We start from the raw sequence: 230,686 nt of genomic DNA, 5'->3' as shown, positions 1-230,686 counted from the left end.
TGAGTAAAATAGGATGTATAGTACTTTGTTTTTTTACCACATTTACTTACGCACAAAAAGACAATGCAAAAGATGCCTTCCTTGAAAAATGGAATAATTCTAAAAACTATTTAATCGCTATTGCAGAGGCAATGCCAGAAGATAAATATACATACGCTCCTACAGAAAGAGAAATGAATTTTGGTGAGCAATTATTACATATGAGGGGTAATATGCTTTGGTTGGGCAATACTTATTTTTCTTCTAAAGGATTTGATAGAAAAACACTTTCTCAAAACATACCAGAAGGAAAACAAGCCATTATTAATGCATTAAAAAAGTCTTTTGATGAAGTATATGAGTTTGTTCAACAAACTCCAGAAGAAGAGTTAAAAGAAACGGTAAACTTTTTTGCAGGACCTAAATCTAAACTCCAAATTTTAAATCTTTTACAAGATCATCTTACACATCATAGAGGGCAAATAATAGTATATCTTAATTTAAATACAATTGTTCCTCCAGATTATAGCGGATGGTAGCAACTATCGAGACTTTGCAAATGCTTTATTAAGGTTTCTCAAAATGGTAGTTAAAAACTGTGAGATATCATAAGGTTTTAGAATGATGTCATTCATGCCTGAATTCATAATCGTAGCACGCATTTCATCCAGTTCTACAGCTGTAAGTGCTACGATAGGCACTTCAGTATTAAATTTTCTAATTTCTTTTGTTGCCTCTACACCATCTACTTTAGGCATGTGGATATCCATAAGAATGAGATCATAAGTATTTTCTTTTACTAGAGCAATTGCTTGTTCACCATCATCGGCAAGAGAACATTTAAATTGACGTTTTTCAAGAATCTTTTGAGTAATTTTTTGATTAATTCGATTATCATCTACTACTAAAATATGAACATTTTCAAACACATGAATAGCAGTTCCTTCATTTTCAAGGTTCTTTCTTGCTTCGCTCTCATCAGATATATTTGCTTCGAGATCAATAGTAAAAGTAAATATAGACCCTTTACCCATTTCACTTTTTAATATAACTTCACTTTCATATAAAGCCAATAGTTTTTTTACAATTGGTAACCCAAGTCCTGTACCTTGATAATTATAGTTTCGATTTTCTACTTGAGAGAACTCTTCAAAAATTGTTTTTTGTTTACTAACAGGAATCCCTATTCCATCATCTTTTATTGTAAACTGTGTTTTATATAATCCTGTTTTTGTTTTTTCTAAAAGATCAATAGATACCCAGATATTTCCATTTTCATTAAACTTTATAGCATTTCCTATTAAGTTCATCAGAATTTGAGAAAGTCTTACATAGTCTCCTATCTGTTTATCTGGAATGTTTTCATCTATATGTAAGTGTATTTTGTTGTTATTTTGTTCTAAACTAAACTCAAAAGAACGTGTAATGCTCTTTGCAAGACTAGATAGTCGGTAAGATGTCTTTTCTAGAGTAATACCATCGGCATCCATTTTATTTAAAAGAAGCACATCATTTATAAGCGCCATTAAATAATCTGCTGAAAATTTTAAAGATTTAAGATCTTCTTTGTTTTTTGAAGTTTCGTCTTCCAATAAAATAGAAGTAAGTCCAATAACCCCATAGAGTGGGGTGCGTAATTCATGACTTACAGTAGAAAAAAATTGTGTTTTGAGTTGTGATAATCGCTCTGCATTATCTTTTGCAACCATTAATTGATTGTTCTTCTCATGAAGGCGTTTAATGTATTTTTTTCGAGACTTAAAAGCAAAAAAGATAGCAATGAGTGCAATTAATAGAATAGTAGAAGCGATAATAAATATATTTCTAAGATCTCTAGATTTTTCAATAAGCTTATCGTTGATGATTTGCTCATTTCTAGCAGAAGCTATCGTTCGTTCATATTCCTTAATATTAAATCGAGTTTTTGCAGCTTGGACTTCCCTCAATTTATCTTGCTCATATTTTTTATCATCTAGTTCTTTTGCTTTTTTTAGTAACTGATATGCTTTTTCATAATTCCCTTGCATTTCAGAAAGTTCCCCATAGTATTTATAAAACTCTAAAGCGACAGAAGGATACTTTTCTGTTTTGAGAATTACTTCTACTTCTTTAAATACTTCTCCTGCTAAAGCATAATTACCCTTTTGGGTGTGATATCTTCCTAGTAAGGTTTTCGTTTCTGCAACCTCTACAGGGTATATTGTATCTTTTTGATAGAGTTTTTCTACTTGAAGTAAATAAGGAAGTGCTTCATTAGCTTTATTCTCGTCTAGATATGTCCAAGCTATATTAAGAAGAGGAGGGATATTTTCAAATTCATTGCCCTCAGTATTTAATTCAATACTTTTTTTATAATAATCGATTCCTTTCTGATAGTTCTTTTTTCCATCAGACTCTACATTTCCTAAACTTAAATAAGCCCATGAAAGCAATGAATCCTGCTTGGTTTCTTTTACAATTTTAAGAGCTTTTTCGTGATTTAATCTAGCCTGAATGGTATCCTTCATTTCGCTATTAATACTCCCCATGAGATCATAGCCCATAAAAACATAGTACGGATTTTGTTGTTTTTCACCCTCAGCTATAATTTGTGTAGCAATTTCAATAGCATTCTTGTATTCAAGATTATCTATGCTGTTATATACTAAAAAGCTTAAGCTGTATATACTGTCTTGAGAAATTTCAGATATTGATTTCTCTTGCGCAAATGTATGATTTGCGCATAAGCAAAAAAGGATGATATAGCATAGGTTACACTTCATCTACGGGGATTATGAGGCTAAACAAAATTACTCAAAAAAAGAATAACAAACTTTTTACAAAATCCATACCTTTATGTATGCACAAAATATATATAAAAAGCCCAATGGGAGATTTAGAAATTGAGGGCGATGATCAAGGGATTATGGCAATCACTTTTTTAGATAAAGAGGTGGCTCCATCTACAGTGATACCAGAGAGTTTGAAAGATGCTGTACAACAACTTGATGAATATTTTGCTAAAAAAAGAACTGTTTTTGACTTAAAACTGAATGCCCAAGGCACAGAATTTCAAACAAAAGTTTGGCGTACATTACAAACGATTCCCTTTGGAAAGACAGCGTCATATTTAGATATGGCAAAAACACTTGGAGACCCTAAAGTTATTCGTGCTGCTGCAAGTGCAAATGGTAAAAATCCTATTTCTATTGTCATTCCTTGTCATCGAGTTATTGGAAGTGATGGATCTCTTACAGGATACGCAGGGGGATTACATCGTAAAAAATGGCTACTAGAACACGAAAGTCCCGTAAAACAGGTTTCACTTTTTTAATAATACATCATTTTAAATGACATTTTAGTGTTATGAAGTTTATAAAGAAATTTTTAAAAGGATTCATTAGTATCATCCTTCTTTTAGTTGTGATTGCATATATAACAGATTATGAATACATCCTAAAAGGAGTACGAGTTGTATATATGACAGGGCATGTAACTGCTTATATAGATGATTATCCTCATTTTGAAAATGAAGAAATAATAAACAGCACTCCACAACCTTGGCCATTACACCAATCATATAATACTGTTAAAGCAACGACAGCACTACAAGAAACAAATAAAGAGCTAGGAACTATAGCATTTTTGATTATAAAAAATGATAGTATTTGGTATGAAGATTATAAAAATGATGAAGAAATAACATACGGGCCTACTTCAAAAACAAATTCTTTCTCTATGGCAAAAAGCATAACAAGTGCTTTATTAGGAAAAGCAATTGAAGACGGTTACATTAAAAGTTTGGATCAACCATTAGGAGACTTTTTTGAACAATACCGAGGAACTAAAACTACTGTTGGAGACCTGTCTTCTATGTCATCAGGACTAGATTGGGAAGAAAGCTATACAAGCCCTTTTAGTGTAACGGCAAGAGCTTATTATGATGATGATTTAGCAGAAACCATACTGAATCAAAAAGTAGTAGAAACACCAGGAGAGTCTTTCAAATACTTAAGTGGTAATACTCAGTTATTAGGGATGGTATTAGAGAAAGCAACAGGTAAAAAATTAGCCTCATATCTCTCGGAAAGTTTTTGGAAACCCTTAGGTATGGAACAATCAGCATTATGGCAAGTAGACGATACTGAAAACAGACTCGTAAAAACATACTGTTGTATAGCAAGTAATGCTAGAGATTTTGCAAAATTTGGAAAACTCTATAAGGATCATGGAAAGTGGAATGGAAAACAACTACTAGATTCCACCTTTGTTGCGAAGTCAACCCATCCTAGGTTTTCAAGAGATGATATGTATGGTTACGGGTTTTGGCTTAGTAATCACAAAAACAAACAAATATTTGTAATGCGAGGTATTTTGGGACAATATGTAATTACTATTCCAGAAGACAACCTTATTATTGTTAGGCTAGGCCATAAAAGAGGAAATTTTATGCCTAACGCCTCTTTTACAGAAGACTTCTTCATCTATATTGATGAAGCCTATGCGATGCTTGAAAACTCTTAAAAAGATGTTATTTAACGTAATCTTTAGATTCATAAGTTTAATACCTTATAGTTTTAAAGCACTAATTAACATCCACCATGAGAATAACTATATTTTATTTCGCAATATTTATTGCCAGTATTGTTTCTGCACAACAAACTCCAACGCTTAATTTAGATTTTGAACAAATCTCTGAAAATAAACCATCACAATGGAACAGTTTTGGAGGAGATGATTACAAAGTAAATATTGATTCTACGGTTGTAAAACAAGGTAACTATTCAGCCTCTATAGAAAGTATAAAAAAAGGAAAAGACTTTAGTGCTTGGGGATTTACGATTCCAGCAACTTTTGGAGGAAAAAAAATAAAGCTTACAGGGTATGTAAAGACAGAAAATGTATCTGATGGATATGGTGGTTTATGGATGCGTATTGATCCCCAAGTTGGTTTTGACAATATGAACAATAGAGGGATTAAAGGATCTACAGATTGGAAGAAATATGAAATAGAACTTGATTTAAAACCTAATGAAGCTACAAATATAGTAGTAGGAGGAATTCTTGTTGGAAAAGGAAAAATATGGATAGATGATTTGGAGGTAACCGTAGATGGCAAATCTCTTGATAAGGCACCTCCTAAAAAGCTATCTGGAGCTCAAAAAGACACTGCTTTTGATGAAGGGTCTCAGTTTTCTATATCCAAACCTACAACACAACAACTTAAAAATCTTACAGTATTAGGAAAGGTTTGGGGTTTTCTTAAGTACCATCACCCAGCAGTCGCTATAGGAGATATTAATTGGGACTATGAATTATTTAGGGTTATGGAAGATATCGCTTTCGCGAAAGCGGACTCAGAAAGAGACCAACGTATCCTCAAATGGATAGATAGTTATGGTACTATTCCTAAGTGTAAAAAATGTAAAGAAACAGATGATGAAGCGTATTTAAAGCCAGATAATGCATGGATGGCATCAAATGGTATTTCTGAAGCTTTACAAGAACGACTTCAATATATTTATATAAATAGATATCAAGGGAAACATTATTATATAGATAAAACGCCGCGTGTTGGTAATCCTGTATTTTCTAATGAGAATACATACGCATCTATGAAATATCCCGATACGGGTTTTCGATTATTATCACTTTATAGATATTGGAATATGATACATTATTATTTTCCTTATAAAGATGTGATGGATAAAGATTGGAATGCTGTTTTAGGAGAATATATTCCTCAATTTATAAACGCAAAAAATGAATTAGAGTATGAAATTGCTGCACTTCAACTTATAGGAGATATCAAAGATACGCATGCTAATTTATGGGGAGGAGATGATCAATGGGAAGCTACAAAAGGAAGTAAATTCCCTCCTGTACATATTCAATTTATAGAAAACAAATTAGTTGTTGTAGATTTTTATAATCCAGAAATGAAATCTTCTCTTGATTTAGAATTAGGGGATGCTATTATAGCAATAAAAGGAGTTCCTGCTTCAAAAATAATAGAAGAGAAAATTCCGTATTATCCTGCATCCAATCATGAGGCAAGAATGAGGGATATTTCATCAGAGATACTTAAGGGAGATGGAGAATCTCTTGATCTAACTGTTTTGAGAGATGGAAAAGAAATTAAAATAAAGATGCCATTGTACGAAAGGAAGGAATTGGATATTTACGGCTGGTATAGAGAGCCTGAAGATGGTGTAAAAAGCTATAAAATGCTCCCGGATAATATCGGGTATATTACATTAGCAAACATTACACGAGAAGATCCAAAATCTATCTCAAAAGAGTTTCTTAATTGTAAAGGAATCATCATTGATATTAGAAACTATCCTTCTGCATTTATGCCTTTTGCACTAGGTCAATTTATTGCTCCAAGAGGAACAGAGTTTGTGAAATTTACACGACCTAATCTTAAAAACCCAGGTGAGTTTGTTATGGGCTCCCCTTTAATGATAGGCGCAGGCAACATAGCAAAAGACAAATTCAAAGGGAAAGTAGTAGTTTTAGTAAATGAACTGAGTCAAAGTCAAGCAGAATATACAGCTATGGCATTTAGAGCAGCTCCTAATAGTACGATTATAGGTAGTACAACTGCTGGCGCAGATGGGAATGTGTCTAGTATTTTATTGCCTGGAGGTTTACGAACTATGATTTCTGGAATAGGTGTATTTTATCCAGATGGTTCTCCTACCCAACGGGTGGGTATCGTTCCAGATATTGAAGTAAAACCAACGATAAAAGGAATCAAAGAAGGAAGAGATGAACTCATAGAAAAAGCAATTGAGATCATAGGAAGCTAGTATATAAAAAACACTTTCTTACATTAGAGCTTTAAACAAAGCTATGATCTCAAAGTTAACATTAGAACACATCCTTTTTTTAGATATCGAAACAGTGCCACAAGCCAAGAGTTTTGACACGTTAGATGAGACTACTAAAACATTATATGCAGATAAAACAAAATACCTTCGTAAAGAAGAATATACCCCCGAAGAATACTATGAAAGAGCTGGTATCTGGGCAGAATTTGGAAAAATAGTATGTATATCTGTTGGTTATTTTAAAACAACAGGAGACAATAGATCATTTAGAACTACATCTTTTTATGGAGATGAACGAACACTTCTTATAGAGTTTAAAAATCTTTTAGAAACACATTTTAATAGATCACATCACATACTATGCGCTCATAACGGGAAGGAGTTTGATTTTCCATATATCGCAAGACGTATGATTATATTAGGTGTAGAGTTACCGTATAAGCTTAACCTATTTGGCAAAAAACCATGGGAAGTGCCACATTTAGACACATTAGATTTGTGGAAGTTTGGAGATTATAAACACTATACATCTCTCAAATTACTTACGCATATTTTAGGAATTCCTTCTCCAAAAGATGATATGGATGGAAGTGAGGTGCGAAGTGTATATTATGAGGAAGGTGATATAGATAGGATTCTTATTTATTGTGAAAAAGATACACTAGCAGTTGCTCAAATCTTACTTAGATTGCGCAATGAAAAATTGCTAGAACCGCATGAAGTGATCTCAGTATAAATATTTTAAAAGTATAGATAAAACAAAAACCCCAGTCAATGACTGGGGTTTTTTTCATAATTGAATGGTTAGTGTCAAAAAATACTTCTATTTTTTGATGAACCTTTTTATCATTTTGCTGCCTTCTACTTCTATTTCTAGAACATATATTCCAGCATCAAGTTTAGATACATCTACTGTTTCTGTAAATGCTCCCTTACGTACAACTTGCCCTAGCATATTGTATATCGTAAGGTTTTGTGCTTCAGCACCAATTACACTTACATTAAGTTCTCCTCTAGTTACCGGGTTAGGGAAGATAGAGAAATCAAATGCTGGGTTTTCAGATAATTCATTTCCAGCAGGAGTTGTTGGTCCAAAATTAGCAGAACTACTCACATTTACTAGATAATCTTCTACTTCTCCGAAGTTAAAGCTTTCACAAGAAGTTGGTGCTGCGTTGTACTTCATAGATACACGCATACGGGTAAGCCCTTGAGCTGCTCCAGACGGTACTGTAATGGTACCAGAGATAGAAGTTGCTTGAGTAGGTGATTGCGAGAATGCTGTTTCTCCTGCATCTGCAAAATCTCCATCTCTATTCCAATCTATAAATACGGCATATGCTTCATTATAAACAGTACCTGTCCACGTAGGAGTAATAGTAATAGACGCACTACCACTTAAGTCTGTAGATAAGTTTGTAAAGTCTTGATATCCTCCAGCACCTGCTCCAGATGAATTATCAATACTTCCTATCTGTACTCTAGAGATAAACTCTTCACTATTATTTTGTCCATTAGATGCACAATATCCAGATGGTGGGTTAGGATCATTTCCGTTACCAGCGACTACTCTTGTGTTGTCAATAGCGACATCAGATTGCCATGTACCCCCAGTGATACGGTTAAATCTTAATTGCACAGATCCTCCTAAGTAAGCAGCGAGATCAATAGTTACATTATTCCACTGGTTACCTTGGTTTCCTGTTTGATTCCAGATACTAGTCCAAGTAGCACCGTCATCCGTACTTGCTTCAAGGTCTACACGTCCTGCATCAGTAGATCCAAACATGTGGTAGTCAAATATGAAAGAAGCTTCAGTTTGTGCACTTAAGTCAAAACAAGGCGAGTTTAAGATAGCTCTTTTGTTCGGGAATCCAGTTCCGTTTCCAGATGCTTCTACATACATATAGAAAGATCCATCAGATCCTGAAGATGGTCCTGTATTGTTAGAAGGAGTTCCTCCAGAGTCACGTGTCCAGTTCAGGTCGTCTCCTCCTGCTTGAGTCCATAATCCTAAGTTAGCTTCAAAGCTTTCGCCGTAAGGCAATGTATCCACACCACCAGAACATCCGCCAGTTGGAGGAGGAGTTGTGCTAGTAGTTGCAGAAACGGTATTACTATTAGCCGATACATTTCCAGCAGCATCTTTAGCTCTTACAGAGAATTGGTAAGTTGTTCCTTCTGCAAGTCCAGTTACGTTCGCTGTTGTTCCTGTAACTTCTCCTAGATTAGAGCTTCCTTGGAATACATCATAAGCAGTTACCCCTACATTATCAGTAGACGCTGTCCATGATAGTGCTACCGAGCTAGTAGTTACTCCAGTTACAGCAAGATTTGTTGGCACTGTTGGCGCTTGTGTATCTCCTGCTTGTGCACCTTCAACACTGAATCCATCAATAGCGATATCTCCTTGCCAAGAAGCGGCACTTGTACCACGGAATCTTAGTTGTACAGTACCTGAGTAAGCAGCAAGGCTCACATTTTGATCAATCCAAGCAGCCCCTTGATCACCCGATTGCGACCATATTTCTGTCCAAGTTTGTGATCCATCTTCTCTTGCTTCTAGTCTTACGGTTCCTACAGCATTTCCTGTCATTTGATAACTGAAAGAAGCAGAAGGAGCGTTTACGCCTGTAAGGTTGAAACATGGAGAGTTAAGGATTGCCGTTTTATTAGGGAATCCAGCACCGTCACCCGATACTTCCATATAGATATAGAAAGTTCCTTCGTTAGCTGCAGAAGGTCCCGTACTGTTAGAAGGAGTTCCTCCAGAGTTTATAGTCCAATCTATATCATCACTTGTATCCTGAGACCAAGCACCTAATGTGTTTTCAAACCCTTCATTATATGGGAAACTAGAAACAGTAGAATTACAAGTTGCAGGTGGTGGTGGTCCAGCACATCCGCTTGTAAATGATATTACCTGATCAGTATTTGTGTTAGTTCCTCCATTTGAATTTTCAACAGCATCTACACCTACACCTCTTCTAGCAAAAGCATCCCATATTAAACAATTATACTGACCTCCATAAAGATCTTGATCTGCTTGAAGAATTCCATCACGTCCAGATACATATCCTGGATTATTAGCTGTGTTTTTAAGACCTTCAGTAACAAGTGCCATTGCAATATTATTACCTCCTGTTCCTGTATATTGATTTGCATCATATCCTTCAAGATCAATAAGATCCCAAGTCATATCCCATAAGATAGTAGCAAAACCATATCCTACACCATGTGGAACAGCAAGACCTCCTATATCTCCATAATCAGTACCATTTACTGCTAAATCTGTAGAATATCTTGTTGGACGAATTCCCGCTCCTGTAGTAGGTTGTCCTATGGCATAGGTTCCTACGCCTCTTGCTGTGTTTCTATCATCTCCAGGGCGAATTGTCATTACTAATCCAAACCAATCAGACCATCCTTCTCCCATTTGCTCAGAGCCTCCTAATGCATTTGTTCCAGGACCTCCTACAAGACGTGTAGAAATACCATGACCATACTCATGAGCAATAATCACATTATCTAAATCTCCATCTCTAGTTGGGTTTGTAAATAAGAACATTTGCATTCTAGGGTTCGATCCATCTGGCGGAGTCGCAAAGTTTGCATTGTTTGTTCCACTACCATCTTGAGCATCTGCATTTACAGAATCACTACCAGCTCCTCCGTTTCCATAATTGTTTTCTTGGAAATTTCCTGAAGCTTCATTAAAACCATATTGGTACCATACATCATGCATGATATTATTCCAATAGAATAAGTTTGTTGTTGCTGCTGGTAAGAAAGTAGATGGTGCATTATTAAGATTTAATGGGAAATCAAAATTAAGAGAGCTTCCTCCATTTGGTCTCGATCCTGTTCCATTATTTCCATTTGTATCATCTTGAGCTGTAACATTGTTACCTACAGTTGTTGTAAATTCTGCTCCTGCGCTTCCATTTGTATCATGCCATCCAAAAGGTGATGCTGTAGCATTTGCAGGATCTGAAACTAATACACGGTTTCCGTGATTAGGGCTTTCAATTCCTAATGGGTATACATTGTAAGTACCACCGCCAACTAAAGCAGCATCTACTGCAGTCATGCTATAAGCAACAGGTCCCATTTCTATGCTTTCTTCTGCAACAGTAGCATCGTGACCATGATTTGAATGATCTGGTGTTCCAAAACTACAAGAAATTACCCAGTCTTCAGTTCTTAAAATAGTTCCCGAAGTAGCATCCACATTTACACTCCACCAATGTTCCCCATCAAGTGGATAAATAGATACTTTCCATGTTAAATGTAAAGTGCTGTCTTGATATAAGTATACTTTTTCAACACTAATAGGTTCAATACTTATTCCCGAATTTTCGTATACAAATACATCTTTCGATTTTTGGGTTGAATTTAAATTTGAAGGTGTTGAAATTTGATGTGCATTAACAACAGACATAATCGCACTCTCTGGTGTTAATGAAGCTTGGGTAACACTCGCTTTTGCTCCTAAGTCACTAATAAATTGATTAATTTCCCAAGTTACTTCACCGTTTTTAACAGTTAACTTATAAGTACCATTTTGAATAGGTACTCCTTGAAACATCTGTTGCACATATACGTGTTGTATTTGTGGGTTTAAAGAAGGGACAATATCTGTAACTCTCCATTCAGATACATCCTGAGATGAAAACCCGGTTTCGGATTTTTCTGTGTGTTTTCCAAAATAATTCTGGACAATGCCATCCATATTTTGTGCAAACGCAGTTGATCCTAACAGAAAAGCTGTTAAGAAAAATGTGTACATTTTTTTCATAATCGTTATTAATTTGTTTGTTAATTAGGAACTTGTTTGTAAAAAACTCAAGATTTTTGATAAAAAACGCAATAATTTTGAAATAAATGAAATTTAATCGATGAAACGCACAGTTTTTTTTTAAGATTTCTTTAAGATTTAATTTTTTAGCAAAAACGTTAAACAAAAACCTACCAAATCGATAGACTTTACGTAAAATGGAATTATGAAATAAAAAACCCGATATCATATATTGATATCGGGTTTTGAATATTAACTTTTTGAATATTCAGATAGAATTATTTTTTAATAAATCGCTTCGTATGTGTTTCATTTTCTATAGCGACTTCTATAATATATAGACCAGATTTAAGTCTAGATACATCTAATGTGTTATTAAATGATCCAGAACTAACAATTTGCCCTAGCATATTATAAATAGTATAACGTTCCGCTTCAGCACCAGTTACCTGTACATTCAGTTGACCTCTAGTTACTGGATTAGGCGATACTGTAAAATCAAAAGAAGAAATTGTAGTACCGTCATTATCTAACGTATTAGGATCTGAAAAAGTAGTGTTAGCTGAATTAGTGCTCACATTTACTAGATAATCTTCTACTTCTCCGAAGTTAAAGCTTTCACAAGAAGTTGGTGCTGCGTTGTACTTCATAGATACACGCATACGGGTAAGTCCTTGAGCTGCTCCAGACGGCACTGTAATGGTACCAGAGATAGAAGTTGCTTGAGTAGGTGATTGCGAGAATGCTGTTTCTCCTGCATCTGCAAAATCTCCATCTCTATTCCAATCTATAAATACGGCATATGCTTCATTATAAACAGTACCTGTCCATGTAGGAGTAATAGTAATAGATGCACTACCACTTAAGTTTGTAGATAAGTTTGTAAAGTCTTGATATCCTCCAGCACCTGCTCCAGATGAATTATCAATACTTCCTATCTGTACTCTAGAAATATACTCATCATTTGTATTTTGTCCATTAGATGCACAATATCCAGATGGTGGGTTAGGATCATTTCCGTTACCAGCGACTACTCTTGTGTTGTCAATAGCGACATCAGATTGCCATGTACCCCCAGTGATACGGTTAAATCTTAATTGCACAGATCCTCCTAAGTAAGCAGCGAGATCAATAGTTACATTATTCCACTGGTTACCTTGGTTTCCTGTTTGATTCCAGATACTAGTCCAAGTAGCACCGTCATCCGTACTTGCTTCAAGGTCTACACGTCCTGCATCAGTAGATCCAAACATGTGGTAGTCAAATATGAAAGAAGCTTCAGTTTGTGCACTTAAGTCAAAACAAGGCGAGTTTAAGATAGCTCTTTTGTTCGGGAATCCAGTTCCGTTTCCAGATGCTTCTACATACATATAGAAAGATCCATCAGATCCTGAAGATGGTCCTGTATTGTTAGAAGGAGTTCCTCCAGAGTCACGTGTCCAGTTCAGGTCGTCTCCTCCTGCTTGAGTCCATAATCCTAAGTTAGCTTCAAAGCTTTCGCCGTAAGGCAATGTATCCACACCACCAGAACATCCGCCAGTTGGAGGAGGAGTTGTGCTAGTAGTTGCAGAAACGGTATTACTATTAGCCGATACATTTCCAGCAGCATCTTTAGCTCTTACAGAGAATTGGTAAGTTGTTCCTTCTGCAAGTCCAGTTACGTTCGCTGTTGTTCCTGTAACTTCTCCTAGATTAGAGCTTCCTTGGAATACATCATAAGCAGTTACCCCTACATTATCAGTAGACGCTGTCCATGATAGTGCTACCGAGCTAGTAGTTACTCCAGTTACAGCAAGATTTGTTGGCACTGTTGGCGCTTGTGTATCTCCTGCTTGTGCACCTTCAACACTGAATCCATCAATAGCGATATCTCCTTGCCAAGAAGCGGCACTTGTACCACGGAATCTTAGTTGTACAGTACCTGAGTAAGCAGCAAGGCTCACATTTTGATCAATCCAAGCAGCTCCTTGATCACCTGATTGCGACCATATTTCTGTCCAAGTTTGTGATCCATCTTCTCTTGCTTCTAGTCTTACAGTTCCTACAGCATTACCAGTCATTTGATAACTGAAAGATGCAGAAGGAGCGTTTACGCCTGTAAGGTTGAAACATGGAGAGTTAAGGATTGCCGTTTTATTAGGGAATCCAGCACCGTCACCCGATACTTCCATATAGATATAGAAAGTTCCTTCGTTAGCTGCAGAAGGTCCTGTACTATTAGAAGGAGTTCCTCCAGAGTTTATAGTCCAATCTATATCATCACTTGTATCCTGAGACCAAGCACCTAATGTGTTTTCAAACCCTTCATTATATGGGAAACTAGAAACAGTTGTACTACATGTAATAGGTGGAGGAGGTGTTGCTGTTCCATTTCCAGTTACAATTAAAGTAAAAGCTTGATTTCCTCCAGAAAGAGAGCCTTTATGTGTTACTGTAATAGTATATGTTCCTGTTGCATTATCTATATCTACACGCTCATAAGGATCTACAGTATTGTCACCTTTTCCATTTGTTGTAATTCCAGTAAGTCTCCAAGGTGTAGATGTAGTTCCGTTTTTAGTAACACGTATATCAAGGTCATTTACTAATCTAGAAGTTGAAGAATTAGTAGCTGTAGTTGCAGTTCCTGGAAGGTCTGTCCATGATATAGAAGCCAAAAGTGGTCCTCCATTAGCATCTACTTGTACTTGGTATGAACCTCCGTTTGCAAGAGATAATTCACTTACAATAGATGATGTTCCATTTCCAGAAATTGTTTCTGCTGCTTTTTTGGCATTTAATAATCCCCATCCGTAAACAGCATCTGGTCCATTTGGCCCTGCATCATCTGCAGTATGTAATGCTAATCCTTTAATTGTTGAAGCTCTAGCAAAGGAACCATTTACATTATTATAATGCTCTTGAAGTAATAATAAAGATCCTGCTACATTTGGAGAAGCCATTGATGTTCCTGTAATAGAATTGTAAGCAGTATCACTATTTTGATATGTTGAATAAACCCCCGTACCGTTTCCAGTAATATCAGGTTTAATTCTATAATCATCTGTAGGTCCTTCACTACTACTACTATTAATAGAAACACTTACTAAAGTACCATCTGCTGCAATATTTGCGTCTTGTGCATTTGCAACAACAAGATTGTTTTTTGAAGTAGAATGTCCTGTTAGTTTATCATAAGATGAGTTTCCATCTAAAGGAGCTCCATTATAGCCATTTTGATTTCCATCATTACCAGCGGCAACTACCATAAGATAGTTTGGTGCATTATACATTACTTCATCCCAATTACGAGACTCATCAATATAAGCTCCAAAATATTGATCAGGAACAAGATCACCTCTAAAGCCATAAGAATGGTTAGATATGAGCATTCCATTTGCTGCAGCAGTAGTAGCTTCTGCTATATCGTTATTCCACATATATCCATCTACTTTTGTATAAGGAGCCATTCCTTTAGCATCGGGTTGTACACCAGATGCCATAATAGTTCCAGATACGTGTGCAGCATGAAAGTTTAATTGTGTCCCTCCTTCAGAAGCAAGATCTCTAATTGTTAGGCGATTTGTTCCTCCAGGACCATCATATTCTTGATGCGTTACACGACCATGACCTCCATCCCAAACGTGGGCAGTCATATTTTGTCCCATTAGATTAAGCCCTAAAGACCCTCCTGTATTTAAATGATTAGTACGTGTAGATCTCGCAGCATCTACATTAAATGTACGGTAGTAAATAGGAGTACCATCTGGTAAAATGCGTTGCAATTCTGCAAATCCACCATCATCTAGAGTTATTTTTAGTGCCAATCCTCGTTGTGCAGCTTGTTGCTTTGCTAGCTGTTTTTGTTGTTGATTGATTTGGGAGAATTTTTGTTCTAATTGTACGAGTCTAGATTGATCGTAATCTTTTGTGATTTCTTGAATCTGAGCGGGAGTTTGTCCAAAGACATGCATGGATCCAAAAAGCACTGCTAAAAGGAAAAATCCTTTTAAGTACTGTTTTTTCATGATTTGTTTAATTTTGGTTAGTGTTTTTATGTTAATTCTTAAGAAAGAGTTAAACATTTTCGCAAAAAAAAGGAATTATTGACAACTGCTAAAATTTTTTCGATGAAATACACATATTTTTAGAAAAATCTTTAAAAAAAGAAAGAAATAAAATGGTTTCTTTAAAAGAATAGCAATAATTGTTTGTTTTTTTTGAGAAAAATGCGAAAATCAGTAGTAGGATTATGCATTTACGATAAACAAAAAACCCGATACAAATTGCATCGGGTTTTTTTACACTAGTTTAAAAAGTGTGTTCAAGTAGTATTACTTTTTAACAAATCGCTTGGTGTGCGCTTCACTACCTGTAGCAACTTCAATAATATACATCCCAGCTTTAAGTCCAGAAACATCTAATGTGTTATTAAATGATCCTGATTTTACAATTTGACCTAGCATATTATAGATTGTGTACTTCTCTACATCTGCTCCTACAACTTGAATAGAAAGTTGTCCTCTAGTTACTGGATTAGGGAATACAGTAAAGTCAAATGATTCTTCAATTGATATATTTTCTTCTGTTGTTGAAGAAGTCAAAATACTTTCTTCATTAGAATTTGTTACGTTCGTAGCACTTGAATCAAGAGAAATATTATCAATAGCGACATCAGATTGCCAAGTTCCTCCAGTGATACGATTAAATCTAAGTTGGATTCCTATACCTGCATATGAAGATAAATCTAGCGATACAGTATTCCATTGATTACCTTGATTTCCAGTTTGTGTCCATATAGCTGTCCAATTAGCACCATCATCATCACTAATTTCTAAGGCAATACTTCCTCCATTAGAAGATCCATACATATGATAATCAAAAGAGAAATTGATTACAGAAGATCCTGTTAAGTCAAGACACGGAGAGTTAATAATTGCTTGTTTATTTGGAAATCCAGTTCCGTTACCTGATGCTTCTACATACATATAGTAAGCACCTTCAGATGCGCTTGATGGACCTGTACTTCTTGAAGGTGTTCCATTTGCATCTCTAGTCCAATTAATATCATCATTGGTAGATTGCGTCCATAAACCAATACTTGTTTCAAATCCTTCAGAGTAAGGAATTGCTTCTCCTCCTACACATCCAGTAGGTATACCACCAGCTGTAGTTATAGTAAGTGTGTTACTTAATGTAGAAGCATTAGCTGCTGCATCTTTTGCACGAACTTGAAAATCATAAGTAGTGTCAAGAACAAGACCTTGTATTTGTGATGTTGTTCCAACAACAGTTGTAGAAATTAACCCATCTACATATACATCATATTCAGTTACACCAACGTTATCTGTAGAAGCATCCCAAGACAAATCAACTGTAGTCTCTGTTATATTTGATGCTATCAAATTAATAGGTGTAGAAGGTGCTACTGTATCTGCAAATGCTCCTTCAGCAATTCTTAGGTCATCTATAGCAATATCACCTTGCCAAGAGTTTCCTGACGTTCCATTAAATCTCAATGTAAGAGTACCTCCTGTATAAGCATCTAAGTTTACGATAGCATTTTGCCAGCTCGCTCCTTGATCTCCAGATTTAGACCATACTTCTGTCCATGAGATACCGCTATTAGTACTTGCTTCTAAACGAATAGTACCTACTGCATTTCCTGTCATTTGATATTGGAAAGTAGCATGTGCTTCTGTCATTCCCGTAAAATCAAAACAAGGAGAGTTTAAGTTAGCTACTTTTGCAGGATTGTTAGGATTTGAAGTCTCCATATATATATAATGAGACCCTTCTACAGCTCCCGAAGGTCCTGTACTATTAGAAGGAGTAGTTCCGCTATTTACTGTCCAGTTAAAATCATCATTAGTATCTTGAGACCACTGTCCAATAGTGTTATTAAAGCCTTGACTGTAAGGGAAAGCAGTTACTTCTGCTACACAGCTATTGTCTGGCTCTACTGGAGTATCTATTACTGTTATGATAAGGGAGTAATTTTGACTTCCAGAGAATAAACTTCCTTTATGAGTTACGGTAACTGTATATGTTCCATCTGCATCAGCAACATCTACACGTTCATATGGATCTACTACGTTATCTTGTTTTGCATTTGAGTCTACACCAGTTAATCTCCATGGCATGAATGTGTCTGCATCTTTAGTAATACGTAAGTCAAGGTCATTAATAAGTACTGGTGTAGGATCATTTGTTCCTGTTACTGGAGTTCCTGGAGCATCTGTCCAAGAAATAGATGCTTGTAAAATTTTACCCGCTGGTACAGTAACTTGTGTTTGGTATGATCCACCATCTGCTAATGTGCGTTCATCAATGGTAGTAGTTGTTCCATTGGCAGTAATTGTTTCTGCCATTCTTTTTGCATTTAATAATCCCCATCCGAAGATAGCGTCAGGACCAATTGCTCCGGCATCATCTGCTGTGTGTAAAGCAAGTCCTTTTAATGTAGCCGCTTTCGCGAAAGCGCCATTCACATCATTATAATGTTGTTGTATTAATAACAATGATCCCATTACATTTGGAGACGCCATAGACGTTCCTGTAATAGAATTATAAGCTGTATCACTGTTTTGGTATGTAGAATATACTTCTGTACCGTTACCAGCAATATCTGGTTTGATACGGAAATCATCAGTAGGACCTTCACTACTTCCGCTGTTTATATTTACATTTATTAGAGAGCCATCGGCTGCGATAGTAGCATCTTGAGCATTTGCTACGACAAGGTTGTTTTTTGTAATAGCTTTTCCAGTAAGTTTATCATAAGCAGCATTTCCTCCTAAAGGAGCACCGTTGTATGTGTTTATATTTCCTTCATTACCTGCAGCGGCAACCATAAGGTAAAAAGGTGCGTTATACATAATTTCATCCCAGCTCTGAGACTCACTAGAATAAGATCCAAACCATTGGTCTGGAATATTAGTTCCTAATAATCCATAAGAGTGATTAGAAATAAGCATTCCGTTGCTAGCAGCGGCAGTTGCTTCTGCTACATCATCATTCCAACGGTATCCGTTAATTTTTGCATGTGGAGCCATTCCTTGAGCTTCAGCTTGAACTCCAGAAGCCATAATAGTTCCTGTTACGTGCGCAGCATGAAAATTAAGTTGAATGCCTTCACTAGCTTCATCTTGAACTGTGTAGCGATTTGTGCCTCCTGCTCCGTCATACTCTTGGTGAGATGCTCTTGCATGACCACCATCCCATACATATGCTGTCATATTTTGACCCATTAAGTTTAAACCTAATGAACCTCCAGCATTAATGTGTGTTGTTCTAGTAGAAATTGCAGCATCTGCATTAAAAGTGCTATAGTAAATAGGGGTTCCGTCAGGAAGGATACGTTGTAGCTCAGCAATCCCTCCGTTATCTAATGTAATTTGTGTAGGGATTCCTTTTTGAGAAGCTTGTTGCTTTGCAAATTGGCGTTGTTGAGCGCTTACTTGTAGAAATTGTTGTTCTAGTTGAGCAAGACGTTCCTGATTGTTTTCTTTGGTGATTTGTGCGATTTGGTTTGGCGTTTGTGCATATACTTGTGTTGCGCATAATGCCAATCCTAAAGAGAGTCCTCTTAGGTAGTTTTTTTTCATGATTGTTGTTTATGGTTCGGGGTAAGTAACTACATTACAATGTTTTTACTACGGCGGCGAAAGTCAATCAAAAAATTAGAAAGAAAAAAATTTTTCGATGAAATGTGCAAAAAAATCTTTTACCCGTAAATAAGTGGAAAATTTCATCGATGAAAGACACAATTTTAACATTTGAAATTGCATGTTTTGATGAAAACCAACAACTTAAATTGAGGGATTCCCTCAATTTTAAGATATATACATATAAAAAGAAAGGCTGTAATAAGATATTACAGCCCTTCAACAAACCAAACCAATCAATTATGAACACTTTATATATTTAGTTTCTTGGACGTATTTCAACCGTTACTAAGTTGTAACCTCCTCGTCCATCTTCTACAGCTACCACTCCTGGGCCACTGTTATATACTCCTTTACCATATTGTACATCTTCAAGATTACTTACACGACGTATGGTTGTATTTGAATCTACTGCTCCAGTATTAGGACCTGCTTGGCGAGGTGCTTGATCTGCACCAAATCCTACAGCTTGATCTACTTCTGTTCCTGCATCATATAAGTACGATCTTGCAGAGGCTCCAAATCCTGAGTATGGAGTTTCTCCATCTTCTTCAAATAATGGGAATCCTACATTGTTATATGCAATAAACCAATCATTTGTATTTACTAGCATGGTTCCGTATCCAAATTTATAGGCTGCTCCTACAGGTACTGTTAATTCAAAAGTAAGGCTCTCACCTGGACGCACATTTGCATTTTCATTATTTGCAACTGCTGTTACACCTTCAAGTGTATTTAAATAAGCTACTGCTACAGTTCTATTACCATCTTCAGCGATTTCTTCTACACCACTATTTGGGTTTGCAGCACTCCCTTGAGAGAACCAAGGATCACTTTCTTGAGTAAATGCATATGCAACACCTCCTGAAAGTACACTGTATGTAGATGATAAACGAATAGGATCTCCGTTAGGTCCTTCTTCATGGAACCAGTTATTTAAAACCGCTGGCATTCCATCTTCAGCAATACCTTCAAGACCCACACCGCGATCTACTTCTCCTAATGTAAATAATGGATTAGCTAGGGCGTGTAATACAGTAATACCAGGTGTCACTACAAATCCATTTTGTGAGCTAGGTGCTTGATCTGGATCTGGAGTCATAATAGCAGTAATTGTAAATGTAAACGTACCAGCACTATTTGCTGTACCTGCTTCATAGCTAAGAACTGCTGTTAAATAGGTGTCACCGCGAAGACCTCCTCTATCTACAATACGTGTTGCAGGATTTGGATCTTCAGGACCTACATTTGCTCCAGCTGGAGGAAAAAATTCTGGAAGATTGTCTGCTTCTGTTCCTGCATCAAATAAGATAAGTTCACTTGCGATATCTCCCGTACGAGGAGCTCCGTTTTGCCATAAATCAATACCTGCAAAATCTTCGGGTGCTAAAAACCAATCATTACTATTACCCATCATTGTAACAGGTGTAAATTTTGTACCTGGTACTGCTTGGAAAGAAATTTGGTATTGATCTCCATTTTGAGTAAGTGGTCCAGTAGTAGGAGCATCACCATCTCTTAAACGCTCAGAGAAAGGAATCGCCTCAAAATAATTTGCAGCGTTAGTTACTGTAATGTCAAAGGTTACTAAGTTCGCCTCTTCTTGTTGTTCTTCTTGCTGTTCTTCTTGTTGCTCTTCAACGAATATATCGTTGTCATCAGACTCACATGCTGCGAGTATCGTTAATAAAGCAAATGCTGATAAAATTGTCTTTTTCATTTTTAAATTTTTTTGATATTGTTTTTTTCTTAATTCAGTTTTGTAAATCGAATTGTAAATGCGTTCGATTATTTTGACACTGCAATATTATGGCAACAAAAGGCTTGCTTCTAAAACAAACTAAATGAAGAGGAAAAAGCTTGTTTAAAGCGGAATGAGTAGAAAAACGAGAAAATAAATTAGGTTTAAAAAGGAAAAAAAAGCGCTAAAAATGAAATATGTTAATTATCTATGAGCTATAGTTTTTTCTTATGGCAATTATGTAGTTTAAAAAGTAATTCTTATGGTAAAAACTCTTTTTTTAAGGATTTTTGCATGAAAATTACGCTTTCGCGAAAGCGAACACAGAAATATTTGAGTTTTTATCTTAAAAGAGATGGGATATTTTTTAAAATAAAGAAAGTGCTACTGCTTTTATCGACAGAATACCATAAATTAATGTGTAATTTTGAAACATATGGATCAGGAAACGCTACTTTCTATTAGAAATCTTTCAATATCCTTTCCTCAAGGGAAAAAAATGGAAGAAATTATACATCAAATTTCTTTTCATCTTTATAAGAATGAAATTCTAGCTATTGTTGGAGAGTCTGGATCTGGAAAATCTATCACAACTCTTGCAACTTTAGGATTATTAGATAAGAAGGCAATTGTAAAAGGAGCGATCAATTTTAAAAATCAAGAATTACTTTCTTTCTCTGAATCGGAATATAGAAACATTCGTGGGCGTGTCATATCTATGATTTTTCAAGAGCCTATGAGTTCCTTAAATCCTTCTCTTACGTGCGGTTATCAAGTGGTGGAAATTTTAAAACAGCATACGTCTCTTTCTAATAAAGAAGCAAAGGAGAAGACACTATTACTTTTTGAAAAAGTAAAGCTGCCAGATCCTAAAGAATTATTTAATGCGTATCCGCATCAAATAAGTGGAGGTCAAAAGCAACGTGTTATGATTGCCATGGCTATTGCTTGCGATCCTGAAATCCTTATTGCTGATGAACCTACAACAGCACTGGATGTTACCGTTCAAAAAGAAATTATCCAACTTTTGAAAGATATTCAGAAAGAAACAGGGATGAGTATTATTTTTATTTCTCATGATTTATCATTGGTAAAAGAGATTGCAGATCGAGTACTTGTCATGTATAAAGGAGATATTGTAGAAGAAGCTCCAGCCGAAACACTTTTTAGATCTCCTCAAAATACCTATACTAAAGCATTACTAAACGCAAGACCCTCTCTTGAAAATAGACTCATTACATTACCAACTATTAAAGATTACCTATCTGATACATTACAAACAGAAATTGAAATTCCAGAAGAGCGTACACAGCGGTTAAAAGAGTTATATGACACATCACCTATTTTAGAAGTACATAATGTAGCGAAAACATATATTTCAAAAACAGGATTGTTTGGAAAGTCTAGAATTGTAAAAGCAGTAAATGATGTTTCTTTTTCTCTTTATGAGGGAGAAACGTTGGGACTTGTAGGAGAATCGGGTTGTGGGAAATCAACCTTAGGGAATGCTATTTTACAATTAGATAAAGCATCGGCAGGAAGTATATTATATAAAGGAGAAGACATTACACAACTTAAAGGAAAAGCATTAAGAGCATTACGAAAAGAAATACAGATTATATTTCAAGACCCATATGCTTCACTAAACCCTAGGCTTACTGTCGGGCAAGCTATTATTGAACCTATGGAGGTTCATACACTTTTTTCAAGCAAGGAAGCACGTAAAGAGAAAGCATTAGAGATCATGAAAAGGGTTGGCTTAGACAGTTCTCATTTTAATAGATATCCTCATGAGTTTAGTGGTGGTCAGCGACAACGTATAGGAATTGCACGTACTATTGCCGTACAGCCTAAATTAATTATATGTGATGAGTCTGTGAGTGCATTAGACATTTCTGTGCAAGCACAAGTATTAAACTTACTTAATGAACTTAAGCAAGATTTTAAGTTTACATATATATTTATATCACATGATTTAGCTGTGGTTAAATATATGGCAGATCAGCTTGTGGTAATGAATAAAGGGAAAATTGAGGAAATAGGTGAGGCAGATCATATTTATAGAAATCCTCAGAAAGCGTATACTAAAAACTTGATTGATGCAATACCTAAAGGTGCTTAAATCATAAATAGGAATACCTTTTTAGCAAGGTATAGGCAATTTACCATAAATGTAAAAGCTTCTTTAATACTATCGAAAATTGATTTGAAAGGTTGTAGGGCGTACTTTTTTTGCATGTTAGTCATTTAGGGATAAAACAAAATCCGCAGGGCTCCCCCTGCGGATTTCTAACAAATCATAACATTAAACACTCGTATGAGTTTTTAAAGCTATTTGGTTGAGATAAAGTCTAGTTGGTCATTAATCTGATTTTTCGTACACTTTATCGGTATCAATTATTGTATTTGGGGACTGCTAAAGTAGTATAATTTTTCACTTGTGCAAACTTTATTCTTAAATTTTTCGTTTGAATGTTAAAATTTTGTGTATTTCATCGATTTTATTGAGTTTTTAATCGTTGAAATGAGAAAAATAAAGAAAAATGCTTGTTGGAAGAAGTGTTTTTAGGAAACGAAATTATTTAAAAATCTGCTTAATTCTTCCTTTTTTGTTTTTTCCGTGTTTTCGTACATCACAAACATCTGCAACTTTGTAATATGATCTTCCGTAGTTGGAGCGATTATCTTCTTGAAGTCGTTTTGTAACTTGATTTGTCATTCTGATAACAAATTCTTCTTCTTTATTAGGAAAAGAAAGGTCACGACCTATGTGATCTAATTTTTTTCCTCTAGGAGAATGGTCTCTCTTTCGTTTGAGATAATCTTCTGTTTCATATAATTCATTATAACAATGTATAAGCTCATGCGCAAGCACTGCCATAGGAGAATTATATCCCTTGTTTTTTGTAAACCATTTTTTTCTGTGGTTCTTTCTAAATACCACTCCATGGGTGTCATAAAAACCTACAGTATTGTTTGAAGGGTTATAAAAGTTTCGGCCTTCAGAATAAACAATTTTAATATCGTTTTGAGTATCTGCAATGAGAACATCTATAATATCTACAGTTTCCAAAATACCATCATCCTCATAGGTAATTGTAAGCGCATTGGTTTTATGTAAATAATCTAGTGCTTTAAAGCAATTGCGTAAAAATCGATCAGGAACAGCAGTATAATCACGATCTTCATCATATATATATCGATGTGGGTGGTCTTGAAGGTCGTAAATAACCATATATTATATATTCATTTCTGGAACATTTTCAGGGATGGTTAATCTTCCTTCGGTAGCATTTTTTACATCTTCTATAGAAACGCCAGGTGCTCTTTCTAAAAGTAAAAAGCCATCTGGAGTTACTTCTAATACAGCTAGGTTTGTAACAATCTTTTTCACACAGCCTACTCCAGTAAGTGGCAAACTACAGTTACTTAATAATTTTGACTTACCTGCTTTATTTGTATGCATCATAGCAACGATAATATTTTCTGCGCTAGCAACAAGGTCCATAGCACCTCCCATTCCTTTTACCATTTTACCTGGTATTTTCCAGTTTGCTATGTCTCCATTATCGGCTACTTCCATAGCTCCTAGAATGGTAAGATCTACGTGTTGCCCACGAATCATTCCGAAGCTTGTAGCGCTATCAAAAAAACTTGCTCCTGGAAGTGTTGTGATGGTTTGTTTTCCAGCATTTATAATATCGGCATCTTCCTCACCTTCGTATGGAAAAGGTCCCATACCTAATACGCCATTTTCACTTTGAAATTCTACTTCTATATCATGACGCACATAATTTGCGACCAATGTTGGAATACCTATACCTAAGTTTACGTAATAGCCATCTTTTACTTCTTGAGCAATACGTTGCGCAATTTGATTTTTATCTAATGCCATATCTACAATGAGTTAATGGTGTAATCAATTTAATGTTTTTATTTTTTTTGTCTAACGGTTCGTTGTTCGATTCGTTTTTCATAGTGTTCTCCTTGAAAAATCCGTTGTACAAAAATGCCTGGAATATGTATTTGATTAGGATCTAGGGTTCCTGGAGGAACAAGCTCTTCTACTTCTGCCACAGTAATTTTGGCAGCGCCACACATATTTGGGTTAAAATTTCGAGCAGTTCCTTTAAAAATAAGATTTCCAGCGGTATCTCCTTTCCATGCTTTTACAAAGGCAAAATCTGCATCAAAGGCATATTCTAATACATGCATTTTTCCATTAAACTCGCGTGTTTCCTTTCCTTCGGCAACTTCAGTGCCATATCCTGCAGGGGTATAAAATGCTGGAAAACCACCTTGAGCAGCTCTACATCGCTCTGCAAGTGTTCCTTGGGGGATAAGCTCTACATCAAGTTCTCCACTAAGCATTTGTCTTTCAAACTCAGCATTTTCTCCCACATAAGAAGAAATCATTTTTTTGATTTGCCGTTTTTGAAGTAATAATCCGAGTCCAAAATCATCTACTCCAGCATTATTAGAGATACAGGTGAGTTCATTTATATTAAGACGCACGAGTTCTGCGATAGCATTTTCTGGAATACCACTTAATCCAAAACCTCCAAGCATCATTGTCATTCCGCTTTTTACTCCTTGTAAGGCATTTTGGACCCCGTCTACTTTCTTTGTGATCATTGTTCTTGTAATTTGAACTAAAAATACAAAAATTAGAGGGGAGTACGCTTTCGCGAAAGCATAAAAAAACCCTATCAAAAAAGATAGGGTTCTGTAGCTGTTTTATGATGAGAAGAATTAAAAATCTAATTCGTCATAATCATCATTATCTGTATTTTGTGATTTATATTTTTCGCAATCTACCTCGATAGAAATATCCTCAGGTTTTGTAAACTTACCATTAGAAATTTTAAGGTCTTTATTACTATATACATCTTTCATATAGAGTCCCCATATAGGTAATGCCATAGTAGCTCCTTGTCCATATCTTGTTGTTCTAAAGTGGGTAGCTCTATCATCACCTCCTACCCAGACACCAGTTACTAGGTTAGGAACAATCCCCATAAACCAACCATCACTTTGGTTTTGTGTGGTTCCTGTTTTTCCAGCAATTGGATTTGTAAAAGAATACGGATGTCCAGTGACTACATTTTTGTAGTCAGCTCGATTAGATTTTCCGGTACGTAATCTTCTACCTGATCCAGACTGGGTAACACCTTCCATCAATTTTAAGGTTACATAAGCTGCTTCTTCACTTATAACATCGTGTGTTTTTGGAACGTGTTGATATAAAATAGTTCCGTTTTTATCTTGAATAGTGCTTACAATTTGTGGTTCTATATATACGCCTTGATTTGCAAAAGCACTATAGGCAGAGACCATTTCATACAAACTTAAATCTGCTGTTCCTAAAGCGATAGATGGAACAGGAGGAATATTGCTTACATCTACGCCTAGTTTTTCGGCAAGGTCAATTACGGGTTGAGGTCCTACTTCATTCATTAATCTTGCAGAGATCGTATTTACAGATCCTGCAAGGGCGTCTTTCATGGTCATCATACCACCATATTTTCCATCAGAGTTTTTAGGACACCATTCTTTTGTATTTCCCATTTTCCCTTCAGCAATACAAAACAAGGTGTTTGGAAGCGTATCACATGGTGAAATATGTAGCTGATCTACAGCAGTTGCATATAAGAAAGGTTTAAATGTAGACCCTACTTGGCGTTTTCCTGTTTGTACATGGTCATATTGAAAATGTGACATATTAATACCTCCTACCCAAGCACGAACCTCTCCAGTTTGCGGCACCATAGACATCATACCTGTACGTAAGAATTTTTTATAATAACGTATAGAATCACGAGGTGTCATCACCGTATCTATATCTCCTTGCCAAGAGAAAATGGACATATCTGTTTTTATATCAAAAGATTTTCGAATGTCGCTTTCGCTCTTTCCTGCGGCCTTCATTTTACGCCAACGCTCAGAACTTTTTATAGCATTATTAAAAATGGTTTCTATTTCACTTTCTTCTATATCTCTAAAAGGAGCTATTTTGTTTTTTATATTTTGTTTGTCAAATTCAGCTTGCAATCTAGGCATGTGTTTTTTTACAGCTTCTTCTGCCATTTGTTGCATTCTAGAATCTATGGTTGTTGTGATCGTTAATCCATCTCTGTAAATATTATAGTATTCTAGATTTCCGTCATCATCTTCACCTTTTGGATTTTTCTTAATCCAATCTGCTAAGAATTTTTTAAGGTTTTCTCTAAAATACGTTGCCATTCCATCTCTATGACCTTCAGGTGTAAATCGAACCACCATGGGTAATGCTTGAAGAGAGTCTTTTTCGGCAGTAGTGAGAAAGCCATTTTTTTCCATTTGCTTGAATACCTGATTACGACGTCTCTTGGACTTTTCTCTAGATATTTTACGATGTGGATTGAACTGTCTAGGGTTTTTAAGCATGGCAACAAAAACAGCAGATTCTTCTATAGATAAATCACTTACATTTTTATTGAAGTAAATACGAGAAGCAGAGCTTATTCCAATAGCATTAAACAAGAATCCTTGCTTATTGAGATACATGGTAATAATCTCTTCCTTAGTGTATTGTCGCTCTAGACGTGTAGCAATGACATATTCTTTTACTTTTTGAATTAAACGCTCTGGGGTAGACCTAGGCGTATCTGAAAATAGTAATTTGGCTAATTGCTGTGTTACTGTACTTGCTCCACCTCTGCTTCCTAAAAAAGCAAAAGCCCTTGCTGTTCCTTTAAAATCGATTCCAGAATGATCAAAATAACGCTCATCTTCAGTAGCTACTAATGCATCTACAAGATGTTGCGGTAAATCTTCATACTTAATAGGTGTACGATTTTCATTGTAATATGTACCTAGTTGTTTTCCATCTACAGAGAGGATTTTGGTCGCTAGGTTGCTTTCTGGATTTTCTAATTCTTCAAAGGTGGGAAGTTTGCCAAATACATTCCAACTTGCTAGTAAAAATAGTAGCACGACAGCTAAAAGTCCTCCTGCAAATAATCCCCAAAACCATTTAATGAATTTTTTAAAATTGGGTTGAGTACTTGTAGCTTGCTTTTTTTTAATTTGCTTCTTTGCCATTGTTATTATTTTTGAGAGCGTTCTATACGCAATCCTACTTCTGTAATTCCTTCTAAACGTTCATCACCACTGATGCTTCCATTTTTACGTACTGCATGCTTTATGGAAAAGTTGTAGGTGCCGCTTTCGCGAAAGCGTACCCCTTCTTCATACCATAACTTATTTTCTTTTATGTCATTAAATCCAGTTCCTAACCATTTTCCTTCAGGTGTAGCCATGGCATACTCAAGGGTGTCTGTAAGCTGTTTACCATTTGGAAAATCCATTTTTGCGATAAGAAATATGTTACTGTATTTATAGGCATTTGTGTTACGTAATGTAATAAATACATTATGTGGTGTTATACTATCTACGTCAGAAATCTCAAATTGGATGGAATCATTTATATTCCAACCATTACTTACCGTTTCATAATTGTCATATACACGGTTAGGATCACAAGAGGTCATCATGACCACAAGCAGTAAAAGTATGGCTACTTTATGCATTGTTATTAGGCTTCTTTTTTGATCTATTACGTCTATTATTAGATCGTTTGGCGTTTGTGTTTTCTTTTTGAGCTGACTTTTTTGAATCCGCTTTATTTTGGTTGTTTTTTTGAGCGGTTTTCTTTTGATTTGTTTTATTGTTGGCGGTAGCTGTTGCGCGTTTTTTGTTTCGATTTCGGTTGTTTCGACGTTTGTTTGTTGTTTTTGGTTTATCAAATCGCGTAAGGCTATCTTGTCCTACAACGTTTCCAAAGTCAATTTTAGTGTCCAATACGAGTTCTGAAGAATATTCCTCAAGACTCGCAACAGGTTCTTTTGCTTTGTTTGATGCAATTATCTCATTAGCTTGAGCTGCAGTGAGTTTATGCCAGTTCATCCACTCTCCTTCGTAAGCATACCATAAATACCCTTGGAAAATATCTATTTTTTGGCATACAGCAGTTCCTTTTTCTGTATATAATTTGACCTCTGTTTTAGGAAATTCTTTTAAGGCATCCATATATGCGTCTAACTCATAGTTAAGACAACATTTAAGCTTCCCACATTGACCAGCAAGTTTTTGAGGATTAAGTGATAGTTGTTGGTATCTAGCAGCTCCAGTGGTAACCGATCTAAAATCTGTTAACCAAGTAGAGCAACATAACTCACGACCACAAGATCCAATTCCTCCTAATCTAGAGGCTTCTTGACGCAGTCCAATTTGTCGCATTTCAATACGAGTTCTAAACTCCTGTGCAAATTCTTTGATAAGTTGTCTAAAGTCTACACGATCTTCGGCGGTATAATAAAAAGTGGCTTTTGATCCATCTCCCTGAAACTCGATATCTGAAATTTTCATTTGTAATTCCAATCGGATAGCTATTTGACGAGCTTTTACCTTCATTGGTTCTTCTCGATCTCTAGCTTTTGTCCAGATATCAATATCCTTTTGAGTTGCTTTTCGATATACTTTTAAGGTATCTTCCGTGTCTTGCTTAACTTTTTTGCGTTTCATCTGCACACGAACAAGCTCTCCTGTAAGTGTAACCATTCCTATATCATGTCCTGATGCTGCTTGAGTAGCAACAATGTCTCCAATGCTTAACGTTAAGTTTTCAGTGTTTTTGTAATAGTTTTTACGTCCATTTTTAAAACGGACTTCTATATAATTAAATGCTTCTTGACCCTCTGGAATAGTCATGTTTGAAAGCCAATCAAAAACGGTAAGTTTATTACATCCATCTGTTCCACAAGTGCCATTATTTTTACAACCCTTTGGTTGCCCATCAGCCCCTGTTCCACAATTTCCACACGCCATATAGTATATATCTTAAGGCAAAACACTTAAAATCAATATATAATTAATATATTTATGTGTTTTACTCGTTATTATTAATAGATTTGATAATCAAGCTAAAGTTTAAAGATACCAATTTATTAAGGTATTCTATGAGCATTAGAAAAAGTTATCGAACAAATTTAAGACTTAAAGTTCACCTTATGAAACTAATTCTACGTGTATCCTTTTTATTGTGTATGTTTTTAGCGCTTAGTACAAGTGTTGCACAAACTATTGGAGGAGAAAGAGTTTTTAATCCTGATGGAGTTAATTGTGTTTCTTCCGAAGAATATGAAATATATCATAATGCTGTTGCTACAAATCAAGAATATCTATCTCGAGAAGGATTACGATTATATCAGAATAATGTAAGTCGTTCTGAACAACAAGTTTCTTTCATATGGCCTGTGAAACAAACAGATGGTTTTGAGTATAATAGTACATGGGCAATTTCTGTGTATTTTGATCATGATGATACTACGGGAGGATTAGAAGATTGGAATTGTGGCACTCGTACATATGATACATCTAGTGGATATGATCATCAAGGAGTAGATATTTTCTTATGGCCGTTTACTTGGAAACAAGTTGAAGAAGAACAAACGGAGATTATTGCAGCAGCTGCAGGTCAGATCATTTATAAAAACGATGGAAGCTTTGATAAAAATTGTACTGCTGGCGGAAATGGTCAACAATGGAATGCTGTTTTTGTAGAGCATTCTGATGGGAGTATTGCTTGGTACGGGCACATGAAAGCTGGGAGTCTTACTTCAAAAAGCGTAGGAGATACTGTGGCACAAGGGGAATATCTTGGGGTTGTTGCTAGTTCTGGAAACTCTACGGGTCCACATTTACATTTTGAAGTGTATGACGAAAATAATAACCTTATAGACCCTTATGCTGGTCCTTGTAATGATTTAAATGATACAAGCTGGTGGGTAGATCAAAAAGAATATCTTAACCCCGGAGTGAATGCAGCGCTTACCCATACTGATCTTCCTGATTTTGGAACGTGCCCTGAAATAGAAGAGACTTTTGAAAGTACTCAATTTGATCCAGGGGATACTATATGGTTTGCAGGATACTTTAAAGATCAAGTTACAGGAACATCGGCTCTTAATGAAATTTATGATCCTAGCGGCGATTTATTTTCAAGTTGGGACACCAATTTTAATGATGATTTTGTAGCATCTTGGTGGGCACAACAAAGAACAATTAGTGACGAAACAGGAGAGTGGACGTATGTTGTTACTTATAATGGAGAAAGCGACACTCACACCTTTAATGTGGGGCAACTTTCTTTAGAAGATCAAGTTTTTGATGAGGTAAGGCTATTTCCAAACCCAACTAGTGATGTAGTTACTATAGGTGCACCCGTTCCCTTTAAGCAAATCATAGTAAGAGATGCTGTAGGGAGAACAGTTCTTGAATATCGTGATTTAAATACGATTAGTTTAGAAATGGATTTCTCATATTTAAGAACAGGTATTTACTTTGTAACAGCAGAAGCACTAGATTCTGATGCACAAACATTACTAAGAGTTCTTAAAAAGTAATAGAAAAACTATACTTTATTTTGAAACTTGAGCTTTTCTGAACGCCCTTTTTTAAATATTTTATTGCTATTTCCTTTACCACTACGTAGTTTTTTCTGCTCTTCATATGGCAAATGTGTGATCTCAACACATTCTTGAGAGCAACAGTTTTCCATTTGTGCCGCACAGGACTCGCATTGTATAAATAAAAGATGACAAGCCTCGTTGGCACAGTTTACATGGGTATCACAAGGATTCCCGCATTGATGACAATTTGAGATAATATCTTCAGAGATACGTTCCCCTCTTCTGTGATCAAACACAAAATTTTTCCCTTTAAATTTATTTTCAAGGTTTTGCTGTTCAATTTGACGTGCATATTCTATAATACCACCTTCAAGTTGATATACATTTTTAAATCCTTTATGTTTAAAGTAAGCGCTCGCTTTTTCACATCGAATACCCCCTGTACAATACATCACAAGTTTTTTGTCTTCCTTATGATCTTTTAAATCATCTTCTATAATATCTAATGAGTCTCTAAAGGTATCTACATCTGGTGTTACAGCATTTTTAAAATGACCAATCTCACTTTCGTAATGATTACGCATATCTACCAAAACGGTATCTTGATCTTCGATAAGCGTATTAAAAGTCTTTGCATCTACATGAACTCCTTTATTTGTTACATCAAAGCTATCATCATTTAGACCATCTGCTACAATTTTATTACGAACCTTTACTTTGAGCTTTAAAAAGGATTTATTGTCTTGTTCTATAGCAATATTGAGGCGTACATTATATAAAAAATGAATACCGTCTAAAAATGATTTGAATGTGTTGAAATTTGTTGCAGGCACAGAAAGTTGAGCATTTATACCTTCTTTGGCTACATAAATACGACCTAAAACGTCCATTTCGTCCCAAGCGATAAATAAATGATTTCTAAAAAGTTCAGGATTACCGATGTGTGCATATTGATAAAAAGAGAGTGTGAAACGCTCGTCTCCAGCCTCGTCAATAAGAGCTGCTCTCTCTTTTGCACTTAATTTGTTGTACAGTTGCATGCTATACTTTTTTAAGTTTAAAAGAATTAATTTTTTGCAAAAATAGACAATTTAAAAAAATGGAAGAGTTCTTACCACAAAAAATGCCCGGAGGTCGATCCTGCGGGCATTTTTTTGAACGGCTAATTCATTTGTTAGACTTATTTCTTTGTGTTACAAGCACAGAAATAGGATCAAAACTAGCCGCCTTCCAACTTTCTGCAATACGTTAGCATCAAATAACGCCTTGCTTTAAGCTGGATTTTATTGTATTTAATTCGTTGTAAACTCATTTTTAATATTACTTCTCATGAAGTAGACTTTCAAAAAAGAAAAGGGTTGCGTATTTTTTTTGTTAAAAAATATTATGCTTTCGCGAAAGCGTACCTTGCCCCCTTCAAATAGAAACCCTACTTTTACTATCCAATTTTTAGAATTCAAAACAGAGAAGAAAATGAGTAGTGAAAAAGATGCAAAATTAAAAGCATTACAACTTACCCTAGACAAACTAGACAAAACATATGGTAAGGGAGCCGTAATGAAGATGGGAGATCAAGCTATTGTAGATGTAGAAGCTATTCCTACAGGGTCTTTAGGATTAGATGTTGCTTTAGGAGTAGGAGGATATCCTCGAGGACGTATTATTGAAATATATGGACCAGAATCTTCTGGAAAAACAACCTTGACACTACATGCTATAGCCGAAGCTCAAAAAGCAGGAGGAATTGCTGCTTTCATTGATGCAGAACATGCTTTTGATCGTTTTTATGCAGAAAAATTAAATGTAGATATAGAAAACCTCATCATATCACAACCAGATAATGGAGAGCAAGCATTAGAAATTACAGATAACCTGATACGCTCAGGAGCTATTGATATTATAGTTATTGATTCTGTTGCTGCTTTAACACCTAAAAGCGAGATAGAAGGAGAGATGGGTGATTCTAAAATGGGATTACATGCTCGATTAATGTCACAAGCTTTACGTAAGCTTACGGGATCCATTAGTAAAACCAACTGTACAGTTATATTTATTAATCAATTACGTGAAAAGATAGGGGTGATGTTCGGTAATCCAGAAACAACGACTGGAGGAAACGCATTAAAATTTTACGCCTCTGTACGTTTAGATATAAGAAGATCTACTCAAATTAAAGACAGCAACTCGAATGTTATAGGAAATAAAACCCGAGTAAAAGTTGTCAAAAATAAAGTAGCACCTCCATTTAGAATGGCTGAGTTTGATATTATGTATGGAGAAGGAGTCTCTAAAGTAGGTGAGATTATAGATATAGGTGTAAATTATGAAATAGTCAAGAAAAGCGGTTCTTGGTTCAGTTATCAAGACACTAAATTAGGTCAAGGTCGAGACGCAGTAAAGGCATTGCTGTTAGACAATCCTGATCTTATGGAAGAATTAGAAACTAAAATTCACGAAGCCATTAAAGTTTCAAACGAATAGATATATAAAAAAACCTCCTAAAGTTAGGAGGTTTTTTTATAAATAGACGCAACCTTTTACCCTATCTTGTATCTATAAGTATATAATGCCGCCATTGTATATGAAAAAAATAAGCATATTATCCATTATTTTTTTACTTCTTATAGGATGTAGTACAGATGATGCTCCTTTCTTCTTTTTTGAAGTGACACCCGTAAATGTCGTGAGTGATGTGCCAGATGTTTTTGTGGTAGGTCAAACCGATACTATACAAGTAACATATAGAAGACCTTCTACATGTCATGCATTTAATGGATTTGATATTACAAATGATGGAGATATAAGAGAGATTGCAGTAATTACCAAAGTAGTTGAGGGAAGAGCTACCTGTTCCGATTTAGAAAATGATTTAAGAACAGCTCCTCTGGTAATTACACCAGAAGCAGCAGGCCAATTAAATTTAAGTTTTTTTACAGGAAATAATGAAATAGGAGACCCTACATTTATAACATTTAATGTACCTATTGTAGAATAAATTAAGGAAACTAACCAATAAAGATATTTTGAGTTTAGAACGACTCATTGATAATTGTAAAAAGAAACATGCAAAAGCCCAAGAAGAGTTATACAAGCGTTATGCTAGTTCACTTTTTTCGGTTTGCTTGAAATATGCTTCTAGTTATGCAGATGCCGAAGACATACTGCAAGACACTTTTATCATCATTTTTGATAAGGTCTCTCAATATAAAAACCAAGGTTCTTTTGAGGGTTGGTTAAAAAGAATAGCTATCAATACAGCACTTCAGCGATATCGAAAAGCAGGAGTACTTAATTTGATAAATGAAGAAAATATAAGTGAAGTCGATGTAGAGGTAGAAGAAGAAAGTGTGCCTCTAGATTATTTACTTAGAATTATCCAAGAATTACCCGATAGATACAGAATGGTGTTTAACCTATATGTATTAGATGGGTATTCTCATAAAGAGATTTCTGATTTATTAGAAATTTCAGAGGGCACATCTAAATCTAATTTAGCGCGTGCTCGCAAAATATTAAAGAATAAAATTGAGGTTAGTCAAGACTATACCTTAAGTCAATCTCAAAACCAATGAAAGAGAAAAAGAATATAGATAGGCTTTTTCAGGAGAAATTTAAAAATTTTGAAGCACATCCTAGTGATCAGGTGTGGAAAAATATTGTCAATGCAAAGCAGAAGAAAAAAGATCGCAAGATTGTCCCTATATGGTGGCGACTAGCGGGTGTAGCTGCAATAGCTTTATTGCTTTTTACTGCGGGTATTGCAATATGGAATAATGCTTCAGATGTCAATGATACAACTCCAGAACTTGTTCAGTCAGATCAAAACAAAAACAATTCAACAACTACAGACACTAAGTCTAATAATGCTGTAGAACCTATTCAATCCAAACAAACAGAATCAGGAATTGCTGTTGAAAATGCAAATTCTAATGAATTGTCTTCTGAAGATGAACCACAAAAAAGAGAAAAAAACGCTCTTTTTGGAGTTAGTGACACTCAAGGAGCGATAGCTAATCAAGAAAGCCCCACTGCGCGTCAGCAGATAGAAAATAAAGAAAAGTCAAATCAAACGTATAGTGATGCGACTACTATTATAGATACAGAACAGTCTACAACCACTGGTGTAGCTACAACTGAAGAAAAACAAAATAATAATACTCCACAAAAAAGATCTGATCTGATTAATCCTAATATTACGATAGATAACACTATAGATGATACTGCTGTCGCTGTTACAGAAGAAACAACAGATACATCTCAGAATCAAGATGCAGAAGAAAATCTAGAAGAAGAAAATAAAAAATCTCTTGTTGATGAAGCTGCACGTATAGCGGAAGCTAATGCAGAAGAAGAAGATATACAAGAAAAAGAAGCCATTGCACGCAGATGGGATGTGGGGGCTGTAGCAGCTCCTGTTTATTATGGTGATTTTGGGGGTTCAGGAATTGATCCTCAGTTTAAAGATAATAACAAAACAAGTGATTTAAATTTGAGTTATGGTGTACAAGTAAGTTATGCAGTTACTCCAAAATTTAAAGTACGTACAGGAGTTAGTAATGTTGATCTTAATTATAATACACAAGATATTTCATTTACACCTAGTAATAGTGCTCAAACATTGAGAGGTGTTGATTTTTCTCAAAATGCTAGTTTTTTAGAAATAACAGATAGGGTAAACCCATCAACTACACTTGCAAGCCCTTCTGAAGATGGATTCGGGCAAGGAGGAAATACTGTTTCTAATGGAGAGATTCAACAAAATGTAGGTTATATAGAAATTCCTTTAGAGGCTATTTATGTGCTTTCAGATAAGCGATTAGGAGTTGAACTTATAGGAGGTCTGAGTACTTTGGTATTGAATAATAATGAGGTCTTTTTAGAATCAAATGGTTTACGTACAAGTTTAGGGACTTCAAACGCTCTTAATGATGTAAGTTTTACTACAAATTTAGGATTAGGTCTTAATTATAAAGTAACAGAAAAAGTAAAAATAAATATAGAACCGTCACTTAAATATCAGCTTAATGCTTACAACAATAATGTAGGTGAATTTAAGCCATATTATGTGGGGTTATACACAGGAGTGAATTATCGCTTTTAAAAAAGAATACTTGCCGTTAGGTTAGTTTTTTAGTTGGTTAGGTTAGTTGTTGCAAAATCTTGCAATAATTACAAGAAGGCGTCGCTGGTTACGACGCCTTTTCTTTTTAATATATTAAGGTTTTTGATCTTCTAATAATGCATCCAATATAACGGTGCGTGTTTGCTCTCTCAGTTCTTTTTTAGAATCTTGAGACATTCCTTTTGTAGGAATAAAAGAAAAAACTTTTGCCCTCATTTTTCCAGGGCCTCCTTCATAAAATTGGTAAGGAAATAATCTTTTATTGTCATAAAATACCATCGGAACGATAGCTATTTGATGATCTATAGCAAGTCTGAAAGCCCCATCTTTAAAACTATCTAAAACAATAGACGTATCATTAGGAACTCCTCCTTCAGGAAAAATACAAATACTCAATCCTTGTTGAAGTCTTTTTTGAGCTTGATCAAATACCGCTTTACGACTTCTCGCATTACCACGATCTACTAGAATGCAAGTACGTTTGTAAAAGAATCCAAATAATGGAATTTTTGCAAGTTCAGCTTTTCCTACAAAAACAAAAGGGTTTTTAGAGAGATGAAGCATCAGCATAATATCTAGCATAGAAGCATGATTAGAGACAAGCATATAACTCTCTCCCTTTGTCAAGCTTTGCTCCCTAATAACACTAGGATAAAAGCCCATTCCAAGCATAATGCCTCTTGCCCATATTTGAGCCAATCTAAAAAATAAAGGATACCAAGACTCCTTTAAGATACTTATGATAAGTATCGGAAATAATATGAGTATAATAATAAGCATAAGAAGATAAAACCATATCCTCCATAATGCCATCCCAATTTTTCTAAAAAAATTCATTGCCTCAAAAATAGGCAAAAGGTAGTAGCCTATGCCTAGAAAAAAGTAACTTTGCTGTAAAAACTAGGCATAATCTTACAGAATGTGTCTAGATCAAATAATAATTATATAATGTGACACCTACTTTTGTAGGTTATTAGTATGGCAAGAATTTTAACAGGTGTACAAAGCACAGGAACGCCTCACTTAGGCAACTTATTAGGAGCAATCATTCCAGCAATTCAAATGGCAAATGCACCCGGCAATGAATCTTTTCTTTTTATTGCAGATATGCATTCGCTTACTCAAATTAAAGATGGGGATATTTTAAGACAGAACACTTATAGTACTGCAGCTACTTGGTTAGCTTTTGGACTAGATATAGAAAAGACAGTATTTTATAGACAAAGTGATATTCCTCAAGTAACAGAACTTTCTTGGTATTTAAGTTGCTTTTTTCCATATCAAAGACTAACACTTGCGCATAGTTTTAAAGACAAAGCAGATCGCTTGGAAGATGTAAACTCTGGACTATTTACATATCCTATGTTAATGGCAGCAGATATTCTTTTATATGATGCAGAGATTGTTCCTGTAGGGAAAGATCAAGCGCAACATTTAGAAATGACGCGAGATGTAGCAAATCGTTTTCATGCCACTACAGGGAAGGAAATATTTGTTATGCCAGAGGTAAAGCATAATGAAGATACCATGTATGTTCCTGGAACAGATGGAGGCAAAATGAGTAAATCTAAAGGCAATATTATTGATATTTTTCAGCCAGATAAGAAATTACGCAAGCAAATCATGGGCATCCAAACGGATAGTACACCCTTAGAAGAGCCTAAAAATCCTGACACGTGTAATCTATTTGCATTGTATAAACTTATTGCCTCTCCAGAGCAGATTACTGAGATGCGTGCAAATTATGAAGGTGGTAATTATGGATATGGTCATGCAAAACAAGCTTTTTTCGAACTCATTATTGATAGGTACGCAACACAACGAGAGCGTTATAATCACTATATGGCAAATTTAAATGAGATAGACAAGGCGCTTGCTATTGGAGCAGAAAAAGCAAGAATAGTTGCAAATGATGTCTTGTCTAGAGTACGAAAAGTGGTAGGATATTAATTAAATAGTAGAACAGAAATTAAAAGAAAGTATATAACCTCATAGTTAAAAATAATTTTATCATATGGACTTTTTGAGTTTTTTGAGTGGAAGCGGTTTATTCCTAATACTGGCACTCGTATTAATTATCGTATTTTTATACAATAAAATTAAGAATAGAAAGCGTTAATAGTACGCTTTCGCGAAAGCATATAATGGCAAATATTCGCATTACAAAACAATTTACATTTGAAACGGGTCACGCACTTTATGGGTATGACGGAAAATGTAAAAATGTACACGGTCATAGTTATAAATTAAGTGTCACTGTAATAGGATCTCCTATCTCTGATTCAAATCATGTAAAATATGGGATGGTTATTGATTTTGGAGACCTCAAAAAGATAGTAAATAAAGAAATTGTAGATGTGTTTGATCATGCTACTGTTTTTAATAAGAATACACCTCATGTTGAACTTGCCAAAGAGCTTTCAGATAGAGGACATAATGTATTGCTTGTAGATTATCAACCTACTAGTGAAATGATGGTCATTGATTTTGCTCAAAAAATTCAACCCTTACTTCCAGATCATATTAAACTCCACTCACTACGACTTCAAGAGACTCGTTCTAGTTATGCAGAGTGGTTTGCAAGCGATAATTAGCCTATGAATATTCCAGCAGGAAAGAAAGTTTATTTTTCTAGTGATAATCACTTAGGAGCTCCTACACATAATGAGAGTAGACCTAGAGAAAAAAAGTTTTTGCGTTGGCTAGATGAGATTCGACCAGATGCACATGCTATTTTCTTATTAGGAGATCTTTTTGACTTTTGGTTTGAATACAGAACGGTAGTTCCAAAAGGGTTTGTCAGGACATTAGGCAAACTTGCCGAGTTTAGAGATAGTGGAATAGAAATTTATTTTTTTGTTGGAAACCATGATTTATGGATGAATGGTTATTTTGAAGACGAGCTAGGTATTCCGGTATATCATGACCCTAAGGTTTTCACCATGAATGACAAAAAGTTTTTTTTAGGACATGGTGATGGATTAGGACCAGGAGATAAAGGATATAAACGCATGAAAAAAGTCTTTAGAGGTCGTTTTTTTCAGTGGATATTTAGATGGGGACATCCAGATATTGGGATGCGTATCGCACAATACTTTTCAGTAAAAAATAAGTTAATCTCTGGAAATGACGATCATATCTTTTTAGGAGAAGAAAATGAATGGCTAGCAGCATATGCAAAGCGTAAGCTTGAGACCGAACATTACGACTACTTTGTTTTTGGACATCGTCACTTACCTATGGAAATTAAAGTAGGAGAACAATCTACTTATTTTAATATAGGAGATTGGATTGATCATTATACCTATGGTGTTTTTGATGGAACATCGTTTTTAATTAAGAAATTTGAGCCTACTCAAGACTAAGGTGTATATTTATAGAAATTAAGAGTTATGCGATACATTCTTACAATATTATCTTTTGTTTTATTTTTCACGGCTTGTAAACCTTATCAGTCAACTACTATGAGACCAGAACAAATAACGTATGATAGTTTTAGAGCACAGCAAAAATCGTATACTTCAAGAGATGGTGTTATAAAATATATAGACAAAGGTGAAGGTCCTGTTATTGTCTTATTACATGGAGTTCCAACGTCAGGATGGTTATATCGTAAAATGATAGATCCATTAGTAGATAGTGGCTATCGTGTGATTGCGCCAGATATGCTAGGCTTTGGAAATAGTGATTCTCCAGAAGGCTATGAGATTTATTCTGAAGAGATGCATGCACAACGATTATTAGAATTATTAGACCATCTTCATATAGATTCTTGGACACACGTAATGCATGATGCTGGAGGTTTGTGGACTTGGGAACTTTTAGAACAAGCTTCGGATAAAGTAAATCATTTAGTTATTTTAAATACCATTATTTATGAAGAAGGGTTTGACCCTCCTATACGTTTTGAACCAGGATTTATGGCACGCGTGGCTATGTGGGGTTATCGTAATGGTATTACAACAAATATGATGTTGAAGGGTCTTTTTAAAGAAGGACTCACAGAAAACAACTTAAATAAAACAGACATAGAAGGGTATAAACGACCACTTAAAGAAGGGAAAACTCGAGCTATGTATTACTTTTTTACACAAACTTGTAATGAACTTCCAGAGTATCAGCCTATGATTCAAAAAATGGATACGCCTACTACAATTATTTGGGGAAAGAATGACACATTCTTAAAACTTGAACCACAGCAAGTAGCTATTCAGAAGGATTTAGGAATAAACGATGAAGATGTACATATTCTAGAGGCAAAGCATTTTATTCAAGAAGAGAAGCCACAGGAAATTGTACAGATGATTTTAGCATTTATTAAGTAATCTCTTCTCTATTTATTCAGAAAGTCTTTGAAGCTTTGCATGGTGAAGACCTTCCATATAGCAGTTAAGGCCGCAATTACTTTTAATACTGTAGAAAATGTAATGAGTTCATTCCCATAAGGCCAATGCATAACTTTTAATAGTGCCCCTACAGTCATCACAATATATGCGATCAAGAATAATGCGAGTATATGTTTTACTTTCATAGTTATTTAATGTCTTTTATTCGTAATTGTAAACTTACTTCACCATTCCATGTATTTTCATCTAGTACATAAGCTGCACTAAATGGTTTTTTATTACTAATGAGATCATATGCATTTCCTAGTCCAAAACCAATGCCTCCTATGCGTGGCCCTGTATTATTTTGGGTAACCGTTACTTTAAGATGTGATTCGTCTGCGCCTACTTTTTTTCCATATCCTGTATCTACAAGATTTTCTGTCATAAAGGTAGGTTTCATATTACCAGGTCCAAAGGGAGCAAATTGTTTTAAAATACGATAAAACTTTGGTGTAATATCAGTAAGATTAATTTTGGCATCTATGGTGATTTCTGGAATCAATAATCGTTCTTCACATGATGCTTTTACTACCTCTTCAAAGCGTTGTTTAAATGCTTCGTAATTTTCTTCTTTTAAGGTCAGTCCTGCGGCATATTTATGACCTCCAAATTGCTCTATAAACTCTTCACACTGATGCAATGCATTATAGACATCAAATCCTTTTACAGATCTAGCAGAGGCGGCAAGATTTTCACCACTTTTTGTAAAAACTAATGTAGGACGATAATAGGTTTCAGTAAGTCTAGAGGCAACAATACCTATCACACCTTTGTGCCAATCTTCTTGATACACAACGGTTGTTTTTCTCTCTGTTTCGTTGTTTTTTTGAATTTGAACTAGTGCCTCTTCTGTAATTGCTTTATCTGCCTCTTTACGGTCTGAATTGTATTGTTCTATTTCGACAGCATAATTCTGTGCGGTATGATCGTCTTCTTCTATGAGTAGTGCTACTGCATGATTTCCATGTTTCATACGTCCAGCAGCATTGATACGTGGTGCGATGATAAAAACAACATCTGTAATGGTAAGGGTATCTTTTTTGAGTTGATGTATGATCGCTTTAAAGCCTGCCCGAGGAGCTGTATTGATTACTTCAAGACCATAATACGCAAGGATTCTATTTTCACCCGTAATAGGAACAATATCTGCACCTATTGCGGTGGCAACAAGATCTAGGTATGGATGAAGCTCTGAAAATGGCTGATTACGCTTTCGCGAAAGCGCACTTATTAATTTAAATCCTACTCCACAACCACACAACTCATCATATGGATACTCGCAATCCTCACGTTTAGGATCTAAAACAGCAATAGCATCTGGTAATTGCGGTCCAGGGCGGTGATGATCACAGATAATAAAATCAATCCCTTTTTCTTTTGCATAGGCTACTTTATCTATTGCTTTTACACCACAATCTAATGCAATGATAAGAGTAATATCATTATCTGATGCATAATCAATACCCATATAGGAAACTCCATACCCTTCTGCGTATCGATCTGGAATATAAGTTGCAATAGCGGGGTGAATTGTTTTTAAATAGGAAGACATTAATGCGACACTTGTGGTGCCATCTACATCATAATCTCCATAAACGAGTATGTTTTCTTCTTGTGCGATAGCTTGTTCAATACGTGTAACGGCTTTCTCCATATCTTTCATAAGAAATGGATCATGGAGTTCGTCTAATGAAGGTCTAAAAAATTGTTTTGCTTTATCAAAACTATCAATATTTCTTTCTATTAAAAGTTGTGCGATAATAGGATCAACGTGTAAGGCTTGAGAAAGAGTTTGTACGTTTTCAGAATTTTGTACAGGTTTTAAGTTCCATCGCATAGATTACTGGATATTTATTTTGAGTATCCAAGTATCTTTTAAGTCTTGATCTTTTCTCATTTTCTTTAAAACTTCATATAGTAGTACTGGATCTTCACTATTTCCTATAGAAACATAGTAGAAGTTGTTTTCTGGACGTTGAAAGATAGTAGATTGTATGTTTTTGTTTTTTAGTTTTTCGGCCCAATTTTCGGCATTTGTTTTTGAAGAAAAAACATTAGAGATCATGTAATAACCCCTTAAAACATTGGGGACATTCGTTGGTTTTTTGTCAATAATTTCTACTAATGCATCATCAATAGGAGTGACTGTTTCTTTAGGAAGTTCTTGAGATTCTTTTGGTTGTTCTTGGGCAATAGATACTTCCTCTTTTTCTTCGGCTATTTCTATGATAGGTTCTTCTGCTTCAGGTGTAGATACTTCAACGATGGGCTCTTCTTCTGTAAGCACGGGTGTCGTTTCTACTTCAGATTTATTAAGAGTGGTTTGAAAAGCGGCAAAATAGATATAATACCTATCTGAACGTGTTTTGAATTGTAATTTAAAACCAGAAGTGCTCGTTGCGATACTGGTATTTACTTCATTAGGAATGGCAATTCTAGCAATATCAAAACCTAGGGTGTTTTTGCTATTTGGGTTGCGATCTGTATAATAGGTGTTGTCTATTGTAATGCTACTATTAAAAAAATTGTCAGAAGCTCTCACACCGTTATCCAAGGTTACAAATTTTTGTTCTTCGGGATAGTAGATGGCCATTTGGTCTTTTTTAAGAGTACTATCACCTTCAAGAGCACTTACTGTGACAACAGTTTTTGTTTCTGTTTTTTCAGGAGCTTTAAAGTTTCCAAAATTAATTTCTACACCTTTTTTACTAATGTGATTAAAGCCATTATAAGTAGTGATATACTGTAACGGATCTTGTTCATTTTCATAAACAACATATAACATCCATCCCGCCGAACTTCCTCCGGAAATATATCCTTGTGTAGCTGCGATATTAGCAACACTGTAGGTGCCATTAACAGTTTGATTGCTTTTTATAAGATCCGTAATATCTTTATAGCAAGTATAAGGTCTACTAGAAGTAACACCTCTTACAGAACCTTGTTTTCCATCATAAATTAAGTTACCTCTTATTGGAGTGTAAGCTGCACCAGGAATTTTTAATTGTATTTCCTGAATATCACTAGTAGGCTCTCCATTTGCTTTATAGACATAACGATTTCCTTTTACAGCCTTCGTTCCTTTTTCTGTAGGATAAGTAGCTGCCCAGTAGAGTGCAGCATATTTTATAGAAGCACTATTAGGAATAACAAGATTAGCACTACTAGAGTTATATGTAGATACGTCATTGTCTATATCTACATATTTCATCTTCGTTTCATCATTAAACTCATCGGTAGCATCTATAGCTTTACTTTTATGCTTACTTAAATTATTATTACCTATAACTTGGGTATTTCCATGAATATAAAATTCATTAATTCTCGTAAACGCTTTACTATTTTGTGCGGTTAATGAAGTGACAAAAAGTAAAGACGATAAAGCAAAAAAAAGACGCATAAATATTAGGGGCTATAGTTAGTTGAGCGGTGCTTTATGGAAATGCACGCCAACCTCTAAGGTAGCAAATCTTCTAAACATTTCCATAACACCACAATATGTGCTCTCAGAAAGGTCTACAGCTTTTTGAATTTTTGCTTCATCAAGATCATCTCCATAAAAGTGATAATCTAACCAAACTTTATGATAATATTTTGGGTGTTCTTCGGTGAGTTCTCCTTTTACTTCCATTTTAAATTCAGGAACCGCAACACGCATTTTATTTAAGACAAAAACAATATCAAGACCTGTGCATCCAGCTAATGAAGACAGCATAAGAGCTTTAGGCCCCATCCCGTCATTGTTACCTCCATTTTCTGGAGAGGTGTCTATGAGTGTTTTGTAACCAGTAGGGCTATCGGTTTCAAATTGCATTTCTTTTTTATAGATGGTAGTTACTGTGTGTGATGCCATTATTTTTTTGATTTTTTTTAAAGAATTGAAGGTACAAAAATGATAGGGAAATGCCTATCTTGCTTTCGCGAAAAAAAATAGATATGTATTATAAATACTGTGTAAAAATACTGCTTTTATGATATATAAAAAGTCTTAAAAACGAGCTATATTTAGCTATACGCTTTCGCGAAAGCAAAAAAATAAAAAAATAACACTTGTGAGGTAGAATTCATTTTTACGACCACAACAAATAAAAAAACTATGCCATTAGTAACACCATTGAATGCAGCACATGATGAAACAACCAGAGAACTTGCTGAATTCTTTAATGAGACGTTAGGGTTTTGTCCTAATTCTGTACTTACGATGCAACGTCGTCCAGATATTTCTCGTGCATTTATAAACCTTAATAAAGCTGTAATGGCTAATCATGGTAATGTTACCTCTGCCTTAAAGCGTATGATTGCTTGGGTTTCTAGTAATGCAACAGGATGTCGTTACTGTCAAGCTCATGCTATACGAGCAGCAGAGCGTTATGGAGCAGAACAAGAGCAACTAGATAATATATGGGAGTATAGAACACACGCTGCCTTTTCTGATGCAGAAAGAGCAGCTCTAGATTTCTCATTAGCTGCGAGTCAAGTACCTAATGCGGTAGATGATAAGATTAAAGAAGAGTTATATAAATATTGGGATGAGGGTGAAATTGTAGAAATGCTAGGCGTTATCTCTTTATTTGGATATTTAAATCGCTGGAATGACTCTATGGGAACAACATTAGAAGGAGATGCTATTGAAAGCGGAAATCAATATCTAGGAAAACACGGCTTTGAAGTAGGAAAACACGTTTAAGTAAAACGCAATAGATACTTAAAAAGTAATACTTATTTTATGCAAGGAAGATGAGCTTTGACAGTTCATCTTCTTTGCATTTTTAATTTATAGATGTGATTAAAAACGGAGTGTTATTTGTAGCTAATTGTTCGTTTATAGAAGTTTATGACTTTAATAAATAGTAAAAAACCTTAATGATGCTACGGTAAAAACGTAATTTTTTCTTATGTTTGGTGCATAATTCTTACTTTGTATAGCATAAAATTCTTTGAAAAGCATATTTATCGGCTAAAAAACACATATTTGTTAAAAAGCAGATACGGTTTGTTTTTAAATAAAAAAAAGACCCATTAACTCTATATTTACGTAAGATTTTTTGAAACTAAAATTATATGTAAAATGAAAAAACAAATCCTACTTTTAAGTGTATTTGCAACTGCTTTTTTTGCTTCATGTAGTGATGAAGAAATAATTACAAGCAATGATACTACTACAGATTTTGAGGTAGCTATTGAGCAAATAGATTTTGACCCAGCAACGGCAGAGCCTAACCGCAGCTTTAATACTACTACAGATGGTCTCTACCACGGAATTATTGTAACATTAGATACAGACATTCACGGTAAAATTTGGGTAAACATTAATAATGACGGTCATTATAATGCTACGGTTGTTACCAATGAAGGAGATAAGTTTAGATTTTCAGGAATACCAACCAGTCGTGACAATACAAAGTTTTCTTTTACAGGAGATAGAGGTTCTTTTGACTATGATGTCTCTAATATTGATAAGCCTGTAGCTTTAAATGTAAATATAGATTCAAAACAAGGACATATTGCCTCTGTAAAAGACAGAGCAGGGCAACGTGCGGCAGCAATATTAGGTTCATTTGAAACAAATGATGATCCAGCTAACGTTATCTCTGGAACTTGGGATTTAATTACCGATGGTAGTACAAATTCAGATGCGTTTGATTTCCCTAATCTAACAGAAGTTGTTATTACAGTTACAAATAATGGGAATGTATATTCAGATACAGATTTTGAAACATTTGATTACCCTTGTTTCTTCCTTCCATCAGGTCCTATCACTCCAGTATTTTTACATGAAGACCCTATGACAACGCCAAATGGTCGTAATGAGTTTTGGGCACAAGATCAATCATTTCTATTAGGGAATGCAACCTTAAACTATTGGTTAGGACAAAGTAGTGGATTGGTAGATATTAATGGGGTTAGCTTTGCAGATCACGGATTCCATAATAATAATTTTGCAGATCCACCAACTTCAGTATGTACAGCAATAGACGGACAAAAAGGAATCTGGACTTGGAATGGTCGTACAGGTACCTCTAGTTTTGATGATCCATTTGATGTTCCTATGAGAGCTTCAGAAAATGCAAATTATGAAGCATTTAAAGAAATGCTTAGAGCAAACAATTAGAAATAAAATAGTCTAAAAATATAGCACCTCTATAACAGCAATGTTATGGAGGTTTTTTTATAGCATATTAATTTAGTAAGAAAAAACGCTGAGGCTATATGGATTTATGTGTTATAATCGCATTTGTTTTAAATAATATCGAAAAATATATGAATTATGTATAAGTCAATGTGTAATGGTTACATTTAGCTTTAACTCTAACATTTATTCTTTGAAGTATGAAAAAACTAATTTTAGGGGCTTTTGCAATAGCCATATGTTTTTCTTGTAGTAATGATGAAATACCTTCAGAAACGATAACTGTAAATTTTGATATTACGACAGAAACTATAATTGCTCAACAGGCATCTACAGCGATAAGTGGAGAGTATAAAGGAGCAATTAATCCCATTACGACACTACCAGAAGCCAGATTTAATACGAATGCTAAAGGAATGTATCATGGGATTATTGTTTCATCAGATACTGAAATACATGGTAAAATATGGATAAACCTTGAAAACGATGGAAAGTATAATGCGATTGTTGTTACAAATACTGATGATAAATTCTCCTTTTTTGCCAATATGGGAAGAGCATCATCTAAAAACTCTTTTTCTGCAATAACATTTGTTGGAGAAAGAGGATCTTTTGTCTATGATGTTTCAGACTATAACAACCCAATTGCTACAGATGTTGTAATAGACGAAAAAGAAGGATATATTCAGACAGTTAAAGATCGAAGTGACCAAAGAGCCGATGTTGCTCTAGGTACTTATGTAGATACTGGTGATGCTACATTTGCTGGCACATGGGATTTAATGACTGACGGTACCTTAGATCCTATTATTGGATTACCTGTCCTGACACAAACGTGTACAGTAGGACCTACGGGAGCTATGTTTACAGATATGACGATGGAACCTTTTGATTGGAGTTGTTTTGTAGGTTCTGTTCAGACATTTACGCCCATCTTTGCCAGATTTGGAGACCCAAATAATCCGCTATCTGGAAATGAATTTTGGGCTCAAGGCCAAACACTTGCTATTGGAGATACAAATGCTTCTTACTCTATAGGTGTAAGCACCATGGTAAGTGATGCTAACGGAGAAACAGTAGGTCTTTTTAATGTTGATCTTACGGGCGCAAATCCAGCAATTGGTTGTTATGTTTCTTTTGGAGTACAAGGCGTCTGGGAATGGAACGGTCGTTCAGGGACTATTTCATTTGATGATGATGCATTTACACCACCCCCTACAAGATCTATAGCAGCAATACAAGATTTTAAAAAGGTTTTACTAGACAATAAATAAAAACACTCTTTGGTGTTAAAATAGTATTTCTTAACTACTACAAAACCTCTTCGAATTCAAATTCAAAGAGGTTTTGTTTTTTAAAAGAAGATACCGCTATTTGTTATTAGTATTCTTAACTACATTCGGTATATTATTTCTCCTTCAAATTCCGTAAATTCGCTCCCTTATTTAAAAGCATATAAAATGAGCGCTAAGTTCACTGAATATAAAGGATTAAACCTTCCTCAAGTAGCCGATGAGGTTCTTGCCTTTTGGAAAGAAAATAACGTTTTTGAAAAGAGTGTCACCACTCGTGAAGGCGCAACCCCTTATGTCTTTTTTGAAGGACCACCTTCTGCCAATGGATTGCCAGGAGTACACCACGTACTGGCACGTGCGATCAAAGATATCTTTCCAAGGTATAAAACCATGAAAGGTTTTCAAGTAAAACGTAAGGCAGGATGGGATACACACGGTCTTCCCGTAGAGCTAGGAGTAGAGAAAGAACTTGGAATTACCAAAGAAGATATTGGTAAAAAAATTACTGTCGAAGAGTATAATGAAGCTTGTAAAAAAGCTGTGATGCGTTATACAGATATCTGGAATGATCTTACGGAAAAGATGGGATACTGGGTAGATATGACAGATCCATATATCACTTATAAGTCTAAATATATGGAAACTGTTTGGTGGCTACTCAAGCAGATTTATTCTAAAGACCTATTATATAAAGGATATACCATACAACCCTATTCTCCAAAAGCTGGAACAGGGTTGAGCTCGCATGAACTTAATCAACCTGGATGTTATAGAGATGTTACAGATACTACGGTTGTTGCGCAATTTAAAATAACGGCACAAGGAGAAAATCCGTTAGCAAAAGAACTGTCTGATGGGCAAACCTATTTCCTAGCTTGGACAACAACTCCTTGGACATTACCATCTAATACAGCACTTACGGTAGGTAAGAAGATAGAATATGTACTTATAGAGACGTATAATCAATATACATTTGAGCCTGTTAAAGTAATTCTAGCAAAAGCACTCGTAGGGAAGCAGTTTACAGGAAAATATTATGAAGTTGGAGGTGATACCGCTTTCGCGAAAGCGGACTTAGAAACGTATAATGCAGGCGATAAAAAAATACCATACACCGTAACTCGCCAATTTAAAGGAGCTGATCTTTTAGAATTACGTTATGAACAACTATTTGATTTTGTACAACCTCATGATAATCCTCAAGATGCCTTTAGAGTTATTGCAGGAGATTTTGTAACGACCGAAGATGGTACAGGTATTGTGCATACAGCACCTACTTTTGGAGCAGATGATGCTATGGTAGCAAAACAAGCATCTCCAGAAGTGCCGCCATTATTAATTAAAGATGAGAATGATAATTTAGTTCCCTTAGTAGATCTTCAAGGAAGATTCCGTCCTGAAATGAAGGAATTTGGAAATAAGTATATCAAAAATGAATATTATACCGATGGGGAAGCTCCAGAAAAATCTATGGATGTTGAGTTAGCTATCCGTTTGAAGGAAGAAAACAAAGCGTTTAAAGTAGAAAAATATGTCCACAGTTATCCACACTGTTGGCGTACAGACAAACCTGTTTTATATTACCCATTAGACTCTTGGTTTATCAAAGTAACCGATTTTAAAGATCGTATGCACGAGCTTAATCTTGGTGTTAATTGGAAACCTAAGGCTACAGGAGAAGGTCGTTTTGGAAATTGGCTTGCCAATGCCAATGATTGGAATTTATCTCGTAGTCGTTTTTGGGGAATTCCATTACCTATTTGGCGTACCGAAGATGGTAAAGAAGAGGTGGTTATTGGATCTATAAAAGAACTCCAAGAAGCCATTCAAAAAGCAATAACTGCTGGTGTGATGGATAGCGATCCTTTTGAAGGATTTGTGTCTGATGATATGAGTGAAGAAAATTATGAACTCGTTGATCTTCATAAAAATGTAGTAGATCGTATTGTATTAGTATCTCCATCTGGACAAACAATGAAGCGTGAAAGTGATTTGATTGATGTTTGGTTTGATTCTGGATCTATGCCGTATGCACAATGGCACTACCCATTTGAAAATAAAGAGTTGGTAGAAGATACATGGCGTAAAGCAGATTTTATTGCAGAAGGGGTAGATCAAACCAGAGGGTGGTTCTATACATTACATGCCATTGCAACAATGATTTTTGATGATGTTGCCTATAAAAATGTCGTATCTAATGGATTGGTACTTGATAAAAATGGACAGAAAATGTCTAAGCGTCTTGGTAATGCTGTAGATCCATTTGAGACACTTGCCACATATGGACCAGATGCTACACGTTGGTACATGATCAGTAATGCAAACCCATGGGATAATTTAAAGTTTAATTTAGCAGGAATAGAAGAGGTAAAACGTAAGTTCTTTGGAACTCTATATAATACGTATGGTTTCTTTGCTTTATATGCAAACCTTGATAATTTTACCTATGCAGAGGCAGAAACACCTTTTGCAGAACGCCCAGAAATAGATCGCTGGATTCTTTCTGAATTACATACCCTTATAGGGAAAGTAGACAAGTTCTATGCTGAATATGAGCCAACAAAAGCGACCAGAGCTATAGATACGTTTGTACAAGAGAATCTATCAAATTGGTTTGTGCGATTAAGCCGTAGAAGATTCTGGAAAGGATCATATGGTACAGACAAAATAAGTGCTTATCAAACCCTTTATACGTGCCTTGTTGAGGTAGCGAAACTAGCAGCGCCTGTAGCTCCATTTTTTATGGAGAGACTTTATAAAGATTTGAATGCCATTACTGGAAAAGAAAAATTTGATAGTATACATCTGTCACATTTTCCAAAAAGTGATACTAATTATATAGATAGCACGTTAGAGCACAAGATGGAAAAGGCACAAACAGCCAGTTCATTAGTATTATCACTTCGTGCAAAAGAGAAAATTAAGGTTCGTCAGCCGTTACAACGTATTATGATTCCAGTATTATCAGATACTGATAAAGAAGAAATATTAGCGGTAGCAGATCTTATAAAATCGGAGGTAAATGTTAAAGAAGTTGAGCTTATAAGTGACGATTCTGGTATTTTAGTTAAACAAATTAAGCCTAATTTTAAAGTTTTAGGACCTCGATTTGGAAAAGATATGAAGCTGATAGCTAGTGCTATACAAGGTTTTGGGGCTGATGAAATTGCAAAAATTGAACGTGATGGTAAAATTGAGATAGAAATTAATGGAAAAATGACTACATTAGAATCGGGTGATGTAGAAATTTCTTCTCAAGATATAGATGGCTGGTTAGTAGCAAGTCAGAATGGAATGACCGTAGCACTAGACATTACAATCACAGAAGAACTTCGTAAAGAAGGTGTGGCACGAGAATTGGTGAATCGTATTCAGAATTTACGTAAAGATTCTGGATATGAAGTGACAGATCGTATTCATATTGTTTTACAAAAAGAACCGCTTATTGAGCAAACTGTAAAAGATAATGCTGCGTATATTAAAACAGAAACACTAGCAGATTCTCTTGAAGTAGTAGAAAAAATAACAGATGGGCTTGAAATAAGCTTTGATAACATAACAACATATTTAACCATATCAAAACATTAAGTAGTATGGCAGATACAACAAAAGGACAGAGATATAGCGATGCTGAATTAGAAGATTTTCGCGTAATTATTCAAGAAAAAATAGATAAAGCACAACGTGATTTAGACTTAATTAAAAGTGCGTATCTTAATGATGGTACTAACGGTACAGATGATACTTCTCCACAATTTAAATCTTTTGAGGAAGGAAGTGCAACTATGAGTAAAGAAGCAAATAGCGCATTGGCTATTAGGCAAGAAAAGTTTATTAGAGACCTTAGAAATGCCATTACTCGTATCAATAATAAAACGTATGGTATTTGTCGTGTTACTGGAAAACTTATTAATCCTGAACGATTAAAACTAGTACCACATGCAACACTTAGTATAGAAGCTAAGAATATGCAGAGTTAAAAAAATAACAGCGTCCTAAGGGACGCTTTTTTATGAAATATTACTTCTTTTTTATAGTCATAGTTGTGTGTTCGCACAACCTATTAGGCCAGAAAAAACTGTTTAAAGAATATGATGTAGGGGACACCCATACGGTATATATTAAAAGTGATGATATTTTTCAAATTAAAGTCACTACTAGTACAACAGATAAAATAGCTATTTACACTCAGATAGAAGGAGAAACATTTGAGAGTACATTGCTTCATACAGAAATTGAAGATGGAATCTTAAAAATCACGACTGGACGCACACCAGACTATATCCCTTTTAATGATAAGTTATCAGCACACAAAATCTTATCTATTGTTTTGGAAGTGTCACTTCCTGAGGGACTCACACTTGAGGTGTATTCTACTCTAGCAAGTGTAAAAGCACAAGGAGACTATACTCAAATACAAGTTAATTTAGGAAGAGGCGGCTGTAATTTATCTAATTTCCGCTTTCGCGAAAGCGTACGTATCAATACAATATCTGGAAATATTGAGTTGGAAACAAAAAAAGCAGCCATACATGCACAATCTCGTAACGGAACTATCGTTATTCCTAAAGGGATGACTGGAGCTAAAACAATACATTTACAGAGTATTGATGGTGATATAACAGTTATAAATTCACAGTAAAAAGACGTATTTTTACCATCCTAAATATATTGTATGTCACTAAAAAAAGCTGGACTTATTGTTTTTTTAATACTTCTTGTAGATCAATGTATCAAGATTTATATAAAAACACATTTTCATTTAACGGAATCTATTAAGGTTTTTGGACTTGATTGGTTTCAAATTTATTTTGTTGAAAATGAAGGCGCGGCTTGGGGAGCGCAATTGCCTGGAGAATATGGTAAAATTGCACTTTCACTATTTCGTTTGGTTATTGCACCATTAATAGGGTATTGGTTGTATAAATCGGTAAAAGAAAATGCACCTAAGTTGCTTATCATTTCGGTGTCTTTAATATTTGCAGGGGCCGTAGGTAATATTATAGATTCACTTCTATATGGAGTGATTTTTGACGCTAGTTATGAGAATCAAGTGGCTACTTTTTTACCTGAAGGAGGTGGTTATGCAAAACCATTATATGGTAAAGTAGTAGATATGCTCTACTTTCCATTTATAAAAGACGCTACATTCCCTTCATGGATTCCTTTTATAGGAGGGAAAACCTTTACTTTTTTTAATGCTATTTTTAATATAGCAGATATGGCCATAAGTACAGGAGTAGGAATTCTTCTTGTTTTTAACAAACGAGTGTTTCCTAAAACCGATACAAAATGAAATGAATTATAAATAATAACGACCTAACGAAACCTAGTCAATCCCTATTATACTAAGAATAATTAAAAAATGTTATTAAAATGAAAAAAACTACCTACGCTTTAGCACTCTTATCTGTGGGGGTGTTATCCTATTTTATTATAAATAGAAGCGCTAATGAAACAGTAGCAGCAAACGAGACCACATTAACGGCACCTGTCGTTGAAAAAAAGGAAAAAACACCTATTGAGAAGAAGTATCAATTTGCTCAAGAACGTTTGGAATATGAATTACAATTTCAAAGAGACCCTCAAACAGGGATCATTCCAAGAGATCAAAAAGAATTGGAGTTCTTAACATCTGTAGATCAGTTACGTAATCAAGAAGGATTACGAACTTCTCAAAATGTGTATATCAATAGAGGACCTTCTAATCTTGGAGGCCGTACAAGAACACTCGCTATAGATGTAAGTGATGCCACTAGTAATACGATACTTGCAGGAGCTGTAAGTGGGGGTGTTTTTAGAACTACAGATGGTGGACAGAGTTGGACAAAAGTCTCACCAAATAGTGAAATACATAATGTAACGTCTATTGCTCAAGACCCAAGAGATGGATTTCAAAATATCTGGTACTATGCTACTGGAGAACTTATTGGAAATTCAGCATCTATTGGTGCAGGACAATTTTTAGGACAGGGAGTTTGGAGATCTGAAGATGGAGGTTTAAACTGGGAACAAATACCTGGTACTAATTCTAGCTTTGAAAACTTTGATTCTTTCTTTGATTTTAATCATGCATTGGCTGTAAGCCCAGTAAATGGAGATTTATTTATAGCAAACTTCGGAAGAATTTATAGATATGATGGGACGACGCTTACTATTGAATTACAAGAGCCAGGTAATAATGGAGGTTTTTCTGATGTAACGATAGATAGTACTGGGAGAGTATATGCTAGTTTGCGAGGTACAGCAAATAATCCAGATAATGGTGTATATACCTCTGAAACAGGAAATGGAAGTTGGGTACGCATTGCTCAAAATGGAGATCCTATGGGATGGCAACCTGGTTCAACAGGTCGTATTGTATTAAGTACGGTTCCTTCAAATGAAAACTTATTATATGCATTATTTCCTAATGTGAATAATAATGGTAATCTTCCTCAAACCTCTCCAGATTTAGTACCAGATGCAGATTTATGGCGTTATGATTTAAGTACAGATACTTGGACAGATTTTTCTTCAAAGTTACCAGATTTACCAAGTAATGATCCTAGTAACCCTGCCCAAAACCCAGAAAATTTACGAGGTGTTGATCCTTTTTCTATACAAAGTGGTTATGATATCGTAGTATCTGTAAAACCTGATGATGAAAATTTTGTCGTTATAGGTGGTAGTAGTGTTTATCGAATTGAAGATATTGAAACAGACGATGAATTTGAACTTATAGGGGGATACGATAGAGTAAGTACGTTCTTATATGATCAAAACCAACAAAATGGCGGAGGTGATGAGCACCATCCAGATATTCATGATCTTGTTTTTGACCCTAATAATGCTGATGTCTTTTTTACAGGAACAGATGGTGGTATACATAGAACAGACGATATCAATGCAGCAAGTATTGCTTGGGATAATCTTAATAATAATTACCAAACGTATCAATTTTATCATGTAGCGTTAGATCCGGAAGAAGGTTCTGATTTTGTTTTTGGTGGCGCACAAGATAATGGTACTACATTTGGAGGAACAACTGTTGGACAGCCAAATAATACGGCACACACGCGATTTTTTGGAGGTGATGGTGTATCGGTAGGTATCGGTAGAGAAGATGGGAATAATCCTTTCAGATTATACTTAGGTTCTCAAGGAGGACAGATTTTAAGGTTTAATCAAGCAGCTAACACATTTGTTGAAATTACTCCTGCAGGAGCAAACAGCAGTATTTTTGTGACTTATTTCTACTTAGACCCAGACAATACAAATGCACTTTATTATGCAGATGGTGGAACCATGTATAGAACCACAAATGCTGTAGGTGTAAATCCAAATAATTGGGATGATATGGGTAATTTACCAGGGAATCAATTCTTGAGACAGCTTGCTGCTACCAGAGGAGAATATGACCCAGCAACAAGTTATTTATTGATAGGTGGACAAAGCGGAGGTATCTTTAAGCTTAATGATCCTCAAAATGCTACTGACATATCTGAGGCAATTACGATAACACCTCCAGAAGCTTCTACAGCAGGAGGAACTATAGTTTCTGGGTTTGCAATTCACCCTACAAATCCAGACATTGTATTAGCTGTATATGGAAATTATAATATTACTAATATCTTCTTAACTACCAATGCAACGAGTAATAACCCTACTTGGGAAGTAGTAGAGCGTAATTTATCTGCACATTCAATACGTTCTGCAGCGATCACAGAGGTAAATGGTCAAGCTGGATATTATGTAGGTACTGCAAGAGGATTATTTAGTAGTCCAGATCCAAGAGAAGAAGATTGGTCTATGGAGGCTAGTGATGAAATAGGAATGGCTATTGTAAGTGGGCTTGTATACCGTCCATCTGATAATAGATTGCTTATTGGTACCCATGGAAATGGGATGTATGATACAGAAGCAACACCACTTTCTATAGATGATTTTGCTGAAAACGCTGGAGATGAGAATATACTACGTGTATTCCCTAACCCTACTAGCGATGTATTAAATTTCAGAACTACAGGTGCAACTAGTATTGCAGGATATCAAATTATAGATTATACAGGAAGAATCCTTGAAGAAGGTGATATAGATAATCTTTCTCAGGGTACAATAGATGTAAGTGCATATACTAATGGAGTCTATTTTATACGTGCTACTACTCAGAATAATGCAACAGTAACCACTCGATTTATTAAGAGATAATCTGAAGAATAAATTCAAAAAAAATCCCGCTATTAAAGCGGGATTTTTTGTTTTTAGATAATCATTTTATTTCCTCCAATCGTTATTTTCGCGATTTATATCTGCCATTAATGTACTAGAATCAATCGTCATAGATTTTATTTTAGACATAGGAACATCAATAGTAAATGTATACGTTGGGTTTGTCCAAGGCCAATCTTCTAATAATGTATAATTAGTGGTATTTGGCTTTTCCCCGCGCATCATACGTAAAGGGACATAGTATGTTGTTTCTCCTTTATTGGTAGTTACTTGTAGATCTATAGGCATAGGCATTGTACCTTTTCGCGAAAGCGTGACCTTTGTTTTATTTCCGTCTTCTACAACTTCCGTAATTGCGTAATCAATCGTATTTGTTGTTTGTGTCCAGTCAGTAAGGTACCAGTCTAATTGCATTCCAGATACTTTTTCGGCAGTACGTTTGATATCATTTGGTGTTGGGTGTTTAAAAGCAAAATCGTTAAAATACTTTTTGATGGTTTTTTCTAGATTTTCTTCCCCAATAATATACCCTAATTGTGATAGGAAAATAGCTCCTTTACTATAAGCAGCAACACCATAGGCAAAATTTCTATTATAACGATCTGCGTGTGTTGATTGTGATTGTTCATATCCACTCTCCACTAATCGATAGTATCCGCTATAAGATCCAGATACAGGGTTTTCTCTGTTTTGTTGCATTACCTCGTTCATGGCTTTTGCAGAGATATATGATGTAAATCCTTCATCCATCCATTCATGTTTGGCTTCATTTGTAGCTAATAAAAATTGAAACCATGTGTGTGCAAACTCATGTGCTGTTACGCCCACTAAACTTCCAAAACTACGCTCTCCAGTTATTAAAGTACACATTGCATACTCCATACCTCCATCTCCTCCTTGTATAACAGAGTATTGCTTGTATGGGTACTTTCCAATATGCTTGTTGAAATAAGAGAGTATTTCAGCTGTTTTAGGCTGTAACTTTTTCCAGTTTTCTATTATTTCAGGATTGTTCTTATATAAAAAATGTAATTCTACTCCATTTTCACCAATGATAGTATCATGTCTATAATTTGGATCTGCAGCCCATGTAAAGTCATGTACATTAGGTGCTACAAAATGCCATGTGTATTTCCCTCTTTTTGTTCTAGGAGTAGCAGAAGCTCCTTTATCTTGGTAGCCATGCCCTACTTTATTTCCGTTTTGCACATATCCTGTTCCTCCCAATGTAAAGTCAGCATCTATAGTAATTTTTACGTCAAAATCACCCCATACTCCATGAAATTCGCGTCCTATATATGGGTCTGCATGCCATCCTTCAAAATCATACTCAGCAAGTTTAGGATACCATTGTGTCATAGATAATGCAACACCTTCTTTGTTGTTACGCCCACTACGACGTATTTGTACAGGCACTTGTCCTGTAAAATCCATATTAAATGTAGTTTTTTGACCAGGTAAAATAGGCTGTGCCAATGTAACTTCCAATATAGTACCTGCAACAGTATATGATGTGTTTTTTCCATCTTGACTTAGACTGTTTACTTTCATAAACCCTATTTCGTCAGGAGCTAATTTGCTTATTCTATCGCCAACACGCGGGTCTGGATCTGGAATAGTACGTGATCTTACATCCATTTCACTTCCAGGCTGAAAAGCATTGAAAAATAAGTGATAAAAGACTTGTGTTAAAGTGTCTGGTGAGTTGTTTGTATAGGTCAACTCTTGTGTCCCATCATATTGATAGTTGTTTACATTCATGTCGATTTCCATTTTGTAATCAACATGTTGTTGCCAATATGAAGTGTTTTGTGCATTACTATTTGTTATAGAAATAGCGCATACGCCTACAAAAAGAATGCATTTTAGAATAGGTTTGATCATTGTTATTTGTTTAGTGCTGCCAATTTAAAGGCATTATACATATTTACTATTTTCCCTGACTTAGAAAGCTCGTCAAAACGAGTTCTTTTAGAAGGGTCTCCAGATACAATAACTGAATTTGTGGTTAGTAATCCACTTTTAATGATAATATTTTTTATTTGACTTGCTTTGAGTTTAGGGTAATAACTTCGTAACATAGCAGCTACTCCTGTTGTATTTGGAGCAGCCATAGAGGTTCCTTGTAAGAACTCATACGTATTATTAGGAGCTGTAGACCAAATACGTACTCCAGGAGCAAAAACATCCACATTGGATTTTCCATAATTTGAAAAATCTGCAACCATCTCACTTCCATATTTTTTGTTTAAAGCTCCTACTGTTAAAAATGTATCGCTTATTTCAGTGCTATTATTCCATTGGTCATTAGGATACACCCTATTGGAGGAATCATCTAGATTAAGACCTTCATTTCCAGCAGCATTAACAATAAGCACATCTTTTTTGGCTGCATATTTAATCGCATCATATACCCATTCTGGGTTTTGAGAATAATATTTACCAAAAGAGGTATTAATTACTTTTGCCCCATTATCTACAGCATAACGAATAGCAAGTGCAATATCTTTATCATATTCGTCTCCCTTAGAGACAGCCCTTAATATCATAAGTTTAATATTGCTATTTGCAATACCATCCATACCGATACCATTATCGCGTTGTGCAGCGATAATACCTGCTACATGCGTACCGTGTAATGCATCTTCTTGATTAGGCCCTGAAACATTATTATCTCCATAGCTATTATCATTAATATCATAAGGATTATCTCCTAGCACATCCCTGAAAGAAGCATTTAAACTATAATTTATTAATTGACCTTCAATTTGCTCTAAGTCGCCTTCTATTAATGTTATAAATTTTGGAATAGTTTCTTCATATTGGAACATCTGTGATAAGAACCCAATATGATTTTGCATTTCTTCATTAGGGTTTGGAATGGCACGTAACTCTTTAATCGTATACGTTTCTTTTCCTAACTTTTTTGAAATGATAGCATGAGAAGAGGTCACCTCTCTAAGAATCTGATCTCGATCTTGTTTCAAGCGTTGTAATTCAGAATATTCTCTATCGTGCTCGGTTCGTGCTTTTTGATAAGAAAGAAAAATATCCCTTTTATTGGCTGGAATTTGAGCGATGGTTTTTCCTTTAAACTCACTGTCATAACGATCTATAATTCTAGCAAGCTCTAACTGCTCATCTAAAACGTCTCCTAAGAAATTCCATCCGTGAATATCATCTATATATCCATTATTGTCATCGTCTTTGCCATTATTAGGGATTTCTTTAGGATTGGTCCATATAACATTTTTAAGATCCTTGTGGGTAATGTCTGTACCACTATCAATCACAGCAACGATGGTTTGCACTCCTGACTTTCCAGGAAGAATTTCTGCATATGTTTTTTCGACACTCATACCAGGAATGGTATCAATGACTAAATCTTTAGCTCCCCAAGATTTTTCTTGAGTATCTGTAAGTGGTGTAATTTTTAAAGGATTGCTATCTATATTGGCCTCTACAACACTCACTAAAGGCGCAGGTGTATCACATCCTACAATGAGAGCTGATATGGTAATAGCAAGGGTGATTTTTTTATAAATAGTATACATTTTTATAGGTAATAAATTTAAAGAATTTCCTGTAGAGTAAAAGTGTCTTTAAGGCGAACACCTTTTTCTGTATGTTGTACTGTGATAATGGGATTGTGAGCATCATGTTCCAGCCATAAATAGTATCCTTTATCTGCAGCAGTATTTAAAAAGAGTTCCTTCTCATCAAGTGTTAATAATGGACGTGTATCGTATCCCATCACAAATGGTAAGGGCAGATGTCCTGCAGTAGGAAGTAAATCTGCCATAAAGACAATTGTTTTATCTTGATAGGTAATATGAGGAATCATCTGTTTATCTGTATGACCATCTGCAAAAAAGATACCAAAACCTAGTTCTGAAGTTTCTTGAAAAACGTTTCCTTCTCTTGAGACATATCGTAATTGCCCGCTTTCTTGCATAGGCAAAATGTTTTCTTTTAAGAAAGAAGCACGCTCTCTTCGATTAGGTTGAGTAGCCCATTTCCAATGATCTTCATTGCTCCAAAAAGTAGCATTTTTAAAAGCAGGTTCATAGCCTGTTCTATCTTTATTCCATTGTACAGAACCCCCACAGTGGTCAAAATGCAGATGCGTCATAAATACATCTGTAATATCATCTCTGTGAAATCCGTAAAATGCCAATGAACTATCTATGCTATAATCTCCCCATAAATGATAATAACTATAAAACTTATCAGATTGCTTGTCACCCATTCCAGTATCTATGAGAATAAGACGATTGCCATCTTCTATAAGCATACAACGTGCTGCAATATCAATCATGTTATGCGCATCTGCAGGATTGGTACGGGTCCATAATGTTTTAGGAACTACACCAAACATAGCGCCACCATCTAGTTTGAAATGACCAGCTTCTATGGGATATATTTTCATAAGATCTATTTGTATAATTAGAAAGAAAGTAGATGCAATAGGTATTTTTATGTATACGCTTTCGCGAAAGCGTATAAAACAACCCTCTCCTCAGATTTAAAAATCTATGCAAAATAATGAAAAAGGCATTTTTACAAAGATTTCTCGATACCTTTTTAACAAAGAATTGTATATTCCTTGTTTGTGATGTAGCTTTAACGTTTAAAAGGAGGATATATGTTAGAATTAGCAGGAATTATTATTCTAGGAATTATTGCACAATGGGCCGCATGGCGATTAAAATTGCCAGCAATCTTGCCTTTAATCCTTATAGGGCTTTTTGTAGGGCCTATATCTACATTACTTTCTGAAGATGGTACTAAATGGATAGAGCCATTGTGGAATGGAGAGAAAGGATTATTTCCAGGAGAAAGCCTTTATTATTTTGTATCACTAGCGATTAGTATTATTCTTTTTGAAGGAGGACTAACCCTTAAACGTTCTGAAATTAGAACTATCGGGCCTGTGATCACAAAACTAATTACAATCGGGAGTGCCGTTACCTTTTTTCTAGCAGGTGCTGCTGCTTATTTTATTTTTGGACTAAGCCTTAAGATTTCATTCTTATTTTCTGCATTGATTATTGTTACGGGACCTACCGTAATCTCTCCTATTTTAAGAAATATCCCCCTTAAAAAAGATGTCTCTTCTGTATTAAAATGGGAAGGAATTTTAATTGACCCTATAGGAGCTTTAGTGGCGGTTTTGGTGTTTGAATTTATAAGTGTAGGCGAGGGTCAAGAATATACTAAAACAGCACTTATTGAATTTGGAAAAATATTACTTTTTGGAACTACCTTTGGGTTTACATTTGCTCATGGGCTAGCATTTGCTATCAAGAAAAAATTAATCCCTCACTATTTATTGAATGTCGTTTCTCTTTCTGTAGTACTTCTTGTATTTGTAGAGTCAGATATTTTTGCGCATGAGTCAGGGTTACTTGCTGTGGTTGTCATGGGAATGGTATTAGGGAATATGGATTTGCCAAATCTTAAAGAACTACTTTATTTTAAGGAATCTCTGAGTGTATTATTAATATCAATACTATTCATTTTATTATCGGCAAATATTAATATAGAAGACCTAGAGCTGTTGTATAGATGGGAAACCGTAGCATTATTTGCCATTGTTGTTTTTATAGTCAGGCCGCTTGGTGTTTTGTTAAGTACACATGGATCAGATCTGAAAATGAATGAACGTATTTTTATTAGTTGGGTGGGGCCAAGAGGTATTGTAGCTGCAGGTATTGCTTCGCTGTTTGGATCAAAATTACTACTAAAAGGAGAACCAGGTGCTGAGTATATTACACCCTTGGTTTTTATGATTGTATTAGGAACCGTATTATTAAATGCGACAACAGCTCGTATTTTTGCCAAAGCGATAGGCGTTTTCTTAAAGAAATCTGACGGAATTCTTATTGTAGGAGCCTCTGAAGTATCACGATTAATTGCAAAGTACTTACAAAAAAATGATAGACATGTCATTCTTCTAGATAGCAATAGTACAAATGTACGTATGGCAAAAGAGTTAGATTTAGATGCTATAGAAGCCAATATATATTCTGATGATGTTACGGACAATGTAGAGCTTAGTCATGTAGGCTATTTGATGGCACTTACAGGGAGTAATGATATTAATAATTATGCTTTAAATCGTTTTAGGAAACAGTTTGGTGAAAATGGTGCTTTTAGGCTTATATCTAAACGAGAGATGGACGATCCTAATAGTATTCCTAAAGAAGGTCTTTTTTCTACCACAGATGATTATATCAATCTTGTAGAAGTTGCTAGAAAATTCCCTACGATTCAAGAAGTGCCTGTAAATTCTCAAGAAGAGTTTACATCTACACTAGCTCTTTTACTAAAAGAGAAAGAAATGATTCCGCTATTTCTTAAACAAAAAGATGGCTATATAGATATTATAAGTTCCTTTGTAGAAGAAACAGAATTAAGTTCTTTTGAAGGAAGTAAAGTCGTGTATTTAGGAAAGCCTATTATAAATGAATTAGAAGGAATCACAAAAGATTCGCTTTAGGCATTTTTAGCGAGTTTATAATAAGAGTTATAATATTTTATACATAGCGCGCTTGCGCGAAAAACCATCCACACCACAAAGGCGTACCAGATTCCTTTGAGTTCCCAATGCATCCATTTCCCAAAATACACCATAGGAACAAACCCTAAAAATGTAGCACCAAGTAGTGTATTACGAAGGTATGCCATTTCTCCTAGCCCTTTAAATATAGCATCTAGCGTAAATGCAATCGAATTAAGAGGCTGTATGAGTATGACAATAAAGAAGACACTATAAAAAGCTTTGAGAACTATATCTTCATTTGTAAATAGTTCTCCAGCAAATGTATATCCTACAGTACATGCGATCATTAATAATCCAGCAACAAAAAGATTATACGTATTTACTCTTTTGGTAAGAATCCAAAGCTTTTTATAGTCTTTTGCTCCTAAAAGACGACCACTGAGTAAATTTCCAGCAGCACCATATCCATCAATAAAAAAGGCAGTAAACAGCCAAATATTGACAGCTATGGTATGCGCGGCAATATTGGCAGTACCTAAAGCAGTAGCTTCTTTTACAGCAATAACGAGTGCTACATTAAGAGAAAATGATCTAGCAAACAGATTTAAACTCATACTTACAAGTCTATTAATTTCTGGATGTAACGGAAAGCGTAGTCGCAAGGACACATTTGTTTTTACGAGTAAAAAGATAAGTGCCATTATAGCCATTACGGCTTGCGATAACAAACTTGCCCATGCCGCTCCTTTTACACCCATTGGATCAATCATCCCTTCTACTCCGTATACTAGAATAATATCAAGACCTATATTGATAAGAGCTCCTGCAATGGCAACAAGCATAGGCCAAAAGGTGTTTTGTAAACCTCTAAAAATTCCAAAAATAGCAAATGTAAAAAGCGTGAGCGGAAATCCCCATACGCGTATATTGTAATAATCTATACTCAAGTCTAGGACCATTCCTTCTGCATTGAGAAATGTAAAAATCTCATCTACAAAAAAATAAGTGCCTCCCAGAAAGACAAAGCTTAGCAAAATATTGAAGAAGATAGCTTGCGCAGGGAGCACCTTAATATCTTCTAGTTTTCCAGCGCCTAGATTTTGAGAAATAATGGTAGAGATAGCACTTCGAGTTTGTCCTAAAATCCAAATAAGCATCGATAAAAATGCACCTACAATACCTACTGCAGCAAGTGATTCGGTACTGTATGTGTCCATATTCCCAACAATAGCAGCATCTGTACTAGAAAGTATGGGTTCTGCTATTCCTGCAATAATAGCAGGGATTGCCAATTGCTGGATACGTTTAAAAGAGATGTTTATGGAGGCGTTATCTTCGATGAGTGCTATGTTTTATAAACTGAATGAACCCTTTAGTCTATGTCAAGAGAAGTTCATAACAATAAAAGGGAAATTCGCTTTGTTTTGGAAAATAAATACTCCCAAGACGTTTATAACCTCTTTGCTCATAAAACTTCTGGTTTCTTGAATTTTGGCTAAAGGTATCTAAACGTATGGAGGCGACATTATTTGCTTTCGCGAAAGCTTCTGCATGATCCATTAACTGAACAGCATAGCCTTTCTTCTGAAACGATGGATGCACAGCCAGCCTATGGATGTATAGGTTATTTGTATTTGGCGAAAGCCAATCAATAGCTGTATATTCATCATCCATATAAGTGGAAATGACAATCGTACCTATAATCTGGTTTTCTATTTTTAAAACATAGAGTTCGTTGCGGTCTATATCTCTCTCAAACGCCTCTTTAGATGGATAATGCTCGTTCCATTGATAGATTCCTTTGGAGATCATAAAGGCAGCACAGGCCTTAGTAAGCGATAGAATTTCAGGGATTTCCGAAATTTTTGCGGGTACAATCACAGATATGAAGTATTTTTGCTTTATAATTAGCTAAAATAAGCCTTATTCTATGAAAAATATACTAGTTCCTATAGGTTCATCTAATGGTGCCATTACTACTTTACAATATGCCATTGATCTAGCAGAAAAGATTGATGCAAATGTATATGTGATTTCTGTTTTTCAGGAGTTTTCTAGAGTAGGTGGTATGTCTAAAGTAAATACGCTACTTAAAGAAGAGTCTGAAAATCGTATTACCGAAGTACTTAATACCGTAGATAAAAAAGAGGTTTCTGTGATTGCACACCCAATTAAAGGTGAAATTCTAGAAGGCGTAAAACGTTTTAACAGTCATGTTCCTGTAGATTTAATGGTGTTATCTCCACGAAGTAACTCACAAAGAGATGAGGTATATCTTGGTAAAACCTCTGGCAAACTAGTAAAGGATACTAATATTCCTGTACTTGTTGTTCCAGAAAATGAAGTTTTTAAAGTACCTGAAAAGATATTGATGGCTTTTAAAAATGGAAAATTTGCTAAGAAAAAACTATTGGAGCCTTTATATAAAATACAAAATTACTTTAATAGCGAAGTACACCTTCTTCATGTGGAGACACCTGAGAACACTTCAGAAATGTTAGAAGTAAGTGGAAAATTAAAAAGAATAAGTGCTTCCTATACACAAACCAAAAATGCAACAACATACCAAGGTGTTTTAGAGCATTATCAATCTGTAGAACCAGATATGATTTGTGTGGTACGAAGAAAACGAGGGTTCTTTAAGAAATTATGGGAAGCCAATGCTGTATTAAAGAGAGATTTCTATACTACAAAACCACTTCTTATTTTACGAGTACAGGAAGATTAATTTTGTATACGCTTTCGCGAAAACATATACAAGATGTTTTGGGGATGTAGCTCAGCTGGCTAGAGCGCTTGACTGGCAGTCAAAAGGTCGTGGGTTCGAGCCCCATCTTCTCCACTAGTAATAACAAGGCTTCACAGAAATGTGAAGCTTTTTTAATTTTTTATTTGCACGCATTATTGTGCATTTTCTTATTTGAATTTTCTGCCATTATTCTTGCATGACTAGCAAATTCAAAACTAACATCAGCGAAATATCCCTTCATTATAAAGGTAAGGTTCGAGCAAGTGATCGCCCGAAGGTTTCTAGTTCTTCGTCAGCATATCAATTATTTCGTGAAAATTGGAATGATTTAACGATTAATCTATTTGAAAAGTTTAAAATATTACTTCTTGATCGTAACAATCAATGTATGGGAATTGTGACACTCTCCCAAGGTGGTGTATTAGGTACGCTTGTTGATCCAAAACTTGTTTTTGTAAGCGCATTAAAAGCACGAGCCTGTGCAATTATATTAGGGCATAATCATCCGTCAGGTAACTTGCAAGCTAGCAAAAGCGATATTGCGCTTACAGAAAAACTAGACCTTGGTGGAAAGTATCTTGATCTAAAAGTTTTAGATCATATCATCTTAACTAATGATGATTATTTTTCATTTGCTGACAATGGCCTAAAACCATTTTAAAAATTTAGGAAGACCTTAATCAGTTACAAGTATGCGATGAGATTGTAATAAATTCTACTCTATTATTATTGACTACAATATTGTTTATTAAATCCATAGAGTTCTTAATTAAACCGTAGTGTCCATTAATAGATATATCTGTTTTATTATAATTTATATCTTTTTTATATTCTTCATCTGTATAGTATTTAACTAATTTTAAATCAGATATAAGATTAGGATAAATATCTTTTGATTTATATGCAATCAATGGAAGATTATTATTCTTCGAATTTTTATTTATCTCCATTATTGATGTTTGGTTATTTAAATTAACATCATACATCACAACATTTCCTTTAAATGCAGATTTTGGATAAAAGTATTTTGATAGATTTTCTGAATCATTTTTAATTTTCATCAATAATTCTCGATTCTTCTTTTTTGTATCTTCTTCTGCATATTCATTAAAAGCATTTTCAGTTTCTTTTATTAAATCTGGAGAATCTTTATATATATCTTTAAGAGTATTTTCTAAATCATTAAAGTATAGTTTTTGTTTATTAACTCCAGAAACATTTGGATTAGTGAAAAAAATGAAAATGTCTGAAACATTCCAGCTTTCATTTTTATCAGGACTAGAAATAACGGTAATACCTAAAGAGTCCCAGACATAAATACTATCTCTCCTTGAAAAAAAGGGAACACCTATTTCAGCATATTTTACACGATCATATCTGCCTAGAGTATTAACCCATTCTTGAATATTTTCACCAATTTTTAAATTACTATTATCTTTTGTAATGGAACAGTTATCTACTGTTAGTGAAAATTGTGAATCGTTTTTTATTTTGGCAATATCATTAGTCTTGCAACAAATAAAAAAAAGAAAAACACTACTGATTAGAAGGAGGGGGTTGAATATTTTCAATTTCATCTTTAAATTTTTCAAGATTCTTTTTGGTTACTTCTTCAAGGTGATGTATGGCTGTCTTACTTTCAGCTAAACGATTCCTTTATTAAGTTTTGTATTCCTCAAAAACAAACTCCTGACTTCCAATTTCACTGATTAATTGTACTAAGATCTTTTCAAATTCTAGCAAAGTCTCTTCTGTGATATCACTATCTCTTTGGAATTTAAAAGGCATAAAGCCGTTTTTAAGACGTTTAAAGGAAATAATCCCCGCTTTTGCAGGAAAGGTAATATCGCCAGATTTATAAAGCATGTAGGTGTATAATAGTACTTGAAATGCTTTTTCGCGTTTGCCTTCAGCAGCTAGTAAATCTTCCCATTCCTTAATCACCAGATCACCTCGATCTACACTTCCAGATTTATAATCAATAATGCGTACTTCATTGTTTCGAATCTCAATACGATCAGCGGTTCCTTTTAAAACTGTGGCAAAAGGAAGTGGTGTGTGCTGTAAAGAAGTTTGTAGTTGTTGTTCTAACTGTATAATACGTATCTGATCCCCTTTTTGAATGCATTGTTTCTCAAAAGCCAAAAAATTAATAAGATAGCGTTGTATCACCTCATAGATAATTAAGTTCTTTCCTTTAGAAAGATTCATGCTTTTAAAAATAAGATCAAATTGTGCTTTGATCACCGGCGTTATTTTTGAAAGCATGGTATCAATATGGGCTACCGTTAATACCGTATTTACATAAGGTTTATACAAAAACTCTAACGCATCATGAATGATAGTTCCCATGGTATTGGCAGCCACAATTTCTTCTACTTCATCCAGTTCTTTAATGCCTAACACATACTTATAATAAAACTCTAAAGGATTGCGTAAATAGGTTCCTAATGCCGATGGTGACAATCCAGACGCAAATAATCCTTTAAGTGTTTCAATAACAGTATCGGTCTTTGTGATTGCGTGCGTTGGGAGTGTAGTCATAGTCACTGCAGGCGTGGCTACTTCATGATGAATAGTATGTGTATTTTCTAGTTCTAATTGTAATATAAAACGACTTTTTTCTGTAGCGCCTACACCTTCTGTTGCCGAAGTATATATAAGATGAATATCTTCAGATCTATGTAGTAAACGATAAAAATGATAGGCATATACAGCATCTTTTTCCTGGTAAGTAGGTAATTTATGCATGTACTTTAAGTCATACGGAATATATGAATTACTGCTTTTCCCGGCAGGTAAAATACCTTCATTAAGCGAAGTGACAATTACATGTTTAAAATCTAAAAGGCGAGATTCTAACATTCCCATGATTTGTAACCCTTGATGAGGATCTCCTTGTAGATCTATAGTCTCTGAAGATATGGTATCTCTATAAAATCGTATAAATGTAGGAATGTCTTCTATATACGTATGTGTATTATTTAATGTTACTAGTTTGTTGAATGCTTTATGAAAACCAAATAAGTATTCTAAGTTAAGCGCATCTTCAACAGGATCTAATGTGTTTTTAAGTAATTGTATAAGTGCTAGGCAATTTTTAATAGCTTTTACGGGGTTGTCTTCCCAAATATTGAATAGCACGATAAGAGATTCGGGAAGCTCATTTGTGTTTGTCATTTCTTTTAAATCGTCCGTATTGATATAAATACTATTTGATTGTTGAATCGCAGTAATAATCAACGACGATTGATCTAGAAGAAGCTTTTGAATAATTGGTTGTTGTAATAATGTAATTACGTTTTTATAATAGAACCCTTTTTGGTTGTGTTCTTTTTTGAGTATAAAAAAATGCTCAAATAAAGAGGCAAGAGGTGTTTGTCGTAATGGAATTCCCATAGTGACATTAATATTCTTAATGTTTTTAGGAAGGGCATTAATAATGGGCAATAAAAGGGATTCATCTCCTAATACTAGAACAGTTTCATTTAATTGTTCTTTTGTGTAAGAAGAAAGAAGATGGCCTACATATTTGGCAAGTTGTAGTCCTTGTGTGACTTCTGTAATAGTAATTTCCTTTTGTTCATTATAGTGAGTGTATACCGTTTCAAAAGGGTTTGATTTAAAATAGGGCCATGTTTTTATGTGCTCCCTCATAAAAAGAGAAGCTTCATGTGCCTTATTGTCCATAAAATGCGACTCAGCATCCCAATAAATTTTAGTATTCCCTGTTGCTAAAAGAGCCTGAATAAGATGTTGTTCAGAAGTGTTTAAGGCATTAAATCCTAAAAACACATGCTTTTTATGTTCGTTATTATGAATATAATATTCTATGTCTTCTGCTGCTTTTCTATAAATAAGTCCTTGGTGTGCCGTATTTGCTTCAAGTAATATTGAGGTGAAATGCGCATAATACTCAGGAAGTAATTTCCAGAATTTAAGGTAATTCTTAATTAGAGAGGTTGCGTCTTTTTCTTTAGACCAATGATTTAAATCTTGTATAGCGCTCAAATAATCAAAAAAGGAAGAGTGATCTACAAGATATCTATCTATTTCATTAAAATCACTTAATATCGTTTGTGCCCATCCGTAAAAAATAGAGAACGATTCTTTTTCTTTAGGAGGTGTTATTTTTAAGTATGCCTGATATAGAGCAAATATTTGATCAGTTTGTGAAGCTTGTTTTAAACCAGAAAGGTATTCTATAAACTCTTCAATACTATATATTTCTGGAGAGAAAATAGATTTTTCTAAATGTAGTGCAATACGATTACGAAGGAAACTACCCGCACGTCTACTAGGTACAATAAAAGCAACAGAAGAAAGGGAGTCTAGCTCTTCAATGCATTTAGTGATAACATCTTCTATAAATGATTGCATGTATCTAAAATAATCACTTATTCTATAAATGGAGCATTGTCCTAGAATAAATTAAGGAAAATAAAAAAGCCTTGCGTGAGCAAGGCTTTTTATAATATATGTTTGTTTTTCTATTACTTAAGGATAGAAAGCTGTACACGTCTGTTTTCTTGACGCCCAGCAGCAGTTTTGTTAGAAGCGATTGGTTGAGACTCACCAAAACCTTTAGACTCTAAACGAGAAGCATCAATACCATGACTAGTTAAATAGTTTTTAACTGAAGCTGCTCTTTCGTTAGAAAGGTTTAAGTTATAAGCATCACGTCCTCTATCATCCGTATGACCTTCAATTAAGAAACGAGTCGTAGGATATTCTTTCATGATTTTTGCTACATTATCAAGAGTTGCGTGAGATTCTGCACGAACACTAGCTGCGTTGTAATCAAAAAGAACTGATTTGAACTGTACGTTAAGATCGTTAAGAACTTCTACAGATACTTCAGGACATCCATTGTTTGCTACAGTACCTGCAACATCTGGACAATCATCATCTTTATCTAATACACCGTCACCATCTTTATCTTGGTAAGGACATCCGTTGTTAGCACGTGGACCAGCCTCGTTTGGACAACCATCATCAGAATCTTTGATTCCATCGCTATCAGCATCTGGACATCCACCTAAAGCAGCAACACCAGCTACAGTAGGACAAGCATCCTTAGGATCAGGAATTCCGTCTCCGTCAGTATCAGGACATCCTTCAAATTCAGCTGAACCAGCTACAGTAGGACAAGCATCTTTAGAATCTTGGATACCATCTCCGTCAGAATCAGGACACCCATCAAATTCAGGAATACCTGCAACTTCTGGACAAGCATCATCTTTATCATAGATTCCGTCTCCGTCAGTATCTTTACCTCCAAAAGAGAATCCTAAAGAAGCAGAGTGCTGAAAGTGCTTAGGTCCTGTTTCTTCTTCGAATACATGCTTATATAATGACTGAAGTCCTATGTTAAAGTTTTCAGATAACCAGAAACGAACTCCAGCACCTCCGTTAGCAGTTCCAAAACCAGGAGTTCCTCCTGTTAATTCACTATCTAACCAAGTATAACCAGCTCCAACTGATAAATATGGATCAAACCAAGTACTTCCGATAACTTCTTTAAGACTATATGAAACAGCACCGTCTACAGCATAATGCTGTAATTCATTTGTTGGAGAAGAATCTCCTAACTTATCAATTCTGTTTAATGTTCCAGTTACTCCAACTACAAATCCGTCACCAACATATCTAGAAATGTTAATATAAGAAACAGATGGAAGGATATTCCAGTGATCATTTACATTATAAAATTCTTCAAATACGCCTCCTCTAATTTCAAGATTTGTTCCGGCTTGACGAGCACGGTCCCCAACAGGATAAGTGTCAATAGCATTGGCACCGACACTAATTGCCCAAGGGTTATTTTTGTCTTGTGCATTCACCGATCCGATTACCATGATCAGAAGCGAAGCAACTAAAAATCTGCTAAGATGTTTCATTGTTTATTCTTAATTTTAAGTGTTAATTAAAAGCAAAAGTAAGTTGTTAAAACTAATCAACAAAGATAAAAGTACTAAAATTTTAGAAAATGCATTGACTATAGTGTAAAGTTTGCTAATTAATAACGCCTAATTCTTTTCCTACTTTTGTAAATGCTTCTATCGCTTTATCAAGATGTTCTACCTCGTGGGCAGCACTTAATTGTACACGTATACGGGCTTTACCCTTTGGTACCACTGGAAAAAAGAAGCCTATAACATAGATGCCTTCTTCTAATAATGCATCTGCCATTTGTTGAGAAAGCTTTGCATCATATAGCATAACAGGAACAATAGCAGAATCACCATCAATGATATCAAATCCTGCATTTTTCATCCCATTTTTAAAATAAGTGGTGTTTTTTGCTAGTTTATCGCGTAAAGAAGTGTCACTTCCTAACATTTCAAATACTTTAATAGATGCTCCTACAATTGCTGGTGCAAGAGAGTTTGAAAAAAGATAAGGTCTACTACGTTGTCTTAAAATTTCAATCACTTCTTTTTTGGCAGTTGTATATCCTCCCATAGCACCTCCCATTGCTTTTCCAAGAGTCCCTGTAATAATATCAATACGTCCCATGACTCCTTTTTCTTCAAGAGTCCCACGACCAGTTTCACCAATAAATCCTGTAGCATGACACTCATCTATCATTACTAAAGCATCATACTTATCGGCTAGGTCACAGATTTCATCTAAAGGAGCGACAAGCCCATCCATAGAAAACACTCCGTCTGTTACAATAATTTTATGACGTGCCCCAGCTTCATTTGCTTTTATAAGCTGTTCTTCAAGATCTTGCATGTCATTGTTTTGGTAACGATAGCGCGCAGCTTTACATAAACGTACTCCGTCTATAATAGAAGCATGGTTTAAAGAATCTGAAATAATAGCATCCTCTTTACCTAATAAGGGTTCAAAAACACCTCCATTTGCATCAAATGCTGCTGCATATAGTATGGTATCTTCCGTGCCATAAAAATCTGCAATCTTTTGTTCTAATTCTTTATGTATATCTTGAGTACCACAGATAAAACGTACAGAGCTCATCCCAAAACCATGAGTATCCATAGCATCTTTTGCCGCTTGGATGACTTCTTTATTTGATGATAGCCCTAAATAGTTATTTGCACAGAAGTTAATCACCTCTTCTCCTGTCGAAATTTTAATTACAGCATCCTGAGGAGATGTAATAATGCGTTCTTTTTTATAGAGTCCTGCTTCTTTTATAGCCGCAAGTTCATTTTGTAAGTGCTCTTGTATTTTTCCGTACATGGTTTTAGTTTTTTGCAAATGTATAGATTATTATACCTTAATAATAGTTACTTCTTTATTTATGTATAGTAAGAATAATTGTTTCACAACAATATCCATCTCCTTTAATAATTGGGCATATTGCTGTATTTGATAAGCATGATTTTCTAAAGGAATTCCTGTCTTATAATCCATTATAATCGCACTTCCATCAGGAAGGACCTCTATTCTATCAGGAATATGAATTGTACCATCGGCCGAAAGAATTTTCCGTTCATTATACACCGTATTTGCACGAGAGAAGTACGGTTGTAATTCAGGATGATTTACCACACTAGAGAGCACAGCTTTTACTGCATTTTTTTCATCTTCGGTAATCATTCCTTCATAAACAGCTTCTGTAACGGCATCCTCTATATCTTGACGATCTATGATTTTTGCCATTAACTCATGGATTAGATTTCCATATGCAATGGCATTTTGGCGTTCTTCATTCCATAAAAAACCTGCTTTGGTTATGGTGCGAATATTATGGGATTCTTTAGAAGAAGATAAGAAAGGAATGGTCACTACTTTTTTGGTGTCTTCTATGTCGTTTTGAACTTTAATAGATGCCTCTCCATATATATATGGTTTTTCAGGCCCTTCCCAAATTCCTTCTTGATGTAAATGGGCTATAAATAAATCACTAAATGTTTTTGGATCACTAATGGTATTTGTTTTGAGTGCGCTTTCGCGAAAGCGTGACAAGACATACACCCGTTCTATAGCTCTGGTTAGGGCTACATATAAAATGTTAACCGCATCAAATTGCTGTTGTGAGATCCGTTCGTCATATAAAACTGCTCCATGACTACTATAGGATGACACATCTGTTTTATGTCCTATTAATAAGTGTTCAAATCCTGCAAAATCTGAAGCGTTGGTAGGATACCAATGATGCTCGTTACGATGTGTATATAATTCTGAATCAGCATATGGATAAATTACAATATCAAACTCCAGCCCTTTTGATTTATGCACACTCATAATTTGTATGGCATCACTTTGTGGAGGTGCAACAATACTAAGTGTATCTTTCTTTTCTTCCCAGTAGTTTAAAAAACCTATAAGACCACCATTATTGCGTTGTGTGTATTCAAAAATCGCATTAAGATATCCAAACAAATAGGCATCTGCTTCCTTTTCAAGATGAAAAGCACGTATCATATATTCTACACCTTCATATAAACTCAGTGATTCAAAGAGGGAAGGCGAGTAATAAATATGTCTTTCTTCTAAGCTTTTCAGAAAATCTGCTGTAGGAGTTTTAGCCCATTGATTGTAGAAGTCATGTGTATCTTCAATCTGAAATCTATTAGCCAAAAAGGAAAGGAGCTTAAGTGTAATTTGAGGAGTATTAGGCTGTAATTGTAATTCTAAAATAGCATGTACAAACCTAACGGAAGGAGCACTATGTATGAGTAAGCTTTCTGAAGAAACAACTTTTATTTGATTTGCAGCTAGATATTGTGCTATATGAGCCCCGTGTTTATTACTCCGAGTTAGGATACAAATATCACTTTTAAGAAAGCCTTGGTCTACTACTTCATGAATAATTTTTAATACTTCGGCTGGGTAAATTTCATCTGCATCTTGAGCTGTTTCTGCTTCTATAAATTGTAAAGAAACAAGTCCTCCTTTTCTATGATTAAATGCTTGATTATTATCTGTTTTGTAGATAGAAGTATACGTGGGATCTTTAAAAAAGGATGAAATGTATGTGAAAAAGCGGTTGTTAAAATGAATAATTTCCGAATAACTCCTATAGTTTGTATCAAGTTGTTGCACACTAGTACTTTCTATAGAAAAAGGATGTATTTCATTAGAAAGGTCTATAAATTGCTCAGCTTTTCCTCCGCGCCATCTATAAATAGCTTGTTTTGGGTCTCCCACTAAAAGTAAACTGTTTTTAACAGCATCTCTAGTTTCTGTTGTGATGGCACTATCTACCAATGGAATTAAATTATGCCATTGCACGACAGAAGTATCTTGAAACTCATCTATAAAATAGTTGGCATATCGTTCTCCCAAACGCTCATAAATAAAAGCAGCAGGTTGCTCTCTAAGAGATTTATAAATCAACGCATTAAAATCAGAGATTAATAGAATATTCTCATCTTCTTTAATCTTTTGAAGTTCTTTATGAATGAGTTGTAATACGGATAAGGGCACTACTTTTTTTGTAAAAGCAATCACCAACTGAAGTTTATAGTATAGGTTTTTAGTCTCTTTAAAGCATATGATAAGCTGTTCTCGAATACTATCTATGTCATCTTTTATAGGTTGCTTTTCGGCTTTTTTATAAAAAGTATAATTGTCAATATCTTGTTTCCACTTTGCTTTATAATCTACCTCCAGAGGATTTTCTTGTAGTTTAACTAGATGGTTATAAAAATATTTTCCTGAAAAGTGATTTTCGTCTAAGCCTAAACTATGTATGAGTTCTATATGTGTTTTGGCGCTATGTTCTATACCCGCTTTAAGCGAAATTTCAAACTGGTGCAACTCTTTCTTTAATGCGTCAAAATCATCTAATGTCTTAGATTGTAATTGAGCGACATACGGAGCATCATTTTCACTGGAAAGTAACTGAGCAATTTCATTAAGATCACGAGTAATATCCCAGCTTTTATCATCATCTGCCTTTTGCAATGCAAATTCTACCAGAATATTTGTAATACGCTCATCCTGACCAGCACTATCTATAAGCGCATCTACAGCTCTTGCTTGTAGTGTTTTCGTATCTAATGACACTTCAAAATTTCCAGAAATCTCAAGATCTTTAGAAAATGTTCTTAAAATACGATGTGTTAATGTATCTATCGTAACAACATCAAAGGCAGCATAATTGTGCAAAATGGCATTTAAAATATGAGATGCTTTTTTAGCAATAGTAATAGGGGATTCCTCTATCTCTTTAGAAATAGAAGTCATCATCTCTGGAATAGCATCCTGATCTTTATAAACACTAAAAGCGTATAAGGTTTCTAAAATACGCTCTTTCATCTCTTGGACCGCTTTATTTGTAAAAGTAATCGCTAGAAGCTGTCTGTATTTATTAGAGTTTTCGCTTATAAGTAACGTAGTGATATACGCCTTTACAAGACTATAGGTCTTTCCAGATCCCGCCGAAGCATTTAATACCGTTAAACTGTTTGAAGATACCATTGATTATAGAGGTATAAAGATAGAAAAGCTACTCGAGACGCGAGTAGCTTTTCTAAACAAACCTAACTAACCAACTTAAAATGTAAGAATGCGACTAAAACCAACACCGTTACATATACAAAAGACGGAAGAATGTCAAAAGGGTTGCTTTATTTTATAAAATTTTTATTGAAAAGATTAAAAAGAGCTAATAAACAAAGCTTATATAAGGTATAAATACTATCTATACTGCGATTTGATATTTATAGCTATAAGCATTTTAATTGCTCTTACTATTACGTAACTTTGTGTGCAATCGATTTATTCACTTAAAATTATACAGATATGTCATTTGAGTTACCAAAACTGAACTATGCATATGATGCATTAGAGCCACATATAGACGCACGTACTATGGAGATTCACCATAGTAAACACCATAATGGATATACTTCTAAGCTTAATGCTGCTATAGAAGGAACAGACTTGGAAGGAAAGACAATAGAAAATATATTGACAAATCTTGATATGTCAAATGGAGCTGTCCGCAATAACGGAGGAGGTTTTTATAACCACCGTTTATTCTGGGAAGTAATGTCTCCAAATGGAGGAGGAGAACCTTCTGGAGAACTTGCAGATGCTATTAATGATGCCTATGGAAACTTTGAAGCATTTAAAGATGCATTTTCAAAAGCAGCAGCCACACAATTTGGATCTGGATGGGCATGGTTATGTGTACATGAAGGAGGAAAAGTAGAAGTTTGCTCTACTCCAAATCAAGATAATAGTTTAATGCCAGGCGTAGGATGTGGAGGAACTCCTATCTTAGGAGTAGATGTATGGGAGCATGCGTATTACTTAAACTACCAAAACAGACGTCCAGATTATATCAATGCATTTTTTAATGTAATTAACTGGGAAGTTGTGAGTTCAAAATATGCAAAAAACAAGTAAGAAATTACTGTTGTATAGATAATATAAAGCCACTCATATGAGTGGCTTTATATTTTTATGGAACACTTATATATTCTCTTAAAGCTTTTGCTTCTTCAAGACTTAAGTGTGGAAACCAATTTATATTTTTAGATGCATTATGCTCTAGACTGTCTAGAACTTTTTGTCCTTTTATATATTCGTGAAATATAGAATCAGAAGGAAATCTCTCCATAGATCCATACAAGGCAGGTCCCATCATTGGTTTGTATAATTTATGACAAGCAGCGCAATTTGACTTGAATAAAACTCTTCCCTCTCTCCCTAAAGACGTATGTGTATTAAAACCTACAGTGCCACAAAAGTTATTATTAACCGCTACTGGTTCTTCAATAGGTTGTTGAGAATAATCAAGATTCCATAGAATATAACTTAGCAGTGCTATTCCTATGAGGGTAACCGCATATATAAGTACGGTATTATCTTTCATGTTATCCTAATAATTTTACAACGTCTTTAGCAAAATAACTTGCCATCATATGTGCACCCGCTCTTTTAATAGCGGTTATTTGTTCTAGCATGACAGCATCGTGATCTAACCAACCTTGTGCCGCTGCAGCTTTCAACATGGCATATTCCCCACTTACTTGATACACAGCCACAGGAACATCTACAGCATCACGAATATCACGTACAATATCTAGATAGGCAAGCCCAGGTTTTACCATGACAATATCGGCACCTTCTTCAATATCCATAAGGGTTTCCTTAACTGCTTCATCACGATTGGCAAAGTCCATTTGGTAGGTCTTTTTATCTTTAGGAACATCTTGGATATCTGCAGGAGCACTATCTAAAGCATCTCTAAAAGGGCCATAAAAAGCAGAGGCATATTTTGCACTATAACTCATAATCCCTGTGTTGAGAAATCCTTCTTCTTCTAATGTTGTACGCATTTCATAAATACGACCGTCCATCATATCACTTGGTGCTAAAATATCAGCACCAGCTTGCGCATGAGAAAGTCCCATTTTAGCAAGCGCAACATTGGTCTCATCATTTAGAATTTCACCATTCCCTACAATACCATCATGTCCATAACTTGAATAAGGATCTAAAGCAACATCGGTCATAACCAACATGTCAGGACAGGCATCTTTTACTGTCTTAATAGCGCGTTGCATGAGTCCATCAGGATTTATAGCTTCAGTTCCTGCATTGTCTTTTAAATGGTCATGCACCTTTACAAATAACAACACAGATTTGAGTCCCATTGCCCAAAGCTCTTTTACTTCTTTTCCAAGAAGATCTAAACTCTGTCTGTAATAATTAGGCATTGAAGGGATTTCTTCTTTAATCCCAGAACCCTCTACGACAAAAAGCGGTACAATAAAGTCGTTTGGTGTAATAATAGTTTCACGTACAAGACTACGGATAGCCTCTGATGTTCTTAATCTACGATTTCTTCGTAATGGATACATAAAATACTGTATTTTGCTATTCTTTTTAGGATTACAAATTTACCAAATTAAAAACCGAGTCTGTAGTTTGATATCATTACAAAAAACCTTTCAGTTTAAATACGCTTGGCGTAGCTATCAACGTCGTTTTTTAGAAGGGTTTGATATTCATTTTAAAGACCTTCATTTACATGTTGTAGCGCCTCCTGGTTCTGGAAAAACGGTGCTAGGGTTAGAAATGATGCGTCGGGTTGATCAAAAGACCATCGTATTTGCTCCTACATTGACTATACGTAATCAGTGGGAAGAGCGTATGTTTGAGTGTTATGTGGATAAGGAAACGTGTGATATTCCGCTTTCGCGAAATATGAAACAGCCCGCACATATTACGTTTTCAACGTATCAGTCATTACACGCATTTTTTAAAAATGAAATGGAAGGAGATGGGGAGAAGCTTGTGGCTTTTTTCGCGAAAGCGGGTATAAAAAACATCGTATTAGACGAAGCACACCACCTTAAAAACGAATGGTGGAAACCTCTTTTTGCTCTAAAAGCATTACCAGATTGCTCCTTGATTGCTCTTACGGCAACACCGCCATATGATAGTTCGCAACGAGAAATCAAAAAGTATTTTGAATTATGTGGTCCTATTGATGTAGAGATAGGTGTTCCAGAATTAGTAAAAGAAGGGAATTTGTGTCCGCATCAGGATTATATTCATTTTTCTGAGCCCGATAATGCTCAAATGGAATATATTGAGGCATTTCGTAAAAAAGTAGATGCCTTTGTACAACAACTTCTTGTTGATACTTCTTTTAAAGCGTTTGTTTTAGAGCATCCTTTTTATGCACAAACAGATACGGTATTAGAAACTATCTATGAGCAACCTGATGTGTATGCAGCAATTCTTATATACTTAAATGCTGCAAAAACAGATATTTTACCTGGAAAAGTAGCATTGTTAGGTATAGAAACTGAAATTATTGCGATACCACCCTTGACGTATTCTTGGCTAGAAGTTTTATTGCAATCGGTACTAGTGATAGATCGGGAATCATTTTCTAAACATGAAAAGCTTTTAAAAAGCATAGAGAATACCTTACGTAAAATAGGCGCTTTTGATAAACAACAATTACGTTTAGAAGGTAATAAAGAATTATACACCTCATTAACGCAAAGCCCAAATAAATTAAAAAGCATACAAGAGATTATTACTTTTGAAGCGAGGCAATTAAAAAATAAATTACGAGCGGTTGTTCTTGCAGATTATATACGTAAAGAATTTCTAGAATCTATTGCAGAAGAAGATTTGCCCACTATCAACAAACTAGGGGTTGTACCTATATTTCATTATTTGCGAGCTTCTCTGGCGCCAGACCCAGAAAGATGGCAAGCTGCAAACAGACAAGAAAAACTAGCCGTTCTTACAGGCACTTTAGTAATTGTTCATGATCGTTTACGAGCGCATATTGCAAGTGAAATTCCTGAAGATTATTATACGTTATCTCCTCTTGGTGATACTGATTTTTTAATATTGAAGCCTAAAGAAAAAGGGAAAAGTCATATAGTAAGTGTTATCACAGCTTTATTTACTAAAGGTCATATAGAGATTCTAATAGGCACCACATCACTATTGGGAGAAGGATGGGACGCACCCGCTATTAATACACTAGTGCTAGCTTCATACGTAGGTTCTTTTGTGATGTCTAACCAGATGCGAGGCAGGGCAATACGCATATATCCTAAACATCCTGATAAAATAGCTTCTGTATGGCATCTAGCTTGCATAGATCCTACAGTTGCTGATGGAGGAGAAGATGTAAAGAAACTATATAATAGGTTTGATGCTTTTTGTGGAGTCTCATTACAAGGGCCGTCGTATGTAGAAAATGGCCCCGATCGATTTGGGCTTCCGAAGAATGATTTTAATACAAATCGTCTTAATGAAAATATGTTTTCTATCGCAAAACAACGAGAACAAATAAAGGTACGCTGGGATCAGGCCATTGCTTCGGGTACTATTCTTGTAAGAGAATTAAAACTGAATTTTAATGAAACTATAAAAGAGAAAGATACAACAAGGTATAAAACGCAAAAAGTATATTTTAGAAAAGTAATAGAGTTTATAGTAATTGAAGTATTACTCCTTGTTATATGTGTGCTATTATATATTGTACTCTTAAGTAATGTGTTACCTAGAGAGGTAGCTTTATTATTTTTAGTTGTTGCTTTAGGTGTTTTTATAGGCTATTTTCCAAAAATGTATAAAGCGTTATTATTGTTTTTAAGATATGGTCAGGTAGATAGAGCACTTTATAAAATAGGCGAAGCGTTACTACATGCTATGTATGAGAAACGATTAATCACAACTCCTTTTTCAAAAGTGACGCTTGATGTCCAAAAAATAGATCATACAGAGGTGACATGTTTTATAAGTGGTGCCACAGTGAAAGAAGAAGTCTTATTTGTAAATAGTCTTGAAGAGATTGTTCAAAGCATTGATAACCCAAGATATATGATTAAAGAATTTGAGGGACTGCAAAAGACTTTTGGTTTCCCAAAATATTACGGTGTTCCCTCTATTTTTTCAGAACATAAGAAGGATGCTACTCTTTTTTTAAGACACTGGATGAGGTATAAAGGGAAAGCTTCTTTACTATATACGAGGAGTAAAGAGGGTCGCAAAAAACTATTAAAAGCTCGGTTTCACTATTTAAATACAGAAGGCGGTTTTAAAACAAAAACAGCTGCTATTTGGAAGTGATGCTACACCCACTCTTTTGGGTTTTTTAATACTTCTAGAAGTCTAGCTTCTTCACTTCCTTCTTCTGGATGATGGTCGTATTTCCATTGTACTACCGGAGGAAGACTCATTAAGATACTTTCAATACGGCCATTGGTTTTAAGGCCAAATAAAGTGCCTTTGTCATGTACCAAATTAAATTCTACATAACGCCCACGACGTACTTCTTGCCAGTCTTTTTGTGCTTTCGCGAAAGCGGTATTTTTCCTACGTTCCACTATTGGCATATAGGCTTCTAGAAAGCTATCACCAACGGTCGTTACAAAGTTATACCAATCTTGCATAGTCGTTTCTTCAGTCTTTTTAAGGTAATCAAAAAAGAGACCGCCTAAACCACGACCTTCATTGCGATGTGCGTTATAAAAATACTCGTCACAACGTGCTTTATATTTTGGATAAAATTCGGCATTGTGAGCATCACAGGCATTTTTACATACCATATGAAAATGAATAGCGTCTTCGTCAAAAAGATAATATGGCGTCAAATCTTGACCTCCACCAAACCATTGATCTACAATCTCCCCTTCTTTGTTATACATTTCGAAATAACGCCAATTAGCATGCACGGTGGGTACCATTGGGCTTTTAGGATGTAACACAAGAGACAATCCGCAGGCAAAGAAGTTTGCGTCTTTTACACCAAAATAGTTTTGCATGGTTACGGGCAACTCGCCGTGTACCTGAGAAATATTAACACCTCCTTTTTCAAATACATTCCCGTTTTCAATCACACGAGTGCGACCACCACCACCTTCAGGACGTTTCCATATATCTTCTTGGAAGGTAGCTTTACCATCTATAGTTTCTATAGCTGTTGTAATGGTGTCTTGTAAGTTTTTAATATAAGATACAAATTGATCTTTCATAAGATATTTACTGCTTAAGAGAGTTTTTTGTTTTCTTGAGATGTAGGGAGTTGTTGCTTCATTTCAGGATCTAATAAATCGACGGTTTGTACTGTCGCTGCAGTTACAGAGAGCGGTAATACAAGAATAACTCCTACAATTGGAATTAATAAAAACAGCATAAAAACAATGCCATTTCCTATCGCTTGTCCTTTATTTTTTCTAACAAACTGAATACTTTTATCATAGTCATAATGACGTTCTAAGGTATAATCCATATTACCAAAACCAGCATAATAGGCTTGCATTAAAAATAAAAGCACTGTCGAAACAAGACCAATAATAGGAATTAAACCGACTAACAATATAGGAATTGTTAAGAGCAGTTCCATGCCAAGGTTACGCACATTTATTCGAATACCTCGCCATAATTGAGCACTAAAACTTGTATTGGTATGCGCATGGTTTGATCCCAATATGTGAGCTTCAATTTTTTCAGATACAGGACTCATAAAAGGGGCACTTAGTGCCATGACAATGTGCTTATAAAGTATAAACCCAACAACAATAATGATAGCTCCTCCAATAAAACTTGCAACTCCTTCAAAAACACTTGCACCCCATTCCCAAGGCCAAATTCCAGCAATCCAATGGCCAATATTATCAGAAAGGCCATAGGCAGAAACTATGATAATAGTCGCTGTGAGTAAACTAATAACCATAGGAATGGCAAAATATTTCCAAAGACCAAGTTTGGTAACAAGTCCAAAAGAATTACCGTAGGTTTTAAGTCCGTTAAGAATACCTTTAATCATCTTCTATATGTGTTAATGTATTAGGATGTTCCTGCATTTGTTCTATGGTGGTAATTTTTCGCGAAAGCGGAATCAATACCATAACCAATTGTACGAGTTGGCTTTCGCTTGCCTCTTTGTGTTTCATAACAAAGGTACGCCCTATATGATTATTATGTAAATCCATAGCTCTTGCTAAGGGTTCATTTATAGAAAAATCTTCATGCCAGTCGGTGATACGCTTTGCCCATGAAACAGCTTTTTCTATAGAAGACCATCGTTTACATCTATGAATAATAAGGACATTCCATAATGCATGTCTAAATGCATTAGCACGACCATTTTTATGATGTGCTTTTCCAAATTTTTGATCACAAATTTTAACTGTTTTACGAGTGGCTGTATACGTTGGAATCACATACAATGGATGTCTTAAGCAAAACCCTGCAAGACTCCAGAGTTGCTTAAAATCCATTGATTTTATGACCTTATTGAGATTCACACTATTCTTTGTACTCTTTTACAGCTTCTATAAAGGCACCAGCATTTTCTAATGGCACATTTGGTAAAATACCATGTCCTAAGTTTACAATGTATTTGTCTTTTCCAAAGGCGCGAATCATCTCAGTAACCATGCGTTTGATTTCGTTAGGAGGTGAAAATAATCGGGTTGGATCAAAATTACCTTGTAATGTAATATTTCCACCTGTTAAATAACGTGCATTACGAGCACTTACGGTCCAATCTACACCTAATGCCGATGCGCCAGATTTTGCCATCGTGTCTAGAGCAAACCAGCATCCTTTTCCAAAAGCAATTACTGGAGATTCTTCTTTAAGCGCATCTATAATTTGCTGGATGTATTGCCATGAAAATGTTTGATAATCTTCAGGAGAGAGCATGCCTCCCCAGCTATCAAATACTTGTACGGCATTTACACCTGCTTTAACTTTTTCTTTAAGATACGCAATGGTGGTATCTGTAATTTTTTGTAATAATGTATGAGCAGCCAATGGTTGTGTAAAACAAAACTCTTTAGCTTTATCAAAGTTTTTTGAACCCTGCCCTTGTACACAATAGCAAAGGATTGTCCACGGACTTCCAGCAAAACCAATCAATGGGATTTCATCATTGAGTTTTTCTTTGGTCATTTTGATAGCATCCATTACATATCCTAATGTCTCCTGAATATCTGGAACAATCACCTGTTCTACATCTTTTGCAGATCGAATAGGATTAGGTAACCAAGGCCCTATGTTTGGTTTCATTTCTACATCAATATTCATGGCTTGTGGGATCACTAGAATATCAGAAAATAAAATAGCGGCGTCCATTCCATAACGACGTATGGGTTGTACCGTAATTTCACTAGCTAATTCAGGAGTTTGGCAGCGTGTAAAGAAATCATACTTGGCTTTGATTTCCATAAACTCAGGAAGATATCTTCCAGCTTGACGCATCATCCATACAGGAGGACGCTCTACAGTTTCTCCATTTAAGGCCCTTAAAAATAAATCGTTTTTCAGTGTGCTCATAGCATTTTGTCTGTTCGAGCGCAGTCGAGAACTAAAATAATATTCTATTTATTGTCCTCTCGACTGCGCTCGAGGGGACATGTTTGTTTTGTTAAACTTAACTAGTCAATTTTTTTAATGTATTTACAGCTTTTGCAATGGTACTCTCTATGGTTGTTGCATTAGATACAATTACTTGATCTGTATATTTTCTTGCTTCTGTTGCTGTGGTATTACCAATGCAAAAAGCTTTATTTATTTTATTCGCTTTCGCGAAAGCGGATACAGCACTAGGACTATAGAATAAAATCCCATCAAACTTCTGAATAAATGACTGCTCATTAAGATGAGTTTCATAAGTCACAATTTCGTTACACAAAATAGCGGCCTCTTTTAAAATAGTGGGTAATTCATCTCTACGTTGTTTTCCGCAGAAATAGGTGAAATGCCCATTTTTGTGGTTTTTTACTATAAAATGCCCTAATTCTGCTCCATTTTGAGCTGTTTTGGCTACTTTATAGTTGTTTTCTTCTAGAAGTGCTGTTGTTTTTTCTCCAACTGCAAAATACCTCGCCTCAGCCTTCTCCTCAAGGAGAGGTAGCGTTTTAAGTTTGTTTATAAAGAATTTTGCTCCGTTTTGACTTGTAATGATAATATTTTCTATTTCTTCTGGAATCTCAAAATCAATAGGTGCAATAGAGATAGCATCATATTCCACAAAACTCACACCCGCATTAAGAAGTAATTCTCGCTGGTTAGGTTTTAGTTTTTTTGTGGATAGCACCCTCATCCCAGCCTTCTCCCTCAAGAGAGAAGGAGTTGACTCTTCTTTTCTTTTAAGAATATCATCATAAATAATTTGAGTGTTTTCAAGTGCTATTTTATTAGGATAGCGTAATACTCGATATCCTAAACCTCTTAAATGAGCGTCTCTTAGGTCATCTTTTTCTTTTTGATAGTTATCATTGTGATATGCTCCATCAAGCTCAATAACTAACATAATTTCTAGACAGCAAAAATCAACGATATATTTTTTTATAGGGTGTTGTCTTCTAAATTTAAGATCTTCAAATTGTCTATTTCTTAGTAATTGCCATAGATGTTCCTCGGCAGGTGTTTGTTCCTGTCTGAGATGTCTGGCAATATTTTTCTTAGAAATCTTCTTCATAATTTTCCCATCTCAGTGGGAGAAGGGTTAGGGATGAGGGCATTTTATTTCTTATTAATAGATGCTTTAATCTCTTTCATGAGTTCACGACCACCATTATCTAATATCTCTAAAGCACAGTCTACACCAAATCCTTGACTATGTGATACAGAAACAGACTGATTGACCTCTAATTTTGTCTTGCCATCTAGTGAAAATAAAACACCGGTAAAGTGAATAGTTTCTTCTTTTATATTAGCAATAGCTCCTATAGGTGCGGTACAACCTCCTTCTAGGGTTCGTAAAAATTCTCTTTCTATATGGGTACACAAAGCGGTTGCTTCATGGTTTAATTTCGCGCAAGCGGTTTTAGAAAAATCATCATTTTCTAAGGCAACAATAAGCATAGCTCCTTGTGCTGGCGCTGGTGTCATCCAGTCTAATACTTCGTAATTAGATGGAAGGATATTAATACGTTCTAATCCCGCTTTCGCGAAAATAGCCCCGGTCCAATCACTATCATCTAATTTTTGGAGTCGTGTATTTACATTACCTCGTAAATCTGTTGTTTGGTGATGTGGATACTTGTTAAGCCATTGTGCTTGACGACGAAGACTTCCTGTTGCAATGATACAGTCTTGTGTATAATCAGGAGTCCCTTTGTGTACTAATAAATCTTGAGTAGCGGCTCTCTCTAAAACAGCTGCTTGTACAATACCTATAGGAAGTGCAGTAGGAACATCTTTCATACTATGCACGGCAATATCTACAGTGCCATTAAGCATAGCTACATCAAGGGTTTTGGTGAAAATTCCTGTAATTCCTAATTCGTATAAAGGTTTGTCTAGTACAAGATCTCCAGTAGATTTTACGGGCACTAGTTCTGTTTTATAACCGTGATGTTCAAGTTGTTTCTGTACGGTGGTTGCTTGCCATAATGCGAGCTCACTATCACGAGTCCCGATGCGTATGACTCTATTCACTGTCTGATTGTTCTAGTTCAAAAATAGCTTTTATAAGTTCAATGCTTTGTTCTGTAGTGCCATTAGCATTACGTAAATGATTTGCAAATCTATTAGTGATCTTCTGGATAAGGCGATCAGAAATTAAATGTGCTTGATCTTCATTGAAGCTGTCTATTTTCTTACGGTGATTATTTAGCTCTAAAGCACTTATATCATTCAATTTTGATTTTAATGCTTGAATCGTAGGGGCAAATGCTCTTGTAGATAACCAAGCTTTAAATTCTTTTGTGATTTGTGCTATAATAGCCTCTGCTTTAGGAATGTATTGTTGACGACGCTTTAATGTGTCATCTGTCATTTTAGAAAGTTGATCTAGATGAATAAGTGTTACGTTTTCTAAATCTGTGACATTACTTGCTACATTTTTTGGAATAGATAAATCAAGTATAAGTAATGGTTTTTTAGTATAAATAAGCTCTTTAGTAATGGTAGGATTTTGGGCTCCGGTAGCAACAACTAATACATCTGTTTGTGAAATCTCACTTTGAATATCTGCATAATCCTTCACAAGTAAATTGAATTTTCCTGCTATTTTCTGCGCTTTTTCTTTGGTGCGATTTATGAGTGTGATGTGTTCATTTTTAGTATGCTTAATAAGATTTTCACAAGTGTTACGTCCTATTTTTCCAGTTCCGAAAAGTAAAATGTTTTTCTCAGAAACATAAGGCACGCGAGCCATGATATATTGTACAGCAGCAAAGCTTACTGAAGTAGCTCCCGAAGAAATTTCTGTTTCTGTCTTAATGCGCTTACTGGCCTGAATCACACTATTAATTAATCGTTCCATAAATGGATTGACTAAATCATGTGTTTTTGCTTTTTTAAACCCAACCTTTAGCTGTCCTATGATTTCAAAATCTCCTAGTATTTGGCTGTCAAGACCTGTTCCTACTTTAAATAAATGCTGAATAGCATCATCACTTTCATGGATGTAGGATACTTTTTCAAACTCTTCTACATTACCTTGTGTATACTTACAAAGGAGTTGTATTAATTGTGAAGGGTTTTGTGCAAAACCATACAGTTCAGTTCTGTTACAGGTAGAGATTACAGTGAGTGCTTCTACCCCAGATGCTTTTGCATTTGATAGGATTTGTTCCTGTGCTTCTTCAGAAACACTAAAATGTCCACGTACTTCGGCATCAGCTTTTTTATAGCTAAGTCCGATGACATAAAATTCTGATGACCCTAAAACGTTCATAGTGGCGCAAAAATATCTTCCTTAGTCGAAAAAAAATAACGCTAGACGTTCCAAAATTGTCGAATTGCGCAAATTCGGGTATTTCTACGTGCAGATTTACTTAAAACACCTTATTTTAGTGGTGCTATAAGCGATATTTGCATATCGTTAATTAGAATGATTCTAAATAAAACAGTAACTATGACTCTTCAAACAGATCCTAAAAGTGTCGCTCAAGGTTTGGAAACTGAAACCATATTAGAACCAGGGTTTTCTGTGCTGGCATTTTCTAATATGCTAGATTTCAATAGGCAAATAGTTCGAGAAGTAGATAGTAGTATTATTCAATTTCATTTTTGTTTAAAAGGACAATCTGTTTTTACATTTAATAATGGTGCGTATCGTTTACCTATGCCAGAAGATCAATCATTATTACTATATAATCCACAGCGAGATTTACCTATGAATTTACAATTACAACCTGATACGTGGGTTGTTTCTATTTTGGTTTCGATCAAAAAATTTCATAGTCTTTTTTCGCGCGAAGCAAATTATATTACTTTTTTAAGTGAAGAAAATAAGGATCGTAAATATTATAAAGATGGAATTGTAACCCCTAGTATGGCAATTGTTCTGAATCAATTAATGAATTATAATTTACACCCTAGTATTAAGGAGTTGTATTTTAAAGGAAAGGCGTATGAATTATTGAGTCTTTATTTTAATAGACCTGTAGATGCAGACATTGCACAATGCCCTTTTCTTGCAGATGAAGACAATGTCACCAAAATAAAAAAAGCCAAAGAAATTATTATTGCTCGTATGACAGAACCTCCAACCTTATCAGAACTTTCTTTGGAAGTTGGGTTATCTCTTAAAAAACTTAAAGAAGGATTTAAACAGATTTATGGAGATTCTGTGTATAGTTTTTTATTTGATTACAAGATGGAAGTCGCTAGGCAATTACTTGCTTCTGGTCATTATAATGTCAATGAAGTAGGTCTTAAAGTAGGCTATAGTACTTCAAGTCATTTTATTGCAGGATTTAAAAAGAAGTTTGGAACCACTCCTAAGAAATATTTAATGTCTTTAGGATAAACATATATACATGAAAATTAAATTAATAGCACTCTCTTTTTTTATAGGTATTCTTCTTTCCGCTTGCGCGAAAAAAAATACAGAGGCCGCAAATACAAGCCTTGCCACAGAAAAACAAACCCAAACGAAGAAGGTATTAGTATTTACTAAAACTTTAGGGTGGCGTCATAAATCTATAGAAACTGGGATCGCGACAATCAAGGATTTTGGAAAAACACACAACTTTGTGGTAGAGCACACAGAAGATAGTACGCATTTCTCAACTGCTTTTTTACCTCAATATGATGCAATTGTATTTTTAAGTACTACAGGAAATGTACTAGATAATGAAGCTCAAAAGAAGTTTGAAGCCTACATTCAAGGAGGTGGAAGTTATTTAGGAATACATGCTGCTGCCGATACCGAATATGAATGGCCTTGGTATGGAAAATTAGTAGGAGGCTATTTTGAAAGCCACCCTAATAATCCCAATATTAGGAAAGCAACAGTACAAAAAACAATAAACAAGCACGGAAGTACAAAACATTATGAATCATCGTTTTCAAGAGATGATGAGTGGTATAATTATAAAAACTTAAACCCTACTATTACTGCTGTATTGCAACTCGATGAAACAAGTTATGAAGGTGGCACCAATGGGGATTTCCATCCTATTGCGTGGTATCATTTGTATGATGGAGGAAAAGCTTTTTATACAGGAGGCGGTCATACCAAAGAATCTTATGAAGAAATAGGGTTTAGAAAACACCTAGAAGAAGCCCTTTTATGGTGTTTAGAATAGTACTATCAAAAACTCTTATATGTTTCATAATGACGTATTGTAAGATACTCCGTATTTTTGCGAACGAATTTTGTCTAAACATAACTAATAAAGTTTAGACATTTTAAATAAGATTCATTTCTACAACGTAGAGAGCTATTATAAAAGAAAAAACAATGAGCAAAGGTGTTTTACTCGTTAATTTAGGATCTCCAAAGAGTACAGATCCTAAGGATGTAAAAAAGTATTTAGGTGAATTTTTGATGGACGAGCGGGTAATTGATGTTCCCTATGCGGCTCGCGCATTACTAGTAAAAGGTATTATTTTGAATACGCGCCCTAAACAAAGTGCTAAAGCGTATAGTAAGATTTGGTGGGAAGAAGGATCTCCGCTTATTGTTCTTACAGAGCGTCTGCAAAAGAAAGTTCAAGCACATACAGAATTGCCTGTGGAAATTGCAATGCGTTACGGTACGCCTTCTATAAAGGAAGGATTACAAAAATTACATGATCAAGGAGTAGATGATGTGATGTTATTGCCATTATACCCTCAGTTTGCAATGGCAACTACAGAGACCATTTTAGTACTTGCCGAAGAGTTAAGAGCTACACATTTTCCAACGATGAAAATCACAGATGTTCCTGCGTTTTATCGTAAAGATGACTATATCAAAGTACTGTCAGAAAGTATAGGAGAACATCTTAAAGAATTAGATTACGAGCATTTACTATTTAGTTACCATGGAGTACCTGAAAGGCATATACGTAAAAGTGATGTGACCAAGCTTCATTGTAAGATTGACGGAAGTTGTTGTAGTGCAGCTTCAAAAGCACATGAGTTTTGCTATCGTCATCAATGTTATGAAACTACTCGTAAAGTAGGTCAATATCTCAACTTAGAACCAGGAACTTTTTCTACATCTTTTCAATCACGTTTAGGGTTTGATCCTTGGTTACAGCCTTATACAGATAGAACCATAGAACGTATGGGAAAAGAAGGATTTAAAAAAATGGCAATAGTTACACCAGCTTTTGTTTCTGATTGTTTGGAAACACTAGAAGAAATTGCGATGGAAGGGGAAGAAATTTTCCATGAAGCAGGGGGAAAAGAGTTTACAACGATTCCATGTTTAAATGATCGAGATGATTGGGCGGCCGTTATTGCAGGTTGGATTGCAGCGTGGGAAGAAGCTAAAGTAGAAGTCGTTTAATTTCACGTTCTATTAACACACTTTTTCAAAAAGTGGTTGCATCTTGCAGGGAGCTAACACATAATTTTTGTCCAAAAAAAACTCCACAGCCTTAGGCACAGAACCTATCTCAAAACTACTTGTTAAACAGGCAGTACCTGCTTCTATAGGTATTCTAGTCATGTCTTTGAATATGATTGTAGATACCATTTTTGTAGGAAGATGGATTGGCCCTCAGGCAATTTCTGCCATTACGGTTGTAATTCCTTTTACTTTTTTTATTGCCGCTATTGGTCTTGCTGTAGGGATTGGAGGTAGTTCTGTACTCTCAAGAGCTTTAGGAGCAGGAGATGATAAAAAGGCCTTAAAAGTTTTTGGGAATCAAATTACATTGACCACACTTATATCTGGTTCTTTAGCCATTATTGGACTTGTTTTTCAGGATTATTTTATAGAATTTTTTGGCGCTGCCGACTCCTATAAAGAAATGGCACTTGTCTATTACCGTATTGTTCTTTATGGTATCTTGATGCTTGCGTTGTGTATGATGGGTAATAATGTCATACGAGCAGAAGGAAAACCTAAATTTGCCATGTATGCCATGATCCTTCCAGCGGTTGGTAATATTATCATGGATTACATTTTGATTAAAGTATTAGGCTATGGAATGGAAGGCGCCGCGTGGGCAACCTTTATAAGTTACGGGATCTGTTTTGGTTTTATCTTTTGGTTTTTTGTCGCCAAAAGTGAATTGCGTCTTAAATTAAATTCCTTTATTCTAGAACCTACTATTTTCAAAGAAATTAGTGGACTGAGTGGTGTTACATTAGCGCGTCAAGGAATCATTAGTGTTCTTGGAATTTTATTAAATAATGTATTGATTACCTATGGAGATGCTTTAGACCAAGCCTCTTATGGTATTATAAGTAGAATGCTCATGTTTGCACTTTTTCCTGTAATAGGAGTGACACAAGGGTTTATGCCTATAGCTGGGTATAATTATGGAGCAGAAAAATACAAACGTGTACGAGAAACCATCAATACGTCTATCAAATATGCAGGGATACTGGCATTACTTATTTTTGCCATTATTATGAGTTTTCCAGATTTCTTTGTCTCCATATTCTTAAGTGACAAAGGAGGAGATCCTCAAACTATTGCAGATAATGCTGAGATTTTTGCAAGAACACCAAATGCATTACGTTGGGTATTTGCAGCAACCCCTATTATTGTAGTACAACTTATAGGTTCGGCCTATTTTCAATCTATAGGAAAAGCAGTGCCAGCCTTACTTTTAAGCCTGACAAAACAAGGATTTTTCTTAATTCCTTTAATTCTAATATTACCTCCGTTTTTAGGTGTTTGGGGCGTATGGATTGCATTCCCTATAGCTGATATTCTTTCTACTATGGTGACAGGATATTTCTTAAATAAAGAAGTAAAAACTAAACTGGCACTCCAAGCAGAAGGATAATGTATACGCTTTCGCGAAATCGAACTTAGCTACAATCCCTTTCAAATAGCCAAAATTTCTCTTTTACGGAATACGTTAAAAAACTCCTAAAAAAGGATTCCTTCTTAAGAATTCCTTAAATTTCTATCGAAATACCAAACTAAAATTCAATGAAACCGACGTGTTGGGAATAATTATAAATATATAATACTATAATTATTTCAAGCATCTAAAGTTACATGTGACCATCAAAAAACAATAAAAACAAACACATGAAAACCAACATCCTCTTCCTTTTCTTGAGTATTTTCTCAGGAATGGCATTACAAACGAGTGCACAAACACCAGACGAATCTTCGTACGAAGCCCTAGAATATCGATTAATTGGTCCTTTTAGAGGTGGTCGAAGCGCTGCTGTAACTGGAGTGCCAGGACAACCTGATTTATTCTATATGGGTAGCACCGGCGGCGGTGTATGGCGCACTACAAATGGAGGAAAAGAATGGGAAAACATCTCTGATGGTTTCTTTGGAGGAAGTATTGGAGCTGTTGAGGTTTCTAAAAGCGACCCTAATGTAATTTATGTAGGAGGAGGAGAAAAAACCCTCCGTGGTAATGTGTCATCTGGATATGGTATCTGGAAAACTGTAGACGCAGGACAAACATGGAGTCAGATGGGACTTAAAAATAGTCGTCATGTACCTCGTATTCGAGTACACCCTACCAATCCTGATATCGTATATGCAGGAGTGCTAGGAAATATCTATAAACCCACACAAGAACGTGGAGTCTATAAAAGTATTGATGGAGGAAAAACATGGAGACAAACCCTGTTTAGCAATGCCAATGCAGGTGTTGTAGATTTAATTATAGATCCTAATAATTATAGAGTATTATATGCCACTACTTGGAATGCGAGACGTACACCGTATAGTTTAAGCTCTGGTGGAGATGGATCGGCGCTTTGGAAAAGTACAGATGAAGGTGAGACTTGGACAGAACTATCTACAAATGATGGTTTTGCCAAAGGAATTTTAGGAATTATGGGTATTACCGTATCTCCTGTAAATAGCAACCGTTTGTATGCCATGGTAGAAAATGAAAAAGAAGGAGGACTCTATACTTCGAAAGATGGTGGGATGAACTGGTCTAAAATAAATTCAGAGCGTAAATTACGCCAGCGAGCATGGTATTATACACGTTTATATGCAGATACTAAAGATGAAAATACAGTATATGTATTAAACGTACGCTACCATAAATCTACCGATGGAGGAAAATCCTTTAGTACGTATAATGCACCACATGGTGATCATCACGATTTATGGATTGCTCCAGAAGATCCTAATCGTATGATAATAGGAGATGATGGAGGAGCTCAGGTTACATATGATGGAGGACGTAGTTGGAGTACTTATTTAAATCAGCCAACTTCCCAGTTTTATAGAGTCACAACAGATAATGCATTTCCATATCGTATTTATGTAGCACAACAGGATAATAGTACCATCCGTATTCCGCATAGAACAGAAGGGTTTAGTATCTCTGAAGACGATTGGGAAAGTACAGCAGGAGGTGAGAGTGCTCATATTGCAGTAGATCCAAAAAATAATGAGATTGTATATGGAGGAAGTTATGATGGTTTCTTAACGAGAGTAAACCATGAGAAAAACACCGTGCGTTCTATTTCTGTATGGCCAGATAACCCAATGGGACATGGCGTAGAAGATATGAAATACCGCTTCCAATGGAATTTCCCTATTATTTTTAGTAAGCACAATCCTAATCGTATGTACACCTTTTCACAAAATGTACACGTCACTGAAAATGAAGGGCAAAGTTGGAAAGTAATTAGCCCAGATTTAACCCGTAATGATCCAGAAAAAATGAAATCTTCTGGAGGACCCATTACTCAAGATAATACCTCTGTAGAATATTACTGTACCATTTTTGCTGCGGCCGAGTCTCCACTTAAAGAAGGATTACTTTGGGTAGGAAGTGATGATGGCTTAGTGCATGTAAGTCGTAATGGTGGAGAAACTTGGGATAATGTAACCCCAAAAGGAATGCCAGAGTGGATGATGATTAATAGTGTAGAGCCTAGTGCCTTTGATGAAGGTACTGCGTATATTGCTGGAACACGTTATAAATCTGGTGATTTTGCTCCGTATTTATATAAAACTACAGATTATGGAAAGACCTGGAAGAAAATTACTAACGGAATTCCAGCAGAGCATTTTACGCGCGTAGTACGTGAAGATCCGAAACAAAAAGGATTGCTATATGCGGGAACTGAAACAGGAATGTATATTAGTTTTGACGATGGAAAGAACTGGAAGTCATTTCAGTTAAACCTTCCAATTGTTCCAATTACTGATCTTACGATTAAAGACAATAATCTTATTGTAGCTACACAAGGACGTAGTTTATGGATTATTGATGACTTGGGGATGCTGCATCAGTCTGCTTTCGCGAAAGCGAACTATTTATTTAAACCCAAGGACACCTATCGTATGGGAGGAGGTAGTCGTACAGGAAGCCTTACTACCGGAACCAATCATCCAAGTGGTGTAATGACGTATTTTAACTTAAAAGAGTATGATGCCAAAAAAGATACGATTTCACTTACGTATATGACGGTAGCTGGTGATACTATACAATCATTTAGCACAGGAGCCAAAGAGAAAAAAGATAAACTTAAAGCAAAAAAAGGAGGGAATTTATTTTCTTGGAACACCCGTACAGACGGTGCAGAAAGATTGAAAGGAATGATTCTTTGGTGGGCAAGTCTTGATGGGCCTAAAGCTGTTCCAGGAAATTATAAAGTGGTGATGAATGTAAATGGAGAAGAACAAACGCAAGCATTTGTGATCAGACCAAATCCAAATGCAGAAGCTACGGTTGCTGATATGCAACGACAATATGATTTTATAAGTGATGTCAATAAAACGGTTGATCGTGCGCATCAGAGCATTAAGAAAATCAGAAAAATGAATGCACAACTAAAAGCATTTGAAGCTCAATATAAAGATGATAGTCGTACGGCTGATTTGCGTGAGAAAGCAAAAACAATGCAAGAAGCGTTTAGTAAAATAGAGAAAGAGTTATATCAAACCAAAAATCGTTCAGGTCAAGATCCTTTAAATTTCCCGATTAAGTTAACTAATAAATTAGGGCACTTAAATAGTCTTGTAGGAATGGGTGATTTTGGACCTACCGATCAAGATATTGCTGTTAAGAATGAACTTTCTGCAGCTATCACAAAACAACTTGAAGCATTTGATACAATGCTAGATGCTGAGGTAGCACAATTTAATACAGATTTTAATAATTTAAAGTTGAATTACCTGTTTGTAGAGGATTAAAAAGATACAAAGTAATAAACTAAAGAATATTGGCCTAGTAGAGAAATCTACTAGGCTTTTTTACTTCCGTATATTGTTTAATCTACGGATATGTAGTTTTTTCTTCACAAAGTTGTATCCTAGATTGCAGAAGATTCAAAGAAAAATAGTCACAGTTTTTGGACATAATTTTTTTCGTTTTTTAAATCTTATTATCAGAGATAATCTGTAACATATTGTAAGGGTTTAATACTTATAATCAGACAATAAGCAAGATATATTGTCTTAAAAAATCATTTTAACAACTAATTCATTTCAATTTATGCAATCATTAAAAACACTATTTATTTTAACTTTATTCTTTTATTCTTTTTCTGGTTTTTCTCAATCAGGTGATGATACTTCTATTCCTCCTACAACCAAAGGTAATTTTATTGTTGGAGGTAGTTCTAGCTTTAACTTTTCTAGTGAGAGTTTAAAAGTGAAAAGTGACAATATTGACGATATAGATTTGGGAACTAACACCTTTTTTTCAATAGCACCAAGTACTGGATATTTTGTAATTGATAATCTGGCGGTAGGAGCAGAAGTAGCTTTTAGTACAGGAAAATTCAAGAGTGACGATTCTGATCTTGAGAGTAAAAGCACTTCTATTATAGCTTCTCCTTTTGTTCGTTATTATTTTGGAAAAACGAAAATTAAACCTTTTTTAGAAGGGTCTATTGGTTTTGGCTCTTTAAAAGCAGAAAGTGAAAATGTTATTATCGGAGATGATATTATAAACTCAACAGAGACAAGAAGATCTATTTTTGCATATGGTTTTAATGGGGGAGTAGCTTTCTTCTTAAATGATTTTGTTTCTGTAGATTTAGGAATAGGGTACATTTCTACATCTTCTAAAGATAAAGATGATAATGAAAGTAATTTTAGAAATATAAACAACACTATAACTTTTAATGCAGGTTTTAATGTTTTCTTTTAATGTAAGAAAGACATAATAAGTCCTATAAATAGTAAAAAGCCTTCGTACGAAGGCTTTTTACTATTTATAGGGATCGCGTATCTTTGCTATATGGCAGAATACTATAACTATATAAAAGCACTCCACATTATTTTTATGGTAACTTGGTTTGCAGGACTCTTCTATATGCCACGGCTTTTTGTGTATCAAGTAGAAGCTAATGAAAAACCATCTCCAGATCGTGAGATTTTGGGGAAACAACTAGGTCTGATGGCCAAGCGCCTTTGGAAAATTATAACAGGACCCTCATTAGTGCTTTGCTCTCTATTTGCCTTCTTGATGTTGCACATTGCACCTACATTATTAGAAAGCCCATGGATGCAAATAAAGTTAGGTTTTGTGATATTGCTATATATCTATCATGCAAAGACATGGAGTATTCACAAACAATTTCAAAGAGGAGAATTTAAGTATTCTTCTAAGTTTATGCGTATATGGAATGAAGGTGCGACTCTTATTTTATTTGCAGTTGTTTTTCTAGCTGTTACAAAAAGTGCAACCCACTGGATATACGGCGTATTTGGAATCATTGGTCTAGGTGTTTTATTAATGCTTGGCATACGATTATATCGTAAGATTCAAGAAAAAAACCCAGATGCTTAACAAAGTTATAAGAACATTATCTATCTAATAAAAAAGTAATCTTAGTACCTTAGTCATTTAAGAAAAAACCCAGTGCTCAATTTAAACACTAAATCATTAAGCTTTCGAATTTTTACCTCTATGCTCATATTGGTATTAATTACCTTTTCTTTAATTTCTGGGATTACCTATTTTCAATATAGAGAGCAAATAAAAGATTATAATAAAGACCGTTTAGAGCGTAAAGAAAATGCTATAAAAAAAGATATAGATAGAACTCTTAAAGAGACCACATTCTTACTTCAAACAGATAAAATTCATTTAATCTTTAAAGACGAAATTTATGAGATTGCCCGTATTCATGGAGAAAATATTACACTTTATGATTTAGAAGGAAACCCTTTAATTTCTTCTACAGAAGATCTTTTTAAGAGTTCTGTTCAAAAAACCATACCCAAACGTATTTTAGAGACATTAGCTAGTGCTTTAGAAAAAAGATATGTAGAGCGAGTAGATACAGAAATACCACAACAGATATCCTATTCCTATATAGATGACCCGAAGTTTAAACGATTAGCGATTCTTCAAATACAATATGAAGACAGTGAGTCATTTATTAATAAAGAAATGCGAGAGCTCCTCATACGTATAGGAGTTGTGGCACTTATCGTTTTTATCACAGCTATTTTTCTGGCGTTTATTCTAGCGAGGTATATTACACTTCGCCTTAAAGATATTGAAGAAAAAATCAAAGAAACACAACTAGATAGGCGTAATAAAAAAGTAGACACTAAAAGCCTTCCAACAGAGTTATTAACGCTAGTTTCTGCCTATAATAGAATGATAGATGAGCTAGAAGAAAGTGCTGCTCAATTAGCTCAAAATGAACGTGAAGCTGCTTGGCGCGAAATGGCAAAACAAGTAGCTCATGAGATCAAAAACCCGTTAACTCCTATGCGATTAACGGTGCAGAGTTTTGAAAGACGTTTTGATCCTGAAGACCCAGAGATTAACATAAAAATTAAAGAATACAGTAATACACTTATTCAACAAATTGATACTATGAGTAGTATTGCTTCTGCATTTTCAAACTTTGCAGATATGCCTGCGCAACAAAGTGAAACGTTAGATGTTTCTAATGTAGTAAAACTGGCGTTAGATATATTTAGAGAACGTAATATCGCTTTCGCGAAAGCGGACCATGAAATACGTGCAAAGTTTGATAGAACTCAATTAATACGAGTAGTAACCAACTTAGTTAAAAACGCAATTCAAGCTACTAAAAATACAGAGTCGCCTAAAATTCTAGTAGATGTACAAACGGTAGATGCTGAGGTTTTGATTACAGTAAGCGATAACGGAATTGGAATTACAGAAGAAAATAAACCTAAAATATTTGAACCAAAATTCACCACAAAAACAAGTGGGATGGGACTCGGTCTTGCCATGGTAAAGAATATTATGGAAACCTATAATGGAAGTATTAATTTTACATCCCAAGAAGGAAAAGGAACTGTATTTACAGTAAGATTCCCCAAAGAATAAAACACACACCTAGATATAAAAAACATGGATTATAACAACATTCTTGTAAATCAAAACGATGGTATAACAACCATCACAATTAATAGACCCACAAAATTAAATGCCTTAAATAAGGAAACCATTGCCGAATTGCATTCCGCTTTCGCGAAAGCTAACGAAGACACAACCACAAAAGTAATTATCATTACAGGTACAGGAGAGAAAGCATTTGTTGCAGGGGCAGATATTTCTGAATTTGCTGATTTTTCTGTAGATCAAGGCGCCGAACTCGCTAGAAAAGGACAGGAAGATTTATTTGATTTTGTAGAAAACTTAAACACACCTGTGATTGCAGCCGTAAACGGATTTGCTTTAGGTGGCGGTTTAGAACTTGCTATGGCAGCACATTTTAGAATCGCAAGTGATAATGCACGCATGGGATTACCAGAAGTTTCTCTCGGTGTTATTCCAGGATATGGAGGAACACAGCGTTTACCACAATTAGTAGGTAAAGGACGCGCTATGGAGATGATCATGACTGCTGGTATGATAGATGCAAATACAGCATTGAGTTACGGACTTGTAAATCATGTAGTAACACAAGAAGAGTTAATTCCACTTGCAGAGAAAATCGCAGGAAAAATAATGCGAAACTCATCGGTAGCTATTGCCGAAGGAATTAAAGCCATTAATGCAGGTTTTAAAAATGGAGTAGATGGTTTTAAAGCAGAAATAGATGCTTTTGGTACATGTTTTGGTACAGAAGATTTTAAAGAAGGAACTACCGCTTTTCTAGAAAAACGCAAAGCCAATTTTCCTGGAAAGTAATTTTGAGTTCCAAATACAGAATTAATTAATACATTCTATAATCACATGAAAAAACTATGGATTGTAATTGTACTCTTTATGAGTATGAGTATGCTTGGACAACAATTGCCTAAAATCAAAGGCTCAGGAATTGTTACCTTAAAAGAAGTTGCACTTGAAGAATCCTTTGATATTATTGATATTGATGGGGACTTTGATATTGAACTAAATCAAGGCGCTACCAATGCATATTCGATAGAGACAGATGATAATCTGATAGATGTTATTCAGTTTACTATAGAAGATAATACACTTAAAATAACAGCAACACATCGTATCGTAAAAAAGAAAAAGTTTAAAATTACGATCACTGTTAGTACGATTGCTGAGATTCATTTAAATAATAAAGCTCGTTTAAAAGCAGAAGGTCTTATAAATGGAGACAACTTAGTACTTACAGCAGGTAAATCTTCAAAATTTGAACTCGATCTATCATATACTGGTGCTATTGATATTGAATTGTTTAGTGATGCAGATGGTACTCTTAAAACAAAATCGGCATCAAGTAATGTAACCTTAGATGGGAGAGCTACCTTAAAAATGTATGCTATTGTAGATACACTTATCGCTCAAGTAAGTGATACGTCAAAACTATTACTAGATGGTACGATCGCAACCGCAAACCTGACGTTAACGGGAAATGGAAAGCTAACTGCCAAAGAAGCGTTAGTAACTACAACAGAAATTAATCTTTCAGATTCTTCAGATGCTTATATGCAAGTAAAAGAAGCCATTACCTTATATGCACAAGACAGTGCTGTCTTGCAACTTTATGGCGAGCCTACCATAACGGTAACTGGACTAAAGAATAAGGCGAAAATCTTGAAGAAGGAATAATTTATTGTTACTCCTTCTCCTTTTGTAGATTTATGTAAAGTTTTAACTCATTCATTTGAGAAGTAAAAATATCCCATTTAGGATATAATAATTCACTCTTATTGATTTGTAAAAACTCGTTAGTATTGAATCTCATTTCTACATTATTTCCATAAATTTCAAAATGAGTGATTTCAGAAATTTCTCTTTTCTTCTCTTGAATATTTAATTCTTTAACACCCGACATATTTATAGTAAACGTACGTCGTTTTGACATTGTGTATGCTAAAAAAGCATAGATAATTATAAGAATAATTAGTATTCCAGAATATACTGTTAGGTTTTTGAAACTGATCATGATGACCACAATAAAAAAAGTCCATTTCCAATCAGTAGGAACTTTCCTTTTTGATAACATAACGTAGTCATTTCCAGTAGTGACTTTTTCGTATTCAATATAGGTTATGATCAAAGTAATGAATACAGGGATAAAAAAACATAAAATCATTAATGCTAAATCTTCATATTTGAAGTAAAGAAAAAGTCCAAGGATAAAAGAAATGATAGCAAATAATGGTAGTATGTTTTTCTTTTTCAAATGAGATAGAACTATTAAGATAAGTGTTATTTAATATGCTTTTAACGTATTAGACTATAGTTTTGGTAAAACGTTACAGCTCCCATCCTTCTCGATAGGCACGTTTCACCCATGCATTTGCCGCTTCATAATTGGTTACACGCATATTAGCACCGTCCCATTTTATAGTACGGCGTCCAGGATACTCATATGGATCCCAATCACCCACTTTCTTACCATCTTTTAAGGTTTTGTATTGAAATGCTTTAATGGCAAGATTACCCATTAATACAGCTTCGGTAAGCGGTCCTCCATAAGAAAAAGGAGAAGAAGTAGGTTTATTGTTTAGACACGCTTCAATCCACTCGCCAGCATGTGATGTCTTTACACGTGCAATAGTTTCGGCAGGGCTTTTAAAGTCTTTCATTCGCTCACTAGGAAGTAATCTAGGATTACGAGAATACGTATCTGTAATCATAATACCATCGGTACCATAAAAGATACTTCCACCACCACCGTCGCCAGGTTTTTCTCCATCTTTTAATTCTGATGGAAGATCAGGCATAATACCGCCATCATACCAATTTAAAGAAACATCTCCTTGTGTTGGAGAGTCAAATTTTAAACGAACAATTGAGCTTGGAGGACATGCTTCAGAATAATCGGCTTCTACAAAATCACCAGACCAAATGGTCGTACAACTCGCTTCTGCTTCATATGGAAAACCTAAGTCTAATGTTTTAAAAGGAGTTTCCATGATATGACATCCCATATCTCCCATAGCACCTGTTCCAAAATCCCAGAAACCTCTCCATTTAAAAGGAAGGTAATTCTCATTATATGGACGTGTGGCTGCAGGACCTAACCATAAATCCCAATCTAAATGATCTGGAACGGTTTGTCCTTGTGTAATATGCTTAAATCCTTGTGGCCATACAGGTCTGTTGGTCCAACAGTCTACACGATGTACTTTCCCAATGACTCCAGCATTAATCCATTCTTGTGCTATACGAATCCCATCTCCAGAAGCCCCTTGATTTCCCATTTGAGTAACAATACCTTGTTTTGCAGCAGTTTCAGCCATAAGGCGTGCTTCATAGATATTATGGGTTAGGGGTTTTTCTACATAGGCATGTTTTTTTTCACGCATAAAAGGAAGCGCGATAGTTGCGTGTGTATGATCTGGTGTCCCCACCATAATGGCATCAATATCATTGAGATGATTGTCGTATATTTTTCTAAAGTCACGATACTGCTTTGCATTGGGATGTAATTTATAACTCCCTGCTCCCATCTTATCATCTACATCACATAAAGCAACAAATTTTACTTTCCCATGATTGGTGAGATCTCTTACCACACCACCGCCTCTTCCACCTACACCAACTGCAGCAATATATAAGGTATCGCTAGGTGCAATATGGTTTCCTCCTAGAACAAAACTAGGGACGATAGTAAAAGCCGTACTAGCTACAGCAGATTTTTTAATAAAGGAACGACGTTTCATGGTGATGAGATTAATTTTTCTAAAGTTAATTAATTCTTTTAAATAGTTGCATTTATGGAATATTTCCATATTTTTGTATTAAATCCAATTTTAATACAGAAGGCTTCTGTTTTCGCGAAAGCATATATGAAAGAATCAATAAAAGGACGTGGTGCTCAAATACATGTATCTAATCGCTTTTTTGAACATAGTGAAGAGATGCGTGATGACTTCTTAGAATTTTGCTTTCGCGAAAACGAACTTCCAAATAATCCAAAAACGGTATATATAGAGACCTTTCCAAAAACTATTGTAAACAAAGTCACCAGTCCAGATGTAGGTATGGGCTATTCTTTAAATCCTTACCAAGGCTGTGAGCATGGATGTATTTATTGTTATGCTCGCAATAGTCATGAATATTGGGGTTATGGCGCTGGACTGGACTTTGAGCAAAAAATATTGGTAAAGAAAAATGCGCCTAGCTTACTTGAAAAGAAATTACAAAGCTCGTCCTGGGAAGCAGCTACCATTGTACTGTCAGGAAATACAGATTGTTATCAACCCATAGAGAAGAAATTGAAAATTACGAGACAGTTATTACAACTATTCTTAAAGTACAAACATCCCGTTGGTATTATTACCAAAAACACTTTGGTAACTCGTGATATTGATATTTTGAAAGCACTTGCTAAAGACAATTTGTGTAGGGTTATTTTTTCAGTAACTACGCTGTCTGAAGAGACAAGACGACTCATGGAGCCTCGCACTGCAACTATCAAAAAGAGACTGCAAGCCATAGAGCGTTTAAGTAACGAAGGAATTCCAGTAATGGTGATGGCTGGACCTATGATTCCAGGTATTAACACGCATGAGATTTTACCCTTATTAAAAGAAATTGCTCATAGAGGGGCTCTAAAGGTAGGGTATACTATTGTAAGATTAAATGGAGCTATAGGAGGGATTTTTGAAGATTGGATTCGTAAAACGTTACCAGACAAAGCAGATAAAGTATTGAATCAAATAGCCGATTGCCATGGAGGACAATTAAATGATTCTAGGTTTGGACAACGCATGAAAGGAGAAGGGAATTATGCAGCACAAATTCATAAACAATTTGAAATAGGAAGAAATAAATATTTTAAAGATAGAGAGCTCCCTCCTTTGAATACAGATATATTTATAAAGACAAAAAAAGGACAGTTAGGGCTTTTTAACAATCTTTAAGATGCTTTTTTTATGGGTTTTGCCATATTTGCAAGGTTAATGTACTTTTGAGGCATGAGAAAGAAATATAGCATCTTAGTTTTTGGACTTATCGTTATGGCGTTATTGCAAACGCTTACGGCGCAAACAGTCTTTAGAGGTAAGATTTTAGATGAAGAAACCAAAGTCCCTGTTGGTGGAGTTAAGATTGGGATTACTGATCAAGGAGTAGGAGTGGTTACCAGTTCAAATGGGCTTTTTAATTATCGAAAATATCATCAAACCATAGGCAACGCTTCTCGACTTAGAATTAGTGCGCCTGGATATGAAACCATAGAATTAAGAGGAGATAATATTCGAGGTCTCTTTAATAAATCAAGTAAAATTTATCTTACTAAGACAAATGAAGTTGTAGCAACAAAATCATTTGAAGATCAAAAAAACATAAAAATATTTTGGGATGCCTCTCTGTCTTCAGATAGAAGAGATTTTAAAAAAGAATGGGGTTTTATAGATGCCTATTTTGAAGAACTAGGAGAAGTAAATGTCACCTTTGTTGTTTTTAATGAAAAGATACTTTCTACAAAAAGACATACCATCAATAAAGACATATCTGTATTAAAGAAAGAAGTGGAGGGATTAGTGTATCAAGGGACAACCTCTTATGATATTTTAACTACAGGAAATACAGATGCAGTGCTCTTATTTTCTGATGGAGAAGCGGTTTTAGGCCAATGGGAAGGAGATAGAGATATTCCATTCTATTCGGTGAGTAGTCAATCTAGAGCTAATCATAATTACTTACGCTCTCTTGCCAGTTTTACTTCTGGGAGTTATGTAAACCTTTCGGAAGCGTCTATTGCAGAGAGCATAGATCAAATTAAAAGAGGGGTTCTTTTTAAAGATAAGAATGTAGCGATATCATCTTCATTTAATGGTATTGTAAAAACATCTATAGGACCTATTCAGGGAGCGAGTATTACAATAAAGGGAGATTTAGAAGAGTTTTTGTCAAAGTCAGACGGGAGTTTTACAGTTCCGGCAGAAGTAGGAGATGTGTTACAAATACGCTATTTAGGAATGCATCCTAAAGAAATGCTTGTAGAAGATAAAGAGACATTACTTGTAGAAATGACACCCATAGATGAATTACTAAAAGAGGTAGTTATTACAGGAAAAAGAGCAAAGAGTAAAGAAACGTCAGATACAGGCTTTGGAGAAAGAAGTAAAGATCAAGTAGGGGTTTCTGTAAATACCATTACAAGTGCTGATATACGTCCAAATGCGCAATATTTAGCAGATATTATTCGCGGCCGTTTTGCAGGTGTTCAAGTATCTGGATTTGGAAGTGAAGCCGTATTTACAATACGAGGAGGAAATAGCCCAAAACCTGCTGTATGGGTTGTAGATGGAGCTCTTTATGAACAAACACCTAATTTTGTTGATCCTCAAAATGTAGCAAGTATATCTATTTTAAAATCAATACAAGCTTCTAGTCGTTATGGATCTATTGCATCTGGAGGAGCTTTTATTGTAAAGACAAAAGCATTTATTACCATAGGTGATGATGGAGAAATTGTAGATACCGCTTTAGTAACTGGAAATGATTATACAGAACAAGTAGCGCAACTTAATTTAGAAGCTTTAAAACCAAATTATGTAAAGCAAATACAAGATATAGAAGGACTTGATAAGCAATTTGAGAGGTATCAAAACCTTTCTAAAGCCAATACTACTAATGCTGCATTTTTTATCGATATGGCTTTGTACTTTCAACCATTAGATAGAGAAAAAGCAAAAGTGATTAGGTCAAGACTTGTTGAAGTAGCTCAGAAAAACCCTAAAGTATTACGAGTTGCAGCCTATTTATATGAAAGTGCGGGAGAGTATGATAATGCTTTAAAATTGTATGAACGTATTACAAGTATTGTACCTCGTGAAGCACAATCTTATAGAGATCTTGCGAAAGCTTATGAAGAAGCTGGATTTTATGATAAAGCATTAGAATTGTATATCAATATGCTAGGAGAGCAGATTTTAGGAGTTGATTTTTCTGGATTAGATAAACCTTTGGGGCATGAATTACTGCATTTAGTATCCTTGCATAAGGATAAAATAAATACCCAAAGACTTCCGGAAGACTGGTTATTGAATAGCTATAGCCTAGATTTACGAATGGTCTTAGAATGGTCAGATAGAGAAGCGCCATTTGAATTCCAGTTTGTCAATCCCAATAAAAAATATTTTAAATGGAATCATACACTTTTTGATAATAAAGAACGCTTAGAAGCCGAAGTAAAATCTGGGTTTCAAACAGAAGAATTTGTTATAGATGATGCTCCTCATGGCTTATGGATTGTCAATATTGAGTATTTAGGAGAAGAGACTTTTACAACAGTACCACCCTACCTTAAATATACTATTTATAGAGATTATGGGACATCTAAAGAACGAAAAGATGTAAAGGTTATAAAACTTACCTCCGATATAGGAAAAGCCCAACTCGACGAGTTTTTACTGTAATAACTCACACTATTTTACCCATTTAGAATTCATAAATACCGATATATGCGCTAAGTAAGTATTTATCGGCATATACTAGAAGTAGTATTTTATGAATTATCTTTAGTAAGTAATCAACTGTTATGTATGTCTTTATATGACACATAACCTACTAACCATTGCTTATGAAAAGAAATACGATCCTATTAATTTGCTTTCTTATATGTTCTTTTTATATCCTAGATATACAAGCTCAATATCTATCGGAAGGCTCTTATACAAACATAAAAGCAAAGATTGTTCATAAGGATACAAAGCAACCTATTCCCTTTGTTAATGTGGGATTTGTAGGAAAAGGGATAGGATCGGTTACAGATGCACAAGGGTATTTTGATCTTACCTATGCTACCAATAAAATTAAAAAAACGGATGTTATTCAATTCTCAATGATTGGTTTTAAAACCAAACAAATATCTATAGCATCCATCTCTTCTTTACTTTCTAATAACAATAATACAATTGCCCTAGTTCCTGAGCGATATAGTCTAGATGAAGTCGTATTAGGAGATACAAAGACTAAAAATACAACCATAGGAAATTCAAAAATAGATTTTGAGAAATTTGGATATTGGAAAAATGAATTGGGTCTTGGAGGAGAAATTGCATCAAAAATTAAAGTCAAAAAAAAGCAAACACAACTTAAAAGCTTAAATTTTACGGTACTAGAAAACTTTTCTGATAGTATACGTGTGCGCGTAAATGTATATGATATTGATCCTCTCTTTAGAATCCCTCAAAACAATATCCTTACCACTACCATTTATCATACTATTTCTAGAAGAAGCGGTGTAGAGCGTATTCCATTATCTCGCTATAAGATTTATACAGATACTGATGTCATTGTAAGTATTGAATTAATAGAAATTTATGGAGAACGTTTAGGATTTGCTGTAGCAGGAAGTGCTAATAAAACACCGTCTTTTACAAGACCTATTAGTCAAGATTATTGGGAGCCTCATAAAAGAAAAGCAATGGGGTTTACCATGGATGTATCCTACCCACTTGAAAAAGGAAAGAAAGAAACCATAGATAGACCATCACCCGAAGCAATAACTATTTTTTGGGACGCTTCCGCGAAAGCGAATAAAAGAAATCTTTATGCCGAATTAGAATTGATAGAACGCTACTTGAAAGAAATAAAGAATGTAGATGTTACCATTCAAAAATTTGCTTTTGGTTATAAAGAACAAAAAGACTTTTCTGTGAAGAAAGGAAATTCTAAAGAGATTATCGCTTATTTAGAAAATACAAACTATGAAGGAGCTTCAGATTATAATCTTGTCAAAGAGACGCTCTCTGAAAAAACACATTATAATATCATTTTTGCCGATGGAAACACTTTGTTTTCAGAATTAGAACCTGTATTTAATAATACCACATTTACCGTAACGACATCTAAAAAAGCAAATAAAGAACTACTAGAAGAAGTAGCACTATATACAGATGGAGTACATCTAGATTTAAATACCTATACACCTAAGGAGGCTTTAGGATATTTGCTTAAAGATCTTGCTGCTAATAGTAAGGTAGAGGAAGCAAGTAGTTTAAAAATTAATGGAAAAGTCACTTCAGAAATAGGGCCTCTTGATGGAGCGAGAATATCCGTACAAGGAACCTTTACCGAAGTGATTTCTGATACATTGGGAGCTTTTGAAATAGAAGCACAAATGGGAGACTTACTTGAAATAAGATTTCCTGGTATGAAAACTGCAAGAACGCAAGTAGCATCAAATAAAAACATAGAGATCACGCTAGAAACCGAAGGAGATTGGCTAAAAGAAGTTGTACTTACTGGAGAAAATAAGTCAGAAAAAGTAAAGGAATTGGAAGCAATTGATGAAGCATATAAGAGAAAGTCATATTCTCCTAAAGTGCTTACAAAAGATGCTATTGAAAAATCGACGTCTCATGATATTATTGATCTCATTTCTGGAAAATTCTCAGGCATAGCTACTATAGGAAGATATGAAGACAGAGTTATCGTAAATCGACGAGATGCACTTGATGCCCCTTTAGGTGTTCTTTTGGATGGTGTGCCTCAGGATCAAAGTATACTTGCTTTTATAAATACGAGTAACATTTACAGTATTGAAATTATTAATTCTCCTGGATCTGCTATAGATGGCACAGGGGGTTATATTAAAATAACCACATTAGCAAATGCTCCTATTAAAGAAGCGGTAATTAAAACCCCATCTGCTTTGGTAGAGGGAAATGATTATGTTGCAGAAGATGTTGCTGTTTTAGACACTACGTTAAATAAGCCTTTCTATTTAATTCAACTAGAAAAAGCAACTACTCTAGAAGAAGCATTAAATACATATAACACCTATAAAAATACATCCTTAGAAGACCCTATTGTATTTTATACAGATGTAGCAACGTATTTTCAAAAATGGGATAAGAGCATTGCCTTACGTATTCTTTCTAATCTACCCGAAACCCTTTCTGGAGATATTGAAGTTTTAAAATTAATGGCATATCATTTAGAATCTTTTAAAGAAAATCAACTTGCGAATACATTATATAAAAGAATTTTAGAGCTTTCTCCAGATCGGATACAATCTTATAGAGATCTTGCTTTGTCTCATCAACAGGTAGGAAATTATCAGCAAGCTTTTGAATTGTTTAAACAAATATTAGCTAATGAAACAGAAGTACTTGATTTCTTACCTCTCAAAAAAACGGCAGAGTATGAAATGATGCGATTACTCACGTTCCATAAATCAAAAGTGAGTTATGAAGATGTTTCTAATGAATTACTTGTAGTAGGATTCAAAAAAGACCGTCGTCTTGTTTTTGAATGGACCAACCCTCAAGCCGATTTTGAAATCCAGTTTGTAAACCCAAAAGGAAAGTATTTTACTTGGCAGCATTCTATATTCACAAATCAAGAACGTTTAAAAGATGAATTATCAAAAGGATATAGTATAGAAGAATTTGCACTTGATGATGCCCCTCCAGGTGAATGGATCATAAATGTACAATACCTAGGAGAAGATCCTATACAACCACCATCATACCTCAAATATACACTATACCTTAATTATGCAACACCTCAGGAAACTAAGGAAGTAAAGCTTATTAAGCTTTTTCAGCAGAAAAATAAAACGACCCTAGGAAAGCTAACACTTAGATAAAAAGATCACTTAAAAATAGAAAGAATAAGATTAGAATTTTACAATAACATATATAAGAGACGCTATTATATGAAAACACATAACAAACTATCCAGTATTGTACTCATACTATTATGTAGTACGATCACTATGGCTCAGACAGTATTTAGAGGTACTGTTATTGATGCAACCACAAAGCAACCTGTCGTAAACGCTCGTGTAGGAATTAATAATCAAGGAGTAGGTGAGATCACAAACGCCAAAGGCTTTTTTAATTATAGAAAATACCACGAGGTATTAAATTCAGAGAGTGAGCTTGTGGTAGGTGCCATTGGATATGAAACCATACGCTTAGATGCAGAAAAAGTACGTACACTTTTTAATAGATCTAGTAAGATAGAATTACAGCCTGCTTCTAAGAAACAAAAGACAACACAAATTAAAGATGTAACTGTTTTTTGGGATGTTTCAGAAGAGATGCAAGGAAGAAATATTGAAGCAGAGATTGCCTATATACAAAACTATATCTCTTCATATAAAGAGATAGCATTACGACTAGTTGTGTTTGATTATGAGATTCGTCGTGAGGAAATTATCACCATTCGAGGTGGAGATATGACACGCTTTCGCGAAAGCGTAAACAGTTTGATTTACAATGGCCCTTCTAATTATGATGTGTTGGATATTGCAAATGCAGATGCTGTGATATTGAGTTCGAATGGGAATCCTAATTATGGAACTTTACAAGTGTCTCAAGAAGTTCCTGTATATGCTATATCAAGTGAAACAGTTCCTGTTGAGTTAGCGTATATGCGCTCTTTAGCAATGTATACGCAAGGAGCCTATAAATTATTACGAGAATCTGGTAGCACCGCTTCAACTAACAACGCATCGACTCAGAAAGAAATTGGACCTAGTATACAAGGGAAAGTAATGAGTCTAGGAAAACCATTACAAGAAGTTTCTGTTGTTAAGAAGGGTGATTTGACAGAATATTTTACCGATTCAGATGGGAGTTTTAAGGTATCTGCTAGTGAAGGCGATGTGTTACAGTTTCGTTATTTAGGGATGTTTCCTAAGGTAGTATTAGTAGAAAATACAGATGATATTGAAATAGAATTGATTCCTAGAAATGATGTGTTGGATGAGATAGTACTCACTGCAAAATATGAAGAGATTATAGTTGGAAATAAAATCATACGAGGCACCAATGAACCACATATGCCCGGAGGAATTACAAAACTGGGAGACTTTTACATTACTCATAAAGATATCACACCTAACGGTAGAACTCTAGAAACAGTTCTTAGAGAAAAATTTAGTGGGGTTGTCGTAAGTTATACGCCACAAGGGGAAGTGGTTACAATTTTTGGAAAAACCCCGCTATGGATTGTAAATGGTTTTGGTCTACAAGCTGGAGAACCCATACCATTATATATTGCCGATAGTGATATTGCTTCTATTGTCATAAAAGATTCTGATATGACCAATATAAAATATGGAGGTCAAGGTCAAAAAGGACTACAGGTGATTGTCACTACAAAAGCGGGTAGAGAAGAGTTTAAAGACGGAAAAGAATATCTAGCAAAAAATAATGACTTTAAAGAGACGCTAGAAGATATAAACGCTAGTTCTGTAATAAAAAGTAAAACGCAAATTACAGGCAAAGTAACAAGCTTAGGGAAACCTATTCAAGGAGCTACGATTACCAAAAAAGGAACCTTTGAAGAGTATACCTCTAAAGTAGATGGAAGCTTTAAAATCCCTGCCGAAGTAGGAGATATTCTATCAATAAATTACTTAGGAATGTATCCAAAACTTATCGTTATAGAAGATAATATTAAAGAGGTCGAAGTTGATTTACTTCCTGAAAGTGATGTGCTAGACGAAGTGGAAATCTCTGGAAAAGGAAAAGAACCTGTAAAGAGAGGAGCTGATATTGAAACAGGAAGGTATAAAGATCCATTTTTAGGTTCTTTTGATGTTCAGACCATTACAAGAGATGATACAAATATAGATGGGTGGACAAATGTAGCATTTGGGCTACAGGGTAAATTCTCAAGTGTTTATGTAGATACAAAACCCGGATTTGAGAGCGTTTCTATTAGAAATGATGCAGCGGCTTACTACATCAATGGAAACCCAGTAAAAGACATTGAATTTTTTGCAGTTAATCCTACAAATATAGCAACGGTATCTGTAAAGAAAAATATAGTAGGAATTATAGGAAGAGCTATTTTTATTGATACGATAGATTTTGTCTCTAAAGATAAACCTGTTCCCTCTGCTTTGGTTGAAGGCAATGATTATGAAGAAGAGGTGCCTATTATTGAAAATGAAATAGGTGATACTAAAACTCAAATTACAGGAAAAATAACGAGTTTAGGAAAGCCTATCCAAGGGGCTACTATTATAAAACGAGGAACTTTTGAAGAATCTACTTCTGCAGTAGATGGTAGTTTCAGAATCTCTGCAAAGAAAGGAGAAGAATGGATTGTTTACTATTTAGGGATGTACCCTAAAAGCTTTATAATTGGTGATAAATCTTCGTATGCAATTGATTTAGTTCCTAAAAATGATGTATTAGATGAAGTAGTGCTTAACGGAAAAGGAGAAGAAAAAAATGAAGTCCAGACAGCTTGGGGTAAAGAAAACAGAGATAAGGTAGGCTATGATATAAAAGAAATTAAAAAGGAAGATATTTCTCTTGGAGCTCCAGATTTAGTAGCAGTGTTAAATCAAAAATTTGCAGGAATTAGAGCTAATGATGAAAGTACATTGACCGTTTTTAATAGTAGAGGTGAGTCAAGACCAGACAAAGGCAGAATGTTAATTGTAATAGATGGAGCTATATATCCGCCAAATGTTGAAAGGCCATTTATTAGTCCAGATCGTGTAGAGAGTATTTCCATAACTAAAGGGTTAGCAGGATCAGTACGTTATGGTGCTTTAGGAGGAAATGGTGTTGTCGAAATTACAACAAGTAATTTTGCAAGTGGAAGCGCAAAAGAGATTCCTTCTGCATTAATTGAGGACAATAATTATGCTGAAGAAGAAGTAAAATCCTTATCAGATCCTTTATTGAATGGTTCTTCTAAGATATTGGTAAATGGTGTTGTGAGATCTCCAAAAGGGTTTTTAGCAGATGCTACGATTACGCGTAAAGGGAGTTTTGATGAGGTATATACAGATGCTAAAGGAACCTTTAAAATAAAAGCATCATTAGGTGATATACTTGTAGTGAGTAAGGTGGGTATGTTTACCAAAGAAGTATTAATAGAATCTCAAGATGTAGGAAGTATTGAACTTACACCTAAGAATGATGAGTTAGATGAAGTAATTGTCTCTGGAGATAAGCGTGTAGACAATACCATAGAGAGTAATGATGGCAAGCGTGTCAACAAAGACAAATTAGGGTATGCCGCTTCAGAACTTACAGAGAATGATTTTGCTGCTGGAGCTACTAATTTACAACAACTTATTACAGGAAAGGTATCTGGTGTTTCTGTAGAAGGTGGTTTGTATAGCGGTAGCGAAGTTGTTTATAAGATACGAGGCGGTAATCAGTCTATAGAGAATGAGATTCCTCCTATTTGGATTGTGAATGGTACTCCATATCAAGACCCTCCTAACTTTTTAGATGTACAACAAATAAAGAGCATTAGCGTACTTAAATCTGTAATAGCAACCTCTCGTTATGGGACTTTAGCCGCAGGTGGTGCTTTTTTAATTAAGACCAAGGAAGTTAGTTTTCAAGATAAGGCTAAGAAGGCACAGAAGTCAGCCTTGGTAAGTGGCAATGAATATACAGAGTCTTCTACTAGAACATTGGACACTTCTACCTTACCAGAATATATTTTACGCTTACGCGAAATACCAAACATACAGGATCAATTTGAGATGTATCAACGCATCTCAAGAACCCAAGAATCTCCATTAGAATTTTATGTAGATGTAGCACAATATTTTGATGGAATCAATAAAGATATGGCAGATCAAGTACGTGCAGACCTAGCGTATATTTCAAGGAATAATACCAAAGCTTTACGCACCCTGTGTTATATTTATGAAGCATCTGGAGATTATGATAAAGCTGCATTGGTATATGAACGCATCTTAAAGATTGCCCCATCTGAGGCACAATCGTATAGAGATTTGGCATTAGCTTACCAAGAGATTGGGAAGTATAATGAGGCTTTGGAGTTGTACTATAACATGCTGGGAGAGCAGATCAAGGGTGTTGACTTCAGTGGTTTAGAGAAGTCACTTCGTAATGAGTTGAGTCATTTGTTAGCACTACACAAAGATCAAGTAGATTATGATCGTTTTCCAAATGAATGGTTACGTACCGATTTTGATATAGACATTCGTATGGTGATCGATTGGTCAGATCGTTCAGTACCTTTTGAGTTTCAGTTTGTGAATCCAGACAAGAAGTTTTTTAAATGGACACATACATTGGAAGAAACTAGAGAACGATTAGAGGAAGAACAAGCACAAGGATATCAATCTGAAGAGTTTATTATTGACGATGCACCTAGTGGTGAGTGGCTAATTAATATTCAGTATTTAGGAGATGAGGGAGATTATGTATTACCGCCATTTTTAAAGTATACGGTATACAGAAATTATGGAACTCCGAAAGAGACAAAAGAAATCAAAGTGGTAAAGCTTTTTAAGCAATCAGACAAAGTAACCTTAGGGAAGGTAGTTTTATAAGTAAGGCTATAATTTTAGAAAAACATATATAAGAGACGCTATTATATGAAAACACGTAACAAACTATCCAGTATAGTACTCATACTATTATGTAGTACGATGGCTATGGCTCAGACAGTATTTCGAGGTACTGTTATTGACTCAGAAACGAAACAACCTATCGCAGAAGCACGTGTAGGAATTAACAATCAAGGTGTTGGTGAGATTACAAACGCCAAAGGCTTTTTTAATTACAGAAAATATCATGAGGTTTTAACTTCAGATAGTGAGCTTATCGTTGGTGCTAATGGTTATGAATCTGTACGATTAGATGCAGAGAAAGTACGTACACTTTTTAATAGATCAAGTAAGATAGAGTTAGCACCTATCTCTAAGAAGCAAAAGCAAAAGCAGGTTAATGATCTGACTGTTTTTTGGGATGTTTCGGAAGATATGCAAGGTAGAGATGTGGAAGCAGAGGTTGGGTATGTGCAAAATTATGTGTCTGGTTATAAGGAGTTGAGACTGCGACTTGTAGTGTTTGATTACAAGGTGCGCAGTGAGGAGTTTCTTACGATTCGTAATGGGGACATTACCCGCTTTCGCGAAAGCGTAAATAGCTTGATCTACAACGGCCCTTCTAACTATGATGTATTGGATGTTGCAACTGCAGATGCTGTGATACTGAGTTCTAATGGAAACCCTAACTATGGAACCTTCATGGTATCTCAAGAAGTTCCTGTGTATGCTATTGCAAGTAAGAATATTGATGTTGAGGCAGACTATATGCGCTCATTGGCTTCATATACACAAGGGAGGTTTAACTTATTACAAGCATATACAGGCGAAGGAAAAGTATCTAGTACTAAGACAGTCATTCAAAAACCTCAAGGCCCAATCATACGTGGGAGTGTAGAGAGTCTTGGAAAGCCATTGCAAGAAGTATCTATTATTAAGAAGGGAGATTTGACAGAATATCTTACCATGTCTAATGGAAGTTTTGAGATACCTGCAAGTGATGGAGATGTTTTACAATTTCGTTATTTGGGAATGTATCCCAAAGATGTATTGGTGTCTGGAGAAAAAACACTTTCTGTTGAGTTATTGCCAGAGAGCGATGTATTAGATGAAGTAGTTATAGAAAAAAAGATCGAGAAGATTATTGTAGGTAATAAAGAAATAAGAGGAAGAAAAGTGTCTCCTCATATTCCAGGAGGAGTAACAGGTGCGCTTGATCGTTATATAACAGCAGATGATATCACACCTGATGCAAAAACTTTAGAATACGTCCTTAGAGATAACTTTAAAAGAGTTCGCATTGTATATACTTCAGAAGGTGTACGAGTACTTATAAAAGGAGTAAGTCCCAAATTTTATATTAATGGAGGAGAAGCTTCTAATATAGATGAAGCGCTTGCCATTGTAGATAAAGATATAGAATCTATTATCATAAAAGATTCTCCAACCACAACAAGTCGTTATGGCCCTATTATTCCAGGCTTTGCTGTTATTATTACAACTAAAGTTGTAGCGTTATCTAAAAAGAAGAGAGGAAATTCAGCCCTGATAAAAGACAACAAATATGAAGAAGAGGTACAAGACATTACTGCTGGAGTAATCTCTGGAAAAACACAGGTTACAGGAAAAATAACAAGTTTAGGAAAACCTATTCAAGGAGCCACTATTGTAAAAAAAGGAACTTTTGAAGAGTATGTTTCTAAGGCAAATGGCACGTTTAAAATCCCTACAAATGAAGGAGAAGAATGGATTGTTTACTATTTAGGGATGTATCCTAAAAGTTTTATGATTGGTGATAAATCATCGTATACTATTGATTTAGTTCCTAAAAATGATGTGTTAGATGAAGTTGTACTTAATGCTGATGGAAGAGAAAAAGAAGAAAAAGAAAAGGTGCAGACAGCTTGGGGTTTAGAAAATAGAGATAAAGTAGGCTATGATATAAAAGTATTACGAAGAGAAGAAATTTCTCCTGGAGCACCAGATTTAGGGACTGCATTAAATGGAAAGTTTGCAGGAATTTCTGCAAAAGAAGACCCAAGACAAGGACTCACTGTTTCAGGAAGAAATGGATCAATGCTTATTGTTATAGATGGTTCGATATTTCCACCAGAAACACCAAGACCTTTTGTGAGCCCAGATCGTGTTGAGAGTGTTTCTATCATAAAATCTGTGATGGGATCTATACGTTATGGCACTTTAGGAAAGAGTGGTGTGGTAGAAATTACAACAAGTAATTTTGCAAGTGGAAGTGCAGAAGAAATTCCTTCTCCATTAATTGAAGGCAATGATTATGCAGGAGAAGAAATAAAATCTTTATCCGATCCTTTATTGGGTAGTTCTTCTAAGGTATTAGTAAGTGGTGTTGTGAGATCTCCAAAAGGGTTTTTAGAAGACGCTACGATTACACGTAAAGGAAGTTTTGATGAAGTATATACAAATGCTCAAGGCGCTTTTAAAATAAAAGCTTCTTTAGGCGATGTCTTGGTAATAAGTAAAGTAGGCATGTTTACCAAAGAGCTATTGATAGAAACACAAAATGTAGGAAGTATTGAGCTTACGCCAAAGAATGACGAGTTAGATGAAATAGTAGTCTCTGGAGGCAAACGTGTAGACAATACTATAGAAAGCAATGATGGCAAGCGTGTCAACAAAGACAAATTAGGATATGCAGCTTCAGAGCTAACGGAGAATGATTTTGCTGCTGGCGCAACCAATTTACAACAACTCATTACAGGAAAGGTCTCTGGTGTTTCTGTAGAAGGCGGCTTGTATAGCGGCAGTGAAGTAGTGTATAAAATACGAGGCGGAACACAATCTGTTTTGACAGAAGTTCCTCCTATTTGGATCGTTAATGGTACACCATATCAAGATCCTCCTAATTTTCTAGATGTACAACAAATAGCAAGTATTACGGTATTAAAATCTACAACGGCTACTTCACGTTATGGAAGCTTAGCCGCAGGCGGCGCTTTTTTAATTAAGACCAAGGAGGTTAGTTTCCAGGACAAAGCTAAGAAGGCACAGAAGTCAGCACTGGTAAGTGGCAATGAGTATACAGAATCATCTACTAGAACGTTGGATACGTCTAGCTTACCAGAATATATTTTACGCTTACGCGAAATTCCTAACACACAGGATCAATTTGAGATGTATCAACGCATCTCAAGAACTCAAGAATCTCCATTAGAGTTTTATGTAGATGTAGCACAATATTTTGATGGAATCAATAGTATAATGGCAGATCAAGTACGTGCAGATCTAGCATATATCTCAAGAAACAATACCAAAGCCTTACGTACCCTGTGTTATATTTATGAGGCATCAGGAGATTATGAAAATGCAGCCTTAATATATGAACGTATCTTAAAGATCGCTCCATCTGAGGCACAATCGTATAGAGATTTAGCATTAGCTTACCAAGAGATAGGAAAGTATAATGAAGCTTTGGAGTTGTACTATAACATGCTAGGAGAGCAGATCAAGGGCGTTAATTTTCAAGGTTTAGAAAAATCACTTCGTAATGAGTTAAGTCATTTGTTAGCACTACACAAAGATCAAGTGGATTATGATCGTTTTCCAAATGAATGGTTACGTACAGATTTTGATATAGATATTCGTATGGTGATAGATTGGTCAGATCGTTCGGTACCGTTTGAGTTTCAGTTTGTGAATCCAGACAAGAAGTTTTTTAAATGGACACATACACTAGAGGAAAATAGAGAACGATTAGAAGATGAACAAGCACAAGGATATCAATCTGAGGAGTTTATTATTGATGATGCGCCTAGTGGTGAGTGGATAATTAATATCCAATATTTAGGAGATGAAGGAGACTATGTATTACCGCCATTCTTAAAGTATACAGTATACAGAAACTATGGAACACCACAGGAAACGAAGGAAATCAAAGTAGTAAAACTCTTTAAACAATCGGATAAAGTAACACTAGGGAAAGTGGTATTATAATTTTATACGCTTTCGCGAAAGCGGACTTATTATGAAAAATATAATTATATCATGCGTTATTTTTTTCCTAGCTAGTCATATTGCAGTAGGGCAAACTACACTTAGTTCTATAGTTGTAGATAAGTCTACTGGAAAACCTATTCCTTATGTAAACGTAGGTGTTGTAAAGAAAGGAATAGGGACGGTTACTGATGAAAATGGTTTTTTTGAGTTTGTAATCCCTAAACGATTATCGTCTAAAGACATTTTGCAAATATCTATTGTTGGGTATACAACAAAGACATATACTATAGGAGAACTAAGAGACCCTTTACAAGATTTTTCTGTAATTAAACTCTCTTCAGAACCAATAGGATTGGATGAGGTGTATTTAGAAGAGTTTATAGAAGAAGAAAAAACAATAGGGTATAAGAATTATACAAATAACCATTTTGGTTATTGGAAAGACAAGCAAGGTTTAGGTGGTGAAATAGCAACAAGAATTCGAATTAAGAAAGAGAAAACAAAACTACTTACTCTTAATTTTAAGCTTATTGAAAATAAAACAGATAGTGTCTTGCTTCGTGTAAATGTGTATGATTATAAAAAAAGACATCCTTCCCAGAATCTAGTAAATGCTCAAATTTATCATACAGTACATAAAGGAGAAAAAGACATTTTGATTGATCTTAGCCCTCATAATGTTATTGTAGATGACGATGTTGTTGTAAGTATAGAGCTTGTAAAAGTATATGGAAAACAACATGCTATTGCAATCGCAGGAGCAGATACTAGAGTTATTTCTTTTACAAGAGCTATAAGCCAAGATGGCTGGAAAAGATATCGAGGAAACGGTATCGCTTTTTCTTTAAAAGTAGGGCAATTAAAAAGCAAGTTTTATGACCTTGATAAGAAGCGAGAAGTGCCAGAACGTATTACCCTATTTTGGGATGCTTCCCGAGGTATGACAAAGCGAAATTTTGAAAAGGAATATGAATTGTTGTCTACTTATTTACAATCATTAGACAGTTTAAAAGTAGAATTGATCGTATTTAATAGTAGTATTCAAGATGTCTTTTATTTTGATACTAAAAAGAATGTTTCTAATAGTGCTTTTAAAAAAACCTTAGAAGAGGTGTTTTATGACGGACTAGCAAATTATGATCATATAAGTTATGCTTCAGATTTTGATCCTGATCTTGTTTTTTTATTTTCTGATGCAACATCATATATCGGATCTTTAAAAACAACATATGATGCTCCAGTATTTACAATAAATTCTTTGCCACAAGGTAATCAAGAAAGACTTCAGAGACTTTCTTTATATACAGATGGACACTATATAAATTTAACAAAAACAACTACCAAAAGAGCATTGTCTTTTTTACAGTATGATCTGGAAGATTTTGAAGTGTATGCGCAAAAGGAAGATAAAAATTATTGGATACAGGGTACTGTTTCTCTAGATAGTATTCCTCTTCAGGGGGTTAACGTACGCATAATAGGTACTTATATAGAAGAGGTAACAGATGCTGAAGGGAATTTTAGTATCCAAGCAGGTGAGGGAGATGATCTTTCATTTTCTTATGTTGGGGCTAAAACAGAAGTTGTACGAATTACCGAGACCTCTTTACCATTACGTGTAAAGATGAGACCAGAGGGAGACCTCTTGAATGAGGTTACATTAACGGGTAAATCAAAAAAGAAATCAATTCCTTTTACAAAACGAAAACGAGTAACCTATGCTATAGACGAAATCACTAGTGCAGATATAGATGCGCATTACAGTCGTTTGCAGGATGTTTTGTTGGATAAGACATTTGTTAGAAGAGAGCGTGGGTTTTTTATTTTCCCTAGAGGGTACAGATCTCCAGGAATACCTCAAGGCCTACCAGGTATTATGATTGACGGACTGATTTTTGAGCAGGGAAGCGCACCGTATATTGATCCTCAAGAAGTATCTAGCATCTCCATTGTTAATCCAATGACCGCGGCGAATAGATTTGGAGGTCAAGCCAGTGGTGGACTTATCGTAATCCGAACTAAAAAATTCCAACGAGGAATAGATGGAATACTAGAAGAGAAAGAAGAACTACTAAACAAATACACCGATAATTTAGCATTTTACGAGACTTCTTTTTCTAACACTCTTTTTATAGAATCACTTACAAAAGAAACTGACTTTCAGAACGCATATCAAAATTATAAAGAGAATAGCCCCAATATCATTGACGTAAACTACTTTATTGCGGCTTCAGAAATTATGTCAAAATGGGATACTGATATTGCATATGACATTATTACTAATGCTTTGACGCTAGCTCCTAAAAACCCAAAACTACTTCGTATTGTAGCGGGTTATTTTGAACAATATAAAAAATACAAAGAAGCAGAATATCTGTATGAAGAAATAGCTAGAATACGGCCATTACAAGCACAATCTCATCGAGATCTTGCTATGATTTATGAAGTAAATGGAGCGTATGATCAGGCATTAGATTTATATAAAAGAATGCTTGTAAATGAAATCAATAATATCGATTTTAATACCCTAAAACCTTTACTCACCAATGAGCTAAATAGAATGGTGAGCCTATACGGAGAAGAATTATTCTCTAATGAAGTATTAGATAATTTTACAAAGACAAATAGTACCATGGATGGTAGGCTTGTGCTTCATTGGTCAGAACCTAAAGCAACATTTAAAATAAAATTTGTAAGTCCAGATCAACGCTTTTTTGATTGGAGTTCATCAAAATCTCAGAAATTTGAAAACTCTACAAGAGAAGGATTTTCTATAGAAGAATTTGTTTTAGATGATGCTTTTGAGGGAGAATGGTTGATTAATCTTGAGTACGCCGATCTTGCTAATGATTATTTAATTCCATTATTCATAAAATATACCTTTTATAAAGATTATGGATTACCTAATGAAACAAAAGAGGTAAAAATGGTCAAACTCTTAAGAGAACATAAAAAAGTTACATTGAGTAAAGTCAGGCTTTAAAATAGAGTAAGCTGAATCTAGTTGTATACGCTTTCGCGAAAGCGTATACTTGCTTTTTACATAAATAAAAACTACTAAATAAAAAGTGATTGAAAATGTTAAAAACCTAATTAACAGCATTTTATAATTAATTTTTATGTAATTTAAGTACTTAATCTTAAAAATTATTGTTATGTTAAAATCACTTTTAAATCTTGAGGGAGCTAAGTCTCTAAACACTGAAGAAAAAAAATCAATTAATGGCGGTTGTCCAGTTCCAAGTTGTTGGATTGTTTGCCCAGATGATGCATTTACGATATGTAATCCATTTACAGCTGGATTATATGGCGGAAATTGCGACTGTAACTGTTAAGAAAGATGAAATTATTTTAATTGCTTTTTTTCCAGTAGGAACTAAACTTTTATAGAACAAAGAAGTCTAAGTCCTAAAACGTATCACAACCTATAATTTTAATTAAAAAAATTGTAACAATGTAATACGTTTTAGGACTTATTGTTTTTAAAATAGATGATGTTAACACTCATTAACGCTGATTAACAATATAACTAGAGAGAGGGTGATACCTTTGTCTACGCTAAGTTGTTAATTAATTCAAAATTATTGTAATAAGAGTTATAAAAAAAGGTTAAACCATATACATCACATACAATAAGAGTATAATTTCACATCAAAAATATAAAAGAGAGCAGCTATTATATGAAAATCAATCAAAAATCAATTATCACATTATTAGTAGTATTATGTACTACAATAGTAGGAGCACAAACAGTTTTTAGAGGAGCTGTTGTAAATGCCAAAACAAAACAACCTATTGTAAATGCCAAAGTAGGTGTAAGCGATCAAGGAATAGGTGAAATCACAGATGCTAAAGGGCGTTTTAATTATCGTAGATACCACGAAGTACTAGATGATAAAAGCGAATTAATCATTAGTGCAGCAGGATATGAGACTATCTCATTAGACGCAAAAGCAGTACGATCTTTATTTAATAGATCAAGTACTATACAATTAGAACCATCTACAAAGGAAGCAAAGAAAAAGACAATCAAAACCGTTAAACTCTTTTGGGATACATCTGAAGATATGCTAGGAAGAGATGTAGATGCAGAACTTGCATACATTCAGGGTTTTGTAGATTCCTATAAAAACTTAAAAATAGAATTTATTGCTTTTGGTTATGAGATTCTAAAAGAGGAAAACATCATTGTTAAAGATGGTGATTTATCAAGTTTACGCTCACATATAAATTCCTTAGAATATAGAGGACCTTCTAATTATGGAATTTTAGATACATCAAGAGCAGATGCTATTATATTTTCCTCTAATGGAGATCCTAATTATGGGACATTAAGTGTACAACAAGATACTCCTGTATATGCTGTTTCTAGCATCACACAAAAAGATGCAGGGGCATATATGCAAAAGCTCGCACAATATACATCTGGAGAATATGTACCTACCGGTGAAATCAAAAATATATCTTCTACTCCTCAAGAGCTAAATGCAGAAGCTGTTAAAAATGGAATCACAGGAACCATTACAGATTTAAAAGGACCTTTAAGAGATGTAGTAATTACAAAGAAAGGTAGTTTTGATGAAGTGACTACTAATGCACAAGGGAAATTTGCTATAATAGCAGCTGTGGGAGATATCCTTGTCATTAATAAAATAGGATATTTCTCTAAAGAAGTTTTAGTAGAAAACAAAGATATAGGTACCGTTGAGATTATCTCAAAGAGTGACGAGTTAAGTGAAGTTGTTTTAGAAGGAAACAAAAGAGTAGACAATACCATCGAAACGAGTAACGGTAGAGAAAATAAAGATAAATTAGGATATACTGTAAGTGAGCTTAATGAAGAAGATTTTGCTGCCGGCGCAACAACATTACAACAACTTATTCAAGGAAAAGTATCGGGAGTATCTGTAGAAGGAGGATTATATAGCGGAAGTGAAGTAGTGTATAGAATTAGAGGAGGAAATCAATCTATTACTAATGATATCCCACCTATTTGGGTGATTAACGGAGCCGTGTATCAAGATGTACCTAACTTTCTAGATGTACAACAAATCGCAAGTATTTCTGTATTAAAATCTGTAATGGCTAATTCACGTTATGGAACTATTGCTGCAGGAGGTGCTTTTATTATAAAGACAAAAGACCAAGTATATCGTAAAACCGATAAGAAAAAAGAAAATACAGCACTTGTAAAAGGAAATGATTATGCAGATGTTGCCGTCCAGAACATACAAGATGTTACGCCTGGATATATCTTGCGTATGCGCAAACTTCCTAAGCCTGAAGATCAATTTAAACTATATCAAAAGATATCTAGAACACAATCTTCACCATTAGAATTTTATGTTGATGTCGCAAAACATTTTGATCAAGTAGATAAAAACTTAGCAAATAAAGTACGAGAAGACTTAGCGTATATTTCTAGAAATAACACAAAAGCATTACGCACACTTGCCTATTTATATGAAGTAGGTGGGGATGCTCAAAAAGCAGCATGGGTATATGAGCGTATTTTAAAAATTGCACCTTCTGAAGCACAATCATACCGTGATCTTGCTTTAATATATCAAGAAAAAGAAGTAGGAAAATATAATCAAGCACTAGAGTTATATATCAATATGCTCGGAGAGCAAATTAAAGGAGTTAATTTTGATGGTTTAGAAAAACCATTACAAAGCGAGCTTAAACATTTAGTGGTTCTTCATAAAGATAAAATTGATTTTGAGAGATTACCTAATGAGTGGCTCACAACAGATTTTGATCTAGATATTCGAATGGTTATTGAGTGGTCTGATAAAACGGTACCTTTTGAATTCCAATTTGTAAATCCAGATAAGAAATTCTTTAAATGGGCACATACACTAGAAGATAGTAAAGAAAGACTAGAACAAGAATTAGCTCAAGGTTTCCAAACAGAAGAGTTTATTATAGACGACGCTCCAAAAGGAGAATGGTTAATTAATGTACAATATCTGGGAGATGCAGGAGATTATGTATTGCCTCCATTCTTGAAGTATACTGTATACAGAAATTATGGAACTTCAAAACAAACCAAAGAAGTAAAAGTGGTGAAGTTATTTAATCAATCAGACAAAGTAACTTTAGGAAAGATTCTTTTATAATACGCTTTAGGTATAGAGCCAAAGTTTATACTTAAAGCTTTCCTTCCCATTCAGCATAAAATTGTTTTAAAAACGCCTCCATGTATTGGTGGCGTTTTTCTGCTATAGAACGCCCAGTTTTTGTGTTCATTCTATCTTTAAGAAGAAGAAGTTTTTCATAAAAATGATTAATTGTAGGAGCTGTTGATGCTTTGTACTCCGCTGGTGTCATATCCAACTGAGGCTCAATAGAAGGATCATATAATTTTCTATTCTTAAACCCACCGTAATTAAATGTTCTAGCAATACCAATAGCTCCTAAAGCATCTAGTCTGTCTGCATCTTGCACAACATCTAACTCAGGCGAAGTAAATGTTTGCTCTTTGTTTCCGCCTTTAAAAGAGATATTTTTTATAATCTGGATCACATGTTCTATAACAACACTGTCTGTATTCTGACTTAATAAAAACTCACTTGCCATTTTAGGTGCTATGGTTTCATCGCCATTAAAAAATTTTGAATCTGCAATATCATGTAATAAAGCTCCTAATGCTACTGTAAGACCATCTACAGGCTCTCCTTTAGCAATTAAAAGCGCATTTTTATATACACGTTCTATATGAAACCAATCGTGACCCCCTTCGGCATTGGCGAGTGTTCTTTTTACAAACGAAATTGTGTTGTCTATAAGTTGTTGATCTGTCATGTATAATCTTTATATAAATGTTACCATTGCCCTGATTTAATCTTTTCAAAATTGGTAATAAAAGGATAATTAAAATAACCATTTTTAAGTTCTAACGTAAGCATATCGCCTTCATTCAAAGCATCCCATGCACTTTTTTTCAATTCAAGACGTTCTTCTTCTCCCTCAATAAGAATAAAGATATAATAAGAATCTTTTTTTCTGGTATTTGAAGATTTAGATACAATCTCAACATCCTTTTTAGTAATAGTGTCACTTGCTTTTTTTTCATTGATAAAGGAAGCTAATGATGCAAATAAAAGTGCTAAACCAAGCGAATATGTTCCGATCACTCCCATTCGGCGTCTATTACTATCAAAAACACTAGGGCGTATAATCCTAATAACAAAAGCAATTAAAAGTCCTAGCACAAAACCCAATCCAGATGAGATAAAAAACAACTCTAACCCTCCTATGGTATTATCTAAAGGAATGATTCTGAAAATTAAAGAGAAAAGCCCTATGCCAAATAATCCACCCCCTATATGTTCAAAAATCTTATCACCAAATGTTGGATTAGACTCATGCTCATATTTAGTAGGGAAGTAATGGAAAAGAATAGAATCACTTCTTCTTACAAGGGAAATAATCCCATGAACTGCAATCAAAAATCCGGCAAGAGCAACAAATCTAAATATGGAAGTGGTATTAAAAAAAGGAATAATAATTCCAATACCTATTGTTATTTGTAGGAGTAATTTGCGAAGATCAGCTGCAGGATTATTTGATTCTTGGAATGTATAATATTTGTACTTCCTAGCTTTATTTTTTTTCTTGCCTTTATTCTTTTTCTTTTTTTTACTCATTTCCTGCGTTCTCGTATTTCGGTGAAGTCTTGTAAAACTACAGATTCTACGTTAGAAATTAAGGTCTCTACGGGTGCACTACTTACAAGAAAAGGCTCGTGTACTTTATGATGCATGCGTACTCCAATATCCATCGGAAAACCTCCCCATTTGTTTAATTTCCATGAGTTATTGATTGTAACAGGAACAATAAGCGCCGTTGGCATTGCTTCAAAAAGCGTTTTTAAACCTGCTGTTGCAAATCGCATAGGAACTCCATCGCGGCTCCGAGTGCCTTCAGCAAATATAACTACCGAGCGATTATGCTTGTTTAAGTATGTGGTAAGATCTTTTATGGCTTGTACAGCCTGAACCTTGTCTTTACGATCTATTAAGACAGAACCTCCATACTTTAGATTAAATGAAATACTAGGAATCCCTTTTCCCAATTCCTTTTTACTAATAAACTTAGGATGTAAATGTCGCAAGTACCAGATTATAGGCGGAATATCATACGTACCTTGATGATTGGCCACAATAATACAAGGTTGGTCTAAAGAAATCTTGTGTGGGTTTTCAAAATGAAAACGAGTTCCTAACACATTAAGGCAGCGAAGCAAAAAGAAATTAAGGACATCTACACTTTTTTTATGGGCGTGATATCCAAACACACGAAGACAAATCCATTGTATAGGATGGAAAAAAACTAATGTAAACCCAAATAAGAGGTAGTATAGAATGGTTACTGGGTATGCTATAATTTTTCTCATGAGAATGCTTTCGTACGTCGATAAACTCAGTATAAACTTCAGCGATGCTGAAAGCGTAAAAATAAAAAAACCGTTCTAAAACAGAACGGTTTCTATAATTTTTAAACACATACCGTATTAGCAATGCTCATCAAAAGCATCGATAAGATTTTCTGCAATCATCTCTGCTGGACGTCCTTCAATATGGTGACGCTCTAGCATATGAACAAGTTCTCCATCTTTAAATAATGCCATAGAAGGACTAGAAGGAGGAAACGGAACCATAAAACTACGAGCAAGATCTGTTGCTTCGGCATCTACACCTGCAAATACAGTATAAATATTATCAGGCTTTTTTCCATTGTGTATAGCATGTACTGCTGCTGGGCGTGCATTACGAGCGGCACAACCACAAACAGAATTTACAACCATAAGAGTTGTTCCTTCTTTTTTCATAGCTGCGTGTACGTCGTCTGTTGTATGTAATTCGGTGAAGCCATTATTGGTAAGGTGTTCACGCATTGGTTTTACTAAATCTGCTGGATACATAATCAATTTATTTTGAGTACAAAGGTACAAAAAGTGTACCTCAAATGACAGTCAGTAATTTTGGCAGTTTATGACATTATATTGAATACACTATTCTTAAAAAATATTCGTAACAATACAAACAATCTAGCGTCATATATACTAGAACCCTTACTTTTGTGGTTCTCTAGACATAAGAAATTATAAATGATTAAATATTTAGGCGCTATTATTGGATTTTCTATACGTGGAATATTTGGCGCTATAGCGGGTTATTTGCTAGGAAGTGCAGCCGATAGCATATTCTTTCCTAAAAAAGAAGGACAGCCACGCAAAGGTTTTAGAGACGTCTTTGACCAAGCCACTAGAGATACAGTATCTCCAGGTGATTTTGAATTAAACTTACTCTCACTGGCCTCTATTGTAATTAAGGCCGATGGTACTGTGAGCCAAACAGAATTAGATTATGCACGTCAGTATTTTGTAAGAGCATATGGTAAAGAGCGTGCTAATGCTACATTTAGGACCTTTAATGATGTGATAAAAAAACGAGAAATCTCTGCCGCTCGTATCTGTCAGTATTTAAATATGCGTACACGTTACGAAGTACGATTACAGATTTTACATTTCTTATTCGGAATCGCTCAAGCCGATGGTAAAGTAAGCGAACCTGAAGTAAATATCATGTCAGAAATTGCAGGCTACTTTAGAGTAAACCATCAAGATTTTGAAAGTATCAAAGCGATGTTCTTTAAAAATGCCGATAGCGCGTATAAAATTTTAGAGATCCAAAAAGATGCAACCAATGATGAGGTGAAGAAAGCGTTTCGTACCATGGCAAAAAAATACCATCCAGACAAACTACAACATATGGATGAAGCCTATCGTAAAGGCGCCGAAGATAAATTTAGAAAAGTACAGGAGGCTTACGAAACTATTCAGAAGGAACGCGGGATGTAACTTATAACCTAAACAACCTACTAAAAACCGCCTTGATAAACTCCTTTTTCGGTAAGCTCCAGATAATCTGTAACTCCTCTTTAAAAGTCGTCTCATCATCCAGAAACCTAAAAATACGATCGGTAGGATTGTTTTTAAACATTTCGCCAAATATAGGAGCGCCCAAATGATTTTTACGGTATAATACATCTACCAGTAAAAGATCATACCACCAGAAACGTGTGCGTTTTGAAAATGCACGTAAGTCTTTCCCTGTTTTTAGAAAATCAACAAGGATCGCTGTCTTTTTTAGGGTATGTTTAAAGGTAAATCCTGTACTTGCTTTGGTCCATCCTCCAGCACTGCCTATATGAATAATTCGTTTGGAATTATGCTTATCAAAACGATAGGAAGACATAGGAATATCTCCTTGTTCTTTTGCTTCAATGCTATATTGCAATATGCCTTTATTGGATAAATATTTTTGAATTGCCGTTTCATATTCGGTATCTTCAAGAAGCTCTTTAGAAAACAAGGTATATTCAAACAAGGCCTCTGTAGGTGAAGTAGGTAACACATACATAAATCGGCAATTTCCTTTTTGTGGCACTGTAAAATCCATAAAAGTGGCAACCTCAGGATCAAAAACAGGTGTTTCTGTCCTGATAAACCATCCAATAAAATGTTGCTTTAAATACTGATGTTGGGACTGTTTTTCTAAGGTGGTTAGTTGTAGAAAACTATTGCATACACGATCTGCAGTGAGTGTTTGCTGTGTGGTAGTCACCGTTACCTTGCCTGTATGTTCTTGTATATCAGTAACGTGTTCCTGTAAAAATGAAATATGCGGTTTAGTGGCTAGGTACGCTTTCGCGAAAGCGTAAAAATCTGCACCTTCAATTTTTTTATAGGTATACGGTTGTATTGCAATCTCATCAGAAAATACAGGACTTTTAAATCCGATGATAGGCCAGCGATGCGAAACGGTATCTTCAAAAATATCAGGTTGCGACTCCCAGAAACACCAAGTGCGATCATTTTCTTCCTTTGCCGACTGATCAATAATAAGAATAGATTTTGTGTCAAAAAACGAATCTTGCGCCATCCGATAGGCCAAAGTAAGTCCAGAAAGACCGCCTCCAAGAATGATATAATCGTAATGCGTTTGCACAAGACGAAGTTACGTAAATTCCCTCACCCTTAAATCCCCTCTCCCAAAAGGAGAAGGGACTTTAATTTGGATTTAAAAATAAATATCCTGCGCTAACCGAAAGGTATTCGCATGTGCCTCAATAATAGTTTTAATTTCAGGAGAATAACCACCTCCCATACTACATTGTACAGGGATTTGAAGATCATGACACGTCTGCAATACATACCGATCACGTGCTGCACATCCTTCTAGACTACACCCAAGTTTTCCTAATTTATCACTAGTGAGTATATCTACACCACTTAAGTAAAAAATAAAGTCAGGTTGTTCTTGTGCAATGAGTTTTGGTAAGATGTCTTTTAGCGTGGCTAAGTATAGGGCATCTTGCGTATCTGTCTCTAAAGCAATATCTAGATCGGATGTTTCTTTTTTAAACGGGTAGTTGGCTTTTCCATGCATAGAAAATGTAAACACGCTAGGATCATTCTGAAAAATCTCAGCAGTGCCATTGCCTTGATGTACGTCTAAGTCTACCATGAGTATCTTATTTGCAAGTCCGTTTGCTTGTAAATAACGAGCTCCTATGGCTTGGTCATTAAGCATACAGAACGCCTCTCCATGATTTGTATAGGCATGATGGGTGCCTCCTGCAATATTCATTGCAATTCCATGTTCAATAGCATATACACAACCTTCTATAGTGCCTTGTGCAATGATGAGTTCGCGTTCTACCAATTCTTTTGAAAGTGGAAACCCTATTTTCCGAGCCTCACGACGTTCTATGTTTAATGCTTTTAGATTGGTAAGATATTCTTGTGTATGGCATCGCAATACATGTACATCTTCTATGGGTGTAGGCTCAAAAAAATTAGCTTCCGTACAAGTACCTTCATAGATAAGTTGTCGAGGTAACAAATCATACTTTGCCATAGGAAACCGATGCCCATCTGGTAAATGATGTTTATAGATAGAATGATAGGCTATTTTAAGCACTCACTAGAATTTAAAAAAGTTAAGCTTATTGTTTTTGGCACTCACAGCACCCCAAATATAAGCGTCATTAAATTTAAATACTGTTTGTATCACTGTAGGAGGCGTTTCTTGTGTAAAATCGCTAATATTATCAAAAACATTTAAAGGGATTTCTGCATTTACTACAAATTGGAAATTGCTATCTAATACCATTTGAAAACGAGCACTCTTCGTATAAGAATAGGCATTGTATTGATAATAGGTAGCATTTGCAATACCAGATATAATCCCTCCAGCGACAGCACCTGCGAGACCCCCGCCATAGATAAAGAACGTAGGACCCGTTTGTGCGATTTCTTTAGTTGCTCCTAAGGTAATGATGTATCGATCGTTTTCTTTAAAAACAGCAATGGCAGGATTTGAAGAAGCTACTTTACGTAAAAACTTAGAGGTCTTTTCTAGTTCGCGATACGATTTAAATTCTCCTCCTTCCTGAATAATTGGCGTATTTTTAAAACCAATAGGAGTTCCTTTTTGAGCAGAGAAAGAAGCAATATTTTCGTTAGAATCTAGGTTGTAAATAGAAAAATCCATCTCATCAGAAGAGATTTTTAAAACAAAAAGCTTGTCTTCAAAAATAAATGAATTTGATTTAGAACTCAGTAATTTATTATCAAACGTAGGTTTTGGAATGGCTTTATATGTAGACGTATTTGTGTCTAAATTAAACTGTAAATAATGCGTTTTTTTCTTAGAAGCATCTATGGTAAGTGTGATGAGATGTTCCTCTTGATAAAACTTAGTTCTCGACTTTGAGGACTCTAAGGCGATAGGCGATTCACTATCTATAATATCGGCTCTTTTGGTAAAAGTTTCATGTAGTAAGCGATCTAAATTTGGCATACTACGCCTGCCCTCACTAAAATCTGCATCATCAAAAGGGAATTCTTGTGTCGTTACAGTTCCGTCTGATGCTAATGCCGCTACTTCAAAAATAGACGTATCCCGTTTAAGCGTAAATACATACTGCTTATTATTATAGAGCAATGATTCTAGGATACGACCTTTACTTATTTCTAATTTGGTTTCCTGAAGATTAAAAGATCTATTCTTAAAATTTAGAGTTAGAATCGCCCACTTTTTTTTATTTAATGTAGATAAGTACAACGTATAGGTGTCATTATCATTATAGATATAACCACCTATGTTTGGATATTTTTTGACAAAGTTGGGAAAAGAAAACCCTTCTGCTCTCTCATTACCCATCTCGTCAAAATTGTATACAGATACTTGTTTTTTATCTTCAATAAAGATTAGAAAATGATTTTCTTCCTCAAAACTAGCAGCAAATACCTGCGTGGGTTTTTTACTCTTTTTTAAATAATGGTCAAAGCTTAAAAATGGCTCTTGCGAGATACCCGTATAAGAGACTAAAAATAAAAGTAATAGGATAACAATTCTCATGTATTAAATTTTATTTATGTAATTTCAATTGGATTCGCTTTCGCGAAATATCAACCTCGAGTACCTTTACGATAATTTGTTGTTGTAAACTCACATGTGCCGACACATCAGATACAAATCCATCGGCGAGGTTTGAAATGTGTATCAATCCACTTTCTTTAATGCCTATATCCACAAAGCATCCAAAGTTGGTGATATTATTTACAATTCCAGGAAGTAATTGTCCTGCCTGGACATCTTCTATGGTTCTGATATTTTGATTGAAGGTAAATACTTTTGCTTTCTCCCGGATATCCAAACCTGGTTTTTCAAGCTCAGTAATGATATCTGTAAGCGTAGGCATTCCAACCTCTTCGGTTACATATTTCTGAAGGTCAATGCCTTTTAAAAGGGTGCTATTTCCAATCATTTCTGAAATAGAAATCTGTTGGTCTTTTGCAATTTGTTGTACGAGTTTGTAACGTTCCGGATGCACAGAAGAATCATCCAGTGGATTTTCTGCATCTTTAATTCTTAGAAATCCTGCGGCTTGCTCAAAGGCTTTACCACCTAGACGAGGTACTTTTTTGATAGTAATTCTGGTTGTAAATGAGCCCTCGCTTTCGCGAAAGCGTATAATACCTTCTGCCAATTTAGGTCCAATACCCGATACATAACTCAATAAGGGAGCACTTGCGGTATTGATATTAACTCCTACACGATTTACACAATTCTCTACCACACGATCTAAGCTATTCTTTAGGGCTGTTTGATCAACATCATGTTGATATTGACCCACACCAATAGATTTGGCATCAATCTTTACAAGTTCTGCAAGAGGATCTGCCAGACGTCTTCCTATAGAAACCGCACCACGTACGGTCACATCATAATTTGGGAATTCATCTCTGGCAATCTTAGATGCCGAGTAAATCGAAGCACCCGCTTCACTCACGACAAATACCTGCATCTCATTTTTAAAATGAATCCGTTTGATAAGGCGTTCGGTTTCGCGAGAAGCCGTTCCGTTTCCAATGGCAATGGCTTCAATTTTGTAGGCATCAGTAAGCGAACTTATTTTTTTAATAGCTCCTTTGTCATCGTTTTTTGGAGCATGTGGATAGATGGTCTCATTATGTAATAGTTTACCCTGTGCATCTAGACAAACTACTTTACACCCTGTTCTAAACCCAGGGTCAATGGCTAGGATGCGTTTTTCACCCAAAGGGGCACCTAGTAAGAGTTGTTGTAGGTTTTTAGCAAATACCTGAATAGCGGTTTCATCGGCTTTCTTTTTAGCCTCAGATAAGGCCTCATTGGATAGCGATGGGAGTAACAAACGCTTGTACGCATCTTTGATTGCGAGTGTTATCTGTGCAGCACAATCATTATGTGATCGAATAATTTTGCGTTCTATTTTTTCTAGTACACGTTCATCATCAATGGTAATTTTAACGCGAATATAACCTTCTGTTTCTGCTCGTAAAATAGCTAATAACCGATGCGAAGGGCACCTGCTTAAGGATTCTGACCAATTAAAATAGTCTCTAAATTTTTGAGCTTTTTCGTCTGTTTCTTTTGCTTTAACGACCTTTGTTTCAATCATTGCAAAACGCTCTAATTGATAGCGTATACCTGATCGTATATCTGATCGTTCATTGATCCACTCGGCAATAATATGGCGAGCGCCTTCTAAAGCATCTTCGGCAGCGGGAACCTCATTGGTTGTATACCGATGTGCCAATCCTTCTAGGTCACGAGCATTCTGACTCATGATCATCTTTGCCAGTGGTTCTAGTCCATTTTTACGAGCGGTTTCTGCTTTGGTTTTACGCTTTTTCTTATAAGGAAGGTAGATGTCTTCTACCGTAGTAAGGTCTTGTGCTGTATTGAGTTTAGAACGTAATTCGTCGGTTAAAACACCTTGTTCTTCTAAGGATTTAAAGATAGCTGTTTTCCGTTTTTCAAGGGTTTCAAACTGCTCCTTATATGTAATAATTTGTCCAATTTCTACTTCGTCTAGATTTCCGGTAGCTTCTTTACGATAGCGAGCTATAAAAGGAAGGGTGCAATCTTCGGCAAGTAATTTTAAGGTATTTTTTATACCTGATTCGGGAAGTTGGGTGTGTTTTTGAATATAGTGTAACAAAGACTCTTTTTTTACTTGGGTGTATTGATTCAAAAATAACTAAAAATAGTGGGGTGTATGGTTACTTTAAGAAAGGTTTTCGACGTAAACAAGATATAGTTTTGTCTGTTCGAGCCTTTCGTCATAGCTCAAGACAGGCTAAAGTCGAGAACATAACTTTAAGAATAATAATTAACTCATAATAAACATGTTTGTTCATTTTCTTTGCTCGTCCAAAGAAAACAGAACCAAAAGAAAAGACGCTTTTTCTTAGGTATTTTTTCGCTTAAAGCGAAAAACCACAAGGAGTTTTTCCATCGCTACTCCTCGCCTAAAGCTCACACTTTGTCGTTTCCAAGGCTTCAAAAATTTTTAACGAAAACTCCTTGTTATACTGGAGAAAAAGAACCTAATTTTTTTAATAAGTTGTAAAGAATAATTAAGTGTCCTTCAAAAGTGTAATATTTTTAACCACAAATAAGGGCTATTTCACCACAAACGCATTATATAATACGTTTACGCGATGAAAAGAAAATATGTTTGTATGGAATCAATACGAAACATACTATGAGAAAAATAGCTCTTATCCTTTTCCTTATCTGTTTACAATCCTGTCATTATGGTCGTATGATCCGATATTATAAAGCCGATATAGATGATCATAAAATATTCCCATATACCGAAGTGAATACGGGAGAAAACACCTTTTACTTTAAAGATGGGAGTAACACCGATGCTGCTAGAAAAATGGATTCGCTTACATTTTCGGTAAAAGGAGAACGGTATGTGATGGATCAGGTATTAGATGAATATTCAGAAACGACAGCTTTTTTAGTGATAAAAGACGATGCAATTGTGTTTGAGAAGTATTATGAAGGGTATAAACGAGATTCGATTTCTAATATCTTTTCGGTATCCAAATCAGTAACATCTCTTTTAGTAGGCATTGCATTGGAAGAAGGAAAGCTAGAAAGTGTGCAAGATCCGATTACTAAATATATTCCTGAACTCAATGAAGCTGATCCAAAATTTAAAAGACTCACATTAGAACATCTGCTTGATATGCGTGCAGGATTGGAATTTGATGAAACATATAGTAGTCCGTTTGATGAGGTAAGTCGATTGTATTATGGGAAGAAGCAATTGAAGCAAATTTCTGCTATGGAATTTAACTATGAACCAGGGACGCATCATGAGTATCAAAGTGTGTGTACGACCTTACTTGGTATTGCGGTAGAACGTGTTACCGAGATGCAACTGGGGAAATACCTAGAAGCCAAACTATGGATTCCTTTAGAAATGGAAAACCCAGCAACATGGAGTTATGATGATGAGAAGAATAAAAACACCAAAGCGTTTTGTTGTTTGAATACTACCGCTATTGACCTGGCGAAGATTGCACGTCTCATGATTCATAAAGGGGAATATAAAGGCAAGCAAATAGTGCCAAAAGCATGGGTAGAAAAATTAATAACGCCTAACAAAGGAAATGACTGTTATCAATACCAATGGTACAGCAAAGATTGTGGCGATGATTTTTATGCACTTGGTATTTTAGGACAACAAGTATATGTGTCACCCAGTGAAGATCTCATCATTGTACGTCTTGGAAAATCATGGACGAGTAACAATGTGTTTATCTCTCGAATTAAGGAGGTGTTACAGGGTTAGAATTTAAGTAAAGTATACTTTTGTTCTTTAGTATTCCAAAAACTAAAATACGTTGTACCATTATGTATAAATACATCTTCTGCGGTGTCCCATTTTAGCTCATCTTGAAACTCTTTTATACGATCAAAAATATTGTCTTGAAATTCTTTGTCTTTAATATGATTAAAATCAGTATCGAATAAACCATTTACGTACACTGCTTTTGAAAATCCATAACCACCGTACGATGAAAACGCTGGGTTATATGCAGGAATAAATACAGAACCACCATTAGGAACAGCTATAGTTGTTCCTCCAACAGGGCCGACAGGACCGCCAACATAACCGCCGCCACTATTTATAACGGCATGGCTTCCTAGTGTGATTTGATACTGTAGATTTTCTTGATGAATAGAAACCCCTATGTTTCCACTAGTAATTTTTCGTAAGAACTGTTTAGTAGTATTAAGTTCTCTTTTTTTATTTCTGTAAGCAGACCCGTGTTGAATGATTGGTGAATTTTTAAATTCAATACTATCTTCCTGAGCAACATAATATTCTTTTAAGATAGTATTATCAAAATTCTTTATTTGAAAAATCATTTCATCACGAGAACTTGCTATATGAAAGAAGTTTTCACCATGAATAAAAGAATTGAAATTTTTGAACTCATCAATTTTTCCTTTAGGATATGAAAATGTTTCCGTTGTTAATTCTAAACTTGAAAGGTCAAGTGTATTGAGTATAGTATATGACTCTTCATCTTCAAAAGTGATATATACCTTATCTTTTTGATGATAGAGTTTATTCTCTTTTGAGGCACGTTCTATTCTATTAGGAACACGATTGTCTATTTTGGTTATACCACCTCTAGTGTTAGCCCCAAAAATATCAAATCTAAAACCACTGTTTAATAATTTTTGCTCTTCATCATCAGGATCTAATTGGAATGTTGCAATTTTTTTGAAAGTGAAATTAGGAGTAAACTCTCTTAATATAAGTGCATTACTTTTTGTTGCACTCATCATAATCATTCTATTCTCAAAATGGATTGTTTCGAGGTATTTTTCACCATCAAAGGTAAAATCAATTTCGTTAGATACGATTTCACCTGTTTTAAGATCTATAGAAACATATCCAAATTTTTTTCTAGAATCAGTTCCATAAACTAAAGTGTATGTAGTTTCATCTGTAATACTGTATCCTATAGTTTCTTTATAACGTCTCTTTAATCGAATTCCGGAAGCTTCCCCTATTTTTTCAAAATTTGCATTGTATAAATATCCAGCAATCTTATCTTTTTGTCCTATGACGATCGCAAGGTTATTTGTCTTTTCGTCTGATAATGAGTAATTCTCAACATTTCTAATTTGTCTTTTAAAATCTAAATTTTGAAAATTTAGAACAGATTCTTGACTGTATATAGTTGAACTTATACAGATGAATAGACAATAAAAAAGTGATTTCATAAATGAGGATAGTTATTGATTTTCAAGCATCTTTTTTTGTAGAGGATACCTATAATGGTTATCTCATATGTATGTATATCGATTCTATTGTTACAAAATGAGCTTAATTAATCGTCTCCCCATTCTTCACTCCGTCTGTATCAGGATTTAAGAATACGAGTTTTCCATTGGTGTCTTCCGTCATTAGGATCATTCCTTGACTCTCTACTCCACGTAAAGCACGCGGCGCTAGATTTACCAATACGGTTACTTTTTTACCTATAATTTCTTCGGCAGTAAAACTTTCGGCGATTCCAGAAACAATGGTACGTGTATCAATGCCCGTATCTACGGTAAGCTTCATCAGCTTTTTGGTTTTTGGAACTTTTTCGGCTTCTATAATAGTCCCCACACGCATATCGATTTTTGTAAAATCATCAAAACCAATAGTGTCTTTTTGAGGCTCGGCAACAGCATTTTCGGCTTCATTGGTTTTTTTGCTAGCTTCTAATTTATCTAACTGCTTTTGGATATCGGCGTCTTCTATTTTAGTAAATAAAAGAGGTGCTTTTTCAATGATTCTATGTCCAGAAGGTAGTAAACCCTCTCTGCCATTCGGCATCTCTCCCAGAGGGAGAGAAATATCGTTCCATGATAAACTATCTAAAATTTCTGTATTAAGAATGGTCTTTAATTTCTTAGAGGTAAATGGTAAAAACGGTTCAGAAAGCACAGAAAGTGCTGTAGCAATTTGAAGGGCTACATACATAACTGTTTTGGTACGTTCTTCATCAGTTTTAATCGTTTTCCATGGCTCTGCATCAGCTAAGTACTTATTTCCTAGTCGTGCAAGGTTCATGAGGCTGTTTTGGCTTTCGCGAAAGCGGTATTTTTCTACGCTACTTCCTATCACAGCTGGATACGCACGTACTTCTTCTAATGTTTTAAGATCAACGTCAGTAAACATACTAGGTGTAGGCACCTCTCCATCATAATATTTTTTTGTAAGGACAGCAACACGGTTAATGAAATTTCCAAAAATAGCTACGAGTTCGCTATTGTTACGTTGTTGAAAATCCTTCCATGTAAAGTCATTGTCTTTTCCTTCGGGAGCATTGGCTGTTAATACATAACGCAATACATCTTGCTTCTCAGGAAAATCTTCTAAATATTCGTGTAACCAAACGGCCCAGTTTTTTGAGGTAGAAAGCTTGTTGCCTTCTAGATTTAAAAACTCATTAGCAGGTACATTGTCTGGTAAGATATAATCACCATGTCCTTTTAACATCGCAGGGAAAATAATACAGTGAAATACAATATTATCCTTCCCAATAAAGTGAAGGAGTTTGGTATTTTCATCTTTCCAATACGGTTCCCAGTCTTTTCCTTCTCGTGCTGCCCATTCTTTGGTGGCAGATATATAACCGATAGGGGCGTCAAACCACACATAAAGTACTTTTCCATCTGCTCCTTCTACAGGCACAGGAATTCCCCAATCCAGATCACGGGTAACCGCACGAGGGCGTAATCCATCATCAATCCATGATTTACATTGCCCATATACATTAGATTTCCAATCTTTTTTATGTCCTTTTAAGATCCATTCTTTAAAGAACGCATCGTATTGATCTAATGGTAAAAACCAGTGTTTAGTTTCTTTAAGTGTAGGAACAGCTCCTGTAATAGCACTTTTAGGATTGATTAAATCGGTAGCATTATGAGATGTCCCACAGTTTTCACACTGATCTCCATAGGCTTCTTCAAACCCACATTTCGGACAGGTTCCTGTCACAAAACGATCAGCAAGAAATTGGTTTGCTTCTGCATCATAGAGTTGGGCATTGGTTTCTTCTAGAAACTTCCCTTTCTCATACATCGTCTTAAAAAAATCGGATGCTGTTTCATGATGAATAGGTGCAGAGGTACGCGAGTAATTATCAAAGGTGATTCCAAAATCAAGGAACGATTGCTTGATAATTGCGTGATATTTATCTACTACATCTTGAGGAGTAATGCCTTCTTTTTTGGCTTTAATTGTAATAGGAACGCCATGTTCATCACTTCCACATACAAAAGCTACATCGGCTCCTTGCATACGTAAATAACGCGCATAAATATCGGCAGGGACATAAACTCCTGCAAGGTGACCTATATGAATGGGACCGTTTGTATACGGTAAAGCAGCTGTAATAGTGTATCTTTGCGACATCTGTGTAATTTAAAGGCACAAAAATAAGAAAACAAACGACTACCAAAGCATCTTACGCCACAAATGAGTTCTTCATCTACCTACATACCAAAATCATTTCCGCTGATACGTTTATGTAGTGTTGAGTATAAGAGTCTATATGTTGTTTTTTATTTGAACCCTCCAGAGGGTTTTAGGTCACATATCTCAGGCTAGCTTTTAGATTATTCCCAAAATTTTAATTTTTTGTTCCCCAGCCCTGAAGGGAGCAAAAAATACTGTGTACTATATTTTTACAAACGGAATATATGTTACATTTCATTTTTTAATGACTGGAAAAAGGGTACGCTTTCGCGAAAGCGTATAAAACTATCGCACCAAAATAGATTTACTATAACTTTTTCCATTAAAGGATATACGATAGATGTATTGCCCAGTTCGTAAACGTGTACGCACAGATTGTTTTACATTAATACGTTGCGGTCCTTCCAAGCTAAATTCATCTTTTAATTTACCAACTTCTTGGCCTAGTAAATTAAATAATGAAACCGTAACTCTTGCTGTGGTTGGCATGGTGTATTCAATAAATGTTTGATCACCTTGATAGGTAGCCAAGTGCAAGAAACCTGCTGTATTTGTAACATCATTAATACCTAATGCTTCGCAGTTAAAGCCTAGGTCTAAGGCTTCATACGTTTGTCCAAATAAGATTTGATCTACTAGATTTTCATCAATACAGAGCCATTGTTTTAACACCGTAGAATACACCTGTCTAAAATCGGTAGTAAATGCAGGGTTTCCTGTTGAATCGGGATCTTGAATATCAGGATGTGTTCCTACAAATCCTTGATCATTAAGACCATCACCAAACATAAGAATGGGAGAAGCGGTTCCGTGATCTGTTCCGTTAGAACCATTTTCTTCAATACGACGTCCAAATTCTGAAATGGTCATAGAAAGTACCTTCTCTCCCATTCCTGTGCTATTAAGATCGTCATAAAAATTCTTTACAGAGTTAGAGAGGTCACTTAATAGGTTGCCGTGTCGTTCTAATTGATTAGCATGGGTATCGAAACTTCCAATAGTCACTAGATACACTTGTGTGCCTAGTCCACCTTTAATCATTCTGGCAACAATAGCGAGTTGTCTTGCTAGTTGCCCTTGACCATATTCTACAGCATTAGAAGCGCTTTCATAAGCTTCATTAATGGTCGCAGCATATGTAAAAGAGGTATTAATAGCACCACGCATAAAACCTAGTTGATCTCCAAACGTACAGTCTGGAATATTAACGACATCATGTAGTACACCATTTTCTGCAATATCCTCCAGTTGTTCTGGATTAGCTACAGAAAAGGCATATTTTGCATCTTCGCCATCAAAAATTAAATTTCCACTACTTCCTATTTGAATAGCGGGTGGTATCTCTGGTGGATTGATTAGAAAATCAGGAAATAAATCTTCAAAATAACGTCCAAAAACACCGGTGTCATCTACCACATCTGGTTGTGCAGAAGCCCAGATGTCAGAGCCTCTAAAATGAGAAAGACTTGAATCTGGATATCCTACCCCATGTACTACTTTCATTTGTCCATCTCCCCATAATGATTGTAAAGGATCCATAGAAGGGGGAATTCCAAAATCTGAAGATAGGTTGTATAATTCGTTTTCTTGATAGCGTATGGTAGGACGACTTTGTGCATAAAAGTCATAATCATAAATTGGGACAATGGTATTTAAACCATCATTCCCTCCTTTAAGACGGATGAGTACTAAAATACGATCGCTATCAGAATTTGCAAGTGCGGTAGTTAGTCGTGAAGGTGCAGCGGCAGATAAATTGGCTCCGCCTACCATGATAGACCCTGTTCCTACAAGCCCAAGGGTTTGCATAAAGGAGCGTCTACTCCACGTACTGTGTTCTTCATCATGATGATGATCTGTGATTTTTGCAGAAGGGCCTTTATATAACTTTTGCCCTTTCTTTTGTGCTTTGTTTTTTGAATTGTGGTCGTGATTACACATAATACAGGCTATTTAAGTTGAAATTCAGGCATTCTACTCATATGAAACATCAGAAGTAAGACTTGGTACGGGGCAGATTCCCAACCCAAGTTCCAGATCCCATCGTCATAATAATTATCTGGAATTTCCCACCTAAAAACAGTGGTGGCAATATCATAATCTGTTTCCGTATGAAGTGGTCTAGAAATGAAGAAATCTACAATAGATTGTGTAATAATTGCAGGATCATTACTGTCTCCAGAGATATTAATAGCAAAATTCCGAAACTGCTCTTGATCTACATTCCAAAAATTGTATAATAAAATCCTAATACCTTCCCATCTACCAGCCAATGTACTGCTGTTAATCCAGTCACGATTACGTTGCCATCCTGCTACATCTGGGGGTTGGAAGATGTCTTGTCCCGTAATGTCATTAAGATAGATGATGAAATTCGTAAATTGATTGTCGGTATTATCAAACTGTAATCCAATTTCTCGTACAAAAGTAGTTGTAAGATCATAAGGACTTTTGATGATATGCCCTATCGCATCAACATCATAAAAATGTTCACTCTTGAATAATTGTTCTAATACGGGTTCGATTTCAAAATCATTGGCAAGAAATGTCGTAGCCATAGCATCTACAATACCTTGATTGGTATCAGGGCTTACAAAAAAGTTATAGAGTTTTTCGCATATAAATGGAGCAATTAAATCGGCTTTTTGTTCAAAAAGAATATCAATGACCTGATCATACCCCCAAGGTCCTTCTTGCTCAAAAATTGTCTTTACAGAGTCATCAAACGTAGAATTGTCAAATACAATTGGGTTTCCAACAACACCATCACCAAAATGATTATATCCAGTAAGAGCTCTTGATGTCTCTTCAATATCGGTTTGTGTATACCCATTATTGACCCCTAATGTAAAAAGCTCATACAACTCGCGAGCATAGTTTTCATTAGGACTATTGTTTGTGTTTTCAAATCCATTTAAGAAAAGTAACATCGCAGAAGACTTCCCTACAGCTCTTACAAAATCTCTAAAATTGCCTAATGCATGTGTATGCATTAAGTCCCAATATTGATATAAATAGGGAGCATAAAAATAAACTTCTAGTTGTGTCACAAAGTGATTAAACCAGAAGAAGGCTAAACGATCTTTTAAATTTCCATTAATGAAAGCAATAGAGGTTTGCACATACCACTCATTAATCTGACTGTTGTTTTCGTCATTAAAATCTGTATAGTTATTTAGATTCCAAAACCCCCATTCTGGTTGTGGTGGGTTGGGTTTATCCATAGCTTCCTGAATAAGCGTGTCTATGAGTTCGCTAGGAGTACTCAGAATACCAATATTTAATGTAGCATCGGTAGCACCATAGTCTAGCCGTCTATACACGTGTTTTACCTTTTGGATATCCCAAGGATTGGTATCTGTAGGTACATAAGGAGTAATGGAAGCAAGGTTACAAGAAGTAAGAATTTCCATAATGGTAGGGTTTGGTTATACTAAAAGTATGTAAATCATTATAAATAAACAATTTGTTAACTTTTGACATTAAAAAAACGAAAAGGTTTAATTGTTTATTATATTGAGACGAGTAAAACAAAAATATGGTTACACCTCCTGCATTAATATACGGAGATAATAAAGATTTGGATGTTTAGAAGCTCCTGTTTGTTGTATTTACTTTACTTCTAAATCAATTTTATTAGTTCTATATCGATATGCTCTCTTTAGTACCATCTGAAGGATACATATGCTCTAGTTTTTGCAAGTTATTTTTTGAAGAATTAAGTAATACAGCGATTTGTTCTTCTTTTATGAATTCCTCTTTTTTATCAATCCAGGCAGGTGAATTTAAAACTATCTCTTTTGCTTCTATAAAAGAGCATTGCTTATTATTTGAAACATATATAATGCATTCCACAATTCCTAGCTTCAATAGTTTAAGTCCCATTAATGCACTATATATTTCTTGCGTTGTCTTTCCTTTATTTTTTTTAGCAAGTTTTTCTATTTGTTGTGTAGTCATTGTTATAATTCAATAAGTAATTTGCTAACCTTTGACTACTGAAAAGTAAAAAGGTTTAATATTTTGAGATAAATAATTATGAAGAAAAATAAGGTTACATCTTTTAAATAGTAAAAATTTGGATGCTTGTAAGATTCTTTGCTGTATTTACTAAAGTAAATGAAAAAAAATGGGATGGAAACTGGAAATTGGGATGGTGATTTCCTAAGTGATACAAGAAGTGACCATACCTTTTGGTTGGGTGATGATGGTGGTGATATGAATGGTAAGAGGATATGGCTTTAAAAACTACAATACTAATAATAAATAGGGGTATTATTAAGTTATACAATTGTCATTACTTGTTTGCTGGTAATGACAATTTTATATGTATGAGATACTAAGAAATATACTACCTTGTATCTTTAAAATAGAACTATCTTGATAACACCGCCATTTCTAAAAAAAGGAGATCAAGTAGCAATTGTAGCTACTGCACGTAAAATTTCTATAAAAGAGCTTGAAGAAGGACTCCAATTGATTAAAAGTTGGGGGCTTATTCCTGTAATTGGAAATACCATTGGTGCATCAGACCATCAATATGCAGGCTCAGATTATGAGCGTGCACAGGATTTTCAGGAAATGCTTGATAATCCAAAGATTAAGGCCATTTGGTGTGCGCGAGGTGGCTATGGTTCGGTGCGTATGATAGACCAGATTGATTTTTACAAATTTGTAAAATATCCTAAATGGATTGTAGGCTATTCTGATGTAACCGTTTTTCACAATCATTTGCATAAAATTGGTTTCAAAACTATTCATGGAACTATGCCTGTAAGTGTACCTGATAATACCGCTTTCGCGAAAGCGACCCTAAAACAATCCCTTTTTGGAGAGTTGCCTACTATCCAATATGAGACCTCACATGCTCTTAATAGGCAAGGAAGTGCTAATGGAATATTGGTAGGAGGAAACTTATCAATGCTCTATTCTATGTGCGGAAGCAATTCGGCGTTAGATACAGAAGGAAAAATTTTATTTATAGAAGATCTGGATGAATACCTCTATCATATAGATCGTATGGTGATGAACTTAAAACGTAATAAGATGTTAGATCATTTGGCAGGTCTTATTGTAGGTGGAATGACCAAAATGCATGATAATCGTATTCCGTTTGGAAAAACAGCTCAGGAAATTGTAATAGACGCGATAGGAGAATGTGAATATCCCGTTGCTTTTGATTTTCCAGCGGGTCATGTAGATGATAATCGAGCACTCATTATGGGAGCCACTGTAACGCTAGAAGTGACAAAAACGAATTGTACATTGACCTATGCATAGAGTGATATTGATTTTCTTTTTATGTTGTCTTGCATGTCAAGAGAAAGAGCCTTGCGATTATATAGAAGATTATTATCAGCAAGTGTATCAAGCAGAACTCGCTTATTTAGAAAAGGACTATCAAACGGCTTATGATGCACTTAAAAAAGTAGAATCTCAATGTGATTTGTTAAACCAACAAATAATACAAGAACCACTAATGCTTGCTCGACTTAGTGTCATATTAGGAAAACCTGAAGAGGCGTTTCCCTATTTAGAGCGTATGTTATCTGAGGGATTCTATATCGAAACTTTTGAAAATGATGAAATTCTTGAACCATTAAAAGGCCATGAGAAATGGAAAGAACTTGCATCTAAAGAATTAGATCTCCTATTAGCGTATCGTAATCAATTAAATCAAGATTTACGAAAAGAGATTTTAGAAATGAATGAAGAAGATCAGGCGGTGAGAATCAATGAGTCAAGAAAAAAAGATATGAATACTGTAGATAGTATTCATAAAAAGCGAATAAAAGAGATTTTTAAAGAATATGGCTATCCACATAAAGGACTGGTTGGAAAATCTAGTATGGGGGAACGCACAGATATAAAAGTGTTATTAATGCATTTTTTAGAACCTGAATATTTCACACCATTATTACTAGAGAGCACTAGAAAAGGAATCGCACCTCCAGGATACGTAGGTTTTATTGTAGATAGAAAGAACTTAGCAGATAGAGATAGTTTTACGTATGGAATATATGACAACGCAGATGCTACTCAAATAAAAGACTTTAAAAATCTAGATAAGCGACGTATTTCTGTTGGACTTCCTCCATGGAGATTAAAAAAGAAAGTAGATTCACTACGACGCGCTTATTTGTATAATTAAGAACAATGGAAGTTACCGTAACACTTATTCAGGATAGTCCTGTATTTTTTGACAAAGAGGCAACACTTCAAAAAGTAGAACGGCTCACCAAGGAGCATGCCGCTTCAGGAAGTGAGCTTATTGTATTCCCAGAGTCTTTTGTGCCGGGATATCCTCGCGGGTTTATGTTTGGCACCAAAGTAGGGAGTCGTACTGAAGAAGGAAGAGACCTTTATGCCGAGTATTATGAGCATAGTTTTGATTTAGAAAGTGATGATCTCCCTCGTATGGAACAACTCGCTAAAGAACAAAATGTCTATCTTATTTTAGGAGTAACCGAACGTACATCCATAAATGGTACTTTGTATTGTAGCATGTTGTACATCTCACCCAAAGTAGGATTGCTAGGCGTACATCGCAAAATCAAGCCTACAGGATTTGAACGTATTATTTGGGGAGAAGCAGCAGGAGAAGGACTCGTTACTTTTCATACCGATATTGGAAAACTAGGTGGTCTTATCTGTTGGGAAAATTATATGCCAGAAGCACGAATGGCGATGTATAAAAAAGGCGTAGAAATCTATGTCGCTCCTACAGCCGACTCTCGGGATAACTGGACTGCAACAATGAAGCATATTGCGCTGGAAGGTCGTTGTTTTGTACTAGGATGTAATCAGTTTTTTACCAAATCGATGTATTCAGAAAAATATCAGGCAATAGCTGTAGACGAACCTGAAATGATGTGTCGTGGAGGTAGCGTGATCGTAGCTCCAAATGGAGAAGTACTTGCGGGACCTTTGTTTGATAAAGCAGGCACGCTTACCGCAACTATTAATCTTGCTGAAATTACACGAAGTAAACTCGAATTTGATACCATAGGTCATTATGCACGACCTGATATTTTTACATTTGACGTAAAAGATCAACCAAAAATGAAGAAGGAATAATCACTAAAAGGTTTCCACCTTTGTGGAAATTAAATGAATATTAAATGACACACAACGAACTCGGTGAATGGGGAGAAGAGTATGCTACACTATATCTCGTAAAGCATGGATATACCATTTTAGAACGTAACTGGTTTTATAACAAAGCCGAGCTGGATATTATTTGTCAGAAAGATAAAGACACTTTGGTTGTGGTAGAGGTGAAAACAAGAAACTCTGAGTTTTTTGGAGATCCGCAGAGTTTTGTCACTCAAGCAAAGATCAAAAACATTGTAAAAGCGACTAATGAGTATGTGATCTCAAACGATCTTGATGTTGAGGTACGTTTTGATATTATAGCAATTCTTAAAAATGAACAGCAAGAAGCTTTGAAACATTTTGAAGATGCTTTCTATCATTTTTAATAGTAAATAAGTATCTTTAGTGTTCTCAAAAGGCACACTTCGCCCAAAATATTTGTTTAGAAAGTAGATGTATTAACTAACTAAACAATTTAAAAAATGAAAACACACCTAACACTTTATGCATGGATCGTATGTCTATGTCTGTTTATTTCTAGCTGTAGCTCAGATGATGGGAATGAACCCATACAAATGGAAGATGACCCAGTAGAAGCTTCATTTACTGGAAATTATCGAGGCACATGGAATTCTGTAACACCTTCAATAACCTATACAGATTTTGCCATTTCAGCGAGATTTGTTGTGAGCGCATCCAATCCAAATCGTATTGATGCCGAGTTTTTTGCAACTTCTAATTATACATCGTGTTGTAGTACCAATGCAAATGATGGCACTATGATTATAAATCTAGACGGTGATACGATTACCTCTTTTTCATTTACAGATACTATTGTAGATTGTGAAGGGAGTTTTTCTGGTGATGGAACAATTAATGCAAACGGGAACTTTATTATTGATTTTACAGGAAACGATTGTGATGGAGATCATGTGGGACAGCTATTATTTATTAAACAATAATACGTAGCGATATAAATAGTTTTTGGAAAAGTGAGAGGGTCTCTGTATACGCTTTCGCGAAATCAAGCTTGTGAGATTCACGACCGTAGGGAGAGCGTAGCGTTAAAGCGTATAAGGAACAATTACAAGTATATAGCGTGTGAATGTACCCAAACACACCTATAGTTCTGTTAATACAGCCTTATAGTTTTGTTAAGCATAAAGGTGCGTTATCTTTGATTACTTACTTTTCCAATTCTAAATTTCCAATCGAATTATATGCTTACAAGAGTACTCTTATTTATTATATGCACCTTATGTATTCAGCCTCTTTTTTCTCAAGAAAGCGTAGCTGTAGATTTTGAAAAAAAATACCATCAGGATAGTATCAAAAAGTGGACAAGGGATTTACTAGATGGAATGAGTGGAGGACATCCAGGATTTTATTGGTATACACCAAAAGAGCGTTTTGATGTGATTATTGATTCTACGTTACAAACTGTTACCGATTCACTCAATGCCCTAGATTTTTATAGAAAAGTAAAACCACTCATTGCGCAAATAGGATGTTTGCATACAACCATGGTACTTCCAGAAGCTTATGAAAAAGCAATGGAAGCAACAAAAACGTATATTCCAATAGAAATTTATATAGATGAAAATAGAAAAGTATTTATTACAAAAAATCATTCTGAAAATAGAGATGTTCCTGTAAAAGGGGAGCTGCTCTCTATTAATGGAAAACCTATCACATCTATTATAAAAACACTGATGAAGGCGATTCCTTCAGATGGATACAATCAAACTGAAAAGATATTAGCACTCAATTTGAGATTTCCATTTTGGTATCAAAGTATGATGGAGATGACAGATACGTTTACGGTTAAGGTAGCATCAGGAAATACAACAAAGGAATACAAAATAAAAGGCATTACGCCTGAGGTTTTCCCTTCGTATGAAAAATTTGCTGCAACAAATAAAGAACAGCTTTCTTTTGAAATTAAAGAGGGTGTTGGAGTTTTAAAGATTCAAACATTTGCAAAGACACTTATTAAAGAGAATGGGCAAAATTTTAAAGGTTTTATAAAAGATGTTTTTAAAACCTTAGAAGATCAAAAAACAGAAAACCTAATTATTGATTTACGCTATAATACTGGAGGAACCGATAGTTATGCGGCTTTACTCGCTTCTTATTTTTTTGATTCAGAGTTTAGATATTGGGATCGTATTGAAGTGACAGAAGATATCGCAAATCAAGTAAGTAAAGGCTCAGCAAAAATATTTTATAGCAAGCCTGAAAAAAAAGGTTCTACCTACTTATGGAAAGGTGCTTTATTAACCAAAGAGTTTAAATACTATAAGCCCCAAAAACCTGCAAAACACAACTATAAAGGTAATACGTATTTGCTTACTAACGGATTTTGTATGTCTTCTGCAGCAGATTTTATTGCTATACTTTCAGATAATAAAAAGGCCAAAGTTATAGGAGAAGAAAGCGCCGGAGGATATCAAGGAAACACTAGCGGACTGATGCCACAAGTAATTATAGGAGGAGGATTAATTGTTACTGTTCCTCTAAATAAATATATAAACGCAGTAGACCCTACCAAGAATATAGGTAGAGGTACTATACCTGATTATCCAGTAATTATTTCATTAGAAGATTGGATGACAAAAAATGATGTTGTAAAAGCATATGCATTTGATCTTATTAAAAACAATAGTCAATAAAACCCTATAGAAATGTCATTTACATTATTAGATGTTATTCTCTTTTTAGGAGTGAGCCAAGGAATTTTTCTGGCTATCACATTACGCCTTATAGATAACCGTAATAAAGCCGCAAATGATGTACTATCTATCACTATAGGAATTGCTGTAATAATGCTTTTTGGACGTGTGATGGCGTATAGAATAGAAGCGCTATGGGTGAACTATGTAGCTGGAATAGTAGATGTAACTATCTTTTTATTTGGACCGCTTATTTACTGCTATATACGACGTCTTCTTTTTCAAGAAACACCCGTTTTTAAACTTTCTTTTTGGCACTATTTAATTGCTTGTATACATATATTTATAACAATAGGTGTGTATTTGGCTCCAGAAAATGTAATGGCTTTTATAAAAGAAATACGATTTTTACCTTATTTCTGGTTTTTTGCAGAGCTTATTGGGATTATAAGTTTTATAGGATATACGATTGCTTCTATTAGGTTATTTAAAAAGCATAAAAAAGTAATGGAACATCAAATTTCCTATGTGCTTGTAATACGTCGTTATATACGATATGTACTAGTAACTGTTATTTTATTTACTGTATTATGGTTCATTAGCTTTATTAGTGGAATATTTAAATTTTCTGAGATTAGTACAGTACTCAATTATCCATTGGTATGGGTTTCTATTCCGTTGTTTATTTATGTTATTGGGTATTACAGTTTGCGTCAACCAGAAATTTTCAGAATGCCTTTGCATCCTAAAATTAAAGAAGAAAAGGCTCGTCTTAAACCTGATGAAATTCAACGATTACAAAAACGATTAAAATTCTTTATTCAAGAAGAAGAGATTTATAAAACACCAGACTTATCTCTTAAGGGACTTGCAGAAAAATTGAATACAACTTCTAATAATCTTTCGTGGTTATTAAATCAGGTATATCAAAAATCTTTTTATGACTACATTAATACCTACCGAGTACAAGATATTATAGAGTGTATTGATCAGGGATTACATCTTAAGCAAACCCTTCTTGCTATTGCTTTGGATGCTGGTTTTAATTCTAAATCGACGTTTAATAAAGCGTTTAAACAAGTGACTTCTCAAACACCCAGTGAGTATATAAAAAGTAAAAGAGTAGCGTAAAAAGTCTTTCTGTACCCAGACTGTCGCAAGATAATTTTTTTGGTTTTTACTTTGAACTTTATCAATTTAAAAATCGAATAGTTATGAAAAAAATGAGCACATTATGTTTTGTCCTATATTGTATAGTATCTCAAGCTCAAACAGTAAGTACAGTTACAGAAGGAGTCTTTTATGATGGATTTGGTATTACATCAAATGGAGATGTGTATTGTTCCAATTTTCAAGGTGACGGCGTATTTAAGTATGAATTTTCTACTGGAAATGTAACCACTTTTGCTACAGGATTTACAAACCCAAATGGAATAGGAGTTACTAATGATGATCGTATATATATATGTGAAGCTGGAGGAGGCACCATACATATTTACGATACTGATGGAAGTTTACTAGATACCGTTACAGGACTTAATAACCCTACAGGCGTAAAATATGATGCACAAGAAGATAGAATGTTGTGGGTTTCCTACAATCAAAGTAGTTTGAATGTACTAGATCCTGAGACAAATGCGTCAGAAATCATGATTCAAGGAGCGCCACTTAATGGGCCTTCTGGAATTGCATTTGTGGGAGATCAAACGTATATCTCTAATTATAATGATCGGAAGATTTTTAGACTGGAGGATAACGAAACCTTGACGGAGATAGCGCAATTACCCGCTGGTGCTGCTCAAAATAATGTGTTAGGATTTCTCACTTCTAAAGGAGATTTTTTATATGGTACACAGATAGGTGAGCATCGTATTTATAGAATTGACCCAGAAACAGGAGAGATCTTTTTATTTGCAGGAAGTACATCTGGTAATGCAGATGGTGATTTAGAGACCGCGACCTTTAACTTTCCTAATGGTATTTTAGGTGATCCGACCAATGATCGAATTTATATTTCTGATGCAGGCACTTCAAATCTACGTATCATTCAAGATGTAAGTTTGAATGTGGACGCTTTCGCGAAAGCGGATACCACCATACAATTGTTTTCTAATTCTCAAAATGATTCCATAACCATTAAAGGTACATTTGTACCTGCTCAAAAGTATAGTATTAAAGTATACGGAACATCTGGGCAACTAGTAAAAACAGAAGAAGGAATTACTCAAGAAGAGACATTAGAGGTACAATTAGATACAGGGACATGGAGTAAAGGTGCCTATTTTGTTAAAATTCAAACGGGAGAAAAAACGGTGACTAAAAAATTTATAAAACAGTAATAACAATTGTTTTACAATACTCGTATACTAATATGTAAAAGAAGACGTTTAATGAAATTGATGCAGTTCTGTATGGATAAATAAAAAATTACGACTACATTGCCAGCATTAAATAATGATTTTAATATAGTGATGTTATTTATTCAATTAAGCATTGGGTTGTGACATTATAAATAAAATCATCACGTAATTATCATATTTGTTTTAGTGAGATAAAATCGAGTACGAAAAAACTGATGGTTCTTTAGCCGAGGGTTATGCATATTCCCCTCGGCTTATATATTTTAATACAATCTACAAGTTACCTTATTTCTAAAATATCTTTAGCTTTTAATCTGAGATTTAATAGTCTCTATTGCTTTTAAAATAATAGCAACATTAAGTCCTTGTACTAGAATGCTTGCAGGACCTCCTACAATAGCTAGAAAAATACTAAGAAGCATTACACCTATAACAACTTGTATAATTCCTGCAGTGGCAGGTAGTTGCCCAAGACCTTTAAGTTTGTACAAGGCCATGCCAAAGAAAAGATACATTGTACCCATAAATACACAATATAAAATGCCATTACCTTCCATAGGGAGAATTGTAAAGTCTAAATCTATAAGTGAAAATGCAGCTGTTATTGCATTGATTACTATAAATAGAATTGCAGTTAGTTTTAGAAAAGTGTTTTTAAATAAATTACCAATGAGTACAAAAGACCGCATATATATTGAGAATAGGATGATAGATATAATCCCTAGTACAATGGTGTATGTTTTTCCAAAATAATATTCTTGATTGATTACATAAGACCAATCGTCTATAGTTTCAAAAATAAAAGCAATCATACTCAATATTCCAGCAATCCATCCTATATGTAATTGTGTAAAAATAAAAGATACATCCTTAGATGGGTCTATTTCTAAAAGCATAGCCTTCTTTACTTTTGTTTCAAATACAGAATCTTGTTGTAAATCATCTAGATCTCGATCTAATGCAGATAAGATTGTTTTGATAGTATATATTCTAGGAGATACTTCTCCAGCTTCTATACGTTGAATCGTTCGTACACTTATATTACATTGTTCTACAAGCTCTTCTTGGGTAAATCCTTTTTGTTGACGTAGCTCTACTATTTTACGTCCTAATTCTGGTTGTTTCATCATCATAAATTTGCCTTGTACGATAGGTACCTCAATATACAAGAAGTTTCACATTACAATAGTACATCGGGATTCATAATTGTTTCATTTTTTGTACTGAATTTCACCCGTCATTTACCCGCCATTATAGTGAGAATAGGGTTTTAAGTAATTTATTGTAACAATTTTATAACTATGAACACTTATAAGACCGAATGTAAATAGTAAGATTTATAAAATAAAAAATAGATGAAAAACACAATAAAGGCATTTGTAGCATTAGTACTTAGTACATTTTCATTAATTGCTCAAGAAGAGTCTAGTTTATTATGGAAGGTAGAAGGGAATGGAATTAAACCCTCTTATGTATTTGGTACTTTTCATTTAATACCTCAAGAAGATTTTGTGTTTAAAGACAAAGTTGAAAAAGCCATAAAAGATACTGAAGTTACCGTGTTAGAACTTGATATGGATGATCCACAAATGATGGGAGGGATGCAAACCTTAGCACAACTAGAAGAGGGTGAGAAATTAAGTTCTTATATGGATGAAGAAGAATACGAAATTCTAGATAACTACCTTACAGAACATATGGGTGTTGGGATGGCAGCTTTCAATAGTTTTAAGCCTTTTACAGTTACCTCTATGATTACAATAGCTATGATGGGCAAGCAAACGGCTAGTTATGAGTCTGAAATTATTAAGCGCACTAAAGAAGATCAAAAAGAAATATTAGGATTAGAAACAGCAGCGTTTCAAGTAAGTGTTTTTGAAACAACTCCTTATGAAGAGCAAATAGATCAGATTGTAGAATACCTGAAAGAGCCAGAAAAAATGACAAAGGAGTTTGATGATATGATTGCTACCTATAAAAATGAAGATATTGAAGGCTTGTATGCAATAATGGAAAAGTCATTTAAAGAAGACCCTGAATTTAAAAAAGCACTTTTAGATAATCGTAATACTAACTGGATTGGTAAAATAGGCGAATTATCTAAAGATCAAAAAGTATTTTACGGTGTAGGAGCAGGACATTTAGGTGGAGAACTAGGTGTGATTAACTTGTTACGTAAGGCAGGATATACAGTAACACCAATCGTAGAATAATACCATTTACAAATTGTATGTACTGGTATATGTGGGTTTTCTAACAAATCCAAACCAATCGAAAAAGGCTTTCTATAACAGAAAGCCTTTTTTATTTATATATGTATGTATGATTATTTTTCTTCAGGCATTAGTATTGCTAAAAAGTAATTTTCATCAAGATATTCTTGCGCTATTTTCTGAATGGCTTCAGCGGTAAGTGCATTTACTCTTTTTTCATAGTCTAAAATATAACTAGGGTCGCGATCTTCCTGGTCTAAATTCAATAAGTTACTCATCCAGAAACGATTTGTTTTTACTTGTTCTTTACGAGCTACCAAATAGGTTTCTTTCACTTTTGCAAGATCTTCAGGAGTAACGCCTTCTTTTTTGATCTTCTCTACTTCTGCAAGTGCAGCAGCAACAAGCTTATCTACATTTTCAGGACCACAAGGGAAAGAAATGGAAAAATCAAAATCGGTAAATGTAATCTTACTCAATGATCCTCGTGCGCCTACACCATAAACGCCACCTTCTTCCTCACGTAATTTTTCAACGAGTTTAATCGTAAGAACCTCTCCAAGTGCACTTGCTGCAAGTTCTTTTTGATCATCATAGGTAGTTTCTTCACGCCACGTAATACTTACACTACTTTTTGGGTCAGCTCCTCTGTTTACCACAAACTTTTCGTACGCATCTTTTTCTCTAAACTTAGTGGGGATGTATGACTCATTACTATTGAGACCTGGTAGAGATGCTATGTACGCTTTCGCGAAAGCGGCCACCTGCGCCTCATCTACATTACCTACAAAGTAAAAATGAAAATCTCCTGCATCTGCAAAACGCTCTTTAAATTTCTTATATGCCAAATCATAATCAGCTGCATCATATTTTTCTGGAGTAGGGAAGCCACTATAACGAGGATTACCCTCATTACGTTTTGCTCCTAACTTATCTTGATAATAGAAGTTAGGATTTGCCATTAGGTTTCCTAAGAAGCTTTTTTGTTTTGAAACAAACGATTGGTAGGCTTCATTATCTTTATTTACATCTGTAAAATATAGGTGTACCATTTGAAATAAAACTTCCAAATCTTTTGGTGCGGCAGATCCTCTAAAATTTTCGGCAGCATTAGATAAAAATGGCGATACATTGGCAATTTTACCACTCATAAATTTAGACATATCCGTAAGAGATAGGCCTCCTATTCCTGCTTGTGTAATTCCTCCATTTGCGAGTGAGGTAGCTTTTATCTCTTCATCTGAATATAGGCTAGTTCCTCCGTGGCTAAAGGCTTGAAAAAGCACTTCGTCATTTTTAAAGTCAGTTTTTTTAATAGTAACTGTAGCCCCATTAGAAAGTGTCATTGTAGTAGTACCTAGCGCATCATTCTTAGTAGTAGAAACAATGGTTCCTGCGGCAGGTAATTTTTCGATTAATGATTCGCGTACAGCCTCATCTTCATAAGGTTTGATATCAGCACTTTCTACTTCTTTTATAAGAGCGAGTACTTGATTTTCGGTTACTTGTGTAAGTCCTTCTTTTTCTGGACCTGTAAGCGTAATCACACGATTGTCATTATGGATAAATACATTAATAAGATCGCTTATCTCTTTAATGGTAATACCGTCTAATAGGCGTTTTGTAGTTCCGTATTCCCATTCAATACCAGGAATAGGCTCTTGCTCTAAGTAATTATTTACATACTGACCTACAATACGACCACTTTCTACTTTATCACGGTCATTATAAGCTTTTTCTAATCGAGCAATAATACTTTTCTTAGCACGATCTAACTCTCCTTGTTGGAAACCAAAACGTTTTACACGTTCATTTTCCATAAGCAATGCTTTTAAACCATCTAGTTGTCCTTCGGCACTAGTTTGCGCAATAGATTGGTACGCGTTTTTTGTTCTGGCAAAAGTGCCTCCATAAAATGAAAACCCAAAAACAAATGGAGGATTTGCGCTATTACGAAGTTCGCCAAGTCTATTATTAATAAGTTGCGAAAAAAGATTACGCACAAGACCTTCTCTATAATCATCTACAGTAATAGTAGGTTGCGCATTTTTACGATCCTTATACATAACATTTACACGGCTAAATGCTGCTTCAGGATCTGAAGCAATAGCGATAAATGTTTCTTCATGATTAGGAAGTTGATAATCCTCTCTGGTTTTTCCATTGGTAGTAGCTGGTATTTTTCCAAAATGATCTTTGATTTTCTGCTCCATAGTAGCTACATCAAGATCTCCTACAGCAACAACAGCCATAAGTTCTGGACGATACCATGTTTTGTAGTAATCACGTACATCATCATAACTAAAGTTTTCAAGATTTTCCTTAGTTCCAATAGGAAGGCGATCTGCATATCTTGAACCATACATTATTTTAGGTAAGGTCTCGCGTTGCATACGCTCTTCTGCACCAAGACGAAGCCTTAACTCTTCTAATACAACACCGCGTTCTCCATCTATTGCTTCTTCAGATAGTGTGGTGTTATGTGCCCAGTCTTCTATTATTTGAAATCCTTTTTCTAATTTTTCAGGATCATCACTAGGAATAGGAAGAATATATACAGTTTCGTCAAAACTTGTATAAGCATTTAAATCTGCCCCAAATTTTACTCCAATACTTTGTAGATAATCAACGAGATCATTTTTTTGGAAATTTTTTGTACCGTTAAAGTTCATATGCTCCATAAAATGGGCAAGTCCTAATTGACGTTCTGTTTCCATAATAGACCCAGCATTTACTGCCAGACGCAATTCTACTTTGTCTTCAGGTTTTCCATTATTGCGGATGTAATAAGTAAGACCGTTAGAAAGCTTTCCTACTTTTACATTTGGATCTACAGGGATTTCTGCAACAGGGATGGTTCTTGCTTTTTGTACATCTCCTTTGTTTTGTGCTAATGCAACACCAACAATGAGAAACAAACTAAGAAATAATGTAATGTGTTTTTTCATTTTTTAGGTTTAGTGAATAAATGATGATTATACTGTTTAAACTATAAAGTTAGTTCATAAGTAGTATTGTTAACGTGAAAAAATGCATAAAATTTTAAAAACCACTCTTTTAAAATGTTATTTAGTGTTAAGATGACTGTTTTGTAGGTATTCTTATATCAATATATACAGATACTACAAAAAGCGATAGTATACATTATAATGGAAAATAGTAGCCTACTTGTATCCAATATCGATGATCAGGATTACTATTTATAAAGGAATCAATTCTATAATCAAGCCCAACTTCTACTTTGTTTTTGTTTTTAAAATTATAACCTAGCGTAGGTGTCAAACGTATTTCGATATCATTTGCTTGATCTCTGAGAATTCCTAAGTATTCATTACTGATTTTAAAATAGAACTCGTTGGGATCTACAGTTTGACCTCGTAATGCAATATCTGAAGAGATCCGATATCTTGCTCTAAAAGTGGGTACACCTCCTTTTCTAAAAGTTTGATCAGTACGAAAACGATGTGCGATACGATATGTGCCTTTGTAATCTATGAGTACATATTGCTGTATAAATCGATGTGCTGTACTTTGGTCTTCTTCAATACGCGTTAAATACCCCATACCAACACTATTACTTACTCCCACAGTGCGAGAAACAACTGTTGTAATATCTGTGAGTGTATAAAATGTCGAGTTTTCTAAAGTGCTTAATGTGCCCCCTTCTAAAAGCTCTATACGTGGAGCAATCTCTAGATTAATTGACCATAGTGTTTCAAATTTCTTTTTAATATTTAGTTTTGGAATGACCCCTACATTCGTCACACTTTGAGATTGTGCATTCAAAGAAGCCAGTATGCAAATGATGATTATGTAGTGATACTTTTTCAAAATTTAAGAATATCTGTATCTCTAGTAATAATCTCTTTTTGTGTTATTTTTTGACCCTTTTTGTCAAACTGAAATTCAAATAACTGTACTTTGTTTTTTGTTCTAGCACGTATAATAATTTCATAACCATATTCAATGCCTGCTACTGCAGTGGCCATAGAATATTCGGGAAAATTATGAAACCCTCTCCACATGAGAAGAAATTCTGGCTCTCCCGTATACTGAACTTGTATTTTTTCTATAGCATACGCATCATATCTTTCTTTCAAATCTAATGCTATCGCTTGTTTTATAGATTCTGGTAATTCTTTTAAGGGTATTTTTCGTTCGATATCTTGTAGTTTACCATCATCAGAAAATTCAATACTATATTTAGAACCTAATAATTTAAACTTTGCTTCGACAGAGGTCTCGTTGAGTCCTTGTTCTTGATACCATTTCACTTTTTTTGTAACGTCAAAACTATCTATAAAATCCAATGCTTTTTGAGGAACTTCAGAAGCGGGTATTCTATACTCGCGCTCATACTTTTGTTGCGCATATGTTCCTAAAGAAATACAGAGAAAGCAATAGAAAATAAGTTTTTTCATAGCTGTATCATTAAGAGGTTTCAGTTACTTTAGGCATAAGTGGCTTCAATATCTCATGTACTGCTTGAATAGAGGTGGCATCTCCAAACTTGAGTAATAATCGTGATCCTGTACGGGTTTTCTTTTCTTCTAGCTTAACGCGGAAAGCATTTTCTTGTACAAATTGTAATACGCGTGTAAAAGCAGTACTCTGATAGAATTCTGACTCCTGATCTGAAATAAAGAAACCAATAAACTTATCGTTTTTCATCACTACTTTTTCAAAACCTATTTTGGTAGCAATCCATTTAATGCGAACAGAATTTAATAAATCTCTCGCTTGATCCGGAAGTGGTCCAAAACGATCTATTAGAATAGCTTCAAAAGCAGCGAGTTCGGTTTCGTTTTTAGTTTCATTCAGTTGTGTGTAGAGATTCAGACGTTCTGAGATATTATTAATATAGTCGTCTGGAAATAGCAAACTAAAATCGGTATCAATGACGGTATCTTTTACATAGTCTTTATCCGCTTTCGCGAAAGCGTTCTCATCTTCATACAGTTCTTTAAACTCATTTTCTTTGAGCTCTTCGATGGCTTCGTTTAATATTTTTTGATAGGTATCAAACCCTATTTCATTAATAAATCCGCTTTGTTCTCCGCCTAATAAATCTCCAGCGCCACGTATTTCAAGATCTTTCATGGCAATATTAAACCCACTACCGAGTACTGAAAATTGTTCTAATGCAGAGATGCGTTTGCGTGCATCTTCGGTCATAGCACTATACGGAGGAGTTATAAAATAGCAGAAGGCTTTTTTGTTACTTCTTCCTACACGACCTCGCATCTGGTGAAGATCTGAAAGTCCGAAGTTATTGGCATTATTAATAAAAATGGTATTTGCATTTGGCACATCGAGTCCGCTTTCAACAATGGTGGTAGATACTAATACATCAAACTCTCCAGTCATAAAAGCAAGCATGAGTTCTTCGAGTTTTTTGCCCTCCATTTGTCCATGTCCTACGGCAACTTTTGCATCAGGCACAAGACGTTGAATGAGTCCTGCTACTTCCTTAATGTTTTCGATACGGTTATGAATAAAGAATACCTGTCCGCCACGTTGTATTTCATAACTCACAGCATCACGAATGGCTTCTTCAGAAAACCGAATCACATTACTTTCTATGGGGTAACGATTAGGTGGAGGTGTTGTAATGGTACTTAAATCACGAGCAGCCATTAGGCTAAATTGTAATGTTCTTGGGATAGGCGTCGCAGTAAGTGTGAGTGTATCTACGTTTTCGCTAATGGTTTTGAGTTTGTCTTTGACGGCAACTCCAAATTTTTGCTCTTCATCTATCACCAGAAGTCCTAGGTCTTTAAACTTTACATTTTTACTAGTGAGTTGATGGGTACCAATGACAATATCTACCGCACCACTAGTTAATCCCTCAAGTACGTCTCGTTTTTGCTTTGCTGTTCTAAAACGGTTTAAGTATTCTATACGTACTGGAAAGTCCTTCAAACGTTCTCTAAAAGTTTGTGCATGTTGAAACGCAAGAATAGTGGTAGGAACCAAGATGGCAACTTGTTTTCCATTATCTACCGCTTTGAAAGCCGCACGTATAGCAACTTCAGTTTTTCCAAATCCAACGTCTCCACATACCAATCTATCCATAGGACGTTCACTCTCCATATCTCGTTTTACTGCCTCGGTAGCGGTACTTTGATCTGGAGTATCTTCATATATAAAACTCGCTTCTAGCTCATGTTGCATATGGGTATCTGGACCAAAAGCATATCCCTTTTGTAATCTGCGTTTTGCATAGAGTTTGATAAGGTTAAATGCAATATGCTTAACCCGTGATTTCGTTTTGGCTTTTAGTTTTTTCCAGGCCTGACTTCCAAGTTTGTATATCTGAGGTGCTTTTCCATCTTTCCCAGTAAACTTGGTAATTTTATGTAGTGAATGGATGCTTAAATATAAAATATCTCGCTCTCCGTACACAAGCTTTATAGCCTCCTGTTTTTTACCTTCAACATCTATTTTTTGAAGTCCGCCAAATTTTCCAATCCCATGATCAATATGGGTTACATAATCACCTACTTTAAGATTGGTGAGTTCCTTGAGGGTGATGGCTTGTTTTTTTGCATACCCATTTTTAAGGTTGAACTTATGATAGCGCTCAAAAATCTGATGGTCTGTATAGAGTGCTATTTTAAGATCGTCATCTATAAATCCTTGATATAAGGAAATCACGACGGTTTCATATGGCGCCACATTGGTTTGCGCATCATCAAAAATATCTCGAAAACGCTTGGCTTGTTGCTCACTTACACAAGAGATATAATTTTTATACCCTGCAGTATGATTGTCATTTAAATTTTGAATAAGTAAGTCAAATTGTTTATTAAATGACGGTTGTGGTTGTTGATTAAATGCAACCAATGTATTGATCTTTACATCTGGAACAGAAGCGCTAACATCTATCGTTTGGAACCCTTCCAACTCCGATTTTAAAAGTGTTCCTTTACAGAATAACTCACTTGGAGAGCTACGTTTTACTTCTGAATCTAGTTTTGTAAATGCTTCTTCCGCTTTCGCGAAATTTTTATCAATCCGATCATAAAATAGTGATCGGTTTTTGATGAATACTAAGGTGTTATTTGCAATGTATTTAAGGAACGTATCTCGTTTTTCTTCTAATGCTTTGTTTTCTACATTAGGCATGATGGAGATTTTCTTTACTTGCTCTGATGAGAGTTGTGTCTCTACATCAAAAGTACGTATGCTGTCTACTTCATCTCCAAAAAATTCAACACGATACGGCTCATCATGACTAAAAGAAAACACATCTACAATACCACCACGTACAGAAAATTCACCGGGTTCTGTGACAAAATCTACACGTTTAAAGTGATACTCAAAAAGCATCTCATTGATGAAATCTATAGAGAGTTTGTCTCCTATACTCACTTTTAAGGTTTGCCTATCTAATTCGCGACGAGTAACTACTTTTTCAAATAAGGCATCAGGATAGGTTACAATAAGCGCCGATTTCTTTCGGCTATTGATACGATTCAATACCTCAGCACGTAAAAGGACATTAGCATTATCGGTTTCTTCTATTTGGTAGGGTCTTCTATAGCTACCTGGATAGAATAATACATTTACCTCTTTACGCAATTGTTCCAGATCATTGAGGTAATATGCTGCTTCTTCTTTATCATTGAGAATAAGGAGAATAGGGCGTTCTATCTGCTCATATACAGTACTTATGGTATAAGATAATGAAGAGCCTATAAGGCCTTTCGCTTGTATATTTCGGTGATTTTGGGCAATAGCATCCTGCAATTTCAGGAGTTGCTGAGACTGTGCAAGGTGTTGCGAGAGTGATGTTTTACTCACGTGATTGAGTTATTTTACACAAAGATACGGGGTAATTACGCTTTCGCGAAAGCGTATATAGAAAATTAACGATTGGTTTTCTATTTTTTTCAAATTAGAGTATTCCCTTCTATGAAGAGGGGTTAGAGATGTGTTTTAAAAAGGAGGTGTGTTTAAGTCTTTATAGTATCTCATGAATTCTTTTAAGTTTATACCAATTTGAGTTAAATTAATTTTCTCTTTTAAATCATTTGAAAAATTAGGAACTACTTTTTTTGATAGAGGTTTTTTTTCCTCTAGAATCTTTTTAAGATTATAATCACCTTTAAATTCAATAACTTCTTTATTTAAAAGATACTCTAAGTCTTCTCTAGAAATTTGAGGTGATTTATCGAGGGGGTGTTGAATTAAATTAGTTATTGATATGATATTTTCAAAAGCAGCATATTTATGATCATCTACAATATTATAAAATCTTTGTAAAATGTTTTTCCCTATTTTATCATTAATAAACCACTTTGAAAATTTAATATTAGTTGTATTTAATTCCTTTTTTGATTCTTTTAAATCTTTTTCTAATTGTGTTTGATTCTTTTTAAATTCGTCAATCTTTTGATTAAGGATTGCAATGGTTTCAGTATCGCCTTGTTTTCCTGAACTTGCTTTTTTAAGATCTTCTTTTAATTTACCTATTTGATCATTTAGTTCTTTTAAATCATCAGTACCTGCTTTTGTTTGTTCAATTTTAAATTCTTTTCTAGCTGCAAGTAATTCTCGTTCACTCTTTGCTTCTATTGACAAAACCCTAGCTTTTTCAGTAAACAATTGAAAGAACACAGTAATAAATGGGAAGGCTAGTGTGTAGAAAAGAGCAACAAGAAGAGGATATAAAAATACACTATAGAAATCTATATAATCGCTTTCTATACAATCTATTTTGGTATACACATTTTCATCTCCAGCTAAAGCAACAAAAATGGCTTTCCAATTAAAGGCAATCCATGAAAAAATGAAGGAACTTAAAAAAGGGCTTTTAAGTCTGTCATTAGCTGTTTTAAAAATTTCTCCGAGCGACATATTGTTATTGTAATCAATTGTACATTAAATATATATGTAAAAGGAGAATAGAGTGGGTGTTTTGCAACTATCTTATTAATAAGTTATTAAAATATTTTCCCATAACAGTTTCCCCTCTAGGAAGAGGGGAGTAAGGGGTGTGTTATTTTAAGAATAATACTATATAATTAACACTTCCCTCAATCCCTCCTTCTTAGAAGGGACGTACTAGACATATGTAAAATTATGTACATTTAACTATGGTTATAAAGTATAATCCAAAACTCACAGAATTTGCTCGTCAATTGAGAAATAATGCGACAAAATCTGAGATTAAGATGTGGCAATGTTTGAAAAGGAAACAATTGTATGGATATGATTTTCATAGACAGAAACCTATTGATGAATATATAGCAGATTTTTTCTGTAATAAACTACAACTTGTGATAGAGTGTGATGGATACTCTCACGAAATTCAAAAGGTTTGGGAAAAAGATATCAAGAAAACAAAACGATTTAATGAATTAGGAATACGTGTTCTTCGATTTTCTGATGATCAGGTTATGAATGATTTTGAAAATGTATATCGAGCTATAGAAGATTACGTTTTGAGGTTTGAAGAAAATGGATTACCTCCTATTGAGGATTATTCTTAATAAAAACACCTCCCTAGCCCTCCTTTCTAGGAGGGAAGACTCGCATAAATATTTCTCTCTTATCAGAATGCCGATTCAAATTTCGCGAAAGCGTAACTAGTCAAAATTCAATATTTCAATTAAAAATTCATTTTTTTTTAGCTTCTTGTGATTTTTTAAAATCTACTGCGAATAATAGAGTAAACCATAAGATGAAAACAGCTTGAGTAAGAAAGCCACATTTATTGATATCATTGAGAAGCACAAAGGCATTTTATACAAAGTGATCACGATGTATTGTGCAGACAATGAAGATAAAAAGGATCTAGAGCAGGAAATTTTAATCCAGATCTGGAAATCTCTAGACACGTATAATGATACCTATGCAATAACCACGTGGTTGTATAGAATCTCAATGAATGTAGCGATCTCACATTATCGTAAAACGTATAAAACAAAAGGAAAGACTGTACGACTAGATACAGGATTACTTGAGTTTACAGCAGCTCCTGAGACTAGTGAAAGGAGTTATGAGCAAGAGTTATTACGTAAGCTGTTAGCAGGACTTAATGAGTTTGACAAAGCCTTGATGTTTCTTTATTTAGAAGATAAAGATTATGAGGTGATTGCAGATATCTTAGGGATTACTAAAACAAATGTTGCGACTAAAATAAGTCGTATTAAAAACCGATGGAAGCAAGAGCTTTCATCTCCTAAAAACTAGAAATTATGAATGTAGATGATATAAAAAATATTTGGAAAAAAGATATGGACGCGTTAGAACAACGTGTAAAAGTCAATGAAGAAAAGATTAAAGCACTAGAGTTTAATAAAGCAAAAACAGGCTTTGATACACTTCTGAAAGTTTCGATTGCAGGTAAAAATATGGCATTAGTCTATGCGGTTATATCCTTATGTATGATTTATTTTGTAAGCGATTCTGTACCCTATATATTAATGCTTATAGTAGCTTCTGGAGCTATGGTATTTTCTTATTTTCAGCATAGTGTTTTGAAAAAGATAGATTATGGAAGATTGAGTCTTATCCAATTACAAAAAGAGATTGCCAAGTTTAGAATACATACTTCGCGTACCGCTATATATGATATGTCTATTGTTGCTATTTGGTTATGTGTTGCAGGGCTCTCTTTTTTAAAATGGGCAAAAGGATTTGATGTTTTTCAAACTCCTGAAAAGTTAAGTCATTCTGCTATTGTCTTTGGTATTATGCTTTTGGTTATTGTATTCTTTTCAAAAGCTATTTATAAAGATTATGATAAGAAACTCAAAAAACATGAAGCAGATTTGGATGTGCTAACTACGTATGAAGATCAATAAAATAGAAATGATAATGAACCCAACTTATTTTAGTTGGGTTTTTTACGCTTTCGCGAAATTGAATTTGTGAGACCTGCCTGTAGGTTTACGACCAAAGGGAGAGCGAAGCGTTAAAGTATAAAACATATTTTTCATATGATTCTGTATCTTGTAAGGTATTATGAGTGATTCGCTAACGTATAAAATTTCTTGTCCTAGTTGTGGTGCAAGTAGTGGTTTTTCTGAAACAACACCAGGTAGCTATACCTGTGGTTATTGTGATACTGCTTTTGAACATCAAAGTATCATTCCTTCTAAAAACCAAGAGAAAGTACTTTATGATTATTTTATTAAACTAGATCAAGATTATAAAAAAGTGTCTCAAGAAAATCCGGATAGAGATACTATTGTATATGGTTTATTAATGCAAATGAACGGAATTATAGAGGGGCTAGAGTCTAGTAATTCTTTACATAAAGTATTGCAGGTGTATTTTGATCATACAGATAAAGAGATTGATAGATTAGAATCAATAGGACTAAAAGGATTAGATACTTTAGATGTGGTGCTTGAAAAGGAATTAATGATTGAAGCTAGATTTCTGGCAGATTATAAGCTATTTGTATCTCAAACTCTTTACAGGTATAAAAAAGAGGAGGAGTTACTAAAAAAAGCATTGCAATATATAGTGTCTGCAGAACTCATATATCAAAGAGTTTTTACAACTTTTGATCATACTACAACAGGCCTTAAACTTGATATTTTACGTGATCTTGGTTTGGAAGAAGCATTTGCTCTTGGACTAAAAAAAGCACTACAATCAGAGGATCGCATGTTTGTTAAACGTATTACGTATAGATTCAAAGAGTTTATAAATTAGCAGGTGTTTATTTCTTCCGCAACCGCTCTTTTAACTTTATATGTGGTGCTGTTTTTCTATTGTTAAAGGCATGTAATGAGATAATAGCTATTAACACAATGGCACCACAAAGGGCATAATACGAAATACTTTCTATATGATCTTTATGTCTCATATAAATGGCAATGAGTGCCCAAATAGCTACTAGTGCAAATTCTCTTAGGTTACGTAACCAAACCATAAACATATTAAGAAGTACGGCAATGGTTATCATAATCATAGTCCATAGGATTTGTGTGAATTCTCCTCCTGTAAGTTCGATACTTGCAAAATAGGCACTAAAATTAGCAATTGTAGCAACTGTTATCCAACCACTATAGATACAAATAGGCCACCAAACAAAAGCAATTACCTCAATGGGCGCATCCCAACGTTCCATATTGGTATTACGTATAATTTGTAATAGGCTTATTAAAAGCCCTAGCATAATGATTACAGAAAGTCCTACATATTCGTATGTAAAGGCAACAACCCAAGCTGCATTGCATACGTTTGCAATAGCAAACCACCAACCTGTTTGTTCTATAAACGGAGATTCTTTTTTGCTAAAAAAAGCCCTGCGTATTTGGAATAAACTATATGCAATAAGCATTAGAAAGATCAATCCCCAAATGGCAAAGGCATATCCAGCAGGTGTGAAGAGATTGTCATATTTGTTACTGATTTCTCCTATTGTAGTATTATTCCAACGTTGAGATTGTGAAAGGCCATTTACTAATAGTACAAGAATAACAGAGAATACATTGACAATAGCAAATACCTTTTTCATAGGAATGGATTAGTTTTTATAAAGATACGTATGCTTTCGTACTTTGACCAAGCTTAGTATAAACTTCGAATAAAACAGCATAAAATATAGCAATGGATTTTATATATTCACGTAGTATTACGTGTTGATAATCAATAGGATATATATTAAATTGCTACATCTTAAATCACTTTTATTATGTCAAAACTGATATCTTATTATAATAATGGTAGTATTGCGCTTAGCTCAGCGGTGCATCTTCCATACACCACTTTAATCTTAGCTTTTTTATATACAAATGAGAATGACCCATTATCATTACAAATAGGTGGAGGTATGGCAGCTTCTACGTCTCCGCCGAAGTTAACGCAACATACTATTGATGCAATAGCTACATTAAAGGCAAATGACCAAAAAGTATTGATTTCTTTTGGAGGAGGGCAAATGACCTCCAATGCCTATAATGGCATCGTTGGTTCAGAAACAAAATTAGCACAATCTATTGCTGCTTTTGTAAAAGAATATAACCTTGATGGTGTCGATCTTGACTTTGAGGATACACTTGCTTTTATGGGAAAAGCTACATACAATGGCGTAAATCTCTTGGTAAATCTAACCAAGGCACTACGACAAGAATTACCGAGTCCACAATATGTAATCACTCATGCGCCACAACCTCCATATTTACAAGTTGGGAGTGGTATGGATGGGTATGTTTCTATTATGGAGCAAGTAGGGGGTCAGATAGATTGGTTAAATGTCCAGTTTTATAATAACCCGCCGTGGAGTGCAAATCCTCCTGAGATTATAAGTGCTTACGATACTTTCTCCCAACTAAAAGGAATGAGTCCTGAAAAGTTAATGATAGGGTTGCCAGTAACTAGTCATGATGCAGGATCTGGGTATATGCCCGTGGATGAAATTGTTACAGAAATCATCAAACCAATCCAACAAAGTGGCGTACTTGGAGGTATGATGAACTGGCAATTCTCTAGTGATACCAATGGTGATTGGGCAACTACTATTGGAGATGCTTTAACGCAAAAAGATGCAATAAGTTAGTTTATGCAAATTGCTCGCAAAGTGCAATTGTATCTTTTACATCTTTAAAACTTGTACGAGGGTTGATCAAACACATTCTCAATACGACTTGTCCGTTTAATACTGTAGTTACTAGAAAGGCCTCTTTGGATGCTAAAACGCTTTCAGATATCTTCTGGTTGAGAGCATCGAGCTCTTTTTCAGAATAGCTATTTCCTATGGGATTGTACCTGAAGTTAATAATAGCTAAAGTTGCAGGGGAAACAATTTCCCATTGCGAACTTTTACGGAGTAATTTCTCAGTTTTTTCGGCTAATTCTATATTATATGAAATAGCTTTTCTAAATGCTTTTAATCCAAATGTTTTTAGAGACATGTAAAATTTTAATGCCCTGAAACGACGAGTAAGCTGTACGCCATGATCATAGAAGTTAATTTCTGATTCATTTCCTTCTACATCCCTTAGATATTCGGGTTTCTCTACAAATGTACTTTTAAGATATTTATGATTACGTATTAATAAACAGCCCATTTCATAGGGTTGGAAAAACCATTTATGAGGATCTACAGTAATAGAATCTGCTTTTGAAATTCCTTTCAAGAGTTCTTTTCCTTTTTTATCTAAAATGGCCGCACCTCCATACGCACCATCTATATGAAACCATAGTTTTTCTTCTTTACAAATAGCAGCTATTTCTTTAAGCGGATCGACAGTACCTGTATTGGTAGTTCCCGCAGTTCCAATAACGCAGAAAGGTTGTAGGCCTTCTAGGCGATCTTTTGCGATGGCGTTTTTTAATTTTATGGTAGAAAACTTAAACTCAGAATCGGTTGGGATTAAGCGTATTTGTTCTTTTCTAAAACCAATAGTTCTAATAGCTTTTATATTACTAGAATGTGCCTGATCTGATAGATAAATAATTGCTTTTGAAAAATCATCACCACATTTTACACGTCTTGCGGTTACAATAGCAGTAAGATTGGCCATAGATCCACCACTGGTGAAAATTCCGCCTCCTTTTTTGACGGGAAATCCAAATATTTTGAGTAGCCAACTTATAGTCACAATTTCAAGCTCGGCAGCTGGTGGGGATTGTGACCATCCTCCTGAGAATACATTATACCCAGTAGCAAGGGTATCTGCCATGGCACTTATATAATTACTAGGTCCCGGAACAAATGAAAAGAATTTAGGATGCGCCGCAATGGCACCTTTATCCATTACTTTTTCAATCACAAAATCCAATACTTCTTTTGGATCTGATGGTTTTTCTGGGGCCTCTTCCAAAAATAAGCTGTCCATCTCCTTACGGCTTCCTGTAGCAATAGGGCTTCTGTCATTAAGGGTGTCATAATGAGCCACAACAGCATCTACCACGCTATATCCGTAGGCTTTCATTTCTTCTTTAGAAAGCTCTAAAGTGTCTTTGTTCATCTCAGTCTATTTAGATAGACTGCAAAGGTAGACTATTGCTCAGACCATTAAAATTATTTGACGTGCTGATTTTTACTAAAAAATGAATAACATACAACTCATATTTTATTCCTGCGATATAAACTGATGATCATATTTAAAATAAAACTTAAGTAAGAAATAATTAGAATGCTGAAATATAAATTTTTAGAAAAATACTGAAATTCAAAGAGTATAATAACAATAAGTGTCGCAAATAGGTGTGTTTTAGAAAGTGTTGCGTTTGTTTTAAATCTAAATAAACCTATCAAAGCATAAATACATAGAAATACAACCCAATCATATATCATGGCCACTTTAAAATAATATGTAGGGTCAAATAAATAACCAACAGTTTGATTAAAAGACCTTACACCATAAGATGTCATCGAGAATGCAATCAAATATAAAAAGCCCATTAGAAGGAACATCCTTCTCTCTAATAGCTCGTTAAAACTTAACGTTTTTCTCATTCTAATAAAAACAAGCTACAAATTTCTCAAAATCTTCGGCGGTATTATATACATGTGGCGCCACTCTAATGGCTTCACCTCTTATACCCACTGAGATTCCGCTTTCGCGAAAGCGGTCTTTAACAGCATCCATTTTGATATGGTCAGGTAAGTACACACCAAATAAATGCTTAGAACGGTACTCGGCGTCTTCTATAAAACATCCTTTGGCTTGTAATTGTGCAATGGCTTTTGATGAAATAGTCTCACAATAGTCTTGAATATTTTGGATGCCCCAATCCAATAGCTGTTCAATAGCTCTCATTTGCATAGGCACTAATATAAAATTGCTAGATTCTCCTACACAAAAGCGATCGGCTTTAGGTTGATACTCATCTTGATAATTAATCAACTGACTGAAATCTTCACTATTTTTTCTATTAATCCAGTTGTATTCCAATGGTTCTCCATCATTAAATGTATCTGCATAATATGCCATACCAATAGAATATGGACCTAATAACCATTTATAACCTCCTACAATTAATGCGTCTGGTTGAATTTCTTCTACAGAAAAAGGAAGCGCTCCTATACTTTGGGTTCCGTCTATGATTAATTTTGCCCCCACTTCATGTGCTTTTTTGCGTATGGCGATGAGGTCAAATAAAGTTCCGTCTGCCCAATGAATATGACCCATAGCAACTACTTTTGTAGCAGTATTGATAGCTTCTAAAATCTTTTGATTCCATTGTTTTCCACGATTTTCAAAAATATCTGGAGGAGTGACTATACGTATATGGGCACCCGTACTGTTTGCTTTTTCGCGCCAAGCGTATACATTACTAGGAAACTGTTCATCTATTAATAAAATTTCATCATCTTTTTGTAATGCTATATTTTTTGCAACGGTAGCAATGCCGTAAGATACCGAAGGAATGATAGCACAGTTTTGATAATCTGATGCATTAATAAGTGATGCAAAACGTTGTTTTAAAAGCGTACGATTCGTAAAAAAGTCTGATGGAGAAATTGTAGTAGGGTCGTTTTTTCGTAAGACACTTTCTAATCCTACCTCAGCGACACTTTTAAGTTGCGGAGACATATAGGCACCATTTATATAAGTGACATTTTCAGGAAGTGAAAAGAGTTGTTTTTGGTGTTTCATAGCATAAAATTAATAAGCTAAAAATACCCCAAATTTGAATATTTTAAGAGTAATATTGAAGCTGTTATGCTTTTTAACATAAAATTAATACCCAATGGGATAACCTTATTTTACGGTCAATTTTAAAGATTAGGAGCGTAAAAATGAATGTAGAACGCTTTTTTTAATCACCTCATATGTAAGTGTGTGAAGAATAGGCGTCTAAAATTGTGTTAACCATAAAGAATTTGATCATGGAAAATACAATCTTAAGAAATCAAATGGACGTACATTTTGAAGAAATGACTGCACTATTAGATTTTGATGTTCAAAAATATATTACAAATTTACAAATGCTTTCTATTGTAAATTCTATAGAAAGTTCTCAAGAAACAAATGAAGTGTCTGATTTTTGGGATCACTTATTTGTGGATTTGAATTAGCATTTTACCCTTCTTATATATACCTATAGTGATTACTATAGTCCCCCTTTATGAAAAAGGCATTGTGACGACAATGCCTTTTTTATTTTTAGAAATTTGAGAGATGTTCTGAAAAATTATTTTCTAACTTTAGGCTCTGAATACAAGCTCAAAATTATTAGACATGAAAATATATGCAGAGACCGAACGTCTTATCCTTAGAGAAATTGTTATAGAGGATACAGGAGATATGTTTCGCTTAGATACTGATCCTTTAGTACATGAATATTTAGGAAAGAACCCTATCTCGTGTATGGGAAAGGCACGTGCATATATAGATAGTATCCGTATGCAGTATGAGAAGTATGGAATAGGACGTTGGGCAGCTATTGAAAAATCAAGTGGTGATTGGATAGGATGGACAGGCCTTAAAATGAATACCGAATGGTCACCTAATGGACATTCTAACTTTTATGATGTAGGGTATCGATTTATGCCTCAATATTGGGGAAAAGGATATGCTACAGAATCTTCTATTGTAGCAAGAGATTACTTTTTTGAGCATTTCCCTAATCAAAAATTATGCGGAATAGCCGAGTTGGGGAACGGTGCCTCATGTCGTGTACTAGAAAAAATAGGGCTTGAGCGTAAAGATGACTTTTTCTACGAACCTGAAGATATTATGCTAGCTTGGTTTGAATTAGAAAAATAAGAATACTATTTAATCAATAGTTTTTTGATTGTAGTAGTACTAGTACTATTGTTTCCAATTTTTATAAAGTACACACCTCGAGATAGTGCAGAAATATCTAGTATGGTATTCTTAGTATGAAGCATTCCTGAATTTTGAAAACTTCCTTTGCTATCATAAATAGTGTATGAAATGGGAGTTATTATTTCTCCTAAAATAATGGTAGTTTCTTTTGTAGAAGGATTTGGTGTAATCAGTACTGTATTGCTTACAGATACATCTGATAGATTGAGTGTATCTTGAAAGTAATTACATAATACTTCAAATACATCTTCTTCTACTGTATAATAAGATGAGTTTTCACCAAGGTCATACCCATTCCAAATACCGTTTATGAGTAAAGAGAAAGAGATGTTTTGTTGGGTGTTAAAATAGGCATCACTTACGAGACCAAATGCTTCTCCAGGATGACCAATAAAGCTATCATATTCTCCTAGATTACAAATTTGATCTCCCGTTGTAGTATTTGCATGGTGTAATCCTAAGCCCCATCGATTAAAAAGCCCAAAATAATTATCGCCATTATTCCCATTATAATCCCAAGCTATTGCTTTCATTTCTTGAAGTATAGTTTGACTAATAATAAGTGAAGAGTCTATACCATCAGAGGCTACATAATTTAAAAAAACGCCTGTATCTTCTGCAGATATGCGCAAACTCCCTTGTGGTCCAAAATAAACCCCGTTTGTTCCTGGGGTATAGTTGCCAATATTAGGAGGTTCTGGCACGACACCTGCATAATTATCTACTTGTGGTTGCCAGCCTCCATTATTACGATACAATACTGCAATATCATTAATATCTGTGATATCTCTAACATTAAAACTTCCGTCAATCCCAAGAGGATTTAGGATTTCATTCTTCATATAGATATCAAATCGCTCATTACTTATTTTTTCTATAAGTGTTCCTATAAGACCAAAATTGATATTGCTATAGGCAAAGAAAGTACCAGGCGTTTCTGTACGCCACATATTGGTTGTGTAGTAATCTCCATTGGGTATTAATACTTCGGAGATATTAGGTACTGGGAGCTGATTAAAGGTTCCTTGTAAAAACGGATTGTATCCATCACCATCTTGAAGACTGCTGGTATGCGATAATACCATTCTAAATGTAATAGGTATGTCAGGATATTGAGGATTACGTACGGTATAGTCTAAGTATTCTGAAATATCATCGTCCAGATCAAAAAGCCCATCACTATATAGTTTTATAAGACCTAGTGCTGAAACTGATTTTGATACAGATGCAATACGGTATTTGGTCGCAGCATTAATAGGCAAATCCCTATCAAAATCTCTTAATCCGAAATGAAATTGTTCTGAAGTGTCCGGTGTATTGACCCAAACCGACATCCCCATAAGTTGGTAAGATTCAAAAATAGTGGCTAATTCACTTTCTATATTTTGTGAGTTACATAGAGACGTAATTAATAACCCAATAATCAGGCATCCTTTTTTAAGCATTCTATCGCTAGTCTATTTCCAGGTTTGTCCGTTTAATGTAAGTGCGGCTTTTAGCACATCTTTTTGGCTTATTTGTCCTACAAGCTTTCCATTTTCGACGATAGGAAAACGGCGGCGTTTTGAATTTACAAACTTATTGGCAGCATCAAATACATTCATGTTTCCATCAATAGTTTCTACTTCTTTAGCCATATGTTTTTCTACAACCATATCTGCCATAGGCATATTATAATAGCGACTTTCCGAAATTTGCTTCATACAATCACCTTCAGAGATGATACCCATGAGTTCGTTATTTTCATTCACTACAGGTCCTCCTGAAATTTTGTTTTTAATAAGTGTATTCATCACTTCTAGGACAGATTGATCTGGTCTAAATGTGATTAACTTTTTAGTCATATAATCACTTACTTTAATATCCGTTGGGTTTCCTTTTGAAGGTTTAGCACGGCGCCCAGTAAAACTTTTAATTCCCATAACAAACTGCTTTTTAATGCCTAAATCCTTTTAAAGTTACTAAATTTAAAGGAGATTATACGGTTTATGCTTTCGCGAAAGCGTAAACATCTCCAAAAATTGTATTTTTAGGAAAACCAAACCAACCCCTTATGAGACGTATTGTTCATATTTTCTCTATAGTTCTTATTATAGGATTAGTATCTGTAGCTTTTAGTTCATTACTACCAAAAGAAATAAGCGGTCTTGATGCTCCCGCTACTCAATTTTCTACAGCGCGCGCTATGCAACACTTGGAGGTGATTGCAAAAGAACCCCATTTTGTGGGAACAAAAGCACATACAGAAGTGCGCGCATATATTGTAAAAGAACTAGAAAAATTAGGATTAGAAACCCAAGTACAAGAAGGATTTACATTTGATCAATGGAGAGGATATGGAAATTTAGTAAAGCCACAAAATATTCTTGCACGCATTAAAGGGTCAGAAAATGGAAAAGCTTTGATGCTCATGTCTCATTATGATAGTGCACCTCATAGTTCTTCTCATGGAGCCAGTGATGCAGGATCTGGAGTCGTTACTATTCTTGAATCTGTACGTGCATATCTCGCAAGTGGCACTACCCCTAAAAATGATATCATTATCTGTATTACAGATTCTGAAGAATTAGGTCTTGATGGCGCTTCTTTATTTGTAAATGAACATCCTTGGGCCAAAAATGTAGGAGTAGCTCTTAATTTTGAAGCACGCGGGAGTGGTGGACCTTCTAATATGATTGTAGAAACCAATGGAGGAAATGCAAATCTTATTAAGGGATTTATGGACGCAGATGTTAAGTACCCTGTAGCAACCTCATTAATGTATAGTATCTATAAAATGCTTCCCAATGATACAGATTCTACTATTCTGAGAGAAGATGGTGATATAGATGGGTTTTTCTTTGCTTTTATAGACGATCACTATGACTATCATACTATAAACGATACTGCCGAAAATCTAGATGAGAATAGTTTAGAACATCAAGGAAGTTATTTAATGCCACTATTAAAATACTATGCCGATGCTGATTTGTCTTCTGTAAAATCTAGTGAAGATTATGTCTATTTTGATACTGCCGTTGCAACGTTTATTGCATATCCTTTTTCTTGGATTTGGCCTATGCTTATACTAGCTATTGTTCTTTTTGTTGTTGTAATCGCCTATGGTTTTAAAAAGAAGAGATTATATAAAAAGGCTATTTCTAAAGGATTTGGTGCTTTTATGTTAAGTCTAATTTTAGGAGGAGGACTTCTCTATTTATTATGGGGACTTATTAAAATACTATACCCATCCTACAATGAAATTCTTCCTGTATTTATTTATAATGGACATTGGTATACGATAGCTTTTGTACTTTTAGGTGTTAGTTTATGTTTTGGTATTTATCATAAAATGGTAAAAGCAGAGCATACTGCAAGTACATTGGTAGCGCCACTTACCATATGGTTGATTATCAATATAGCATTAGCGCTTAAACTTCAAGGAGCAGCATTCTTTATCATTCCGGTATACTTTGGTTTATTAGCATTGTTTTTATTAATAAGACAGACCAATCCTAGTGTGACTTTAATGGTGCTTTTATCTGCACCTGCTATTTTCCTTTTTGCACCATTAGTACAGTTTTTTCCAGTGGGATTAGGCCCAGATATGTTATATGTCTCGGTAATCTTTACGGTATTACTTTTTGGTTTATTAATTCCTGTCTTTGGGTTTTTTAGAAACAAAAAAATAGTTGGTGTACTCAGTCTGTTAACTGCTTTTATTTTCTTGGGAGTTGCTCACGCAAAATCGAGTTCTTCGCCAGAAAGACAACAACCTAATAGTTTACTATACTATCATAATGCAGATACCAATAAAGCATACTGGGCAACCTATGCTCAACATATAGATGATTGGACACGTGGTTATTTAGGAGATAATCCTGAACCAGCAACTAAGTATATAGGCAACGCAGCTGGGAGTAAATACAACACCCCTTATTCCTATGCAAAAGAAACAGCAGTTATTAATTTGCCAGAAAGTGAGATACGAGTTTCTCAAGATACTGTTATAGGAACTATTGCCTATACAACCATGACGATTGTTCCAAAACGAAATGTACACCAGATGCGATTGTACTCACCTATAGGTACTCCGTTTCAATATTTATCCTACAATGGAAAAGAGTTTAAACCTGATAGCACTGAAACCTTATATAAAAAGCGAGGTAGTAAAGGAATGTTAAGTTATTACCTAACTCAAGGAGATTCTTTGGAGGTTACTTACGGAGCTCCTGAAGGAGTGATGCCTACATTTACCCTTAAAGAATTCTCTTATGATTTATTAGATAATCCAAGTTTTACAGTTTCGGCAAGGCCAAAAAACACAAAACCAGAACCATTTATAGCAAATGACGCTGTTGTTGTAGAACGCACTATTGATGTTTCCGCTTTCGCGAAAACAAAAACAGATACGCTCGCTATAGATCAGACAGTAATAGAAGAATAATGTTATACGCTTTCGCTAAAGCGAATTTGTGAGATCTGCCTGCCGGCAGACAGGTTCACAACCAAAGGGAGAGCGAAGCGTTAAAGCGTATAAAGAAAAATAACTACTGAAAAAGAATATTAATAAGGTTTCTGCTGATGCAGGAATGAAAATAAAAACTATTGAATAAAAAAATCACAATTGCTGGATTAGGATGGTTAGGAAATGCATTTGCATCTACCTTACTTAGTCTTGGGTATACGGTAAAAGGTAGTGTAACAGATACTGCTAAAGCGCAAGAAATGACAAGAAGAGGTGTTGCCGCTTATCCCATCGTTTTAACAGAAACAGGAGTTACGGGAAAGATAGACACGCTTCTTTCTGATACTGATGTATTGGCTATTATGATTCCGCCAGGATTAAGGAGAAATACAGGAGCTAATTATGCCCTTAAAATGGCGCATTTTTTACACGAAATAGAAAATGCAGCAATCAAAAAAGTGATTCTGATTAGTAGTACTTCTGTGTATGATGATGCTCAAGGAGAGGTAACAGAAAAGGATATTCCTAAACCACAAAGCAATGCCGCAAAACAGTTATATGACGTAGAACAAATATTTTTTAACACCTCTGCGTTTGAAACCACTATTGTTCGTTTTGGAGGCTTGTTTGGGGGAAGCCGAAACCCAGTACGTTTTTTAGCAGGAAGAAAAGGACTGAGTAATGGGAATGCGCCTGTAAATATGATACACCGTGAGGATTGTATCGGGATTCTTTTATCTATTATTCAAAAAAATGCTTTTGGACATATTTTTAATGCTGTTGCTCCACAACACCCTACAAAGCGAGAGTATTATACTGCACAAGCTGAAAAATTAGATTTAACAGCACCTCAATATGATGAAGAAGGAGATGTTGTTTTTAAAAAAGTAGATAGCACTTCTGTTTATGATGTGCTAGGGTATGAGTTTAAAGTAGCGTTGTAAAAAAACACAAAAAAACCCATCACTAGGATGGGTTTTGTACAAAATATATATGCTGTTTTATAAAACTTTTACGTTTACTGCATTTAGTCCTTTGTTACCTTCTTGTAGGTCAAACTCTACTTCATCTCCTTCACGTATTTCGTCTACAAGACCTGAAATGTGTACAAAGTGATCTTTGCTTGCTCCTTCTTCTGTAATAAATCCAAAACCTTTTGTTTGGTTGAAGAATTTCACTGTTCCTTTATTCATTTTTAAAATTTAAAATTAATTATTTAATACTAGGCAATGATAGTGCCATATATTGATTTACAGGCACTTATATTGACTTATTTTAAAAACAAACGTAAGGTTCTGATTGTTAGCGGCTTGGGAGGTAAAATAAAGTGTTATTTAAAGCTAAAACAAGAAAACCGCTTATTTATAAGCGGTTTTCTATAGTTTTATGTGGTCATAAATGCGTATTACCAGATACGAACACGTTTTTCTGGTGCTAAATACATAGCGTCTCCTTCTTTGATATCAAATGCTTCATAGAAAGCATCTACATTAAGAAGTGGTTGAGTTGCACGTACTTTTCCTGGAGAGTGAGGGTCAGTTTTTACCTGTGTACGTAATGCTTCATCACGACTCTTTGTTCTCCATACAGTTGCCCATGACATAAAGAAGCGTTGTTCTGCAGTAAATCCATCTATATCATCAGGACGTCCATTTTCTTTAAAGAATTTCTGAAGACCATCATATGCTCCTAAAACACCTCCTAAGTCTCCAATATTTTCTCCTAATGTAAACTTACCATTTACATAAACACTATCTAATACTTCTAAGTTGCTATATTGTTCTGCAAGTGCGTCTCCTCTTTCTGTAAAGGCTTTAAGATCATCTTCTGTCCACCAGTTTTTAAGATTTCCGTCGCTGTCAAAACGAGCACCACTATCATCAAATGCATGAGAAATTTCGTGACCAATTACAGCTCCAATCCCTCCATAATTTACAGCCTCATCTGCAGTGTAGTTATAGAAAGGTGGTTGTAAAATAGCTGCAGGGAATACAATCTCATTATTAAGTGGATTGAAATATGCATTTACTGTTTGTGGAGACATTCCCCATTCTGACTTATCTACAGGCTCTCCAATTTCTGAATAGTTTTTGTCTTGTCCCCATTTACCTACAGCAGTCATATTATCAAAATAACTTTTGTCTGCAGATACTTCCATCGCGCTATAATCTTCCCACTTATCTGGATATGCAATTTTCACAGTAAACTTATCAAGTTTTTCAATTGCTTTTGCTTTTGTTTCTGCACCCATCCAATCTAGTTTCTGGATTCTTTCTTTATAAGCTTCAATTACATTTTTAATCATTGTTTCTGCGCTAGCTTTTGCCTCTGGTGGAAACTTAGCATCTACATATAATTGCCCTAAAGCTTCACCTACGGTTCCATTTACCGTAGCAAGTGCACGCTCGTCTGCTGGGCGTTGTTTTTCTGCACCACTTAAATACTTACTGTAAAATTCCCAGTTTGCAGTTTCGACATCTGTACTTAATAACCCAGTAGCGCTATTAAAAGTGTCCCATTTTAGTAAGGTTTTAACGTCTTCAATAGGTGTTTCTTTTAAGAATTTGTCTAAAGCTTCAGTGAAGCGTAATTGTGTAACAATAAGTGTATCAAACTTCTTTGTAATTCCTAGGTCAGAAATCATTTTGTTTACATCTATAGAAGAAAGCATAGCATCTACTTCACTTATAGAGCGAGGGTTGTTGTAGTTACGAGCATCACGACTTTGAACTTTATCAAGACGAGGTTCAGCAAGTTGTGTTTCCATTGCTAAGATTTTATCTGCAGCAACTTGAGCATCTTTTTCGCTATCTCCAATCATTTGTAGCATTCTAGCAATATGCTTTTTATACTCTTCACGAATTTCTTTTGATTTATCATCCTGCTCTAAGTAGTAATCACGATCAGGTAATCCAAGTCCATTAGCTCCTAAATAAACAGCATTCATAGCACTATTATTTAAATCTCCTTGTACGCCTATTCCAATAAATGGAGAGCTTACAGATGGATTTTTAGCAAGGACGGTTTGTAAATCACTTAGATTAGTAATGCCTTCTATTTCTTTTAAGGCAGGCATAATAGGTGCAATACCTGCTTGGTTACGAGCAACCGTATCTAATTTTGAATCAAAAATAGCAATTGCTTTTGCTTGATCAGATCCAGGAGCATACTTGCCACTCGCTTTTGCATCTGCTAGTATTTTTAATACATCTGCATCTGTAGATTTACGTAATACACTAAATCCTCCCCAGCTTGTGCGATCTGCAGGGATTTCTGTGTTTTTCATCCAACTACCATTTACGTAATTGTAAAAATCATTTTTAGGACTTACAGCAGTGTCCATATTTTCTAGGACAATACCTGGTATTTTTTCTGTGGTTGTCGTTGCTGTGTCTTTTTGTGCTGTTTCTTGTTTACAACTTGCAAGTGCAAGTGTACAAGAAGCTACAATAGCAACAGTTTTTATTAGTTTCATATCAGTTTTAAGGTTTCTTGATTATGGTCAATAAGACGTAGTTTTTTATGTATTGTTACAACGAAAATACAAAAGTCTAAACATGTAGCGTAGTAGTCTGATATATAGGCTGTTTACTGTTTTGTCATTTTTTCCATTTGTAAGCGATCCTATTCTTTTTTTATTTCAGTAATGGTCGCTACATTTTCATTAGCAATAGACAGTACATAATATTTTACTTTCCAAACACCATTTTCTTTTTTTCTACACTGGAACCTCTACAAATACAAGTAAAATAATACGTATTATTGATTTGGTTTGTAGATTTTTACTGGAGGTTTTCCTCTAGGTGTTGGTTTTTCTGCTTCTGGAGAATCATTTGTTTTGTCAATTTCTTGATTGAGTTGCTCAAGCATTTCCTCTATAGTTAATGCAAATTTTTCATTCACTTGAAGATTTAGATTCTGAAAAGCATTTTTAAGTTCGATAATACCATTTGTAATTTCTTGGGCATTAGGCTCACTTTTTTGTGCATAGTTATTGACTATTTTAAGCTTTGTTTCAACCGATAATAATCGAGCATTTATAGCAGGACTTTCCAAATTATCGGGCGTTAAGTTTACAATGGCTTCTTCTGCTTCTTCTTGACCATCAAATGTTGCAATTAGAATTGATAATTGACTTTTTGTTTTCCCTAAAGACACTCCTTGTAGGCTATCTAATCTTTTTGAAAGGTTTTGATACAATGACCAATCTCTAACCGCTTCTTGGGCTTTTGGTGTAAGGCGTAAAGAAGGTTTTAATCCTTGAGTACTATTAGGAATCATCATCGTATCTATGGTCACTACATTTATAGTTTCAGATTCCTGATCTTGTGCTTCTTTCTTTTCACATGCTGTAAAAAGGAAAAATAAACTTAATAAGTATATGAGTATACGCTGCTTCATTTGTTTAAAATTTTCTCACATTCAGGAATTTGCATAAAAAATGTAATTATATGAAAATGTGAATGATAATTAAATTTATGTATGCTCATTTTATAAGTAACAAAAAAGTTACTCGACAAAAGTAGCCTAAATAGGAATATACAAGAAAAATTTATGATTAAGTTTGCTTTTGTATACGCTTTCGCGAAAGCGTACTTTTATTGAAAAATAGTTTAGATGAAATCACGAATACTTATTATAGGCGCTTGCGGGCAAATCGGAACAGAACTAACAATGGCATTAAGTAAACGATTTGGCAAAGATAAAATTGTTGCGAGTGATATACGAGAAGGGAATGAAATGATGATGAAAAGTGCTCATTTTGAGTTACTAGATGCAACAGATTTAGAGGCAGTTGAGGATATTGTTTTTAGATATAAAGTTGATACGGTATATCTTATGGCAGCCATGTTGAGTGCGATTGCTGAACGTTTTCCTGCAAAAGCATGGGACCTTAATATGAATTCGCTTTTTCATATTTTAAATCTTGCCAAAGACAAAAAAGTGAAAAAAGTATTCTGGCCTTCTAGTATTGCTGTTTTTGGAGAAACGACGCCTGCTCAAAATACACCACAAACTACCGTGATGGAGCCTTCTACGGTATATGGAATTTCTAAACAAACGGGAGAGCGTTGGTGTGAGTACTATCATACTAAATATGGAGTAGATGTGCGTAGCATACGTTATCCTGGGCTTATAAGCTATACGACAGAACCAGGTGGAGGAACTACAGATTATGCGGTAGATATATACCATCGGGCTTTAAAACATGGACAATACCGTTGTTTCTTAAAAGAAGGTACGGTATTACCTATGATGTATATGGATGATGCGATAAAAGCAACTATTGCTATTATGGATGCTCCTATTGATGCTATTAAAATACGCTCATCTTACAATCTAGCGGCTGTGAGTTATGCGCCAGAAGATGTTACTACTAGTATTCAAAAGCATATACCTGAATTTGAGATAACATACGAACCAGATTTTAGACAATCTATTGCCGATACTTGGCCACAAAGTATAGATGATAGTGAAGCAAGAAATGATTGGGGATGGTCGCATAGTTTTGGACTCGAAGAGATTACAAAAACAATGCTTGATAATTTAAGAGATAGATATACGGAGTAGTTGTTTTTTAAAAAGAAACTCTAAAACTAAAATTTGGGGTTATTCCTAGAGATTTATTATCTATTCTAGAAATTGTACTATCATCATTTACAATAAAATAAGTGTTGAGGATGTTTTCTCTATTTAATATATTCCATAGTGAGACACCTATTTTTCCTTTTGCTTTTCCTTTTAAATCAAATGTATAGGTAGATGAGAAATCGGTTCTAATATAATCGTTTACTCGCTCCCCATTTGGAGGGCCATAAATAATCTCTCTTGCAAAAGGGCTATCTCCATCTGGCAAGGTAGTGACATTGCCTGATCTCCAATTAACACCGAGTGCAAATTTTAGATTGTTTCCAATAGTATAAGCTCCAGCAAAAGTTAATGCATGTGTGATGTCTGCATTATTTGGGAAACGATTTCCGTCATTTAGCGTGTCAAATTCATAGTAGTTTTCACTAAAAGAATAACTTAACCACGCGCTTAGGTTTCTGAATCTTTTATTGATAAGAAAGTCTAATCCTCTTACTTCATAATCTCCAATAGCATTTACAAATTGGAATTGATTTTGAAATCCTTGACTTCGAGCTGTAATACCATCTACCTTTTTTAGATAACCTTCGGCACTGACGAGTAATTTATTTTTATTGTATTTGAAGCCTATAGATGCTTGTTTACTTTTAATAATAGGGATTGTACTATCATTTGCTAATACCCAACGTCTACTCTCAACACCTATGAAATCATTTTGCCTATCTATAATTTGAGAGGTTGTTTGACTCTTAAGCTCTCCTAATACCTCTACTTTAAAATCGGATAAAAACTCTTGACTGAAGCTCACTCTAGGTTCTAGGAGTAGTCTGTCAAATTTTCCAAAGTAATTGGCTCTTATCCCAGTTTTTATATCTGTTTTTTTAGATTTTGTAGTTAAATGTAGCTCACTATAGAGCGCATGATTTCTTAAAACTTCTTTGACATTACTTCTAAAAGGAGGATTGTCTACATCTTCTAAGTTTGTAACGCCTACCTCAAAAAGTTGGTACCCATTCACCCAGTTTACACCATTACGAATTTTGTAATTTGTATTTAGTTTTATACCTGTATCTAAGACTTCGTTTTTTTGATCTAATCGTTGATCATTAATGATATCGGCATTGGTAGCATCTAGTGTATAAAAAGATCCGTAAAGTTGTATGTCACTAGAAAATGAAGTGTTCCAATCTCTAGTGTACGTAATTCCTGTAGCAATATTTTGTTGTGTAATACCACTACTAGAAGCCTCTCTAGTATTTAAAATATCTGTTTCTTCTAGATAATCTAAAGAGTTAAAAATAGATGTAAAATTAAAACGGAGCTTATCCTTTTCTGAAATATCATATAGTAATTTTGTTCCTATATCATAAAAGTAAAATGCCTCATCTCTAATAATAGTTTGATCCGTATCAGATTGTGTATTTGTGATTTCAGTGTTTTGAAAAACACGATCAAAATACTGATTAAATGTTGGTGTTTCTATAAGGTCGGTGATAGATCTTCTAGCGGATAGTTGGAGTTCTACTTTTTTTGATAAAGGGATTTTTGCAACGGCATTTGCGTCTATAAAATTAAATCCAATTCCTCCAGAAAACTCATCATTAATAGAAGGGTCTAGTTGGATATCTATGATACTAGATACCCCATCTCCATAAATAGCACTTGTTCCATTTTTTGCAACAAAAATATTTTTTGCGAGGTGTGGATTGAATGCAGAGATTAACCCAAAGAAATGTCCAGATTGGTATACTTTTACGCCGTCCCATAAAATCAAATTTTGATCATGGGTGCCTCCTCGGACATTAATATTTGATACCGTTTCATCTACACTTAAAATACCCGGAAGAGCTTGGATGGTTTGTAGTATGTCAGGTTCTATAAGACCTGGTAAGATCCCAAAATCATCTGGTTTTACTATAATAGCCCCAGTCCTATTAGTTGAAATACCAGAAGTAAGATAGTTTTTTATGTATACTTCTTCTAGTTGTTGACTCGCAAGTGTTTCTTCTTGAATTTGTTTTATAGCAATAAAACGTTCATCTATAACTTCAAATTTTAAGCCAGTATTTTTTTCTAAAATCAGCAAAACCTGCTTTAAAGGCAGGTCAGTTTTGGGGACAATAGTTTTTTTATTTAGGATGGTGTCATCTGCATAAGAAAAGCGAATATCATACCGATCCTCTATGAGCTCCAATACATAGGAGAGGGATTTTTTTTCAGTTTCTTCTTTGGTTTGAGAGAGTATTTCAGAGAAACTAAAAATGACAATAATGAAAAAGAGAATTAATCTATTTTTTTTATTCACCCTTTAAAGTTATCATTCGATTTGTTCTGGTGTACTCCAGATTTAGGGGTAAGGTAATAGATTTTAAGGCAATATCAATATCATTGTGAATAAAACTTCCCGTAAACAGTTGTTTTGAGTTTATATCTTTTGCAATAATTTTAATATCATATTGTCTTTCAAACTCAGCAATAACAGCACTATAAGGTAAACTTTTAAAAGTGCTAGTATTCGAAATCCAAGAAGGACTTTGTCGCTTTGTTTTTGTTTGAGAAGCTATGGTTCCAGCCATTTTGATATAACGATCTCCTTGTTTTAAAACTATAGATTGACCATTATGATCTACGCGTACGGCTCCTTCATAACATATAACTTCAAATAATTCGTCTCTGTCTTTAACTATAAATTGAGTTCCAATAACAGTCACAAGTCCTGTTTTTGTTTTTACATTAAACGTAGTTCCTTTTTCTACTTTAAAGAAGGCTTCTCCTTGTAATTTAACTTCTCGTTGTTGATCCCAATCTTTTTCATTGTATGATAATGAAGACAATGAGTTAAGTGAAACATTAGAATTATCAGGAAGTATAACTTCTTGTTTTTGACTCGCTAGCGTTGAAACTTCGGTTTCTTGTAATAAGAAAGAATAATAGACGCCAAAAAGTACAACAATAGCCGCTGCAATAGCAGATAATGGCTTTAACCAATTTCTTTTCTGATTTTTGTGCGCTATCGTATTTTTTAATTTATCTAATTCTAGATCAGTATCAAAAGAGGTTGGTTTGAATTTTTGAACACTTTCAGAAATACGAATCAAATCTGCATAATCATCTAACTCCTTAAAGAGTTGTAACTCTTTAGGATTTAGCTCATTATCAAGCCATTTTCTTATTAATTCTTCTCTTTCCATAACTATACGTTCACTAATAGAACAATTTACCTATTAAAACTCCTACCCTTTGTTAAATTATAATTCGTGAATTTGTTCTTTTAATTTTTTAAGAGCACCGTAAATACGTTTTTCAACAGCTTTTGTGCTAATATCTAAAAGCAATGCTATTTCTTTATGTTTTTTCCCTTCGATTCTATTCAATAAGAAAGCAACTCTTTGTGCTTCGGTTAAGCTTGCGATAGCTTTTTGTAGCTTTTGAGAATACTCATGTTCTTCCATCAAAAACTCAGGATTCTCATTGGTGTGTGATTTTGGTTTTTCTTGTTGAAATTTTAATACTACTTTTTGATGCTTTACTTCATTAAGCATTAAGTTATTTCCTACAGTAAATAAATAGTTCTTAGCCTTCTCTGGGGTGATATTTTTACAGTTTTCCCAAACCTTAATAAAAGCTTCTTGCACTTTATCTTTAGGATTTAAGTGATCTCCAAACTTATAGTATAAAAAAGAATGTAAGTCGTCAGCATACTTCTTAAAGAAGTTTGAGTATAAAGTTTCTTCACAAATATTTTTATGTAAGTTTTTACTCATTTGGCTGTATCAGTTGGGAAAAATACAAAGATGTAATATTTTTTATAAAGTAAAGGTAGGAGTTTTAATAGGTAGATTGTTTTAATAATGAAGTTTTATACCTCAAAAAGAGTTTACAAATAAAGCATAATTTTTAATATTTGTAATTTAAATCTTAGAAATGCTAAATTATAAAGTAACATATATTCTGATTTTCCTCCTTTGCATGTTGGGTGTTTCTTGTCAGCAAGAAGGATCAGAAATTATAACTCCCGATAGTGAGGAGGTTATAAGTGCAAACTCTAATTTGGCTTTATTATTATTACAAACTTCATCAAATGATGGTTCTCAAGATGATCTATTAGATAATGCAAGTTGTATAGAGATTAACCTTCCTGTATCTGTTACGGTAAATGGTGAGCTTATTGTTATCAATACACTTAATGATATATCACTGGTAGAAGATAATATTAACTCTTCAGATATAGATGATGATGTTATAGAGATATCGTTTCCTATAACCATAACACTTAGTGATCATACAGAAGTACTTGTTACTAGTGAAGAAGAATTATTGCAATATGTTATTAACTGTTTTGCAGAAGATGTAATAACGTGTGTAGATTTTCAATATCCTATCTCTTTTTCTGTTTTTAATTCAGATTTTCAAGATGCAGATGTAGTCACCATTAATAATGATGAAGCATTATATGAATTTCTTGTAAGCATAGGTAATGACAGTGCTATTTTTGCAAGTTTAAATTACCCAGTAGTTCTTGTTTATGATAACGGAAATACAATAGAAGTCACCAGTAATTCAGAATTAGAAGTAGGTATTAATAATGCAAATCTTAATTGCAGTTTTATCGCGCCTGATATCTGTTTTGATGTTATAGAGCTTTCTATTTGTGATGATAATAATGATGAAATTCAGGAATTTGATCTTACAGAAGCTGTGCAAAACTGTAGTGATCTCGATTTATATGATGTGACCTATTATGAAACACAGGCAGATGCTATAAATCAAGTAAATCCGATTCCAATACCTACTTCGTATACAAACCTTGTAAATTCACAAACTCTATATTATAGAGTTGAACTTATTTTAAACCCTACGGTATCTGAAATATTTCCTTTAACACTCATCGTTGAAGATTGTTGTGAAAATCCAGAAGTCTTATTTGACGATTTGGTCATCTATATGCCATTTTCAAATGAATTTAAAGATTTAATTAGTGGATATACTATAGAAAACACAGATGGAGAGTTTGTAGAAGATAGAGCTGGTAATCCTACCTGTGCATATTCATTTGTTCAGGCAGATTCTTTATCAATACCCGTTACTACTACAAATCAAATCGTACAAGGTGATGCTTTTTCTATAAGTGTTTGGTTTAAAATGCAAAATGAAAACCCAAGTGATGTTGAGATCATGTTTCAAAAAGGAACACAAGTAGGTGATGGTTTTGAATTAAAAGTATTTACATTAAATACCCCTTACTTTATTGATAGTCTGCAATACAGTGTTATTGATTCTGACTGGCTAGAAGAAGCAGATGTAGTATGGTCAAATACAGATTGGCACCACCTAGTGGTTACCGTTGATGAAACTAATACAGTGACTCTTTATAGAGATAATCAATTAAGAGACATTATACCGAATTCCCAGTTTGATATTGGGGATAACCCGTTATCTTTTTTTACCCTAGGTCATGGATTCACAGGTCATCTTGATGACTTGAGAGTCTATAAAAAAGCGTTAAATCCTACTGAAATAGAACAACTATTTAATCTTGACGCAGATTGCTTTACCTGTCTCTAGATACTATTAAGAATTATTAAGAACTAGTTTGGTTGAGTTGTGTAAAAGGGGTCATATACTTTGTGGCCCTTTTTACCTTTTATGTAGTATCCTAATCTCATAACATTTATTTGTTTAATCTTTTTTAGATATCTTTGAACAAAATATATCTAATGCATCATAAGCAAACACTTCCTCAAAAAATATGCATTGTCTGTGATTTGCCATTTACTTGGCGAAAAAAATGGAAACGCAATTGGGAGGATGTAATCTATTGTAGTGAACGATGTAAACGTAATAAAAAGAGTAATACTAGGATATGAGCACCTCATTAGTTTGGTTTAAAAATGACTTGCGAATACAAGATCAGCATTCCCTTTATAATGCTGTTGCTAAAGGCAATCGTGTCATAGCTCTTTATTGCTTTGAAAAAGCATTTTTTAAAGAAGATATATTTGGTTTTAAAAAAACAGAAAAGTATCGTGCACAGTTCTTATTGGAAACAATTAGAGAACTTAAAACATCCTTAGAATCTTTAAATATTGATTTATTGCTACATTACGATGATGCAATTAATGTTATTCCGAAAATTATTGATTTTTACTCGATTACAGATGTATTTTTACAGAAAGAGTGGACACAAGAAGAAGTAAGTGTTGTCACTCAAGTTAAAGAAAAAGCTCATCACATCACTTGGCATGAAACGTATGATCAGTTCTTATTCCATCCAGATGATATACCCTATCAGGGATTTGAAAAGATACCTAATGTTTTTACGGCATTTCGAAAAGAGTGTGAAAAGAAAGTTGCTGTAAGAACTGTTCTCCCTTCTATCATAAAACTTCCTGTATCTAATCGTATTCAAAATAATACAGAAGTACCTACACTTTCTGTATTAGGGTTAGATAAATTTACTATAGATACTCGTACAGTATTTCCCTATATGGGAGGTGAAGTACAAGCCAAAAAAAGAATACATTATTACTTCTGGGAAACCCGAAAATTAGCTTTTTATAAGAAAACCCGGAATGGTTTAGTCGGCACAGACTATAGTAGTAAATTATCTCCATGGCTAGCTAATGGGAGCATTTCATCACGACAAATTTATTGGGAGGTCCAACAATTTGAGAAGGAAATCAAGAAGAATCAAGATACCTATTGGCTCATTTTTGAATTAATATGGAGGGATTACTTTAAATACGTTTCGCTCAAATACGGAAACGCTATTTTTAAAATGGGAGGTATTCTTCACAAAGATTATGAATGGAGTACTAATAAAGCAGCATTACAAGATTGGATAGAAGGGAAGACTCCTTATGACTTTGTGAATGCTAATATGATTGAGTTGCGTAAAACAGGATGGATGAGTAATCGAGGGAGACAAAATGTAGCAAGTTATTGGGCAAAAGAACTCAAACAAGATTGGCGTATTGGAGCGGCTTATTTTGAATCTATGCTCATAGATTACGATGTACATAGTAACTGGGGGAACTGGATGTATAATGCAGGAGTAGGCAATGACCCTAGGGATCGAAAATTTAATATTAATGGTCAAGCAGATCGTTATGATCCTCAGGGAAAGTTTAGGAAATTATGGTTACAAGAAACGCTATTTTAAAATGAAAACTCTTAGACTCATATTAGGTGATCAGCTTAATCATCATCATTCTTGGTACCATCAAGTAGATCGTAATGTGATATACTTGATGGCAGAAATGCGTCAGGAGACTACCTATGTTACACACCATATTCAAAAAGTAGTTGCCTTTTTTAGTGCTATGCGATCTTTTGCAAAACACCTAGAAAGTCAAGGCCATACGGTTATTTATTATACACTAGATGATCCTCAAAATCAGCATACAGTAATAGCTAATATCAAAAAGGTGATCACAGAAGAAGAATGTGATGCGTTTCAATATCAAGAGCCAGATGAATACCGATTGGATCAAGAATTGGTACGCTTTCGCGAAAGCGAACACATCCCCACCACCGTTTTTGATACCGAACATTTTATGACGTCCCGTACCGATCTAGAAGATTTTTTTAAAGGGAAAAAACAATATACCATGGAATATTTCTACCGTATGATGCGAAAGAAATATGATCTGATGATGATTACTGATAAAGACCCTGAAGGCGGGCAATGGAATTTTGACCAAAGCAATCGTAAAAAGTGGAAACAAGACACACTCATTCCTCCAGAAAAGACATTTGAAAAAGATGTGACAGCTCTGGTAGAATTACTACATCAAGAAGGTATACAAACCATAGGGAAGATCCATCCAAAAACATTCGGGTGGGCAACTACACGAGAAGAAAGTCTTGCAGTTCTTGACTATTTCTGCGAGCATTTATTGGTTCATTTTGGTGATTACCAAGATGCCATGGATCCAGATCAAGCCTATCTTTATCATAGTAGATTGAGCTTTGCTATGAATAGTAAACTCTTATCTCCCAAAGAAGTAGTGACTACCGTAATTAGCTATTGGAGATCACATAAAAATGATATTGATATCAGTCAAGTAGAAGGTTTTGTACGTCAAATCATAGGCTGGCGAGAATACATGCGTGGTATGTATTGGATGCAAATGCCAGCGTTTGCATCTGTAAATTATCTAGAGAATCATAATCCATTGCCAGATTTTTATTGGACAGGAGATACTAAAATGAATTGCCTAAAGTGTAGCATTCATAATAGTTTAGATAATGCCTATGCGCATCATATCCAACGCTTAATGATAACAGGTAATTATGCATTGCTTACGATGACTGATCCTGCCGAAGTTGATCTTTGGTATTTGGGTATTTATATAGATGCCATTGAGTGGGTAGAGATTACAAATACCCGAGGAATGTCTCAATGGGCAGATGGCGGTAAGATTGCCACAAAACCTTATGTGTCTAGTGGTAGTTACATTAATAAAATGAGTAACTATTGCAAGGGTTGTCACTATAAAGTAAGTAAAAAGACGGGAGAAGATGCATGCCCGTTCAATAGTTTGTATTGGAATTTTCTAGATGAAAAACAATCCTTTTTTAAAGACAATCAACGCATGCGTATGATGCTTTCATTATTACATAAAATGGATAAAGAAACGTTGATGCAACATAAAGAAAGAGCACAAGATATTATCAAAAACCCATCAAATTATTAAAAAGGAAGTAAACATAGTATGGTTAAAACGGGATTTGCGTTTGCATGATCACCTTGCATTGTATAATGCTTTACAAGAAGATCTTCCTGTGCTATTAATATATGTTTTTGAACCTTCCTTACTAAAAGACAAACACTACAGTGAACGACACTGGAATTTTGTAAAAGAGTCATTACACTACTTACAAAAACAATTACAAGTGTATCATACAGAGATCCTCATTGTAGAAGGTGAAGTACTACCAGTTTTTAAAACCTTGTTAGAACATATAAAAATACATACGGTATTTTCTCATCAAGAAACAGGACTGCGTATTACCTATGATCGTGATCTTGCATTAGAGGGCTATGCTGAATCCTTAAAGCAAGAACAACCAGATAAAAAATTTGGATGGGTAGAGTTTTGTAATAATGGTGTACAAAGAGGATTACGTAATCGTAATGGATGGCGAGAAGACTGGGAATGGTTTATGAAACAACCTCAATTACCTTTTCAACCTAAAGAAGGACAACTTGTTGCTTTAGATTTTATAGGACATCTAAGAGAAAATTTCTTGATTCCATCATTAGAAACACCTAAGCAATCCTCTTTACAACCAGGAGGAACACATAACGGATTACGATACCTAGACTCCTTTTTAAAAGAACGATACACAACCTATAATAAACACATTTCAAAGCCTACGCTTGCGCGAAAAAGTTGCTCTCGATTATCTCCTTATATCGCATGGGGAAATCTTTCTATACGTCAGGTATGGCAACTAGCAAAGCACTTTAGGAAGACGGCATCATATAAACGAGCTATAGATGGATTTACCTCTAGGCTTCGTTGGCAAGCTCACTTCATTCAGAAGTTTGAAATGGAAGACACCATGGAGTTTGTAAGCATAAATAAAGGGTATCACAAGCTTAAGAAAACCAAAAATGAAGTGTATCAAAAAGCATGGCGAGAAGGGAAGACTGGATACCCTCTTGTAGATGCTTGTATGCGTTGCCTAATGGAAACAGGATATCTTAATTTTAGAATGCGCGCCATGACACTTTCTTTTTTTACGCATAACTTATGGCAGCCTTGGCAAGATGCTTCTCCTCATCTTGCGCAGCAATTTTTAGATTTTGAACCAGGTATTCACTATCCTCAAATTCAAATGCAGGCTGGAGAAACAGGAATTAATATGTTACGTATTTATAATCCTGTGAAAAATAGTATGACTTATGATCCTGAAGGAGTTTTTATAAAAAAATGGGTGCCAGAGCTTAAGGAGGTTCCAGTCGCTTATATACATGAGCCGTATACAATGAGCCTTTTAGAACAACAATTTTGCAATACATTTATAGGTAAAGATTACCCTTTACCTATTGTAGATATAAAAAAAACAGGAAAACAAGCAGGTGAGATTTTATGGAATTTAAAAGAGAATAGCTTGGTTAAAAAAGAAAGCTATCGTATTTTAAAGAGACATACACTTGCTGATAGAAATAACTTTGATTAATGGCTATAAAGAAAGAAACACTACCAGAATTTACAGAACGAGAAATAGATCGTATTATAGAAATGGCATGGGAAGATCGCACTACTTTTGATGCAATTAAAATGCAGTTTGGTATCAAAGAACAGGAGGTTATTAATTTGATGCGCCGTGAGATGAAGCCTAGTAGCTTTAGAATGTGGCGTGCCCGTGTGCAAGGACGTAAAACAAAACATGAGGTAAAACGTATGTATGATATAGATGATGCACGATTTAAGTGTAGCAGACAAAAACAGATTACACACAATAAGATATCTAAAAGAAGATAATAACTGAGGAATGTTTTATATACGCTTTCACGAAAGTGAAGTTTATACTGAGCTAGTCGAAGTACGAAAGCGTACTCAGTCCTAAAAAAATAAATGTCTTCATAGTAGAAAGCCAAATAGAATATGACAAAGAAAAAACCAGATCAAGTAGTTTATAATGAGGAAAAAGGTCGTTATGATGCTGCATTAACACCCTATGCAACCAATTTGGGTGCCCCAGCTATTGTCACTGATGACGTTACTACTTGGAAAAACACAAATATTAATAAGGTTAACCATCAATTTAAGACAGAGTATGAGAACTTAAAGGCAAAATATGAAGCCATGATGGAACAATTTGAATATAATAACCTTATATATTCGGCAAAGTTCTCTTTTGAGCCTATTGTAGGTGAGATATATCACCTATATCGATCAAAAGATGGCAATCCTTTTTTATCTTTAATTTCTCCAGAAGAATGCCAATGGGATTTTGTAGGAACATTTTCCCTTAACACTGATAAAGTGTGGTCAAAAATTGATAAAAACGAAAAAGAATATGAGTAATACAAATAGAGAAATAGCCACCTTTGGTGGCGGTTGTTTTTGGTGTGTAGAAGCCGTTATACAACGTTTAAAAGGAGTAGAAAAAGTAGTATCAGGATATGCAGGAGGGAATGCTCCTGGTAAGCCAACGTATAGAGAAGTATGTTCTGGACTTACAGGACATGCAGAGGTCATTCAAGTAACCTTTGATCCTACAGCTATAGATTATGTGGCGTTGCTTACCGTATTCTTGACCACACATGACCCTACGACTTTAAACCGTCAGGGAGCAGATAGAGGTACTCAATATAGATCTGTTATTTTTTATCATGATGAAACTCAGAAATCACAAGCAGAAGAAGTGGTAAAAGCAGTGCAAGCGTATTATGATGACCCTATTGTTACAGAAATTTCGGCACTTCCTATATTTTATGATGCCGAAGAGTATCATCAAGATTATTATAACAATAATCAAGAACAAGGGTATTGCCTTGCAGTGATAGATCCTAAGGTGCGTAAATTAAGATCGATGTACGACGATTTGCTTAAATAACAACGATATCACTAAAAGAAAAAAGCCCTCTATTGTATTCAATAGAGGGCTTTTTTAGGATATTTTCTAATTACTTTGTTGGTTCTAAAATCAAGGTAACTTTATTAAAATCTGCAGCACTATTAATTACGGTTCTGTATTCTTCATATAACGCTACAGGAAGAATATTTTGATCATACATTTCATTTGCTGTAATAATAATCTTATTTCCTTCTTTTGTATAAGAAGAGATAAAATTCATAAGGTCTTTTCCATCTTTTTCATAACGATTATCAATATTAATATCATCTAAGTTATTAATGGTATATCCTTCAGGAATTGTAATTTCTATGGTACGTAAATACGTTTTTCTAAAAGTATTTTCAACAGGTAATTGACGCTTTTTTTCTTGATACATTTCTATTTGCGGCCCTATAAGTTCTCCTAATTTGAATAGGTATTTTGGTCCTGCTTTATCTGTAAAGGCGCTACTAGAAAGCGTGGCTTTGATACGTAATGGATTTATACCAAAATTTTCCGGAGCTTCATTAAAAATCTCTTTAGATTCTATCGTGAGTTCATCTCCCATTCTTTTGATAAACTCTTCGTAAAATTCTTCTTTATTCTCATCATTTACGAGATTCATAAATGGGTGAATAAATGAGGCATTATAACCACCTATAGCATGATCAAAATCAATGCTTACTTCTGTTAAGTCTTCTGGATCAAACGTAACTTTATAGGTCATCTCATCTACAGATGCTGCTGCATCCGGAGATTCTATATATTTTACTTTTCCTACTCCAGAACTCAGTTTTCCAAGTTTTACTTCTTTTACAAAAAGCCCATAGGTGTCTGTATATTCAAATGGAGGGAAACCATATCTATTTTCTTGTTTTCCTGGTGCTATGTATTGTTTTGTGGTTGGGAAATAGATTAAATAATCTTGAAGAAAGTTTAATGCTTCTATTTCAGGATCAAATTTCATTTCAGTTCTATCACACGTAAGAACAACTTCAAAAGGAATGCCTAATTCTTTTAATGAATTTGCAAATAAGCGTATGGCTCCAGTCTCATCAGCTGCTTTATTTTCTATCACAAAACCAATGTCAGAGAGTTGGTCACCTCCTGTATTTGTAATGTAAATAGAGTTTTTAATATGGTTTTCAAGTGTTCTTATTTTTGATTCATCATCTCCATTAGGATCAATGGCAGCTTCTTTAAGGAATTTTTTAACTTTAGAAAGATCACCTTTATCTAATTCGGCATTTACAAAGTTGTGTACGTTTTTAGCAATATCGCTGTAGGAACTAAAACCACTAGCACCTGTTGCTTTATTGCTATCTAATTTGTAAATAATAGCTTGCTTCATGGCTTCAACAGCCGAGAGATCTTCTGCCTCTAATTCTGGCAGGTCGTATTTTTGAATGATTAAATGTTGCTTCCCTTCAACTCCAGTATCTTCAGCCGCTTCTTGATCACTATTTATAGGATAGATTTTAAATACTAAATTTTCTGGAGAGTAGAGTTCAAACTTAGAATCTTTAATTTTATAGTTTTCTTGTAATCTAAGGTATTGACCTTTGTATTTTGCCACTTTTTTGATGATGTATAGATACTCTATAAACCCTCCTTTTTCTATACCTTCTAAAGCATAGTATTTGATAGTTCTATTCGTAGTTTCATCTGTAGCGGTAAAGATTTTAGAATCATCTAGCTCTTGCACAATTCCATTTGCCGAAACTACACGAGCTTGGCTTCGTAATAATTCAGAATCTGATCGATACGGAAGGTATATCCTATTAAATCTTTCAATTCTGTCATCAGAGTTTAGCCATAATACTTTGTGAATGATATTATATTGGTAGAACTCATTTTCATTTTCAAATCCATATTCTACAATTCTATAATCTTTCAGACCTACCATATCCAGATCTTTATCTTCTTCTGCTATAGTATACGTTGGATTTTGATCCCAGCTATACGATGTATGCACTAAATCTTGTGCAACAGATAGCATGGATGATATAAGGGCAATTACTACTAAAATGTACTTTTTCATTTATTTTTTATTTTATTGATCACAAACAAATTAAATTTATTTATGCTCATTTCACATGGTGTTTATTTAAGAACCACAACTTCTTTAAACGCTTTATTTATTTTCTTAAGTGATTTTCTAAAAGCGTCATGTGTTTCTTTTTCAAGGATGAGTTTTTTTGTTTTATATGCGTGTGTGTAAATGATTTTAGATCCTTCTTTTTTGTATGAAATAGAGGCACTCATAAAGTCATTATCTACGGCAACATCTTCTGGAAGATACGTTACTTCTTTCCCTTCAGGGATTTCAAAAACAACCGTAATACTATCTTCAGATCTGTATTTAAATTCAATATTGGTTTTTCTGTCTTCTTTTATCTTATATGCATTTATAGAAGTCTTGTAAAGATTAAGATTTATGAAAATCTCATCATTTAAAGATTGCGCATAATCTTTAATTGTGAAATTATAGTCTACTTCAAAGGGTTTTTCATAACTGTATTTATTTTTTTCTTCAAAGCTTTCTACGAGAAATCGATTACTTCCTTTGCGTAAAAAACTATTGTAGTATTCCAACAGTTTTTCTTGGGTATCTCTATTCTCTATATAATTAAAGGTATTAGATTTTTGATATCCAGTAAGTGTTAATGTTCCATTTCCTTTAATAGAATTGTTATCTAATTTTATATTGACTACATCACTATAAATATTTTGATCTGCTGGTACTACAGGGACTTTTACAATTTTATAATCACCTTCACCATTTTCTATAAGCGCTTCTTTTCCTTGTATAAATGATGAGGGAATTTCTAAGGGAAGATATCTTCCTGTGGCATCTAGAAAATACGTTTTCCCTTCACTTTCATAGGTTAGGATCATGTGATTATCTGCAGCAGGTGTTGGTACATCTTCATAGCTATATGGGATGCTTCTTGTGCCTAACCAAGTGAGGCTTCCTTTAATTTTCGCAATTTTAAACATCTCCTTAAGAATACTAGAGTTGTCTTTACAATCTCCAAATTTCTTTTGGAAAACAGCATTAGCATCTCTAGGAATAAACCCTCCTAATGCATATTCAAAATCAATGTATTTTATATTTTCCTGTACCCAATAATAAATTGCTTTTACTTTATCTATCTCTGAGGTTTTAGAAGCTATAAGGTCATTTGTAATTGTCACTAACTCATCATCCAGCTCTTCTTGGTTAATGTCTTTTACAAGAGAGTAATACCAATTATAAAGGTCTTTAACTCCATTTAAAACAGGGATTTCTTCATTTTTCTTTTCGTAAGAAGAAATGATAGGAATGATATGTGGCAATATCGTTTTAGGACTTGGGCCATTACTTTCTAGGTCATATGCTTCTTGATTTTCAATTTCCCAAGTATATATTTTTCTGCCTCTTTTTTCGCTTTCGCGAAAGCGTACATCCACCCCTTCCATATTAAATTTTTGAAAGCGTAAGTTGATGTCCTTATCTACCACTATCTCAACTTTTTGTTTAATAAGTGGGTATACGTTTCCAAAATAAACAGGAGATAAGAATCTAGGATTGGTAATAGAAGTTGTATAGTTTAATTTTTTTATGGCTCCTTGCTGAAGTTTAGGATATAAGAAATTTACAGACTTCGTGTCGTCATAAAATGACTCACTTAGTTCATCTTTACGCACAAAATCGGTTACTTCATATTCACGATATTTTTTACCGTCATATACTAAAGAAGCTGCTTCTATTTTATCTAAAAGGAAAAAAGAAGAATACTCTACAGATTCTTCTGTTGCAAATTGTGCCGTTTCATTAAGTAAAAGGTCTTCCTCTTCTATAGTTTGTGATATTTTTATTTCATCATCATCTAAAGAAATGTCAATAAGTCGTTGCGAGGTGAGTCTAGCTAGATACTCATCAGGATATGCATTTTTATATTTTATAAATTCTGGTGACTCTTGAGCATTACCTATCGCAGTAATGCTTAGTATACACAAGAGTACTAGGATACTAGTATATCTCATATTAATAAGTTTGTGATGAAACGATTTCTTCATTGAAATAGTGTTCTGTCTTTGTTTTCTTTCCTTGCTCATTATAGTAGTGCGTATCTCCAGAACGTTCATCATTTCTGTAGTTACCTTCTTCTTTAATGTTTCCGTTAGGGTGATATTTTTTTTCTATGCCCTGTTTATATCCATGACTATATTGAGTCTCTGATTTTAATGTTCCATCAGGATAATAGGTATAAGCAGTGCCATTATATTCATCGTCTACATTTGTATGTTTACGTTCTGGATTTCCGTTTTCATAGTAAGCTATATATTCTCCTTGTAAATATCCTTTATCATACGTCATATCTCTAGCTACTTTTCCATTAGGATAATAGGATATTACTTTTCCAGTACCATTAGGTAAGGATATCATAGGGAGTTCTTTTCCTTCTTTATCAAGGTAACTATACCCAATTAATTTTCCTTTATCATAAAACCTGATAAGTTGCAGTGTCCCTTTTTCTTTTCCATAAAATTTGCGAGCTCCATGGATTTCATTATCTATATATGGAACTTCACCTACTTTAATACCTGCTTCATTGAACTCTTCAGAAACTCCTACTAATTCTCCATTTTGATACGAATAGATGTCTTCTACCTGTCCGTTTTCGAAATACGTTTTATAATAACCGTGTAGGTTTCCTAGATCATAATTTCTCTCAGATTTTATAGTGCCATCTGGGTAATATATTTTAATAGTGCCTTGCAGTTCATCGTTTACATACATGGCTTCTGCGTATAGCTTGCCATAAAAGTCATAAGAGGTGTACTTACCGTGTAATACCCCATTGCTATATGCATTTTTGGATTGAACATCACCAGATTCATAATAATACACAATCTCATTGAGCGAAGGATCAAAGCGATCTATTTTTTGTAATACCTTTCCGTCTTGACCGTAATACGTTTCGGTAAGCAAAGTGTCAAATTTGTAGGTGTTTTTACTTTCTAATTGACCATTAGGAGCATAATATTTTTGAGTACCGTTATAATCACCTTTGTGATAATAGGTTTCCGATTTTAATGTTCCATCAGGATAATAAGAAATCCAAAAACCATCTTTTAAACCGTCTTCATTATAATACCCTTGTGCTCTTATTTGACCAAAAGAATAGTAAGAGGCCCCATAACCAGTAACCGTGTCATCTGTATAGGTGTTGAGATCTTTGATGTTTCCATTTGGATAAAACACTTTAGATTCTCCTTGTGCTAAATTTTCGGTATACGAAGTTTGATCTGTTATAGACCCATACCTGTCATAATAAGACCAAAGTCCCATTTTACCTCCTTTCACATCGTATAATCCTTCTGTAATAAGTGTGCCGTCTGCCATAAAACCTTTATAGTTTAGATCGCCGCTTTTCTTTTTCTGAGATTCAATGATTGTGCCATCTTTAGCATAATAGGTGTATTCTTTGATTAATCCGTTACGATATAAGAAGCTACTTTCTAATTTTCCTTCTCTATCGTAGGATAAGAATGGACCGTTTAATTTTCCATTTGTATACGCCACTTCTTCGCTTAAAACTTCATTTGTGAAGTAACTTTTCCAATCCCCTTGATTAATTCCTTTTTCATATGTTCCAGTTGATTTTAATTTCCCAGAAGGGTGATATGTTTTATAAGGGCCTTCATACTCTCCATCTTTGAACGTGGCTTCTGATGCTAGTTTTCCATTAGGGTGGTATACTTTTTCAACTCCTTGTTTTATGCCATTTTTAAATGTCATTTCTTGTGCAAGAACTCCATTAGCATAATATTCTTTGAAGTCGCCGTCATAATCTCCATTTTTCATAGCGTATTCATATTTTACTAAACTTTGATCTGCTTCAAAGAAATGCTGTCTTATGCCATTCATTTCTCCATTTTTGTAGGTACGTTTTTCTAATGGACCACCATGTGAGGTGTAAGAAGTATAGGTGCCATCTAGTTTTCCATCTTTAAAAGTTACTGTAAGGCTTTGATTACCATTGTCGTGATAAAAATTATAGAGCCCTTGTTCAAGTCCTTTTTTATACCCCCCTTTTTCTTTTAACTTTCCATTTTCGTGATACCATTCCCATGCTCCGTCACGCTCTCCATCAGTAAATTGTCCTCTAGCGATAATTCTTCCTGAACTGTCATAGTATACCCACTTTCCTATAGGGGTGTCTCCATCTACTGCGGCGCCTTCACCATTTAGAATACCATCTACATAATTAAAATTGATAGCTTCTTTTTTACCGTTTACTTCTTTTATATTATTCTCGCTAACAAGATCTACCCATTTTTGATATGCAATTGGAAGAAAGTCTTTGATATCGTCTGTTTTTTTTGCGATAATTTTTTTATAATCTTCATTTTGAATAGGATATGCGGTCGTGTATGACAAGGCATCAAAATGATCATTTTCATTAATCCAATTAAAAAAAGGAATGATTTTTTGGCTCCATAATACAGATGATCCTTCAAAAGGTTCTTCTTTTAATTGTGCAAGTAAAGCATGTGTTTGTCTTGCAAAGCCAATATTGATGGCATTAGGAATTTTATAATCTTTCTGAAGCGCTAATTCACTTTCTATAATAAGATTTAGTGTTTCAAATTGATCATCATCTGGTGTGATTGCAAATGGCTTGTCTTCGGCTTTTGCAGAACCACTTACCATTTCGTTAGCTACTTTTAAAACAGCAAAAGAGTTTTCTTCATCAGGAGCAAATAGAAGATATAGATTATATAACAGAAGTGCTTGTGCTTTCTTATTTTGCCTTCTATACATATTTCCAAGATTAAGCATGGTGTTTTCGTATAGTGGACTCGACTCCATCGTAAGCATTAAGTTATTAAATGCTTCTTGAGGTTCTTCTAGCTTTTGATTTATAATAGAAAGATTATTACGTAATTCATAATTTCTAGGAAACTCTTCAAGCCCTTTTAGGTATACTTCTTTAGCAAGGTCATAAGATTCTAGATTTTCATAACAAATGCCTTTATTTATATAGAAACCTAACCTAGTATTTGGATACCCTTCCAGTTGTAATCCTTTATCTATAGTAGTAATAGCATCTTTATATTTTTCTTGCGCAATTTGATAATACGATATCGTGACAAAAAAATCATTATACAATGAATCGTTAGGACTTATTTTTTGTAAAGCAGCGATAGCATCATCAACTTTTTCTTGGTCGATTAACTCGGAAGCTTTTTTAAGGATTTCAGTGCTACTTTCGTAAGAAATTTTTTCTTGAGCAGTTACTGATAGAAAAATGAAAAGGGAGCATACAAAGGAAATATAGTTTTTGACCATTTTAAAAAAGTTGATAGAACGCTCAAAATACTAAAAAAACCTAATTCGCTATGAATAAATAACATCATTTTAATATTAGATGATATTTCTAGGATTATCTAGGGGTATTAATTAATCTATAAATCAAAATAGCAGTACGTTGCGTGAGCATTTCGATAGTATTGAGATTTACAGTTTCAGAAGGTGTATGCGCTCCTGTCCCCATAGTTCCTAAACCATCAAGACATGCAACATATGCAGCTACAAAAGACACATCTGCGGCTCCTCTTTTACCGGGATCATATCCTTCTACTTTTGGTTGTCCTAAATCTTGACTTACTTGACTTAAAACTTCTAATAATTCATAATTTTCTGGAGTAGGTCTCATAGCAGGATAACTATCTTGAAACTCAACCTTTGCACTAGTGTGCGGAAGGTTATTAGCAACAACTTCTCTCATTTTAGCACGCGCTCGTTCTTTTTGTTCTTCTGAAATAAATCGTAAACCTCCTTGAGCATAAGCTGTTTGTGCAACAACATTGCCTTTTCCAAAAATAGCGCCCTTACTTTCTTGAGCTTTTAAGTCCATACTTGTGCCTCCTAGCATCATCCCAGGATTAAAGGTTAACAGTTCTTCTCCTTTTACATCTGTGTAGAACTGGTGTAAAATACGTGCAAGCTCAAAATTTGCCCCTGCACCAGTATACTCACTAAAAATACCTGAAGAATGGGCTCGTTTTCCGGTTACTGTTACGTTCCAATTTGAAGATCCTCTCCGAGCTACTGTAGCATTATCAAATCCGGTTGAGGTTTCAAACCCTAACGCGATATCACTTTGTTTTGCCGCGTCTATTAATGGTTTCCTACTAATGCTTAATGGTTTTCCGGTGCTTTCTTCATCTCCTGTGAAAGCAATTGTTATTTGCGAATCTTTTAATAACCCAGACTCATACAATGCTTTTAAAGCATACAATACAACAACATTTCCTCCTTTCATATCGTTGGCACCTGGACCTTTTGCAATAGAATCATTGACCATTTCAAATTGTTGAAACTCGCTATCTTTTTCAAATACCGTATCTAAGTGCCCTATCAATAATAAACGTTTTCCTTTGTTTCCTTTTGTTGTAGCAAACAGGTGTCCAGCACGATTCATCTCTGGAGGCATTTCAATCCATTGTGTATCAAATCCAATATTTTGAAATGCTTTTGTAAATACATCTCCTACTTCTTTTACCCCTTCTAGATGTAGTGTGCCGCTATTAATATTTACAACTTCTTCTAAAAACTGGATGGCTTCCGGGTTGTTTTTAGATACTTGAGCAATGAGTTGCTGCTCTGGTTTTGAGAGTTGTTGCGCTTTCGCGAAAGCGGACTGAAAAAGAATCCCAATAATGACTAAAGGAATAGTGAAACGAGATAAAAACATAATAATAAAGTATTGATCGTATCACAAGGTACGGAATCCTTAAAAAGTATCGTAGCGGTTATTTTTAAGAATTTGAATACTTTTTGTTTTAAAATAAATATAAAATACCTGATTTATAGCAGATAACAATTTATATTGAATATATTTATAGATAGAAAAAAGGTGCCACTATGAAAAAGTTAATACATTTAAATGGAGCAGAAGCGCTTACCTCAAAGCAACAAAAGAAAATAACAGCGGGATTACGTTTTCCAAATGGAGATCAACTTTGCTGTGGTTGTGTGTTGCAAAATAAACAGGGTTCTTTAGAGATTTTAAAATTAGCGTGCCATCGTGATTGTCCTGGAGAATCTAAAATGGTATCAGATATAGATTGTTGATTTTAGACGTTTTTAAAGAATTTTAATTTATAGTAATAACTTTAGATTCACATTCTTTAATATGAAAGGAGCCTAATTTATTATTATTACTAACACCATATTTATCTTTTGAAACACGATAATGAAACCCTTTTAAAGGAAGGTTTTTAAAACACCCATATTCCCCTATATTAACAGAAATCGTGCTTATAATAGTTGGTAATGTACCCTGATCAATAATTTCTATATAGTAGAAGTTTTTTGTGTTATTTTGAAAACAAACATCCCCCACGTTTTCTTTATCACAATTAGGATTTTCACTTTTATTTTTTTCAATTTCTTTTTTCTTTTCTTCCCATCCTTCTAAATTTAAATATTGCGCCATGTCATATGTGATAGGTAGTTTTTGAGAACCAGTAGCTATTATTTTTCCAGTTTGAGTGTCTGTAACTTTTATTTTAAGGCGAATAATACTATTAAAAACATATACCTTACCTGTAACATAAGCATCGGCTGCAATGAGCATACCAAACTGTTTTTCTGTAGTAGGGTCAATAAGCCCCTCTGATTTTAATTGATGTTCTTGAAAATACTCTTCAAAAGTAGCTCTATCCATCACCTCATAGGAAATTGCTTTTTGAGGTAACCCTTCCCAAAACTCGTCTGTAATATACTCAGCAAGTCCTTCTTCATTATTTTTTAAAAATTTAAAAGGATATATCGCTACTTGAATGTTTTTCTTTTTGTTGAGTTGTTGCGCAATAGTTGCAACTGCTTTTCCAACTTCTGTATCAAAATCTTGAGCTTTTGTAGTATATGAAAAATGATAGAATATGATTGTTGTTAGAAGTAGTATATTTTTCATAGTGTTATTTTTTTTAGTGCGTTTTGTTGAGCTTCTTGTTTTGTAAATCCAGACCCTGTGATTGTTTTTGAATAAGATTTATCAAGTTCAGGATTTCCTTGAGTATCAAATATTTCATAGGTTAATTGTATGTCACAAGCAAATCGTTTTGGTTTCACACCAGATTCTCTATAGGTGTAACTTACAGTACCTACACATAAATAATCTATGTGTTTTTTCATGTCACTTTTATACATAGAAAGATCTCCTTGCTGAAGGTGTTCCTTTATTTGCGGATTGAGTTTTTTTGAAGCAATTAAATATGGAGTACTTCTATAATTTGAAAAAAGTGTTTTTTGTAACCGTTTTGCAATTTCAAGATCTAAAGTATCATTACGAAAAATAAACAAGGCAAGTTCTTCCTTTTCTGGAGTATTTAAAAAAGAAGTATTAAAAGGAGATTTTAATACATATTTGTTAATGATATGTTGTGAGATAGGTTTCACATCTTTTTTAAAAATAGGATGAAAACCATTTGCAGTAAAATAATCAATCTTGCCATTAGGTTTTTTATAATACCATATACGGGGCGATCCATTTTGATAAAAAAATTGAGTGTTTATATTCACCTCTATTTTTTGGAAGTTATCGATCAGTTTTTTATCATATTCTTGTAACCTAGCTAATGATTCCAATGGGCAGGGAGTAACCTCTTCATAATGATCTTCATTCCATACCATACAGCGTTGTTCTTCTGACGGAAGTGATGTAATAAGTTGAATATTATCTTTTAGAAAATAGCCAGTTATAGTTACTATTAGAATAAGAATAGTTGTGATTGTTAGTAATAATTTCCAAAGTTGTGGAGGGTTTACTTGAGGTGAGTTTTCAAAATCTTGATCTTCATTTTTATTATGAGATAAGCCATTGTCAAGATCATTAGGTATTGGTTTAGGGTCTTCTATTGAATTAGGGGTATTAGATTTTTCAAGAATAGATTCTTTAGAATTAGAACTATTAGGAAGGTTATTCTTTTTTGCAGGGTAATACATAGTATTATAAGAAAAGTAAATGGTATAAGATCTAGGCTTAAAATCGATCAGCCAACTGACCATTTCTACACAGATATTATCAGGGTCTTTAGTCTTCCCTTTTAAGAAATTATCAATAGGCCGAAACTTATTGAGATGAAAATTCTCAATTTTTTGTTGTTGATCTTCTCCTTCTCTGAAATCAAAAAACCTTCTTAGTATTTCTTTATCGGTTTTTTCATTTCTCTTTTCAAATAAAAAAATACAAGCTTCCCTGATACGTTTTCTTGTAGGGTCTATCAAATAACTACGCACTTCACCACCTTTTTCTTCCTGATATTTTTCAAGAATTTCTTTTTTATACGTTTGAAATGTTTTTCTTTCCATGGTTGGTGGAAATTATTTTCATACTCAGGAGTATATGAATTATATATATGTTGCCTGAATATTGATTAGTGATAGGGCTAACATACTAATTGTATCAAATTACTTCTTACGGAAACCCGTAAATCATATGCTTCTATAGAGAATTTGAAAATCTTATCGACTTTATTTTATCTGTTTTTTGAGGAATTACAATGAATTTTAAGGAATCTTTAGGATTTTAAGGAATCTTCGGAATCCCTTATAAACAAGGGGTTTAAGTGGTTATATATTTGACCCAAGAAATAGTTGCTGTTGTGTTTAGCTAACACACTAATTGTACAAAACTACTTCTTAGTAAAATCTATAAAACAGTTTGCCAATGTGCGATCGGAAAGTTACCAGCGGTAACTGTGATATGGATTTCAACTTTCCAAAAATCAAGGAGAACTCACCCATGAGTAACGGGATCTTAAAAACCCGTACAGTATATCTGAGATCGTCTCAGACAGGCACTCCTTTTTCAACATTTTAAATTTTTTTAAATCATGAAAAAGTTATTTTTAATAGCCACAATTTTTGGTAGTATGTTTTTTACTTCGTGTAACCCTGACGATTCAACACTAGATGAATTTCAAAACCCTCAAGCATGTTGTGGGGAAGACGGAACTATTCTGCCACCACCACCGCCACCACCAACAGGAAGTGGAAATAACGGCGGATAATTGTTAACTAAATAATAGTTAGTACTTTAGGGGGATGAAATGTTTAAAAACACCATCCCTCTTTTTTTTATTTCTTTTCTGCGTCAAAAGTGGAAACCTTATAGCACAACAAACTATAGATAGAGATAGTATAGCATATTGGTCGGAATTAATCTCATCACCTAAAGGAGAAGAAGATTTAATAGGAAGTTATTTATTTTTTGATCAAGCCAGAGAGTTAAGTACAGAACAAAACGATACTACTGGTACTATTTATAATCTAAGCATGCTTTCTGTAGTTGAGTTTGAATTAGGCGCTTACAATGAAAGTGAAAACAGTGCTATTTCTGCACTAAAATTGGTTGATGAAAAAAAAATTGATGAATGGAGTCTAGGAGTCATTATTAGCTTATATAATAGTTTAGGAAAAGCTCATAAAGAGCTTAATGATTATGAAAATGCGATTGAATCATATGATAATGTGTTAAGATTATCTAATAACTTAGATGACTGTATCAAAGCTTATAATAATAAAGCCAATGTTTATATAAATGAGGCAAGGCTACAACAAGCATTAACGGAACTCTCGTATGCAAATGATTTAACCTATTTAAATAAAGACAAAAAAGAAAATGCAAGAGTATTGGCAAATTTAGGATTTGTTCAATCTAAGTTAGAAAACCCTAATGGGATTGTAAATATGCTACAAGCCCTAACTATAAGAACCAATGAAAATGACCTTACTGGAATGTTTTCGAGTTCTAAACAACTTTCAGAATACTATCGGTTTAGGAATTTAGATTCTGCTCTAATCTATAGTAATAAAGTTCTTGAATTATCTAAGAAAATTAATACCCCGACATATAAAAAAGAAGCATTATCTAATCTATTAAAGTTTGAAGAAAATCCTTACTATTCAGCATATCTAGATATAGAGACTAGTTTGAGAGAAAAGGAATTGGCAAGGGATGTTAAATTTTCACATGCAAAATATGATATCCAAAAAGAGCGTCAAAAGGCTTTAACTCAGAAATTACAAGCAGAAGCAAAAAACAAACGTCAGAAGCTGCTATTTGTAGGTGGTGGTATTATATTATTGATCATAGGAATCTTTCTATACCTATATCTACGATCTAAACACAAAAAAGAAAAAGTAAAAGTTGCCATACGAGAAACCTATCAAACGGAACGTCGCTTATCAAAAAAAGTACATGATGAGTTGGCAAACGATATGTCTGATATATTAAACTTTATAGGTCGTCAAGCTGAGATTCCAAATAGTGTTAAAAAACCGCTTGAGAATAAAATGGATAATATATATGATCGTACAAGAGACATCTCTGCGGAGATCGGAAGTTTTGATACTACAAACTTTACAGAGAGCCTTAATTTTTTGATTATGCAACACCGTACAAAAGGGGTAAAGGTGTTAACCAATGTAAATGCAGGTATCAATTGGGATGACCTGCCAAATTATAAAAAGACCAATGTCTACCGTTGTATACAAGAGTTGTTTGTAAACATGAAAAAGCATAGTGAATCTACTGAGGTTAGGATCATGTTTAAAAGAGAGCGAAATAAATATCAAATACAATATACAGATAATGGAAAAGGGGTCGTTTTAGACAATTTGAGAAAGAGCGGTTTAAATAATATGGAAACCCGTATGCATGACATAGGGGGAAGTATTACTTTTAACTCATCAATAAATCAGGGCTTTAGAGCCTATTTATATTTTACGAATTAATTAATTTTCCTCAAATATGTTTACTAAAATAATCATTGCAGAAGATCACGATACAAATCATTTTGGAATTGAAGATGCGCTAAGCACATACAATCCTATTATTGAAAAAGTTAAATATTGTGATGATGCTTTATTGAAGATACGAGTATCTGCAGATAATGGACACCCTTATGATCTCTTAATAACAGATCTCAATTTTGAAGAAGATCATAGACAACGTACTATCGTTAAGGGAGAAGGATTAATTCTCGAAGCTAGAGAACTCTTGCCAAACTTAAAAGTTATTGTATATTCTGTAGAAAAGAGAATAGCTCGTATTCAAAAGTTGTATGAAAACTATCATATTGATGCTTTTGTAGAAAAAGGGCGTGATGCTTCCCTCCATATTAGAAAAGCGATTGAAACCATTATACAAGGACATTCTTATTGTACCCCAAAAACAAGTCAGTTATTACGAAGTACTGATGAGATTAACGAATTAGAAGAAAAAGATATCTTATTATTAGAGTTGTTGTCTAGAGGTGTCAAACAAAAGTATATAGCGCAACAATTAAATTGTAGTATTAGTAGTGTTGAAAAGCAACTCAATAAGCTCAAAGTCCTTTTTAATGCTAGTAATCCGGTGCACCTTATTTCCATTGCTAAAGACTGGGGTGTTATTTGATTTTTTATGTTTTTTTATAAAGAATTTTTAATTAATCCTATATACGCTTTCGCGAAAGCATATATATAAGGACGCTTTGATTAAATAGTATATTTAAAATAAATTTTGATAAAAAGGATAACCATAAGGAATTGTTTATAGGTAGATCTAGTTTTGTAATTATTAATATTTAAAACTTATTTATGGGATATCCAAAATTTACAATTAATACTAGTACCGACAGTCAGTATTATTTTAATCTTCATGCTAGCAATAAAGAAATAATTGCAACTAGTGAAATGTATACTACTAAGCAAAATTGTGAGAAAGGTATTGCTTCTGTTAAAACAAATGCTCCTATTGCTGGAGTAGAAGATTTGACTTAGAAATCTATCTTACCTAATATATTTAAACCCTTACGGATTTCCGTAAGGGTTTGTTGTTTAGCTAGTTTAGCTTTGGAGGTATACTAAAAACTCAAGAGATTATGGCAAAGCAACCACAAAGACCTCCTAATTGGCCAAGTAAAAAACCAGGGAATCCTTCAGGGCCCAGAAGAGATAATAATCCTACTAGACAACCCTCTAGACCAACTCCATCTAAACCTTCTAAATAATAAACAAATGGCAAAATATTATGTAAATAATAATGCACAATCTAATGGGGATCATGAGGTGCATAAAGATGGGTGTATATACTTACCGTTTGTAAAGAGTAAAAAATATCTAGGTGATTACTTGAGTTGTCAATCGGCAGTAATAGAGGCAAAGAAAACGTATTCAAAATCAAATGGATGCTATACATGCTCTAATGCCTGTCACACCACTTAAACTTTTTATTATGAGCGCTTTCATTTTAATTGTATTCGTGATAACATTTATATCCTGTAATAATCGTTCATCGATTAAAAAAAACAGCTTAAAATTAGAATTAAATAAAGGGATTATTGTTGTAGAACTTGAATTGCTAGGATTGGAATATGTATCCTCAAAAGGTAAAGAAACAACAGTAACCAGGCACTTCAATGCTATATTTTCTGAAGCACTAGATAAACTATAAATACTATGGACATACATAACGCACTTAAAGCACTAGCAGATAAGATTAATCCACTTAAAAGTCATATTACAAATGAGGAATCTACAAAGCATGCTTTTGTGTTACCATTTATCAATCTTTTGGGATACGATACTTTTAATCCAACAGAAGTAGTTCCTGAATTTACAGCAGATATTGGGCTTAAAAAAGGTGAAAAAGTAGATTATGCAATCATTCAAAATGAACAACCTATACTTATCATAGAATGTAAATATTGGAACACAAATTTAGATATACATAACTCACAATTGTTCCGTTATTTTCACACTACAAAAACACGCTTTGCTCTTTTGACAAATGGTATAGAATATCGTTTTTATACAGACTTAGAGGAAGCTAATAAAATGGATGAAAAACCTTTTTTAGAATTTGACATCACCTTATTAAAAGAAAATACCATTCACGAAATTGCTAAGTTTCATAAGTCAAATTTTGATATAGAAAAAATTGTAGATAATGCGAGCTCATTAAAATATACAAAAGAAATCAAGAAAGTTCTTAATGAAGAGTTGATCTCTCCTTCGTATGATATGGTTAAACTTCTTACAGGGCAAGTGTATTCAGGTAGATTTACAGAACGAGTTCACGAAGAATTTTCAAAACTAGTCCACAAAGCATTAAATCAAACTATTAGTGATCGTGTAAATGACAGATTGAATACAGCACTTACTAAAGAACACGAAAAGCAACAAGAAGAACATCCAATTATAGAAGAGAAAGAATCAAAAGTCATTACTACCGAAGAAGAGCAAGATGCTTATAGGATTGTAGTAGCTATTTTAAGACGTGACATTCCTGTAGATCGTATCGTTGCAAGAGATACACAATCTTATTTTGGAATTCTACTTGATGATAATAATCGTAAGCCATTATGTAGATTATATTTTAATGGAAAGAAAAAACAGATAGGGATTTTTAAAAAGGAGAAAAAAGAGCAAAAAGAACATATAACCACTATTGAAGATATTTATCAATTTGAGAAGGAGTTATTAGCAACGATTAAGTTATATGATAATGACTAAAATTATTTGGATTTATCTACTATTATGTTCAAAATTACTTTTTTCACAATATGTAGAACGTATTCAAGAGCCTGTTGAAGTGGTCTCTAGCAGAAGCATTTATCTCCAATCTGGAATTGTTTCTAGCATAGAAGGATCATCTCGATCATTTGTAGAAGTAAATCTCCCGCCCAATACAGTTAGATGGTATTACAGTTTTACAACTTCAATATATAAGAAAAAGTTGGCGAGGATTAATTTAATGTCTCAACTAGTTGGCTTGTATACAAACAATGATGGATTAAAAGGAAATTTGCAATCTAAAATTGAAATTCCAGAGGGGAGTTGTGGTATTGATATTTATGTGTTGGATGATAAAAATGTTACTCCTTTTGTAAAAAAAAGAAATTATAATCATCATATAGAAGGGACTGTAAAGAACACAGAACAGGCAGTTGTAGTGATGGATGATATTAAAGATGAGGTATTATACCTTGGGTTAAAAAACCCAGCAAGATTTATAGGGGTGCATATTAATATTGAAGTAGTTGCCATTGTAGAAACGATCATTGAACAGGAGAAATCAGCTGCGGTATTAAAAGCTGAGTTATTAGGCTATGCCGCAAAAGATGAGTATGAAAATGGAAACTACACCATGAGTATTGCCTATTGTGAGAAAGTAAATCGTATTACAAAATTAGGATGGGTTACTTCAATAAAAGGATTATCACAATTACAACTATATGATACAGATAAGGCGCTTTCAACATTTTTTGATGCTATATTATTGATTAAAGAACAATCAAATGCAGAAAATGTATTCTCAAATCTAATTATTGAGCTTAAAAAGATAAGAAAAGAACAACCTTCAATAGCTGAAGTTGATAAAATTATAAAAATGGTAGAAATGCAGATAAAATGATTTAATATGAAAAATATAGTCATCGTTCTAATCCTTTTTTTAACACAGAGTATCTCTGCTCAAGGTCTAGAAATTAAACGCGAAGTACGACAACTTATACAACCCAGAAGTATGTATTTAAATGGCGGTCTTAATGCATCTGTAGGAGGAACTTCAAGAACGTACATTAAAGTAGATTTACCTCCCAATACAGTTGCTTGGTATTATAGCTTCTCTACTTCCAAACAACAATCGGAAAGTAAAAATCTGAATTTAACTTCACAGTTATCTTCATTACTTCAAACGTCAAAAGAGGCTATTCCAAATAGGTTATCAAACATCTATGTGCCTAAAGGTTCTTGTGCTATTGATGTTTATGTATGTGATTCTAAAAATATAAATCTTTTTCAACGTAAGGTAGATAATAATGGCGGTTCTTTTTATTCAATTTCTGAGGGAAATGTTAAGAATACATTACAAGGAGCCATACGAGTAGATGATGTTACTAATGGCAGTTGGTATTTAGGCATTAAAAATCCAAATCGATGGACAGGAGCAAATATCACTATTGAAGTGGCTGCCATTATTGAGTCAAGACCAGATATAGTAGGAACCGTTCTCACAGCTTTACTTACAAATAAGAGGGAACCTGCACCTCCAAAATCTGAGGCACAGCGAAAAGCAGAATCTTATGGAACCTTAGGATGGGGATACTATGAGAAAAATAATATAGATAAAGCAATGGAGTATTGTGATAAATCCCTTTCTGTGTATGAATTAGGCTGGGTAAAAGCAAATAAAGGACTTATACTCTTAATTTCTGGTGAAAGCGATAAGGCAATTGAAACTTATATACAGGCAATAGAACTGGTTAAAAATCAATGGAAAGCTAATGCGGTATTTTCAGAAATGATTCGAGATCTCAAGAAAGTAAAGAAAAAACGACCTGATATTTTAGAGACAGCAGAAATTATTCAAATGATACGATCACAGCGTAAAAATTAAGAGATGTTAAAGAATCTAGTACTCATAGGATTTTCGTTTATAGCGGGCTGTTTTGTTTCTATGTATTTCCTGACATCTTTTGAAGTAGATATTTATAAAAAAGATGCAAGACTAGATGTTTCAAATAAACATTCATATGAGTATTTACAAAGTAATTTTACTACTAGTAAAGAGGTTTATATCTGTAAAGGGCCTAGAAGTAAGCGATATCATTACAAAAAATCTTGTAGAGGATTAAAGCCATGCTCTACAGATATTTTTGAAGTTTCTATGTCTAAAGCAAAAGAACTAGGTAGGACTTTATGTGGATGGGAGGACTAGTATTTATGGAGCTTTCTTAAAAATGGGATTCTTTTTATAGCTCCTTAATTTAAAATACTTTTTGTATTTACGGAAACCCGTAACGTGTTGATTGTTAATGTTTTTAGATTTGGTAAAACATTAAAATCAACATATAATTATGGAATATAAAGTAGTACCTCTATTTAGATCTGCATCGCCAGATAAAGAATTGCAAACCATTATTAATCAAAATGTAATAGATGGATGGGAGTATAAAAATCATCAGTACAGCGATAAGCTTACGCCAGGAAAAGAAGGCTGTTTTGGTATTGGTGCTACGCCAGATACGGTGACACATGTAGGTCTCGTTGTTTTTGAAAAAAAATGAGACACTTATTGCTCATAATAATTCGTTTGTACTGGAAATTAATTCCAGCTTCAAGAAGGAAGCGATGTCTTTTTAAAGAGAGTTGCTCTCATTATGTATATAATATCACAAAAACAAAGGGATTACTTGCTGGCATAAGAGCATTCCTGTATCGCTACAAACATTGTAGATCTGGCTATACAATAGTAGAAGTGCCTTCTCAAAAAATATTAGTGTCTTCAAATAATATTGTATTTCAAGAAGAAGAGATTCATCCACGCTTATTAAATAACCATGAACCATTATAAAATGAACCGCTATAAGTATAATTACACATCTATTGTTTTTTTATTCTTTTTTGTGATTACTGCTTGTAGTGATCCTCAAATGTATGTACTTGAAAGATCACAAAGTAATAGTAGCATAGATACTCTTCAAGTAGAAAACATCAATTTCTATTTAGAAACCTCAATGAGCATGAAGGGGTATGTTAACTCTAATGTTTCAGGTAATTATACCTTAAAAGATATTGTTCCTTTTTTGATTACAGATTTAGAAAGAGATTATGAAATCCCTACAACACTCCACACGATCTCAGATGTATCTCGTAAATACAAACAATCTAAAACGGTATTTTTTGATCAACTTAGAGGAGGATCATTACTTAATGGTAGGTCGTCAAAGTTACAACGTGTTTTTAGTGATGTAATATCCTCTACAAAAGCTACAGATATTAGCATTCTTGTATCAGACTGTATTGTAGATCTTGGAAAGACAGATACAATGGCAGAGGGTTCTTTAGTAACTAGTGAAATATATCAACAGTTAGTATATAATGAAAGCATGGGTGTTGCTGTTTTTAAATATACGAGTGATTTCAATGGAGATTATTATTATGATAGAAAGAACACTGGAGGTAATGTTATTTCAAACAGACCCTATCAAGGGGAAATTTTAAAGAATCGTCCTTTTTACATTTGGGTGTTTGGAGATAAAAATCGAGTCAGTGATTTAGTGTCAAAAGGAATTATTAAAGGGTATGCAGAAGCGCATACTTATAATTTAACTCCTAAAGAAGTAGATTTTGCCTTATTAGATCATCCTAAAACAGGGAAAATCGCTATTAATTCAGAAAAAGGAACCCTTATTATTAAAGAAATAGATGTAAGGCGTCCAGCACAATTTACCATAGGACTTCGTCTTCACAAACAAGAAAACCCATTAAATCAAATCATAATTTCTCCTACTAACTATTTGGTAAGCCCTGACTATATTCAAAATACAATAGATATACAAATTAAGGATGCAACAATGCTACTTTCTGAAAATATTCCAAATAAATCACAGATTAATCAAGAGGGATATACTCATTTTATTCAACCTACATTATCAGATTTTGATCCCACTACTACCGAAATTAAAATAAGTGTTCATAATAGAATACCTACTTGGATAGAAGATACCAATCTTGATGATGATCTAGGTGTTTCAACTAAGATATTAGAACACAAGACGTTTGCTTTTAAATTTATTTTAGACGCTTTCGCGAAAGCGTATACAGAAAAAAAACCACTACTAGAATTTACACTAACAAAACAACAGAAATAACACTATGGAAGCATTTTACTTTTTCTTTGAAGATTTAAATAATTGGTCCGTTTGGGATGAAAAAGGGTATCTCATAGGCTTTTTAATACTACTCATTACTACCCTATTTTTTACGCTATTATACTATATGTATTTCGGCAGGAAAAATATGAAATATGCTACTGTTGGAAAGTGGTTTCTCTTTGGTTTACTTAATATGATTGTTGTCTTTATAAGCACATTATTTATAGAAGGTTTTGCTGTTTTTGATCTAGCTTTTGACACTATTTTTTTTGAGATATGGCTTTTTACTTTGATCAATACTATATACGCTTTTGTATTCTATTTCATATTCTCTCTCATTTTTAAGCGTTTCTCAATTTTTCCAAAATATATACCTGTAAAATTTTAATACGATGTCAAAACCAAAATTATATCTGTTTGCCATTGGCGGAACAGGTTCGAGAGTATTAAGCTCCTTAGCAATGTTATTAGCCTCAGGTATTAAGACGAATACAGAAAAGATCATTCCAATGATCATTGATACAGATATCAATAATGGAGATGTAGAAAAGTGTCGAAATATTATAAAAGGGTATAATAATATTCATGATACGGTGTATAAAGGAATTTCTGATGATCAAGATCAAGGGTGTTTTTTTAGGACTAAAATTATGCCTCCTAAAGAGCTTAATATTAGCGGCACAGACTACGGGACGCTTAGAGATATGGTGAGTTATAATACCCTTAATGCAAAAGGCTTTAAAAATACAAAAGGACTTTTTGATTTACTATATAGTACAGAGAACAAAGATATGCCATTAGAAAAAGGATTTTTAGGAAACCCTAATGTGGGAAGTGTTGTTTTAAAAAACGTAGTAGAATCTCCAGAATTTAAAGAGTTTACGCAAGACTTTAGTCAGAATGATCGGATTTTTGTGATTAGCTCCATTTTTGGGGGTACAGGAGCCGCTGGTTTTCCATTATTAATGAATGTATTTAGAGATCCAAATACACCATTAAATAATGGCGCTTTTATTAATAGCGCTATTATAGGTGGGGTTTCTGTATTACCCTATTTTCAAGTAGATGTAGAAAAATTTAATACAGGAGAAAGCGCGATTAATTCAAGTACGTTTATTACCAAAACAAAAGCCGCACTTTCTTATTACAATAGAAATCTAAGTCCGCTTATAAATGCGATGTACTATGTAGGGGATACAAGACAAAGTAATTATGAAAATTTTGATGGAGGTATTGAGCAAAAAAATCCATCTAATTTTATAGAGCTTACAGCGGCATCTTCCATCATCGATTTTATGGATTATGATGCAACAGCAAATACAAAAGAAGATTTAGGAAGCCCCTCTAAGTTCTTTGAATATGGTCTTGATACCGATGTAGGTAGCATAGATCTTAAACATCTTAAAAATGATGGGCTAAAACATAGCCTTCTTCACTTTCATTACTTTAATGTATATGTATCTAATTTTATGAAAGTAGCGTTGCGAGATGAAAAATTAGCATGGCGTAACGAACTTAAACTTCCTAGTAATTATGATTCTCAAAATTTCTTTAAGCATTTAGAAAAATTTACTAAGCTTTATTACTACAGATGGTTATATGAGACATCTCAGGAAAGACATGATCGTAAGTTTTTACCATTTGATCTATCTATTATAAATAATAGAGACGAGTTAGGAAAAGACGTAGATGGTTTACTACCTGTTAAGACACATATCACTAATGAAAAACTTTTTACACTTATTACTGGAATGCCTGCAAACAAAAAGCAATCATTTTTCAGTAAAGATAGCATCAACTATGATGAAGAGTTTTCAAAATTAGCTAGTGATATCATAGATCTCCAACATGGAAATATGGATAGAGATGTACATATACTCTTGAATAAAGGTATAGCTGAAATTATAGCAAAACGCTTTGTTCTTTAATTGTTTTATGAATATTTAATGTAAAGACTTTAACACAACCAGACATGTCACATAAATTAAGCCTTATACCTGAACAAAATATTGCAAATAATGGTTGGAATGCCTATCCTAATAATCCTTATGATGAAAATAAGATACAAGAGATAAAGGATAATATAAGTAAGATAGAAGTTCCTGTTACCTCTATCCCATCTCCATTTGCACAAATGCATCTTTTTGAAACTTCTTTTACATTTATCAATAAAGCTTTTGTTGATGATTCTTCAGTACTTAGAGGTAAAACAAGTTATCATAAATACATTTCACAGTGTTTAGATGTATTTGAGATTTTATTTAGCTATGAGACGTTAAAACTTCAAGATAGAATAGAGATCCAGCTATGGAAAAAGGAAGAACTTACAGCATTAATAAAAGATAAAAATGTAGGATTGAAGACTTTTGCTGAAACATTGAAAATTTTTATCACAAATTATAACAATGATAGGCGTTTTGTAAATCAGGGAATTTCAAATGCTTTTGATGAGTGTATTTTGATTTACATTGATAATACAATAGTCGCAGGCACTTCTCCGTATACAGGGTTTTTTACAACGGGAGATTCAGTATTAGTTACTATATCCGATAAGCAGAATAGAAAATTCTTTTCTACTAATAAGGCATTGTATGAAAGAGAAGAGGATTTTCAAAAGTATATGAATGTGCTTTTTGCTACAGAGCCAGAAGTGGCGCAATCATTTAAGGAATTACAAACGTATATAAAAAATAACAACACAATAACAGCTAGTGATGACGTAAGAAAACTAGTAGGGGAATTAGAAAGAGGTAATGCTACAGAGTTAGTAAGAGATTATAGAATCCTTGAGATTAATAATGAAGAAATTAGCTTTTTAAGTGGAAGAGTACCTTTTTTATGTGAAAAATTTAATAGTATAAATGAACAACAAATAGCTAAAAATAGTGACTTTGTTATTAAAACATCTAAACGATTAGAACGTCCTCCACTTGCTTTATTAGAAGGAGTTACTAAGAAAAGATGGACATATCTGGATAATACATTTCCAGAAAATTGTATCGTTAGATCTACAGCTTCCATAGAAGATCGGAAATTGCCAGAATCTGTTATAGAGTATCCTTGGATTACTCGTGATGATGTTCTTTCCAAACACCTTATCCAGTTAGAGTATAATGTAAATATAGATAAGTACTGGTTACCTCAAGGGCCTGTAAAAAATATCATATTACCAGTGACTCCAACCTATTTTAATTATTTTACTATAGAAGACCTCAAAAAACAGATCACTGTTGAAAAATTGAACCTAGGAGCCATATTAATAACATTAGATATTCCTGTGCAGGGAGATAATGGTAGAGGTACTATAAAGTTTGAACGAACCTATGATTTTGTCGCTCCAGAAACGATAGATAACCCAGATTATGGAGCGGTAGTTAAATCTTCTCTTGCCTTTGGAATCTATCCATTTTTTAAAGTTTCAGACCCTGTATTTAATGACAGATACAAAGCACTTTCTTTTCATTTGAAAGGAGAAGAAATAGACTATCAGTTTTTTAGAGAAGAAAATACAATACCTACGATAGCAAAAGTAGAAGCCCATTCACATTCTAGAACTCGAAAGGATGAAGGGTACCCTTCCATTTCTACATATTTAGATATCACAAATATTACTTACAACGAACAAGGAGAGTTAACATTTAATAGTAATCGTGATATCACGTTTGATGGAATAACAGTAACCGTAAAAAATCTAGATGAAAATACAACATTAGATGGTTGCCTACTTCCTTTAATGGGAGAACCTAGGCAGCTTATAGACGGAGATACATCGATTGCATTTGATATAGGAACAAGTAATAGTTTTGTGGCTTTAAAAACAGCTAATCAGGTAGAAAATTTATCAAATTATGAAGGGAAAGGAAGTTCTATGCAACCACACTTCGTATTACTTAATGAACGGTCATCTGAAGGAGAAGATTATAAAAAGAATGACCTTAATGAAGTGAACCCTATTTATGGAGTAGTACAAGATGCGGAGTTCTTACCAAGTATGGTAGGTGATAACTCTCTGTTTAAGTTTCCTATACGCTCTGTAATTAATGTAGATAATGATACTAATGCAGAAGAGGTAAATAGTATTAATATACTTTCAAATGCAAATATTCCTTTTGCTTTTGGTCATAATGTACTAAGAAGAGAGTATGATTTTTCACATTCTAATATTAAATGGGGAGTTACAGACAGTAAAAATCAAGGTGCTTATAATAAACTAAGAGGTTTTATAGAGCAACTTGCTTGGATGGGAAGGAATAAGTTGCTTAGTGAAGGATATAAGCCTAAAGCAGCAAATGTAATTTGGTTTAAACCTTTAAGTATGGGGAATAAGCAAATGACAGTATTTAATACAATTTGGAACGAATTATATATGAATTATTACAGTAAATCAGATAATCTTTCAAAACTAGTATCTGTGACTGAATCTTGGGCACCTTATTATAGCTACGATAGAACATTTGGAACAGGAGAGGTGTATATGAATCTGGACATTGGAGGCGGGACAACAGACCTTATTGTCTTTAGAAACAATAAGCCTACGTTAACAACATCGTATCGATTTGCTGGGAATAGTCTTTTTGAATCCTATGGTAGTCATAATCCTTTTGATAACGGATTTGTATCAAAATATGAAGACCAGATGCTTAAGCATTTTGGGAGTAGTGTGAAAAAAATAGAAACAATGAAATATATTAAAGAATCAAAAGGGTTACAGTCTACAGACTTAGTAAGCTATTTCTTTAATTATAGTTCATTTACTAAAAACCTGAAATTAGATAGTGAGTTTAAACTCCTTTTCTTGATTCACAACTGCGCTATTTTTTATCATTCTATGCAGATTTTAAAGATGAGTGAGGTAGATAAACTTCCATCATATATAGGAGTAAGTGGTAACGGAGCTAAACTCCTAGAAATCACAAATGGAGACAAAAACTTGAATAGATCCCAAGGAATGTCTAAAGTTGTACAATTACTTACTAAAGAAGTATTTGACCTAGAAGAACTCCACAAAATAGAGTTGCAGATCTTAAGCAATCCAAAAGAATCGACAGCAATAGGAGGGATACAAGGAATCGAAAAAATAAAACTAGACCCTACGCTTGATACTGAAAATTATTATATCTCTATAGGAACGAAAGAAGACCTTATTAAAGATACAGATGCAGAAAGTAAACGAAATTTGAAATATGCAGATTTTATTAAAGAGGATAATACAAAAATTGATGAGGTTTCAGAAAACATCGTTTCCTTTTTTGAATATTTCTTTGACTCACTATGGTATCAGGCAGATTTTGTAAAGAATTTTGGAGTAGATAAATCCTATAATACAGATAAACTCAAAGTATTTTTTACAAATGCATCAAAAATAAAAAATACCATACGAGAAGTCATTAATCATAAGATTGAAGTAGAACAAGAATCTATCATTAATGATACCTTTTTCTTTGAGGCGATAAAAGCATATCTCTATGCATTTTCCAAAATTATTGTGTCTGATGCTATTAATGAATTTAAAGGAGCATAGTGATGAAATATACATATAGTTTACACATAGCTTTTATAAGTTTTTTAATGTTATTGGGGTGTAGTGACAGATTAGAACCAGAAGGCTCTATAGAGAATACTATTGATAGCAATAAAGAAGAAATAGAACAGTTAGGAGAAGAAATATTTGAAAGAGATAGTATTAGTGTTGTTGAAAGGAAAAAAGAACTTATCATAAAGTTTTATGATAAGATAGGCTACAAAATGATAGATCGTGTATTGACAGATCGTGTTTATAAAAGTAGTCCAGAAAATAAAATTGTTTTAAAATCTATTTCTTTAAATGAATTTAATTCAAAACTTAAGAATGGAACTGAAAGTGAGAAAAACGTAAAATTATATGTAAAATCTCTAGTTAAATACAGGGACATGCTATTTTTAGACTTAGCAAAAGATTCTATTTATAAAGGATTAGATAATATCTTAAAAAGCCGTTTTTATATTGATACTATTGTTGGAAAAGAGAGAATTTCTAATGAGTTATATATAAAACTAAATGATGAAATTAAAGCAAATATTGATACTCTAAAAAATGATATTGAAGAATTAGATTTAAAAGGAAATCAAAAGCCTCTTGAAAATCTAGTAAAAGAAGAAAATGGGATAACTATCCCGGATGAGGGTAAAAACAAATTCAAGAAATTAATTGAATTCATAAAAAAACAAGGCTTACTTTTTTTGATACTACTTTTAGTTAGTATCATACTTAACATACTACAATATATATTCTATAAGAAAAAGAGAAGGCAGTTAAATTCAAAACTATCAAAAGCTACAGAAAAATTAGCTTCAATTAAAACGAAACCAGAAAACAAATCTGATGATGTTTTTAAACCCAAACCCTCAAAGTTAAGTGACCATATTGTAAAGAATAAAATAGAAAATGCATATGAAACGATGCATAAAACATTATTACATAACTATCATCGAAATTGTGTAGAAGATCAAGAAGTTACCTACAACACACTTCTTTCTGATACTATAGCATCAGCTCGATCAGAAAGGTTTACTTCAGAACAAGAATTAACCTCCTATATTTCTAAACAAATTCAGAAGCATCGTGCATTATTAGAAAGTGATATACAAGAATGCGTGTCTCAAGATGTTGCAATACAACAAATACATGCTCGTATTACAACAGAAGATTTTCTCCCTACAATAAACACGGCAATTATCCCTGAGTCTGAGGTGCGAGCAAAAGTACAGCTATTAAGACAAAACCTTATTAATGAACTTCCGCTTACAACAACACAAGAAGTGCTCTCTGGGATTATAAACGACTTTAAACAAAGTATAGAAACGCATCTTCATAAGATGTTACAGGAAAATCTTGTTTTTTATTTCCCATTTGCAGACGTGAGAGGAGCACTCTCAGATGAAAAAAAATCGAAAACAAAAGCTCGTGATAGTGCTTTGCAACTATCGCTTTCTCCCGATAATGTTACACAAGCTACTTTCCATTTGTTATTAGATCAGGAACAGATGATGCAAGCTGGAATTATGAGTTATGACTCGTTGTTACTCCCTATTTGTGAATTAAAACCAGAAAACTTTAATTCATCAGGTACTAGGATAGAAGAAATAGGAACACAAGGTGGCACAATGACCTTAGAAGATGGTAAGTGGAGAGTGAAAGATAAACTCCCTATTAAAATTGTATAAAAAATGATGTGGGTATATATGCTTTCGCGAAAGCGTATAGCTTATGCTCACGATAGTAAATCTATTATATTATGGAAATATTGGTTGTATTACTAATTATAACACATATCATCGTATTATTTCTTTTATGGAAATATATAAAAACATATAAAGAGAATAATTTTAATTATCTAAATAAAGAGCTTAAGACGTTGAAAAGTTTTTTCTCTCAAGGACTTCTGGTCTTAGAGAAAAATGTAACTGCATTTACAGCATTATCTACCGCTTCACTAGACTCATTAGAAAAAGAGCATACACATTTAATTAGTGATCATAAATCAAAATTTAAGGAAGTAACAGCTTTTATTAAAGCAGATTATACATCTCTAACAGAGTTGCTCAAAACAAATAATGATTTACTAACGAATCTTCTTGAAAGGACAGAAGAAAATATTACAAAAAATAATGACTTAAAACCATTACTGGTTAATAGTAATGATGAACTTGAAAAGGTATATGGAAAAATAAAAATGGTAATCTCTAATTATGAAAAAAACCTAAAAGATATCAAAGAAGAGATAGAAGATGCCCTCCAAATTATAGAAGAAAGTATGAGTAGCAAAATCAAACAAATTGCTATAAGCGGAGAGAAGACAATCGCAAGCTCCTTAGAAAATAGTAAAGACACTATAGATAAAGTAACTCAGGAAACTAATAGCGGACTTAAAAAAGTACTTAAAGAAAATCAAATACAATTGCTTACAGATAAAGTAGGGACCATGGAAAAAGAATTACAGGAAGGACTTGAAAAAGTACAAGAAAACCTTTCTGGTCTTGATGAAGCCTTTATTATAAAATTTAAAAACCTTTTAGAATCAAGTACAAAAAATAAAAATAAATCACCCCTAAATGATTTAAAGAAATGGTGGGATAGTTAATATAAATTTTTATGGAAACTTATTTTTTATGGACATTGATATTTTTTATAAGTAGTGTTTTAATACTATTTTATTTTGAGAATAAATTTACATTTCAAATTATAAAAAGTATTTTACCTAAAGTTTTTAGTAAAATATTGCTTGTTTCCTTTGCTCTTATAACCTTTATTTTTGGAATACATGCGGATGTTTTTTCTAGTTACGATAAGTATACAGCCAATCTGGATCGTCAATATGATTGGTTTTCTATAGAGGATATTCTTCGTTTCCCTGTAGAGCAATATGGAATAAATGTTAAAGACCTTTATCCAAGTAACATCATTGATTTTCAAGATAATATAATTACAGAATATCCTACTAGAAAAATTACAATTCTTCTTGATAAAACTGGATCTATTAAGGATAGTAAAGAAAGTAAAATAAAACAGAGACTAGTTAACAAATTAAATGATCAGATATATGATTTTGAGAAACATATAGATACTAGTACTATTAAAGTTGAGGATTTATTTTTACTTACAGCATTAGAACAGCTTACACGTGATGAAAAAAGGAATCTAACACATATAGAAGTACTTATTTATACAGGAAGTGAAAAGAATGTAAAGGTGGTAAATCATATTGAAAAAGCCCTTAAGATTGATTATGATGAATATGATGATAGTACTAGAAGTAAAGCAATAATAGATTGCCTAAAAAAAATAAATGTTTATAATACGGATGATTATAAAAAAATTATAAATAATAGATTTACAGATTTTTATGAGCTTGGTAAAGAGCTTAAAGCACCTAAATTTATTGGTAATGGAACTACGAGGAATAATGGTTATGGGAAAAAATATGACCATACAAGTATAATACTCTTAAGTGATTTTTATCATGAAGAAGCGTTTTTAGATAAAAATGTAAAAGATGTAGAAAATGTTTGGTACAATATTAGAAATAGAGTGTCTCAATTAAATTTAATCTCATTCAATAACTCTAATACAAGTAGTTCATCTAAATATGTATCTAAGGCTATTAAAGAAACATTTAGAAGAAATTTTAATCATTTATATTTTTTTGAATATGAAGAACATCTTGATAATCAACTTGCTATAGATGAAGAGATAAATACTATGTTTTCTACAGTCATTGATGCGAAAGTTGCGCAACCATTGATAACCTATCACTCTTGGAATAAACAAGATTATAAATTTGATTATAAAGGGGAAGTACAGATACTACGCCAAAATGGGGATAGGGATTTAGTTGTCGGATTTGCTAACAGAATAAGACCCAAAAACTATATAAAACCTTATGATTATATAACTATTTCTAAAGAGAGTAGTAGTAATTCTCCTGATGAAATAAAATTATATGAATATCAAAAAGGGAAGTTAAAAGGCTCAAATAGTGATATATATGAAATATCATTTTTAGTAGATGAAATAGAAAGTAAAAACTTTTTTTTAGAATATAGCTATCCAAATACAAGTTATGCAGTTAGACATCCTATTCTATTTAAACCAGTTTTACCAGTAACAGCATGTTTATACTTATTTGCCTTATACCTTGTATTTACTTTTACTTCTTTATATCTGTTTTTTTATTATCTAATTTGTTTGTTAAGGCTTAAAATCAAAAAGAATAAAACTAAACCTTTTCTCTGGATTTCTTTGATGTTTTATGTGCTAATGACAGTATATCTCGGGTGTCATTTATCTATACTTATTTCAGATCTAATATTATATAACAAAGAATTATTAGAAACTTTCTCAATTGTAATAATAGTCTCGGTTATACTCTTTTCTATTTTTTTACACATAATATCTTATAAAGATTATAGGGATAGATTAGAAAATGAAATTATAAAAATTAAAAGCTAAGACTATGAAAACGCCAAACTACCTAAAGATCGCATTGTTTTTTACACTAATACTAACTTCATGTGGATCTGAAGTGACCACTATACAAATGATCAAAGATAACCCTGCTAAATATGCAGCTAAAGATTATTTCATAATATCCAATATTTCTATTGTAGAGACAGCATCATTTATGAATTATTCTATAAGTATTATAGAAGATGAGACAGGGAGTATCCCTTTTATATCGAGTAAACCATATAATAATTCCCAAAGCATAACTAGGGAACAAGTAAAATATGTTCGTCTTTATAGTGATAGGCAGCAAAATGTAGAGTTGTTAGTAGATAAGAAAAGTAATGATATGATTAAAACATATGGGCCTATAGTGGCTAATTTTATTTTAGAGACATCCTTTAAAAGTTTACTATAATTTAAATTAAAACCCATTGCGTCGATTTAAAAACATATCGTTTCTTTTTTTCTTATGTCTTTTTCAGTTTGTAAACTCACAAGTTGCTAAAAAACAATACATTCTTTCTTCGGGAAGTATGGGTGGAAACTATAATAAAACAGGAGCTCTTATTACGAAAGCTTTAGATAGTATTTATCCTCATTTTCAGTTTATAAATATTGAAAGTTCTGGATCTTTAGAAAATATTCAACAACTAGATAACAGATTTGCAGATTTTGCTATCGTACAACGTGATGTACTTTTAGAAAATATATATGATGAAGTAAATGGTATAAAAAATGTAGAAATCATTCTTCCTCTATTTGAAGAAAAGTTATTGGTTTACACACAAAAATCATTAGCAATCGATAGTTCCTTAGTTCAAGGCTGTAAAAAGTTTAAGAAAATAGGATTTACAAGTAAGACAGGTTACTCATTTAAAATATTTGAAAAAATCTGTAGGTTATTAAATGTTAACCTTAATGATATAGAGATTGTAGAAGGGACGTATCCTGTTTTGTCTCAATCATTGATCGATGGTAGTATAGATGCACTTATTACATTTTCACTTCCAATACAAAACTTAGAGACAAATAAAAAGATAGGATTGGTGAATTTGTCAAATTCAGAAATCCAACTCATAATAAGTAAAATTAATAATGTATCTCCTATTACAATTGAGTCTGACAATAAAAAAAAGACCATAGGTAGTTGGACATTTTTTGTAGGATTGGATAAAAGTATTGAAGATATTCATGAGTCTTCTAAAAAAGCAATATCGCAGTCTTTATTTGAAGCTACAAAAAGTGATAAATCTGTAATTGCTGAGAGCATCAAAGGAAGTGTTATCTATTTCCAGAATAAAGAAAATCATGGTTTTATATATGGTATTCCTATGAGTACAACTACAGGAGAGTTACTGCATTATACCACATGGGATATTGCAAAAATAACACTCCTTTTTTCTATTTTTTTAATTGGAGGAATAGTGTTATACATATTACGTAAACAACTAGTTAAGATAGATATGCTTATCATCTGGATAAGATATAAACATATCATTCTCGGGATATTTGTTATTTGTATTCTCTACTATATAAGCGTAGAAGGACTTCTTATGGCAGAATCTTCTTTTTATAAGAAACTAGGAATCAAGAGCAAAGTGCTAAACTTAACAAAAACAGATCTACACTTTTGGATTATTATTACCAATCTAACAGGAAATAATAATAATATTTTCCCTTTATCTTATATAGGACAACTTATGTTGTCTTTTAGCTCTTATATATTAATAGTAGGATCTATTATCATCGGTTTTTGTGAGTATATAATCTATAAATTCAATAAAAAAAGAAAACAAGGACTTATGCAATTCAATACTAAAAATCATATTATAGTTATAGGTTGGAAAAGTACAACTTCTAAATTCCTTGAGGAACTTATTAGAGCTAAGAATTCTTATAAGAAGAAACTTGGTAAAATTATTGCCATTGTAGAAAACCCTTCGCAAATACTAGAAGATTATCCTGAAATAAAAAAACTTCAAGAAAAGCGATATGTTGAGTTTGTTGCTGGTGATGCAACAGACGAGATAGTTCTTAAAAAAGCCAACATTGAAAATGCCAATACAGTTGTCATTCTCTCAGAGAATACAACGAAAGAAGCAGATCAAAAAACACTTCTACGATCTTTAGCAATATCTCGATATTGTAGAAAAAAAATGTTAGAAAAAACAAGTCACCTCAAAGAAGCAACGTCACAATACGAAAAACATGAAGTAGATAAATATATAGACTCCATTTATATAATTGCAGAACTAAATGATCAGAAGTATACAGAAGATCTGAAAAAATCTGATGTAAACGAGATAATAAATAGCAGCGTTTATAGTAAAAATATTATTACACAAAGCCTTTTAAATCATGGAGTTTCAAAAGTGTTAGATGAAGTGCTTAATTACAATGAATTCAATGAGTTTTATACAATAGATTTAAAACTTCAAAAGTTTAAATCATTAGTACATAAAACATATGATCAATTAATACCTATATTAAGAAATCAAGGTATTTTATTAATAGGGGTAAGAGTTGTATACCATAATACTAACGATCAAGAAATCATAGACGAAGAAGCTTTAAAACAGTTATTAGATGAGGAAGGATTAAAGCGTCAAATTATTGTAAACCCTACAAATCAAATAGAAAAAGAAAGAAAAACGGATGATGATGACCAGCTTATTGTATTCTGCACAGGGGCTAGTGTTTTAGAAAAAGCTTTTGTTGATATATAAGGAGTGTTATTTTACACAGTTAATTTTGTTGTATACGCTTTCGCGAAAGCGAACTTATGAGACCTACCTGCCGGTAGGCAGGTTCACGACAATATGGAGAGCGAATCGTTAAAGCGTACACCTAAAAACATAATACCTTATTATATTATGTAGTTCGTGTAATTATGCTGCCATAGGAAGATTTTCTGGTTGTAATACGATGACTTGTGGCGCTATTTCAGGAGTGTTTTCTTGTACATTAAAAGTACTATATACATTATAAGACACCCAAATTTGTAATAGTTTAACTGGAATTTGAATAGCGTCTTTCATTCCTAATTTAGAATCGTCTACATGTACCCAACGGTTTAAAGGTTGCTCATACATTTTATTCATAATTTCTTTTGAACCAAAGTGCTTTTTTAAACGTAAAAAGATCTCGACATCAAATAACCATCTCGTTAAGAACGTATTATTATACGCAACAGGGATTGCATTTCTTCTAAAAACTTTTGCGCCACACTGTGTGTCTTCTATTGGGAGACCTAAAATGAAGAATACAATGGATTTTACAATTTTAGAGAATACACATCTCATAAAATTTCTTTCTATCTGTCCTTCGCCTTTCCCTCTAGATCCATACACAAGCATAAGTTCTTTGTTTTTGTGAAGTGTCTCTGTAAGATTTTTGAAGTCATCAAAATCTGTGGAGAGATCGGCATCTATAAAACCAATATAGTCGATATCTTTTCTATTGAATAAATATCTTGATCCATATCGTACAGCAGCTGCTTTTCCTGAGTTTTTCTTGATATCTACAATACTTACGCTTGAAGGAGCATTTTTTTGAATAGATTCTAAAACTTCTAGTGTGTTGTCTTTACTTCCGTCATTTACAAAGCATAAATGATACTTTTCGTTTGTTGTAATAAAATTGATAAACGCATCTACATTTAAACGTTTTTCTTCGTTGTAGCATGGTATGATAATTCCTGTTTTCATGTTCAATATGTTTGGGTTTCTTTGGTCAAAAGTAGGTGTGAACCCCTGCCTTTTTGAGCGATATTCGATGGATGGCGCTTTTGTATAGGTGAATGAAAAAAAAGCATAGACCACACTTTCTTTCTAAGCGGGAAGTTTGTTATATCTTTAAAATTCAAAAGAATAGTGACGTAATACATGAAAGGAAGTACTAATAAATACCTGTTGATAGCCCTACTTGTGGGACTTGCATTTCATGGTACGTCTATCTTTTTTACGTTAGAAACAACCTATGATGCGTTAATACATTTATTTTTTGCAGATCATTATGCAAATAGCTGGTTTGAACCCTGGAATTATAAATGGTATACTGGGTTTACAGTAACTAGTTATCCTCCTTTGGTGCATCAATCTATTGGAATACTTTCTTTAATTGGAGGATTGAAATTTGGTTTGTTTACCGTGGCACTTTTAAGTATTGTGCTTTTTATAACAGGAGTCTATAGGTTTTCTTTATTGATTACTGCAAATAGAACAGTGGCTGGGTATGCAGCTATTCTTGCTGTATTCTCTTCTTCTTTTGTAGAGACATTACATATTTTTGGACAACTACCTAGCATTATAGGAATCTCCATATTGATGCATGCCTTACCAGAGATTTACCTTTGGTTAAAAACAGGAAAGTATCGCTATCTATTTACATCCTTGTCATTAATAGCAGTTACGGTAACCTCACACCATGTGACTCCTATTTTTGGAATGGTATTTTTTATTTTTCCATTGATAGGAATGGCCATTATGGATGTATCCAGAGAACAAGTTTCCTCTATAAAGGAGATAACGTTTAATGTTTTTTTACGGAGCTTCCTTAAATTATTTAAACGTATTGTAGGTTTTGGAATGTCATCTTTAGTAATCATTATAGGATGTATTCTTCCGTATTGGATTAATTCTAAAAACAACCCTATTACGCAGGTTCCTATTCCGCATGGGTCTCGTGATAATTTTTTAGAAATCACTTCTTCTGGGCTTGTTTTCTTTTTGATTCCGTGGGGAATTCTATTAATCTTATTACCATATATATATTATAGATATTATAGTAAGCGTTATGTATTCTTTGGACTTTCTATGACTATTCTTTTTGTTTTAGGAACTGGAGGAACAACGCCTATTCCTAGAATGGTTTTAGGAGAAACCGCATTTAATATATTGACATTAGATCGATTTACACTCTGGGGAAGCATTATGTCATTGCCTCTTTTTGGAGAGTTTGTATATCGATTTTCTGAAGGGGATTTAAAACAGCGGATTCAGTCAAAATTTGGAGGTGTATATCATCGTATTATAGGAGGGATATTAGCAGGCTTGTTTATTTTTATGACGGTGTTTACAATGAGTTTGGGGTATTTTAGACCTTCACAACCTCAAAAAATTAAAATGCTACCTATTGTTAATTTCCTTAATCAGGATGATCATGACAAATGGCGATTTTTAACATTAGGTTTTGGAGATCAAATGGCATGGTTATCTGCACAAACAAATGCGTTGTCTGTAGATGGTAATTACCACTCAGCAAGACGTCTACCAGAGCTTACCACAAGACCTATTGAGCGACTAGAAAATTCAAAGTATAAAGGAGTTGCAGGAATAGGCTCCTTACAACAATTTTTAACGACTCCAGAGAAATATAATCTAAAGTATATCTTTTCTAACGATAAGTTCTATGACCCTGTTTTGTATTTCTGCGGGTGGCAACGCTTACGGCAATTAGAAAACGGTATTATGGTTTGGGAACGACTTAATGTAAAGCCTATTCCTGCGATATTACCTAAAGATGAAATCCCTAAATGGCAAAAAATACTATGGGGAGTAATTCCTTTTTTAACTGTAATCATTGCCTTTATGCTCAATATCCAGATACTTTGGATTCGAATGCTAAAAACTAACTTAAAAACACCTCCTGTGTACTTAGCATTTAAAAATACCTATGCATCGTTTTCAAAAAACCTTCTTAGAGTTACACATATTTGGTCTATTGCATTGGCGATATTAGTTTTTTATGGGATCTACTTATTTTATATAAAAAATGATGCACAGCGTTCCCCTGAAAACGCTATTGTTGCATATTATGATGCCCTAGATTTTAAAGAGTTTGAAAAAGCATATGCACTTATTGATACTAAAAACAATCTTTCCATAGCACAATATATGCTAGAGATTTCAGTAACAGATGGCTTATTAAGCTCGTATGCTAAATTGGATAATATTCATACGATCATTACTAGAAATAGTGATTCACTGGTTACAGCCAAAGTCATTACAGATTGGATCACACCTCTTGAAAAGATTCATAAAGAAGAATATAGAACGGTTATAAAACGTAATGGGAAGTGGTTGTTGCAACACTATGATTTAGACACAGATATTCCTCCGGATCAATTATATGCATCTAATACATCTAGGTATTTTAATCAAGGACGAAGACGAGTAACCACAGAACAAACACACCATGAAGATGTATTAAAACAACCCGTTTTAGAAGTGCTTTCTGCCAAATTGGTTCAATATGATACACATTATGCCATTGTAGGAGAAGTGCAGAATTTAGAGAGTGTACCTGCAGATATTGTTTTAAAAGGCACCTTGTATAATGATGCTAATAAAGAACTTGCCACCTATAATGCAAAACATCATGTGAAGCATAAATTAATGCCTAAAGAAGTGAGCTCTTTTCGAATTGATTTTGAAGGTATTGCTTGGTCTAAAACAAAAGACTCTATTCCTAAGGCATTTAATCCAGATGAGTTTACACCTATTGAATTTGAAGAGCAACCCACCAAGTTTAATCTTCAAGTAGCAGGTAATGTATCTGGCTCAGATTTATATAAGGAAGCTTCTTTGAGTGCAATATCGATAGATTCTAAAACAATTACAGGAAGTGTGTTTAATAGCGGAATTGAAGAAATTACAGTACCACAACTCTTAATCACATACTATGATAAAGATAAAACCTTGTTGTGGGTAGATCATTTGTTTATAAAAGAAGGCATACGACAACAACGCCAACAAACATTTAGATATCCTCTTTTAAAAGAAGCATCCATGCGAGTGGTGAACGATTCGATGGAAAATATCTTTGTAAATGGATTGCCTAATGAAGGGATTTCTAATAAGATCGTTCCTGATAGAATACAAAATCATACCGATGCTCAACTTCAAAAAATTGAACATCCCGATTATGAGTATATTAAAATTGAAATAAACTCCTATATAGGAAACCCTAATTAATGAAGTATAAACAACATATATTCCTCTTTATAGCGATACTAATCGCTACTATTTCTACTGGTCAAGAAAAAGATCAGGGAAATAGTATTGGCTTATTAACCAGTCAAACGGAATTTGAAGTTGGAAGTACAGTACTGTTGCAATTTTCATCGGCAGAAGCTGTGACGCCACTTTTATATTGTTCAAATAGTTATGGAAGTACCGTTATTA

The 230,686-nt window shown here is 34.3% G+C and carries 177 protein-coding genes and 1 tRNA gene (3 of these 178 cut by a window edge); 103 read left to right on the top strand and 75 right to left on the bottom strand.

Going from position 1 to position 230,686, the window contains the following annotated elements; all coding sequences use genetic code 11:
* Positions 1-7, top strand: the final stretch of a protein-coding gene (locus CHB80_RS04770; RefSeq protein WP_089370273.1) for a CNNM domain-containing protein. 1,085 nt of this gene lie to the left of the window's left edge; the window shows 7 of its 1,092 coding nt (coding positions 1,086-1,092); its start codon lies beyond the left edge, outside the window; its stop codon occupies positions 5-7.
* Positions 1-518 carry the 3' portion of a DinB family protein gene (locus tag CHB80_RS04765; RefSeq protein ID WP_089370272.1) on the top strand. The gene continues 1 nt to the left of window position 1, outside the view, so only the last 518 of its 519 coding nucleotides appear in the window; its start codon straddles the left edge of the window (only 2 of its three bases are visible, at positions 1-2); it ends in the stop codon at positions 516-518. The genes CHB80_RS04770 and CHB80_RS04765 overlap by 8 nt, the downstream gene beginning before the upstream one ends.
* Positions 519-521: 3 nt before the next feature.
* Here the strand turns inward: CHB80_RS04765 and CHB80_RS04760 are convergent, their stop codons facing one another.
* Positions 522-2,741, bottom strand: coding sequence for a tetratricopeptide repeat-containing hybrid sensor histidine kinase/response regulator (locus tag CHB80_RS04760; RefSeq protein ID WP_089370271.1), 2,220 nt, complete (start codon positions 2,739-2,741; stop codon positions 522-524).
* A gap of 77 nt (positions 2,742-2,818) precedes the next feature.
* Here CHB80_RS04760 and CHB80_RS04755 point away from each other — a divergent pair, with 77 nt between their 5' ends.
* From CHB80_RS04755 to CHB80_RS04740, 4 genes are all read left to right on the top strand, one after another.
* Entirely contained in the window at positions 2,819-3,292 is a 474-nt protein-coding gene (locus CHB80_RS04755) for a methylated-DNA--[protein]-cysteine S-methyltransferase (protein ID WP_089370270.1), read from the top strand.
* Between the two features lie 32 nt (positions 3,293-3,324).
* Positions 3,325-4,482: a serine hydrolase domain-containing protein gene (locus CHB80_RS04750; RefSeq protein ID WP_089370269.1), complete on the top strand. Its 1,158-nt coding sequence runs from the start codon at positions 3,325-3,327 to the stop codon at positions 4,480-4,482.
* A 77-nt stretch (positions 4,483-4,559) separates the two neighbouring features.
* Positions 4,560-6,773, top strand: coding sequence for a S41 family peptidase (locus tag CHB80_RS04745; RefSeq protein ID WP_089370268.1), 2,214 nt, complete (start codon positions 4,560-4,562; stop codon positions 6,771-6,773).
* 43 nt (positions 6,774-6,816) lie between these two features.
* A complete protein-coding gene (locus CHB80_RS04740; protein ID WP_089370267.1) occupies positions 6,817-7,530 on the top strand; it encodes a 3'-5' exonuclease in 714 nt (237 codons plus the stop codon).
* 87 nt (positions 7,531-7,617) lie between these two features.
* On the opposite strand, the gene CHB80_RS04735 is transcribed toward CHB80_RS04740, so the two are convergent.
* The 4 genes from CHB80_RS04735 to CHB80_RS04720 form a co-directional block, all read right to left on the bottom strand.
* Complete coding sequence (locus tag CHB80_RS04735; RefSeq protein WP_089370266.1) at positions 7,618-11,592, bottom strand: M36 family metallopeptidase; 3,975 nt, start codon at positions 11,590-11,592, stop codon at positions 7,618-7,620.
* Positions 11,593-11,870: 278 nt separating this feature from the next.
* Positions 11,871-15,599, bottom strand: a complete 3,729-nt coding sequence (locus tag CHB80_RS04730) for a S8 family serine peptidase (protein WP_089370265.1) — start codon at positions 15,597-15,599, stop codon at positions 11,871-11,873.
* A 306-nt stretch (positions 15,600-15,905) separates the two neighbouring features.
* Positions 15,906-19,178: a S8 family serine peptidase gene (locus CHB80_RS04725; protein ID WP_089370264.1), complete on the bottom strand. Its 3,273-nt coding sequence runs from the start codon at positions 19,176-19,178 to the stop codon at positions 15,906-15,908.
* A gap of 319 nt (positions 19,179-19,497) precedes the next feature.
* A complete protein-coding gene (locus CHB80_RS04720) occupies positions 19,498-20,958 on the bottom strand; it encodes a spondin domain-containing protein (RefSeq protein ID WP_089370263.1) in 1,461 nt (486 codons plus the stop codon).
* 457 nt (positions 20,959-21,415) lie between these two features.
* On the opposite strand from CHB80_RS04720, the gene CHB80_RS04715 reads away from it, so the two are divergent.
* Complete coding sequence (locus CHB80_RS04715; protein WP_089370262.1) at positions 21,416-23,101, top strand: ABC transporter ATP-binding protein; 1,686 nt, start codon at positions 21,416-21,418, stop codon at positions 23,099-23,101.
* Between the two features lie 456 nt (positions 23,102-23,557).
* Here the strand turns inward: CHB80_RS04715 and CHB80_RS04710 are convergent, their stop codons facing one another.
* From CHB80_RS04710 to CHB80_RS04685, 6 genes are all read right to left on the bottom strand, one after another.
* The gene (locus tag CHB80_RS04710) at positions 23,558-24,214 is read right to left on the bottom strand and encodes a hypothetical protein (RefSeq protein WP_089370261.1); all 657 of its coding nucleotides are present in this window, start codon (positions 24,212-24,214) and stop codon (positions 23,558-23,560) included.
* Between the two features lie 3 nt (positions 24,215-24,217).
* Positions 24,218-24,874, bottom strand: coding sequence for a CoA transferase subunit B (locus CHB80_RS04705; protein ID WP_089370260.1), 657 nt, complete (start codon positions 24,872-24,874; stop codon positions 24,218-24,220).
* Positions 24,875-24,912: 38 nt separating this feature from the next.
* Complete coding sequence (locus CHB80_RS04700) at positions 24,913-25,614, bottom strand: CoA transferase subunit A (RefSeq protein WP_089370772.1); 702 nt, start codon at positions 25,612-25,614, stop codon at positions 24,913-24,915.
* Between the two features lie 117 nt (positions 25,615-25,731).
* Positions 25,732-28,062 (bottom strand): penicillin-binding protein 1A, encoded by a 2,331-nt coding sequence (locus CHB80_RS04695; protein ID WP_089370259.1) that lies wholly within the window; start codon positions 28,060-28,062, stop codon positions 25,732-25,734.
* Positions 28,063-28,067: 5 nt separating this feature from the next.
* Positions 28,068-28,550, bottom strand: a complete 483-nt coding sequence (locus tag CHB80_RS04690; RefSeq protein ID WP_089370258.1) for a gliding motility lipoprotein GldH — start codon at positions 28,548-28,550, stop codon at positions 28,068-28,070.
* Complete coding sequence (locus tag CHB80_RS04685) at positions 28,543-29,847, bottom strand: PSP1 domain-containing protein (protein ID WP_089370257.1); 1,305 nt, start codon at positions 29,845-29,847, stop codon at positions 28,543-28,545. Before CHB80_RS04685 ends, CHB80_RS04690 begins: the two co-directional genes overlap by 8 nt.
* Before the next feature lie 182 nt (positions 29,848-30,029).
* Here CHB80_RS04685 and CHB80_RS04680 point away from each other — a divergent pair, with 182 nt between their 5' ends.
* On the top strand, positions 30,030-31,424 hold the full coding sequence (locus tag CHB80_RS04680) for a peptidoglycan DD-metalloendopeptidase family protein (RefSeq protein ID WP_179218084.1): 1,395 nt from the start codon (positions 30,030-30,032) through the stop codon (positions 31,422-31,424).
* 8 nt (positions 31,425-31,432) lie between these two features.
* Here the strand turns inward: CHB80_RS04680 and trhO are convergent, their stop codons facing one another.
* Positions 31,433-32,470: an oxygen-dependent tRNA uridine(34) hydroxylase TrhO gene (gene trhO / locus CHB80_RS04675; protein ID WP_089370255.1), complete on the bottom strand. Its 1,038-nt coding sequence runs from the start codon at positions 32,468-32,470 to the stop codon at positions 31,433-31,435.
* Positions 32,471-32,903: 433 nt separating this feature from the next.
* On the opposite strand from trhO, the gene recA reads away from it, so the two are divergent.
* The 4 genes from recA (at position 32,904) to CHB80_RS04655 (ending at position 36,531) form a co-directional block, all read left to right on the top strand.
* Complete coding sequence (recA, locus tag CHB80_RS04670) at positions 32,904-33,911, top strand: recombinase RecA (RefSeq protein WP_089370771.1); 1,008 nt, start codon at positions 32,904-32,906, stop codon at positions 33,909-33,911.
* Positions 33,912-34,011: 100 nt separating this feature from the next.
* On the top strand, positions 34,012-34,425 hold the full coding sequence (locus tag CHB80_RS04665) for a hypothetical protein (RefSeq protein WP_143337049.1): 414 nt from the start codon (positions 34,012-34,014) through the stop codon (positions 34,423-34,425).
* Between the two features lie 28 nt (positions 34,426-34,453).
* Positions 34,454-35,002, top strand: a complete 549-nt coding sequence (locus CHB80_RS04660) for an RNA polymerase sigma factor (RefSeq protein WP_089370253.1) — start codon at positions 34,454-34,456, stop codon at positions 35,000-35,002.
* The gene (locus CHB80_RS04655) at positions 34,999-36,531 is read left to right on the top strand and encodes an outer membrane beta-barrel protein (protein WP_089370252.1); all 1,533 of its coding nucleotides are present in this window, start codon (positions 34,999-35,001) and stop codon (positions 36,529-36,531) included. The genes CHB80_RS04660 and CHB80_RS04655 overlap by 4 nt, the downstream gene beginning before the upstream one ends.
* A gap of 114 nt (positions 36,532-36,645) precedes the next feature.
* Here the strand turns inward: CHB80_RS04655 and CHB80_RS04650 are convergent, their stop codons facing one another.
* Entirely contained in the window at positions 36,646-37,389 is a 744-nt protein-coding gene (locus tag CHB80_RS04650; RefSeq protein ID WP_089370251.1) for a lysophospholipid acyltransferase family protein, read from the bottom strand.
* A 141-nt stretch (positions 37,390-37,530) separates the two neighbouring features.
* Here CHB80_RS04650 and trpS point away from each other — a divergent pair, with 141 nt between their 5' ends.
* From trpS to CHB80_RS04630, 4 genes are all read left to right on the top strand, one after another.
* Positions 37,531-38,502 (top strand): tryptophan--tRNA ligase, encoded by a 972-nt coding sequence (trpS, locus tag CHB80_RS04645; RefSeq protein ID WP_089370250.1) that lies wholly within the window; start codon positions 37,531-37,533, stop codon positions 38,500-38,502.
* A gap of 194 nt (positions 38,503-38,696) precedes the next feature.
* Positions 38,697-39,146: a 6-pyruvoyl trahydropterin synthase family protein gene (locus CHB80_RS04640; protein WP_089370249.1), complete on the top strand. Its 450-nt coding sequence runs from the start codon at positions 38,697-38,699 to the stop codon at positions 39,144-39,146.
* Between the two features lie 3 nt (positions 39,147-39,149).
* Complete coding sequence (locus tag CHB80_RS04635) at positions 39,150-39,917, top strand: UDP-2,3-diacylglucosamine diphosphatase (protein WP_089370248.1); 768 nt, start codon at positions 39,150-39,152, stop codon at positions 39,915-39,917.
* A 99-nt stretch (positions 39,918-40,016) separates the two neighbouring features.
* Positions 40,017-40,877, top strand: coding sequence for an alpha/beta fold hydrolase (locus tag CHB80_RS04630; protein ID WP_229746871.1), 861 nt, complete (start codon positions 40,017-40,019; stop codon positions 40,875-40,877).
* Between the two features lie 8 nt (positions 40,878-40,885).
* On the opposite strand, the gene CHB80_RS04625 is transcribed toward CHB80_RS04630, so the two are convergent.
* Genes CHB80_RS04625 through CHB80_RS04610 form a run of 4 tightly spaced genes read right to left on the bottom strand, consistent with a single transcriptional unit; the run spans position 40,886 to position 44,793 of the window.
* Complete coding sequence (locus CHB80_RS04625) at positions 40,886-41,083, bottom strand: gliding motility protein GldL (RefSeq protein ID WP_089370246.1); 198 nt, start codon at positions 41,081-41,083, stop codon at positions 40,886-40,888.
* 2 nt (positions 41,084-41,085) lie between these two features.
* On the bottom strand, positions 41,086-42,777 hold the full coding sequence (gene recJ, locus CHB80_RS04620; RefSeq protein WP_089370245.1) for a single-stranded-DNA-specific exonuclease RecJ: 1,692 nt from the start codon (positions 42,775-42,777) through the stop codon (positions 41,086-41,088).
* 3 nt (positions 42,778-42,780) lie between these two features.
* Complete coding sequence (locus CHB80_RS04615) at positions 42,781-44,340, bottom strand: SPOR domain-containing protein (protein WP_089370244.1); 1,560 nt, start codon at positions 44,338-44,340, stop codon at positions 42,781-42,783.
* Between the two features lie 18 nt (positions 44,341-44,358).
* Positions 44,359-44,793, bottom strand: a complete 435-nt coding sequence (locus CHB80_RS04610; protein ID WP_089370243.1) for an OsmC family protein — start codon at positions 44,791-44,793, stop codon at positions 44,359-44,361.
* Between the two features lie 243 nt (positions 44,794-45,036).
* On the opposite strand from CHB80_RS04610, the gene CHB80_RS04605 reads away from it, so the two are divergent.
* From CHB80_RS04605 to CHB80_RS04570, 8 genes are all read left to right on the top strand, one after another.
* Positions 45,037-45,627 (top strand): carboxymuconolactone decarboxylase family protein, encoded by a 591-nt coding sequence (locus tag CHB80_RS04605; protein WP_089370242.1) that lies wholly within the window; start codon positions 45,037-45,039, stop codon positions 45,625-45,627.
* 381 nt (positions 45,628-46,008) lie between these two features.
* Entirely contained in the window at positions 46,009-47,052 is a 1,044-nt protein-coding gene (locus tag CHB80_RS04600; protein ID WP_089370241.1) for a hypothetical protein, read from the top strand.
* 218 nt (positions 47,053-47,270) lie between these two features.
* Positions 47,271-48,344 carry a hypothetical protein gene (locus tag CHB80_RS04595; RefSeq protein ID WP_089370240.1) on the top strand — a complete coding sequence of 358 codons (1,074 nt, stop codon included), beginning with the start codon at positions 47,271-47,273 and terminating at the stop codon, positions 48,342-48,344.
* A gap of 186 nt (positions 48,345-48,530) precedes the next feature.
* Entirely contained in the window at positions 48,531-51,953 is a 3,423-nt protein-coding gene (ileS, locus tag CHB80_RS04590) for an isoleucine--tRNA ligase (protein WP_089370239.1), read from the top strand.
* 5 nt (positions 51,954-51,958) lie between these two features.
* Complete coding sequence (locus CHB80_RS04585) at positions 51,959-52,345, top strand: TraR/DksA family transcriptional regulator (protein ID WP_089370238.1); 387 nt, start codon at positions 51,959-51,961, stop codon at positions 52,343-52,345.
* Between the two features lie 65 nt (positions 52,346-52,410).
* Complete coding sequence (locus CHB80_RS04580) at positions 52,411-53,007, top strand: DUF4097 family beta strand repeat-containing protein (RefSeq protein WP_143337048.1); 597 nt, start codon at positions 52,411-52,413, stop codon at positions 53,005-53,007.
* 33 nt (positions 53,008-53,040) lie between these two features.
* Positions 53,041-53,661: a lipoprotein signal peptidase gene (locus CHB80_RS04575; RefSeq protein ID WP_089370236.1), complete on the top strand. Its 621-nt coding sequence runs from the start codon at positions 53,041-53,043 to the stop codon at positions 53,659-53,661.
* Positions 53,662-53,741: 80 nt separating this feature from the next.
* Entirely contained in the window at positions 53,742-56,555 is a 2,814-nt protein-coding gene (locus tag CHB80_RS04570) for a T9SS type A sorting domain-containing protein (protein WP_089370235.1), read from the top strand.
* 66 nt (positions 56,556-56,621) lie between these two features.
* Here CHB80_RS04570 and CHB80_RS04565 read toward each other — a convergent pair whose 3' ends face one another.
* Genes CHB80_RS04565 through CHB80_RS04555 form a run of 3 tightly spaced genes read right to left on the bottom strand, consistent with a single transcriptional unit; the run spans position 56,622 to position 61,005 of the window.
* Complete coding sequence (locus tag CHB80_RS04565; RefSeq protein ID WP_143337047.1) at positions 56,622-58,460, bottom strand: M1 family metallopeptidase; 1,839 nt, start codon at positions 58,458-58,460, stop codon at positions 56,622-56,624.
* A 2-nt stretch (positions 58,461-58,462) separates the two neighbouring features.
* Positions 58,463-60,130: a S8 family peptidase gene (locus CHB80_RS04560; RefSeq protein WP_089370234.1), complete on the bottom strand. Its 1,668-nt coding sequence runs from the start codon at positions 60,128-60,130 to the stop codon at positions 58,463-58,465.
* 17 nt (positions 60,131-60,147) lie between these two features.
* A complete protein-coding gene (locus CHB80_RS04555; RefSeq protein ID WP_089370233.1) occupies positions 60,148-61,005 on the bottom strand; it encodes an MBL fold metallo-hydrolase in 858 nt (285 codons plus the stop codon).
* A 216-nt stretch (positions 61,006-61,221) separates the two neighbouring features.
* Between CHB80_RS04555 and CHB80_RS04550 the strand changes: the two genes are divergently transcribed.
* Positions 61,222-63,078 (top strand): cation:proton antiporter, encoded by a 1,857-nt coding sequence (locus CHB80_RS04550; protein ID WP_089370232.1) that lies wholly within the window; start codon positions 61,222-61,224, stop codon positions 63,076-63,078.
* Here CHB80_RS04550 and CHB80_RS04545 read toward each other — a convergent pair.
* Both CHB80_RS04545 and CHB80_RS04540 read right to left on the bottom strand, forming a co-directional pair.
* Positions 63,075-64,373 (bottom strand): MATE family efflux transporter, encoded by a 1,299-nt coding sequence (locus tag CHB80_RS04545; RefSeq protein ID WP_229746872.1) that lies wholly within the window; start codon positions 64,371-64,373, stop codon positions 63,075-63,077. The two genes, CHB80_RS04550 and CHB80_RS04545, sit on opposite strands and share 4 nt — an antisense overlap.
* An 85-nt stretch (positions 64,374-64,458) precedes the next feature.
* The gene (locus CHB80_RS04540; RefSeq protein ID WP_089370230.1) at positions 64,459-64,962 is read right to left on the bottom strand and encodes a GNAT family N-acetyltransferase; all 504 of its coding nucleotides are present in this window, start codon (positions 64,960-64,962) and stop codon (positions 64,459-64,461) included.
* A gap of 49 nt (positions 64,963-65,011) precedes the next feature.
* Between CHB80_RS04540 and CHB80_RS04535 the strand changes: the two genes are divergently transcribed.
* From CHB80_RS04535 to CHB80_RS04525, 3 genes are all read left to right on the top strand, one after another.
* Positions 65,012-65,809 (top strand): universal stress protein, encoded by a 798-nt coding sequence (locus CHB80_RS04535; RefSeq protein ID WP_089370229.1) that lies wholly within the window; start codon positions 65,012-65,014, stop codon positions 65,807-65,809.
* A gap of 40 nt (positions 65,810-65,849) precedes the next feature.
* A tRNA-Ala gene (locus CHB80_RS04530) sits at positions 65,850-65,923 on the top strand.
* A 103-nt stretch (positions 65,924-66,026) separates the two neighbouring features.
* Positions 66,027-66,491, top strand: coding sequence for a JAB domain-containing protein (locus CHB80_RS04525; protein WP_089370228.1), 465 nt, complete (start codon positions 66,027-66,029; stop codon positions 66,489-66,491).
* A gap of 19 nt (positions 66,492-66,510) precedes the next feature.
* Here CHB80_RS04525 and CHB80_RS04520 read toward each other — a convergent pair whose 3' ends face one another.
* The 5 genes from CHB80_RS04520 to CHB80_RS04500 form a co-directional block, all read right to left on the bottom strand.
* Positions 66,511-67,407, bottom strand: a complete 897-nt coding sequence (locus CHB80_RS04520; protein ID WP_089370227.1) for a DUF7738 domain-containing protein — start codon at positions 67,405-67,407, stop codon at positions 66,511-66,513.
* An 82-nt stretch (positions 67,408-67,489) separates the two neighbouring features.
* The gene (locus CHB80_RS04515; RefSeq protein WP_089370226.1) at positions 67,490-70,210 is read right to left on the bottom strand and encodes a PD-(D/E)XK nuclease family protein; all 2,721 of its coding nucleotides are present in this window, start codon (positions 70,208-70,210) and stop codon (positions 67,490-67,492) included.
* 113 nt (positions 70,211-70,323) lie between these two features.
* Positions 70,324-71,730: an OmpA family protein gene (locus CHB80_RS04510; protein WP_089370225.1), complete on the bottom strand. Its 1,407-nt coding sequence runs from the start codon at positions 71,728-71,730 to the stop codon at positions 70,324-70,326.
* 115 nt (positions 71,731-71,845) lie between these two features.
* Positions 71,846-73,042, bottom strand: coding sequence for a glycine C-acetyltransferase (gene kbl, locus CHB80_RS04505; protein WP_089370224.1), 1,197 nt, complete (start codon positions 73,040-73,042; stop codon positions 71,846-71,848).
* 30 nt (positions 73,043-73,072) lie between these two features.
* Positions 73,073-76,231, bottom strand: a complete 3,159-nt coding sequence (locus tag CHB80_RS04500) for a UvrD-helicase domain-containing protein (protein ID WP_089370223.1) — start codon at positions 76,229-76,231, stop codon at positions 73,073-73,075.
* Positions 76,232-76,555: 324 nt separating this feature from the next.
* On the opposite strand from CHB80_RS04500, the gene CHB80_RS04495 reads away from it, so the two are divergent.
* The gene (locus tag CHB80_RS04495) at positions 76,556-77,164 is read left to right on the top strand and encodes a superoxide dismutase (RefSeq protein WP_089370222.1); all 609 of its coding nucleotides are present in this window, start codon (positions 76,556-76,558) and stop codon (positions 77,162-77,164) included.
* A 55-nt stretch (positions 77,165-77,219) separates the two neighbouring features.
* On the opposite strand, the gene CHB80_RS04490 is transcribed toward CHB80_RS04495, so the two are convergent.
* Positions 77,220-77,633, bottom strand: coding sequence for a c-type cytochrome (locus tag CHB80_RS04490; protein ID WP_089370221.1), 414 nt, complete (start codon positions 77,631-77,633; stop codon positions 77,220-77,222).
* Position 77,634: 1 nt separating this feature from the next.
* The gene (gene hemB / locus CHB80_RS04485) at positions 77,635-78,624 is read right to left on the bottom strand and encodes a porphobilinogen synthase (RefSeq protein WP_089370220.1); all 990 of its coding nucleotides are present in this window, start codon (positions 78,622-78,624) and stop codon (positions 77,635-77,637) included.
* 67 nt (positions 78,625-78,691) lie between these two features.
* Here hemB and CHB80_RS04480 point away from each other — a divergent pair, with 67 nt between their 5' ends.
* Positions 78,692-81,367 (top strand): DEAD/DEAH box helicase family protein, encoded by a 2,676-nt coding sequence (locus CHB80_RS04480; protein ID WP_229746873.1) that lies wholly within the window; start codon positions 78,692-78,694, stop codon positions 81,365-81,367.
* Between the two features lie 2 nt (positions 81,368-81,369).
* Here the strand turns inward: CHB80_RS04480 and hemF are convergent, their stop codons facing one another.
* From hemF to hemA, 7 genes are all read right to left on the bottom strand, one after another.
* Complete coding sequence (gene hemF / locus CHB80_RS04475; protein WP_089370219.1) at positions 81,370-82,272, bottom strand: oxygen-dependent coproporphyrinogen oxidase; 903 nt, start codon at positions 82,270-82,272, stop codon at positions 81,370-81,372.
* Positions 82,273-82,286: 14 nt separating this feature from the next.
* Complete coding sequence (locus tag CHB80_RS04470) at positions 82,287-83,066, bottom strand: EI24 domain-containing protein (RefSeq protein WP_089370218.1); 780 nt, start codon at positions 83,064-83,066, stop codon at positions 82,287-82,289.
* On the bottom strand, positions 83,059-83,520 hold the full coding sequence (locus tag CHB80_RS04465; RefSeq protein ID WP_089370217.1) for a DUF6973 domain-containing protein: 462 nt from the start codon (positions 83,518-83,520) through the stop codon (positions 83,059-83,061). The genes CHB80_RS04470 and CHB80_RS04465 overlap by 8 nt, the downstream gene beginning before the upstream one ends.
* 28 nt (positions 83,521-83,548) lie before the next feature.
* On the bottom strand, positions 83,549-84,580 hold the full coding sequence (hemE, locus tag CHB80_RS04460) for a uroporphyrinogen decarboxylase (RefSeq protein WP_089370216.1): 1,032 nt from the start codon (positions 84,578-84,580) through the stop codon (positions 83,549-83,551).
* A gap of 97 nt (positions 84,581-84,677) precedes the next feature.
* Positions 84,678-85,727 carry a DUF559 domain-containing protein gene (locus tag CHB80_RS24855; RefSeq protein WP_218823074.1) on the bottom strand — a complete coding sequence of 350 codons (1,050 nt, stop codon included), beginning with the start codon at positions 85,725-85,727 and terminating at the stop codon, positions 84,678-84,680.
* A 44-nt stretch (positions 85,728-85,771) separates the two neighbouring features.
* Positions 85,772-86,689, bottom strand: a complete 918-nt coding sequence (gene hemC / locus CHB80_RS04445; RefSeq protein ID WP_089370215.1) for a hydroxymethylbilane synthase — start codon at positions 86,687-86,689, stop codon at positions 85,772-85,774.
* Entirely contained in the window at positions 86,682-87,932 is a 1,251-nt protein-coding gene (hemA, locus tag CHB80_RS04440; RefSeq protein ID WP_089370214.1) for a glutamyl-tRNA reductase, read from the bottom strand. The genes hemC and hemA overlap by 8 nt, the downstream gene beginning before the upstream one ends.
* 180 nt (positions 87,933-88,112) lie before the next feature.
* Between hemA and CHB80_RS04435 the strand changes: the two genes are divergently transcribed.
* From CHB80_RS04435 to CHB80_RS04390, 10 genes are all read left to right on the top strand, one after another.
* Complete coding sequence (locus tag CHB80_RS04435) at positions 88,113-89,009, top strand: AraC family transcriptional regulator (RefSeq protein WP_089370213.1); 897 nt, start codon at positions 88,113-88,115, stop codon at positions 89,007-89,009.
* 10 nt (positions 89,010-89,019) lie between these two features.
* Positions 89,020-89,790, top strand: coding sequence for a ThuA domain-containing protein (locus CHB80_RS04430; RefSeq protein WP_089370212.1), 771 nt, complete (start codon positions 89,020-89,022; stop codon positions 89,788-89,790).
* 155 nt (positions 89,791-89,945) lie between these two features.
* Positions 89,946-90,980, top strand: coding sequence for a ferrochelatase (gene hemH / locus CHB80_RS04425; RefSeq protein WP_089370211.1), 1,035 nt, complete (start codon positions 89,946-89,948; stop codon positions 90,978-90,980).
* A 67-nt stretch (positions 90,981-91,047) separates the two neighbouring features.
* A complete protein-coding gene (locus tag CHB80_RS04420; RefSeq protein ID WP_089370210.1) occupies positions 91,048-92,433 on the top strand; it encodes an MATE family efflux transporter in 1,386 nt (461 codons plus the stop codon).
* A 251-nt stretch (positions 92,434-92,684) separates the two neighbouring features.
* Positions 92,685-95,777, top strand: coding sequence for a WD40/YVTN/BNR-like repeat-containing protein (locus CHB80_RS04415; protein WP_089370209.1), 3,093 nt, complete (start codon positions 92,685-92,687; stop codon positions 95,775-95,777).
* Positions 95,778-96,078: 301 nt separating this feature from the next.
* Positions 96,079-96,738, top strand: coding sequence for an outer membrane protein (locus CHB80_RS04410; protein ID WP_089370208.1), 660 nt, complete (start codon positions 96,079-96,081; stop codon positions 96,736-96,738).
* A gap of 90 nt (positions 96,739-96,828) precedes the next feature.
* The gene (locus CHB80_RS04405; RefSeq protein ID WP_089370207.1) at positions 96,829-97,380 is read left to right on the top strand and encodes a CopD family protein; all 552 of its coding nucleotides are present in this window, start codon (positions 96,829-96,831) and stop codon (positions 97,378-97,380) included.
* A 120-nt stretch (positions 97,381-97,500) separates the two neighbouring features.
* Entirely contained in the window at positions 97,501-98,904 is a 1,404-nt protein-coding gene (locus tag CHB80_RS04400) for a sensor histidine kinase (protein WP_089370206.1), read from the top strand.
* 24 nt (positions 98,905-98,928) lie between these two features.
* Positions 98,929-99,711, top strand: coding sequence for an enoyl-CoA hydratase/isomerase family protein (locus tag CHB80_RS04395; RefSeq protein WP_089370205.1), 783 nt, complete (start codon positions 98,929-98,931; stop codon positions 99,709-99,711).
* Between the two features lie 45 nt (positions 99,712-99,756).
* Entirely contained in the window at positions 99,757-100,587 is an 831-nt protein-coding gene (locus CHB80_RS04390) for a GIN domain-containing protein (RefSeq protein ID WP_089370204.1), read from the top strand.
* A 7-nt stretch (positions 100,588-100,594) separates the two neighbouring features.
* Here CHB80_RS04390 and CHB80_RS04385 read toward each other — a convergent pair whose 3' ends face one another.
* Together CHB80_RS04385 and CHB80_RS04380 are read right to left on the bottom strand one after the other, a co-directional pair.
* Positions 100,595-101,164: a hypothetical protein gene (locus CHB80_RS04385; RefSeq protein WP_089370203.1), complete on the bottom strand. Its 570-nt coding sequence runs from the start codon at positions 101,162-101,164 to the stop codon at positions 100,595-100,597.
* A 73-nt stretch (positions 101,165-101,237) separates the two neighbouring features.
* Positions 101,238-102,650 (bottom strand): Gfo/Idh/MocA family protein, encoded by a 1,413-nt coding sequence (locus tag CHB80_RS04380; protein ID WP_089370202.1) that lies wholly within the window; start codon positions 102,648-102,650, stop codon positions 101,238-101,240.
* A 126-nt stretch (positions 102,651-102,776) separates the two neighbouring features.
* Between CHB80_RS04380 and CHB80_RS04375 the strand changes: the two genes are divergently transcribed.
* The 8 genes from CHB80_RS04375 (at position 102,777) to CHB80_RS04345 (ending at position 124,323) form a co-directional block, all read left to right on the top strand.
* Positions 102,777-103,853: a PA0069 family radical SAM protein gene (locus CHB80_RS04375; RefSeq protein ID WP_089370767.1), complete on the top strand. Its 1,077-nt coding sequence runs from the start codon at positions 102,777-102,779 to the stop codon at positions 103,851-103,853.
* A gap of 54 nt (positions 103,854-103,907) precedes the next feature.
* Positions 103,908-106,355: a TonB-dependent receptor plug domain-containing protein gene (locus CHB80_RS04370; protein ID WP_089370201.1), complete on the top strand. Its 2,448-nt coding sequence runs from the start codon at positions 103,908-103,910 to the stop codon at positions 106,353-106,355.
* A 164-nt stretch (positions 106,356-106,519) separates the two neighbouring features.
* Positions 106,520-109,534: a carboxypeptidase-like regulatory domain-containing protein gene (locus CHB80_RS04365; RefSeq protein ID WP_089370200.1), complete on the top strand. Its 3,015-nt coding sequence runs from the start codon at positions 106,520-106,522 to the stop codon at positions 109,532-109,534.
* A gap of 69 nt (positions 109,535-109,603) precedes the next feature.
* Complete coding sequence (locus CHB80_RS04360) at positions 109,604-114,232, top strand: carboxypeptidase-like regulatory domain-containing protein (RefSeq protein ID WP_089370199.1); 4,629 nt, start codon at positions 109,604-109,606, stop codon at positions 114,230-114,232.
* Positions 114,233-114,277: 45 nt separating this feature from the next.
* On the top strand, positions 114,278-118,198 hold the full coding sequence (locus CHB80_RS04355; RefSeq protein ID WP_089370198.1) for a TonB-dependent receptor plug domain-containing protein: 3,921 nt from the start codon (positions 114,278-114,280) through the stop codon (positions 118,196-118,198).
* Between the two features lie 31 nt (positions 118,199-118,229).
* A complete protein-coding gene (locus CHB80_RS04350; RefSeq protein ID WP_089370197.1) occupies positions 118,230-121,184 on the top strand; it encodes a carboxypeptidase-like regulatory domain-containing protein in 2,955 nt (984 codons plus the stop codon).
* A gap of 239 nt (positions 121,185-121,423) precedes the next feature.
* Positions 121,424-121,591 carry a hypothetical protein gene (locus CHB80_RS24515; RefSeq protein ID WP_179218083.1) on the top strand — a complete coding sequence of 56 codons (168 nt, stop codon included), beginning with the start codon at positions 121,424-121,426 and terminating at the stop codon, positions 121,589-121,591.
* A gap of 290 nt (positions 121,592-121,881) precedes the next feature.
* Positions 121,882-124,323: a carboxypeptidase-like regulatory domain-containing protein gene (locus tag CHB80_RS04345; RefSeq protein ID WP_089370196.1), complete on the top strand. Its 2,442-nt coding sequence runs from the start codon at positions 121,882-121,884 to the stop codon at positions 124,321-124,323.
* Positions 124,324-124,354: 31 nt separating this feature from the next.
* Here the strand turns inward: CHB80_RS04345 and CHB80_RS04340 are convergent, their stop codons facing one another.
* The 4 genes from CHB80_RS04340 to CHB80_RS04325 form a co-directional block, all read right to left on the bottom strand.
* Positions 124,355-125,008, bottom strand: a complete 654-nt coding sequence (locus CHB80_RS04340; RefSeq protein ID WP_089370195.1) for an HD domain-containing protein — start codon at positions 125,006-125,008, stop codon at positions 124,355-124,357.
* Positions 125,009-125,028: 20 nt separating this feature from the next.
* Positions 125,029-125,853, bottom strand: coding sequence for a hypothetical protein (locus tag CHB80_RS04335; protein ID WP_089370194.1), 825 nt, complete (start codon positions 125,851-125,853; stop codon positions 125,029-125,031).
* Positions 125,850-126,602: a lysophospholipid acyltransferase family protein gene (locus CHB80_RS04330; protein WP_089370193.1), complete on the bottom strand. Its 753-nt coding sequence runs from the start codon at positions 126,600-126,602 to the stop codon at positions 125,850-125,852. Before CHB80_RS04330 ends, CHB80_RS04335 begins: the two co-directional genes overlap by 4 nt.
* 117 nt (positions 126,603-126,719) lie before the next feature.
* Positions 126,720-127,130: a BrxA/BrxB family bacilliredoxin gene (locus tag CHB80_RS04325; RefSeq protein WP_089370192.1), complete on the bottom strand. Its 411-nt coding sequence runs from the start codon at positions 127,128-127,130 to the stop codon at positions 126,720-126,722.
* A 186-nt stretch (positions 127,131-127,316) separates the two neighbouring features.
* Between CHB80_RS04325 and CHB80_RS04320 the strand changes: the two genes are divergently transcribed.
* A complete protein-coding gene (locus CHB80_RS04320) occupies positions 127,317-128,069 on the top strand; it encodes a TerB family tellurite resistance protein (protein ID WP_089370191.1) in 753 nt (250 codons plus the stop codon).
* Between the two features lies 1 nt (position 128,070).
* Here CHB80_RS04320 and CHB80_RS04315 read toward each other — a convergent pair whose 3' ends face one another.
* The 4 genes from CHB80_RS04315 to CHB80_RS04300 all read right to left on the bottom strand — a co-directional run bounded on the left by CHB80_RS04315 (position 128,071) and on the right by CHB80_RS04300 (position 133,765).
* The gene (locus CHB80_RS04315; RefSeq protein WP_089370190.1) at positions 128,071-129,219 is read right to left on the bottom strand and encodes a lycopene cyclase family protein; all 1,149 of its coding nucleotides are present in this window, start codon (positions 129,217-129,219) and stop codon (positions 128,071-128,073) included.
* Positions 129,220-129,291: 72 nt separating this feature from the next.
* Positions 129,292-130,194, bottom strand: coding sequence for a histone deacetylase family protein (locus CHB80_RS04310; RefSeq protein ID WP_089370189.1), 903 nt, complete (start codon positions 130,192-130,194; stop codon positions 129,292-129,294).
* 3 nt (positions 130,195-130,197) lie between these two features.
* Positions 130,198-131,637 carry a hypothetical protein gene (locus CHB80_RS04305; protein WP_089370188.1) on the bottom strand — a complete coding sequence of 480 codons (1,440 nt, stop codon included), beginning with the start codon at positions 131,635-131,637 and terminating at the stop codon, positions 130,198-130,200.
* A 10-nt stretch (positions 131,638-131,647) separates the two neighbouring features.
* On the bottom strand, positions 131,648-133,765 hold the full coding sequence (locus CHB80_RS04300; protein WP_089370187.1) for a Tex family protein: 2,118 nt from the start codon (positions 133,763-133,765) through the stop codon (positions 131,648-131,650).
* 546 nt (positions 133,766-134,311) lie between these two features.
* Between CHB80_RS04300 and CHB80_RS04295 the strand changes: the two genes are divergently transcribed.
* A complete protein-coding gene (locus tag CHB80_RS04295) occupies positions 134,312-135,415 on the top strand; it encodes a serine hydrolase domain-containing protein (RefSeq protein ID WP_089370186.1) in 1,104 nt (367 codons plus the stop codon).
* On the opposite strand, the gene CHB80_RS04290 is transcribed toward CHB80_RS04295, so the two are convergent.
* From CHB80_RS04290 to CHB80_RS04270, 5 genes are all read right to left on the bottom strand, one after another.
* Positions 135,412-136,863 carry a hypothetical protein gene (locus CHB80_RS04290; protein WP_089370185.1) on the bottom strand — a complete coding sequence of 484 codons (1,452 nt, stop codon included), beginning with the start codon at positions 136,861-136,863 and terminating at the stop codon, positions 135,412-135,414. The two genes, CHB80_RS04295 and CHB80_RS04290, sit on opposite strands and share 4 nt — an antisense overlap.
* A 103-nt stretch (positions 136,864-136,966) precedes the next feature.
* Positions 136,967-139,051 (bottom strand): methionine--tRNA ligase, encoded by a 2,085-nt coding sequence (gene metG, locus CHB80_RS04285; RefSeq protein ID WP_089370184.1) that lies wholly within the window; start codon positions 139,049-139,051, stop codon positions 136,967-136,969.
* 348 nt (positions 139,052-139,399) lie between these two features.
* Entirely contained in the window at positions 139,400-141,055 is a 1,656-nt protein-coding gene (locus tag CHB80_RS04280) for a DUF1501 domain-containing protein (protein WP_089370183.1), read from the bottom strand.
* An 8-nt stretch (positions 141,056-141,063) separates the two neighbouring features.
* Positions 141,064-142,527 (bottom strand): DUF1800 domain-containing protein, encoded by a 1,464-nt coding sequence (locus CHB80_RS04275; RefSeq protein ID WP_089370182.1) that lies wholly within the window; start codon positions 142,525-142,527, stop codon positions 141,064-141,066.
* A gap of 229 nt (positions 142,528-142,756) precedes the next feature.
* A complete protein-coding gene (locus tag CHB80_RS04270; protein ID WP_089370181.1) occupies positions 142,757-143,074 on the bottom strand; it encodes a hypothetical protein in 318 nt (105 codons plus the stop codon).
* A 159-nt stretch (positions 143,075-143,233) separates the two neighbouring features.
* Between CHB80_RS04270 and CHB80_RS24995 the strand changes: the two genes are divergently transcribed.
* The 9 genes from CHB80_RS24995 to CHB80_RS04230 all read left to right on the top strand — a co-directional run bounded on the left by CHB80_RS24995 (position 143,234) and on the right by CHB80_RS04230 (position 151,220).
* Positions 143,234-143,359, top strand: a complete 126-nt coding sequence (locus tag CHB80_RS24995; RefSeq protein ID WP_262486170.1) for a hypothetical protein — start codon at positions 143,234-143,236, stop codon at positions 143,357-143,359.
* Between the two features lie 135 nt (positions 143,360-143,494).
* The gene (locus CHB80_RS04265) at positions 143,495-144,394 is read left to right on the top strand and encodes a S66 peptidase family protein (protein WP_089370180.1); all 900 of its coding nucleotides are present in this window, start codon (positions 143,495-143,497) and stop codon (positions 144,392-144,394) included.
* A complete protein-coding gene (locus CHB80_RS04260; RefSeq protein ID WP_089370179.1) occupies positions 144,387-145,265 on the top strand; it encodes a hypothetical protein in 879 nt (292 codons plus the stop codon). Before CHB80_RS04265 ends, CHB80_RS04260 begins: the two co-directional genes overlap by 8 nt.
* A gap of 5 nt (positions 145,266-145,270) precedes the next feature.
* Positions 145,271-146,191, top strand: coding sequence for a carbon-nitrogen hydrolase family protein (locus CHB80_RS04255; RefSeq protein ID WP_089370178.1), 921 nt, complete (start codon positions 145,271-145,273; stop codon positions 146,189-146,191).
* Between the two features lie 44 nt (positions 146,192-146,235).
* Positions 146,236-146,595: a YraN family protein gene (locus CHB80_RS04250; protein ID WP_089370177.1), complete on the top strand. Its 360-nt coding sequence runs from the start codon at positions 146,236-146,238 to the stop codon at positions 146,593-146,595.
* A gap of 96 nt (positions 146,596-146,691) precedes the next feature.
* A complete protein-coding gene (locus CHB80_RS04245) occupies positions 146,692-147,171 on the top strand; it encodes a hypothetical protein (RefSeq protein WP_143337046.1) in 480 nt (159 codons plus the stop codon).
* Between the two features lie 258 nt (positions 147,172-147,429).
* Positions 147,430-148,881 carry a S41 family peptidase gene (locus CHB80_RS04240; RefSeq protein WP_089370175.1) on the top strand — a complete coding sequence of 484 codons (1,452 nt, stop codon included), beginning with the start codon at positions 147,430-147,432 and terminating at the stop codon, positions 148,879-148,881.
* A 12-nt stretch (positions 148,882-148,893) separates the two neighbouring features.
* Positions 148,894-150,012 (top strand): helix-turn-helix domain-containing protein, encoded by a 1,119-nt coding sequence (locus tag CHB80_RS04235; protein WP_089370174.1) that lies wholly within the window; start codon positions 148,894-148,896, stop codon positions 150,010-150,012.
* Between the two features lie 92 nt (positions 150,013-150,104).
* On the top strand, positions 150,105-151,220 hold the full coding sequence (locus CHB80_RS04230) for a T9SS type A sorting domain-containing protein (RefSeq protein WP_179218082.1): 1,116 nt from the start codon (positions 150,105-150,107) through the stop codon (positions 151,218-151,220).
* A 323-nt stretch (positions 151,221-151,543) separates the two neighbouring features.
* On the opposite strand, the gene CHB80_RS04225 is transcribed toward CHB80_RS04230, so the two are convergent.
* Complete coding sequence (locus tag CHB80_RS04225; RefSeq protein ID WP_229746874.1) at positions 151,544-152,374, bottom strand: helix-turn-helix domain-containing protein; 831 nt, start codon at positions 152,372-152,374, stop codon at positions 151,544-151,546.
* 222 nt (positions 152,375-152,596) lie between these two features.
* Here CHB80_RS04225 and CHB80_RS04220 point away from each other — a divergent pair, with 222 nt between their 5' ends.
* Positions 152,597-153,454: a TraB/GumN family protein gene (locus tag CHB80_RS04220; protein WP_089370172.1), complete on the top strand. Its 858-nt coding sequence runs from the start codon at positions 152,597-152,599 to the stop codon at positions 153,452-153,454.
* Positions 153,455-153,567: 113 nt separating this feature from the next.
* On the opposite strand, the gene CHB80_RS04215 is transcribed toward CHB80_RS04220, so the two are convergent.
* The 5 genes from CHB80_RS04215 to CHB80_RS04195 all read right to left on the bottom strand — a co-directional run bounded on the left by CHB80_RS04215 (position 153,568) and on the right by CHB80_RS04195 (position 162,316).
* Positions 153,568-156,402 carry a M16 family metallopeptidase gene (locus CHB80_RS04215; RefSeq protein ID WP_089370171.1) on the bottom strand — a complete coding sequence of 945 codons (2,835 nt, stop codon included), beginning with the start codon at positions 156,400-156,402 and terminating at the stop codon, positions 153,568-153,570.
* 196 nt (positions 156,403-156,598) lie between these two features.
* Positions 156,599-157,285 carry a DUF2490 domain-containing protein gene (locus CHB80_RS04210; RefSeq protein ID WP_179218081.1) on the bottom strand — a complete coding sequence of 229 codons (687 nt, stop codon included), beginning with the start codon at positions 157,283-157,285 and terminating at the stop codon, positions 156,599-156,601.
* Positions 157,282-157,875 (bottom strand): hypothetical protein, encoded by a 594-nt coding sequence (locus CHB80_RS04205; RefSeq protein ID WP_089370169.1) that lies wholly within the window; start codon positions 157,873-157,875, stop codon positions 157,282-157,284. Before CHB80_RS04205 ends, CHB80_RS04210 begins: the two co-directional genes overlap by 4 nt.
* Before the next feature lie 10 nt (positions 157,876-157,885).
* Complete coding sequence (gene mfd / locus CHB80_RS04200; protein ID WP_089370168.1) at positions 157,886-161,260, bottom strand: transcription-repair coupling factor; 3,375 nt, start codon at positions 161,258-161,260, stop codon at positions 157,886-157,888.
* 135 nt (positions 161,261-161,395) lie between these two features.
* On the bottom strand, positions 161,396-162,316 hold the full coding sequence (locus CHB80_RS04195; RefSeq protein ID WP_089370167.1) for a hypothetical protein: 921 nt from the start codon (positions 162,314-162,316) through the stop codon (positions 161,396-161,398).
* Positions 162,317-162,555: 239 nt separating this feature from the next.
* Here CHB80_RS04195 and CHB80_RS04190 point away from each other — a divergent pair, with 239 nt between their 5' ends.
* From CHB80_RS04190 to CHB80_RS04175, 4 genes are all read left to right on the top strand, one after another.
* Complete coding sequence (locus CHB80_RS04190) at positions 162,556-162,951, top strand: endonuclease domain-containing protein (RefSeq protein ID WP_089370166.1); 396 nt, start codon at positions 162,556-162,558, stop codon at positions 162,949-162,951.
* Between the two features lie 202 nt (positions 162,952-163,153).
* A complete protein-coding gene (locus tag CHB80_RS04185; RefSeq protein ID WP_089370165.1) occupies positions 163,154-163,654 on the top strand; it encodes an RNA polymerase sigma factor in 501 nt (166 codons plus the stop codon).
* 5 nt (positions 163,655-163,659) lie between these two features.
* Positions 163,660-164,268: a hypothetical protein gene (locus CHB80_RS04180; RefSeq protein WP_089370164.1), complete on the top strand. Its 609-nt coding sequence runs from the start codon at positions 163,660-163,662 to the stop codon at positions 164,266-164,268.
* Positions 164,269-164,428: 160 nt separating this feature from the next.
* Positions 164,429-165,127 carry a hypothetical protein gene (locus tag CHB80_RS04175; RefSeq protein WP_089370163.1) on the top strand — a complete coding sequence of 233 codons (699 nt, stop codon included), beginning with the start codon at positions 164,429-164,431 and terminating at the stop codon, positions 165,125-165,127.
* A gap of 7 nt (positions 165,128-165,134) precedes the next feature.
* Here the strand turns inward: CHB80_RS04175 and CHB80_RS04170 are convergent, their stop codons facing one another.
* A complete protein-coding gene (locus CHB80_RS04170; RefSeq protein WP_089370162.1) occupies positions 165,135-165,935 on the bottom strand; it encodes a TspO/MBR family protein in 801 nt (266 codons plus the stop codon).
* A 177-nt stretch (positions 165,936-166,112) separates the two neighbouring features.
* On the opposite strand from CHB80_RS04170, the gene CHB80_RS04165 reads away from it, so the two are divergent.
* Positions 166,113-166,976: a glycosyl hydrolase family 18 protein gene (locus CHB80_RS04165; protein ID WP_089370161.1), complete on the top strand. Its 864-nt coding sequence runs from the start codon at positions 166,113-166,115 to the stop codon at positions 166,974-166,976.
* Between the two features lies 1 nt (position 166,977).
* On the opposite strand, the gene CHB80_RS04160 is transcribed toward CHB80_RS04165, so the two are convergent.
* A complete protein-coding gene (locus CHB80_RS04160) occupies positions 166,978-168,390 on the bottom strand; it encodes a pyridoxal phosphate-dependent decarboxylase family protein (RefSeq protein ID WP_089370160.1) in 1,413 nt (470 codons plus the stop codon).
* A gap of 492 nt (positions 168,391-168,882) precedes the next feature.
* Positions 168,883-170,025 (bottom strand): aminotransferase class V-fold PLP-dependent enzyme, encoded by a 1,143-nt coding sequence (locus CHB80_RS04150; RefSeq protein ID WP_089370158.1) that lies wholly within the window; start codon positions 170,023-170,025, stop codon positions 168,883-168,885.
* A 233-nt stretch (positions 170,026-170,258) separates the two neighbouring features.
* On the opposite strand from CHB80_RS04150, the gene CHB80_RS04145 reads away from it, so the two are divergent.
* Complete coding sequence (locus CHB80_RS04145) at positions 170,259-170,447, top strand: hypothetical protein (protein ID WP_089370157.1); 189 nt, start codon at positions 170,259-170,261, stop codon at positions 170,445-170,447.
* A gap of 163 nt (positions 170,448-170,610) precedes the next feature.
* Entirely contained in the window at positions 170,611-171,138 is a 528-nt protein-coding gene (locus tag CHB80_RS04140; protein WP_089370156.1) for a GNAT family N-acetyltransferase, read from the top strand.
* Positions 171,139-171,143: 5 nt separating this feature from the next.
* Here CHB80_RS04140 and CHB80_RS04135 read toward each other — a convergent pair whose 3' ends face one another.
* Both CHB80_RS04135 and CHB80_RS04130 read right to left on the bottom strand, forming a co-directional pair.
* On the bottom strand, positions 171,144-172,646 hold the full coding sequence (locus tag CHB80_RS04135; RefSeq protein WP_089370155.1) for a serine hydrolase: 1,503 nt from the start codon (positions 172,644-172,646) through the stop codon (positions 171,144-171,146).
* Between the two features lie 12 nt (positions 172,647-172,658).
* Positions 172,659-173,123, bottom strand: a complete 465-nt coding sequence (locus CHB80_RS04130; protein ID WP_089370154.1) for a CBS domain-containing protein — start codon at positions 173,121-173,123, stop codon at positions 172,659-172,661.
* A 131-nt stretch (positions 173,124-173,254) separates the two neighbouring features.
* On the opposite strand from CHB80_RS04130, the gene CHB80_RS04125 reads away from it, so the two are divergent.
* Both CHB80_RS04125 and CHB80_RS04120 read left to right on the top strand, forming a co-directional pair.
* On the top strand, positions 173,255-175,627 hold the full coding sequence (locus CHB80_RS04125; protein ID WP_089370153.1) for a M28 family peptidase: 2,373 nt from the start codon (positions 173,255-173,257) through the stop codon (positions 175,625-175,627).
* Between the two features lie 161 nt (positions 175,628-175,788).
* The gene (locus CHB80_RS04120) at positions 175,789-176,592 is read left to right on the top strand and encodes an NAD(P)H-binding protein (RefSeq protein WP_089370152.1); all 804 of its coding nucleotides are present in this window, start codon (positions 175,789-175,791) and stop codon (positions 176,590-176,592) included.
* 57 nt (positions 176,593-176,649) lie between these two features.
* Here CHB80_RS04120 and CHB80_RS04115 read toward each other — a convergent pair whose 3' ends face one another.
* From CHB80_RS04115 to CHB80_RS04105, 3 genes are all read right to left on the bottom strand, one after another.
* Entirely contained in the window at positions 176,650-176,841 is a 192-nt protein-coding gene (locus CHB80_RS04115; protein ID WP_089370151.1) for a cold-shock protein, read from the bottom strand.
* Positions 176,842-177,053: 212 nt separating this feature from the next.
* A complete protein-coding gene (locus tag CHB80_RS04110) occupies positions 177,054-179,123 on the bottom strand; it encodes a M13 family metallopeptidase (protein WP_089370150.1) in 2,070 nt (689 codons plus the stop codon).
* Positions 179,124-179,407: 284 nt separating this feature from the next.
* Positions 179,408-180,049: a hypothetical protein gene (locus CHB80_RS04105; RefSeq protein WP_089370149.1), complete on the bottom strand. Its 642-nt coding sequence runs from the start codon at positions 180,047-180,049 to the stop codon at positions 179,408-179,410.
* A 216-nt stretch (positions 180,050-180,265) separates the two neighbouring features.
* On the opposite strand from CHB80_RS04105, the gene CHB80_RS04100 reads away from it, so the two are divergent.
* A complete protein-coding gene (locus CHB80_RS04100; RefSeq protein WP_089370148.1) occupies positions 180,266-181,219 on the top strand; it encodes an NAD-dependent epimerase/dehydratase family protein in 954 nt (317 codons plus the stop codon).
* A 7-nt stretch (positions 181,220-181,226) separates the two neighbouring features.
* Here the strand turns inward: CHB80_RS04100 and CHB80_RS04095 are convergent, their stop codons facing one another.
* From CHB80_RS04095 to CHB80_RS04085, 3 genes are read right to left on the bottom strand one after another with little or no spacing between them, the layout of a single operon-like run.
* Complete coding sequence (locus tag CHB80_RS04095; RefSeq protein WP_229746875.1) at positions 181,227-183,542, bottom strand: TonB-dependent receptor domain-containing protein; 2,316 nt, start codon at positions 183,540-183,542, stop codon at positions 181,227-181,229.
* Positions 183,535-184,428, bottom strand: a complete 894-nt coding sequence (locus CHB80_RS04090) for a FecR family protein (RefSeq protein WP_089370147.1) — start codon at positions 184,426-184,428, stop codon at positions 183,535-183,537. The genes CHB80_RS04095 and CHB80_RS04090 overlap by 8 nt, the downstream gene beginning before the upstream one ends.
* A gap of 57 nt (positions 184,429-184,485) precedes the next feature.
* A complete protein-coding gene (locus CHB80_RS04085) occupies positions 184,486-185,001 on the bottom strand; it encodes an RNA polymerase sigma factor (RefSeq protein ID WP_089370146.1) in 516 nt (171 codons plus the stop codon).
* Between the two features lie 160 nt (positions 185,002-185,161).
* Between CHB80_RS04085 and CHB80_RS04080 the strand changes: the two genes are divergently transcribed.
* The 8 genes from CHB80_RS04080 (at position 185,162) to msrA (ending at position 192,811) form a co-directional block, all read left to right on the top strand.
* Positions 185,162-186,802 carry a LamG domain-containing protein gene (locus CHB80_RS04080; RefSeq protein ID WP_089370145.1) on the top strand — a complete coding sequence of 547 codons (1,641 nt, stop codon included), beginning with the start codon at positions 185,162-185,164 and terminating at the stop codon, positions 186,800-186,802.
* Between the two features lie 152 nt (positions 186,803-186,954).
* The gene (locus tag CHB80_RS04075; RefSeq protein WP_089370144.1) at positions 186,955-187,104 is read left to right on the top strand and encodes a DUF2256 domain-containing protein; all 150 of its coding nucleotides are present in this window, start codon (positions 186,955-186,957) and stop codon (positions 187,102-187,104) included.
* Positions 187,101-188,399, top strand: a complete 1,299-nt coding sequence (locus CHB80_RS04070; protein ID WP_089370143.1) for a DASH family cryptochrome — start codon at positions 187,101-187,103, stop codon at positions 188,397-188,399. The genes CHB80_RS04075 and CHB80_RS04070 overlap by 4 nt, the downstream gene beginning before the upstream one ends.
* A 1-nt stretch (position 188,400) precedes the next feature.
* Positions 188,401-189,936, top strand: a complete 1,536-nt coding sequence (locus CHB80_RS04065; protein WP_089370142.1) for a cryptochrome/photolyase family protein — start codon at positions 188,401-188,403, stop codon at positions 189,934-189,936.
* Positions 189,908-191,428 carry a cryptochrome/deoxyribodipyrimidine photo-lyase family protein gene (locus CHB80_RS04060; protein ID WP_089370141.1) on the top strand — a complete coding sequence of 507 codons (1,521 nt, stop codon included), beginning with the start codon at positions 189,908-189,910 and terminating at the stop codon, positions 191,426-191,428. Before CHB80_RS04065 ends, CHB80_RS04060 begins: the two co-directional genes overlap by 29 nt.
* A complete protein-coding gene (locus CHB80_RS04055; protein WP_089370140.1) occupies positions 191,428-191,733 on the top strand; it encodes a TIGR03643 family protein in 306 nt (101 codons plus the stop codon). Before CHB80_RS04060 ends, CHB80_RS04055 begins: the two co-directional genes overlap by 1 nt.
* 123 nt (positions 191,734-191,856) lie before the next feature.
* Positions 191,857-192,279, top strand: coding sequence for a DUF2452 domain-containing protein (locus CHB80_RS04050; RefSeq protein ID WP_089370139.1), 423 nt, complete (start codon positions 191,857-191,859; stop codon positions 192,277-192,279).
* Positions 192,272-192,811 (top strand): peptide-methionine (S)-S-oxide reductase MsrA, encoded by a 540-nt coding sequence (gene msrA, locus CHB80_RS04045; RefSeq protein WP_089370138.1) that lies wholly within the window; start codon positions 192,272-192,274, stop codon positions 192,809-192,811. Before CHB80_RS04050 ends, msrA begins: the two co-directional genes overlap by 8 nt.
* 70 nt (positions 192,812-192,881) lie before the next feature.
* On the opposite strand, the gene CHB80_RS04040 is transcribed toward msrA, so the two are convergent.
* The 4 genes from CHB80_RS04040 to CHB80_RS04025 form a co-directional block, all read right to left on the bottom strand.
* On the bottom strand, positions 192,882-194,852 hold the full coding sequence (locus tag CHB80_RS04040; RefSeq protein ID WP_089370137.1) for a DUF3857 domain-containing protein: 1,971 nt from the start codon (positions 194,850-194,852) through the stop codon (positions 192,882-192,884).
* A 62-nt stretch (positions 194,853-194,914) separates the two neighbouring features.
* Complete coding sequence (locus CHB80_RS04035) at positions 194,915-196,840, bottom strand: transglutaminase domain-containing protein (RefSeq protein WP_179218080.1); 1,926 nt, start codon at positions 196,838-196,840, stop codon at positions 194,915-194,917.
* Position 196,841: 1 nt separating this feature from the next.
* Positions 196,842-200,153: a hypothetical protein gene (locus CHB80_RS04030; protein ID WP_089370135.1), complete on the bottom strand. Its 3,312-nt coding sequence runs from the start codon at positions 200,151-200,153 to the stop codon at positions 196,842-196,844.
* Positions 200,154-200,247: 94 nt separating this feature from the next.
* Complete coding sequence (locus tag CHB80_RS04025) at positions 200,248-201,561, bottom strand: M20/M25/M40 family metallo-hydrolase (protein ID WP_089370134.1); 1,314 nt, start codon at positions 201,559-201,561, stop codon at positions 200,248-200,250.
* Positions 201,562-201,731: 170 nt separating this feature from the next.
* Here CHB80_RS04025 and CHB80_RS04020 point away from each other — a divergent pair, with 170 nt between their 5' ends.
* The gene (locus tag CHB80_RS04020; RefSeq protein WP_089370133.1) at positions 201,732-201,941 is read left to right on the top strand and encodes a hypothetical protein; all 210 of its coding nucleotides are present in this window, start codon (positions 201,732-201,734) and stop codon (positions 201,939-201,941) included.
* Positions 201,942-201,963: 22 nt separating this feature from the next.
* Here CHB80_RS04020 and CHB80_RS04015 read toward each other — a convergent pair whose 3' ends face one another.
* Entirely contained in the window at positions 201,964-202,785 is an 822-nt protein-coding gene (locus CHB80_RS04015) for a CsgG/HfaB family protein (protein ID WP_089370132.1), read from the bottom strand.
* On the bottom strand, positions 202,782-204,182 hold the full coding sequence (locus CHB80_RS04010; protein ID WP_089370131.1) for a hypothetical protein: 1,401 nt from the start codon (positions 204,180-204,182) through the stop codon (positions 202,782-202,784). Before CHB80_RS04010 ends, CHB80_RS04015 begins: the two co-directional genes overlap by 4 nt.
* Positions 204,183-204,706: 524 nt before the next feature.
* Between CHB80_RS04010 and CHB80_RS24510 the strand changes: the two genes are divergently transcribed.
* The 22 genes from CHB80_RS24510 (at position 204,707) to CHB80_RS03910 (ending at position 226,228) form a co-directional block, all read left to right on the top strand.
* Positions 204,707-204,883, top strand: a complete 177-nt coding sequence (locus tag CHB80_RS24510; protein ID WP_179218079.1) for a hypothetical protein — start codon at positions 204,707-204,709, stop codon at positions 204,881-204,883.
* Between the two features lie 34 nt (positions 204,884-204,917).
* A complete protein-coding gene (locus CHB80_RS04005; protein ID WP_089370130.1) occupies positions 204,918-206,609 on the top strand; it encodes a tetratricopeptide repeat-containing sensor histidine kinase in 1,692 nt (563 codons plus the stop codon).
* Between the two features lie 16 nt (positions 206,610-206,625).
* Complete coding sequence (locus tag CHB80_RS04000) at positions 206,626-207,273, top strand: response regulator (protein WP_089370129.1); 648 nt, start codon at positions 206,626-206,628, stop codon at positions 207,271-207,273.
* Between the two features lie 182 nt (positions 207,274-207,455).
* On the top strand, positions 207,456-207,638 hold the full coding sequence (locus CHB80_RS03995; RefSeq protein ID WP_089370128.1) for a YegP family protein: 183 nt from the start codon (positions 207,456-207,458) through the stop codon (positions 207,636-207,638).
* A 101-nt stretch (positions 207,639-207,739) separates the two neighbouring features.
* Complete coding sequence (locus CHB80_RS24990) at positions 207,740-207,868, top strand: hypothetical protein (protein ID WP_262486167.1); 129 nt, start codon at positions 207,740-207,742, stop codon at positions 207,866-207,868.
* A 7-nt stretch (positions 207,869-207,875) separates the two neighbouring features.
* Entirely contained in the window at positions 207,876-208,082 is a 207-nt protein-coding gene (locus CHB80_RS03990; protein WP_089370127.1) for a hypothetical protein, read from the top strand.
* A 10-nt stretch (positions 208,083-208,092) separates the two neighbouring features.
* Positions 208,093-208,311, top strand: a complete 219-nt coding sequence (locus CHB80_RS03985) for a hypothetical protein (protein ID WP_089370126.1) — start codon at positions 208,093-208,095, stop codon at positions 208,309-208,311.
* Between the two features lie 5 nt (positions 208,312-208,316).
* Positions 208,317-209,372, top strand: coding sequence for a type I restriction endonuclease (locus CHB80_RS03980; protein ID WP_089370125.1), 1,056 nt, complete (start codon positions 208,317-208,319; stop codon positions 209,370-209,372).
* Positions 209,365-210,273, top strand: a complete 909-nt coding sequence (locus tag CHB80_RS03975; protein WP_089370124.1) for a hypothetical protein — start codon at positions 209,365-209,367, stop codon at positions 210,271-210,273. Before CHB80_RS03980 ends, CHB80_RS03975 begins: the two co-directional genes overlap by 8 nt.
* 6 nt (positions 210,274-210,279) lie before the next feature.
* Positions 210,280-211,257 carry a tetratricopeptide repeat protein gene (locus CHB80_RS03970; RefSeq protein ID WP_089370123.1) on the top strand — a complete coding sequence of 326 codons (978 nt, stop codon included), beginning with the start codon at positions 210,280-210,282 and terminating at the stop codon, positions 211,255-211,257.
* Positions 211,258-211,260: 3 nt separating this feature from the next.
* Positions 211,261-211,578 carry a hypothetical protein gene (locus CHB80_RS03965; RefSeq protein ID WP_089370122.1) on the top strand — a complete coding sequence of 106 codons (318 nt, stop codon included), beginning with the start codon at positions 211,261-211,263 and terminating at the stop codon, positions 211,576-211,578.
* A 139-nt stretch (positions 211,579-211,717) separates the two neighbouring features.
* Positions 211,718-211,927, top strand: a complete 210-nt coding sequence (locus tag CHB80_RS03960) for a hypothetical protein (RefSeq protein WP_089370121.1) — start codon at positions 211,718-211,720, stop codon at positions 211,925-211,927.
* On the top strand, positions 211,924-212,214 hold the full coding sequence (gene yidD / locus CHB80_RS03955) for a membrane protein insertion efficiency factor YidD (RefSeq protein WP_089370120.1): 291 nt from the start codon (positions 211,924-211,926) through the stop codon (positions 212,212-212,214). Before CHB80_RS03960 ends, yidD begins: the two co-directional genes overlap by 4 nt.
* 1 nt (position 212,215) lies before the next feature.
* Complete coding sequence (locus CHB80_RS03950) at positions 212,216-213,514, top strand: hypothetical protein (RefSeq protein WP_143337044.1); 1,299 nt, start codon at positions 212,216-212,218, stop codon at positions 213,512-213,514.
* A 4-nt stretch (positions 213,515-213,518) separates the two neighbouring features.
* On the top strand, positions 213,519-213,905 hold the full coding sequence (locus CHB80_RS03945) for a hypothetical protein (RefSeq protein ID WP_089370118.1): 387 nt from the start codon (positions 213,519-213,521) through the stop codon (positions 213,903-213,905).
* Between the two features lie 4 nt (positions 213,906-213,909).
* Complete coding sequence (locus CHB80_RS03940; protein WP_089370117.1) at positions 213,910-215,445, top strand: hypothetical protein; 1,536 nt, start codon at positions 213,910-213,912, stop codon at positions 215,443-215,445.
* A gap of 44 nt (positions 215,446-215,489) precedes the next feature.
* Positions 215,490-219,038: a cell division protein FtsA gene (locus tag CHB80_RS03935; RefSeq protein ID WP_089370116.1), complete on the top strand. Its 3,549-nt coding sequence runs from the start codon at positions 215,490-215,492 to the stop codon at positions 219,036-219,038.
* A 2-nt stretch (positions 219,039-219,040) separates the two neighbouring features.
* A complete protein-coding gene (locus CHB80_RS03930; RefSeq protein ID WP_089370115.1) occupies positions 219,041-220,720 on the top strand; it encodes a hypothetical protein in 1,680 nt (559 codons plus the stop codon).
* 71 nt (positions 220,721-220,791) lie between these two features.
* On the top strand, positions 220,792-221,637 hold the full coding sequence (locus CHB80_RS03925; protein WP_089370114.1) for a hypothetical protein: 846 nt from the start codon (positions 220,792-220,794) through the stop codon (positions 221,635-221,637).
* A gap of 11 nt (positions 221,638-221,648) precedes the next feature.
* Positions 221,649-223,505 (top strand): hypothetical protein, encoded by a 1,857-nt coding sequence (locus CHB80_RS03920; protein WP_089370113.1) that lies wholly within the window; start codon positions 221,649-221,651, stop codon positions 223,503-223,505.
* A 4-nt stretch (positions 223,506-223,509) separates the two neighbouring features.
* Positions 223,510-223,917, top strand: coding sequence for a hypothetical protein (locus CHB80_RS03915; protein ID WP_089370112.1), 408 nt, complete (start codon positions 223,510-223,512; stop codon positions 223,915-223,917).
* 16 nt (positions 223,918-223,933) lie between these two features.
* Entirely contained in the window at positions 223,934-226,228 is a 2,295-nt protein-coding gene (locus tag CHB80_RS03910; RefSeq protein WP_143337043.1) for a TrkA-related ion transporter, read from the top strand.
* 162 nt (positions 226,229-226,390) lie between these two features.
* On the opposite strand, the gene CHB80_RS03905 is transcribed toward CHB80_RS03910, so the two are convergent.
* Entirely contained in the window at positions 226,391-227,209 is an 819-nt protein-coding gene (locus tag CHB80_RS03905) for a dolichyl-phosphate beta-glucosyltransferase (protein WP_089370110.1), read from the bottom strand.
* A gap of 177 nt (positions 227,210-227,386) precedes the next feature.
* On the opposite strand from CHB80_RS03905, the gene CHB80_RS03900 reads away from it, so the two are divergent.
* Together CHB80_RS03900 and CHB80_RS03895 are read left to right on the top strand one after the other, a co-directional pair.
* Positions 227,387-230,476, top strand: coding sequence for a hypothetical protein (locus CHB80_RS03900; RefSeq protein WP_089370109.1), 3,090 nt, complete (start codon positions 227,387-227,389; stop codon positions 230,474-230,476).
* Positions 230,476-230,686, top strand: the start of a protein-coding gene (locus CHB80_RS03895) for a hypothetical protein (RefSeq protein WP_089370108.1). 1,001 nt of this gene lie beyond the right edge of the window; 211 of the gene's 1,212 nt are visible here — the first part of the coding sequence; its start codon is at positions 230,476-230,478; the stop codon falls past the right edge of the window. The genes CHB80_RS03900 and CHB80_RS03895 overlap by 1 nt, the downstream gene beginning before the upstream one ends.

The sequence above is a fragment of the Dokdonia pacifica genome, assembly GCF_900188275.1.
Classification (GTDB): domain Bacteria; phylum Bacteroidota; class Bacteroidia; order Flavobacteriales; family Flavobacteriaceae; genus Dokdonia; species Dokdonia pacifica.
This window is presented reverse-complemented; position numbering and strand designations above follow the sequence as displayed.

Coding starts and splice junctions, on each gene's coding strand:
- CHB80_RS04760 (WP_089370271.1), bottom strand. CDS start 2,741: ATGAAGTGTAACCTATGCTATATCATCCTTTTTTGCTTATGCGCAAAT.
- CHB80_RS04755 (WP_089370270.1), top strand. CDS start 2,819: ATGCACAAAATATATATAAAAAGCCCAATGGGAGATTTAGAAATTGAG.
- CHB80_RS04750 (WP_089370269.1), top strand. CDS start 3,325: ATGAAGTTTATAAAGAAATTTTTAAAAGGATTCATTAGTATCATCCTT.
- CHB80_RS04745 (WP_089370268.1), top strand. CDS start 4,560: ATGAGAATAACTATATTTTATTTCGCAATATTTATTGCCAGTATTGTT.
- CHB80_RS04740 (WP_089370267.1), top strand. CDS start 6,817: ATGATCTCAAAGTTAACATTAGAACACATCCTTTTTTTAGATATCGAA.
- CHB80_RS04735 (WP_089370266.1), bottom strand. CDS start 11,592: ATGAAAAAAATGTACACATTTTTCTTAACAGCTTTTCTGTTAGGATCA.
- CHB80_RS04730 (WP_089370265.1), bottom strand. CDS start 15,599: ATGAAAAAACAGTACTTAAAAGGATTTTTCCTTTTAGCAGTGCTTTTT.
- CHB80_RS04725 (WP_089370264.1), bottom strand. CDS start 19,178: ATGAAAAAAAACTACCTAAGAGGACTCTCTTTAGGATTGGCATTATGC.
- CHB80_RS04720 (WP_089370263.1), bottom strand. CDS start 20,958: ATGAAAAAGACAATTTTATCAGCATTTGCTTTATTAACGATACTCGCA.
- CHB80_RS04715 (WP_089370262.1), top strand. CDS start 21,416: ATGGATCAGGAAACGCTACTTTCTATTAGAAATCTTTCAATATCCTTT.
- CHB80_RS04710 (WP_089370261.1), bottom strand. CDS start 24,214: ATGGTTATTTACGACCTTCAAGACCACCCACATCGATATATATATGAT.
- CHB80_RS04705 (WP_089370260.1), bottom strand. CDS start 24,874: ATGGCATTAGATAAAAATCAAATTGCGCAACGTATTGCTCAAGAAGTA.
- CHB80_RS04700 (WP_089370772.1), bottom strand. CDS start 25,614: ATGATCACAAAGAAAGTAGACGGGGTCCAAAATGCCTTACAAGGAGTA.
- CHB80_RS04695 (WP_089370259.1), bottom strand. CDS start 28,062: ATGGCAAAGAAGCAAATTAAAAAAAAGCAAGCTACAAGTACTCAACCC.
- CHB80_RS04690 (WP_089370258.1), bottom strand. CDS start 28,550: ATGCATAAAGTAGCCATACTTTTACTGCTTGTGGTCATGATGACCTCT.
- CHB80_RS04685 (WP_089370257.1), bottom strand. CDS start 29,847: ATGGCGTGTGGAAATTGTGGAACAGGGGCTGATGGGCAACCAAAGGGT.
- CHB80_RS04680 (WP_179218084.1), top strand. CDS start 30,030: ATGAAACTAATTCTACGTGTATCCTTTTTATTGTGTATGTTTTTAGCG.
- trhO (WP_089370255.1), bottom strand. CDS start 32,470: ATGCAACTGTACAACAAATTAAGTGCAAAAGAGAGAGCAGCTCTTATT.
- recA (WP_089370771.1), top strand. CDS start 32,904: ATGAGTAGTGAAAAAGATGCAAAATTAAAAGCATTACAACTTACCCTA.
- CHB80_RS04665 (WP_143337049.1), top strand. CDS start 34,012: ATGAAAAAAATAAGCATATTATCCATTATTTTTTTACTTCTTATAGGA.
- CHB80_RS04655 (WP_089370252.1), top strand. CDS start 34,999: ATGAAAGAGAAAAAGAATATAGATAGGCTTTTTCAGGAGAAATTTAAA.
- CHB80_RS04650 (WP_089370251.1), bottom strand. CDS start 37,389: ATGAATTTTTTTAGAAAAATTGGGATGGCATTATGGAGGATATGGTTT.
- trpS (WP_089370250.1), top strand. CDS start 37,531: ATGGCAAGAATTTTAACAGGTGTACAAAGCACAGGAACGCCTCACTTA.
- CHB80_RS04640 (WP_089370249.1), top strand. CDS start 38,697: ATGGCAAATATTCGCATTACAAAACAATTTACATTTGAAACGGGTCAC.
- CHB80_RS04635 (WP_089370248.1), top strand. CDS start 39,150: ATGAATATTCCAGCAGGAAAGAAAGTTTATTTTTCTAGTGATAATCAC.
- CHB80_RS04630 (WP_229746871.1), top strand. CDS start 40,017: ATGAGACCAGAACAAATAACGTATGATAGTTTTAGAGCACAGCAAAAA.
- CHB80_RS04625 (WP_089370246.1), bottom strand. CDS start 41,083: ATGAAAGTAAAACATATACTCGCATTATTCTTGATCGCATATATTGTG.
- recJ (WP_089370245.1), bottom strand. CDS start 42,777: ATGCGATGGAACTTAAAACCTGTACAAAATTCTGAAAACGTACAAACT.
- CHB80_RS04615 (WP_089370244.1), bottom strand. CDS start 44,340: ATGCGTCTTTTTTTTGCTTTATCGTCTTTACTTTTTGTCACTTCATTA.
- CHB80_RS04610 (WP_089370243.1), bottom strand. CDS start 44,793: ATGGCATCACACACAGTAACTACCATCTATAAAAAAGAAATGCAATTT.
- CHB80_RS04605 (WP_089370242.1), top strand. CDS start 45,037: ATGCCATTAGTAACACCATTGAATGCAGCACATGATGAAACAACCAGA.
- CHB80_RS04600 (WP_089370241.1), top strand. CDS start 46,009: ATGAAAAAACAAATCCTACTTTTAAGTGTATTTGCAACTGCTTTTTTT.
- CHB80_RS04595 (WP_089370240.1), top strand. CDS start 47,271: ATGAAAAAACTAATTTTAGGGGCTTTTGCAATAGCCATATGTTTTTCT.
- ileS (WP_089370239.1), top strand. CDS start 48,531: ATGAGCGCTAAGTTCACTGAATATAAAGGATTAAACCTTCCTCAAGTA.
- CHB80_RS04585 (WP_089370238.1), top strand. CDS start 51,959: ATGGCAGATACAACAAAAGGACAGAGATATAGCGATGCTGAATTAGAA.
- CHB80_RS04575 (WP_089370236.1), top strand. CDS start 53,041: ATGTCACTAAAAAAAGCTGGACTTATTGTTTTTTTAATACTTCTTGTA.
- CHB80_RS04570 (WP_089370235.1), top strand. CDS start 53,742: ATGAAAAAAACTACCTACGCTTTAGCACTCTTATCTGTGGGGGTGTTA.
- CHB80_RS04565 (WP_143337047.1), bottom strand. CDS start 58,460: ATGATCAAACCTATTCTAAAATGCATTCTTTTTGTAGGCGTATGCGCT.
- CHB80_RS04560 (WP_089370234.1), bottom strand. CDS start 60,130: ATGTATACTATTTATAAAAAAATCACCCTTGCTATTACCATATCAGCT.
- CHB80_RS04555 (WP_089370233.1), bottom strand. CDS start 61,005: ATGAAAATATATCCCATAGAAGCTGGTCATTTCAAACTAGATGGTGGC.
- CHB80_RS04550 (WP_089370232.1), top strand. CDS start 61,222: ATGTTAGAATTAGCAGGAATTATTATTCTAGGAATTATTGCACAATGG.
- CHB80_RS04535 (WP_089370229.1), top strand. CDS start 65,012: ATGAAAAATATACTAGTTCCTATAGGTTCATCTAATGGTGCCATTACT.
- CHB80_RS04525 (WP_089370228.1), top strand. CDS start 66,027: ATGACTAGCAAATTCAAAACTAACATCAGCGAAATATCCCTTCATTAT.
- CHB80_RS04520 (WP_089370227.1), bottom strand. CDS start 67,407: ATGAAATTGAAAATATTCAACCCCCTCCTTCTAATCAGTAGTGTTTTT.
- CHB80_RS04515 (WP_089370226.1), bottom strand. CDS start 70,210: ATGCAATCATTTATAGAAGATGTTATCACTAAATGCATTGAAGAGCTA.
- CHB80_RS04510 (WP_089370225.1), bottom strand. CDS start 71,730: ATGAAACATCTTAGCAGATTTTTAGTTGCTTCGCTTCTGATCATGGTA.
- kbl (WP_089370224.1), bottom strand. CDS start 73,042: ATGTACGGAAAAATACAAGAGCACTTACAAAATGAACTTGCGGCTATA.
- CHB80_RS04500 (WP_089370223.1), bottom strand. CDS start 76,231: ATGGTATCTTCAAACAGTTTAACGGTATTAAATGCTTCGGCGGGATCT.
- CHB80_RS04495 (WP_089370222.1), top strand. CDS start 76,556: ATGTCATTTGAGTTACCAAAACTGAACTATGCATATGATGCATTAGAG.
- CHB80_RS04490 (WP_089370221.1), bottom strand. CDS start 77,633: ATGAAAGATAATACCGTACTTATATATGCGGTTACCCTCATAGGAATA.
- hemB (WP_089370220.1), bottom strand. CDS start 78,624: ATGTATCCATTACGAAGAAATCGTAGATTAAGAACATCAGAGGCTATC.
- hemF (WP_089370219.1), bottom strand. CDS start 82,272: ATGAAAGATCAATTTGTATCTTATATTAAAAACTTACAAGACACCATT.
- CHB80_RS04470 (WP_089370218.1), bottom strand. CDS start 83,066: ATGATTAAAGGTATTCTTAACGGACTTAAAACCTACGGTAATTCTTTT.
- CHB80_RS04465 (WP_089370217.1), bottom strand. CDS start 83,520: ATGGATTTTAAGCAACTCTGGAGTCTTGCAGGGTTTTGCTTAAGACAT.
- hemE (WP_089370216.1), bottom strand. CDS start 84,580: ATGAGCACACTGAAAAACGATTTATTTTTAAGGGCCTTAAATGGAGAA.
- CHB80_RS24855 (WP_218823074.1), bottom strand. CDS start 85,727: ATGAAGAAGATTTCTAAGAAAAATATTGCCAGACATCTCAGACAGGAA.
- hemA (WP_089370214.1), bottom strand. CDS start 87,932: ATGAACGTTTTAGGGTCATCAGAATTTTATGTCATCGGACTTAGCTAT.
- CHB80_RS04435 (WP_089370213.1), top strand. CDS start 88,113: ATGACTCTTCAAACAGATCCTAAAAGTGTCGCTCAAGGTTTGGAAACT.
- CHB80_RS04430 (WP_089370212.1), top strand. CDS start 89,020: ATGAAAATTAAATTAATAGCACTCTCTTTTTTTATAGGTATTCTTCTT.
- hemH (WP_089370211.1), top strand. CDS start 89,946: ATGAGCAAAGGTGTTTTACTCGTTAATTTAGGATCTCCAAAGAGTACA.
- CHB80_RS04415 (WP_089370209.1), top strand. CDS start 92,685: ATGAAAACCAACATCCTCTTCCTTTTCTTGAGTATTTTCTCAGGAATG.
- CHB80_RS04410 (WP_089370208.1), top strand. CDS start 96,079: ATGCAATCATTAAAAACACTATTTATTTTAACTTTATTCTTTTATTCT.
- CHB80_RS04405 (WP_089370207.1), top strand. CDS start 96,829: ATGGCAGAATACTATAACTATATAAAAGCACTCCACATTATTTTTATG.
- CHB80_RS04400 (WP_089370206.1), top strand. CDS start 97,501: ATGCTCATATTGGTATTAATTACCTTTTCTTTAATTTCTGGGATTACC.
- CHB80_RS04395 (WP_089370205.1), top strand. CDS start 98,929: ATGGATTATAACAACATTCTTGTAAATCAAAACGATGGTATAACAACC.
- CHB80_RS04390 (WP_089370204.1), top strand. CDS start 99,757: ATGAAAAAACTATGGATTGTAATTGTACTCTTTATGAGTATGAGTATG.
- CHB80_RS04380 (WP_089370202.1), bottom strand. CDS start 102,650: ATGAAACGTCGTTCCTTTATTAAAAAATCTGCTGTAGCTAGTACGGCT.
- CHB80_RS04375 (WP_089370767.1), top strand. CDS start 102,777: ATGAAAGAATCAATAAAAGGACGTGGTGCTCAAATACATGTATCTAAT.
- CHB80_RS04370 (WP_089370201.1), top strand. CDS start 103,908: ATGAGAAAGAAATATAGCATCTTAGTTTTTGGACTTATCGTTATGGCG.
- CHB80_RS04365 (WP_089370200.1), top strand. CDS start 106,520: ATGAAAAGAAATACGATCCTATTAATTTGCTTTCTTATATGTTCTTTT.
- CHB80_RS04360 (WP_089370199.1), top strand. CDS start 109,604: ATGAAAACACATAACAAACTATCCAGTATTGTACTCATACTATTATGT.
- CHB80_RS04355 (WP_089370198.1), top strand. CDS start 114,278: ATGAAAACACGTAACAAACTATCCAGTATAGTACTCATACTATTATGT.
- CHB80_RS04350 (WP_089370197.1), top strand. CDS start 118,230: ATGAAAAATATAATTATATCATGCGTTATTTTTTTCCTAGCTAGTCAT.
- CHB80_RS24515 (WP_179218083.1), top strand. CDS start 121,424: ATGGCGGTTGTCCAGTTCCAAGTTGTTGGATTGTTTGCCCAGATGATG.
- CHB80_RS04345 (WP_089370196.1), top strand. CDS start 121,882: ATGAAAATCAATCAAAAATCAATTATCACATTATTAGTAGTATTATGT.
- CHB80_RS04340 (WP_089370195.1), bottom strand. CDS start 125,008: ATGACAGATCAACAACTTATAGACAACACAATTTCGTTTGTAAAAAGA.
- CHB80_RS04335 (WP_089370194.1), bottom strand. CDS start 125,853: ATGAGTAAAAAAAAGAAAAAGAATAAAGGCAAGAAAAAAAATAAAGCT.
- CHB80_RS04330 (WP_089370193.1), bottom strand. CDS start 126,602: ATGAGAAAAATTATAGCATACCCAGTAACCATTCTATACTACCTCTTA.
- CHB80_RS04325 (WP_089370192.1), bottom strand. CDS start 127,130: ATGTATCCAGCAGATTTAGTAAAACCAATGCGTGAACACCTTACCAAT.
- CHB80_RS04320 (WP_089370191.1), top strand. CDS start 127,317: ATGATTAAATATTTAGGCGCTATTATTGGATTTTCTATACGTGGAATA.
- CHB80_RS04305 (WP_089370188.1), bottom strand. CDS start 131,637: ATGAGAATTGTTATCCTATTACTTTTATTTTTAGTCTCTTATACGGGT.
- CHB80_RS04295 (WP_089370186.1), top strand. CDS start 134,312: ATGAGAAAAATAGCTCTTATCCTTTTCCTTATCTGTTTACAATCCTGT.
- CHB80_RS04290 (WP_089370185.1), bottom strand. CDS start 136,863: ATGAAATCACTTTTTTATTGTCTATTCATCTGTATAAGTTCAACTATA.
- metG (WP_089370184.1), bottom strand. CDS start 139,051: ATGTCGCAAAGATACACTATTACAGCTGCTTTACCGTATACAAACGGT.
- CHB80_RS04280 (WP_089370183.1), bottom strand. CDS start 141,055: ATGTGTAATCACGACCACAATTCAAAAAACAAAGCACAAAAGAAAGGG.
- CHB80_RS04275 (WP_089370182.1), bottom strand. CDS start 142,527: ATGGAAATTCTTACTTCTTGTAACCTTGCTTCCATTACTCCTTATGTA.
- CHB80_RS04270 (WP_089370181.1), bottom strand. CDS start 143,074: ATGACTACACAACAAATAGAAAAACTTGCTAAAAAAAATAAAGGAAAG.
- CHB80_RS24995 (WP_262486170.1), top strand. CDS start 143,234: ATGAAAAAAAATGGGATGGAAACTGGAAATTGGGATGGTGATTTCCTA.
- CHB80_RS04260 (WP_089370179.1), top strand. CDS start 144,387: ATGCATAGAGTGATATTGATTTTCTTTTTATGTTGTCTTGCATGTCAA.
- CHB80_RS04255 (WP_089370178.1), top strand. CDS start 145,271: ATGGAAGTTACCGTAACACTTATTCAGGATAGTCCTGTATTTTTTGAC.
- CHB80_RS04250 (WP_089370177.1), top strand. CDS start 146,236: ATGACACACAACGAACTCGGTGAATGGGGAGAAGAGTATGCTACACTA.
- CHB80_RS04245 (WP_143337046.1), top strand. CDS start 146,692: ATGAAAACACACCTAACACTTTATGCATGGATCGTATGTCTATGTCTG.
- CHB80_RS04240 (WP_089370175.1), top strand. CDS start 147,430: ATGCTTACAAGAGTACTCTTATTTATTATATGCACCTTATGTATTCAG.
- CHB80_RS04235 (WP_089370174.1), top strand. CDS start 148,894: ATGTCATTTACATTATTAGATGTTATTCTCTTTTTAGGAGTGAGCCAA.
- CHB80_RS04230 (WP_179218082.1), top strand. CDS start 150,105: ATGAGCACATTATGTTTTGTCCTATATTGTATAGTATCTCAAGCTCAA.
- CHB80_RS04225 (WP_229746874.1), bottom strand. CDS start 152,374: ATGATGATGAAACAACCAGAATTAGGACGTAAAATAGTAGAGCTACGT.
- CHB80_RS04220 (WP_089370172.1), top strand. CDS start 152,597: ATGAAAAACACAATAAAGGCATTTGTAGCATTAGTACTTAGTACATTT.
- CHB80_RS04215 (WP_089370171.1), bottom strand. CDS start 156,402: ATGAAAAAACACATTACATTATTTCTTAGTTTGTTTCTCATTGTTGGT.
- CHB80_RS04205 (WP_089370169.1), bottom strand. CDS start 157,875: ATGAAAAAACTTATTTTCTATTGCTTTCTCTGTATTTCTTTAGGAACA.
- CHB80_RS04195 (WP_089370167.1), bottom strand. CDS start 162,316: ATGTCGCTCGGAGAAATTTTTAAAACAGCTAATGACAGACTTAAAAGC.
- CHB80_RS04190 (WP_089370166.1), top strand. CDS start 162,556: ATGGTTATAAAGTATAATCCAAAACTCACAGAATTTGCTCGTCAATTG.
- CHB80_RS04180 (WP_089370164.1), top strand. CDS start 163,660: ATGAATGTAGATGATATAAAAAATATTTGGAAAAAAGATATGGACGCG.
- CHB80_RS04175 (WP_089370163.1), top strand. CDS start 164,429: ATGAGTGATTCGCTAACGTATAAAATTTCTTGTCCTAGTTGTGGTGCA.
- CHB80_RS04170 (WP_089370162.1), bottom strand. CDS start 165,935: ATGAAAAAGGTATTTGCTATTGTCAATGTATTCTCTGTTATTCTTGTA.
- CHB80_RS04165 (WP_089370161.1), top strand. CDS start 166,113: ATGTCAAAACTGATATCTTATTATAATAATGGTAGTATTGCGCTTAGC.
- CHB80_RS04160 (WP_089370160.1), bottom strand. CDS start 168,390: ATGAACAAAGACACTTTAGAGCTTTCTAAAGAAGAAATGAAAGCCTAC.
- CHB80_RS04150 (WP_089370158.1), bottom strand. CDS start 170,025: ATGAAACACCAAAAACAACTCTTTTCACTTCCTGAAAATGTCACTTAT.
- CHB80_RS04145 (WP_089370157.1), top strand. CDS start 170,259: ATGGAAAATACAATCTTAAGAAATCAAATGGACGTACATTTTGAAGAA.
- CHB80_RS04140 (WP_089370156.1), top strand. CDS start 170,611: ATGAAAATATATGCAGAGACCGAACGTCTTATCCTTAGAGAAATTGTT.
- CHB80_RS04135 (WP_089370155.1), bottom strand. CDS start 172,646: ATGCTTAAAAAAGGATGCCTGATTATTGGGTTATTAATTACGTCTCTA.
- CHB80_RS04130 (WP_089370154.1), bottom strand. CDS start 173,123: ATGGGAATTAAAAGTTTTACTGGGCGCCGTGCTAAACCTTCAAAAGGA.
- CHB80_RS04125 (WP_089370153.1), top strand. CDS start 173,255: ATGAGACGTATTGTTCATATTTTCTCTATAGTTCTTATTATAGGATTA.
- CHB80_RS04115 (WP_089370151.1), bottom strand. CDS start 176,841: ATGAATAAAGGAACAGTGAAATTCTTCAACCAAACAAAAGGTTTTGGA.
- CHB80_RS04110 (WP_089370150.1), bottom strand. CDS start 179,123: ATGAAACTAATAAAAACTGTTGCTATTGTAGCTTCTTGTACACTTGCA.
- CHB80_RS04105 (WP_089370149.1), bottom strand. CDS start 180,049: ATGAAGCAGCGTATACTCATATACTTATTAAGTTTATTTTTCCTTTTT.
- CHB80_RS04100 (WP_089370148.1), top strand. CDS start 180,266: ATGAAATCACGAATACTTATTATAGGCGCTTGCGGGCAAATCGGAACA.
- CHB80_RS04090 (WP_089370147.1), bottom strand. CDS start 184,428: ATGGAAAGAGAAGAATTAATAAGAAAATGGCTTGATAATGAGCTAAAT.
- CHB80_RS04085 (WP_089370146.1), bottom strand. CDS start 185,001: ATGAGTAAAAACTTACATAAAAATATTTGTGAAGAAACTTTATACTCA.
- CHB80_RS04080 (WP_089370145.1), top strand. CDS start 185,162: ATGCTAAATTATAAAGTAACATATATTCTGATTTTCCTCCTTTGCATG.
- CHB80_RS04075 (WP_089370144.1), top strand. CDS start 186,955: ATGCATCATAAGCAAACACTTCCTCAAAAAATATGCATTGTCTGTGAT.
- CHB80_RS04070 (WP_089370143.1), top strand. CDS start 187,101: ATGAGCACCTCATTAGTTTGGTTTAAAAATGACTTGCGAATACAAGAT.
- CHB80_RS04065 (WP_089370142.1), top strand. CDS start 188,401: ATGAAAACTCTTAGACTCATATTAGGTGATCAGCTTAATCATCATCAT.
- CHB80_RS04055 (WP_089370140.1), top strand. CDS start 191,428: ATGGCTATAAAGAAAGAAACACTACCAGAATTTACAGAACGAGAAATA.
- CHB80_RS04050 (WP_089370139.1), top strand. CDS start 191,857: ATGACAAAGAAAAAACCAGATCAAGTAGTTTATAATGAGGAAAAAGGT.
- msrA (WP_089370138.1), top strand. CDS start 192,272: ATGAGTAATACAAATAGAGAAATAGCCACCTTTGGTGGCGGTTGTTTT.
- CHB80_RS04040 (WP_089370137.1), bottom strand. CDS start 194,852: ATGAAAAAGTACATTTTAGTAGTAATTGCCCTTATATCATCCATGCTA.
- CHB80_RS04035 (WP_179218080.1), bottom strand. CDS start 196,840: ATGAGATATACTAGTATCCTAGTACTCTTGTGTATACTAAGCATTACT.
- CHB80_RS04030 (WP_089370135.1), bottom strand. CDS start 200,153: ATGGTCAAAAACTATATTTCCTTTGTATGCTCCCTTTTCATTTTTCTA.
- CHB80_RS04025 (WP_089370134.1), bottom strand. CDS start 201,561: ATGTTTTTATCTCGTTTCACTATTCCTTTAGTCATTATTGGGATTCTT.
- CHB80_RS04020 (WP_089370133.1), top strand. CDS start 201,732: ATGAAAAAGTTAATACATTTAAATGGAGCAGAAGCGCTTACCTCAAAG.
- CHB80_RS04015 (WP_089370132.1), bottom strand. CDS start 202,785: ATGAAAAATATACTACTTCTAACAACAATCATATTCTATCATTTTTCA.
- CHB80_RS04010 (WP_089370131.1), bottom strand. CDS start 204,182: ATGGAAAGAAAAACATTTCAAACGTATAAAAAAGAAATTCTTGAAAAA.
- CHB80_RS24510 (WP_179218079.1), top strand. CDS start 204,707: ATGAAAAAGTTATTTTTAATAGCCACAATTTTTGGTAGTATGTTTTTT.
- CHB80_RS04005 (WP_089370130.1), top strand. CDS start 204,918: ATGAAATGTTTAAAAACACCATCCCTCTTTTTTTTATTTCTTTTCTGC.
- CHB80_RS04000 (WP_089370129.1), top strand. CDS start 206,626: ATGTTTACTAAAATAATCATTGCAGAAGATCACGATACAAATCATTTT.
- CHB80_RS03995 (WP_089370128.1), top strand. CDS start 207,456: ATGGGATATCCAAAATTTACAATTAATACTAGTACCGACAGTCAGTAT.
- CHB80_RS24990 (WP_262486167.1), top strand. CDS start 207,740: ATGGCAAAGCAACCACAAAGACCTCCTAATTGGCCAAGTAAAAAACCA.
- CHB80_RS03990 (WP_089370127.1), top strand. CDS start 207,876: ATGGCAAAATATTATGTAAATAATAATGCACAATCTAATGGGGATCAT.
- CHB80_RS03985 (WP_089370126.1), top strand. CDS start 208,093: ATGAGCGCTTTCATTTTAATTGTATTCGTGATAACATTTATATCCTGT.
- CHB80_RS03980 (WP_089370125.1), top strand. CDS start 208,317: ATGGACATACATAACGCACTTAAAGCACTAGCAGATAAGATTAATCCA.
- CHB80_RS03975 (WP_089370124.1), top strand. CDS start 209,365: ATGACTAAAATTATTTGGATTTATCTACTATTATGTTCAAAATTACTT.
- CHB80_RS03970 (WP_089370123.1), top strand. CDS start 210,280: ATGAAAAATATAGTCATCGTTCTAATCCTTTTTTTAACACAGAGTATC.
- CHB80_RS03965 (WP_089370122.1), top strand. CDS start 211,261: ATGTTAAAGAATCTAGTACTCATAGGATTTTCGTTTATAGCGGGCTGT.
- CHB80_RS03960 (WP_089370121.1), top strand. CDS start 211,718: ATGGAATATAAAGTAGTACCTCTATTTAGATCTGCATCGCCAGATAAA.
- yidD (WP_089370120.1), top strand. CDS start 211,924: ATGAGACACTTATTGCTCATAATAATTCGTTTGTACTGGAAATTAATT.
- CHB80_RS03950 (WP_143337044.1), top strand. CDS start 212,216: ATGAACCGCTATAAGTATAATTACACATCTATTGTTTTTTTATTCTTT.
- CHB80_RS03945 (WP_089370118.1), top strand. CDS start 213,519: ATGGAAGCATTTTACTTTTTCTTTGAAGATTTAAATAATTGGTCCGTT.
- CHB80_RS03940 (WP_089370117.1), top strand. CDS start 213,910: ATGTCAAAACCAAAATTATATCTGTTTGCCATTGGCGGAACAGGTTCG.
- CHB80_RS03935 (WP_089370116.1), top strand. CDS start 215,490: ATGTCACATAAATTAAGCCTTATACCTGAACAAAATATTGCAAATAAT.
- CHB80_RS03930 (WP_089370115.1), top strand. CDS start 219,041: ATGAAATATACATATAGTTTACACATAGCTTTTATAAGTTTTTTAATG.
- CHB80_RS03925 (WP_089370114.1), top strand. CDS start 220,792: ATGGAAATATTGGTTGTATTACTAATTATAACACATATCATCGTATTA.
- CHB80_RS03920 (WP_089370113.1), top strand. CDS start 221,649: ATGGAAACTTATTTTTTATGGACATTGATATTTTTTATAAGTAGTGTT.
- CHB80_RS03915 (WP_089370112.1), top strand. CDS start 223,510: ATGAAAACGCCAAACTACCTAAAGATCGCATTGTTTTTTACACTAATA.
- CHB80_RS03905 (WP_089370110.1), bottom strand. CDS start 227,209: ATGAAAACAGGAATTATCATACCATGCTACAACGAAGAAAAACGTTTA.
- CHB80_RS03900 (WP_089370109.1), top strand. CDS start 227,387: ATGAAAGGAAGTACTAATAAATACCTGTTGATAGCCCTACTTGTGGGA.